204 protein-coding genes (2 of these 204 running past the window's edge) are annotated in these 227,648 nt (G+C 68.2%); 86 read left to right on the forward strand and 118 right to left on the reverse strand.

The window, feature by feature from the left end; translation table 11 throughout:
- Both WK25_RS16165 and WK25_RS16170 read left to right on the forward strand, forming a co-directional pair.
- Positions 1-19, forward strand: partial view of a hypothetical protein gene (locus tag WK25_RS16165; RefSeq protein ID WP_038570227.1) — the end only. Its footprint begins 203 nt before the window's first position; the window shows 19 of its 222 coding nt (coding positions 204-222); its start codon lies off the left edge, out of view; it ends in the stop codon at positions 17-19.
- A 322-nt stretch (positions 20-341) separates the two neighbouring features.
- Positions 342-902, forward strand: a complete 561-nt coding sequence (locus tag WK25_RS16170; RefSeq protein ID WP_226209021.1) for a GNAT family N-acetyltransferase — start codon at positions 342-344, stop codon at positions 900-902.
- A 32-nt stretch (positions 903-934) separates the two neighbouring features.
- On the opposite strand, the gene WK25_RS16175 is transcribed toward WK25_RS16170, so the two are convergent.
- The 3 genes from WK25_RS16175 to WK25_RS16185 all read right to left on the reverse strand — a co-directional run bounded on the left by WK25_RS16175 (position 935) and on the right by WK25_RS16185 (position 5,777).
- Positions 935-2,725: an efflux transporter outer membrane subunit gene (locus WK25_RS16175; RefSeq protein WP_069242095.1), complete on the reverse strand. Its 1,791-nt coding sequence runs from the start codon at positions 2,723-2,725 to the stop codon at positions 935-937.
- Positions 2,726-2,727: 2 nt separating this feature from the next.
- Entirely contained in the window at positions 2,728-4,320 is a 1,593-nt protein-coding gene (locus WK25_RS16180; protein ID WP_069242096.1) for a DHA2 family efflux MFS transporter permease subunit, read from the reverse strand.
- 89 nt (positions 4,321-4,409) lie between these two features.
- A complete protein-coding gene (locus WK25_RS16185) occupies positions 4,410-5,777 on the reverse strand; it encodes an HlyD family secretion protein (RefSeq protein ID WP_069242097.1) in 1,368 nt (455 codons plus the stop codon).
- A gap of 302 nt (positions 5,778-6,079) precedes the next feature.
- Between WK25_RS16185 and WK25_RS16190 the strand changes: the two genes are divergently transcribed.
- The 3 genes from WK25_RS16190 to WK25_RS16200 all read left to right on the forward strand — a co-directional run bounded on the left by WK25_RS16190 (position 6,080) and on the right by WK25_RS16200 (position 8,177).
- Positions 6,080-6,298, forward strand: coding sequence for a hypothetical protein (locus WK25_RS16190; protein ID WP_069242098.1), 219 nt, complete (start codon positions 6,080-6,082; stop codon positions 6,296-6,298).
- A gap of 270 nt (positions 6,299-6,568) precedes the next feature.
- Positions 6,569-7,480, forward strand: coding sequence for a manganese catalase family protein (locus WK25_RS16195; protein ID WP_069242099.1), 912 nt, complete (start codon positions 6,569-6,571; stop codon positions 7,478-7,480).
- Between the two features lie 220 nt (positions 7,481-7,700).
- Positions 7,701-8,177, forward strand: coding sequence for an NUDIX hydrolase (locus WK25_RS16200; RefSeq protein WP_069242429.1), 477 nt, complete (start codon positions 7,701-7,703; stop codon positions 8,175-8,177).
- On the opposite strand, the gene WK25_RS16205 is transcribed toward WK25_RS16200, so the two are convergent.
- Entirely contained in the window at positions 8,152-8,634 is a 483-nt protein-coding gene (locus WK25_RS16205) for a hypothetical protein (RefSeq protein WP_069242100.1), read from the reverse strand. The genes WK25_RS16200 and WK25_RS16205 overlap by 26 nt on opposite strands.
- Positions 8,634-11,612, reverse strand: coding sequence for a formate dehydrogenase subunit alpha (gene fdhF / locus WK25_RS16210; protein ID WP_069242101.1), 2,979 nt, complete (start codon positions 11,610-11,612; stop codon positions 8,634-8,636). The genes WK25_RS16205 and fdhF overlap by 1 nt, the downstream gene beginning before the upstream one ends.
- A gap of 234 nt (positions 11,613-11,846) precedes the next feature.
- On the opposite strand from fdhF, the gene coxB (WK25_RS16215) reads away from it, so the two are divergent.
- The 6 genes from coxB (WK25_RS16215) to WK25_RS16240 are packed head-to-tail and all read left to right on the forward strand — an operon-like array spanning position 11,847 to position 18,075.
- Complete coding sequence (gene coxB / locus WK25_RS16215) at positions 11,847-12,941, forward strand: cytochrome c oxidase subunit II (protein WP_083253034.1); 1,095 nt, start codon at positions 11,847-11,849, stop codon at positions 12,939-12,941.
- Positions 12,938-14,881 carry a cytochrome c oxidase subunit I gene (gene ctaD, locus WK25_RS16220; RefSeq protein WP_059545839.1) on the forward strand — a complete coding sequence of 648 codons (1,944 nt, stop codon included), beginning with the start codon at positions 12,938-12,940 and terminating at the stop codon, positions 14,879-14,881. Before coxB (WK25_RS16215) ends, ctaD (WK25_RS16220) begins: the two co-directional genes overlap by 4 nt.
- Entirely contained in the window at positions 14,878-15,498 is a 621-nt protein-coding gene (locus tag WK25_RS16225) for a cytochrome c oxidase subunit 3 (protein WP_059545841.1), read from the forward strand. Before ctaD (WK25_RS16220) ends, WK25_RS16225 begins: the two co-directional genes overlap by 4 nt.
- A complete protein-coding gene (locus tag WK25_RS16230) occupies positions 15,495-15,827 on the forward strand; it encodes a hypothetical protein (protein WP_038570260.1) in 333 nt (110 codons plus the stop codon). The genes WK25_RS16225 and WK25_RS16230 overlap by 4 nt, the downstream gene beginning before the upstream one ends.
- Positions 15,824-16,786 (forward strand): cytochrome c oxidase assembly protein, encoded by a 963-nt coding sequence (locus WK25_RS31930; RefSeq protein ID WP_226209012.1) that lies wholly within the window; start codon positions 15,824-15,826, stop codon positions 16,784-16,786. The genes WK25_RS16230 and WK25_RS31930 overlap by 4 nt, the downstream gene beginning before the upstream one ends.
- On the forward strand, positions 16,783-18,075 hold the full coding sequence (locus WK25_RS16240) for a cytochrome c (protein ID WP_069242102.1): 1,293 nt from the start codon (positions 16,783-16,785) through the stop codon (positions 18,073-18,075). Before WK25_RS31930 ends, WK25_RS16240 begins: the two co-directional genes overlap by 4 nt.
- Positions 18,076-18,156: 81 nt before the next feature.
- Here WK25_RS16240 and WK25_RS16245 read toward each other — a convergent pair whose 3' ends face one another.
- The 7 genes from WK25_RS16245 to WK25_RS16275 form a co-directional block, all read right to left on the reverse strand.
- Positions 18,157-18,639 carry a BON domain-containing protein gene (locus tag WK25_RS16245; RefSeq protein WP_038572098.1) on the reverse strand — a complete coding sequence of 161 codons (483 nt, stop codon included), beginning with the start codon at positions 18,637-18,639 and terminating at the stop codon, positions 18,157-18,159.
- 452 nt (positions 18,640-19,091) lie between these two features.
- Positions 19,092-19,829 (reverse strand): FRG domain-containing protein, encoded by a 738-nt coding sequence (locus WK25_RS16250; RefSeq protein ID WP_069242103.1) that lies wholly within the window; start codon positions 19,827-19,829, stop codon positions 19,092-19,094.
- Positions 19,830-20,069: 240 nt separating this feature from the next.
- Positions 20,070-20,462 (reverse strand): DUF305 domain-containing protein, encoded by a 393-nt coding sequence (locus WK25_RS16255; RefSeq protein WP_038570269.1) that lies wholly within the window; start codon positions 20,460-20,462, stop codon positions 20,070-20,072.
- 76 nt (positions 20,463-20,538) lie between these two features.
- On the reverse strand, positions 20,539-22,206 hold the full coding sequence (locus WK25_RS16260) for a GMC family oxidoreductase (protein ID WP_069242104.1): 1,668 nt from the start codon (positions 22,204-22,206) through the stop codon (positions 20,539-20,541).
- Complete coding sequence (locus WK25_RS16265) at positions 22,196-22,855, reverse strand: gluconate 2-dehydrogenase subunit 3 family protein (RefSeq protein WP_069242105.1); 660 nt, start codon at positions 22,853-22,855, stop codon at positions 22,196-22,198. Before WK25_RS16265 ends, WK25_RS16260 begins: the two co-directional genes overlap by 11 nt.
- Entirely contained in the window at positions 22,852-23,703 is an 852-nt protein-coding gene (locus WK25_RS16270) for a hypothetical protein (RefSeq protein ID WP_069242106.1), read from the reverse strand. Before WK25_RS16270 ends, WK25_RS16265 begins: the two co-directional genes overlap by 4 nt.
- Before the next feature lie 54 nt (positions 23,704-23,757).
- Complete coding sequence (locus WK25_RS16275; RefSeq protein WP_069242107.1) at positions 23,758-24,858, reverse strand: enolase C-terminal domain-like protein; 1,101 nt, start codon at positions 24,856-24,858, stop codon at positions 23,758-23,760.
- Between the two features lie 172 nt (positions 24,859-25,030).
- Here WK25_RS16275 and WK25_RS16280 point away from each other — a divergent pair, with 172 nt between their 5' ends.
- The gene (locus tag WK25_RS16280; RefSeq protein ID WP_059545853.1) at positions 25,031-26,839 is read left to right on the forward strand and encodes a thiamine pyrophosphate-requiring protein; all 1,809 of its coding nucleotides are present in this window, start codon (positions 25,031-25,033) and stop codon (positions 26,837-26,839) included.
- Between the two features lie 60 nt (positions 26,840-26,899).
- Here the strand turns inward: WK25_RS16280 and WK25_RS16285 are convergent, their stop codons facing one another.
- Both WK25_RS16285 and WK25_RS16290 read right to left on the reverse strand, forming a co-directional pair.
- Positions 26,900-28,678: a glycoside hydrolase family 15 protein gene (locus WK25_RS16285; protein WP_059545855.1), complete on the reverse strand. Its 1,779-nt coding sequence runs from the start codon at positions 28,676-28,678 to the stop codon at positions 26,900-26,902.
- Between the two features lie 5 nt (positions 28,679-28,683).
- Positions 28,684-29,667 (reverse strand): SDR family oxidoreductase, encoded by a 984-nt coding sequence (locus WK25_RS16290; RefSeq protein WP_069242433.1) that lies wholly within the window; start codon positions 29,665-29,667, stop codon positions 28,684-28,686.
- Positions 29,668-29,984: 317 nt separating this feature from the next.
- On the opposite strand from WK25_RS16290, the gene coxB (WK25_RS16295) reads away from it, so the two are divergent.
- From coxB (WK25_RS16295) to WK25_RS16310, 4 genes are read left to right on the forward strand one after another with little or no spacing between them, the layout of a single operon-like run.
- Positions 29,985-31,013, forward strand: a complete 1,029-nt coding sequence (gene coxB / locus WK25_RS16295; protein WP_038570296.1) for a cytochrome c oxidase subunit II — start codon at positions 29,985-29,987, stop codon at positions 31,011-31,013.
- 13 nt (positions 31,014-31,026) lie between these two features.
- Positions 31,027-33,666: a cytochrome c oxidase subunit I gene (gene ctaD, locus WK25_RS16300; RefSeq protein ID WP_069242434.1), complete on the forward strand. Its 2,640-nt coding sequence runs from the start codon at positions 31,027-31,029 to the stop codon at positions 33,664-33,666.
- Positions 33,663-34,064 (forward strand): cytochrome C oxidase subunit I, encoded by a 402-nt coding sequence (locus tag WK25_RS16305; RefSeq protein WP_069242108.1) that lies wholly within the window; start codon positions 33,663-33,665, stop codon positions 34,062-34,064. Before ctaD (WK25_RS16300) ends, WK25_RS16305 begins: the two co-directional genes overlap by 4 nt.
- Positions 34,061-35,617 carry a c-type cytochrome gene (locus tag WK25_RS16310; RefSeq protein WP_226209010.1) on the forward strand — a complete coding sequence of 519 codons (1,557 nt, stop codon included), beginning with the start codon at positions 34,061-34,063 and terminating at the stop codon, positions 35,615-35,617. The genes WK25_RS16305 and WK25_RS16310 overlap by 4 nt, the downstream gene beginning before the upstream one ends.
- Before the next feature lie 312 nt (positions 35,618-35,929).
- On the opposite strand, the gene WK25_RS16315 is transcribed toward WK25_RS16310, so the two are convergent.
- Positions 35,930-37,390, reverse strand: coding sequence for an efflux transporter outer membrane subunit (locus WK25_RS16315; protein ID WP_069242110.1), 1,461 nt, complete (start codon positions 37,388-37,390; stop codon positions 35,930-35,932).
- Positions 37,391-37,468: 78 nt separating this feature from the next.
- On the opposite strand from WK25_RS16315, the gene WK25_RS16320 reads away from it, so the two are divergent.
- The 3 genes from WK25_RS16320 to WK25_RS16330 all read left to right on the forward strand — a co-directional run bounded on the left by WK25_RS16320 (position 37,469) and on the right by WK25_RS16330 (position 42,436).
- The gene (locus WK25_RS16320; RefSeq protein ID WP_069242111.1) at positions 37,469-38,086 is read left to right on the forward strand and encodes a TetR/AcrR family transcriptional regulator; all 618 of its coding nucleotides are present in this window, start codon (positions 37,469-37,471) and stop codon (positions 38,084-38,086) included.
- Between the two features lie 82 nt (positions 38,087-38,168).
- Positions 38,169-39,299: an efflux RND transporter periplasmic adaptor subunit gene (locus WK25_RS16325; RefSeq protein WP_069242112.1), complete on the forward strand. Its 1,131-nt coding sequence runs from the start codon at positions 38,169-38,171 to the stop codon at positions 39,297-39,299.
- Complete coding sequence (locus WK25_RS16330) at positions 39,296-42,436, forward strand: efflux RND transporter permease subunit (protein ID WP_069242113.1); 3,141 nt, start codon at positions 39,296-39,298, stop codon at positions 42,434-42,436. Before WK25_RS16325 ends, WK25_RS16330 begins: the two co-directional genes overlap by 4 nt.
- Before the next feature lie 75 nt (positions 42,437-42,511).
- Here the strand turns inward: WK25_RS16330 and WK25_RS16335 are convergent, their stop codons facing one another.
- The 8 genes from WK25_RS16335 to WK25_RS16370 all read right to left on the reverse strand — a co-directional run bounded on the left by WK25_RS16335 (position 42,512) and on the right by WK25_RS16370 (position 49,312).
- Entirely contained in the window at positions 42,512-42,910 is a 399-nt protein-coding gene (locus tag WK25_RS16335; protein WP_069242435.1) for a RidA family protein, read from the reverse strand.
- A gap of 120 nt (positions 42,911-43,030) precedes the next feature.
- Positions 43,031-43,801 (reverse strand): benzoate diol dehydrogenase BenD, encoded by a 771-nt coding sequence (gene benD, locus WK25_RS16340; protein WP_038570315.1) that lies wholly within the window; start codon positions 43,799-43,801, stop codon positions 43,031-43,033.
- Positions 43,802-43,803: 2 nt separating this feature from the next.
- Entirely contained in the window at positions 43,804-44,826 is a 1,023-nt protein-coding gene (benC, locus tag WK25_RS16345; protein WP_069242114.1) for a benzoate 1,2-dioxygenase electron transfer component BenC, read from the reverse strand.
- Positions 44,827-44,865: 39 nt separating this feature from the next.
- The gene (gene benB / locus WK25_RS16350; protein WP_038570320.1) at positions 44,866-45,354 is read right to left on the reverse strand and encodes a benzoate 1,2-dioxygenase small subunit; all 489 of its coding nucleotides are present in this window, start codon (positions 45,352-45,354) and stop codon (positions 44,866-44,868) included.
- Complete coding sequence (locus WK25_RS16355; protein WP_069242115.1) at positions 45,351-46,709, reverse strand: Rieske 2Fe-2S domain-containing protein; 1,359 nt, start codon at positions 46,707-46,709, stop codon at positions 45,351-45,353. The genes benB and WK25_RS16355 overlap by 4 nt, the downstream gene beginning before the upstream one ends.
- Positions 46,710-46,821: 112 nt before the next feature.
- Complete coding sequence (gene catA, locus WK25_RS16360; protein WP_038570323.1) at positions 46,822-47,763, reverse strand: catechol 1,2-dioxygenase; 942 nt, start codon at positions 47,761-47,763, stop codon at positions 46,822-46,824.
- Between the two features lie 76 nt (positions 47,764-47,839).
- Positions 47,840-48,130 (reverse strand): muconolactone Delta-isomerase, encoded by a 291-nt coding sequence (gene catC / locus WK25_RS16365; RefSeq protein ID WP_038570326.1) that lies wholly within the window; start codon positions 48,128-48,130, stop codon positions 47,840-47,842.
- 45 nt (positions 48,131-48,175) lie between these two features.
- On the reverse strand, positions 48,176-49,312 hold the full coding sequence (locus WK25_RS16370) for a muconate/chloromuconate family cycloisomerase (protein WP_038570329.1): 1,137 nt from the start codon (positions 49,310-49,312) through the stop codon (positions 48,176-48,178).
- A 577-nt stretch (positions 49,313-49,889) separates the two neighbouring features.
- Between WK25_RS16370 and WK25_RS16375 the strand changes: the two genes are divergently transcribed.
- Positions 49,890-50,552, forward strand: a complete 663-nt coding sequence (locus tag WK25_RS16375; protein ID WP_069242116.1) for a class I SAM-dependent methyltransferase — start codon at positions 49,890-49,892, stop codon at positions 50,550-50,552.
- 138 nt (positions 50,553-50,690) lie between these two features.
- Here the strand turns inward: WK25_RS16375 and WK25_RS16380 are convergent, their stop codons facing one another.
- The 4 genes from WK25_RS16380 to WK25_RS16390 form a co-directional block, all read right to left on the reverse strand.
- Entirely contained in the window at positions 50,691-51,155 is a 465-nt protein-coding gene (locus tag WK25_RS16380; protein ID WP_069242117.1) for a RidA family protein, read from the reverse strand.
- A 70-nt stretch (positions 51,156-51,225) separates the two neighbouring features.
- Positions 51,226-51,348: a hypothetical protein gene (locus WK25_RS32280; protein ID WP_257785761.1), complete on the reverse strand. Its 123-nt coding sequence runs from the start codon at positions 51,346-51,348 to the stop codon at positions 51,226-51,228.
- Between the two features lie 91 nt (positions 51,349-51,439).
- Entirely contained in the window at positions 51,440-52,948 is a 1,509-nt protein-coding gene (locus tag WK25_RS16385; RefSeq protein WP_069242436.1) for a M81 family metallopeptidase, read from the reverse strand.
- A gap of 114 nt (positions 52,949-53,062) precedes the next feature.
- Complete coding sequence (locus WK25_RS16390; protein WP_069242118.1) at positions 53,063-54,346, reverse strand: MFS transporter; 1,284 nt, start codon at positions 54,344-54,346, stop codon at positions 53,063-53,065.
- 135 nt (positions 54,347-54,481) lie between these two features.
- Here WK25_RS16390 and WK25_RS16395 point away from each other — a divergent pair, with 135 nt between their 5' ends.
- Positions 54,482-55,399, forward strand: coding sequence for a LysR family transcriptional regulator (locus WK25_RS16395; protein ID WP_069242119.1), 918 nt, complete (start codon positions 54,482-54,484; stop codon positions 55,397-55,399).
- A gap of 263 nt (positions 55,400-55,662) precedes the next feature.
- Here the strand turns inward: WK25_RS16395 and WK25_RS16400 are convergent, their stop codons facing one another.
- Positions 55,663-56,847, reverse strand: a complete 1,185-nt coding sequence (locus WK25_RS16400; protein ID WP_069242120.1) for a sugar transporter — start codon at positions 56,845-56,847, stop codon at positions 55,663-55,665.
- 202 nt (positions 56,848-57,049) lie between these two features.
- Between WK25_RS16400 and WK25_RS16405 the strand changes: the two genes are divergently transcribed.
- The gene (locus tag WK25_RS16405; RefSeq protein WP_038570342.1) at positions 57,050-57,724 is read left to right on the forward strand and encodes an HAD family hydrolase; all 675 of its coding nucleotides are present in this window, start codon (positions 57,050-57,052) and stop codon (positions 57,722-57,724) included.
- A 3-nt stretch (positions 57,725-57,727) separates the two neighbouring features.
- Here the strand turns inward: WK25_RS16405 and WK25_RS16410 are convergent, their stop codons facing one another.
- Together WK25_RS16410 and WK25_RS16415 are read right to left on the reverse strand one after the other, a co-directional pair.
- Positions 57,728-58,435 (reverse strand): succinate dehydrogenase/fumarate reductase iron-sulfur subunit, encoded by a 708-nt coding sequence (locus WK25_RS16410; RefSeq protein ID WP_069242437.1) that lies wholly within the window; start codon positions 58,433-58,435, stop codon positions 57,728-57,730.
- 80 nt (positions 58,436-58,515) lie between these two features.
- On the reverse strand, positions 58,516-58,758 hold the full coding sequence (locus WK25_RS16415) for a DUF6566 family protein (protein ID WP_038570344.1): 243 nt from the start codon (positions 58,756-58,758) through the stop codon (positions 58,516-58,518).
- A 174-nt stretch (positions 58,759-58,932) separates the two neighbouring features.
- Here WK25_RS16415 and WK25_RS16420 point away from each other — a divergent pair, with 174 nt between their 5' ends.
- From WK25_RS16420 to treY, 12 genes are all read left to right on the forward strand, one after another.
- On the forward strand, positions 58,933-59,628 hold the full coding sequence (locus tag WK25_RS16420; RefSeq protein WP_038570346.1) for an MgtC/SapB family protein: 696 nt from the start codon (positions 58,933-58,935) through the stop codon (positions 59,626-59,628).
- Positions 59,625-59,963, forward strand: coding sequence for a hypothetical protein (locus WK25_RS16425; protein WP_069242121.1), 339 nt, complete (start codon positions 59,625-59,627; stop codon positions 59,961-59,963). The genes WK25_RS16420 and WK25_RS16425 overlap by 4 nt, the downstream gene beginning before the upstream one ends.
- Positions 59,960-62,179: a VTT domain-containing protein gene (locus WK25_RS16430; RefSeq protein WP_069242122.1), complete on the forward strand. Its 2,220-nt coding sequence runs from the start codon at positions 59,960-59,962 to the stop codon at positions 62,177-62,179. Before WK25_RS16425 ends, WK25_RS16430 begins: the two co-directional genes overlap by 4 nt.
- Positions 62,170-62,985 carry an endonuclease/exonuclease/phosphatase family protein gene (locus tag WK25_RS16435; RefSeq protein ID WP_069242123.1) on the forward strand — a complete coding sequence of 272 codons (816 nt, stop codon included), beginning with the start codon at positions 62,170-62,172 and terminating at the stop codon, positions 62,983-62,985. The genes WK25_RS16430 and WK25_RS16435 overlap by 10 nt, the downstream gene beginning before the upstream one ends.
- A 13-nt stretch (positions 62,986-62,998) precedes the next feature.
- Positions 62,999-63,487, forward strand: a complete 489-nt coding sequence (locus WK25_RS16440) for a phage protein NinX family protein (RefSeq protein ID WP_069242124.1) — start codon at positions 62,999-63,001, stop codon at positions 63,485-63,487.
- 166 nt (positions 63,488-63,653) lie between these two features.
- Positions 63,654-67,046: a maltotransferase domain-containing protein gene (locus WK25_RS16445; RefSeq protein WP_069242125.1), complete on the forward strand. Its 3,393-nt coding sequence runs from the start codon at positions 63,654-63,656 to the stop codon at positions 67,044-67,046.
- Positions 67,046-70,465, forward strand: a complete 3,420-nt coding sequence (treS, locus tag WK25_RS16450; protein WP_069242438.1) for a maltose alpha-D-glucosyltransferase — start codon at positions 67,046-67,048, stop codon at positions 70,463-70,465. The genes WK25_RS16445 and treS overlap by 1 nt, the downstream gene beginning before the upstream one ends.
- Positions 70,462-72,663: a 1,4-alpha-glucan branching protein GlgB gene (gene glgB, locus WK25_RS16455; protein WP_069242126.1), complete on the forward strand. Its 2,202-nt coding sequence runs from the start codon at positions 70,462-70,464 to the stop codon at positions 72,661-72,663. The genes treS and glgB overlap by 4 nt, the downstream gene beginning before the upstream one ends.
- Before the next feature lie 32 nt (positions 72,664-72,695).
- Entirely contained in the window at positions 72,696-74,810 is a 2,115-nt protein-coding gene (gene glgX / locus WK25_RS16460; RefSeq protein WP_038570364.1) for a glycogen debranching protein GlgX, read from the forward strand.
- Between the two features lie 9 nt (positions 74,811-74,819).
- Positions 74,820-76,703 carry a malto-oligosyltrehalose trehalohydrolase gene (treZ, locus tag WK25_RS16465; RefSeq protein ID WP_059545890.1) on the forward strand — a complete coding sequence of 628 codons (1,884 nt, stop codon included), beginning with the start codon at positions 74,820-74,822 and terminating at the stop codon, positions 76,701-76,703.
- The gene (gene malQ / locus WK25_RS16470; protein WP_069242127.1) at positions 76,700-79,063 is read left to right on the forward strand and encodes a 4-alpha-glucanotransferase; all 2,364 of its coding nucleotides are present in this window, start codon (positions 76,700-76,702) and stop codon (positions 79,061-79,063) included. The genes treZ and malQ overlap by 4 nt, the downstream gene beginning before the upstream one ends.
- Entirely contained in the window at positions 79,060-81,828 is a 2,769-nt protein-coding gene (gene treY / locus WK25_RS16475) for a malto-oligosyltrehalose synthase (RefSeq protein WP_069242128.1), read from the forward strand. Before malQ ends, treY begins: the two co-directional genes overlap by 4 nt.
- Before the next feature lie 169 nt (positions 81,829-81,997).
- Here treY and arsH read toward each other — a convergent pair whose 3' ends face one another.
- From arsH to WK25_RS16495, 4 genes are all read right to left on the reverse strand, one after another.
- The gene (arsH, locus tag WK25_RS16480) at positions 81,998-82,720 is read right to left on the reverse strand and encodes an arsenical resistance protein ArsH (RefSeq protein ID WP_069242129.1); all 723 of its coding nucleotides are present in this window, start codon (positions 82,718-82,720) and stop codon (positions 81,998-82,000) included.
- Between the two features lie 20 nt (positions 82,721-82,740).
- Positions 82,741-83,811 (reverse strand): ACR3 family arsenite efflux transporter, encoded by a 1,071-nt coding sequence (arsB, locus tag WK25_RS16485; RefSeq protein WP_038570384.1) that lies wholly within the window; start codon positions 83,809-83,811, stop codon positions 82,741-82,743.
- Between the two features lie 67 nt (positions 83,812-83,878).
- Entirely contained in the window at positions 83,879-84,373 is a 495-nt protein-coding gene (locus WK25_RS16490; RefSeq protein ID WP_069242130.1) for an arsenate reductase ArsC, read from the reverse strand.
- A gap of 23 nt (positions 84,374-84,396) precedes the next feature.
- Positions 84,397-84,732 (reverse strand): ArsR/SmtB family transcription factor, encoded by a 336-nt coding sequence (locus WK25_RS16495; protein ID WP_069242131.1) that lies wholly within the window; start codon positions 84,730-84,732, stop codon positions 84,397-84,399.
- Between the two features lie 198 nt (positions 84,733-84,930).
- Between WK25_RS16495 and WK25_RS16500 the strand changes: the two genes are divergently transcribed.
- Positions 84,931-86,052 carry a sensor histidine kinase gene (locus WK25_RS16500; RefSeq protein ID WP_069242439.1) on the forward strand — a complete coding sequence of 374 codons (1,122 nt, stop codon included), beginning with the start codon at positions 84,931-84,933 and terminating at the stop codon, positions 86,050-86,052.
- Positions 86,053-86,190: 138 nt separating this feature from the next.
- Here the strand turns inward: WK25_RS16500 and WK25_RS16505 are convergent, their stop codons facing one another.
- Positions 86,191-86,442, reverse strand: coding sequence for a hypothetical protein (locus tag WK25_RS16505; RefSeq protein WP_038570395.1), 252 nt, complete (start codon positions 86,440-86,442; stop codon positions 86,191-86,193).
- A 123-nt stretch (positions 86,443-86,565) separates the two neighbouring features.
- Here WK25_RS16505 and WK25_RS16510 point away from each other — a divergent pair, with 123 nt between their 5' ends.
- Positions 86,566-87,813, forward strand: coding sequence for a phosphatidylserine decarboxylase family protein (locus WK25_RS16510; protein ID WP_069242132.1), 1,248 nt, complete (start codon positions 86,566-86,568; stop codon positions 87,811-87,813).
- A 15-nt stretch (positions 87,814-87,828) separates the two neighbouring features.
- On the opposite strand, the gene WK25_RS16515 is transcribed toward WK25_RS16510, so the two are convergent.
- From WK25_RS16515 to WK25_RS16535, 5 genes are all read right to left on the reverse strand, one after another.
- Entirely contained in the window at positions 87,829-88,065 is a 237-nt protein-coding gene (locus WK25_RS16515) for a hypothetical protein (RefSeq protein WP_413464096.1), read from the reverse strand.
- A 244-nt stretch (positions 88,066-88,309) separates the two neighbouring features.
- Entirely contained in the window at positions 88,310-88,651 is a 342-nt protein-coding gene (locus tag WK25_RS16520) for a DUF1488 domain-containing protein (protein WP_038570404.1), read from the reverse strand.
- Between the two features lie 3 nt (positions 88,652-88,654).
- Positions 88,655-89,203 carry a type 1 glutamine amidotransferase domain-containing protein gene (locus tag WK25_RS16525; RefSeq protein WP_038570406.1) on the reverse strand — a complete coding sequence of 183 codons (549 nt, stop codon included), beginning with the start codon at positions 89,201-89,203 and terminating at the stop codon, positions 88,655-88,657.
- Positions 89,204-89,467: 264 nt separating this feature from the next.
- Positions 89,468-89,833 carry a DUF3022 domain-containing protein gene (locus WK25_RS16530; protein ID WP_038572116.1) on the reverse strand — a complete coding sequence of 122 codons (366 nt, stop codon included), beginning with the start codon at positions 89,831-89,833 and terminating at the stop codon, positions 89,468-89,470.
- A gap of 89 nt (positions 89,834-89,922) precedes the next feature.
- Complete coding sequence (locus WK25_RS16535; RefSeq protein WP_069242134.1) at positions 89,923-90,498, reverse strand: hypothetical protein; 576 nt, start codon at positions 90,496-90,498, stop codon at positions 89,923-89,925.
- Between the two features lie 141 nt (positions 90,499-90,639).
- On the opposite strand from WK25_RS16535, the gene WK25_RS16540 reads away from it, so the two are divergent.
- On the forward strand, positions 90,640-90,996 hold the full coding sequence (locus WK25_RS16540) for a DUF3175 domain-containing protein (RefSeq protein ID WP_038572118.1): 357 nt from the start codon (positions 90,640-90,642) through the stop codon (positions 90,994-90,996).
- Between the two features lie 114 nt (positions 90,997-91,110).
- Positions 91,111-92,433, forward strand: coding sequence for a cation:proton antiporter (locus WK25_RS16545; protein ID WP_038570410.1), 1,323 nt, complete (start codon positions 91,111-91,113; stop codon positions 92,431-92,433).
- A gap of 5 nt (positions 92,434-92,438) precedes the next feature.
- Here the strand turns inward: WK25_RS16545 and ligD are convergent, their stop codons facing one another.
- From ligD to WK25_RS16600, 11 genes are all read right to left on the reverse strand, one after another.
- Positions 92,439-95,312, reverse strand: coding sequence for a DNA ligase D (ligD, locus tag WK25_RS16550; RefSeq protein WP_069242135.1), 2,874 nt, complete (start codon positions 95,310-95,312; stop codon positions 92,439-92,441).
- 34 nt (positions 95,313-95,346) lie between these two features.
- Complete coding sequence (locus WK25_RS16555; protein ID WP_069242136.1) at positions 95,347-96,399, reverse strand: Ku protein; 1,053 nt, start codon at positions 96,397-96,399, stop codon at positions 95,347-95,349.
- Between the two features lie 52 nt (positions 96,400-96,451).
- Positions 96,452-98,554, reverse strand: a complete 2,103-nt coding sequence (katE, locus tag WK25_RS16560) for a catalase HPII (RefSeq protein ID WP_069242440.1) — start codon at positions 98,552-98,554, stop codon at positions 96,452-96,454.
- Between the two features lie 153 nt (positions 98,555-98,707).
- A complete protein-coding gene (locus tag WK25_RS16565) occupies positions 98,708-99,094 on the reverse strand; it encodes a DUF3022 domain-containing protein (protein WP_038570420.1) in 387 nt (128 codons plus the stop codon).
- The gene (locus WK25_RS16570) at positions 99,091-99,252 is read right to left on the reverse strand and encodes a DUF1328 domain-containing protein (RefSeq protein WP_006398937.1); all 162 of its coding nucleotides are present in this window, start codon (positions 99,250-99,252) and stop codon (positions 99,091-99,093) included. The genes WK25_RS16565 and WK25_RS16570 overlap by 4 nt, the downstream gene beginning before the upstream one ends.
- Positions 99,253-99,298: 46 nt before the next feature.
- Complete coding sequence (locus WK25_RS16575; RefSeq protein ID WP_038572123.1) at positions 99,299-99,487, reverse strand: DUF3008 family protein; 189 nt, start codon at positions 99,485-99,487, stop codon at positions 99,299-99,301.
- A gap of 70 nt (positions 99,488-99,557) precedes the next feature.
- A complete protein-coding gene (locus WK25_RS16580; RefSeq protein WP_038570428.1) occupies positions 99,558-100,994 on the reverse strand; it encodes an RNA polymerase factor sigma-54 in 1,437 nt (478 codons plus the stop codon).
- Between the two features lie 216 nt (positions 100,995-101,210).
- Positions 101,211-101,522 carry a hypothetical protein gene (locus WK25_RS16585; protein WP_069242441.1) on the reverse strand — a complete coding sequence of 104 codons (312 nt, stop codon included), beginning with the start codon at positions 101,520-101,522 and terminating at the stop codon, positions 101,211-101,213.
- Between the two features lie 51 nt (positions 101,523-101,573).
- On the reverse strand, positions 101,574-101,885 hold the full coding sequence (locus WK25_RS16590; RefSeq protein WP_069242137.1) for a hypothetical protein: 312 nt from the start codon (positions 101,883-101,885) through the stop codon (positions 101,574-101,576).
- On the reverse strand, positions 101,882-102,136 hold the full coding sequence (locus WK25_RS16595; RefSeq protein WP_226209008.1) for a hypothetical protein: 255 nt from the start codon (positions 102,134-102,136) through the stop codon (positions 101,882-101,884). Before WK25_RS16595 ends, WK25_RS16590 begins: the two co-directional genes overlap by 4 nt.
- Positions 102,137-102,354: 218 nt before the next feature.
- Positions 102,355-102,660, reverse strand: coding sequence for a hypothetical protein (locus tag WK25_RS16600; protein WP_038570434.1), 306 nt, complete (start codon positions 102,658-102,660; stop codon positions 102,355-102,357).
- 156 nt (positions 102,661-102,816) lie between these two features.
- Here WK25_RS16600 and WK25_RS16605 point away from each other — a divergent pair, with 156 nt between their 5' ends.
- From WK25_RS16605 to WK25_RS16615, 3 genes are all read left to right on the forward strand, one after another.
- Entirely contained in the window at positions 102,817-103,065 is a 249-nt protein-coding gene (locus WK25_RS16605; RefSeq protein ID WP_038570436.1) for a hypothetical protein, read from the forward strand.
- A gap of 70 nt (positions 103,066-103,135) precedes the next feature.
- Entirely contained in the window at positions 103,136-103,567 is a 432-nt protein-coding gene (locus WK25_RS16610; RefSeq protein WP_038570437.1) for a CBS domain-containing protein, read from the forward strand.
- An 88-nt stretch (positions 103,568-103,655) separates the two neighbouring features.
- A complete protein-coding gene (locus WK25_RS16615) occupies positions 103,656-104,138 on the forward strand; it encodes a PRC-barrel domain-containing protein (RefSeq protein WP_038570439.1) in 483 nt (160 codons plus the stop codon).
- A gap of 97 nt (positions 104,139-104,235) precedes the next feature.
- On the opposite strand, the gene WK25_RS16620 is transcribed toward WK25_RS16615, so the two are convergent.
- The 9 genes from WK25_RS16620 to WK25_RS16660 form a co-directional block, all read right to left on the reverse strand.
- On the reverse strand, positions 104,236-105,600 hold the full coding sequence (locus WK25_RS16620; protein WP_069242138.1) for an FAD-dependent oxidoreductase: 1,365 nt from the start codon (positions 105,598-105,600) through the stop codon (positions 104,236-104,238).
- A 56-nt stretch (positions 105,601-105,656) separates the two neighbouring features.
- Positions 105,657-106,478: an alpha/beta fold hydrolase gene (locus tag WK25_RS16625; RefSeq protein WP_038570442.1), complete on the reverse strand. Its 822-nt coding sequence runs from the start codon at positions 106,476-106,478 to the stop codon at positions 105,657-105,659.
- 32 nt (positions 106,479-106,510) lie between these two features.
- Entirely contained in the window at positions 106,511-107,518 is a 1,008-nt protein-coding gene (locus WK25_RS16630; RefSeq protein ID WP_069242139.1) for a zinc-binding alcohol dehydrogenase family protein, read from the reverse strand.
- A gap of 53 nt (positions 107,519-107,571) precedes the next feature.
- Positions 107,572-108,291: a hypothetical protein gene (locus WK25_RS16635; RefSeq protein ID WP_069242140.1), complete on the reverse strand. Its 720-nt coding sequence runs from the start codon at positions 108,289-108,291 to the stop codon at positions 107,572-107,574.
- Positions 108,288-109,334 (reverse strand): alcohol dehydrogenase, encoded by a 1,047-nt coding sequence (locus WK25_RS16640; RefSeq protein WP_038570450.1) that lies wholly within the window; start codon positions 109,332-109,334, stop codon positions 108,288-108,290. Before WK25_RS16640 ends, WK25_RS16635 begins: the two co-directional genes overlap by 4 nt.
- 10 nt (positions 109,335-109,344) lie before the next feature.
- A complete protein-coding gene (locus tag WK25_RS16645; protein ID WP_059545915.1) occupies positions 109,345-110,064 on the reverse strand; it encodes a hypothetical protein in 720 nt (239 codons plus the stop codon).
- Positions 110,065-110,162: 98 nt separating this feature from the next.
- Complete coding sequence (locus WK25_RS16650) at positions 110,163-111,017, reverse strand: alpha/beta fold hydrolase (RefSeq protein WP_038570457.1); 855 nt, start codon at positions 111,015-111,017, stop codon at positions 110,163-110,165.
- Between the two features lie 105 nt (positions 111,018-111,122).
- Entirely contained in the window at positions 111,123-111,449 is a 327-nt protein-coding gene (locus WK25_RS16655) for a response regulator transcription factor (RefSeq protein ID WP_231748511.1), read from the reverse strand.
- 180 nt (positions 111,450-111,629) lie between these two features.
- Positions 111,630-112,076, reverse strand: a complete 447-nt coding sequence (locus WK25_RS16660) for a DUF3331 domain-containing protein (protein WP_069242141.1) — start codon at positions 112,074-112,076, stop codon at positions 111,630-111,632.
- Positions 112,077-112,536: 460 nt separating this feature from the next.
- Here WK25_RS16660 and WK25_RS16665 point away from each other — a divergent pair, with 460 nt between their 5' ends.
- Complete coding sequence (locus tag WK25_RS16665) at positions 112,537-113,709, forward strand: PAS domain-containing sensor histidine kinase (protein ID WP_226209005.1); 1,173 nt, start codon at positions 112,537-112,539, stop codon at positions 113,707-113,709.
- A gap of 18 nt (positions 113,710-113,727) precedes the next feature.
- Here WK25_RS16665 and WK25_RS16670 read toward each other — a convergent pair whose 3' ends face one another.
- Both WK25_RS16670 and WK25_RS16675 read right to left on the reverse strand, forming a co-directional pair.
- Entirely contained in the window at positions 113,728-114,363 is a 636-nt protein-coding gene (locus WK25_RS16670; protein ID WP_038572131.1) for a response regulator transcription factor, read from the reverse strand.
- Between the two features lie 414 nt (positions 114,364-114,777).
- A complete protein-coding gene (locus WK25_RS16675; protein WP_069242142.1) occupies positions 114,778-115,737 on the reverse strand; it encodes a GlxA family transcriptional regulator in 960 nt (319 codons plus the stop codon).
- Positions 115,738-116,044: 307 nt separating this feature from the next.
- Here WK25_RS16675 and WK25_RS16680 point away from each other — a divergent pair, with 307 nt between their 5' ends.
- Together WK25_RS16680 and WK25_RS16685 are read left to right on the forward strand one after the other, a co-directional pair.
- Positions 116,045-117,340 (forward strand): MFS transporter, encoded by a 1,296-nt coding sequence (locus WK25_RS16680; protein WP_038570469.1) that lies wholly within the window; start codon positions 116,045-116,047, stop codon positions 117,338-117,340.
- 68 nt (positions 117,341-117,408) lie between these two features.
- Positions 117,409-118,191 carry a substrate-binding domain-containing protein gene (locus tag WK25_RS16685; RefSeq protein WP_059545921.1) on the forward strand — a complete coding sequence of 261 codons (783 nt, stop codon included), beginning with the start codon at positions 117,409-117,411 and terminating at the stop codon, positions 118,189-118,191.
- 24 nt (positions 118,192-118,215) lie between these two features.
- Here the strand turns inward: WK25_RS16685 and dctA are convergent, their stop codons facing one another.
- The 3 genes from dctA to WK25_RS16700 all read right to left on the reverse strand — a co-directional run bounded on the left by dctA (position 118,216) and on the right by WK25_RS16700 (position 121,307).
- Entirely contained in the window at positions 118,216-119,496 is a 1,281-nt protein-coding gene (gene dctA, locus WK25_RS16690) for a C4-dicarboxylate transporter DctA (RefSeq protein WP_069242444.1), read from the reverse strand.
- Positions 119,497-119,638: 142 nt separating this feature from the next.
- Positions 119,639-120,562 (reverse strand): LysR family transcriptional regulator, encoded by a 924-nt coding sequence (locus WK25_RS16695; protein WP_038570478.1) that lies wholly within the window; start codon positions 120,560-120,562, stop codon positions 119,639-119,641.
- 265 nt (positions 120,563-120,827) lie between these two features.
- The gene (locus WK25_RS16700; RefSeq protein WP_069242143.1) at positions 120,828-121,307 is read right to left on the reverse strand and encodes a response regulator; all 480 of its coding nucleotides are present in this window, start codon (positions 121,305-121,307) and stop codon (positions 120,828-120,830) included.
- A 237-nt stretch (positions 121,308-121,544) separates the two neighbouring features.
- On the opposite strand from WK25_RS16700, the gene WK25_RS16705 reads away from it, so the two are divergent.
- Both WK25_RS16705 and WK25_RS16710 read left to right on the forward strand, forming a co-directional pair.
- Positions 121,545-122,258, forward strand: coding sequence for a UdgX family uracil-DNA binding protein (locus WK25_RS16705; protein ID WP_059545927.1), 714 nt, complete (start codon positions 121,545-121,547; stop codon positions 122,256-122,258).
- Positions 122,255-123,568, forward strand: a complete 1,314-nt coding sequence (locus tag WK25_RS16710) for an NRAMP family divalent metal transporter (protein WP_069242144.1) — start codon at positions 122,255-122,257, stop codon at positions 123,566-123,568. The genes WK25_RS16705 and WK25_RS16710 overlap by 4 nt, the downstream gene beginning before the upstream one ends.
- A gap of 138 nt (positions 123,569-123,706) precedes the next feature.
- Here WK25_RS16710 and WK25_RS16715 read toward each other — a convergent pair whose 3' ends face one another.
- The 7 genes from WK25_RS16715 to WK25_RS16745 form a co-directional block, all read right to left on the reverse strand.
- Positions 123,707-124,318 carry a DUF892 family protein gene (locus tag WK25_RS16715; RefSeq protein WP_038570488.1) on the reverse strand — a complete coding sequence of 204 codons (612 nt, stop codon included), beginning with the start codon at positions 124,316-124,318 and terminating at the stop codon, positions 123,707-123,709.
- Between the two features lie 59 nt (positions 124,319-124,377).
- On the reverse strand, positions 124,378-124,992 hold the full coding sequence (locus tag WK25_RS16720; RefSeq protein ID WP_069242145.1) for a DUF4142 domain-containing protein: 615 nt from the start codon (positions 124,990-124,992) through the stop codon (positions 124,378-124,380).
- Between the two features lie 28 nt (positions 124,993-125,020).
- Positions 125,021-125,878, reverse strand: coding sequence for an SDR family oxidoreductase (locus WK25_RS16725; protein ID WP_038570495.1), 858 nt, complete (start codon positions 125,876-125,878; stop codon positions 125,021-125,023).
- 127 nt (positions 125,879-126,005) lie between these two features.
- Entirely contained in the window at positions 126,006-126,572 is a 567-nt protein-coding gene (locus WK25_RS16730; RefSeq protein ID WP_038570498.1) for a hypothetical protein, read from the reverse strand.
- 67 nt (positions 126,573-126,639) lie between these two features.
- Positions 126,640-126,939, reverse strand: coding sequence for a DUF2795 domain-containing protein (locus WK25_RS16735; RefSeq protein ID WP_069242146.1), 300 nt, complete (start codon positions 126,937-126,939; stop codon positions 126,640-126,642).
- 38 nt (positions 126,940-126,977) lie between these two features.
- Entirely contained in the window at positions 126,978-128,006 is a 1,029-nt protein-coding gene (locus WK25_RS16740; protein ID WP_038570502.1) for an SDR family oxidoreductase, read from the reverse strand.
- A gap of 27 nt (positions 128,007-128,033) precedes the next feature.
- Positions 128,034-128,447 (reverse strand): BON domain-containing protein, encoded by a 414-nt coding sequence (locus WK25_RS16745; RefSeq protein WP_038572138.1) that lies wholly within the window; start codon positions 128,445-128,447, stop codon positions 128,034-128,036.
- A 241-nt stretch (positions 128,448-128,688) separates the two neighbouring features.
- Here WK25_RS16745 and WK25_RS16750 point away from each other — a divergent pair, with 241 nt between their 5' ends.
- From WK25_RS16750 to WK25_RS16770, 4 genes are all read left to right on the forward strand, one after another.
- Positions 128,689-130,002, forward strand: coding sequence for a glycosyltransferase family 4 protein (locus WK25_RS16750; RefSeq protein ID WP_069242445.1), 1,314 nt, complete (start codon positions 128,689-128,691; stop codon positions 130,000-130,002).
- Complete coding sequence (locus WK25_RS16755) at positions 130,002-131,048, forward strand: UDP-glucuronic acid decarboxylase family protein (protein WP_038572144.1); 1,047 nt, start codon at positions 130,002-130,004, stop codon at positions 131,046-131,048. The genes WK25_RS16750 and WK25_RS16755 overlap by 1 nt, the downstream gene beginning before the upstream one ends.
- A gap of 179 nt (positions 131,049-131,227) precedes the next feature.
- Positions 131,228-131,938 (forward strand): PIG-L deacetylase family protein, encoded by a 711-nt coding sequence (locus WK25_RS16765; protein WP_069242148.1) that lies wholly within the window; start codon positions 131,228-131,230, stop codon positions 131,936-131,938.
- Positions 131,939-131,976: 38 nt separating this feature from the next.
- Positions 131,977-132,840, forward strand: coding sequence for a glycosyltransferase family 2 protein (locus WK25_RS16770; RefSeq protein ID WP_409995323.1), 864 nt, complete (start codon positions 131,977-131,979; stop codon positions 132,838-132,840).
- 15 nt (positions 132,841-132,855) lie between these two features.
- On the opposite strand, the gene WK25_RS16775 is transcribed toward WK25_RS16770, so the two are convergent.
- Complete coding sequence (locus WK25_RS16775) at positions 132,856-134,223, reverse strand: sigma-54-dependent transcriptional regulator (RefSeq protein ID WP_069242150.1); 1,368 nt, start codon at positions 134,221-134,223, stop codon at positions 132,856-132,858.
- A 347-nt stretch (positions 134,224-134,570) separates the two neighbouring features.
- Here WK25_RS16775 and WK25_RS16780 point away from each other — a divergent pair, with 347 nt between their 5' ends.
- A complete protein-coding gene (locus WK25_RS16780; RefSeq protein WP_069242151.1) occupies positions 134,571-135,641 on the forward strand; it encodes a sigma-54 interaction domain-containing protein in 1,071 nt (356 codons plus the stop codon).
- Between the two features lie 31 nt (positions 135,642-135,672).
- On the opposite strand, the gene WK25_RS16785 is transcribed toward WK25_RS16780, so the two are convergent.
- The 11 genes from WK25_RS16785 to WK25_RS16835 all read right to left on the reverse strand — a co-directional run bounded on the left by WK25_RS16785 (position 135,673) and on the right by WK25_RS16835 (position 148,166).
- Complete coding sequence (locus WK25_RS16785) at positions 135,673-136,623, reverse strand: glycosyltransferase (RefSeq protein ID WP_038570514.1); 951 nt, start codon at positions 136,621-136,623, stop codon at positions 135,673-135,675.
- Entirely contained in the window at positions 136,613-137,689 is a 1,077-nt protein-coding gene (locus tag WK25_RS16790) for a glycosyltransferase family 9 protein (protein ID WP_038570517.1), read from the reverse strand. Before WK25_RS16790 ends, WK25_RS16785 begins: the two co-directional genes overlap by 11 nt.
- Entirely contained in the window at positions 137,686-138,687 is a 1,002-nt protein-coding gene (locus WK25_RS16795) for a glycosyltransferase family 2 protein (protein WP_069242152.1), read from the reverse strand. The genes WK25_RS16790 and WK25_RS16795 overlap by 4 nt, the downstream gene beginning before the upstream one ends.
- Positions 138,674-140,431, reverse strand: coding sequence for a carbamoyltransferase (locus WK25_RS16800; RefSeq protein ID WP_069242153.1), 1,758 nt, complete (start codon positions 140,429-140,431; stop codon positions 138,674-138,676). Before WK25_RS16800 ends, WK25_RS16795 begins: the two co-directional genes overlap by 14 nt.
- Before the next feature lie 3 nt (positions 140,432-140,434).
- On the reverse strand, positions 140,435-141,637 hold the full coding sequence (locus WK25_RS16805) for a glycosyltransferase family 9 protein (protein ID WP_069242446.1): 1,203 nt from the start codon (positions 141,635-141,637) through the stop codon (positions 140,435-140,437).
- Positions 141,634-142,245: a D-glycero-alpha-D-manno-heptose-1,7-bisphosphate 7-phosphatase gene (locus tag WK25_RS16810; RefSeq protein ID WP_038570552.1), complete on the reverse strand. Its 612-nt coding sequence runs from the start codon at positions 142,243-142,245 to the stop codon at positions 141,634-141,636. The genes WK25_RS16805 and WK25_RS16810 overlap by 4 nt, the downstream gene beginning before the upstream one ends.
- Complete coding sequence (locus tag WK25_RS16815) at positions 142,236-142,985, reverse strand: SDR family oxidoreductase (RefSeq protein WP_038572151.1); 750 nt, start codon at positions 142,983-142,985, stop codon at positions 142,236-142,238. The genes WK25_RS16810 and WK25_RS16815 overlap by 10 nt, the downstream gene beginning before the upstream one ends.
- Before the next feature lie 173 nt (positions 142,986-143,158).
- The gene (locus tag WK25_RS16820) at positions 143,159-143,686 is read right to left on the reverse strand and encodes a hypothetical protein (RefSeq protein ID WP_038570554.1); all 528 of its coding nucleotides are present in this window, start codon (positions 143,684-143,686) and stop codon (positions 143,159-143,161) included.
- The gene (locus WK25_RS16825; protein WP_226209001.1) at positions 143,628-146,465 is read right to left on the reverse strand and encodes an ABC transporter transmembrane domain-containing protein; all 2,838 of its coding nucleotides are present in this window, start codon (positions 146,463-146,465) and stop codon (positions 143,628-143,630) included. Before WK25_RS16825 ends, WK25_RS16820 begins: the two co-directional genes overlap by 59 nt.
- 53 nt (positions 146,466-146,518) lie before the next feature.
- Positions 146,519-147,487, reverse strand: coding sequence for a BON domain-containing protein (locus WK25_RS16830; RefSeq protein ID WP_083253036.1), 969 nt, complete (start codon positions 147,485-147,487; stop codon positions 146,519-146,521).
- A gap of 313 nt (positions 147,488-147,800) precedes the next feature.
- Positions 147,801-148,166 carry a hypothetical protein gene (locus WK25_RS16835; RefSeq protein ID WP_059546042.1) on the reverse strand — a complete coding sequence of 122 codons (366 nt, stop codon included), beginning with the start codon at positions 148,164-148,166 and terminating at the stop codon, positions 147,801-147,803.
- Between the two features lie 293 nt (positions 148,167-148,459).
- Between WK25_RS16835 and WK25_RS16840 the strand changes: the two genes are divergently transcribed.
- The gene (locus WK25_RS16840) at positions 148,460-150,046 is read left to right on the forward strand and encodes an ATP-binding protein (protein ID WP_069242154.1); all 1,587 of its coding nucleotides are present in this window, start codon (positions 148,460-148,462) and stop codon (positions 150,044-150,046) included.
- A 17-nt stretch (positions 150,047-150,063) separates the two neighbouring features.
- On the opposite strand, the gene WK25_RS16845 is transcribed toward WK25_RS16840, so the two are convergent.
- Together WK25_RS16845 and WK25_RS16850 are read right to left on the reverse strand one after the other, a co-directional pair.
- Complete coding sequence (locus WK25_RS16845) at positions 150,064-150,390, reverse strand: four-helix bundle copper-binding protein (RefSeq protein ID WP_038572167.1); 327 nt, start codon at positions 150,388-150,390, stop codon at positions 150,064-150,066.
- 37 nt (positions 150,391-150,427) lie between these two features.
- Positions 150,428-151,633: a zinc-dependent alcohol dehydrogenase gene (locus WK25_RS16850; protein WP_069242155.1), complete on the reverse strand. Its 1,206-nt coding sequence runs from the start codon at positions 151,631-151,633 to the stop codon at positions 150,428-150,430.
- Positions 151,634-152,151: 518 nt separating this feature from the next.
- Between WK25_RS16850 and WK25_RS16855 the strand changes: the two genes are divergently transcribed.
- From WK25_RS16855 to WK25_RS16875, 5 genes are all read left to right on the forward strand, one after another.
- The gene (locus WK25_RS16855; protein ID WP_069242156.1) at positions 152,152-153,219 is read left to right on the forward strand and encodes a Dyp-type peroxidase; all 1,068 of its coding nucleotides are present in this window, start codon (positions 152,152-152,154) and stop codon (positions 153,217-153,219) included.
- Positions 153,212-154,027, forward strand: a complete 816-nt coding sequence (locus WK25_RS16860) for a family 1 encapsulin nanocompartment shell protein (RefSeq protein WP_069242157.1) — start codon at positions 153,212-153,214, stop codon at positions 154,025-154,027. The genes WK25_RS16855 and WK25_RS16860 overlap by 8 nt, the downstream gene beginning before the upstream one ends.
- Before the next feature lie 103 nt (positions 154,028-154,130).
- Positions 154,131-154,400, forward strand: coding sequence for a hypothetical protein (locus WK25_RS16865; RefSeq protein ID WP_069242158.1), 270 nt, complete (start codon positions 154,131-154,133; stop codon positions 154,398-154,400).
- Between the two features lie 603 nt (positions 154,401-155,003).
- Complete coding sequence (locus WK25_RS16870; RefSeq protein WP_069242159.1) at positions 155,004-157,814, forward strand: ATP-dependent Clp protease ATP-binding subunit; 2,811 nt, start codon at positions 155,004-155,006, stop codon at positions 157,812-157,814.
- Positions 157,815-157,938: 124 nt separating this feature from the next.
- Positions 157,939-160,218 (forward strand): FdhF/YdeP family oxidoreductase, encoded by a 2,280-nt coding sequence (locus WK25_RS16875; protein WP_069242160.1) that lies wholly within the window; start codon positions 157,939-157,941, stop codon positions 160,216-160,218.
- A gap of 146 nt (positions 160,219-160,364) precedes the next feature.
- On the opposite strand, the gene WK25_RS16880 is transcribed toward WK25_RS16875, so the two are convergent.
- Entirely contained in the window at positions 160,365-161,786 is a 1,422-nt protein-coding gene (locus WK25_RS16880) for a purine-cytosine permease family protein (RefSeq protein WP_038570577.1), read from the reverse strand.
- On the opposite strand from WK25_RS16880, the gene WK25_RS31310 reads away from it, so the two are divergent.
- Complete coding sequence (locus WK25_RS31310; RefSeq protein WP_156789052.1) at positions 161,785-162,060, forward strand: hypothetical protein; 276 nt, start codon at positions 161,785-161,787, stop codon at positions 162,058-162,060. The two genes, WK25_RS16880 and WK25_RS31310, sit on opposite strands and share 2 nt — an antisense overlap.
- A 104-nt stretch (positions 162,061-162,164) precedes the next feature.
- On the forward strand, positions 162,165-163,088 hold the full coding sequence (locus WK25_RS16885) for a LysR substrate-binding domain-containing protein (RefSeq protein ID WP_038572170.1): 924 nt from the start codon (positions 162,165-162,167) through the stop codon (positions 163,086-163,088).
- Positions 163,089-163,177: 89 nt separating this feature from the next.
- Here WK25_RS16885 and argE read toward each other — a convergent pair whose 3' ends face one another.
- The 4 genes from argE to WK25_RS16905 all read right to left on the reverse strand — a co-directional run bounded on the left by argE (position 163,178) and on the right by WK25_RS16905 (position 166,942).
- On the reverse strand, positions 163,178-164,341 hold the full coding sequence (gene argE / locus WK25_RS16890) for an acetylornithine deacetylase (RefSeq protein ID WP_069242161.1): 1,164 nt from the start codon (positions 164,339-164,341) through the stop codon (positions 163,178-163,180).
- Positions 164,334-165,011, reverse strand: a complete 678-nt coding sequence (locus WK25_RS16895; RefSeq protein WP_069242162.1) for a DUF1028 domain-containing protein — start codon at positions 165,009-165,011, stop codon at positions 164,334-164,336. Before WK25_RS16895 ends, argE begins: the two co-directional genes overlap by 8 nt.
- An 8-nt stretch (positions 165,012-165,019) precedes the next feature.
- Entirely contained in the window at positions 165,020-165,457 is a 438-nt protein-coding gene (locus WK25_RS16900) for a RidA family protein (RefSeq protein WP_059545953.1), read from the reverse strand.
- A gap of 138 nt (positions 165,458-165,595) precedes the next feature.
- Positions 165,596-166,942 (reverse strand): flavin-containing monooxygenase, encoded by a 1,347-nt coding sequence (locus WK25_RS16905; RefSeq protein WP_038570584.1) that lies wholly within the window; start codon positions 166,940-166,942, stop codon positions 165,596-165,598.
- 475 nt (positions 166,943-167,417) lie between these two features.
- On the opposite strand from WK25_RS16905, the gene WK25_RS31745 reads away from it, so the two are divergent.
- Together WK25_RS31745 and trpS are read left to right on the forward strand one after the other, a co-directional pair.
- Positions 167,418-167,573 carry a hypothetical protein gene (locus WK25_RS31745; protein WP_167432656.1) on the forward strand — a complete coding sequence of 52 codons (156 nt, stop codon included), beginning with the start codon at positions 167,418-167,420 and terminating at the stop codon, positions 167,571-167,573.
- A 207-nt stretch (positions 167,574-167,780) separates the two neighbouring features.
- Positions 167,781-168,794: a tryptophan--tRNA ligase gene (trpS, locus tag WK25_RS16910; RefSeq protein WP_038570596.1), complete on the forward strand. Its 1,014-nt coding sequence runs from the start codon at positions 167,781-167,783 to the stop codon at positions 168,792-168,794.
- Between the two features lie 506 nt (positions 168,795-169,300).
- On the opposite strand, the gene WK25_RS16915 is transcribed toward trpS, so the two are convergent.
- The 3 genes from WK25_RS16915 to WK25_RS16925 all read right to left on the reverse strand — a co-directional run bounded on the left by WK25_RS16915 (position 169,301) and on the right by WK25_RS16925 (position 172,806).
- Complete coding sequence (locus WK25_RS16915) at positions 169,301-170,221, reverse strand: bestrophin family protein (RefSeq protein WP_069242163.1); 921 nt, start codon at positions 170,219-170,221, stop codon at positions 169,301-169,303.
- A gap of 173 nt (positions 170,222-170,394) precedes the next feature.
- Positions 170,395-171,402, reverse strand: coding sequence for a cytochrome d ubiquinol oxidase subunit II (cydB, locus tag WK25_RS16920; protein ID WP_038570600.1), 1,008 nt, complete (start codon positions 171,400-171,402; stop codon positions 170,395-170,397).
- 3 nt (positions 171,403-171,405) lie between these two features.
- Complete coding sequence (locus WK25_RS16925; RefSeq protein ID WP_038570602.1) at positions 171,406-172,806, reverse strand: cytochrome ubiquinol oxidase subunit I; 1,401 nt, start codon at positions 172,804-172,806, stop codon at positions 171,406-171,408.
- A gap of 764 nt (positions 172,807-173,570) precedes the next feature.
- Here WK25_RS16925 and moaA point away from each other — a divergent pair.
- From moaA to WK25_RS16960, 7 genes are all read left to right on the forward strand, one after another.
- Positions 173,571-174,692, forward strand: a complete 1,122-nt coding sequence (gene moaA, locus WK25_RS16930) for a GTP 3',8-cyclase MoaA (RefSeq protein WP_069242448.1) — start codon at positions 173,571-173,573, stop codon at positions 174,690-174,692.
- 43 nt (positions 174,693-174,735) lie between these two features.
- Positions 174,736-175,299: a molybdenum cofactor biosynthesis protein MoaE gene (locus tag WK25_RS16935; RefSeq protein ID WP_069242164.1), complete on the forward strand. Its 564-nt coding sequence runs from the start codon at positions 174,736-174,738 to the stop codon at positions 175,297-175,299.
- 50 nt (positions 175,300-175,349) lie between these two features.
- Positions 175,350-175,607: a molybdopterin converting factor subunit 1 gene (gene moaD / locus WK25_RS16940; protein ID WP_038570608.1), complete on the forward strand. Its 258-nt coding sequence runs from the start codon at positions 175,350-175,352 to the stop codon at positions 175,605-175,607.
- Positions 175,608-176,241: 634 nt separating this feature from the next.
- Positions 176,242-178,827, forward strand: a complete 2,586-nt coding sequence (acnB, locus tag WK25_RS16945) for a bifunctional aconitate hydratase 2/2-methylisocitrate dehydratase (RefSeq protein ID WP_038570610.1) — start codon at positions 176,242-176,244, stop codon at positions 178,825-178,827.
- Between the two features lie 219 nt (positions 178,828-179,046).
- Positions 179,047-179,643: a TetR/AcrR family transcriptional regulator gene (locus WK25_RS16950; protein ID WP_038570611.1), complete on the forward strand. Its 597-nt coding sequence runs from the start codon at positions 179,047-179,049 to the stop codon at positions 179,641-179,643.
- Between the two features lie 48 nt (positions 179,644-179,691).
- Positions 179,692-181,167 (forward strand): MFS transporter, encoded by a 1,476-nt coding sequence (locus WK25_RS16955; RefSeq protein WP_069242165.1) that lies wholly within the window; start codon positions 179,692-179,694, stop codon positions 181,165-181,167.
- Between the two features lie 80 nt (positions 181,168-181,247).
- Positions 181,248-181,556, forward strand: coding sequence for an EthD family reductase (locus WK25_RS16960; RefSeq protein ID WP_038570625.1), 309 nt, complete (start codon positions 181,248-181,250; stop codon positions 181,554-181,556).
- A 72-nt stretch (positions 181,557-181,628) separates the two neighbouring features.
- On the opposite strand, the gene WK25_RS16965 is transcribed toward WK25_RS16960, so the two are convergent.
- A complete protein-coding gene (locus WK25_RS16965) occupies positions 181,629-183,104 on the reverse strand; it encodes an HD domain-containing phosphohydrolase (protein WP_069242166.1) in 1,476 nt (491 codons plus the stop codon).
- 295 nt (positions 183,105-183,399) lie between these two features.
- Here WK25_RS16965 and WK25_RS16975 point away from each other — a divergent pair, with 295 nt between their 5' ends.
- Positions 183,400-183,975 (forward strand): DUF308 domain-containing protein, encoded by a 576-nt coding sequence (locus WK25_RS16975; protein WP_069242167.1) that lies wholly within the window; start codon positions 183,400-183,402, stop codon positions 183,973-183,975.
- A 102-nt stretch (positions 183,976-184,077) separates the two neighbouring features.
- Here WK25_RS16975 and WK25_RS16980 read toward each other — a convergent pair whose 3' ends face one another.
- Together WK25_RS16980 and WK25_RS16985 are read right to left on the reverse strand one after the other, a co-directional pair.
- On the reverse strand, positions 184,078-185,502 hold the full coding sequence (locus WK25_RS16980) for a PLP-dependent aminotransferase family protein (RefSeq protein ID WP_038570637.1): 1,425 nt from the start codon (positions 185,500-185,502) through the stop codon (positions 184,078-184,080).
- A gap of 789 nt (positions 185,503-186,291) precedes the next feature.
- A complete protein-coding gene (locus WK25_RS16985; RefSeq protein ID WP_069242168.1) occupies positions 186,292-187,704 on the reverse strand; it encodes a PLP-dependent aminotransferase family protein in 1,413 nt (470 codons plus the stop codon).
- A gap of 232 nt (positions 187,705-187,936) precedes the next feature.
- On the opposite strand from WK25_RS16985, the gene WK25_RS16990 reads away from it, so the two are divergent.
- Together WK25_RS16990 and WK25_RS16995 are read left to right on the forward strand one after the other, a co-directional pair.
- Complete coding sequence (locus tag WK25_RS16990) at positions 187,937-189,166, forward strand: NAD(P)/FAD-dependent oxidoreductase (RefSeq protein ID WP_069242169.1); 1,230 nt, start codon at positions 187,937-187,939, stop codon at positions 189,164-189,166.
- A gap of 36 nt (positions 189,167-189,202) precedes the next feature.
- Positions 189,203-190,354, forward strand: a complete 1,152-nt coding sequence (locus tag WK25_RS16995) for a branched-chain amino acid ABC transporter substrate-binding protein (protein WP_069242170.1) — start codon at positions 189,203-189,205, stop codon at positions 190,352-190,354.
- A 31-nt stretch (positions 190,355-190,385) separates the two neighbouring features.
- Here the strand turns inward: WK25_RS16995 and WK25_RS17000 are convergent, their stop codons facing one another.
- The 4 genes from WK25_RS17000 to WK25_RS17015 form a co-directional block, all read right to left on the reverse strand.
- Positions 190,386-191,297, reverse strand: a complete 912-nt coding sequence (locus WK25_RS17000) for a hypothetical protein (protein ID WP_059545972.1) — start codon at positions 191,295-191,297, stop codon at positions 190,386-190,388.
- Positions 191,298-191,443: 146 nt separating this feature from the next.
- The gene (locus tag WK25_RS17005) at positions 191,444-193,180 is read right to left on the reverse strand and encodes a site-specific integrase (protein WP_069242171.1); all 1,737 of its coding nucleotides are present in this window, start codon (positions 193,178-193,180) and stop codon (positions 191,444-191,446) included.
- A gap of 584 nt (positions 193,181-193,764) precedes the next feature.
- Complete coding sequence (locus tag WK25_RS17010; protein ID WP_069242172.1) at positions 193,765-193,956, reverse strand: DUF2964 family protein; 192 nt, start codon at positions 193,954-193,956, stop codon at positions 193,765-193,767.
- A 13-nt stretch (positions 193,957-193,969) separates the two neighbouring features.
- Positions 193,970-194,449, reverse strand: a complete 480-nt coding sequence (locus WK25_RS17015; protein WP_059545979.1) for a universal stress protein — start codon at positions 194,447-194,449, stop codon at positions 193,970-193,972.
- A 264-nt stretch (positions 194,450-194,713) separates the two neighbouring features.
- On the opposite strand from WK25_RS17015, the gene WK25_RS17020 reads away from it, so the two are divergent.
- The 4 genes from WK25_RS17020 to WK25_RS17035 all read left to right on the forward strand — a co-directional run bounded on the left by WK25_RS17020 (position 194,714) and on the right by WK25_RS17035 (position 200,052).
- Positions 194,714-195,475 (forward strand): 2-keto-4-pentenoate hydratase, encoded by a 762-nt coding sequence (locus tag WK25_RS17020; protein WP_069242173.1) that lies wholly within the window; start codon positions 194,714-194,716, stop codon positions 195,473-195,475.
- A 10-nt stretch (positions 195,476-195,485) separates the two neighbouring features.
- Positions 195,486-196,892 carry a 3-deoxy-D-arabino-heptulosonate 7-phosphate synthase gene (locus WK25_RS17025; protein ID WP_069242174.1) on the forward strand — a complete coding sequence of 469 codons (1,407 nt, stop codon included), beginning with the start codon at positions 195,486-195,488 and terminating at the stop codon, positions 196,890-196,892.
- A gap of 273 nt (positions 196,893-197,165) precedes the next feature.
- Entirely contained in the window at positions 197,166-199,337 is a 2,172-nt protein-coding gene (locus WK25_RS17030) for a hypothetical protein (RefSeq protein WP_069242175.1), read from the forward strand.
- A gap of 7 nt (positions 199,338-199,344) precedes the next feature.
- Positions 199,345-200,052: a DUF3142 domain-containing protein gene (locus tag WK25_RS17035; RefSeq protein WP_069242176.1), complete on the forward strand. Its 708-nt coding sequence runs from the start codon at positions 199,345-199,347 to the stop codon at positions 200,050-200,052.
- 95 nt (positions 200,053-200,147) lie between these two features.
- Here WK25_RS17035 and WK25_RS17040 read toward each other — a convergent pair whose 3' ends face one another.
- Both WK25_RS17040 and WK25_RS17045 read right to left on the reverse strand, forming a co-directional pair.
- A complete protein-coding gene (locus tag WK25_RS17040) occupies positions 200,148-200,984 on the reverse strand; it encodes an alpha/beta fold hydrolase (RefSeq protein ID WP_038570678.1) in 837 nt (278 codons plus the stop codon).
- A 236-nt stretch (positions 200,985-201,220) separates the two neighbouring features.
- Entirely contained in the window at positions 201,221-202,054 is an 834-nt protein-coding gene (locus tag WK25_RS17045) for an oxidoreductase (protein ID WP_038570681.1), read from the reverse strand.
- A gap of 94 nt (positions 202,055-202,148) precedes the next feature.
- Between WK25_RS17045 and WK25_RS17050 the strand changes: the two genes are divergently transcribed.
- Positions 202,149-203,126 (forward strand): AraC family transcriptional regulator, encoded by a 978-nt coding sequence (locus WK25_RS17050; protein WP_069242177.1) that lies wholly within the window; start codon positions 202,149-202,151, stop codon positions 203,124-203,126.
- Between the two features lie 27 nt (positions 203,127-203,153).
- Here the strand turns inward: WK25_RS17050 and WK25_RS17055 are convergent, their stop codons facing one another.
- Complete coding sequence (locus WK25_RS17055; protein WP_069242449.1) at positions 203,154-204,317, reverse strand: aldose epimerase family protein; 1,164 nt, start codon at positions 204,315-204,317, stop codon at positions 203,154-203,156.
- 175 nt (positions 204,318-204,492) lie between these two features.
- Positions 204,493-205,785, reverse strand: a complete 1,293-nt coding sequence (locus WK25_RS17060) for an MFS transporter (RefSeq protein WP_069242178.1) — start codon at positions 205,783-205,785, stop codon at positions 204,493-204,495.
- 274 nt (positions 205,786-206,059) lie between these two features.
- Here WK25_RS17060 and WK25_RS17065 point away from each other — a divergent pair, with 274 nt between their 5' ends.
- Positions 206,060-206,965 carry a ketopantoate reductase family protein gene (locus WK25_RS17065; RefSeq protein ID WP_059545993.1) on the forward strand — a complete coding sequence of 302 codons (906 nt, stop codon included), beginning with the start codon at positions 206,060-206,062 and terminating at the stop codon, positions 206,963-206,965.
- A 128-nt stretch (positions 206,966-207,093) separates the two neighbouring features.
- On the opposite strand, the gene WK25_RS17070 is transcribed toward WK25_RS17065, so the two are convergent.
- The 5 genes from WK25_RS17070 to WK25_RS32110 all read right to left on the reverse strand — a co-directional run bounded on the left by WK25_RS17070 (position 207,094) and on the right by WK25_RS32110 (position 211,561).
- Entirely contained in the window at positions 207,094-208,557 is a 1,464-nt protein-coding gene (locus WK25_RS17070) for a catalase (protein ID WP_069242179.1), read from the reverse strand.
- A 319-nt stretch (positions 208,558-208,876) separates the two neighbouring features.
- Positions 208,877-209,743, reverse strand: coding sequence for an anti-sigma factor family protein (locus WK25_RS17075; RefSeq protein ID WP_069242180.1), 867 nt, complete (start codon positions 209,741-209,743; stop codon positions 208,877-208,879).
- Positions 209,740-210,288: an RNA polymerase sigma factor gene (locus tag WK25_RS17080; RefSeq protein ID WP_038570702.1), complete on the reverse strand. Its 549-nt coding sequence runs from the start codon at positions 210,286-210,288 to the stop codon at positions 209,740-209,742. Before WK25_RS17080 ends, WK25_RS17075 begins: the two co-directional genes overlap by 4 nt.
- A 216-nt stretch (positions 210,289-210,504) precedes the next feature.
- A complete protein-coding gene (locus tag WK25_RS17085) occupies positions 210,505-210,921 on the reverse strand; it encodes an organic hydroperoxide resistance protein (RefSeq protein WP_069242181.1) in 417 nt (138 codons plus the stop codon).
- Positions 210,922-211,024: 103 nt separating this feature from the next.
- Complete coding sequence (locus WK25_RS32110) at positions 211,025-211,561, reverse strand: hypothetical protein (protein ID WP_226209027.1); 537 nt, start codon at positions 211,559-211,561, stop codon at positions 211,025-211,027.
- Here WK25_RS32110 and WK25_RS17090 point away from each other — a divergent pair.
- Complete coding sequence (locus WK25_RS17090; protein ID WP_226209025.1) at positions 211,445-212,575, forward strand: condensation domain-containing protein; 1,131 nt, start codon at positions 211,445-211,447, stop codon at positions 212,573-212,575. The genes WK25_RS32110 and WK25_RS17090 overlap by 117 nt on opposite strands.
- A gap of 49 nt (positions 212,576-212,624) precedes the next feature.
- On the opposite strand, the gene WK25_RS17095 is transcribed toward WK25_RS17090, so the two are convergent.
- The 4 genes from WK25_RS17095 to WK25_RS17110 form a co-directional block, all read right to left on the reverse strand.
- Positions 212,625-213,824 carry an MFS transporter gene (locus tag WK25_RS17095; protein WP_226208999.1) on the reverse strand — a complete coding sequence of 400 codons (1,200 nt, stop codon included), beginning with the start codon at positions 213,822-213,824 and terminating at the stop codon, positions 212,625-212,627.
- 233 nt (positions 213,825-214,057) lie between these two features.
- Positions 214,058-215,134, reverse strand: coding sequence for a sensor histidine kinase (locus WK25_RS17100; RefSeq protein WP_038570710.1), 1,077 nt, complete (start codon positions 215,132-215,134; stop codon positions 214,058-214,060).
- A 137-nt stretch (positions 215,135-215,271) separates the two neighbouring features.
- Positions 215,272-215,655 (reverse strand): response regulator transcription factor, encoded by a 384-nt coding sequence (locus tag WK25_RS17105; protein ID WP_069242183.1) that lies wholly within the window; start codon positions 215,653-215,655, stop codon positions 215,272-215,274.
- Between the two features lie 130 nt (positions 215,656-215,785).
- A complete protein-coding gene (locus tag WK25_RS17110; protein WP_156432166.1) occupies positions 215,786-216,439 on the reverse strand; it encodes a response regulator transcription factor in 654 nt (217 codons plus the stop codon).
- A gap of 237 nt (positions 216,440-216,676) precedes the next feature.
- Between WK25_RS17110 and WK25_RS32115 the strand changes: the two genes are divergently transcribed.
- From WK25_RS32115 to WK25_RS17125, 3 genes are all read left to right on the forward strand, one after another.
- A complete protein-coding gene (locus WK25_RS32115) occupies positions 216,677-217,267 on the forward strand; it encodes a DUF4148 domain-containing protein (RefSeq protein WP_226208996.1) in 591 nt (196 codons plus the stop codon).
- Between the two features lie 108 nt (positions 217,268-217,375).
- A complete protein-coding gene (locus tag WK25_RS17120) occupies positions 217,376-217,924 on the forward strand; it encodes an RNA polymerase sigma factor (protein WP_069242184.1) in 549 nt (182 codons plus the stop codon).
- Positions 217,925-218,104: 180 nt separating this feature from the next.
- Positions 218,105-218,554: a universal stress protein gene (locus WK25_RS17125; protein WP_226208994.1), complete on the forward strand. Its 450-nt coding sequence runs from the start codon at positions 218,105-218,107 to the stop codon at positions 218,552-218,554.
- Positions 218,555-218,580: 26 nt separating this feature from the next.
- Here WK25_RS17125 and WK25_RS17130 read toward each other — a convergent pair whose 3' ends face one another.
- The 3 genes from WK25_RS17130 to WK25_RS17140 all read right to left on the reverse strand — a co-directional run bounded on the left by WK25_RS17130 (position 218,581) and on the right by WK25_RS17140 (position 221,157).
- The gene (locus WK25_RS17130; RefSeq protein WP_038570719.1) at positions 218,581-219,039 is read right to left on the reverse strand and encodes a DUF3331 domain-containing protein; all 459 of its coding nucleotides are present in this window, start codon (positions 219,037-219,039) and stop codon (positions 218,581-218,583) included.
- An 86-nt stretch (positions 219,040-219,125) separates the two neighbouring features.
- On the reverse strand, positions 219,126-219,515 hold the full coding sequence (locus WK25_RS17135; protein ID WP_069242186.1) for a BON domain-containing protein: 390 nt from the start codon (positions 219,513-219,515) through the stop codon (positions 219,126-219,128).
- Between the two features lie 259 nt (positions 219,516-219,774).
- Positions 219,775-221,157, reverse strand: a complete 1,383-nt coding sequence (locus tag WK25_RS17140) for a sensor histidine kinase (RefSeq protein ID WP_069242187.1) — start codon at positions 221,155-221,157, stop codon at positions 219,775-219,777.
- A 332-nt stretch (positions 221,158-221,489) separates the two neighbouring features.
- Here WK25_RS17140 and WK25_RS17145 point away from each other — a divergent pair, with 332 nt between their 5' ends.
- From WK25_RS17145 to WK25_RS31320, 5 genes are read left to right on the forward strand one after another with little or no spacing between them, the layout of a single operon-like run.
- On the forward strand, positions 221,490-222,227 hold the full coding sequence (locus WK25_RS17145; protein ID WP_080294419.1) for a TetR/AcrR family transcriptional regulator: 738 nt from the start codon (positions 221,490-221,492) through the stop codon (positions 222,225-222,227).
- Positions 222,224-223,078 (forward strand): FAD binding domain-containing protein, encoded by an 855-nt coding sequence (locus tag WK25_RS17150; protein ID WP_038570724.1) that lies wholly within the window; start codon positions 222,224-222,226, stop codon positions 223,076-223,078. The genes WK25_RS17145 and WK25_RS17150 overlap by 4 nt, the downstream gene beginning before the upstream one ends.
- On the forward strand, positions 223,059-225,881 hold the full coding sequence (locus WK25_RS17155; protein WP_069242188.1) for a molybdopterin-dependent oxidoreductase: 2,823 nt from the start codon (positions 223,059-223,061) through the stop codon (positions 225,879-225,881). Before WK25_RS17150 ends, WK25_RS17155 begins: the two co-directional genes overlap by 20 nt.
- 28 nt (positions 225,882-225,909) lie before the next feature.
- Positions 225,910-227,187 carry an MFS transporter gene (locus tag WK25_RS17160; RefSeq protein WP_069242189.1) on the forward strand — a complete coding sequence of 426 codons (1,278 nt, stop codon included), beginning with the start codon at positions 225,910-225,912 and terminating at the stop codon, positions 227,185-227,187.
- Between the two features lie 48 nt (positions 227,188-227,235).
- Positions 227,236-227,379: a hypothetical protein gene (locus tag WK25_RS31320; protein ID WP_156789054.1), complete on the forward strand. Its 144-nt coding sequence runs from the start codon at positions 227,236-227,238 to the stop codon at positions 227,377-227,379.
- Positions 227,380-227,501: 122 nt separating this feature from the next.
- On the opposite strand, the gene WK25_RS17165 is transcribed toward WK25_RS31320, so the two are convergent.
- Positions 227,502-227,648, reverse strand: the final stretch of a protein-coding gene (locus WK25_RS17165) for a 3-hydroxybutyryl-CoA dehydrogenase (RefSeq protein ID WP_059546007.1). It continues 708 nt past the right edge of the window; 147 of the gene's 855 nt are visible here — the last part of the coding sequence; its start codon lies off the right edge, out of view; its stop codon occupies positions 227,502-227,504.

Consider the following 227,648-nt stretch of genomic DNA (forward strand, 5'->3'; position numbering starts at 1 on the left):
CCTCAAGAGCCGCAAGTAACGGCGTAGCAACACTGTCGCGATACCGCGTGGCACGAAGCACGCGGCCGTGTCAGATGCTTTCAGGACGCACGCCGTCGCCAGCCGGACGTGCGCGCATTGTTTGGCAGCGTGCGCGCAAGCAGCGCCGAATCGGGCAAGCGCACACGCGACCGTTCGGGCCATTCGATTTCCAGCGTCGTGTCGGCGCCGGCCACCGGTGCGCGCCCGATCCCCCGCTGCACGCGGGGCTTTGCGGCCGCACCGCGATTTCCGCGGTATCGTACGGCACCCTTGGGCGGCGCCGCGCGCCGCATTCGTCACCCTTCCCGATGGAGCGCCCGATGTCCTCCCGCGCACTGCCGCCCGTCACGTCCCCGCCGGTGCTCGACACCCCGCGTCTGATTCTCGAAGGCCATCCGCTCGGCGGCTTCGATGCGCTCGCCGCGATGTGGGCCGAGCCGACCGTCGTCGCGCACATCCTTAACGGCAAACCGTCCGCGCCGCGCGAATCGTGGATGCGCATGCTCGCGTATCGCGGGCTATGGCCGCTGCTCGGCTACGGCTACTGGGCGATCCGCGAGAAGGCGTCGGGCCGCTATGTCGGCGACCTCGGTTTCGCCGACTTCCACCGCGCAGTCGAGCCGTCGATTCGCGGCGTGCCGGAAGCCGGCTGGGCACTCGCAACCTGGGCGCACGGCAAAGGCTATGCGACCGAGGCGCTGTCGCGCGCACTCGACTGGCTCGATGCGCAGAACCGGTTCGAGCGCAGCGTGTGCCTGATCGCGCCGACCAACGTCGCGTCGATTCGCGTCGCGGAAAAGGCCGGCTATGCGGATCCCGTACACGTTCGCTTCAACGACGCCGATTCGCTGCTGTTTTCTCGCGCGTGCCGGACGGCGTGATCGTTCCGGCAGCGCCCGCGGCCTTACGATCGCTATTGCACGCGGTTCGTCACGGCGGCCTCCGATGACGGAGACGTCACCGCGCTGACCGCATCCCCATCCGCGTTCGCGTTCGACGGCGAGCCGGTCTGCCACCCGCCACCGAGCGCCTTGTACAGCGCGACCAGATCCGTCGTCGTCTGCAACGCGCCCTGCACGGCCTGCTGGCGCCCTTCCGACCATTGCCGCTCGGCGTCGAGCACGTCGAGGAACGGCGACAACCCCTTCCTGTAGCGGTCGCGCGCGAGGTCCAGCGCGCCCTGCTCGGCCCTCACCGCATCGTCGAGCGCGGTTGCGCGCATCTGGTCGGTGCGGTACACGGCCAGCGCATTGTCGACATCGCGCAGCGCGACGAGCACGGCCTGCCGGTACGCAAGCGCGGCTTCGGCTTGGCGCGCCTGCGACAGCCGCAGGTTCGATACGAGCTGTCCGCCGGAGAAAATCGGCAACGAGACGGCGGGACCGAACGAATAGAACAGATGCGACCAGTGCGCGAGTTCGCGCACGTGCGACGCGCGCACCCCGACCTGCCCGGTCAGCGAAATGTCCGGATAGAACTGCGCGACCGCGACGCCGACGTCGGCCGTCGCCGCATGCAGCTCGGCCTCCGCGCGGCGGATGTCCGGCCGCCGGCGCGCAAGCGTCGACGGCAGCCCGACCGGCACGGTGGGCGGCACGTCCGGCAACGCGTGCGGTGCGTCGAGCCAGTCGTCGAGCGCGCCCGGCGCACCGCCGACCAGATACGCGAGCCCGTTGCGCAGCAGCACGATCTGCTGATCGAACTGCGGCAGCTGCGCGCGGATCTGCGCGAGCCGCGCGTCGGCGCTGCGCACGTCGAGGTCGCTTGCAAGGCCGTGCGCGGCCTGCTCGCGCGTGAGGTCGAGCAGTTCGCGCTGCGCGCGCTGCAGGTCTTCCGCGAGCGAGCGCTGCGCTTCGGCGCCACGCAGTTGCAAGTACGTCTGCGCGACTTCCGCCTCGAGCGACAGCAACGCATCGTCGCGGCCCGCGACCGCGGCACTCGCCTGCGCATCGGCCGATTCGACCGAGCGGCGCACGCGGCCGAACAGGTCGAGCTCCCACGATGCGTCGAAGCCGGCCTGCCACAGATTGACCGGCGCTTCGAGCGCGTCGATCGCGCCGCGCGCGCTCCGCTGTACGCTCGCGCCGGTGCCCGGGCCGAAGCGGTCGAGCGGCGAGCCCGGCGCGCCGAGACGATCGACGCGCTGGTCGAGACCCTGATCCTCGATGATGCCTTTGAGGCCGAGCTGTTCGCGCTGGTAGCTCGCGCTCGCGCGCACGTTCGGCAAACCCTGCGCGGCGGCCGCGCTCACCTGCGCCCGCGCCTGCGCGATGCGCAATACGGCGGCCCGCACGTCGAGGTTGTCGTGCGCCGCACGCTCGATCAGCCGGTCGAGCAGCGGATCGCCGAACGCACGCCACCAGCGCGGGTCGGGATCGGCGCTCGTCACCGGCGACGAGCGCGCGAGGGCCGCGGGTGTCGCCGTGGCCGACGCAGCGCGGGCCGGAAGCGCCGACGCAGCCGACGACGTCGAAGATGCGGATTTCGCCGAGGCAGCCGAACCACCTGATGTCGCCGACGCCGCGCCCGCGGTCGCCACGTCATGCCAGTTCGCCGGCACGTCGGCATGCGGCGGCTTGAAATCCGGCCCGACGGTGCACCCGGCGGCCACCGCAAGCACCGCACACGCCGCGCCAACCGCCGCGACACCGCGCGCTGGCATCCGCTGTCGGCGCAAGCCGGGCCTTCGGCGCATCGTCGTCATCGTCAATGCCCTCCCGCGCCGCGTGCTGCCTTCACCGGCGAGAACAGGAACGTCAGCGGAAGGCTGAGCGCGCAGAACACCGCGAGGATCGCGAACACGTCGATATACGCGAGGATCGTCGCCTGCGAGACGAAGGTTTCGTACAGGCGGCCGGTCGCGGTCTGCAGCGCGGCCGGCGGCGGCACGCCCGACAGCGCGCCGACCGTGCGCGCGTTCTCGTGCAGCGCGTCCTGGAAGTTCTGCGACAGCGGCGACATGTGCGTGGACAGGTGCGCCATCCGCGCCTGCGTGCGCTCGCGGATCAGCGCGGTCGACACCGAGATGCCGATCGAGCCCGCGACGTTGCGAAACATCGTGAACAGCGCCGATGCATCGTCGTTGAGCCGCTGCGGAATGGTCAGATACGCGAGCGTCGTAATCGGCACGAACATGAAGCCGATCGCGAGCGACTGCGCGCAACGGATCATCACCAGGTGCTTGTAGTCGATGTCCGGCACCAGCATGCGCGAATAGATCAGCGCCCCCGACAGCAGCACGAAGCCGAATCCGACCAGATAACGCGTCTGCACATGCGGCATCAGCCGGCTCACGAGCGGGATTTCCATCGTGATCAGCAGCGCGCCGGGCGACAGCACGAGGCCTGCGAGCGTCGCCGTATAGCCGAGATGCTGCTGCGCAAGCTGCGGCACGATCACCGCGCTGCCGTACAGCACGGCCGCGAACGTCGCGATCGTCACGCAGCCCAGTGCGAAGTTGCGGTCGCGCAGGCACGACAGGTCGACGACCGGCTTTCTCGTGCGCAGCAGCCACAGCGTCGCGCCGATCAGCCCGAGCGCGGACAGCACCGCGAAGATGCGGATGAAGTTCGAGCCGAACCAGTCCTCGTCCTCGCCGCGATCGAGCATCACCTGCAGGCAGCCGAGCCCGATCGCGATCAGGCCGATGCCGACGTAGTCGACCGAAATCCCGCGTCCGGCGCCGCGCCGCCACGGCGGATCCTCGACGAGCTGCATCACCGCGAGCACGGTCAGCGCGCCGATCGGCACGTTCAGCAGGAACACCCAGCGCCACGAGAAATGATCGGTGATCCAGCCGCCGAGCGTCGGCCCGAGCACCGGCGCGACGACGATCGCCACCGCCGAGATCGAAAACGCGCGATTGCGCTGCTCGGGCGGAAACGTGTCGAGGATGATCGACTGCTGGTTCGGCTGCAGCCCGCCGCCGAACAGGCCCTGCAGCACACGAAACACGATCAGTTCGCCGAGATTGGTCGCGATTCCGCACAGGAACGAGCACACGGTGAACGCGGCGATGCACAGCACGAAGTAGCGCTTGCGCCCGAGCAGGCGCCCGAGGAATCCCGAGATCGGCAGCACGATGCCGTTCGCGACGAGGTACGACGTGAGCGTCCAGGTCGCCTCGTCGTAGCTCGCGGACATCGTGCCGGCGATGTGTGGAAGCGCGACGTTGACGATCGTCGTGTCGAGCACCTCCATGAACGCGGCAAGCGTGACCACGATCGCGATGACCCACGGGTTCGCGGCAGGCCGCCATGCGCGGCCGGACGAGCGCGACCGATCGGCCGGCCGGCTCATCGGCGGCCCTCGCGCAAACTGGCCGGCATGCGGATGTCGGGCATCGGATCGCTCCGGTGAAAGCAGGCAGCCGCGCGGCGGCCCGCCGGTTATTTCAGATGCACGGTCGGGACGGCTGACAAGCCGAGACCGAGCGGCGGATCGTTCGGCAGCGTGCCGTCGAGCACGATCTTCACGGGTACGCGCTGCACGATCTTCACGAAGTTGCCCGTCGCGTTCTCGGCCGGAAACGCGGAGAAGCGCGAGCCGCTGCCGAGCTGGATGCTGTCGACGTGGCCGTGCAGGTCGAGGTCGGGATACGCGTCGACCGATACGTCGACGCGGTCGCCGATTCGCATCCGTTCGAGTTGCGACTCCTTGAAGTTCGCGGTGATCCACACGCGCGGCGTGACGATCGAGAAGATCGACGCCCCGGCCTGCAGGTACGACCCGAGCTGCACGTTGCGTCGCGTGACCCAGCCGTCGGACGATGCGCGCAGCTCGCAGTACGACAGGTTCAGATTCGCCGTATCGAGCTGCGCGCGCGCCTGCAGCACCTGCTGACGACGCTCCTCGACGGCCGTTTCGGCCTGGCGGATCTGCTGCGGCACGAGGCTCGCGGTGCGCGCCTGCGCCTGGGCCATCGCGACGTTTGCATCGGCGCTCGCGCGCTGCGCGTCGGCCGCATCGATCGCTTGCTGCGACGTCGCGCGCGCGTCGACCGCGCGTTGCCGCTCCTGTGCGGCGAGCGCCTGCCGGTACGCGGCTTCCGCCGATTCGATCTGCGCACGCGCCTGCCGGTACTGCGCCGGGTACTGCACGCGCGCGATGTCGAGCTGCACGCGCGACGCGTCGAGCTGCGCCTGTGCGAGGCCGAGCTGAGCACGCGCGGCATCGACCTTCGCGCGATAGTCGCGCGGATCGATCTCGAGCAGCACGTCGCCGCGATGCACGAACGTGTTGTCGTCGACCACGAGCCGTGTCACGTAGCCGGACACGTGCGGCGCGACGGCCACCGCGTTGCCGTCGGTGTACGCGTCGTCGGTGCTTTCCTGGTTGCGCGTCATGAGCCACCACACGAGGCCAGCGATCACCAGCACGACCGCCACCGCGCCGAGGATGATCAGCGGTTTCTTGCCAGGCCGCTTGCGTTCGCCTTCGTCGCCGTCACCATCGCCATCGCCATCGCCGCCGGTGCGGCCGCCGCGATCGTCGTGCGGATGGCCGTCGCCTCCGCCGCCGCCCGGCGCGTCGGTGTCGCGCTCGTCGTGGCTGCCTGGTCCGGCGCTGCCGCCGCTGCCGACATCGCCGCCGCCGTCGCCGGCGCGGGCGAGCGCCACGCGGGGCGCAAGTCCGGCCTCCGATCCGCCGACCGACAACTCCGGCTGCACAGCCAGCGCGAAGCACGCGGCGAAATCGCTCCCCCACACGGACACCCGCGCACCGCGCCGCCGCTGCGTACACGCGTGCACAAGCATGCGGTGCAATCGCTCACGAATGGACAACGGGGTAAGCGGCCGGGCAATAAACCGCCGATCATCCTCGGCGCCGTGGCCGTCGTGCGGGTGATCGTAGGGCAACAGGGTCGTATCGGGCATCGGGTCGCTTTCTCGGGCAAGGGCCGAGCCGCATCGCATGCTTCGGCCTCGACGGTGCGTGCGAGCAAACCGCGCGCCCGGCGGCGCCTCGCGATGACGCGGGCGGCCCCGAATCCCCGCGCACCGATGGCACGGCCGATGCGCCGCACGGGATCCACGCATGACGAAAGGAAACCGCACCTATGATCCGCTCGACGTCCCTCGACACCGATTCGCAAGAAGAAGACCGTGGCGACAGCACGCCCGGCCCCGAAGGCAAGCGCCGCGACACCGGCACGCCGCCGCCGCGCAGCGCGCGCGATCCCGCAGAGGGCAAGCCGTCCGCACCCGACGACATCCGCCCGGCGCCGCCAACCGGCGAACCGCCGGCGCGCGAACGTGAACGCGGCGATTCGCGCTGACCGCACATTACCGCCGCGGCCCGCGCGGCAGCCTGCGCGCGCCCGCGGCAGAAATGACAACGCGTTGAAAAATCGCGGGCAGTCGTGCCGCCCGCGGCAAGGACGATGCACGGCAGTAGCGCGGCCGCGCACACGCGCAGCGAGCGCACTTCCCATCCGCGCTCCAGCGGTTCACGCCGCGCATTGGTATCGCACCCACCACTACTACAGGCGCGCCCCGTGCTCGGTCCTCCGTCGCAGGTGCCATCAACTTTTTCACACGGAGGTTTCATGTTCATCCACAACACACGGCTTCAGTACACGGTGCGCGTCGACGCACCGAACCCCGGGCTCGCGAACCTGCTGCTCGAACAGTTCGGCGGGCCGCAGGGCGAACTCGCCGCCGCGATGCGCTACTTCACGCAGGCAATCACCGAAGAGGATCCGGGCCGCAAGGACATGCTGTTCGACATCGCGACCGAGGAATTGAGCCACCTCGAGGTGATCGGCTCGCTGGTCGCGATGCTGAACCGCGGCGCGAAGGGTGAACTCGCCGAGGCGGTCGACGAACAGGCCGAGCTGTACCGCAAGCTGCACGGTGCAGGCAACGACAGCCACGTGACACAACTGCTGTACGGCGCCGGTTCGCCGCTGACGAATTCGGGCGGCGTGCCGTGGTCGGGCGCGTACATCGACACGATCGGCGAACCGACGGCCGACCTGCGCTCGAACATCGCGGCCGAAGCGCGCGCGAAGATCATCTACGAGCGGCTGCTCAACGTGACCGACGATCCGGGCATCCGCGACGCGCTCGGTTTCCTGATGACGCGCGAGGTGTCGCACCAGAAGTCGTTCGAGAAGGCGCTGTACGCGATCACCGCGAACTTCCCGCCGGGCAAGCTGCCGCCGGTCGAGCCGTACGACCGCGTGTACTTCCGGATGCAGGACGGCGAACCGGTGCCCGGCCCGTGGAACCGCGGAGATTCGCTGTCGTTGCGGCGCGGCGAGCCGGCCGTCGACGGCGGTGACGGCGCCGCGAAGGGCGCGGTCGAGCCGCAACAATCGGAGGCACTCGAAGCGATGACGCGCCGCCTCGCATCCGACCCGCGCTGCGATCCGGTGACGGGGGCCGAACTCGGCGCGGGCGCACCGCGCGACAGCACTGCAGCGTCTGCGGCCGGCACGCCGCCCAAGAAGCCTTGAGCGCGGCCCATCGGCAGCCGCGGCGCGCGCGCCGCGTGCGCCGCAGCCCGCCAACGCGTCACCGCCCGTTCCGACGCACCGCGGCAACGCCGCTGCTGCCGGCAGCCGATGCGCCAGCGCATGGCCCGGCGGCTGGCCGGCTGCGCGACCGCGATGCGCGCGGGCACACCGGTTGCTGTATGTCGTCATGGACCTCGCCCTGCTCCGCCGCCTACCCGGCATGACACTACCCGATCCATCCGACTTCCCCGTTCGCGCGGTGCCGCTGGCACCGCTGGTGAAGGAACGCGCGACGATCGTCTGTCACCGCAACAACCGCGTGCTGCTTGTCGCACGCCGGCCGTCGTCGCGCTGGACGCTTCCGGGCGGCGTGATCCGGCGCGGCGAGTCGGCGCTCGACGCCGCACATCGCGAACTGCAGGAGGAAACCGGGCTCGTCGATCTCGAACTCGCTTATTTCTTCTACGTCGACGGCAGCGTGAAGCGTCATCACGTATTCGTCGCGAGGCTGCCACCCGACCAGCATGCGTGTCCGGGCCGCGAGATCGCGCTGTGCCGCTGGGTTCATCTCGATGCAGTGCGGCGCTGGCCGGCGAGCGCGCCGACGCAGCGCATCGTGCAGACGATCTCGAACCTGATCCGCGCGCAGGCCGCGCGCGGCGCCGACGCGGTCACGCGTCCGTCGGCTTCCCGCTGAGCGTCGTGATCGGCGCCTCGGGTTCGCGCGCGAGGCCCTGAGCGAATACCTTCAGCCCTTCGAGCAGCGGCGTCAGCGCATCCCACAGCGCTTCGTCGTGCAGCAGCCGGTACACGCCGCGCACGCCGGGCGCCGCATGCTCGTGCTCGGACGGTTTCCACGCGCCGACGTGACGCAGCGCGTCTGCGGCCGCGAACATCGTCTTGCCGAACTGCTCGGGCGGGATGCTCGACAGCGCCATCACCAGCATCGCGAGGTTCTGCACGCCGGTCTGTGTGCCCGGTTTGTCGAGCGCGCCGACCAGCACTTCGGCGATACGTGCGTTCGCGCTCACGACATCGTTCGCGAAGCGCAGGAAGCCGTGCCGGTGCAGGCTGCCGAGCAGGCGTTCGAGCGCATCGTGCGCATCGGGCTCCGTCTGGGGAGGCGTCACATCGTGGGGCAGGCGTTCGGCCATCAGCTTTTCTCCGGATGAGGCGCCGCGTCGGGCGGCGCAACGTAGTCGGGTCGCGACCATTTGGCCGCGGCGTCGATGCCCGCGTTCGGCGTGCGTGCGCCGTAGCGGAAATTGCCGGCCGGCAACGGCCGTGCGTCGCGCGGACGCGGCAGCACGTCGAGCCGCACGGCGAGCTCCTTGTACGCGGGCGTGTTGACGTCGGGATCGTGGTGTTCTCCCGTCAGCTCGTTCGCGCCGGGCTTGCCCTGGTGAATCGGCAGAAACAGCGTGTTGCCGCGCACGCGATCGGTGACGAGCGCGATCATCTCGGCCGAGCCGCGCCGCGACGTGAGGCGCACCCACGTGCCGTCCTCGATTCCGCGCGCGGCCGCGACCTCGCGGCTCACCTCCACGAACCATTCGGGCGACAGCCCCCACAGCCGTCCGCCGCGGCCGCTCTGGTTCGTCGACTGGAAATGTTCGAGCATCCGTCCGTTGTCTGCGAGCAGGTCGTATTCGTCGTCGGCGTCCTCGGCGGGAGGCTGCCATTTGACCGGATGCAGTTTCGCGCGGCCGTCCTCCGTGTGGAAACGCTCCGTATAAAGCAACGGCGTGTCCGTGCCGTCGGCGCGCACCGGCCACACGAGCGACTGCCAGCCTTCTAGGCGCGCATAGCTGACGCCGGCGAACATCTCGGCAATGCCGGCTACCTCGTCCATGATCTGCGACGGATGCGTGTAACCCCAGTCATGGCCCATCCGCGCCGCGAGATCGGTCAGGATGCGCCAGTCGGGACGGCTGTTGCCGAGCGGCGGCATCACCTCGTAAAAGCGCTGGATTCTCCGTTCGGTATTGACGAACGTGCCGTCCTTTTCGACGCTCGGGCAGCCGGGGAGCACGACGTCCGCGAATTCGGCGGTGCGGCTCATGAAAATGTCCTGCACCACGAAGAAGTCGAGCTGCGAGAACGCGCGGTGTACGTTCTCGGAATCGGCGTCCGAGAACGCCGTTTCCTCGCCGATCACCATCATCGCCTTCAGGCGCCCTTGCGCGGCCTGCTCGACCATCATGAAATTGTCCTCGCCGATCGTCGACGACAGCGCCCCCGGCTCGACACCCCACGCGCGCGCCCATTTGTCCCGCACCGCGTCGTCGGTGACCTTCTCGTATCCCGGATAGACGTTCTTCAGGCAGCCGAAGTCGCTCGCGCCCTGCACATTGTTGTGGCCGCGCATCGGATAGCCGCCGGTGCCCGGCCGGCCGTAGTTGCCGGTCACGAGCAGCAGGTTCGACAGCGCCGTGCTCGCGTCGGCGCCGTGACTGTGCTGCGTGATGCCCATTGCCCAGACGATGCAGACGCTCGGCGAGCGCCCGATCATGTCGGCCGCTTCGACGAGCTGCTCGCGCGCGATGCCGGTCGTTTGCGCGGCGAATTCCATCGTGAACGGTTCCAGCGACGCGCGGTAGTCGTCCACGCCGTTGACCCGCGCGGCAAGGAAATCGGTATCGGCGAGCCCGTGGTCGAACGCGTAGCGCGCGAATGCCGACGCCCATACGAGATCCGTGCCGGTGCGCGGGCGCAAGTGCAGATCGGCGCGCTCCGCCATCTCGTGGCGGCGCGGATCGACGACGATCAGCCGCTGGCCGCGCAGCTTGCGCGCGGCTTTCAGGCGCGACGCGATCACCGGGTGACATTCCGCGGTATTGCTGCCGACGATCACGATCAGGTCGGCCGCCGCGAGATCGGCGATCGTGCCTGCGTCGCCGCCGTAGCCGACCGTGCGGAACAGCCCCATCGTCGCCGGGTTCTGGCAGTAGCGCGACGAATTGTCGACGCTGTTGGTGCCGATCACGAGCCGCGCGATCTTCTGCGTCAGATACGCCTCTTCGTTGCTCGCCTTGCTCGACCCGATGAAGCCGATGCTGTCGGGGCCGTGTGCGGCGCGGATTTCCAGCAGCCGTCGCGCGACGACGTCGAGCGCCTCGTCCCACGACACTTCGTGAAAGCGGCCATGCTCGCGCACGAGCGGCGTCGTGAGCCGCTTTGGATCGTTGACGAAATCCCAGCCGAAGCGGCCCTTCACGCAGGTCGAGATGCCGTTGGCCGGCGCGTCGACGACGGGCTGCACCTTCAGCACGTGCCGGTCGCGTGTCCACATCTCGAATGCGCAACCGACGCCGCAATACGTGCAGACGGTCTTGGTGCGCCTGATTTCGGCCTGGCGCAACGCGATGTCCACCTTCGACACGCCGGTGACCGGCGGCGCACCGATCGTGCGCTCAAGCACCTTCACGAAATCGATAAGCGGTCGCTTGACCGTTTCCGGCATCGCGGTAAACGGGCCCGCATCGGGCTGCATCGATTTCTCGAGCAGTGCGTTGCACGGGCACACCGTGACGCAATGCCCGCAGCTCACGCAACTCGATTCGCCGATCGCGCTGCCGCTGTCCCACAGCACGCGCGGATGCTCCATCGAGAAATCGATGCTCAACGTCTCGTTTACCTCGACGTTCTGGCACGCCTCGACACACCGCCCGCACAGGATGCACTGGTCCGGGTCGTACGTGTAGAACGGGTTGGATTCGTCCTTCGCGTACGGCTTGCGCTGATACGCATAGCGCTGGATCGGCAGATGCATGTCGGCGAACGTGTTGTGGAGCGTGCAATCGCCCGTGTTGTGTTCGCAGACGCTGCAGTACAACTCGTGCTTCGCGAGCAGCCGGTCCATCCCTTCCTCGCGCGCGCGCCGCGCCCGCTCGGACCGGCTTACGACCGCGAGCCCATCGGCGCTGCGCAGCGCGCATGCGCGTGCCAGCTCGCCGTCCCCGGTTTCGACCCAGCAGACGTCGCAGGTCTGCAACGCGCCGAGCGCGCGGTGGTAGCACACGTGCGGCAGCGACACGTCGTGCTCGGCGAGGAAATCCAGCAGCGGCTGATCGGCGTCGCCACGCAGCGTGGCGCCGTCGAACTTGATCGAACAGGTTCGGGAGTCGGCCATGGGAGTCTCTGGCAGGAACGGTGGGCATTGCCGGTCGCCCGGCGCATCGCGCGTGCCCGGCCGTCCGAGCCCGCATTGCCCCGGACTCGCGCGCATCGGCATGGCGAAGCGGCGCGGATTTTGTAATTACGGCGCGTCGGGGCCGAATGCGGCCGCAGTCGCACGCGCGCCGGCGGCCCGCCGCCGGGGAACGCGGATTGCTGTAGCGCACCGTCCTCCCCATACCTGCGCCCCATGGTCCTCCGTGCCGCGTCACCTCCCCGCCGTGCCATCGTGCGTGAACTCGCGGCCGCACGCCGCCTGTGCGCCGCCGCGACGCTGGCGGCCACGTCGTGCGCGCACGCCGCATGGCCGGACCAAAACGCGTTGCGCCCCGCAGGCATCCAGGCGGTGCGGATCGCGTCGCTGTGGCACTGGACGCTGCTCGTGTGTGCGCTCGTGTTCGCCGCCGTGCTCGCGGCACTCGCACTTGCGCTGTGGCGCCGCGCGCCGGCCGGCGCGGCGGCGCCGATGGAGGACGACCGGCCGCTGCCGCCCGATCCGCGCCGCGAGCGCCGTGCGAGCCGCGTAACGCGGACCGCGACGGCGGCGTCGGTCGTCGTGCTGGCCGGCCTGATCGTCGCGGACGTGCTGACCGACCGCGCGCTGTCGCGGCTGCCGGTGACCGACGCACTGCGCATCGAGATGACGGGCCACCAGTGGTGGTGGGACGTGCGCTACCCCGCCGACGGCGCAGGCGGCGACGGCGGCTTCGCGACGGCGAACGAGCTGCACGTGCCGGTCGGGCGTGCGGTGATCGTGTCGCTGAAGGCTGCCGACGTGATCCATACGTTCTGGGCGCCCAACCTGCACGGCAAGAAAGACATGATCCCCGGCCGCGACGCGACGATCGCGTTTCGCGTCGACAAGCCCGGCCGGTATCGCGGGCAGTGCGCGGAATACTGCGGCCTCGAGCATGCGTTGATGGCGTTCGTCGTGGTGGCCGAGCCGCAGGCGCAGTTCGATGCGTGGGTCGCGCAGCAGCGTCGGCCTGCCGTCGACGCGCCGTCGTCGTTCGCGCAGGCCGGCCAGCGCGTGTTCGTCGCCGGCGCATGCGCGACTTGCCACACGGTGCGCGGCACGCCCGCATCCGGCACGCTGGGCCCCGACCTCACGCACGTGATGAGCCGCTCGATGCTCGCGGGCGGCACGTTCCCGAACGATCGCGCGCATCTGGCCAGATGGTTGCGTACGCCCGGCGCGCTGAAACCGGGCACGACGATGCCGCCGAGCACGCTGAGCCCGATGGAGCAACAGGCTGTGATCGCGTGGCTGGAGACGCTGCGATGAGCGCGCATCGTTCGCCGCCTTCCGCGCAGCCGCTGCTCGACGGCCCGGCCGGCGGCCAGGCCGCCGTCGACGCGCTCGCGCGCACATGGAGCGACCGGCCCGGCTTCATCGGGATGCTGGCTGCGGTCAATCACAAGACGATTGCACGCCGCTTCGTGATCACGACCTTCACGTTCTTCGTGCTGGGCGGGCTGTTTGCGCTCGCGATGCGCATGCAGCTCGCAAGCGCCGACAATCGCCTGCTCGGCCCCGCCACGTACGACCAGTTCTTCACGATGCACGGCACGACGATGATGTTCCTGTTCGCCGTGCCGGTGATGCAGGCGGTCGCAGGCTGGATCGTGCCGCTGATGATCGGCGCCCGCACGGTCGCGTTTCCGCGGATGAATGCGTACGCGTACTGGGTCTTCCTGTTCGGCGGCCTCACGCTGTATGTCGGCTTCGCGCTCGGCGCACGGCCCGACGCCGGCTGGTTCAGCTACGTGCCGCTTGCCGGCCCCGACTATTCGACCGGCAAGGGCGCCGACATCTGGGCGCAGATGATCACCTTCTCCGAGCTGTCGGCACTGATCGAGGCAGTGGTGCTGATCACGACGATCCTGAAACTGCGCGCGCCAGGCATGTCGCTCGACCGGATGCCCTTGTTCGTGTGGGCCACGCTCGTCACGCAATTCATGGTGCTGTTCGCGATGCCGGCCGTCATGCTGTCCAGCACCGCGCTGATTCTCGATCGCCTCGTCGGCACCCATTTCTACAATCCCGCGCGCGGCGGCGACGTGCTGCTGTGGCAGCACCTGTTCTGGTTCTTCGGGCATCCGGAGGTCTACCTGATCTTCATCCCGCCGCTCGGCTTCATCTCGACGATCGTGCCGACCTTCGCGCGCCGGCCGATATTCGGCTACCCGGCGATGGTGCTAGCGCTGATCGCGACCGCGTTCCTCGCGTTCGGCCTGTGGGTGCATCACATGTATGCGACGAGCCTGCCTGCGCTCGGCAAAAGCTTCTTCACCGCGGCAAGCCTCGCGATCGCGATTCCATCCGGAATCCAGATCTTCTGCTGGCTCGCGACGCTGTGGCTCGGCCGGCCGCGACTGAAAACCCCGCTGCTGTTCGTGCTCGCGTTTTTCTTCATCCTCGTGCTTGGCGGCCTGACCGGCGTGATGCTCGGCTCGGTATCCCTCGACCTGCAGGTGCACGATACGTACTTCGTCGTCGCGCACCTGCACTACGTACTGCTCGGCGGCGCGGTGTTTCCACTGTTCGGCGCGTTCTACTACTGGTTCCCCAAGCTGACCGGGCGGCTGCTCGACGAAACGCTCGGCCGCGTGCAGTTCTGGCTGTTCTTCATCGGCTTCAACCTGACTTTCTTTCCAATGCATGTGCTCGGCCTCGACGGCATGCCGCGCCGCGTTTGGACTTATCCGGCGCACCGCGGCTGGGACGGGCTGAACCTGATCTCGACCATCGGCGCATGGGCGATCGCGCTCAGCGTGCTGCTGTTCGTCGTCAACGTCGTACGCAGCCGCACGCGCGGCGCGCCGGCCGGCGCCGATCCGTGGGGCGCGGGCACGCTCGAATGGCTGACGCCGAGCCCGCCGCCGCCGCACAATTTCGACACGCTGCCGGTGGTCCACGGGCCGGAGCCGCTGTGGGAACCGGCGCGCGAACCGCGTTGCGTGGCGGGGCTCGCCACCGATCGCCGCGAAGTGCTGACGACCACCGCGCTCGACGCGACGCCGGACCTGCGTCCGCTGTTTCCGGGCCCGTCGCTGTGGCCGTTCGCGAGCGCGGTCGCGACGACGATCCTGTTCATCGGCTCGATCTTCACGCCATGGGCGGTCGTGTGGGGAGCGGTGCCGGTCACCGCCGCGCTGATCGGCTGGTTCTGGCCGACGCGCCGCGAAACGGCGCTTGCGCGGGAACGGGAGCAGCGGCCATGAGCGACACGCGCACGCGCGCCGGCCTGCCCGACACGCTCGACGTCAGCGCGTTGCCGACCTATGCGCACGGGCCGCGCAGCATCACATGGTGGGCGACGGGCGGCCTGATGCTGGTCGAAGGCACCGTGTTCGCGATCGCGCTGATGACGTATTTCTATCTGCGCAGCCTGGCGCCGAGCTGGCCGCTCGGCGCGCCGCCGCCCGCACTGTGGGCAGGCACGCTGAACACCGTGCTGATGCTCGCGAGCCTCGCGCCGAACTTCGCCGCGCAGCGCGCGGCCGAGCGCGGCGATCTGGTCGGCGCGCGCACGTGGCTCGCCGTGTGCGCTGCCGGTGCGTGGATATTCATCGTCGTGCGCGCATTCGAATTCGGCACGCTGAACGTGGACTGGTACACGAATGCGTACGGCTCGGTCGCGTGGCTGCTGATGGGCCTGCATACGACGCACCTGATCACCGATGCGATCGATTCGTCCGTGCTTGCCGCGCTGCTGTTTACGGGGCCGTTCGAACGCAAACGCTTCGGCAACGTCGGCGAGAACGCGCTCTACTGGTATTTCGTCGTGCTGAGCTGGCTGCCGATCTACGCGACCGTCTACCTGGTGCCGCGACTATGAAGAAGATGCCGATGCGGATCTGGATCGCGCTACTCGGTGCGCCGTCGGCGGTGCTTGCCGTACTGTCCGTCGACTATGCGATGGCCGACCCGGCTTGCGTCTGGCGCAGCACGCTGCCGATACTCGCGCTGACGGCCGTCGCCGCGGCGGCCACCGGCACGTGTGCGGTGCTCGCGTGGCGCACGCCGCACGCGCATCGCCGCGCGGCCGGCGGCGGCACGCCCCGGGCATTGCTTGCGCAAGTCGGTGCGGGGGCCGGCGCGTTGTCGACGTTCGCGCTGGCGGCGTTCTGCGTTGCATCGTGGATCGTGCCGATCTGCGCGTCATGACGATGGGAGCCGCGATCATGAGGGCACCGGGTTCGCGCAGGTCAACGGCTTTCACCGCGCTCGTACGCGGCGCGATGCTGATCGCGGGCGCGCAGACGCTGGACGCCCACGCGCATGTGATCGCGGCCGGCAGCGTGGATACGAACGCGCTCGGCTGGCCGTTCGAGCCGTTCGTCATCGCGCTGCTTGCGACGGCCGCTGTCGGTTATGCGCTCGGATATCGGCGGCTCGCGCGGCAAAGCCGGCGTGGACGCACGCAACTGATGCGCCGCGCGGCCGCCTTCTCGGTCGGCCTCGCGACGCTGTTCGTCGCGCTGTGCACGCCGCTCGACACGCTGAGCGGCGTGCTGTTTTCCGCGCACATGGTGCAGCACGAGTTGCTGATGATCGTCGCGGCGCCGCTGGCGGTGCTCGGACGCCCGCTGCCGACGTGGCTGTGGGCGCTGCCGCCGAGCGCGCGGTTCCGTGTGGCCCGGGTTGCCCGCACGCGCTGGCTGCGCACGTCGTGGCGCGCCGCGACGGCGCCGGTACCGGCATGGCTCCTGCATGCGGCCGCACTGTGGATCTGGCATATCCCGCGCTGCTTCGATGCGGCGCTCGCGGCGCCCGGCGTTCATACGCTTCAGCATGCGAGCTTCCTCGGCAGCGCGCTGCTGTTCTGGCGCGCGGTGTTCGACGATGCCGCGCGGCCAGCGCACGGCGCGTCGGCCGCGCTGTCGCTGTTCACGACGATGGTCCACACGGCCGCGCTCGGCGCACTGATCACGCTGTCGCCGGGGCTCTGGTACCTGCCGTACGCGGAAACGACCACCGCGCTCGGTCTCGCGCCGCTCGAAGACCAGCAACTCGGCGGCCTCGTGATGTGGGTACCGGCCGGGCTCGCATACGTCGCCGCCGCGCTCGCGCTCGTCGCGCGCTGGTTGCGGCGGCCGGCCGGCCTTCGCGCGGAGGCGCCATGATGCGCGCTGCTCGCCTGCGCGTCGCTGTTGCTGTCGCGGTCGCGGCGACCGTGCTCGCGATCGCGGAACCGGCGCGCGCGGTCGATCCCGACCCGGCGCTCGTCGAGCGCGGCGCGTATCTCGCGCGCATCGGCGACTGCGCCGGTTGCCACACGGCGCCTGCCGGCGGCATCCCGTACGCCGGCGGCCAGGGTCTCGGCTCGCCGTTCGGCACGATCATGACGACCAACATCACACCCGATCCGCTGTTCGGGATCGGCCGCTATACGCTCAAGGATTTCGACCGCGCGCTCCGGCGCGGCATCGCGCGCGGCAACAAGCGACTCTATCCGGCGATGCCGTACGCATCGTTCTCGAAGCTGACGGACGACGACGTTCGCGCGCTTTACGCGTACATGATGCTAGGCGTGAAGCCGGTCGCACGGCCGTCGCCGTCGAGCGACGTCGCGTTCCCGTTCAACCAGCGCTGGACGCTCGTATTCTGGCAATGGGCGTTCGCGCCGCGCCACGTGTACGCGCCGCGTCCCGGTCGCGATGCACGCTGGAATCGCGGTGCGTATCTCGTGCAATCTCTCGGCCATTGCGGCGCGTGCCACACGCCGCGGGGACCCGCGTACCAGGAGCGCGGCTACGATGAATCGTCGTCGCGCTGGCTGACCGGCGGCACGAACGACCACTGGTTTGCGCCGAACCTGACCGGCGACCCGGGCGCCGGGCTCGGCCGCTTGTCCGCAGACGACATCGCGGCGTTCCTGAAGACCGGGCACGCGGCGGGATTCTCCGCGTTCGGCACGATGGTCGCGCAAGTCGAGGACGGTACGCAGTATCTGAGCGACGACGACGCACGCGCGATTGCCGTGTTCCTGAAATCGCTGCCGGCGCGGCAGCCGACCGGCGGCTACACGCCCGGCGCGACACCGACGCCGGTGCGGCACGGCAATCGCGTACCCGATGCGCAATCGACCGGCGCGAACGTCTACCGTTCGGCCTGTGCGCGCTGCCACGGCGCGGACGGCATGGGCGCGCCGCCTGCGTTCCCGCGGCTCGCCGGCAATCCGGCCGTGCTGACGGCCGACACGACATCGCTGATCCGGCTGCTCGTGGAAGGCGGCAACGCGCCGCGCACACTGACGGGGCCGCCCCGCACATCGATGCCCGGCTTTGCCGGCGTGCTGACGGACGCGCAGATCGCCGGCGCGCTCACGTGGATCCGCAGCGCGTGGGGAAACGATGCGTTGCCGGTTACTGCGAACGACGTGTCCAGCCTGCGCGAGAAGCTGCACAAATGAGCTGGCGCAGCGGCGCGGCTCGGCGCGCCGCGCCACCGCAGCATGCCGAGGCCGGCCGGTGCGCGGCCGCGCGCGCCGGCGTCAATGCATCGGGCCGCCGGGCGGCGCCTTGTACTCGCTGCGCGCGCCCATTGCGTCCTCGACCGCCTTCACGCCGTGCAACGCTGCCACGCCGTCGACGACCGCATGCCGTTCCGCTTCTTCCACCTGGCCGCTCAGGCGGACGTTACCGTGCTCGACGGTCACGTCGACGTCGCGCGGATGCGAAACCAGATGGCCGAGCGCGGCCCGCACGCGCTCGGTGACCTGCGCGTCGTTGGCGTCGCCGGCGAGCCAGTCCGCGCGCAGCCCCGCGATCGCACCGCGCGCATGATCGGCCGCGCGCTTCGCTTGCGTGGTCGCGTAGTCGGCGACGCTGTGTTGGCCTGCGACCGCCTTGTCACGCACGTACGCGCGCCGGCGCTTGCCCGAAGCCGGGTCGAAGAAATACATCGCCGCCGCGCCGCATGCGACGGCCACCGCCAGGTTCAACAGCGGGTTGTTCGAACGAGTTCTGGAAGTCATGGGAGCACCATAGTCGATACCCGGAACCGCCGGGCTTGTCATCCGCAGCAGCACGGGCCGTTCCTCCTCCGCACCGGCCCGCGGCGGCGGCACCGGCGTGCGGCGGACGAAGCGTGTCGCACGGAAACGTGCAATCGAAATGACAAGCGCTTGAAAAATTCGCGGTTCACACGCTGCATGGGGAAGCACGCGAAACGCGCCGGCTTGCATCGATACGCGCGGGCGGGTGGCGGTCCGCTCGCCGTCAAACGGCCCGCATGGATCGCCCCGCCCTCCCGGATCTTGGCGCTGCAACGACGTGCCAGGCCGGCGGCCATACGGGCACGTGCGCTCGCCAACGATTCCGCCGTCGCACGCAGTGGCACGCCGTGCGAGCGCCGGCGCCGCACAAGCGAACGTCCACCAACGTCGACACCCGCCCCACTGCAAGCACGCAAGCGAACCCGCGGCCCTCACTGCGGCGCGTGCGTGTCTTCGTCGTCGGGGAAAAAGCGGATGTCCGTTAGTTGCGCAATGCCGTCGAGATCGGGAAAGATCGTGCCGATGCTCACGCCGACGCCAGCCAGTTCGCGCCGGATCGCGCCAAAGCGCTCGCCCGGCACCACGATGCGCGTCAGGCGGCCGGCGAGATCCGGATCCTCGTCGAGCGGCGCGAATCCACGCGCGCCGTCGTAGCGATGAATCGTGAACCAGCCGTCCTGCGCGGTGATTCTCGGCATCACATGGCGCGGGCGAAACACCTTGGTGCGCGTGATCCGAAGCGGCGCGCGCCGCTCGGCGGCCGTCGCGATGTCGTCGGCATCGTGCGACAGGCACCACACCGCACCGTCGCCGCCGGTGCCGTTCGCGCTCCTGACCGCGAACCACAGTGCGGCGAGCGCATTGCCCGACCAGTCGAGCAGCCGTGTGCGCATCCCGTGCTGCTGCGCGAGCGCGAGCCAGTCGCACGCGTCGAGGTTCGGCGCAGGATCGAGATGCGGCAGCGCGCGCCGCACGAATTCGTCGAGCATTCTCGCTTCGACGTCGGGCGATGCGCATTGCCGCGCGATGCTCGGCACGAGCGGCCAGCCCGCGTTGCATTGCCCGCGGAACAGCCGCGCCGCCGTCGCGCCGTTCGCCGCGCCGATCGCACCGATGTAGTCGGCAATGCTGCCGATCGACTCTTTCGGTGTGCCGCGTTCACGTCCCATGCTGCCGTCTCCCCGTTCATCATCGTCACCGGCGCTCGTAGCCGAAATTGCCGCGCGACGTGCCGCGGCATACCCGGTGCGGCCAGCACGCGAACTCGACCTTGACGACGGTCATGCGTCGATTTCGGTACTGTGCTTCCCCGGGCGGATGCGCAGGATCGCGCAAGCGCGATACCGCATCGGCACGCACCGCCGACCGGCGCTCGCAATCGGCGGCTCGCGCGCACCACGCGTTCGCGCTCAGGGCGTCGCGCCGTGTTCCTTCTGCCAGCGCTCCATCAGCGCGATCTCGTCGCGTTGCGCGGCGATGATGCGGGTCGCAAGCTTGCGCAGCGTCGGATCCTTGCCGTATTTCAGCTCGACCTGCGCCATGTCGATCGCACCCTGATGATGCGGCGCCATGTGCGCGACGAAATCGCGGTCGGCGTCGCCGGTGTAGGGCGCGCCCTCCATCGCGTCCATCATCTTGCGATCGGCGCGCTTGTACGCGTGCGTCGACGATTCGGAAACGGCCGCTTGATCGGGCGGGCGCAGTTGCGCCCGGGCCGGCGATGCGACGACGGCGGCGGCCAGCAGTGCGCACGCGGCGCAATACCGGGCCGCATGCACGGGGCGACGGGTGAGAACACGCATGTCGTAACTCCTTGAGGTGGGTTGTCGAAGGGGCGGGACGGCACAGCACGCACGGCCCGCGGCGCTCACGCCGCGCCTACCGCCACCGTGCGCGCGCATGCGCGTCGCCGCGCGCGACGAGCGCGCGGATGCGATCGGCCGTGCGGCACGCGATCGCCTGGATCGTCAGCGACGGGTTGACGCCGCCGACCGTCGGAAACACCGAGCCGTCGCAGACCCACAGGTTCGGAATGTCCCAGCTGCGGCAGTCGGCATCGACGACGCTCGTCGCCGGATCGTCGCCCATCCGCACCGTGCCCGCGAGGTGGCACGTGTCGTCTTCCTCGTGCCAGATGTCGCGCGCCCCGGCGGCTTCGAGCGACCGGTCCATCTGCGCGAACGCATGACGGATCATCCGGCGATCGTTGTCGTCGTACGAATAGGTGACGCGCGCGACCGGCAGCCCGAACGCGTCGCGCTCGTCCGCCAGCGTTACGCGGTTGTCCACGCGCGGCAGCGTCTCGCCGACGATCTTCAGCCCCGCCTGGAAGTTGTAGCGCGCCATCTCGCGCTTCAGCGCGTCGCCCCACAGCCCGCGCGCGGCAACCTTGCGCGCCCATTCGATCGGTAGCGGGCCCTGGCTCATCCAGCAGTAGCCGCCGAAGAAGTCCTTGCCGTCGTCGGCGTAGTTCCAGTGCTCGGTGAGCGACAGTGACGGCGGCCCCTTGTACCAGCGCACCTCGTCGTCCATGGTGCCCCACGATGCCTGGTTCAGCTGCGCCATCAGATAGCGGCCGACGAGGCCCGAGCTGTTTGCGAGCCCGTGCGGATGACGCCCGTTCGCGGATACGAGCAGCAACCGCGGCGTCTCGATCGCGTAGCCGGCGACGACGACGTTGCGCGCGCGCTGGAACTGCGTGCGGCCGTCGCGCCGGTAGTGGACGCCGGTCACGCGATCGCCGTCGGCTTCGATCCGCAGCGCCATCGCGAGATCCCGCACTTCGGCGCCTGCTGCGACCGCGCGCGGGATCCACGTGACGAGCGCACTCTGCTTCGCGTTCGTCGCGCAGCCGGCGATGCAGAAACCGCGATACACGCACGGATGCGCACGGCCGCGCGGCGCGGACAGCGTTGCGAGCGGCGTCGGCGTCCAGCCGATGCCGAGCGCGTCGGCGCCGCGCGCGAGCACGAGCGCGGCCGCGTTCAGTTCATGGGCGCGGTACGGGTAGCGCGGGCGCGGCGGTCCCCACGGATAGTTCACCGGCCCGCTGATCTTCAGCGCCTGCTCGACTTCGCGGTAGTAGCGCCACATCTCTCGCCAGTCGAGCGGCCAGTCGACGCCATAGCCGAGCAGCGTGCGCGAGCGGAACCATTCGGGCCGAAAGCGCAGCGACACCATCGCGAAGTGCACGGTGCTGCCGCCGATCGCGCGGCCGCTGTTGTTGGTGCCGAGCGTCAGCGGGTTCGCGCCGTCGCAGATCCGCTCGTCGGTCCAGAACAGCTTGCGCTGGTGCGATTCGTCGGAGGCGAATTCCTCCAGAGGCCGCCACCACGCGCCCGCATCGAGCGCGACGACGGAAAAACCATGCTCGGCAAGCCGGCACGCGAGCGTGCCGCCGCCCGCGCCGGTGCCGACGATCACGAAGTCGACAGGCTCGTCGTCGCGGAACATTCGCATCGGCGACCAGCCGCCCACGCGCAACGGATCGGGCGCGCGGCCGTCGCAACCGCGCGGCTTGCCGGCGTACAGCGAATCAGCGTCCATCGCGATCGCCCTCCCCGTCCATCCTCGCTTCCCACGGATCGCGCCGGTTGAAATCCATCCGCACGTAGCCGCGCGGGCTCGCCGGGCCGCCGAAGCCGATCTCGTTCCATGCGAACGGGTGGCTGTAGTACGCGCCGCAAATGTCCATCAGCACGCGTTTCGAGAAGAACATCCGCGGGTCCATGCCGGCCCATGCGGCTTCGACCTCGCGGTCGACTTGCCCGTGCTGGACCGCGCGCAGCAATGCATCGGCGTCGCTCGCGGCGAGTGACGCGAACGGCAGGCCGTACGCGTGGCGCGCCATCGTGTCGAGCGCGGCGAGGCCCGTGTGCCACGCGACACGCAACGGCGGCAGACGCGCGTCGCGAAAGCCGTCGCCTTCGTCGGTCGCGAGCCGGGCGTCGATCAGTGCGGCGGTGGGCACCGTACCGGAGCCGCCCTCCCGCTGCGGGACGATGCGGTCGCACAGCGCGCCGAGCGTCGCGTACTGCTCGGCATCGAAATGGCGCGGCGCGGTCGCGGCGACCCGCAGCCGCGCGTCGATCGCACGACGGGTCGCGTCGTTCCACGATGGCGTGTCGCGCTTCGCGAGCACGTCGTAGCCGGAATAGCGCGGCAGCGCGACCGCGTCGTCGCTGACTCGCTTCATCGTCCCTCCCGTTCGGCGAGCGCGGTCGCGGCGAGACCGGCGATCGCGAGTGCGGTGAAGCTCGGCGGCGCCGGCAGCGGCGGCCCGGACAACACGTTCTGCGACCAGTTGCGCCAGCCGCCCATTTGCCGCGCGACCCCGCGCGCATGGAACGCGACGCCGACGAAGCCGAGCAAGGCCGTCGCGCGCATCCACCAGCGGCTGAAGCGCCGGTCGCCGCACGGGCGGGACGTCGCGATCCGCGCGGCGCTCAGTGCGGCTATCGGCGGCACGATGAGCGGCGCGAACATCGCGCGATGCTGGAACGCACCGCGAAAATGCAGCAACCCGACTTCACCGAACGTGCCGACGAGCCCGGCCGCGACCAGCCCGGCCAGCGCGCGGCCCGCAGGCAGGCCCGCGAGACGCGGCGCGTCGGCCGGACGCGCGCGCAGCCGCTCGCCCGTTGCGCCGAGCAGGCCCGACAACAGCAGCGCGAACGGCGCGCCGAGCGGCGCCCCGTAGAACAGGTTGTGCCAGCTGAACCGGCCCGGCCGCTTCGTCACGTTGTACAGATGGAACGCGGACCCGGCGAGACCGACCGCCGCCGACGCGACGTGCACCGCGTCGCGCAAACGATGCCGTTCGGGCGTGTCGTCGGCGTGACCGTGCACGCTTGCGAGCACCGACAGCGTCGACGCGGCCAGCGGCGCGATCATCGCGCGATTGTGGAACGTGCCGCGATAGTGCTCGATGCCGCTGTCGGCAAGCACCGATCCGGCGAGCAGCAGCGCGCTGCGGTTCAGCAGCCGCGCGGCATCGGTCATCAACCTGTCGTGCTCGTCCGCGCGGTGTCGGGGGTGTCGCATCGGTCCTCCTTGTTGATGATGACGCGCCGTGACGCCGGAATTTTCCGGGAGCATTCACATTGCGAACTCGGCGACGTCGGCGGTGCGCAGTTCGAGGCCGAGGCCAGGGCGCGCCGCGTCGATCTCGAGCGCGCCGTCGACGATCACCGGTGCGCCGTCGAACATCATTCGTTCGATCCGCACGTGATCGTGGAACCATTCGATGTGGCGCATGCGCGGCGCGACGCAACCGACGTGCCGGTGCAGCGCGGGTGCGCAATGCGCGGACACGTCGACGTGATGCGCATCGGCGAGCGCGGCCGCCGCGAGAAACCCGCTGATGCCGCCGCAGCGCGTCGCGTCGGCCTGCAGCACGTCAACCGCGCCGCGTTCGAGCAGGCGCCGAAAATCGTCGGGCGTGTACGCGTATTCGCCGGCGGCGACGTCCACCCGCGCGCCAACGTGTTCGCGCACGAACCGCAACCCTTCGACGTCGTCGCTGCTGACCGGCTCTTCGAACCAGCGAATCGCGCAATCGGCGACCGACTCCGCGAACGCGAGCGCGGTGCGCGGCGCATACGCACCGTTTGCATCGACGAACAGCTCGACGTCGGGGCCGAGCGCGTCGCGCGCGACGCGCACGCGCGACGGATCGCACGCATCGTGTAAGCCGATCTTCATCTTGCATGCACGGACGCCTTCGCCGCGCCAGCCGTCGAACTGCGCGGCGAGCGTTGCATCGTCGTAGGTCGTGAAGCCGCCGCTGCCGTACACCGGCACGCGCTCGCGCATCCGGCCGAGCAGCAGCGCGAGCGGCACGCCGGCGAGCTTGGCCTTCGCGTCCCACAGCGCGGTGTCGAGTGCGGAGATCGCGGTCGCCGCGATGCCGGCGCGCCCGATATTGCGCGCCGCGCGCCACATCGCATCGACGGCGGCCGGGATGTCCGCGAGCGGCCGGTTGCGCAGCACGTCCGCCAGCATGGACGTGACGAGCGACGCGGCGCTCGCGTCGGTGTACGTATAGCCGAGGCCGGTCACCGGCCCCGCGTCGATGCCGACGACGACGATCGTCGTCGCGTGCCATGCGTAAGTGCCATCGGCTTCGGGCCGGTCGGTCGGCACGCGGTACGCGCGGGCGCGCACGTCGTCGATCGCCGGCGCGGCGGAAAGTGCCATCGTCGCTCCGGATTCCTTGCTGTCTGCTTGCAACGTCGGCGCGCAACGCCCATTCCCGTCACCGCCGCCCCGATCTGCACGGCATGCGCCTTGCGCGCCGCCCCGGCAGCGCCGCGCACGGCAACGACCTGCGCGCGGCTCATCGGCTCATCCGGAACCAAGGAGAAACGGCATGGCAACAGTGGCGGATTTCATCGTCGAACGGCTGTACGACTGGGGCGTGCGCCGCATCTACGGCTACCCGGGCGACGGCATCAACGGCTTTTTCGGCGCACTCAATCGCGCCGAGGGCAAGATCGAGTTCATCCAGGCGCGACACGAGGAGATGGCAGCCTTCATGGCGTCCGCGCATGCAAAATTTACAGGCGAGCTCGGCGTGTGCGTCGCGACGTCGGGCCCGGGCGCCGCGCACCTCGTGACGGGCCTTTACGACGCGCGGCTCGACCACATGCCGGTGCTCGCGATCGTCGGCCAGCAGGCGCGCGCGGCGCTCGGCGGCCACTATCAGCAGGAAGTCGATCTGCCGGCGCTGTTCAAGGACGTTGCGGGCGCATTCGTCCAGCTCGCGGTGGTGCCAGCCCAGGTGCGCCATCTGGTCGATCGCGCGGTGCGCACCGCGCTCGGCGCGCGCACGGTCACCGCGCTGGTGCTGCCGAACGACCTGCAGGAGCTCGACTACGCGCCGCCGAAGCGCGCGCACGGCACCGTCCATTCCGGCATCGGCTACACGGCGCCGAAAGTCGTGCCGTACGCGGAAGATCTGCAACGCGCGGCCGACGTGCTGAATGCCGGCAAGAAGGTCGCGATGCTGGTCGGCGCGGGCGCGCTGCACGCGACGGACGAAGTGATCGCAGTGGCCGACCGGCTTGGCGCGGGCGCCGCGAAGGCGCTGCTCGGCAAGGCTGCGTTGCCGGACGACCTGCCGTGGGTAACCGGCTCGATCGGGCTGCTCGGCACCAAGCCGAGCTACGAACTGATGACCGAGTGCGACACGCTGCTCGTGGTCGGCTCCGGCTTCCCGTATTCCGAATTCCTGCCGAAGGAAGGCCAGGCGCGCGGCGTGCAGATCGACCTGAAGGCGGACATGCTGAGCCTGCGCTATCCGATGGAGGTGAACCTCGTCGGCGATAGCGCCGAGACGCTGCGCGCGCTGCTGCCGCTGCTGAACGAGCACAAGGACGCCGCATGGCGCGACCAGATCGCAAAATGGAACACCGACTGGCATGACACGTTGGCCGCGCGTGCGGCCGCAAAGGCCAGCGCGGGGCGCGGCGTGAATCCGCAGCGTGCGTTCACCGAGCTGTCGCCGCGCCTGCCCGACGACGTGATCCTGACGAGCGATTCGGGATCCTGCGCAAACTGGTACGCGCGCGACCTGATGATGCGGCGCGGGATGATGGGTTCGCTGTCCGGCGGCCTCGCGTCGATGGGTGCGGCGGTGCCGTACGCGATCGCCGCGAAGTTCGCGTATCCGGTGCGCCCGGTGATCGCGATGGTCGGCGACGGCGCGATGCAGATGAACAACATGGCCGAGCTGATCACGGTCGCGAAGTACTGGCGGCAATGGCCCGATCCGCGGTGGATCTGCATGGTGCTGAACAACGAGGATCTGAACCAGGTCACGTGGGAGCAGCGCGTGATGGAGGGCGATCCGAAGTTCGGCGCGTCGCAGCAGATTCCGAACGTGCCGTACTACCGCTTCGCGACGCTGCTGGGGCTGAAGGGTATCTACGTGGACGATCCGGAGCAGCTCGGCGCCGCATGGGACGAGGCGCTCGCGTCGGACCGCCCGGTCGTGCTCGAGGTGAAGAGCGATCCGGAGGTGCCGCCGCTGCCGCCGCACGTGACGCTGCAGCAGGCGAAGCATTTCGCCGAAACGCTGCTGAAGGGCGATGCGCGCGAAGCGAACGTGATCGTCGAGACCGCGCGACAGGTGCTGTCGGCCGTGCTGCCGGGCAACGGCGGCAAGCAGGAGTCGTAGCGAACGGCTCGCCGGAACCGCACGACGCGACTTTCGGGTCGTGCGGCGCGAGCCGGCGCGTCAGCCGATATCGACGTCGTCGCGGCCGTCGCCCTGCAACGCGAGCGCCGCGTTCACGAGCCCGACGTGTGCGAGCGTGAACGGAAAATTCCCGCACATGCGCCGCGCATGCAGGTCGTACTCCTCCGCCAGCAGCCCGACGTCGTTGCGCAGCCGCAGCAGCCGCTCGAACTGCGCATGCGCATCGTCGTCGCGGCCCTGCATCCGGTAAACCTGCGTGAGCCAGAAACCGGCCGCGACGAACGCGCCCTCGTCGCCCTCGCAGCCGTCCGCGAAATGTTGCGGCCGATAGCGGAACGGCAGGCCGTCCTCCATCAGCTCCCGCTCGATCGCGGCAACCGTCGCAACGACGCGCGGGTCGGACGCATCGAGCATCCCCGTCAGCGGAATCAGCAACAGGCTCACGTCGAGCCCGTCGCCGTCGTAGCGGTCGACGAAGCGGCCGAGCTTCGCGTGGTAGCCGCGCGCCAGCACGTCGGCGCGCACCGCGTCGGCCCAGCGCCGCCACACGTCGAGCGGCGCATGATGGCCGAACGTCTGCGCGGAGCGATATGCGCTTTCGACGGCGGTCCACACCATCACCTTCGACGACGTAAACCGGTGCCGGCCGCTGCGCACTTCCCAGATGCCTTCGTCCGGCTCGCGCCAGATCGTCGCGAGATGTTCGAGCAGGCGCCGTTCGAGCATCCACGCGTCGTCGTCGGGCGGCAGGCCGTGCCGGCGCGCCTGGTACAGCGCGCCGAGCACCTCGCCGTACACGTCGAGCTGCAACTGGTTGGCCGCCGCGTTGCCGAAGCGCACCGGCCGCGCGCCTTCGTATCCGGCGAGGTGCTCGGCGCGCCACTCCGCCGCGCGGCGGCCGCCGTCGGCCGCGTACAGCACCTGCAGCTGCGACGGATGATCGGCGATCGCGCGCACCAGCCAGTCGCGCCACTTCGCGGCCTCGTCGCGGTAGCCGCAGCGCACCAGCGCGCGCAGCGTGAAGCTCGCGTCGCGCAACCAGCAGAACCGGTAATCCCAGTTGCGCTCGCCGCCGAAGCGCTCGGGCAGCGAACTGGTGGGCGCGGCGACGATCCCGCCGGTGCGCACGCTCGACAACAGCCTGACCGTGATCAACGCGCGCTCGATCGCGTCGCGATACGGGCCTCGGGCGGCGTTGCAATCGGACCAGACGCGCCAGAACGCGTGCGTGTCGCGCAGCGACGCATGCGGATCGGGCACGGCCGGCGGCTGGTCGAACGAGCGCGCGTAGCTGATGCAGAAATCGACGCGTGCGCCCGCCGCGACCTGGTGCGTGCCGACGAGCCGGTCGCTCCGCACGTCGAGCTTCGCGTCGGTGTCGAGCCACATCGCGTCGCCGCCCGTCATCATCCGCCAACGACGGCCCAAGCGGCGGCACCACGGCAACGCGCTGCCGTAGTCGAAGCGCACGCCGAGATCGACGTCGATGTCGACCGTCCCGCGCTCGCCGCTCACGCTGCGGATCAGGCACGGATCGGGCGCGTTCCAGCTCATCCAGTCAGTGACCACGATGCACCCGGACGCGGTTTCGAAGCGCGTTTCGAGCACCGCGGTGCCGGGCAGATAGCGGCGCGTCGCCCGCGCGGCCGGCTCGTGCGGCGCGATGCGAAAACAACCGTTGTCCGGCGTGCCGACAAGCGCGGCGAAGCATGGCGGCGAATCGAAGTCCGGCCAGCACAGCCAGTCGATGCTGCCGTCGAGCGCGACAAGCGCGGCGCTGCGGCCGTCGCCGATCAGCGCGTGGTCCTCGATGCGCATCGCGCTCACCGGTCGATCTTGCGCGCGGCGACCCACGCGGCGGCGAGCATCGCGGCAATCGCGCCATACGCGAGCGCGCGGGTTGTGCCGAGCCCGGCGTCCGCGCCGGTGCGGCGTGCTTCGGCCCCGAACGCGCCGCGCGTCGCATGACGGCCCGGCACCGTACGCCACAGGTTCGACTCGCGCGGGCCGGCGAGCGTCTTGCGTTGCTGGCCGCGCACGGCCGTATATGCGAGATAGCGGTCGAAACAGGCGGGCGCGAGCGCATTCGCGACGATCGCGGCCAGCGACGACCAGCCCACCCAGCGCTCGCGGCCCGGATGCCGTGCGGCGTCGACGATCGCGTCGGCCGCGACTTCCGGCGCGTAGACGGGTGCGACCGGGCGCGGTTCGTGCGGCAACTTCGATTCGGCCCAGTCGAACTGCGGCGTATCGATCGCGGGCAACTGCACCATCGTCACGCGCACGCGGCTGCGCGCATGCAGAAGCTCGCAACGGAGCGCGTCGGTGAAGCCGCGGATCGCGTGCTTTGCGCCGCAGTACGGCGCCTGCAGCGGAATCGACCGGTATGCGAGTGCGGAGCCGACCTGCACGATCGTGCCGCGATTGCGCGCGACCATCCGAGCGAGCGCGGCGCGCGTGCCGTTGACGCAGCCCAGATAGGTAACGTCGGTCACGCGCGCATAGTCTTCCGGGGAGATCTCGTCGAACGGCGCGAACACCGTCACCATCGCATTGTTGACCCACACGTCGAGCGGGCCGAGTTCGCGCTCGATACGTTCGGCTGCCGCATCGAGCGCCGCCGCGTCGCTGACGTCCACGGCGACGGGCAGCGCGTCGACGCCATAGGCGCGCACTTCGCTCGCGGCGTCCTCCAGCGCCCCCGAATCGCGTGCAAGCAGCGCGACGTTGACACCAAGGCGCGCGAACGCATGGGCAGTCGCGCGGCCGACGCCGGCGCTCGCGCCGGTAATCGCGACGGTCTTCACGGTCGATTCCTCCGGATTTTCGGTCAAGGCCGGCGCGCCGCCGAGGCGGCCACGGATCTGCGCGCCGGAACGCGATCGACCCGAGCAAGCGACGTACCGCACAGCAGGACGGACAAGCGATCCACCCGTTCGGCCCAACCGCCCCCCGGATTTACAAGCGCGCTGTAACGCGCCGCGCCGCGTCTTCAGTGGCGGCGCCCGTCGCGTTCGTGCCGCGCACGCACGAAATTTGCTGCGCGACGAACGGTTTGTAGTCATGTCGTCGAATCCGGCAAGGAGTCGTATTGCGCGCCCCGCCGTTCCTGAAAGCACATCGTATGGTTTGCAGCGCCGTCGCCGCGTGCACCGTCGCGCCGGCGCTCGCGCACGCCGCGTCAGTGTCCGTGTCCGATCCGTCGAGCGCCCCGGCCGGCCCGTTGCCGCTCGCATACGTCGCGCATGCGGCGGGCCCCGCTGCGCGGCCGGTGTTCGTGCTGGGCTGGGCGCTGCTTGCGCTATGCACGTTCGTGTGCGTCGCGATCGCGGTGCTGCTGCTGATCGCGCTGTTTCGCCGCCGCGCGCAGCCGGGCGGCGGCCACGGCAGCGGGCTGACGATCGTGACGGTCGGAACCGCGATCTCGATCGTGCTGCTGTTCGGCGCGCTGGTGTACATGCTGCGCGTACTCGGCGCGGTCGCGTCTCCGCCGCGCGCGCCCGCGCTGACGATCGTCGTGACCGCACACGACTGGTGGTGGTCGGTCCGCTATCCGGACGACGCAGGCGGCGCCGCGTTCGTCACCGCGAACGAGATTCATGTTCCCGTCGGCGAGCCGGTCGCGATCGACCTGAAGAGCGCCGACGTGATCCACGCATTCTGGGTGCCGCAACTGGCCGGCAAGACGCAGACGATCCCCGGCCAGACCAACCATCAGTGGCTGCAGGCCGATCGCGCCGGCGTCTATCGCGGGCAATGCTCGCAATACTGCGGCGCGCAGCATGCGCACATGGCGTTCGAAGTGGTGGCCGAGTCGCCCGATGCGTTTCGCGCGTGGCTCGCCGCCCAGCGGCAACCGCCGCCGGCTCCGGCAGCCGGCGCCGAACGGCGCGGCCAGCGCGTATTCGCCGCGCGCTGCGCGGGCTGCCACACGGTGCGCGGCACCGACGCGGCGGGCGACGCCGGCCCGGACCTGACGCATCTCGGCTCGCGCCGGCTGCTCGCCGCCGGCACGCTCGACAACACGCCCGACAACCTGCGGCGCTGGATCGCACAGGCGCAGCAGATCAAGCCGCGGACGCTGATGCCGTCGTTCGCGCTCGCGCCGCGCGACGCCGACGATCTCGCCGCGTATCTCGCCACGCTGCACTGAACGGAGGATGACGATGGCCGTTGCGCACGACACGCCCACGCCGCTCAGCCGCGTGCCGGAGCTCGGCGAAGCGCCGCCGGGCTCCGCGCACGAGCGCGAACTCGCCGCGCTGTGGGAATCGGAGCCCGGCTGGCGCGGCTGGCTCGGCACGGTCGACCACAAGCGCATCGGGCTGCGCTACATCGTCACCGCGTTCGCATTCCTGCTGCTCGGCGGCGTCGAGGCGCTGGTGATGCGCGTCCAGCTCGCGCGGCCCAATGCGACCGTGCTCACGCCCGCGCAATACGACTCGCTGTTTACGATGCACGGCGTCACGATGATTTTCCTGTACGCGCTGCCGGTGCTGTCGGGTTTCGCGAACTACCTGTGGCCACTGATGCTGGGCTCGCGCGACATGGCGTTCCCGCGCCTGAACGCATTTTCGTACTGGGCGTTCCTGTTCGCCGGGCTGTTCCTGTACGCGAGCTTTCCGCTCGGCGCGGTGCCCGACGGCGGGTGGTTCAATTACGTGCCGCTCACGTCACTCGACTACAGTGCCGGCGCGAACATCGACATCTACGCGCTCGGGATGATCCTGCTCGGCATCTCGACGACCGGCGGCGCCGCGAACTTCGTCGTCACGCTGCTGCGGATGCGCGCGCACGGAATGTCGATCGACCGGCTGCCGATTATCGTGTGGGGCACGCTGACTGCGTCCGTGGCGAACCTCCTCGCCGTCCCGGCGGTCAGTCTCGCCTTTTTCCTGCTGTGGCTCGACCGCAATGCCGGCACGCACTTCTTCGACGTCGCGAACGGCGGGCGGCCGCTGCTGTGGCAGCACCTGTTCTGGATGTTCGCGCATCCGTGGGTCTACGTGGTCGTGCTGCCGGCGATGGGGATCGTGTCCGACGCGCTGCCGACCTTCTGCCGGCGGCCGCTCGTCGCGTACGAGGCGGTCGCGGTGTCGACGGTCGCGACGATGCTGATCGGCTTCGAGGTGTGGGTTCACCACATGTTCGCAACCGGCATCGCGCCGCTCGCGCTCGCGTTCTTCGGCGCGGCGAGCATGCTGATCTCGATCCCGAGCGCGGTCGCTGTGTTCGCATGGATTGCGACGATCTGGACCGGGCGCCCGGTGTTCCGCACGCCGTTCCTGTATTTCGCGGGCTTCGTGCTGATGTTCGTGATCGGCGGCGTGTCCGGCGTGATGACCGCCGCGGTGCCGCTCGACTGGCAGCTGACCGATACGTACTTCGTCGTCGCACACCTGCATTACGTGCTGCTCGGCATCAACGTGTTTCCGGTGCTCGGCGGCATCACGTACTGGTTCCCGAAGTTCACCGGACGAATGATGAACGAGCGGTTAGGCAAGCTGACGTTCTGGGTCGTGCTCGCGGGCTTCAACGTCGGCTTCTTTCCGATGCACATCTCCGGGCTGCTCGGCATGCCGCGCCGCATCTATACGTATCCTGCCGGGATGGGCTGGGACACGTCGAACCTGCTAACCACCGTCGGCTCGTTCGTTTTCGGCATCGGCATCGTGATGTTCGTCGTCAACGCGCTCGTCAGCGCGCGGCGCGGCGCGCGCGTCGGCGCGAATCCGTGGGGCGCGCCCGGCCTCGAATGGTCGGTCGCGTCGCCCGCGCCCGCATACAACTTCGCGGTGCTGCCGCTCGTCGCGTCGCGGCATCCGCTGTGGGAAACCCACGACGATCCGCAACGCACGAGGCTGCGGGCCGGCTACCGGCTTGCCGACGGCCGCGAAGCGCTCGCGGTCACGCCGCTCGCCGCGAAGCCGAGCGCAATCCTGAAGATGCCGGACGACACCTGCGTGCCCTTCGTGCTCGCGCTCGCCGCCACCGCCTTGTTCGCGGCGATGCTCGTGCGTTCGCCGTCGCTCGTCTGCGCGGCCACGGCCGGCTGCGCGATCGCGACCACCGTGTGGCTGTGGCCGCGCCACACGCTCGGGCAGCGTGCGCGGCCGGCCGGTCGCGAGGACACGCAGGCGCCGTCGGCCCGGGCCTTCCCGCATCCGGACGAAGCGCCATCGCCCGCGCTGCCGGCAGCCGCGCCGGCGGCGTGCATCGAACCGCTGCCGGTCGGCAGTTGCGGCGAGCGCGCGGGCGGCTGGTGGGGCGTGCTGACGCTGATCGTCACCGAGGCGGGACTGTTCGGCTATCTGCTGTTCTGCTACTTCTACCTGCAGTCGCAATCGGCCGCACCTTGGCCGCCGGAAGGCATGCCGAAGATCGGCCTCGCCGCGGGCAACACGGCCGTGCTGCTGTCGAGCAGCGTGTTCGTGTGGCTCGCCGAGCGCGCGGTGCGCGCCGGCAAGCGGCCGCATGCGGTGGGCGCGCTCGCCGTCGCGCTGGTGCTCGGCATCGCGTTCACGCTCGTGCAGTTGCACGAATGGCGCGACCATCCGTACGGGCCGACCGCGCACCTTTACGGCAGCCTGTACTTCACGATCACCGGCTTTCACCTTGCGCACGTGGCGGCCGGCCTCGTGATCCTTGCGCTGCTCGCGGGCTGGACCGCCGCCGGCTTCTTCGGTCGCGAACGGCGCGTCGCGCTCACCGTCGGCGGGCTCTACTGGCACTTCGTCGATCTCGTGTGGCTGTTCATCTTCACCGCGCTGTACGTGTCGCCGTACTGGCTCAGGAGCGCGCGATGAACGGCACACGACACGCGTGGACTCCGTTGCTCGCGATCGCGGCCGGACTGATCGGCGCACCCGCGCTGTGGTTCGCGCAGATGCTCGCGTCGGAGACGCTCGCGTCGACCGCGTGCTATCCGCTCGGCGTCGCGCAGGCCGTGCCGCGCTGGTCGCACGTCGGCGTGTGGCTGGCGCTGATCGCCGCGGGCACGTTCGCGCTGGCGGCCGCGTTCGCCGCATGGCTCGCGCGCACGTGGCAAAGCGCGCATGATGCGAACACGCAGGCCTCGACGCGCGACGACAGCACGCGATTCCTCGCCCGCTGCGGGATGCTAGCCGCGGCGGGCTTCGTCATCGGCCTCGCATTCACGGGGATCGTCACCGCTTTCGTGGGGCCTTGCAGTCCATGGCGATGACCGGATCCGGTACGCGCCCGAGCACGCGTCGCGGCGCGGGCATTGCGCTCGCGCTCGCGCTGTGCGCCGCACTTGCCGCATGCGACGCGCACGACGACGATCGCGCGACGTCTGCCGGCGATACGGCCGACGCCGCGTCGCAGGCGGAAGCGCCCGAGCCCGCATCGGGCTGGCGCTTCGTGCGGATTCGCGCGTCGGCAGCCGATACCGGTGGGTCGATGTCGGCACGCGTCAACGGCGATTCGCGGCTGGCCGCATCGCCTGCCGCGACGGCTGCGACGGCCGCGCCGCCCGATGCGTCGTCCGCCGCGGCCGCGCGGCGTCCGGTCGTGGCCGCTGCCGCCGCGAGCGCGGACGCCGCGGCGATCGCGCGCGGCCGCTACCTGGCGCTCGCCGGCGACTGCTCGGCGTGTCACGACGCGGCCGATCACACGCCGTACGCGGGCGGCCAGCCGGTGAATTCGCCGTTCGGGCCGATCTATGCGCCGAACATCACGCCGGACCGCACGCACGGGATCGGCAACTACACGCTGCGCGAATTCGACGATGCCGTGCGGCGCGGCGTGCGCGCGGACGGCAGCCGCCTGTATCCGGCGATGCCGTATCCGTCGTTCGCGCGCATGACCGACGACGACGTGCGCGCGCTCTATGCTTACTTCATGCGCGGCGTCGCGCCGTCCGCGAACGCGGCCAGGCTCACGCAGTTGCCGTTTCCGTTCAACCAGCGCTGGGCGCTCGGGTTGTGGAGTCTCGCGTTCGCGAACCGCGACCGTTTCGTGCCGCAGCCGTCGCGATCGTCGGAATGGAATCGCGGCGCGTATCTCGTGCAGGGGCTCGGTCACTGCGGCGCGTGCCACACGCCGCGCGGGCCGGCGTACAACGAGCGCGGCTACGACGAGCACAGCGCGGCATTCCTGACCGGCGGCGTCAACGATCACTGGTTCGCGCCGAACCTGACCGGCGCGGACCAGGACGGCCTCGGCCGCTGGAGCGTCGACGACGTCGCCGCGTTCCTGCGCAGCGGCCATGCGGTGCGCGGCTACGTGTTCGGCGCGATGGGGCCGGTCGTCGGCGAGAGCACGGCATTGCTGACCGATGCCGACCGCCACGCGATTGCCGTGTACCTCAAATCGTTGCCCGCGCAACCGACTGCCGCGACCAATCCGCTCGGCATCGGGGTGGCGCGGCTGACGCCCGCCGGGCCGCGCCCGGAAGGCGGCCAGCAGGCGCCGGGGGCCGGCGTGTATGCGGGGTTTTGCGCGCGATGCCATGGCGCGGACGGCACCGGCGTGCGCGATCACGGGCCGCCGCTGGTCGGCAATTCGGTCGTGCTCGCCGCGGATCCGACGAGCGTGATCCGGATCGTGGTGGAAGGCGCGCGGCCGGCGCCGGGTTCGGACGGGCCGGTGCGGCGGATGCCCGCGATGCGCGGCGCGCTGACGAGCAGCGAGATCGCGGCGGTCGTCAGCTATGTGCGCGGCGCATGGAGCAATCGCGCCGCGCCGGTGTCGGAACAGGATGTAAGGCGGTTGCGGACGGAGATTCATCGATAGCGGCGTAGCCGGTGCACTGCCGGACCGGCTGCGTGTACGCTGCGCCCCGTCGGTGGAATGCATGCCTGGTGCCGTCCGCGGCATTCCCGAATCAGTGATAGCGTCGCGACTCGACCGGATTCGACGAGCCGAACGACCGGGAGGCGTGGGTACCGGCGCGCGAGCGCGACATCGGGACCCGGAGGGTGCGCGGACGACGAACGTCTGCACCGCAGCTCATGTTTGGCCCCGCGCCACACCCGACGAAATCGGCGCCGCATCTCTCCATGTGGCTTTTCACCGCTTGCGCGCCGACGCCGATCCGCGCACCCGTTACCGGCTCGCAACAGCCTCGGTTGCCGGCGGCTGCCAGCCGCCGCCGAGCGCCTTGAACGCGGCCACGGCCGCGCGCGCGGATTCGGTTTGTGCCTGCACGCGCTGGTCGGACGCGCGCAGCAAGCTTTCGTCGGCCTGCAACACTTCGATCAGGCTGACGACACCTTTCTGGTACGCCGCGAACGATGCGGCCCGCGCACGGCCGAGCGACGCTACACCGTCGGCGAGCACGGCTGCCTGTTCGTCGCGTTTGACGAGCGCCGATAACGCGTTTTCGACATCCTCGGTGGCGTGCAGCGCCGCGAGCCGGTACGCAGCCAGCATTTCGGCATCCTGCCCTTTCGCCTGCGCGATCTGCGCGTTGATCCGGCCGAAATCGAACAGGCGCCAGCGCAGGCCGAGCACGCCCGCAGCCTGGTTCGCGCCGCCTGCGAAGAGATTGCCCGCACCCATCGTCGTCGCGCTGCCGAGCAATCCGCTCAGCGAGAGCTTCGGGTAGTACTCGGCGATCGCCACGCCAATGCGCGCATTCGACGCCGCCACGCGCCGCTCGGCGGCGATCAGGTCGGGCCTGCGCGTGAGCAGTTCGCCGGGCGTGCCCGTCGCCGCGATTCCCGGCGCCGCCGGCACGTCGCCGTCGGCGCGCAGTTCGGCGCGATGCGTGCCGGGCTGCGACCCGAGCATCACGTCGAGCGCGTTCATCGCCGCGTCGAGCGCCGCTTCGAGCACCGGCACCGTCGCGCGCACCTGCGCGAGCGCGCCTTCGGCCTGCCTGACCTGCAGCTCCGCCGCGAGCCCCTTTCCATACAGCAGATTGATGGTCGACAGCAGATCCTGCTCGGTCTGCACCTGATGCCGCGCGACCTTCAGCCGGCCCTGCAGCCCGCGGATCGTGATGTAGGTGTCCGCGGTTTGTGCGGCGACGGCGAGCCGCGTCGCGACCGCCGCCGCTTCGGATGCCTGATAGTCGGCGAGTGCTGCTTCGCGGCCGCGGCGCAATCCGCCAAACAGGTCCAGCTCCCAGCTCGCGTCGAGATCGGCCTCGTAGTCGTTGCCGTGGCGATCGAACCCGGGCGTCGCGTTCAACACCCGCCCCAATGGCGTTTCGACCGACTGGTACACGCGCGCGGCCTGCCCGCTCACGCTGCCCGACGGCAGCAGCGCCGCATTCGCCGCGCCGAGCCCCGCGCGCGCTTGCTCGACACGCGCCGCAGCCTGCGCGAGATCGAGGTTCTGCGCGAGCGCCAGCGTGATGAAGCGCGTCATCTGCGGATCGCCGAAGGCGGCCCACCACGCCGCGAGGTCGGCTTCCGCAGCCGCACGGCGTTGATCGACCGCGCTCTGGCCGTGGAACCGCTGCGGCATCGCGACGTCCGGCCGCACGTAATCGGGGCCGACGGCACACCCGGCCGACAGGATCGCGGCAAGCACCGCGGCAACGATGGGTTTGGGTAGCATGACGGTTTTTAGCACGAACACGGTAGTGACTATAATACCAAATGGTCACTCGTTGTCCATTCCTGTCAGCTGCAGCTCATGAAAAAAAACCTTCCTTCCGACGCCCCCGCGCGCGGGCCGGCCGACCACGACGTGCGGGATCAGATCGTCGTCGCGGCCACCGAGCACTTCAGCCGGTACGGCTATGAAAAGACGACCGTGTCCGACCTGGCGAAGGCGATCGGCTTCTCGAAGGCCTACATTTACAAGTTCTTCGAGTCGAAGCAGGCGATCGGCGAGATGATCTGCGCGAACTGCCTGCGCGAGATCGAGACGGAGGTGCGCGCGGCCGTTGCCGGCGCCGAGCGGCCCACCGAAAAACTGCGGCGGATGTTCAAGGTCTCCACCGAAGCGAGCCTGCGGTTGTTCTTCCGCGACCGCAAGCTGTACGACATCGCCGCGTCGGCCGCCACCGAAAACTGGCAGTCGGTGCAGGCCTACGAGGCGCGCGTGCAGCAATTGCTGCAGGACGTGCTGCAGGAAGGCCGGCAAGGCGGCGAGTTCGAGCGCAAGACGCCGCTGGACGAAGCCGCGACGGCGATCTACCTGGTGATGCGGCCGTACCTGAATCCGCTGCTGCTGCAATACAACCTCGACACGACCGACGCCGCGCCTGCCCAATTGTCGAGCCTCGTGCTGCGCAGCCTCGCCCCCTGAACCGGCCCCGCGTGTGACCATTGACTCATTTGGTCACAAGAACCACAATGAAAGCCCCGATCACTTCGTCAGTGGGTCTTTCATGGTCCGGCGTCGCCCTCTTCTTGTCCTCGCAACCGCGTCCGCACTGCCCGTCGCGCTAGCCGCCTGCAGCGGAAAAGCGCCGTCCGATCCGCGCACCGAAGCGCCGCTCGTGCGTACCGCCGTCGTGCAGGTGTCGGCTCCCGCATCGCGCGCCTTTACCGGCACCGTCGCCGCCCGCGTGCAAAGCGACCTCGGGTTCCGGGTGTCCGGCAAGGTGCTGGCGCGCCTGGTCGACACCGGGCAGACCGTCCGGCGCGGCCAGCCGCTGATGCGGATCGATCCCGTCGACCTGAAACTCGCGGCGCGCGCACGCGACGAGGCCGTGGCCGCCGCACGGGCCCGCGCGCGGCAAACCGCCGAAGACGAAGCGCGCTACCGCGACCTGCGCGGCACCGGCGCGATATCGGCGTCGGCCTACGACCAGGTCAAGGCCGCGGCCGATGCGGCGAGAGCGCAACTGAGCGCCGCCGAGGCCGACGCCGACGTCGCGCGCAACGCGACCGGCTATGCGGAACTCGTCGCGGACGGTGACGGCGTCGTGATGGAAACGCTCGCGGAACCCGGCCAGGTCGTCAGCGCCGGGCAGCCGGTGGTGCGGCTCGCGCACGCCGGCAGCCGCGAGGCCGCAATCCAGCTGCCGGAAACCCTGCGCCCCGCGATCGGATCGGTCGCGCAGGCCGAGCTGTTCGGTAAGCCGGGCGTGAGCGTGCCCGCGGCGCTGCGTCAGTTGTCCGACACCGCGGACGCGCGAACGCGCACGTTTGAAGCGCGCTACGTGCTTCAAGGCGCGCTGGCCGACGCACCGCTCGGCGCGACCGTCACGATCCGCATTCCGGATGACGCGCGCTCGGCGCCGCAACGCGCGATGCAAGTGCCGATCGGCGCGCTGCTGGACGCCGGCAAGGGGCCGGGCGTGTGGGTCGTCGCCGGAGAGCCTCCGAAGGTGGGATGGCGGCCGGTTACGGTCGAGCACGTAGACGACGACAGCGCGCGCGTATCCGGCGCCCTGAAGCAAGGCGAGCGGGTCGTCGCGCTCGGCGCGCAGATGCTGCGCGACGGCGAAGCGGTGCGCGTGTCCGCGCCGGCCGCCACCGTGGCGACGGCCGCGAACGAAGGAGCACGGCCGTGAGCGAACGCCGTTTCAACCTGTCGGCACTCGCCGTGCGCGAGCGCGCGATCACGCTGTTCCTGATCTGCCTGATTTCGCTCGCAGGCCTCGTGTCGTTCTTCAAGCTGGGCCGTGCGGAAGACCCGGCGTTCACGATCAAGGTGATGACGATCGTCAGCGCATGGCCTGGTGCGACCGCGCAGGAAATGCACGATCAGGTCGCGGAAAAGATCGAAAAGCGCATGCAGGAGCTGCGCTGGTACGACCGTACCGAAACGTATACGCGCCCCGGCCTCGCGATCACGACGCTGACGCTGCTCGACAGCACGCCGCCGTCCGAGGTGCAGGAGCAGTTCTATCAGGCGCGCAAGAAGATCGGCGATACGGCGAACGATCTGCCAGCCGGCGTGATCGGGCCGCTGGTCAACGACGAATACGCGGACGTCACGTTCGCGCTGTTCGCGCTGAAGGCTCGCGGCGAGCCGCAACGGCTGCTGGTGCGCGACGCCGAGGCGTTGCGCCAGCGGCTGCTGCACGTGGCCGGCGTGAAGAAGGTCGACATCCTCGGCGAGCAGGCCGAGCGCATCTACGTGCAGTTGTCGCACGAGCGGCTCGCGACGCTCGGCGTCAGCCCGCAGGACGTGTTCGCCGCGCTCAACGGCCAAAACCTGCTGACGGCGGCCGGCTCCGTCGAGACGCGCGGGCCCGAGATCTTCATTCGCGTGGACGGCGCATTCGACAAACTGCAGAAGATCCGCGACACGCCGATCGTGTCGCAGGGCCGCACGCTGAAACTGTCCGACATCGCCACCGTCGAGCGCGGCTACGAGGATCCGTCGACGTTCCTGATCCGCAACAACGGCGAGTCCGCGCTGCTGCTTGGCATCGTGATGCGCGACGGCTGGAACGGCCTCGATCTCGGCCGCGCGCTCGACCGCGAAGTCCGCGCGATCAATGCGGAGCTGCCGCTCGGCATGAGCGTGACCAAGGTCACCGACCAGTCGGTGAACATCAGCTCCGCCGTCGACGAGTTCATGGTCAAGTTCTTCGCCGCGCTGCTCGTCGTCATGCTCGTGAGCTTCGTCAGCATGGGCTGGCGAGTGGGCCTCGTCGTCGCCGCTGCCGTGCCGCTGACGCTCGCCGTGGTGTTCGTCGTGATGGCCGCCACCGGCAAGAACTTCGACCGCATCACGCTCGGCTCGCTGATCCTCGCGCTCGGGCTGCTCGTCGACGACGCGATCATCGCGATCGAAATGATGGTCGTGAAAATGGAGGAAGGCTACGGCCGCGTGGCCGCGTCCGCGTACGCATGGAGCCATACGGCCGCGCCGATGCTGGCCGGCACGCTGGTCACCGCGGTCGGCTTCATGCCGAACGGCTTCGCGCGCTCGACCGCCGGCGAATACACCAGCAACATGTTCTGGATCGTCGGGATCGCGCTGATCGCCTCGTGGGTCGTCGCCGTGGTGTTCACGCCGTACCTCGGCGTGAAGATGCTGCCCGAGTTCGGGAAGATCGAGGGCGGCCACGACGGGATCTACGATACGCCGCGCTACAACCGCTTCCGTCGCGTGCTCGCGCGCGTCATCGCACGCAAATGGCTCGTCGCCGGCTCGGTCGTCGGCCTGTTCGTGCTCGCGGTCCTCGGGATGGCGATCGTCAAGAAGCAGTTCTTTCCGATTTCCGATCGCCCCGAGGTGCTGATCGAAGTGCAGATGCCGTACGGCACGTCGATTTCGCAAACGAGCGCCGCGACGTCGAAGGTCGAAGCATGGCTCGCGAAACAGAAGGAAGCGCGTATCGTGACCGCGTACGTCGGCCAGGGCGCGCCGCGCTTCTATCTGGCGATGGGGCCGGAGTTGCCCGATCCGTCGTTCGCGAAGATCGTGATCCGCACGGACAGTCAGGAGGAGCGCGAAGCGCTGAAGGCGCGGCTGCGGCGTGCGATCGCCGACGGGCTCGCGCCAGAAGCGCGCGTACGCGTCACGCAACTCGTGTTCGGCCCGTATTCGCCGTTCCCGGTGGCGTATCGCGTCACCGGTCCCGATCCCGACACGCTGCGCGGCATCGCGGCCAACGTGCAGCACGTGATGAACGGCAGCCCGATGATGCGCACCGTCAATGCCGACTGGGGCACGCGCGCGCCGACGCTGCACTTCACGCTGCAGCAGGATCGCCTGCAGGCCGTCGGGCTGACGTCCAGCGCGGTTGCCCAGCAATTGCAGTTCCTGTTGACCGGCGTGCCCGTCACCGCGGTGCGCGAGGACATCCGGACCGTGCAGGTGATCGCGCGCTCGGGCGGCAATGCGCGGCTCGACCCGGCGCGGCTCGACGACTTCACGCTCGCCGGCGCGAACGGGCAGCGCATTCCGCTGTCTCAGGTCGGCAAGGTCGACGTGCGGATGGAGGAACCGATCATGCGCTGGCGCGACCGCGTGCCGACCATCACCGTGCGCGGCGACATCGCCGACGGCTTGCAGCCGCCCGACGTCTCGGCCGCGATCACGAAGCAGCTGCAGCCGATCATCGCGCGGTTGCCGAACGGCTACCGGATCGAGGAAGCCGGCTCCGTCGAGGAATCGGGCAAGGCGACGAAGGCGATGCTGCCGCTGTTCCCGATCATGCTGGCGATCACGCTCGTGATCATCATCTTTCAGGTGCGATCGATCTCCGCGATGGTGATGGTGTTCATGACGAGCCCGCTCGGGCTGATTGGCGTGGTGCCGACGCTGATCCTGTTCGGGCAGCCGTTCGGCATCAATGCGCTGGTCGGCCTCATCGCGCTATCGGGGATCCTGATGCGCAACACGCTGATCCTGATCGGGCAGATCCATCAGAACGAACAGGCGGGACTCGATCCATTCCATGCGGTGGTCGAAGCGACCGTGCAGCGTGCGCGCCCGGTGATCCTGACCGCGATGGCGGCCGTGCTCGCGTTCATTCCGCTCACGCATTCGGTGTTCTGGGGCACGCTCGCGTACACACTGATCGGCGGCACGTTCGCGGGGACGATCCTCACGCTCGTGTTCCTGCCGGCGATGTACGCGATCTGGTACAGGATCCGCCCCGGCCATTCCGCCGCCGCGCACCACGGCCGGCATGAACCGGCATCGCCGGCCGAGCCGGCACTGCAGCCCGCGCTGGATGCGCGCGATTGACATCCACGCTCACCGTGTCGAAGCCTGCGCAAGTAATTCCGGCTTGCATGATGCGGTGAACCGCTTCGAAGCGGTTCACCGCGACAGCACCGCCACCGCCTTGATCTCGACGATATAACCGGGCGCGCCGCCGAGCATGTGCGCGCCGACCGCGGTCCACGCCGGCCGCGGGTGCGCATGGAAATAGCGGTCGCGCACCTGCATGAACAGCGGCAGGTCGCGCATGTCGGTATGGAAGGTCGTCAAATCGACGACGTCGTCGAGCGACGCCCCGCCCGCTTCGAGCACGCGCTTCAGGTTTTCGAATGCCTGCACGATTTGCGCTTCCCGGTCCTCGACCAGTTTCATCGCCGCGTCGCGGCCGATCTGGCCGGATACGTACACCGTATCGCCAACCTTGATCGCCGGTGCATAGCCGATTTTTTCGTACACGGCTTCCATGCCGGGCGGAATGATCGCTTCGCGTTGGTGCATGAGTGTCTCCGTGGCCGGTCTTGTCGTGCCGGCCGGTTGTAGTTGGATGATGCCGGCATGCACGCCGCGTTGCGGATTGCGCATGCCGGCGGAAGCACGGCTTCCCGCCACGCGGGCCGCTCAACCCGTATCGCCGCCCGCGACCGGCAGCACCGTGCCGGTGATGTAGCTGGCCTCGTCCGACGCAAGGAACAGGATTGGCGCGATCTGTTCGTCGAGCGTGCCGTAGCGCTTGAAGAACGTCGAATCGGTCACCTGCCGTACCGCTTCGGCCATCCACGCCTGTTCCTGCGCGGTGTCGCCGGCCGCATTGCGCGGCACGCGGCGCGGCGGTGCGGTCGTACCGCCGGGCGCGGTCGCGACCACGCGGATGTTGTGCTCCGCATATTCCATCGCGAGCGCGGCCGTCAGCGCATTCACGCCGCCTTTCGCCGCCGAGTACGGCACGCGGCGAATCCCGCGTGTCGCGTTCGACGACACGTTCACGATGGTGCCGCCGCCTGCCGCGAGCAGGTGCGGCAGCACCGCGTGGCAACTGTAGAGCGTCGGCATCAGCGAACGGCGGATTTCCGCGTCGATCTGTGCGGGCTCGAACTCGGCGAACGGGCGCATCCGGATCGCACCGCCGACGCCGTTGATCAGCACGTCGATCCGGCCGAACGTCGCGACCGCGCACGCCATCGCCGCCCGTGCGCCGTCGTAGGTCTCCAGGTCGGCGACGAAGCCGGCGGTGTTGCCGCCCGGCGCTTCGGCCGCCACGTCGGCGACGAAATCCGCGCGATCGACGAACAGCACGTTGCCGCCTTCGGCTGCGGCGCGCAGCGCGACGCCGCGGCCGATACCTTGCGCCGCGCCGGTGACGACGACGACTTTTCCCGAGAATCGCTGCATGGTCACGCCGCCTTTGCCGTTACGTTCGGCGTGAATTTCTCGTAGTGGAAGCTGTGCGGCTTCACGCCGTGATCGTCGAAATACTGGCGCACCGCATCGACCATCGGCGGCGGGCCGCACAGATAGACGTCCACGTCGCCGTCGTTCAGCGCATCGGCCGGAATGTGCTGCGTGACCCAGCCCTTGCGTGCGTGGTTCGACGCGGAATCGGCGACGACCGTCGCAAAGCTGAAGTTCGGCAGCTTCGCCGCATACGCTTCGATCGAATCGACCAGCACGAGATCGAGATCGCGCGTCACGCCGTAGATCAGGTGCACCTTCTGCTGCGACCCGCTACGCGCGAGCATTTCCAGCATCGACAGGAACGGCGCGAGGCCCGTGCCGCCGGCGAGGAACAGCAGCGGCCGCTCGACGTCGCGCAGGTAAAAGCTGCCGAGCGGCCCGTTCAGTTCGAGCGTGTCGCCAGGTTTCGCGGAAGCGAGCCACGTGCTCATCACACCGCCCGGAATCTTCTTGATCAGGAACCCGATTTTCGCGTCGCCCGGCGCGGACGAGAACGAATACGACCGGTGCTGGCCGCTGCCGGGCACGCCGATGTTCACGTACTGGCCCGGCAGGAACGCCGGTGCGGCCGCGCCGACGTCGAGCTCGAGGACGATCGCCGCATCGTTGTGCGGCTCGACCTTCGTCACGGTCGCGACGAACGCGCTGTGGCCGGTCTTGCACGCGACCGACGACGTCGGCACCGCGATCACGCAGTCGCTTTGCGGCACCATCTGGCACGTGAGCACGAGGCCGCTCTCCTTCTCGTCCTCGGTGAGCGCGTCGTCGATGTAGTCGTCGCCGAGGTCGTAGGCGCCGCTTTCCGCACGGCACTTGCAGGTGCCGCACACGCCGTCGGAGCAATCCATCGGCAGGTTGATCTTCGCGCGGAACGCCGCATCCAGCACTTTTTCGCCGGCCTTGCAGTCGATGAAGCGGGTGACCCCGTCCTCGAAGTTCAGTGCAATTTTGTAGGTGGACATGACCTCGTCTCCCTGTGTTACGTGTCGAAACAATGGGCGTCAGACGTGGTACACGTCGAGCACCTGCCGGATGTAGTCGTTTTTCAGCACGATCTTCTTGTTCGAGATCAGCAGTGCATCGCCCACCTGGCGCAGCGTGACGAACATCGTGCCGAAGAAGTGGTCGGTCACGCGATAGCGGTGGTTCAGCGTGTGGAAGTTGTAGCGCACGTCCACCTCGCCGTCGCGCTCGGCCAGCACCTCGACGTTCGTCACGTTGTGGCTCGTGCGCGGCTCCGGCGTCGATGCGCCGCTGCGCTCGGTCTTGATCCGGAACACGCGATCCTCGAGCCCGCCGCGATCCGCGTAATACATCAGCGAGATCTGGCTGTGCGGATCGTCGGTCGGCCGGTCGTCGTCGTCCCATGCGGGCATCCAGTACGTGACGTCCTCCGTGTAGCAGGTCAGCCACTCGTCCCACTCGCGATCGTCGAGCAGGCGCGCCTCGCGATACAGCGTCGCGCAAATCGTCCGGTAATCGATGTTCATGCCGCCACCTCTCCGCGTTCCTTCTTCAGTGCGTCGCGCATCACGTGCACCCAGTGTTCGTGCTGGCACACGAACAGCCCTTCGTCTTCGCTGCGCTCGCCGGAAATGCGCGGGTTCAGCCCCATCTTCGTCGCGTTCTCGTCCGGACCGTCGATCCACAACGGCGCGCCGCGCGACAGGTCGTTCCACATCGCCGTGATGCCCGCGTAGCCGGCCTGGCATGCGCGGAACTCCTCCAGGTCGTCGGCCGTGCCCATTCCGGTCACGTTGAAGAAGTCCTCGTACTGACGAATCCGCGTGGCGCGGTCGGCTTCGCTCTCGCCCTTCGGTGCGAAGCAGAAGATGCTGACTTCGGTCTTGTCGACCGCGAGCGGCCGCACGACGCGGATCTGCGTGCTGAACTGGTCCATCAGGAACACGTTCGGATACACGCACAGGTTGCGCGTCTGGTTCACGATGAAGTCCGCCCGCACTTCGCCCACGCGCGCCTTGATCTCGTCGCGATGCCGGTACACCGGCCGCACTTCCGGGTTCATCGTCTTGGTCCACAGCAGGATGTGGCCGTTGTCGAAGCCGTACACGCCCGCGACCGACTTGCTCCAGCTGTTCGCATCGACGGCCTTCGTGCCGTCTTCCTTGCGGCGGCCCATCGTCGCCGCGTAGTTCCAGTGCACGGTGCTCACGTGATAGCCGTCGCAGCCGTTCTCCATCTGCATCTTCCAGTTGCCTTCGTAGATGTAGGAGGAGTTGCCGCGCAGCACTTCGAGACCGTTCGGCGCCTGGTCGACGATCTGGTCGATGATCACGCGCGCCTCGCCGAGGTAGTCTTCCAGCGGCAACACGTCGTCGCTGAGGCTGCCGAACAGGAAGCCGCGATAGCTCTGGAAGCGCGCGACTTTTTTCAGGTCGTGCGAGCCGTGCGTGTTGAACTGCACCGGATACTCGGTCGTCTTCTCGTCCTTCACCTTCAGCAGCTTGCCGGTGTTCGAGAAGGTCCAGCCGTGGAACGGGCACGTGAAGCTGCCCTTGTTGCCGTGCTTGCGGCGGCACAGCATCGCGCCCTTGTGCGCGCATGCATTGATCACCGCGTGCAGCTCGCCGGTCTTGTCGCGCGTGATGACGATCGGCTGACGGCCGATCCACGTCGTGTAGTAATCGTTGTTGTTCGGGATCTGGCTCTCGTGCGCGAGGTACACCCAGTTTCGCTCGAAGATGTGCTTCATCTCGAGTTCGTACAGCGCCTCGTTCGTGAAGATGTCGCGGCGGCAGCGGAAGATGCCGGCCTCCTTGTCGTCCTGCACGGCGGTCGCGAGCAGCTGGTCCAGTTCGGTGGTGGGGTCGATCGTGGTGGACATGGTGGTTCCTCCTGCGCGCGCGACGGGTCCTGCAAGCGCGCTCGCATCGGTATCGATTGAATCTCGGGGCCGGCAGCAGCGGCGCACGCGCGCCGCCGCGCCGTCGGGTGCGTTATGCCGCGGCCGAAGCGCGCAGGCGTTCGACGATCTGGTTGTCCTTGCCGCCGACGCGCGGCGTCAGCACGAAGTCGAACTCGATGTCCTGATACGCGTCCGCCTTCATCCCGAGCGCGGTGCCGCCGGTCTTTTCGGTCACGGGCGGGATCAGCTCCTCGCGCGTCGCATACGCGAAGTCGTCCCAGATCAGCGGGTCGCCGTCGATGTTGAACTGCGTCGTCAACTTGCGGTGGTCGTCGCTCGTCACGAAGAAGTGCACGTGCGCCGGACGGTTGCCGTGGCGGCCGAGGCGGTCGAGCAGTTGCTGCGTCGCGCCCTGCGGCGGGCAGCCGTAGCCGACCGGCATCAGCGTGCGGAATTCGTACTTGCCGTCCGCGCCCGTGCGTACCGCGCCGCGCAGGTTGAAATCGCTCTGCTTGCCGGTCGGATCGAAGTGCGAATAGAAGCCGTGCGAATTCGCGTGCCAGCATTCGACCAGCGCGCCGGCCACCGGCTTGCCGTCGAGATCCTTCACCGTGCCGTGAATCACCAGCGGGCCCGCGCCTTCGTCCGCATCGACGTCGATCTTCGAGACGCCATCGCGCACCGGCGCACCGGCAACGTACAGCGGTCCTTCGATCGTGCGCGGCGTGCCGCCGTCGAGGCCAAGCGCCTCGTCCTCGGCGTCCATCCGGATGTCGAGATACTTCTCGAGGCCGAGGCCAGCCGCGAGCAGCGCGGCTTCGCCGTCCTGGCCGAGCTTGTTCAGGTAGTTCACGCCGGCCCACACTTCGTCGGGCGTGATGTCGAGGTCGTCGATCGCCTTGAACAGGTCGCCGAGCAGCCGCAGCACGATTTGCTGCGTGCGCGCATCGCCGTTCGCGCCTTTCGCGTCCGCGTTGGATGCGGCCTTCAGCAGATCCTGCACTTCCTTCGTTTCGAAAACTTTGACGCTCATGATGGTGTCTCCACGTGTATTTGGGGGAATGGCGACCGGGGCGTGCTCGCTGCCGATGCAGCGGCGCCGCCGCGGCTCAAACGTCGCCGTCGTGTACCGACGACGGGTGGCGACACAACGGCGTCACCGAAATCTTCATGTACGGAAACAGCGGCAGGCCGGTCAGTATCTCGTGCAGTTCGGCGTTGCCCGACACGTCGAACACACTGTAGTTCGCGTATTCGCCTGCGATGCGCCAGATGTGGCGCCACTTGCCGGTGCGCTGCAGATCCTGCGAATACGCCTTCTCGCGGGCTTTGATCTCGTCGGCCACCGCGGCGGGCAAGTCGGCCGGGATGTTGACGTCCATGCGTACGTGGAAAAGCATCGTGATGTCCTGATACGTCGTTCAGTTGGGGCGGCGCCGCTCGCTTCAGCGGGACACTTTCGTCAGCCCGTCTCGGGTGAAGCGTGCGACCTTTGCTTCGTCGAGTTCGATGCCGAGGCCCGGGCCGTTCGGCACGGTCAGCTCGAAATCGCTGTAGTCGAGCGGGGTCGCGAGAATCTCTTCGGTAATCAGCAGCGGCCCGAACAGTTCGGTGCCCCACTGCAGGTTCGCGAAGCTCGCAAACAGGTGCGCGGAGGCGACCGTGCTGAACGCGCCTTCGAGCATCGTGCCGCCGTACAGCTCGATGCCGGCCGCATCCGCGATCGCCGCGACGCGCTGCGCGGCGAACAGGCCGCCGCTCTGCTCGATCTTGATCGCGAACACGTCGGCGCCGTGGTGCTTCGCGATTTCGAACGCGCTGTCGGGGCCTTGCAGAATTTCGTCGGCCATCAGGGCGACCGGGAAGCGGCGCATCAGCCGCGCCAGCGCGGCCGCCGACGCCACCGGCTGCTCGACCAGTTCGCAACCGGCATCGGCGAGCGCCGGAATCGCGCGCGCAGCCTGCGTTTCGGTCCATGCCATGTTCACGTCGACGCGCACCGACGCGCGCTCGCCCACGGCCCGCTTGATCTCGGCCACGTGCCGGATGTCCGCGTCAAGCGCCTTCGCGCCGATCTTCAGCTTGAACACGTTGTGGCGGCGCAGGTCGAGCATTCGTTCGGCTTCGGCGATATCGGTTGCCGTGTTGCCCGATGCGAGCGTCCATGCGACCGGCAGCCGATCGCGGCGGCGGCCGCCCAGCAGTTCGCTGACCGGCACGCCGAGACGCTTGCCGTGCGCGTCGAGCAGCGCGGTTTCGAGTGCGCTCTTCGCAAAGTGATTGACCTTCGCGAGCTTGCCGAGGAACGCCATCAGCGTCTGGATGCGCGTCGCGTCGTGGCCGATGATCGCCGGTGCGAGGTATGCATCGATCGCGAGCTTCATCGCTTCGGGACTTTCCGGGCCGTAGGCCATCCCGGCGATCGTCGTGCCTTCGCCGATACCCGTCACGCCATCGCTGCACGTCACCTTCACGAGCATCAGCGTCTGGCCGTGCATCGTGGCAACCGACAGCTTGTGCGGACGGATCGTCGGCAGGTCGACGAGGCGGGTTTCAATGCGTTCGATGGTGATCGGGGACATGGGGTTCGCTGCGTGTCGGGAGTTCATGGAACGGATTTATACGCGGCGGGGAAATGGAGCGTCCAATACTTTTGGTTTCGTTTTTTGATACCTGCTGGGTATTGAAACGTGGGCTAACTGCGGAAATATTGCGGTGCGCCATACCTTTTTTGGTTAGACATGTGCGCCGGGAGGCTTGATGGAGCGCGGTCGCGGAGGTTCGGCGCGGTGCATGGACGCTGCTGCGACGCGGCTGCGTCCGCGAGCGGAAACCTGGGTTGATGTCCGTGCTTCGACGAGTCGAATCAGGGTTTTCCTTAAGGGGAAACGGTGGTGGGCGGCGGCTCGGCTTTCCGCTTCGGCTCGGCAGAATGATCGCGACGCACCCTGCATGCGGAGACGGCCGTTCGGGGCTCCTTGACGACGCCCCACAACGCACAGGCTGCAGCGAGCCGCGCAAAATCGCTCGAAGTTCACCGCTGGGGCCAGTTGCCAGAGCTCATCACCTGCGGGTGTCGGTCATCGCCGCGCGTTGGACGCCGGTCGCCAGATTGGCGAGAATCCGGCAATTCGCGCAGGCTCGCTGCACGTGGAGGCGATGGTGTCCATCGGCGTAAACGGAACGGAAGGCTACGACACAGATGCCAAGTCGCTCATCGCGCGTTGGCAGGACGTCTCATTCGAAATGAAACACAAAGCGGTTATCCATCTCCTTCCCGTCTGTCCGTCCGACGTGCTCGACGTGGGCGCCGGCATCGGAACCGACGCAGCCGCGCTGGCAGCGATGGGGCATACCGTTGTGGCAGTAGAACCGGTGGACGCGTTGCGCCGTGCAGGAATGGAGCTGCACTCGTCTTTGCGGATCGAATGGGTGGACGACAGTCTGCCGCATCTCGCGTATTTGCGTTCCCGGCAGAGAACATTCGGCTTGATCATCCTTTCCGCCGTCTGGATGCATCTGGACGAACGCGAACGTAGCGAGGCGATGTCGACTGTCGATTCCTTGCTACGGGACGACGGCATGATCGTAATGTCCCTGCGCCACGGCCCTGTCCCCGACGGTCGCCGAATGTTTGACGTTTCAGCGGCAGAAACCGTGCGGTTGGCGAGGAACCATCACTACAGAACCGTGCTGAATATCGAAACCGAATCGGTCCAACACGCAAATCGGCGACGCGGCGTGACGTGGAGCTGGCTCGCCTTTGTCAAGGCGAGCGGCGGCGGCAACGCCGGTCGATCGGGTCGGTCCGACAGCGGATAGCATCGCATGCAACTGGAGCGACCGATATCCCTCTGAACCGTTGACGCTGCAATGTGGCTATCGTGCGAAAAGGTCCGAATCCGGAAGATACCGCTGATCGGGGCGATATCTCACAGCCGGTTCGTTCGACGCAAAGCGTCATTGCACCTCGGCGATCAGTTCTATCTCGACGCAAGCACCAAGCGGAATCTGCGCCACGCCGAACGCGGAACGTGCATGCTTGCCGCGTGCGCCAAATACTTGAGCGAGCAGATCCGATGCGCCATTCGTCACCAGATGCTGGTCCGTGAAATCCTGTGTCGAATTCACAATGCTCGTCACCTTGACGATTCGCGTCACACGATTGAGGTCGCCCGCTTGCGCATGCAACGTAGCGAGCAGGTCGATCGCCGTTGCTCGCGCCGCTGCCTTGCCGTCATCCGCCGAAAGATTGTCGCCCAGCTTGCCGACCCACACCTTGCCGTCCTTTTTGGCGATATGCCCGGACAAATGGATCGTATTTCCGGTCTGCACGCTCATGACGTAAGCGGCGGCCGGTGCGCTGACTGCGGGCAATTCAATGCCGAGTTCTTTCAGGGTGTCATATACATTCGCTTGAGACATTTCGTGTCCTGATGGGTTAAAGCGGTGTCGCATTCCTGATTGGCGCGCCGTCGGGGTGATGCGCCGCGGGTCACATGCGCGCTACGCCGATCACGGCATTGGCAACAAGCACGGTCAGGCTCGGTTCCATTGCGCCGATACCGACTGCCGTGGTCCGCACGAAGCGGCGCGGGGCGTTGATCTGATCTGCCATGAGAACGCTCCTCGTGGTGGATTTCACCCGTTCGCGCGTGAGCCTGAATCGCGGCGGTATCCATGCGAAGTTCGCGTGGTCGAGCGTGTCGTCATGCGACGACCGGGCGAATCTCGTTGAAGGAAGGCCCTTTCGGACGTACGCGGATGTGCGGATCAAGACGCTGCCACGGCAGATCGGCCGGGTCCGCCGCCATCGGTCCGGGCGCCTTCGCAACGAGAATGGTCTCCGCGATAGCCTGAAAATCCGCACGAAAATGGACCGAGCTTTTATTGACCAGAATCTTCATCTGCTCGGGTTGGATGCCCGCAACGCGATAGAGATTGCGATCGAAAATCTGCATCTTGACGCTGCTGACAGCGATTCGCACGCCGTCGATACGCAGGCAAGCAACCGGTCCGAGTTCGCCCGTCATGCCGTTCAGCATCGGACCGTCGAAGCGGAAACGACCGTCGGACACATGGTCCACCTCGAACATGCCATTCAGCGGCTCATCGCCGGGCACGCCCGAACGGCCCCCCAGCGCAAGCTCGATGCGCGCGCCGACACCGGCGCGATGCGCGGCGGCGGCTGCGTCTGCATCCCAGATCACACCGACCGCGGCATCGGTCGCACCATTGCGCAGCAGCGCGCGCACCATGCCCATCGTATTCGAGTCGCCGCCCACGCCGGGGTTATCCTGCGTGTCGGCGATGATGACCGGCTTGTCGGCGTTTCGGCCGATCCGCATGGCTTCGACAACCGCTTCGTCCGGGGTAAGGAACGGCACTTCCCATGAAGATTCTTCCGCGAGCATTCTGGCGTACAGCGAGTCGATCGCCTTCGTGAGCACGTCATTGTCGAATCCGTAACCCCAGATCACCGGACCGCACTCGGGGAAGTCCGCAGCCGGAAAACCCGGTGCAAACGACAGCGACACGCCCGTATCGCGCTCGAGCGATGCCAGCGCGGTGTACATGTCGCGGGCGGGCGCGATCAGCGTGCACATGCCGTTCACCGGAATCAGAAATGGAACGCGCCGGACGACTCGCGTGAATTTGCGCTTCTCCGCGATCAGCCTGTCGAGCAGATGCGCCGCTCGCTCGCCCGTTTCGGCCATGTCGACGTGCGGGTACGTCCGGTACGCAACCATCGCATCCGCGTGCTTCAACATGCGCTCGGTCACGTTTGCATGCAGATCGAGCGACACCACGAGCGGCATGCTGTCGCCGACCAGCGCACGCACGCGCTCGAGCAGCTCGCCTTCGCCGTCGTCGGTGTGCTCCGCGACCATCGCCCCGTGCAGGTCCAGATAGATGGCGTCGAAGCCGCCCGCTTCGACAGCGCCGGTGATCTCGCCGGCAATGCGCTCGAATGCGTCCACAGTCACATGCGCCGACGCGCTCGCGCCCGCCCAGATCACTGGAATCAGCTCGTGTCCTTGCGCCTGCGTTACGTTGATGAAGCCGCCGATCGGGACGTTCACGTCGCGCAGATTCAGCACGTCGACGCCGCGCGCCAGCGGCGGAAATCCTTCGCCTTGAACAAAGCTCTGGAACGACGCCTTGGTCGGCGCGAACGTGTTGGTCTCATGCTGAAAGCCTGCAATCAGGATCTTCATTGCCATTCATCCTTCTGTTCGATATGGAAAGGACGTGGCCTTTCCAAAGTCATGACTCGCTGCCCTGGGGAAACACTCAGCCGGCGGACGCTGCATGGCGGCACTGTTGAATCGTCAATGGATGCCGCGCTTGTTCGTGACAACCACGACCGATGCAATCGCAGCCATCCCCGCCATGACGAGCAAACCGGCGTGCATGCTGCCCGTGGCGGCCTTGGTCCAGCCGATGACGGCCGGTCCCCAGAAACCGCCGGACAACCCGATCGTATTGATGAGCGCGATGCCGCCCGCCGCGGCCGGCCCTTTGATGTACTCGGACGGAATGGCCCAGAAAACCGTGTACGCCATCCACATCATTGCCGTGGCGAGCGTGAGCGTAGCGAGCGTCAGGACCAGATTGCCGTCGGTGAAAACGGTCGACGCGAGAAGCAACGCGCCGACGAGCGCGGGCACCGCGCAGTGATAGCGCCGCTCGCCGACGCGATCCGAACGGCGGCCGGCGAAGTACATGCCGAACGCGGCCGCCGCATACGGGATCGCGACGTACCAGCCGAGCCGCGTCATGTCCGCTACACCGTGGTCTTTCAGCAAGGCCGGCAGCCAGAAGCTGATCGCATAGATCGGAAAGATGATGCAGAAGTACGCGAGTGCGAGAACGTAGACGCGCGGGTTCTTCGCCACGGCCCGGAACGAATGGTCGCGCGTGGCGGGTGCGCCGACCTCGCTTTCGAGCAGGCGTTGCTCGTCGGCGGAAAGCCACTTCGCTTCGGAGGGTCGGTCCGACAATACGAACAGCGTCAGCACGCCGAGCACGATGCACGGCAGGCCTTCGACCAGAAACATCCACTGCCATCCGGCCAGTCCGCCGACACCTGACGACGTCGACATCAGCCACGCGGACAACGGCCCGCCGACAATGCCGCCAATCGGCCCAGCGACGAACACGATGGCAATCGCGCGCGCCATGCGCGCGGGACCGTACCAGCGCGACAGGTAATAGATCATGCCAGGCGCGAATCCGGCTTCGAAGACGCCCAGCAGGAAGCGCATCGCGTAGAACATCGGCACGTTCCGCACGAAGAGCATGCACGCGGACGTGATGCCCCACAGTACGAGGATGCGGCTGAAGGTCTTGCGTGCACCGACTTTCGGCAACATCAGGTTGCTCGGAATCTCGAACAGCACGTAGCCGAGAAAGAAGATGCCCGCGCCCACGCCATAAGCGGCATCGGAGAATCCGAGGTCGCTTTGCATCTGAAGTTTGGCAAACCCGACGTTCACGCGATCGAGATACGCGAACATGTAGCAGGTGACGAGAAACGGCAAAAGCCGCCAGTTGAGCTTGCTGTAGAGAGACGAAACGGCGTCTTCGGCTCTCAAGGTCTGGATCGCTGACATAGGTGTCTCCGTTGTCCCCGTGTTCGTCCGGCTCATCGGGTAGGAGCATCGTGTCGCGAAGCAGACCTGCCAGCAAGAGCAACTATACTTACAGATCGTTGCTCTACGAGCAACGCAGCAATTCGGAGGCTTCCAATGCGCGAAATCAACCAGACACGGCTGCGTTACTTCCACGAAGTGCTGGTTCACGGCACGATTCGGGGCGCGGCGGACCACCTCAACACATCGCCGTCCGTGATCACGCGGCAGATCAGGCTGCTCGAAGACGAACTGGGCGCCACGCTTTTCGAACGCGAGGCGCGCGGCGTGAGGCCGACCGAGGCGGCGGCGCATCTGCTGGAATTCTGGCGCGGGTATCGATCACAGCAGGAAAAGTTCGAGGACCAGCTGCAGGCGCTGAAAGGCCTTCAGCAAGGGCATATTCAGCTGGCGGTCAGCGAAGGGTATGTCGACACGCTGGTTGACGACGTGCTGGCACCGTTCTGCACGCAGTATCCGAAGCTGGAAGTCGGCGTGGAGATGCTGCCCGTCGACGATGTATTGAACGAAGTCGCGGAAAGTCGCGCGCATATCGGGCTGGCGTACAACCCGCCGCCGCATCCGCGTATCGAATATCGTGCGAGTTCGGCGCAACCCGTTGTGCTGCTCGTTCGCCGAGATCATCCACTGGCGACCCGCGGTGGGCCGGCGAATGTCGAGGATCTGCTCACCTGGCCGCTCGCGCTGATGCCTGCGACGTTCGGCATCGGCCATGTCGTCAAGATGCTGGAATTCGCCGAGAACATCAAAATCAGGCCGACGTTGACCACGAATTCGCTGGCCGCGCTAAAGCGCTTTGTTTCAACCGGGCATTTCGCGACGCTGATCGGGGAATTCGCCGCCTATCGCGAGATCGCGGCCGGCGACCTGTGTATTGTGCCGATCGCGCATCCGCTGTTTCAGGACACGAAAGCGCGATTGCTCGTTAAATCCGGGCGGCCGCTGGCGACCGGCCCTCAGGAACTGCTCGAGTGGATCCTGAGGCGGATGCCGATGTTCGACAACCAAAGCTGACGCGGCACCAGATCGACATACGTGCCGGCACTTCGATGCGCAGCGCGTTGACCCGGCGGTAATCGTCCGGGACCAGCGCCGCGATCATCGGGCCGATGTCGTCGGGGCGCCGACGCTGCGAGGCACGGTCACGTCCGCCAAAATGCGCCAGATTTCTGTACGGTTTCCGCCCCCGCACCGCAACCGCGCCCCGCTTGCGCGCGCCGTCACGGTGCGAAACGAGCCGGCGCATCCGCTTTTCCACCGCGGCTTCCCGTGCGGGCTTACGCCACCGCCCTTCGCTCATGCAGCCGCAGCGCGGCCCACGCGATCCCCGCCGACACGATGCCGACCACGCCGCCGAACGTACCGATCCACGACAGCCCGAAGTCATCGGCGATATGGTTGCCGAGCAGCGCGCCGGCCCCGATGCCGACGTTGTACAGCCCGGAAAAGATCGACACCGCGAGATCGGTCGCGTCCGGCGCGAGCTTCAGCACCCACGCCTGCATCGCCAGACCGAAACATACGATCGCGCCGCCCCACACGAGCGTATGAACGGACAGCGTGACGATGTTCAGCGCGCACGGGAACAGGATCAGCAAGCACGCCGACAACGCGACGATCGACGCGAGCAGGAAATCGGCCGGCCGCTCCGGAAACACGCGATTGAAGCAGACCGCTGCCGGCATTCCGGCGACGCCGAACAGGATCAGCACGTAGGTAATCCGGCTGCCGCTCGCGTGATTGACGTTCTGCACGAACGGTTCGATATACGTGTACGACGTGAAATGCGCGGATACGACGAGCACGGTGATCGCGTACAGCGCGACGAGCGCCGGCTTCCTGAGAAACATCCCGATGCTCGCGAGCGAGCCGGCGCCCTGGCTCGGCAGCACGGGCAACGTCGCGCGCAGCATCAGCAGCGCGACGGCCGCCGCCGCGCCGATCACGAGGAACGTGGTGCGCCAGCCGAGCGCCTCGCCGATCACGCGGCCGAGCGGAATGCCGGCGACCATCGCGATCGCCGAGCCCATCGCAAGCAGGCTGAGCGCGCGGCTTTTGCGCTCGCTCGGCGCGAGCCGCACGGCCAGCGGCACGGAAATCGACCAGAACACCGCATGCGCGCACGCGATGCCGAGCCGGCCGATCATCAGCACCGAGAAATTCCATGCGACGCCGGTCACGACGTGGCTGCCGATGAACACCAGCAGCGCGACGCTCAACAGCTTGCGCCGCTCGACGTGACGCGTGAAGAACGTCAGCGGCAGCGACACGACGGCGACGGCCCACGCATAGATGGTCAGCATCAGGCCGACGGCGGTCGGCTGCATCCGCAGGCTGTCGCCGATCGCGCTCAGCAGCGCGACGGGCACGAATTCGGTGGTATTGAAGATGAAGGCGGTGAGGGCCAGGGCCAGAACGCCCCACCATGATTGTTCGGAACTGACGGCGTCGGGGGTTGCCATACTGGGATTCGACGGAGGTTGGGCGCGCGCGGGCCGCCCGCCCGGCGCATCGGCGCGATTGTACCAGCGGCGTTCGACACGCTGCCGCCGGGCGCGGCGCACGCGGCCCGGGACATGGCCGTGACACGGCCGCGCGCCGATAATGTGACGACTCGGTTTTTGCCGACGATTTGCCCGGACGTGATCGGGCCAGGAGAGCTACATGCGCATTGAAACGTCATTTCTGTTCGATCTCGACGGCACGCTCGTCGACAGCGTCTATCAGCACGTACTCGCGTGGAAGGAAGCGCTCGACGCGGAAGGCATCGAGCTGTCGGTATGGCGCATCCACCGCAAGATCGGGATGAGCGGCGGTCTGTTCCTGAACCAGCTGCTGCGGGAGACGGCCGGCGACATCGATGCCGAGCGCGTCGAACGGCTCGCGCGGCTGCATGCGCAAGCGTACCAGCGACTGCGCGCGCAAGTCCGGCCGTTGCCGGGCGCGCGCGAGTTGCTGGCCGCGTTGTCGAATGCGGGCATTCGCTGGGCAATCGCGACGAGCGGACGGATGGAAACGGCGGCGATCAATCTCGAAGCGCTCGGCGTCGATCCGGCGAAGAACGTCATCGTCACGCGCGACCAGGTGAAGTACGCGAAGCCGGATCCCGATCTGTTCCTGACCGCCGCGGCAAAGCTGAACGTGCCGATCGAGCATACGGTGGTCGTCGGCGACAGCATCTGGGACATGCTCGCCGCGAGCCGCTGCCGCGCGCTCGGCGTGGGATTGCTGTCGGGCGGCTACGGCAGCGACGAGCTGGAACGCGCGGGCGCGCTGCGCGTGTATGACGATCCGGCGGATCTGCTGTGGCACCTCGATGAAGTTGCGGCGCGGCCGTGACGCCTAAACCGTCCGCCTGACCAGCATCGTCCGGATCTCCGAAATCGCCTTCGCCGGATTCAGTCCCTTCGGGCACACGTCGACGCAGTTCATGATCGTCCGGCAGCGAAACAACCGATATGGATCCTCGAGGTTGTCGAGCCGCTCGGCGGTCGCCTGATCGCGCGAGTCCGCGATGAAGCGGTACGCCTGCAACAACCCGGCCGGCCCGACGAACTTGTCCGGGTTCCACCAGTAACTCGGGCACTGCGTCGAGCAGCACGCGCACAGGATGCATTCGTAGAGTCCGTCGAGCTGGTCGCGCTCTTCCGGCGACTGCAGCCGTTCGCGCTCGGGCGGCGTCGAATCGTTGATCAGGTACGGGCGAATCGAGTGGTACTGGTTGAAGAAGTCGGTCATGTCGACGATCAGGTCGCGCACGACCGGCAACCCCGGCAGCGGCCTCAGCACGATCTCGCGCGGCAGCGTCTTCATGTTGGTGAGGCACGCGAGCCCGTTCTTGCCGTTGATGTTCATCGCGTCGGAACCGCAGATCCCCTCGCGGCACGAACGCCGGTACGACAGCGTCTCGTCCTCGCGCTTCAGGCGGCCGAGCACGTCGAGCAACATCCGGTCGTCGGGACCGACGTCGACCGCATAGCGCTGCATGCGCGGTTCGGCATCGCGATCGGGGTCATAGCGGTAGATCTGGATCGTGCGGGGATCGTTCATCTTGTCCTCCCGGCGCGGTGCCGGCATGGGGTCGCTGGATTTGTCGCCCCCGCGCAAGCGCCGTGCCGGGCGGCCCCGCGTCAGTCGTCGTCGACGCGCTTGTCCACCAGATAGCGGCCGCGCTCCACACCCGCGCGCAGTGCCTCGTCCTCCGTCATCCATTCGGGATTCGTCGACTCCGGCACGTACAACTCGATGCGCGCGCCATCGACGTACACCTGCACCTCATCCGCCCATGCGCCGCGTTCGTTACGCCGCGCCCATACACGAATCTCGTGGCCGCGATACGGGTCGCGGACTTGTGCGTCCGGTTGATGCTGCATGCTGGCCCCCTGTGCTTATCTGCGTTCCCATGAAAAAAATGCGCGCCGCATGACCGGTGCGCACGCCGCCGGCCCCACGCGCACGCGCCGTGCCCGCTGCCGCTTCCTCCGGCACGCGCCTTGCGTCCCCATTCATCGAACCGCTCCGGTCCGCCACATAAAAGGGAGGGCACGATGATCGCCCATATCGAACTACTCGGACGCCTGCTGCTCGCCGCGCTGCTCGGCAGCGTGGTCGGGCTCGAACGCGAACGGCTGAACTGGGCCGCCGGACTGCGCACGCACATGCTGGTATGCGTGGGCTCCGCACTCGTGATGCTTGTGTCGATCTTCGGTTTCGAGGACGTGCACGGCCAGAGCGGCGTGGTGCTGGACCCGTCGCGGGTTGCCGCGCAGGTCGTGTCGGGCATCGGCTTTCTCGGCGCGGGCTCGATCCTGCTGCGCGGCGAGGTCGTGCGCGGACTGACGACGGCGGCGAGCCTGTGGGCGGTGGCCGGCATTGGACTTGCGGCGGGCGGCGGCATGTACGTCGCGTCGATTGGCGCGACGGTGATCGTGCTCGCGATCCTCGCCGGCGTGAAGCCGCTCGAGCGGCGCTTCATCGCGCAACGGCAGCAGCGCACGCTGCGGCTCGTCGTCGAGCGCGGCGGCCTCACGCTCGGCACGCTGCACGACGCGCTCGGCACCGGCCGCGTGCGCGTGAAGCGCTTCATCGTCCAGCAGTCGGATGACGATCCGGACACCGACGACATCTCGGTTTCGTTCTCGCGCACGAGTGGCGCGGAATTTGCGGCGATCTGCCGAACGCTGCAAGGCATCGCCGGCGTGCGCACCTGTTGCCCCGACACCTCGTCAAGGAGTTTCGCGTGACCCAGACGGATCTGCTCTCGTATCTCGTGACGAGCCAGCTCGCCGCGCGCATGCGCGGCGGCGCATGGCTCACCGTCAGCCAGCTTGTCGGCGCGCTGCGCGCGTGGCTCGCCTGCCATCACGCCGAATGCGACTGGCTCGACCGGATCCGGATCGCGCACGCGTCCGCGCTGATCGCGGAGGGCATCTACGAGGTCGCGTCCCGGTACGGCGATCCGGACAGCGGCGAGCGCATCCGGATCGATCTCGATGCGCCGGAACTGCAGGCACTGCGCGCGCGCTGCGACGTGCTGCTGCAACGTATCGAAGGCGACCGCGACGTCGACGCGCGATGAGCATGCCGGACCGTACTCCGTCCGCCGCGCTCGCGACGGCGGCCCGCGACGACACCGCCGCCGACGCCTCGCGTGCGGCTGCGCCGCTGCGCCACGGGCTGCTCGAGCGCGGCCGCAATTGCGACACGATCCGCCACGCAGACCGCTTCACGATGCTGGTCGACGGCAACGCGTATTTCTCGACGCTGCGCGCGGCGCTGCTGCGCGCGCGCCACACGGTGTTCATCGTCGGCTGGGACGTCGACAGCCGGATGCATCTGTCGCCGGGCGGCGCCGGCGACGGCCTGCCCGACACGCTTGCCGCGTTTCTGCACGCGCTCGCGGTCGCGCGGCACAACCTGCGCATCTACGTGCTCGCGTGGGACTTCGCAATGATCTACGCACTCGAGCGCGACTGGCCGCCGGTCTATCGCGCCGCGTGGCGCGCGCACCGCGGCATCCGCTTCCGCCTCGACGACACGCATCCGCGCGGCGCGTCGCATCATCAGAAGCTCGTCGTGATCGACGACCGGCTCGCGTTCGTCGGCGGGCTCGATCTCACGCGCGCACGCTGGGACACGCCTGCGCACGCCGCCGACGATCCGCGCCGCCGCGACGCGGCCGGAATGCCATACGGCCCGTTTCACGACGTGCAGGCGATGTTCGACGGCGACGCGGCCGCGGCAATCGGCGAGCAGGCGCGCGTGCGCTGGTTCAATGCGTGCGGGCGTCCGATCGCGATCCGGGCGCGGCGGCATCTCGATCGCGAGGACGATGTCGACCCATGGCCGCCCGACACGCCGGTCGACGTGCACGACGTGCGGGTCGGCATCGCGTACACGGCGCCGCACCACCGCGGCCGCGAACCGGTGCTGCAGGTGCGCGCGCTCGTCGAGGACGCGATCCGCGCCGCGCGTCGTCATCTGTACATCGAGAACCAGTACTTCACGGCGGCGGTGGTGCGCGACGCGCTGTCCGCGCGGCTCGCCGATCCGCACGGACCCGACGTGACGGTCGTCGCGCCGCGCGTGCAAAGCGGCTGGCTGCAGGAAGCGACGATGGGCGTGCTGCGCGCACGGCTGCACGACACGCTGAAGGCCGCGGACCGCTTCGATCGTTACCGGCTGCTGTATCCGCACGTCGACGGCCTCGGCGACGGATGCGTGAACGTGCACAGCAAGATCGCGATCGTCGACGACGAATGCATCGTGATCGGCAGCGCGAACCTGAACAACCGGTCGATGGTGCTCGACACCGAATGCTGCATCGCGCTCGCCGCGGCCGGCGACGCGCGCATCCGCGCGGCGATCGCCGGGATGCGCGACCGGTTGCTCGCCGAGCATCTCGATACGGCGCCGGACGCCGTCGCCGCGGCGCTCGCGCACGCCGGGCGGCCGAACGCCGCGCTCGACCGGCTGCGCGCGAAATCCGGCCGCACGCTGCGCACGCTCGAGCCGACAGTGACGCCGCAGCTCGACGCGCTGGTGCCGGTCAGCGCACGGCTCGACCCGGAGCAGCCGATCGAACCCGACCGCTTCGTGCGCGAGTTCGTGCCGCAGGAGCAGCACCGCTCGCTGACCGCGCGCTTCTTCGTGCTGGGCGCGGCCGTGCTGCTCGTCGCCGCGCTCGCGCTCGCATGGCGTTTCTCGCCGCTCGGCAAGGCGCTGAACGTCGCGTCGCTGGCGCGCGCGGCCGCGCACGCCGCGCAACTGCCGGGCGCGCCCGCGCTGCTGCTCGCCGGCTATGTGGTGGCGGCGACGCTGTCGGTGCCGATCACGCTGCTGATCACCGTGACGGGGCTCGTGTTCGGCGCATGGCCGGGGCTCGCGTATGCGGCCGTCGGCACGATGGTGGCGGCGGCCACGACCTACTGGGTCGGCCGCTGGCTCGGCCGCGACGCGGTGCGCCGGCTCGCCGGCGGGCGCGCGAACCGGCTCAGCGAACACATCGGGCGGCGCGGCGTGGTCGCGATGGCCGTGCTGCGGCTGCTGCCGATCGCACCGTTCACGATCGTGAACCTGGTCGCCGGCGCGTCGCACATCGGCCTGCGCGACTACCTGATCGGCACCGCGCTCGGGATGCTGCCCGGCATCGTGCTGACGGTCACGTTCGCGCACCAGTTGACCGCCGCGTTCAGCCATCCGGGCCCCGGCGCATTCGCGTGGCTCGCCGCGATCGGTGCGGTGCTGGTGGGCGTATCGGTGCTGCTCGTGAGGATGTTGCGACGATGGCGCTGAGCCGGCAGCCGGCCCCGCCGCCGGACATCGTGACTGCGGACGGCCCGCCGGCCGCCGCACCGGGCGGCCGCGACCTGCGGATCGCGACGTACAACATCCACGGCGGCTACGGCGCGTGGCCGGCACGCGCGGTGGACCGGATCGCGGCGGTGATCGACGAGCTCGACGCGGACGTGATCGCGCTGCAGGAAGTGCCGCTCGGCGGCACGCGCGCGCCGGACGTGCTCGCGCACCTGCGCGACGCAACGGGAATGCACGCAGCGGCCGGCCCGACGATCGACACGCCGGAGCGCCGTTACGGCAACGCGGTACTGTCGCGCTGCCCGATCCGCGCGGCGCGCACGCTCGATCTGTCGTTTCATCAACGCGAGCCGCGCGGCGCGCTCGACGCGGACATCGACTGCGGCGCCGGGATGCTGCGCGTGGTCGCCACCCATCTCGGGCTGTCCGCGAACGAGCGCAGCGCGCAGGTTCAGCGGCTGCTCGCCGCGTTCGACACCGGCGCGATGCCGGTCATCCTGATGGGCGACATCAACGAATGGTTCGTGCGCGGCCGCGCGCTGCAGGCGCTGGTCACGCGGTTCCGCCGCGCGCCCGCGCCGCGCACGTTCCCCACGGTGTGCCCGGTGTTTTCGCTGGACCGGATCTGGATCCACCCGGGCGAACTGCTGGTCGACGTGAACGTGCACCGCAGCATGCTGGCGCGCCATGCGTCGGATCACTACCCGCTGGTCGCGCGCATGCGTGCGCTGCCGGCGTCGGGCACGCCGATTGCGTCCGCAGCGTTTCGTCCTGACGGAACCTGATGGAGCGTTGCCCATGCGAACCGACGAACTCGCCGGACCTGCCCTCGATTACTGGTGCGCACGTGCGTTGTGCGCGGCCGACGACGACACGCTGTCGTTCACGGCCGTCGGCCCGAAAGTGATCGTAACCGCCGCGTGCGACGCGCTGCGGCGCCTCGACACGCATTTCGCGCCGTCTGCGTCATGGGCGGACGCGGGTGCGGTGCTGGAACGCGTCGGCGATTTGCGGATCGCGCGCCACGGCGACGGCGTCGAATGCGATGCGGATTTCATCGACGGCCCGTCGACCTGCGCGGCGCGCGCGCCCGACCTGCGCACCGCGTTGCTGCGCGCGTTCGTGCGTGCGCGCTTCGGCGACGAAGTGGACACGCCGCCGGCGTTCGCGCACCGGATCGAGCGCGGTGTGCCGGTGCGCTACGACCCTGGTGTGCCGCTACCGGAATCCGACGACGACCCTGCCGTCGGCGACAGCGCGGACATCCGCTCGATCCCGCGGATGTGACGCGCGCGCCGCACCGGTCCGGCCGGCCGCACCGCGGCCATGTAAAAAAGGACAGCATGGCCTGCACGGCATCCTGCATGCGCTTTGCTGCGCCGTGGCCGCGCATCAGGCACGCCGGTTGCGACGCACCCCCGTCACCGATCGCCGCCGCTCACATCCGCCACCCATGAACGCCACACCACCTTTCGCCCCGCACCTGTACTTTTGCGACGCCCGCCTCGTCGGACCGCTCGACGCGTGGCCCGACACGTTCGCGCATATTGCGGGCATGGGCTTCGACCACGTGCTGATCGGCGGTTTCTGGGCCGCCAGCGTCGCAGGCTTTCCGCGTCATGTCGCCGACTTCCACCGGCCGGCCGCGACGTTCGCGACCCGCGCCGGCGCACTGGAAACCTTTTCGCGGCTGGCACAGCTCGCGCGCGGCCACGGGCTGCGCGTGATGCTCGAAGTCGTGCCCGACCGCATCGCGCGCGACAACCCGCTGCGCGCCGAGCATCCGGAGTGGTATGTCGAACGCGCGCACGACGACGCGCTGATCGATCCGCGCAGTGCCGCCCACGAGCAGGACGTCGCGCATGCGCAGGTCGGCGACGACGCGGTACGCGACGCGCTGTCCACGTGGTGGTGCGCGCTGCTGACGACTTACGCCGACGCCGGCGCGGCCGGCTTCCTGATCGACGCGCCGCATCATCTGCCGCCCGCATGGTGGCCCGGCTGGCGCAATGCGCTGCGCCGCGCGCGCCCGGACGTCGCGATACTCGCCAGCGTGCCCGGCCACGCGCGCGACGCGCTCGCGCAACTCGAAACGGCGGGCTTCGACGCCGTGTTCTCGTCCGCGCGCTGGTGGGATCTGCGCTCGCCGTGGTTCGCGGACGAACACCGGCTGCTGCGCCGGATCGGCTCGCCGATCGCGTTTCCGGACGCGTTCGACGGCCCGCGCCTGGCCGACGACTGGCACGACGCGCCGCACGAAACGATCGTCCGCGCGTATCGCCGCGCGCTGTGGACGGCCGCCGCGCTCGGCACCGGCTGGCTGGTGCCGATGGGCTTCGAGCGCGGCGTCGCGACGCCGCTGATGGCGCGCGACGCGGACGCCGCGCGCTATCGCGCCGCGTTCGACGGCGCGCGCTTCGATCTGTCCGGCGCGATCGCCGACGCGAATGCTTGGCGCCGTGCGACACCGTTGGCGGGCTCGCGCGGGGAAATCGCGCAACTGAGCGCGCCGGGCGCAAGTGCGACCGCGCTGCTGCGCGGGATGGGCGCGTCGCTCGAACACGACGACACGGCGCTGCTGATCGTGCTGAACCCCGACCTCGATGCGCAAGCGCGCGTCGATCCGGCGACGATCCTGCCGGGCGTGCCCGGCGGCTTCACGCGCGTCGCGGCGCCCAATGGCGCACGCAAGCGAGCGCCGGTCGCACTGGACGCGTTCACGCTCGAACCGGGCGGCTACGCGCTGCTCGAAGCGTCGCGCGCGCCGCCCGCGACCCGGCGCACCAGCGCCGCGACCGAGCGCACCGCGCTGTCCGCCGCGCTCGCGGCCGACCGGATCGCGATCGAACGCGTCGAGCCTGCCGTCGACGGCGGCCGCTTCGCGATCAAGCGCGTGATCGGCGAAACGCTGGTTGTGCACGCATCGATCTTCACGGACGGCCATGCGCATCTCGCTGCCGCGCTGCAATGGCGCGCGGACGACGAGGACGACTGGCGCGAGGTGCCGTTCGTCGCGGAACCGAACGACCGCTGGCACGCGCGCATCGCGCTCGACCGGCTCGGCCGCCACGCGTTCCGCGTGATTGCGTGGCGCGACGACTGGACGTCGCTCGTCACCGACGTCGCGAAAAAGCGCGCGGCCGGCCAGGACGTGTCGCTCGAAGTGCGCGAAGCGCAACTGCTGCTCGCAACCGCCCTGAAGCGCGCCGAGCCGGCCGATCCGCGCGCGATCGCGCAAATGGAGCGGCTGACGGCCGAGTTCAAGGATGCGTCGCCCGACGGCCGGCTCGCGCTGCTCGACTCGCCGGCGCTCGCCGAAGCGGTCGCGGCGCTGCGCTACCGGCCGTTCGTCACCCATGACGAAACGGTGTATCACGTCGACGTCGAACGCCGCGCGGCGCGCTTCTCGAGCTGGTACGAGATGTTCCCGCGCTCGGCCAGCAACGACGCGCACCGGCATGGCACGTTCGACGACGTGATCGCGCAACTGCCGCGCATCCGCGACATGGGTTTCGACGTGCTGTATTTCCCGCCGATTCACCCGATCGGCACGACCGCGCGCAAGGGCCGCAACAACACGCTGAAGGCGGGCCCCGACGACGTCGGCAGCCCGTATGCGATCGGCTCGCCCGACGGCGGCCACACGGCCGTGCATCCGCAGCTCGGCACGCTTGCGTCGTTCCGCACGCTCGTTGCCGCCGCGCACGCGCAGGGGCTCGAGATCGCGCTCGACTTCGCGATCCAGTGCTCGCCGGACCACCCATGGCTCGCCGAGCATCCGGGCTGGTTCGCGTGGCGGCCCGACGGCTCCCTGCGCTATGCGGAAAATCCGCCGAAGCGCTACCAGGACATCGTGAATCCGGACTTCTACGCGCCGGACGCGCTGCCCGGCCTGTGGCTCGCATTGCGCGACGCGGTGCTGTTCTGGGTCGAAACGGGCGTGCGGATCTTCCGCGTCGACAATCCGCACACGAAGCCGCTGCCGTTCTGGGCGTGGATGATCGCGGACGTGCGCGGCAAGCACCCGGACGTCGTGTTCCTGTCCGAGGCGTTCACGCGGCCGGGGATGATGTACCGGCTCGCGAAGGTCGGCTTCTCGCAGTCGTACACGTACTTCACGTGGCGCGAGTCGAAGCGCGAGTTCATCGACTACCTGACCGAGCTGACGGCCGGTCCGCCGCGCGAGTTCTTCCGGCCGAACTTCTTCGTCAATACGCCCGACATCAATCCGCGCCACCTGCAGAACGCGCCGCGCTCGCAGTTCGTGATCCGCGCGGCGCTCGCGGCAACGCTCGCCGGCTCGTGGGGGATGTACTCGGGCTTCGAGATCGGCGAATCGGCGCCGCTGCCCGACAGCGAGGAATACGCGGACGCGGAGAAGTACGAGCTGCGCGCGCGCGACTGGAGCAAGGCCGCGCACATCGGCGGCGAAATCGCGCGGCTGAACCGCGCACGGCGCGACAACCCGGCGCTGCAGACGCATCTCGGCGTCACGTTCGTCGACGCGGACAACGAGCAGGTGCTCGTGTTCGTGAAGGCGACGCCGACTCACGACAGCGTCGTCGCGGTCGCGATCAGCCTCGATCCGTGGCATCCGCAGGCGGCCAATTTCACGCTCGACGCGTCGCTGTGGCGCGGCCTCGGGCTCGTCGACGGCGAACCGCTCGACGCGCTCGAACAGGACGCCGCGCACGCCGAAACCTGGCGCGGGCATCGGCAATACGTATCGCTCGACCCGCACGTGCGGCCGTATGCGATCTGGCGGCTCGCGCCGTCTCCCGGCGCCGCGCGAGCCGCGGCGCCCGATCCGGGCGAGGCCCGGGGCCCTTCCGGAGCACATGCATGATGAAACGTGAAGATCCGCTCGACGACGTGCGCCGCGCGCAATTCCCGTCGCTCGCACCGGCCGGCACGCCGCGGCGCCGCCGTTCGCGGCGCCGCGCGCCCGCGCTGAGCGCGGACGATCCGCTGTGGTACAAGGACGCGATCATTTACCAGGTGCACGTGAAGTCGTTCTACGACTCCAACAACGACGGGATCGGCGATTTCCCGGGCCTGATCATGAAGCTCGACTACATCGCCGAGCTAGGCGTCGACACGATCTGGCTGCTGCCGTTCTACCCGTCGCCGCGCCGCGACGACGGCTACGACATCGCCGACTACCGCGACGTGCATCCCGACTACGGCACGCTCGCCGACGTGCGGCGCTTCATCCGCGAAGCGCATGCGCGCGGCATTCGCGTGATCGCCGAGCTCGTGATCAACCACACGTCGGACCAGCATCCGTGGTTCCAGCGCGCGCGACGCGCGAAGCCCGGCTCGATCCATCGCGACTACTACGTGTGGTCCGACACCGACACGAAGTATGCGGGCACGCGGATCATCTTCCTCGACACCGAAACGTCGAACTGGACGCACGACCCGGTCGCCGGCCAGTACTACTGGCATCGCTTCTACTCGCACCAGCCGGACCTGAACTTCGACAACCCGGCCGTCGTGCGCGAAGTCATCCAGGTGATGCGCTTCTGGCTCGACCTCGGCATCGACGGGCTGCGGCTCGACGCAGTGCCGTACCTCGTCGAGCGCGAAGGCACCAACAACGAAAATCTGCCGGAGACGCACGCGATCCTGAAGCTGATCCGCGCGACGATCGACGCCGAGTACCCGAACCGGATGCTGCTCGCCGAAGCGAATCAGTGGCCGGAGGACGTGCAGGAGTATTTCGGCCACGAGGACGAATGCCACATGGCGTTCCACTTTCCGCTGATGCCGCGCATCTACATGTCGATCGCAAGCGAGGACCGCTTTCCGATCGTCGACATCATGCGGCAGACGCCCGCGCTCGCGCCGAGCAACCAGTGGGCGGTGTTCCTGCGCAACCACGACGAGCTGACGCTCGAGATGGTGACCGACTCGGAGCGCGACCTGCTGTGGCAGACCTATGCGTCCGACCGGCGCGCGCGGCTCAATCTCGGGATCCGGCGCCGGCTCGCGCCGCTGATGGAACGCGACCGGCGCCGCATCGAGCTGATCAATTCGCTGCTGCTGTCGATGCCGGGCACGCCGGTGATCTACTACGGCGACGAACTCGGGATGGGCGACAACATCCACCTCGGCGACCGCGACGGCGTGCGCACGCCGATGCAGTGGTCGTCGGACCGCAACGGCGGCTTCTCGCGCGCGGACCCTGAATTGCTGGTGCTGCCGCCGGTGATGGGCTCGCTGTACGGCTATGACGCGATCAACGTCGAGGCGCAAACGCGCGACCCGCATTCGCTGCTGAACTGGACCCGCCGCATTCTCGCGACGCGGCGCGCGACGCAGGTGTTCGGGCGCGGCACGATCCGCTTTCTGCGCCCCGAGAACCGCAAGGTGCTCGCCTACCTGCGCGAGCTGGACGGCCACGAACCGGTGCTGTGCGTCGCGAACCTGTCGCGCGCGTCGCAGGCGGTCGAGCTCGATCTGTCGGAGTTCGCGGGCCGCGTGCCGATCGAGATGACGTCGGACTCGCCGTTTCCGCCGATCGGGCAGCTCACGTACCTGCTCACGTTTCCGCCGTACGGATTCCTGTGGTTCGTGCTGTCGGAGCATGGCCGCGAGCCGTCGTGGCGCCAGCCGCACGCGGAGCCGCTGCCGGAATACGTGACGATCGTGATGCGGCGCGGCGACGTGCAGCCCGACGTCGGGCAACTGCACACGCTCGCGCACGACGCGCTCGCGTCGTGGCTCGCGCGGCGGCGCTGGTTCGCATCGAAGGACCGCAAGATCGGCAACGCGTGGCTGAACGTCGTCACGCCGATCCCGGACGAGCCGTTCCAGTACGCGGAAGCGTGGGTGTCGGCGAGCGACGGCGGCGCCGAACGCTACGTCGTGCCGCTCGCCGCCGCATGGGGCGGCGAGACGTCGCATCCGCTGTTTGCGCAGCTCGCGCTCGCGCGCGTGCGGCGCGGTCATACGGTCGGCTACCTGACCGATGCGTTCGCGCTGCCGTCGTTCGCGCGCGGGATATTGCGCAAGCTGCGCGACGGCGCGACGGTGCCGACGTCCGACGGCGGCCGCCTCGACTTCCTGCCCGAGCAGGCGCTCACGTCGCTCGATCCCGGCGACGACGCCGAGGTGCGCTGGCTCGCGGCCGAACAGAGCAACAGCTCGCTCGTGATCGGCGAATCGATCGTGCTGAAGCTCGTGCGCAAGGTCGCGCACGGGATCCATCCGGAAGCGGAAATGAGCCGCTACCTGACGCGCATCGGCTATGCGAACACCGCGACGCTCGCCGGCGAAGTCGTGCACGTCGATCCGGACGGCAGACCGCATACGGTCGCGATCCTGCAACGCTACGTCGACAACCAGGGCGACGCATGGACGCGTTCGTTCGACTTCCTGAAACGCGCGGTCGACGAGCTCGCGCTGCCGGCGGCCGGCGACGGCGACGCGGCCGAGCCCGACGGCGAGCCGGACGCGCTGCTCGGCTACGCAGCGTTCGCAGGCATCGTCGGCACGCGGCTCGGACAGCTGCACGTCGCACTCGCGCAGGCGTCCGACGACCCGGCGTTCACGCCGGAGCGCGCGACGCCGGAACACGTCGACGGCTGGTGCGTCGATGCGATCGCGTCGTTCGAGCACGCGCTCGACGTGCTCGGCACGCGGCTCGACGCGCTCGAAGCGTTGGACCCGGCCGCGCGCGCCGCCGCCGGCACGCTGCTCGCATCGCGCGACGCGGCCGTGCAGGCGCTCGGCGAACTCGTGCCGCGCACGCTCGACGCGCAATGCATCCGCATTCACGGCGATTTCCATCTCGGCCAGGTGCTCGACGTGCAGGGCGACGCGCTGCTGATCGATTTCGAGGGCGAGCCCGCGCGTGCGCTCGAGCGCCGCCGCGCGAAGTCGCATCCGCTGCGCGACGTGGCCGGCTTCCTGCGCTCGCTGTCGTACGTCAGCGCGACCGCGCAATTCGCGATCGAGAAGGCGCCGCCGCAGACGGCCGGCCGCAAGCGCGCGCTGTTCGACCGCTTCGGGCAGGCCGCCGCGGACCGCTTCGTCGACTGCTATCGCGCGGCGGCCGACCTCGCGCCCGAGCGCTTCGTCGATCCGCACTACGCGGATCGCCTGCTCGCGCTGTTCCTGATCGACAAGGCGTCGTACGAGCTCTGCTACGAAGCCGCGAACCGCCCCGACTGGCTCGGCGTGCCGGTCAGCGGCCTCGCCGCGCTCGTCGAGCGCCTGCTCGCCGCCGACCGCGCACCCGACCAAGGAGGCCACCGATGACCGACACGCTGTTCGACCGCCGCGATATCGATGCGCTGCTCGCCGGCCGCCACCCGGATCCGTTCGCGTGCCTCGGCCCGCACGGGCATGCCGGCGCGACGGTCGTACGCGCGTTGCTGCCCGGGGCGCGGCGCGTGCGCGCGGTGACGCCCGACGGCAGCGAGCTCGGCACGCTCGCGTGCGTCGACGATGCCGGCTGTTTCGCCGGGACGATCGCTCATGACGGCCACTACCGGCTCGCGATCGACTGGCCCGACGCACGCCAGGTCACCGGCGACGCATACGCGTTCGGCACGCTGCTCGACGACGCCGCGCTCGCGCGCTTCGCGGCCGGCGACCCGGACGCGGTGCTCGAATGCCTGGGTGCGGCGCCGACGCGCGTCGACGGCGTCGACGGCGTGCGCTTCGCGGTGTGGGCGCCGAACGCGCAGCGCGTGTCGGTGGTCGGCGACTTCAACGCGTGGGACGGCCGCCGCCACCCGATGCGGCTGCGGCGTCCGTGGGGCGTATGGGAAATCTTCGTGCCGGACATCGGCGCGGGCGAGCGCTACAAATACGAGCTGTGCGCGAGCGACGGCCGTGTGCTGCCGCACAAGGCCGACCCGTGCGCCCGCGCGACCGAGGCGCCGCCGCGCACTGCATCCGTTGTCGCCGATACGGCCGCGCTCGACGGATTTGCGTGGCACGACCAGGCATGGATTCACGCGCGGCCGCATCCGGATCGCCGTTTCCGGATGCCGTGGTCGATCTACGAAGTGCATCCGGAGTCGTGGCAGCGCGTGCCCGAAGAGATGGACCGCAGCTCGACGTGGGACGAGCTTGCAGAGCGGCTGATCCCGTACGTGAAGGGAATGGGCTTCACGCACGTCGAGTTCATGCCGATCTCCGAATACCCGTTCGGCGGCTCGTGGGGCTATCAGCCGCTCGCGCAATTCGCGCCGTCCGCGCGCTTCGGGCCGGTCGACGGCTTCGCGCGCTTCGTCGACCGCGCGCATGCGGCCGGCATCGGCGTGATCGTCGACTGGGTGCCCGCGCACTTTCCGAACGATGCGCACGGGCTCGCGCAGTTCGACGGCAGCGCGCTGTACGAGCACGCCGATCCGCGCGAAGGCATGCATCCGGACTGGAACACCTGCGTGTTCAACCTCGGGCGCAACGAAGTCGGTGCGTTCCTGATTGCATCCGCACTCGCGTGGGCGCGCCGCTATCACGTGGACGGCATCCGCGTCGACGCCGTCGCGTCGATGCTGTATCGCGACTATTCGCGCAAGGAAGGCGAATGGGTGCCGAACATGTACGGCGGGCGCGAGAACCTCGAATCGGTCGCGTTCCTGCGCGCGCTGAACGACACGCTGCACGGCGAGCGCGCGCCGGCCGGCGTCGTCACGTTCGCCGAGGAATCGACCGCATGGCCGGGCGTCACCGCATCGACCGGCGACGGCGGGCTCGGCTTCGACTTCAAGTGGAACATGGGCTGGATGCACGACACGCTGTCGTATCTGCGCGAGGATCCGATTCATCGCCGCTATCACCACGACCGGATGACGTTCGGGCTCGTGTACGCGTTCTCCGAGCGCTTCGTGCTGCCGCTGTCGCACGACGAGGTCGTGCACGGCAAAGGCTCGCTCGCGGTGAAGATGCCCGGCGACGCTTGGCAGCGGCTCGCGACGCTGCGCGCGTATTTCGGTTTCATGTGGGCGCATCCGGGCAAGAAGCTGCTGTTCATGGGCAGCGAATTCGCGCAATGGTCCGAATTCGCGCACGACGCGACGCCGCACTGGGATCTGCTCGACGCGCCCGCGCATCGCGGCGTGCAGCGGCTCGTGCGCGACCTGAACCGCGCGTACGCGGCCGAACCGGCGCTGCACGCGCTCGATTGCCACGCGGCAGGCTTCGCATGGCTGATCGGCGACGATCGCGACAACAGCGTATTCGCGTTCGCGCGCCGCGACGATACCGGGCGGCTCGCCGTCGCCGTCTGCAACTTCACGCCGGTGCCGCGCGCCGGCTATCGGGTCGGGCTGCCCGCGCCCGGACAGTGGCGCGAACTGATGAACACCGATGCCGCCGTGTACGGCGGCACCAATGCCGGCAACGACGGCGCCGTGTGGGCGGAGAACGTGCCCGCGCACGGCGAGCAGTGGTCGGCCGCCTTGCGACTGCCGCCGCTGGCGACCCTATGGCTCAGCCCGGCTTGATGCCCTGCACCCTCGACACGGAGATACGCCCCATGCCGACCGCCCTGCCCGACCGTCTCGAACCCGGCCGCAGCTATCCGCTCGGCGCGACCTGGGACGGCCTTGGGACCAACTTCGCGGTGTTTTCCGCTCACGCCCACCGGATCCAGCTGTGCGTGTTCGATTCGACCGGCCGCAAGGAACTCGCGCGGCTCGACCTGCCCGAATGCACCGACGAGGTATGGCACGGCTACCTGCCGAACGCACATCCGGGCACGGTGTACGGCTTTCGCGCGGACGGCCCGTACCAGCCGCAGCACGGCCATCGCTTCAATCCGACCAAGCTGCTGCTCGACCCGTACGCGCGCAAGCTGGTCGGCCACTTCCGCTGGTCGGACGCGCTGTTCGGCTATCGCGTGCATTCGAACCGCGCGGACCTGTCGATGGACCGCCGCGACTCGGCGCCCGCGATGCCGAAGGCGGTGGTCGTCGACGAGGCATTCGACTGGAGCAACGACCGGCGCCCGGACGTGCCGTGGCGCAGCACCGTGATCTACGAGACGCACGTGCGCGGCGCGTCGATGCGGCGCGCCGGGCTGCGCGCGCCCGAGCGCGGCACGTTCGCGTCGCTCGCGCATCCGGCATTCATCGATCACCTGCTGGCGATCGGCGTGACGACGGTCGAGCTGCTGCCGGTGCATGCGTTCCTGCAACAGCGCGCGCTCGTGAATCGCGGGCTGCGCAACTACTGGGGCTACGATACGGCCGCGTTCTTCGCGCCGGAGCCGTCGTACCTGTCGACGCGCAGGCTCGACGAGATGCGCATCGCGATCCGCCAGCTGCATGCGGCCGGCATCGAAGTCGTGCTCGACGTCGTCTACAACCATACGTGCGAAGGCAACGAGCTCGGCCCGACGCTGTCGTGGCGCGGCCTCGACAACGCGAGCTACTACCGGCTGCGGCCGGACGACCCGCGTTATCACGTCGACGAGACGGGTTGCGGCAACACGCTGAACATGTCGCATCCGCGCGTGCTGCAGATGGTGATGGATTCGCTGCGCTACTGGGCGACCGCGTTCAACATCGACGGCTTTCGCTTCGATCTCGGCGTGACGCTCGGCCGCGAGGATCACGGTTTCGAGCCGGGCTCGGGATTTTTCGACGCATTGCGGCAGGACCCGGTGCTCGCGCAGCGCAAACTGATCACCGAACCGTGGGATCTCGGCCTCGGTGGCTACCAGCTCGGCAACCATCCGGCCGGCTTCGCCGAATGGAACGACCGCTTTCGCGACACGGTGCGGCGCTTCTGGCGCGGCGATGCGGGCCAGCGCCCGGAGCTCGCCGCACGGCTCGCCGGTTCGGCCGACCTGTTCAATCACCACCGGCGCCGCACGTGGGCGTCGGTGAATTTCATTACCGCGCACGACGGGTTCACGCTTGCCGATCTCGTGTCGTACGCGGGCAAGCACAACGAAGCGAACGGCGAGGACAACCGTGACGGCCGCGACGACAACTGCAGTGCGAACTGGGGCGTCGAAGGGCCGACCGACGACGCGGCGATCCGCGACCTGCGTGCGCGCGTCGCGCGTTCGATGCTCGCGACGCTGTTTACCGCGCTCGGCACGCCGATGATCGTTGCCGGCGACGAGTTCGGGCGCACGCAGCACGGCAACAACAACGCGTATTGCCAGGATAACGAACTGTCGTGGCTCGACTGGGATCTCGCGCGCAGCGACGACGGCGTGCAGATGACGCGCTTCGTGTCGCGGCTCGCCGCGATGCGGCGCATGTATCCGGTGATGTCCGCGCCGCGTTATCCGAACGGCGACCTCGACGGCGCGCCCGGCATGCGCGAGATCGGCTGGTTCGACGAACACGGCGAGGAGCTGAGCGTGCCCGCATGGGAGGACGGCGAGCGCCGCGCGCTGACGATGCGGCGCGTCGGCACCGGCCGCACCGGGCGCACCGAGGCGCTGCTCGTGATGTTGAACGCCTCGGCCGACACGATCACGTTCAAGGCGCCCGCGCCGCTGCTCGACTATCGCGTTCTGCTCGACACCGCGACGCCCGACGCCGGTCCGCGCTCGTGGCCGGAAGCCGGCCTCGACGTCGCCGCGCATGCGGCCGTGATTGCGGTCGCGGCCGTGCCACCCGACCTGCCCTCGTAAGGAGCCGCCATGACGTCACGTTCCGCCCTTTCGTCCGGCACGCATGCGTTCGCTTCGTCGTTCGGCGCGACCTGCGTCGATGCCGCGCACACGCGCTTCCGGCTTTGGGCGCCCGCGAGCCGCACAGCAACGGTCGTGCTGAACGACGAACAGCGCGTCGCCATGCAGGCCGCCGGCGAAGGCTGGTTCGAAGCGATCGCGCCGTGCGGGCCGGGCACGCTCTATCGCTACCTGCTCGACGACGACCTGACGGCGCCCGATCCGGCGTCGCGCTTTCAGCCGTATGACGTGCACGGGCCGAGCGAGGTCGTCGATCCGGCCGCGTACCGCTGGCGCAACGACGCGTGGGCCGGCCGGCCGTGGCACGAGACGGTGCTGTACGAGTTGCACGTCGGTGCGTGCGGCGGCTATGCGAACGTCGAGCGCTGGCTGCCGGCAATCGCAGCGCTCGGTGTGACCGCGATCGAGCTGATGCCCGTCAACACGTTCCCGGGCACGCGCAACTGGGGCTACGACGGCGTGCTGCCGTTCGCGCCCCACGCATCGTACGGGCGTCCCGAGGAACTGAAGTCGCTGATCGACACCGCGCACGGCCTCCGGCTGCAGGTGTTTCTCGACGTCGTGTACAACCACTTCGGCCCCGACGGCAACCTGTTGCCGCGCTATGCGCCGCAGTTCTTCCGCGCGGACCGGCACACCGCGTGGGGACCGGCGATCGACTTCTCGCGCCCGCAGACGAGCACGTTCTTCATCGACAACGCGCTGTACTGGCTCGACGAATTCCGCTTCGACGGCCTGCGCATCGACGCCGCGCATGCGATCGACGACGATGCATGGCTGCGCGAGCTCGCCCGGCGCGTGCGCGCGTATGCGGGCAACGCGCGGCACGTGCACCTGGTGCTCGAAAACGAACGCAATGCGGCGAGCCTGCTCGGGCCCGGCAGCTTCGACGCGCAGTGGAACGACGATTTCCACAACAGCGCACACGTGCTGCTGACCGGCGAGCGCGAAGGCTACTATCGCGCGTACGCCGACGCGCCGCTGCGCCATCTCGCGCGCACGCTCGGCGAAGGGTTCGCCTATCAGGGCGAGCCGTCGCCGCTGCATGACGGCGCGCCACGCGGCGAACCGAGCACGCATCTGCCGCCGACCGCATTCGTCACGTTCCTGCAGAACCACGACCAGATCGGCAACCGCGCGTTCGGCGAGCGGCTGCGTGCGCTCGCCAACGACGACGCGGTGCGTGCGGCCACTGCGCTGTTGCTGCTCGCGCCGCAGATTCCGCTGCTGTTCATGGGCGAGGAAGACGGCAGCACGCAGCCGTTTCAATTCTTCACAGACTATCGCGACGAGCTTGCGGACGCCGTGCGCGAAGGCCGCCGCCGCGAGTTCGCGGCATTTTCCGCGTTCGCCGATCCCGCGCATCGCGACGCGATTCCCGATCCGAACGACATCGGCACGTTCGTGCGCTCGTCGCCCGGTCACGCGGACGTCGACGCGTGGCCCGACGGCGACGCATGGCGCGGCTTCTACCGCAGCGCCTTGACCGTGCGCGCGGCGCTCGTGACGCCGCACCTGCCCGGCGCGCACGCGCTCGGCGTCGAGCTGCTGGCCGCCGACGGCGACCGCGACGGCGACCGCGACGCGGTGGCGCTCGTCGCGCGCTGGCGGCTCGGCGATGGCAGCACGCTGACGATCGCCTTCAATCCCGCGTCGCAAGACGCCGTGCTGACCGCGCTGCCGGTCGGCAAGGTCATATTCGAGACGCCGCCGCGCGCGCGCGACCGGCTGCCCGACCGGCGGCTGCCGGCGCGCGCCTGCATCGCGTGGCGCGACGGCGCGGTCAACTACGATGCGCTCACTCACCGCGCGAACGGACACACACGCCCATGACGACCGACGTACCGATCGACGAACTCGCGCGCGCAGCCGGCCTGGAGCCCGACTGGATCGACGCCGCCGGCGTAGCGCGGCGCGTGGACGACGACGCGCTCATCGCGCTCGTCGACGCGCTCGGCTGGCCGTGCGGCACGCCGATCGAGCGGGTCGACAGCGCGGCCGCGCTCGTCGATGCGCACGACGCACCACCGCGGCTCGTCACCGGCGACGCCGGTGTGCCGCTGCGCCTGCCGCGCACCGTCGCACCGCCCGGCGCGCGCTTCCGGATCGCGCTCGACTCCGGCGACTACGTCGACGGGCGCGTGGGCGGCGCCGGCGAGCACGGCACGCTGCCGGCGCTCACGCTGCCCGGCTATCACGCGCTCGACATCGGCGAGCAGCGGATCGCGCTGGCGATCGCGCCGCCGCACGCACGGCCGTTCGACGGGCAGTTCGATGCGGACCGCGCGCGCAACGCCGAGCCGCATGCGCGGCGCCGCTGGGGCATCGCGGCGCAGCTCTACAGCCTGCGCCGCACGAACGACGACGGCGCGGGCGACTACACGGCGCTCGCCGGTCTCGCATCGCAGGCTGCGCAGCACGGTGCGCACGCGATCGCGATCAGCCCGACGCACGCCGGCTATCCGGCGCTGCCCGAACATGACAGCCCGTATTCGCCGTCGTCGCGGCGCTGGCACAACGTCGCGTATCTCGACAGCGACGCGGTGCCCGGCGCCGATATCGTGCGGCGGATGTACGGCGACGCCCAACGCGCCGCGCCAGCGGCCGACACGCCGCTGATCGACTGGCCGCACGTGCTGCCGCACAAGCTGCGCCGGCTGCGCGCGTGCTTCGACGCATGGCGCGCGAACGGCGAACCGTCGCGCGACGCGTTCGAACGGTTCCGCGCGGCGGGCGGCGCAGCGCTCGACGCGCACGCACGCTTCGATGCGCTGCAGGCGTTCTGCATCGAACACGGAATCGGCGCGGACTGGCGGCAATGGCCGGCGCAATGGCGGATGCCCGCATCGCCCGAAGTCGACGCGTTCGCGCACGCGCATGCCGACACGGTCGCGTTTCACACGTTCCTGCAATGGTGTGCGTCCGACGCGCTCGGCCACGCGCAGCATGCGGCGCGCGATGCGGGAATGGCGATCGGGCTGATCGCCGATCTCGCGGTCGGCTCCGATCGCGCGGGCAGCGATGCGTGGGCGCACGGCACGACGCTGCTGCGCGGCGTGTCGGTCGGCGCGCCGCCCGACCTGTTCAATGCAGAAGGCCAGGCGTGGGGCGTGACGACGTGGACGCCCGCGGCGCTGCGCGAGCACGCATTCGCGCCGTTCGTCGAGCTGTTGCGCGCGGCGTTCGCGCATGCGGGCGGCATCCGCATCGATCACGTGCTCGGGTTCGCGCGGATGTGGGTCGTGCCGGACGGTGCGTCGCCGCGCGACGGCGCATATCTGCGTTACCCGCTCGACGATCTCGTTCGGCTCGTCGCGCTGGAGGCGTCACGGCATCGCGCGGTCGCCATCGGCGAGGATCTCGGCACCGTACCGGCGGGTTTCCGCGAGCGGCTGGGCGCACAGGGCATCGCCGGGATGCGCGTGCTGTGGTTCGAGCGTGAAGCGGACGGCGCGTTTCGGCGGCCGAGCGCATGGGATCGCGATGCGATCGCGATGACGTCGACGCACGATCTGCCGACCGTATCCGGCTGGTGGCGCGGAGTCGATCTCGAGTGGCGCCGGCGTGTGGACGCGAACGACGACCACGCGCGCAATGCCTGCGGCGACGTCGGGCTTGCTGCCGCCGCACACGGCTCCGCGTGCGACGAACGGACCCGGCCGTGCCTGCGCGGCGATAACGACGATGACGGCAATCGCGGCGACACAGGCGCCAGCGGAGCCGGCGCCGGCACGCAAGCGCCGCACGACACGTCGCCGCCCGACCCGGACCTCGCGGCATTGGCCGAATCCGGCGCGTCTGTCGGCTCCGGCTCCGGCTCCGGCTCCGTCGACCCCGACACCGGCGCTGAAGCCAAAGCCGACGCCGAACGCGGGGCCGATCGCGCCGCGCTGTGGCGCGCGTTGCAACAGGCCGGATGCGCGGAGTCCAACGACACGATGCCGGCAGCCGATGCGCCGCCGGTCGACGCCGTACTTGCGTACGTCGCACGCAGTCCGGCGCCGCTCGCGATCGTGCCGCTCGAGGACTTGCTCGCGCTCGACGCGCAGCCGAACCTCCCCGGCCCGCCGTGCGGCCATCCGAACTGGCTGCGCCGACTGCCGCGCGCGGTCGACGCGCTGTTCGACGCCGGCGTGCGCAAGCGTATCGACGCGATCGAGCACGCGCGCCGCGTGCCGGAGGAGGACGCATGACGCCGCGCGCGACCTTGCGGTTGCAATTGCATGCGGGCTTCACGTTCGACGACGCGGCCGCGCACGCAGACTACTTCGCGCGGCTCGGCGTGAGCCACCTGTACCTGTCGCCGATCACGACGGCCGAACCCGGATCGCTGCACGGCTACGACACCGTCGACCATCGCGCGATCAGCGCGGAGCTCGGCGGCGAGGCCGGCTTCCGGCGACTCGTCGATACGCTGCGTGCGCGCGGCCTCGGCGTGATCGTCGACATCGTGCCGAACCACATGGGGGTCGGCGGCACATCGAACGGCTGGTGGAACGACGTGCTCGAATGGGGGCCGGCGAGCCCGTACGCGCACTACTTCGACATCGACTGGCATCCGCCCGATGCCGCGCTCGACGGCAAGGTGCTGCTGCCGTGCCTGGGTGCGCCGTACGGCGACGCGCTCGCCGCCGGCGACATCTCGCTCGGCGCCGATGCGTCGGCCGGCCGGTTCTTCATTGCGTGCCCGGGCCGGACGCTGCCGGTGGCCGCATCGACGTATGCGGAAATCCTGCGCATCGCGAACCGCGCAGACCTGAACGCGCTGGCCGAACGCTTCGCCGCCGCACCGGTGCGCGGCAGCGCGCGCCTTGCGGCCGCGCACGCGGCGCTGCGCGACTACGCCGCCGCGCAGGGCCCGCATGCGTTCGACGCGATATTGCGCGGCGCCGATCCGCGCCGCGCGCGCTCGCGCGCGTGCCTGCACCACCTGCTCGAACGCCAGCATTACCGGCTCGCATGGTGGCGCACCGCCGCCGACGAGTTGAACTGGCGGCGCTTCTTCGACATCGCGACGCTCGCAGCGGTGCGCGTCGACGACGATGCGGTGTTCGACGCGGTGCACGCGCTGCCGCTCGCATTGCATGCGGCCGGCGACGTCGACGGCCTGCGCGTCGATCACGTGGACGGCCTCGCCGATCCGCGCGCGTATTGCCGCCGCCTGCATGCACGGCTCGCCGCGCAGCGCGACGCCAGGCCGTACATCGTCGTCGAGAAAATTCTCGCGCCGGACGAGGTGCTGCGCGACGACTGGCACGTCGACGGCACGACCGGCTACGACTTCATGAACGACGTTGCCGCGCTGCTGCACGATCCGGCCGGCGCGGAGCCGCTTGCCGCGCACTGGGCGGCCGTGTCCGGCTCCGCGCGCCCGTTCGCCGACGAAGCGGTCGCCGGCAAGCGGCGCGTGCTGAAGCGACAGCTCGCCGGCGAGCACGAGCGTGTAGCGCGCGCATTGCACCGGATCGCGCGCGCGACGCCGGCGACGCGCGACGTGAGCCGTATTGCGATTCATCGCGTGCTCGGCGAGCTCGCCGTGCATCTGCCCGTCTACCGGATGTATCCGGTGCACGGCGACGAGCCGGGCGGCGCCGATCGTCGCGTGCTCGAACGCGCGTACGACGCCGCATGCGCGGCGATCGACCCGTCGGACCGCCAAGCGCTCGACCGCGTCGCCGGATGGCTCGGGCTGCCCGGCGCACGCGTGCCGCGCGCCGATGCCGCCGCGCTCGTCGCCGCCCGCGTCGCGTTCGCGCAGCTGACTGCGCCGCTTGCGGCGAAGGGCGTCGAGGACACGGCCAACTACCGGTATGGCCGCCTGCTGTCGCGCAACGAAGTCGGCGCGGACGCAGGCGAGTTCAGTCTGTCGCGCGGCGCGTTCCATGCGCGCAACCGGCGGCGCGCGCGCACGGTGCCGCACACGCTCGTCGCGACGGCGACTCACGACCACAAGCGCGGCGAGGATGCGCGCGCACGGCTCGCGGTGCTGAGCGAAGTGCCGGATCTGTGGCGCACGGTGTCGCTCGACTGGTCCGCGTTGAACCAGCGGCAACGCGGCGGCGCGCATCGCGATCTCGCGTGGACGCCGGGGCCGGCCGCCGAAGCGATGCTGTACCAGACAATCGTCGGCTGCTGGCCGCCGGCGCTCATGCCCGACGATGCGGCCGGCCTCGCAGCGCTCGCCGAACGCGTGGTGCGCTGGCAGACGAAGGCGTTGCGCGAAGCGAAACGGCATACGGACTGGCTCGCGCCCGACGCGAACTATGAACGCGCGTGCGAGCAGTTTGTCCGCGCGATCCTGACGCCGCACGGCGCCGGGGATTTCGTGCACCGGCTCCATGCGTTCGTCGCGCGGATCGCGCCGGCCGGCGTCGTCAACAGTCTCGCGCAGGCGGCGCTGCGAATGGCGTCGCCGGGCGTGCCCGATCTGTACCAGGGTACCGAGTTATGGGATCACTCGCTCGTCGATCCCGACAACCGGCGCGACGTGCCGTTCGCGACGCTCGCGGCCGAGCGGGTCGACGAACCGGTCGCCGCGTATCTGCGGACGTGGCCCGATGCGCGCGTCAAGCGGGCGCTGGTCGAACGGATGCTCGCGCTGCGCGCACGCTGGCCGCGCGCGTTCGCGGACGGGGCATATGTGCCGCTGCGCGTGCGCGGCGGGCTCGGGCGGCATGCGGTGGCGTTCGCGCGATGCGGCGAAGGAGTGACGATCGTCGTGGTCGTGACGCGGCTCGCGTGCCGGTTGCTCGGCGAAATGCCGGAATTGCCGCGCGTCGAACCGACGGCATGGCGCGAGACGGCGGTCGTGCTACCGCGCGGTGCGCCGACGCGCTGGCGCGACTGGCTGAGCGACGGCGACGAAGTCGATGCATCGGACGACGGCGCACTGCCGCTCGATCGGTGCCTCGCGGCGCTGCCGGTCGCGGTGCTGGTGGCGGCACGCGGCCGCGATTGATGCGCGCCCGGATACGCGATGAACCCGCAGTTCCGCGCTGGCGCGCGACGATTCCGGCTCGCGCGCCGCTGCGCACGTTGCGTTGCTGCGGCGACGGCGCGGCCGGTGCAAGCGGCCGGCTCCCCATGCGGTCGATATCGCGATGGCCGCGCCGGCCATCCACCGCGCATCAGATGCTTCGCTGATTCACCCGCGCCGACAGCGCGTCCGCACTCTCCTTGCGTTCGCTGTACCGGTCGACCAGATACGGGCCGATGTCGCGCGTCAGCAGCGTGAATTTCACCAGTTCCTCCATCACGTCGACTACGCGGTCGTAATACGCGGACGGCTTCATCCGCCCCGCCTCATCGAATTCCATGAACGCCTTCGCCACCGACGACTGGTTCGGAATGGTCAGCATGCGCATCCAGCGCCCGAGCACGCGCATCTGGTTGACCGCGTTGAACGACTGCGAACCGCCGCTCACCTGCATCACCGCGAGCGTCTTGCCCTGCGTCGGCCGTACGGCGCCAACCGATAGCGGAATCCAGTCGATCTGCGACTTCATGATGCCGGTCATCGCGCCATGCCGTTCCGGCGAACACCAGACCATCCCTTCAGACCACTGCACGAGTTCGCGCAACTCGACTACCTTCGGGTGGCTCTCCGGCGCATCGTCCGGCAGCGGCAAGCCGCTCGGATTGAACATGCGCACCTGCGCGCCCATCGCCGTCAGCAGTCGCCCGGCCTCCTCGACCAGCAGGCGGCTGAACGAACGCTCGCGCAGCGATCCGTACAGCAGCAGCAGGCGCGGCGGATGAGTCGACGGCGATGCCGGCCGCAGCTGGGCCGGATCCGGCACACGAAAGCGTTCGGGATCGAGTTGAGGCAGGTCGGTCAGTCGCTCGGTCATGAAAAGTTTCCCCGCTTGATTCACGCGCACTCGTACCAGCCCTTCGACCGGTTCACGACACGCACCACGAGCAGCATCGCCGGCACCTCGATCAACACGCCGACGACGGTGGCAAGCGCCGCGCCGGAATGAAAACCGAACAGGCTGATCGCGGCCGCGACGGCGAGTTCGAAAAAGTTGGATGCGCCGATCAGCGCGGACGGACATGCGACGGCGTGCTGTTCGCCGACCGCGCGATTGAGCCAGTACGCGAGCGCCGCGTTGAAGAACACCTGGATCAGGATCGGCACCGCGAGCAGTGCAATGACGACCGGCTGCGCGATGATGGCTTCACCCTGGAACGCGAACAGCAGCACGAGCGTCGCGAGCAGCGCGGCGATCGACCACGGGCCGATCCTTGCCATCGCCGCATCGAACGCCGTCTGCCCTTGCGCGAGCAGCCGCCTGCGCCACAGCTGCGCGACGATCACCGGAATCACGATGTAGAGCGCCACCGACGTGAGCAGCGTCGGCCACGGCACCGTGATCGCCGACATCCCGAGCAGCAGCCCGACGAGCGGTGCGAACGCGATCACCATGATGCTGTCGTTCAGCGCGACCTGCGACAGCGTGAACAGCGGGTCGCCGCCCGTCAGCCGGCTCCATACGAACACCATCGCGGTGCACGGCGCGGCCGCGAGCAGGATCAGGCCGGCAACGTAGCTGTCGAGCTGCCCGGCGGGCAGCATCGGCGCGAACAGGTGCCGCACGAACAGCCAGCCGAGGAACGCCATCGAGAACGGCTTGACGAGCCAGTTCACGACCAGCGTGACGCCGATGCCCTTCACGTGGCGGCGCACTTCATGCAGCGCGCCGAAGTCGACCTTCACGAGCATCGGGATGATCATCACCCAGATCAGCAGCCCGACCGGCAGGTTGACCTGCGCGTATTCGATGCGGCCGATCCGCTGGAAGACGCCGGGCAGCATCTGGCCCAGCGCGATGCCGGCGACGATGCACAGTGCAACCCACACCGTCAGGTAGCGTTCGAAGAAATTGATCGCCGGCTTCTCGGCGGCGTGACGATGCGGATTGACGTTGGACGTGTTCATCGGGCAGGACTCGATACGGGAAAAACGCACGCGCGCGGCCAGCTCGGACAGACCGCGAGACGCGCGCTCAGTTGCGCGAGATGTCGTTCAGCGCGGCCGCGAGTTCGGCGTCGCTCATGCGCTCGAGCGGCAGCGCCAGCAGTTGCAGCATCCGGTAGCCGAGCGCCTCGCGCGTCAGTTCGAACGCGAGCCGCTTGCCCGCATCGCCGCCCGGCGCGTTCGACGGATCGGCGTAACCCCAATGCGCCTTCACCGGGCTCCCGGGCCAGTATGGGCACGTCTCCGCGGCCGCGCTGTCGCACACCGTGATCACGATGCGCATTGGCGGCGCGCCGTCGCCGACGAATTCGTCCCAGCTTTTGCTGCGATAACCGGCGACATCGACACCGGCGCCGGTCAGCGCGTCCAGCGCAAACGGATTCAGCCGGCCGTTCGGCGCGCTGCCCGCGCTGAACGCGCGCACGTCGCGGCCGAGCTTTTCGGCCCAGTGGTTCAGCATTCCCTCGGCGAGCACGCTGCGCGCGGAATTGTGAGTGCAGAGGATCAGGACGTTGGTGGTCATCTTTGGCAGCGAATGTGTGGCGGTTACGCCGTGCCCGGGCAGTCGGCCGAACACGCGGACACCGGCGCGCACGGATTGCCGCCGCAGCAGTTCTCCGTGAGGTAGCCGAGGAGCGCGTTCATCGTCGTGAAGTTTGCGCAATAGATCACGTACCGGCCTTCCTGCCGGCTCGTGACGAGCTGCGCATGCGCGAGTTCCTTGAGGTGAAACGACAGCGACGAAGGCGGCACGTCGAGCAGTGTCGCGATCCGGCCGGCCGGCAGGCCGCCCGGGCCGGCCTGCACGAGCGCCCGGAACACCGCGAGGCGCGACTCGTGCGCGAGCGCCGCAAGCGCGGCAACGGTCTGGTTCGTTTGCATTTTTCGATAATACTCGAAATATCGAATGGATGCAGCGACGAACCGGTGATCGTCTTGCCGGTGTAACCGCCCCGGGACGCGCGAGGGCGTCGCGCCGGCCGCGCCGGCGACGCGGAATCCCGCCGGGCGAACGGTATTGACGTAATATCGTGCGGATTCGTAGAAGCATCCACCGTTCATACCGTCATGAGGGGCGACATGCGTCTAGCCGATTTCATTCTCCGGAACATGGAACCGATCCTCGCGCAGTGGGAAGCGTTTGCCGCGACGCTGCAGCCCGCCGCGCGCAGCATGGATGCGCTCGCACTGCGCGACCACGCACGGCAGATCCTGGAAGCGGCCGCGCAGGACATCACGACCCCGCAAACCCGCGAAGAGCAACACGAAAAATCCGTTGGACGCGCACCCGAATCATTAAATGCACCGGAAACGGCCGCGCAGACGCACGCGGTGCTGCGCGCCCGCCGCGGCTTCAACATCAATCAGCTCGCGGCCGAGTATCGCGCGCTGCGGGCGAGCGTGCTGCGGCTGTGGATGGACGCGTGCCGGCCGAATGCGCCGCATCTCGACGACATGATTCGTTTCAACGAGGCGATCGACCAGGCGCTCGCGGAGTCCATTTCGTTCTTCACCGAACAGGTCGAACAGGCCCGGAACCTGTTGCTGGGCATGCTCGGCCACGACATGCGCACGCCGCTGCAGACGATTCAGCTGACCGCAACCTATCTTGCGGCGCTCAATGCGGGCGACGACATATCGGAGGCCGCCGGCCGACTGATCAGAAGCGGCGGCCGCATGCAGGCGCTCCTCGACGATCTCTGCGACTTCAACCGGACCCAGCTCGGGCTCGGCATTCACGTCGATCCTCGCGACGCCGACCTCGCGGACATCGTCGACAATGTGGTCGACGAACTACGGGGAGCCCATCCCGATCGCGAAATCGACGTCGATCTCGGCGGCGATCTGCGCGGCCACTGGGATGATCGGCGCATGCAGCAAATGCTCAGCAACCTCGTGAGCAACGCGCTCAAGTACGGAACGCCGAATACGCCGGTACGCGTGAGCGCGGCGTCGGCCGGCGCCGACGTGCTCATCGAGGTCGGCAACAAGGGGCCGGCGCTCGACCGGCTCATGCTCGAGCGCATCTTCGATCCGCTTCAGCGCGGCGCCGACCAGCGGCAAAGAACCGCGGCCGATGCGGGATTGGGGCTCGGCCTGTATATCGCCAGCGAGATCGCAAGGGCCCACCGAGGGCGAATCGACGCGCGGTCGGATCACGCGGAAACGGTATTCGCGGTGCGGCTGCCGAAAACCGGCTGACGCAGCCGGCGCGATCGCAGCGTCGTGCGGATCCGGCCGACAGGTGAGCTGCGAACGCCCATATCGGCCCCAGTGACTCTCGCCGGCACGCCGCGTCCAAACGCGTCGACCCGCTGCGCCGCTGCCGTCGTCACCCGATCACGCCCCCTCCTCCGGCGGCAGCGCACCGCTGTCGTCCTCCCACAGCGACTCACCGCTCTTGTGCCCGCCGCTCGTCGTGATCGGCCCTTGAGCGCCGCCGCGCTTCGCCCGTCGTGCGCCGTCCGCTGACGTAGCCGCCCGCACGCGCGGGCGCGCGCGGGTCGGCGCGACGGTTCGCTGTCCGTCACCGCGGCGCTCGTCGGTGGCCGCCGGATCGTGCGTCTGTCTCGCATTCGTCGCTGCGTTCATGTGTGCTCTCCCGAATCGTTCATTGAAGGAATCCGCTCGCCACAGCGCAGCAATTTGGGTGCCGGACAGCGGGCAAGCGTCTTGCTGGATGCGTCCGTATCGCAATGCTCCCCGGAGGTGACCATGCCGACAAACAGCACGCCGCCCGACACGCGCCATCGCATCGGCGAATGGATGACGGGCAACGAAGCGCACATGGCCGCATATCGCGAAAAAATTGCGAAGGAAGCGCACGCGCAGGCCGGCGAACGGCTGCGCACGCCGGCCGTGCAGGAACTCGCGCGGCTGTTCGACGACAACGCGGTGCTGCGCATGAGCCTCACCCGCGCCATCGACGAGGCGCGCGAGTCGGGCCGGCGGCTCGGCTACGCGTCGATCGGCGAGCTGATGACGGTGATCGACCATCTGATGACCTACACGCCGCCATTCAGCGAAACGAGCATGATCGTGTGTCCGCTGAACGCGTTCCTCGACTGGCCGATGTGCATGCCGTCGGGGCACGCGGTGTTCCGCGACGCGACGGTCAACGCGCATCTGAAGCAGGTGCTGAACGTGTGGTGCGACTTCCTCGGCGGCCCGCATTCGCGCACGCACCTCGACACGGCGCCGCCCGACGGCTGGTTCTGCGATGAGGCGCGCAAGCGGCTCGGCCTGTCGCAGTTCCAGTATCGGGAAGACCAGCCGCACTGGGGCTTCGATTCGTGGAACGATTTCTTTACGCGGCGCTTTCGCGCAGGCGCGCGGCCCGTCGCTGCGCCGAACGACCCGCACGTGATCGTCAGCGCGTGCGAGGCCGCGCCGTATCACACCGAATCGAACCTGAAGATTCGTGACACGTTCTGGATCAAGGGCCAGCCGTATTCGCTGCGCGACATCTTCACGCCCGCGCGGCTGCCGCTCGCCGAGCGCTTCGTCGGCGGCGATCTCTATCAGGCGTATCTCAGCGCGTACAACTATCATCGCTGGCACGCGCCCGTGCGTGGCACCGTCACGCATGCGTACCGGGTGGACGGCGCCTACTACTCGGTCGTCGAGGCCGAAGGACCGGACCCGGCCGGACTCAACGACTCGCAAGGCTACATGACCGCCGTGGCCGCGCGTGCGGTGATCGCCATCGACAGCGACGATCCGGGAATCGGCACGGTGGCAGCCGTGTTCGTCGGGATGGGCGACGTGTCGTCGTGCGTGGTCGAGGTCGTGCCCGGGCAACGCGTCGGCAAGGGCGACGAGATCGGTTACTTCCAGTACGGCGGTTCCACCTGCTGCCTGCTGTTCGAGCCGGGCGTGATCGACCGCTTCCTGCACGAACCGCCGTCCGGCGGCGACGCACCGGTCGTGCAAGTGAACGCGTCAGTCGCCATCGCGCGTTGACGCGGCGCCGGCGCGTCACGCGTCGGCGCCGCCGAACGCACGTCCGGCATGCCGCTGCATGCACTGGACGATCGACAAGCCGTTCGGCGTCAGCGCGAGCCGGCGCGCGCCCGATTCGTCTGCACGAATTTCGATCAGGTGTCGTTCCATCAACGACGCGATATCTTCGCGATCGGGATGGATCTCGTCCGGCGCGCGATGCGCCAGGAACAGCGTGGCAAATTCATGCGCGGTCAGCATGTGTCTCCCCATTCGACGTCTCGACGCGATGCCGTCGCGGCATCGCGGGCGCAAATCTGCGCCTCGATTGCGGAGAGACAAGCAGCGAGCGTGCCAGTATGTGGGCGCTGGCCGCGCCGCATGCGGCCGGCGCGCGGCGCGATCTGACGCTTTGCACGTCGCCCGCGCCGCTGCAAAGTTTTCAACGGCGTGTAACCGCGCCGCGCGGAAGCACGACGGTGCGGGAAGCGCGGTCGCACACGCCGCGCCGCCGCGCTCACGACTTCCGCGAACGGAACAACCCGGCGCGCGCGACGTCGCCGGCCGCCGTGTCACGTACGCGGAAATACCCGCTGTGCAGTTCGATACCGCCCTCGCCGTCCGTGAGGACTTCGGCACACGCGGCCTCGATGCGGTCGCGCCCGCGCTCGAACGCGTCGCGCAAGTCGGCTTCGAGTGCGGAGCGCGCGCCGAAATGGTCCTCGAGCGCTTCGACGGTAATCGCACACGTGAGCGGCTTCCCGTCGACGTCGACGACGAAGCGCATCTGCAGTGCTGCGCCGTCGAATTCGGGCGGGGCGTCGGTCAGCGTCACATGGCGGACGGGATCGGCGGGCATCGCTCAGGCCCCCCGCGAGGCCAGCGACTGCACGATCGCGCCGTTGAACGCCGGCAGGTCGTCGGGCTTGCGGCTCGTGATCAGATTGCCGTCACGCACGACTTCCTGGTCGACCCACTTGCCGCCGGCGTTGCGGATGTCGTCCTGCAGGCTCGGCCAACTCGTCATCGTCCGACCTTCGACGAGTCCTGACGACACGAGCAGCCAGCCGCCGTGACAGATCGCCGCGACAGGCTTGCCCGCACCGACGGCCGCGGTCACGAATTCGCGCGCGGCGGGCACCATCCGGATCGCGTCGCCGTTGACGACGCCGCCCGGCAGCACGACCGCGTCGTAATCGCCTTCGCGCGCGTCGTCGAACGTGCGGTCGACCTTCACGCGCTCGCCCTTGTCGACGTGACGCAAGCCCTGGATCTCGCCCGCTTTCTGCGAGATTACGTCCACCTGGGCGCCCTCGGCCTTCAGCGCCCGCTGCGGTTCGACGAGTTCGGCTTCCTCGAAGCCGTCCACCGCGAGTATCGCTACCTTGCAATGCTCCAGCTTGCCGGTCATGAAACGCTCCCTGGTTCGTTGCGACACCGGTCGTGCCGTGCCCGTCGCGCCGCAATCCTCGTGCCGCGCCCGCCGATGCCCCCGGCGCGGGGTGCACCCGTTACCCGAACGCGACCCGCCGATCGCCGCGCACGGCCTGCCCCCGACATCGGCGCGCGGACCGCCGCTGCAAAGATTTCAACCGGGTATGTAATGCGACCGTGGCGGCGGCGCGCCCGCGACTCCGGCCGAAGGGGTCGGGACACGACGACACGCGCGGCACGGTCACTGCAAATGGCGTGCGACGTCGAGCATCGCGTCGGTCAGCTCGACCGTCAGCGTGAGGTCTTCGGTAATGTCGGGCAACGTCTCGAGCATCGCCTGCACGTTTTCGTGCAGCATCGCGTGCACGCGCAGCCGCGCGGCGTCGTCGAGCGCCGCGTAGCGCTCCATCGTGTCGCAGTCGAGCGCGAGCACGACCGAATGGCGCGGCGCGCCCGGCGGCGCATCTTGCGCGACCGCCCACGCCGCATGAAACGTGATCCGGCCGGTCTCGATGTCGAGATGGACGGTCGTGTCGAGATCGTCCGCATCGAGCGGATCGGTGTCGATATCGCTGGCGTCGAGCAACGTGCGGTAATTCGATTGCATGATGTTCTCCTGCGTGGTGACGGATGCCGGCCTGGCGCCGGCGTCCGCCATCGCGCCGCGCCGGGCGTGCCGGCGCGACACCGTGGTCGTCAGTACCCGCTGGAACCCGCGCTGCCCGTGCCGCCGGCACCGCCCCCGCCGGAGCCCGTCGCGCCGGACGAGCGACCGTTCCCGGCGCCCGCGCCGGTGCCGCCCTGGCCCGCGCCGACTCCGCCCATCCCGGCACTGCCGCCGCCGGTCGGGCTGCCGGAGCCGGTGCCGGTCGCGCCCGTGCCGCCGGAGCCCGCGCTGCCGCTGCCGCCTGCGCCGCCGGCTCCCGCGCCGTTAGCGCCGCCGTTACCGCCGCCGGTGCTGCCGCTGCCGCCGGTGCCCGCACCGTTCGGGCCGCCCGGCTTGGTCTTGACGTGCGGGTGCCGGTGCGAGCGGGTGCTTCGCGGCTCTTGCATGCGTGTCGCCGGCGGCGGCGCAGCCGTATTGCCGTTCGTCATGTCGCCGCCCGTGCCTTGCGCGGACGTGTCAGGCGGCGACAGGATCGGCGCGCCGGTGCCTTCGCCCGGGCGCTGCGAGTTCTGCGCCCACGCGGCCGGGGCGGTTGCGATGAGCGCGACGGTCGCGCACGCGAGAATCCGGTGCGCGGTGAATTTCGATTCGAATGCTGGCTTCATGAAGCGTTCTCCGTCAATAGACCTGCTGTCGTGAAATTTCCTGCGCTTTCGATTCAGCAAGGCGCGTGCCGACAGTGGCTCGCGGCACGCGCCTTGCGGCCCTGGAGCAATTCACGCCGACCACGTATGGAGCCGCCGCCCATGCCTTCAGCCACCGCCTCCCATCCGCGCGGCAAACGCGCGACGCGCCGCCCGGGCCGCGCACGCAGCAACGATCCGCATCACCGCCGGCGCTGGTCTGCCGACGTGATGCAAAAAAGCGATGCGCTCGATCTCGAGCCGCACATCTTCAAGTCCGACGATCCGAGCGAGATCGCCGCGTCGTTGAAGCGTTCGGCAGAACACAGCCGCCGCCGAAAGGCGACGCCGTTTCAGTCCGCGATGTCGATGCTGAACTTCTACGTGAACCGCGCAGGCCGCCACCTGCCGAAGTCACGCCGCGCGACGCTCGAACGCGCGAAACGCAAGCTGCGCGAAGCGTTCGGCCGCAAGCCGTGACGGCTGGCCGCGCGCGCGTCGGCCGCCATGCGCGGTCTGGCGAACGCCGCGCGAGCGCGCAGCGCACGCATCGCGTTCGCGTATCTCCGTCATCCACCTGGTCCACCGTCAGGCATGCATGAAACCCTGTGGTATCTCATCATCGGCGTCGTGCTGTTGAGCATGGCCGTCGCGACGTCGGCGCTGCGGCATCTGCCGTGCAGCAGCGCGATGATCTATCTCGCGCTCGGCATCGCGCTCGGCCCGTCGGGCGCGGGCTTGCTCCATCTCGACATCGAGCGCGACGCGGTGCTGCTGCGCGAAATCGTCGAGGTCGCGCTGCTGGTGTCGCTGTTCGCAATCGGGCTGCGGCTGCGCGTGCCGTTCTCGGACAAACTGTGGCTCGTGCCGTGCCGGCTCGGCCTGCTCGCGATGATCGTCACCGTGCCGCTGCTCGCCGGCTGCGCGGTGCTGACGCTCGGGCTTGGCTGGGGTCCGGCGCTGCTCATCGCGGCGATTCTCGCGCCGACCGATCCGGTGCTCGCGCACGACGTGCAGGTGCACGACCCCGGCGACCGCGACCTGGTGCGCTTCGCGCTGTCCGGCGAAGGCGGATTGAACGACGGGATCGCGCTGCCGTTCGCGCTTGCCGCACTTGCGTTGTGCGGCGCGCGCGACACGCCGCACGGGCCGCCCGCGTTGTCGGGCACGTTCGCGCTGTTCGCGCTGTGGGGCATCGTCGGCGCGGCCGCGATCGGCGGCGCGCTCGGCGCGGCGACCACCAAGGCGATCGGCTGGCTGCGCATCCGCTATGCGCAGGCGCTCGGCTTCGAAGGCTTCTTCGCGCTCGCGCTGATCGCGCTGTCGTACGGCGCCGCGCAGCTCGCGCACACGTTCGGCTTCATCGCGACGTTCGCGGCGGGCGTCGCGATGCGACGCGTCGAGCACCGCGCGAGCGGCGACCGCCGGCCGCGCGAGGTCATCGGCCGCATCGATTCGGAAGACGTGGTCGCGACCGAAAAGCATCCGGAGAAGGTGCACGCGTTCATGGCCGAGTCGGTGCTCGATTTCACGATCGAGCTCGAACGGATCGCGGAAGCGCTCGTGATGACGATGATCGGCAGCGTGCTCGCGACGTTGTCGGCGCCGCTCGTGACATGGAGCGCGGCCGCGCTGGCCTTGCTGTTGTTCGCCGCCGTGCGGCCGGTCGCGGTGCTGCTGACGCTCACCGGCTCACGCGCGACACACGCACAGCGGCGGCTGATGGGATGGTTCGGGATCCGCGGAATCGGCTCGTTCTACTACCTGCTGTTCGCGCTCGAACACGCGCCGTCGAGCGCGGTGCGCCCGCTTGCGGCGCCGGTGCTGGCCGTCGTCTGCGCGTCGGTGATCGTGCATGGCGTGTCCGCGACACCGCTGATGGAGTGGTACTACCGCCTCCAGCATCGCCGCCGCTGAGCGCGTCACGAGCGGCCCAGCCGCGCGCGCATTTGCGCGGTGATCCGCTGGCGCGTGTCGTCGTAGCCTTCCCACGGGTCGCGCTTCAACCGGTCGACGCGTTCGTGCAGCGTGTCGATCGTCCATTGGTCGCCGCCGGTCGTGTCGGACACCTCGTCCCAGCGCAGCGGCACGGACACGCCCATTCCGGGCCGCGCGCGCACCGAGTACGCGGCGATCGTGCTCGCGCCGCGGCCGTTGCGCAGGTAGTCGATGAAGATCTTGCCGCGCCGGTGACGCGGCCCCATCGTCGCAGTGAAACGGTCGGGCAGTGCACCGGCCACGTGCTGCGCGACCGCGCGCGAGAAGTCCTTCACGTCGTCCCACCCCATGTGCCGCGTGATCGGCACGACGACGTGCAGCCCCTTGCCGCCGCTCGTCTTGCAGAACGATACGAGCCCCAGCTCGTCGAGCAACCCGCGCACGAGCTGCGCGGCCTCGATCATCGTGCTCCACGGCAGCGCCGGATCCGGATCGAGATCGAACACGATCCGGTCCGGCCGCTCGATGTTCGACGCATGCGCGTTCCACGTGTGCAGTTCGATCGTGCCCATCTGCGCGGCGCCGAGCAGCGCGTCGACACTGTCGAGCGACAGCAGCGGACCATGCCCGGGGTCGAGCCCTTCGTGTTGCGTGACGAACGGAATCTCGCGGCGCTCCGCGTGCTTCTGGAAGAACAGTTCGCCGGTGATGTCGCCCGGCGCGCGCACCAGCGACACCGGGCGGCCCTTCAGATCGCGCAGCAGCCACGGCGCGACCCACTGCCAGTAACGCGCGAGATCGATCTTGCGCGTGCCGCTGTGCGGGTCGATCACACGATCGGGATGGGTGATGCGCACGCGGCCGAGCTGGGTGGGACCGCCGACCTCCTCCGCGCCGGTCGCGGCGCGCGAGGGCGTGCGCGTCCGTGCGTTGGGCTTGCTATCGTCCGCGTCGCGCGCCGCGCGCGATGCGGGCTTGCGCTTGCCGTCATCCGTGGTCTCACGCTGATCCATCGCTACCTCCTGTTCCGCGGTTTCCGTATGCCTCGGCACTTCGCGCACGATTTGCGACGCCGGCTTGTCTTCGCGCAGCGCGATGAACGCGGCCTGCCGCACGATGCCGTCACCGGTCCATTCGGCGAATTCGCATTCGGCGACGAGCGTCGGCTCGATCCAGTGCACCGGCGTGCGCGAGCGCTCGCGCGGCGGCGGATCGAACGGCGTCGTCGCGCGCTCGTGCTTGCGCAGGATCGCCGCGAGCTTGTCGAGCATCCGCGTATCGAAGCCCGTGCCGACCCGGCCGACGTAGCGCAGCGGCCCGGGCCCGCGCGAGCGCTTGCCGCTGCCCGACGGTTCGTGCACGCCGAGCAGCAACGCGCCGAAGCCGCTGCGGCTGCCCGACGGCTCGGTGTAGCCGCCGATCACGAACTCCTGCCTGCGCCGGCATTTGAGCTTGATCCATGCGGGCGAACGGCCGGCGCGATAGCGCGAGTCCGCGCGCTTGCCGATCAGGCCTTCGAGGCCCGTGTCGCACGCGCTCGCGATGAGTGACGCGACGTCTTCGCCGAGATCGGGCGAGAAACGCAGCCGCGCCGGGTCGCTGTCGGCGAGCAACGGTTCGAGCAATGCGCGGCGCGAGGTGAGCGGCGCGTCGCGCAAGTCGTAACCGTCGAGATAGGGCAGATCGAATACGAACAGCGTGATCTCGTCCGAGCGTCCTGCGCCGAGCGCATTCTGCAGCGCCTGGAAGCTGGGCAGGCCGTTCGGACCGAGCACGACAGCCTCGCCGTCGAGCCATGCTTCGTCGACGTCGAGCGCCGCGAGCGCGTCGCGCTGCGCGCCCAGCTTCGCGGTCCAGTCGCGGCCCTCGCGCGTCATCAGCGTCACGCGCCGCCGCGTGCCCTTCCCCGAAATGCGCGCCAGCATCCGGTAACCGTCGAACTTCAGTTCGTAGCACCAGCCGTCCTGCGTCGGCGGTGCATCGACCAGCGTCGCGAGTTGCGGCGCGACGCGCTCCGGCAGCGGCGCACGCACCGCGCCGTCGACCGCGGACGGCCCGGCGGGCCGTTTCCCGTCGGCGCCGGCGTCGCGATCGCGGCCCTCTTCGCGCCGACCGGCGCGCGTACCGCGCTTTCGCGCGGGGGCGGCGTCGGACTTGCCGTCCGTGCCGTCCGTGCCCGCCTTGCCGTTCCGGCCGCGCGGCGAGCCGCGCGTGCGCTTCTCGCTGCCATCGGCGCCTGCACTCGCCGCGGACACCCCACCGTCGTGCACGCTGCCTGGGCGCTCGCCGACAACGTCGAATTCGTCCGCGCTGCGCGCGTCGTCGTCGCGCTCCTTGATCAGCAGCCACTGCTCCTGCCGCCCTTCCTGCCGGCCGCTGCGCACGAGCGCCCAGCCGCCGTGCAGCTTGTGGCCGTCGAGCCGGAACGTAAGCTTGCCCGCGCGATACCCTTCGCGCGCATGCGCGAGGCCGCCGTCGGGCGTCCACGTGCCTTCGTCCCACACGACGACCGAGCCGGCGCCGTAATGTCCGGCGGGAATCTCGCCTTCGAACGATGCGTATTCGAGCGGATGGTCTTCGACGTGCACCGCCAGACGCTTCACGGCCGGATCGAAGCTCGGCCCTTTCGGCACGGCCCACGACTTCAGCGTGCCGTCGAGTTCGAGCCGGAAGTCATAATGCAGCCGCCGCGCGTGGTGTTCCTGGATCACGAAGCGCAGCGGGCGAGGCTTGCGCGCAGCGGCTCGCGCGTCTGGCTTCGCGGCCGCTTTCGTGCGGCGACGCCCGTGCGCGCCCTCGGGCTCCGGCGTCGCGTCGAAGTGGCGTTTGCGGCGATACGGATCGAGCTTGCCGGCCATCGTGTCACCTCGCGTTTCGCGGCGTCATCCGCGCTCAGGCCGCGTGCTTTCGGCGCGCGGCGGTCTTCTTCGCCGCATGCCCGCCGGCGCCCGCGCCCGTGCGTTTCGCGGCCGGCCGCTTCGCCGCGGATTTGGCGGCCGCCGTCTTCTTGGCCGATTTTGCCGCCGGTTTGCGGCGCGCGCCAGCGCGCGACGCAGAAGACGACGCGTCCGTGTCGTCGTCCTCGTCGTCCTCGGCCGGCGCGTTCCGCTCTTGGCGTTCATTGCGCAGATCCGCCGCGCGCGCGCCCGCCCCGCCCTTCAGGCTGCGCTTGAGCAACTCGGTCAGGTCGAGCACGTTGGTCGCCGCGGGCCCTGTCTGCGCGGGGCGTTCCTCGATTTCCTCGATCTTGCCCGCGCGCACCTTGCGCTCGACCAGCTCGAGGATGTCGTCGCGGAATGTGTCGTGATACTCGTCGGGCGTCCATTTGCCGGACATGTCGTCGATCAGCTTCTTCGCCATCCCGAGTTCGCGCGCGGTCACGCCCGCGCGCTTCGCGTCGTCGGCCGGCGCTTGCAGCTCGTCGAGCGGCCGCAGCTCCTCCTGCCAGCGCAACGTATCGAGCGCGAGTATCGGCCCGACCGGGATCAGCGCGCCGAGATGCTGGCGGTCGCGCATCACCACGAGCGCGATGCCGATCTTGCCGCTGTCCTTCAGCGCGTCGCGCAACAGCGCATAGACCTTCTCGCCCTTGCGGTCCGGCACGAGGTAGTACGGCGTGTCGAGATACAGGAACGACACCGCATCCTCGTCGACGAAGGTCAGGATGTCGACGGTCTGCGTCGACTCGGGATTCGCCGCGCGAATCTCGTCGTCGGTCAGCACCACGTAGCGTTCCTTCTCGTACTCGTAGCCGCGCACGATGTCCTCGCGCGTGACTTCCTTGCCGGTGCGCTTGTTGATCTGCCGGTAGCCGACCGGATCCATCGAGCGCTTGTCGAGCAGCCGGAACGACGGCTTCACCGTGCGCGTCGCCGGGAACAGCTGCACGGGCACGTGAACGAGCCCGAAGCTGATCGCGCCTTTCCATATCATCCGCGGTGGCATGCCTGTCCTCCTTTGCTGCGCACGCGCCCGCCGCGCGACGCGGCGGCCCGCGCTAAGCCGGCACCTCGGCTGCCTGCTGCTCGCGCGCCCACACGCGATGCCGGCCGATCTCGCCGCAAAACGCGCCGAGCACCGCGTCGAGATCGACGGCCTGCCCGACGCACACGCCGTCGGCCGGGTCCGGCAACTGCGCGGCGCTCAGCAGCTGACGCCCCGAGCCGACCGCCGCGATCGGCTTCAGGTGCTTGAACGCCTCGCGTACGAAGTGCCGCGCATCGGCGCTATGCGCGAGATCGCGCCCGTCGCCGCCGCACACGAACACCGCGTCGAACATCACCGACGGCATTCCCGCGAGCGTCGCCTGCGGCACGAGGCTGCCGATCGGCGCGAGCGTCGGCGCGACGATCGTCGGCACCGCGCCGGCGGCCGTCAGCGCGCCGCGCACCTGCTCGACCAGCGCCTGGTTGACGCCCGGCGTCGCGACGAGCGCGATCTTGCGCGAGCGGATGTCCGGCTTCGACCGGCCGATCAGGCTCAACGACGGCGCGCGCTGCCTGACGGCCGGCGTCGTGGCCGTTTGCGGGGCCGGCAGCCCCAACCGTTCGGCGACCTGCGCGGCCAGGCCCGCGTCGAAGCGCGCGAGGAACTCGTTGACCACGCGCTCGCGGATCTCCGGCTTCGTCACCTTGCCGAGCTCGAAACAGTACGCATCCCGGATGTGCCGCTGCTCGATTTCGGTCATGCTCTGGTAGAACAATGCCGCCTGCGAGAAATGGTCAGCGAACGATTCGCTGCGCACGCGCACCTTGTCGCCTTCGAGCGGTTCGTGCACCGTCTCGAAGCCGCCGCCGGCCGGCGCGGGCGGCGTCTCGCGCGGCCAGCCGCCGTTCAGGGAATTCGGTTCGTACGACGCCTGCCCGACCGCGATCGTCTGCCGGTGCATCGCGTCGCGCTGGTTGTTCGCGAACGGACACAGCGGCCGGTTGATCGGCAGCTCATGAAAGTTCGGGCCGCCGAGCCGGCTCAGCTGCGTGTCGGTGTACGAGAACAGGCGCCCCTGCAACAGCGGGTCGTTCGTGAAGTCGATGCCGGGCACCACGTGTCCCGGATGAAACGCGACTTGCTCGGTTTCGGCGAAGAAGTTGTCGGGATTGCGGTTCAGCGTCATGCGGCCGATCGGCTTCACCGGCACGAGCTCTTCCGGCACGAGCTTGGTCGGGTCGAGCAGGTCGAAGTCGAACTTGCGCGCGTCGGCCGGATCGATCAGCTGCACGCCGAGTTCGAACTCCGGATAGTCGCCGCGCTCGATCGCCGTCCACAGATCGCGCCGGTTGAAATCCGGGTCGTGACCGGCGATGCGCTGCGCTTCGTCCCACAGCAGCGAATACGCGCCGCTCACGGGCCGCCAGTGGAATTTCACGAAATGCTCGGCACCGGCCGCGTTGACGAAGCGGAACGTATGCACACCGAAGCCGTCCATCGCGCGATAGCTCGCGGGGAGCGCGCGATCGGACATCAGCCACAGCACCATGTGCGTCGTCTCGGGGACGAGCGACACGAAATCCCAGAACGTATCGTGCGCGGATGCGCCGGTCGGCATCTCGTTCGGCGCCTCCGGCTTCACCGCGTGCACGAAGTCGGGAAACTTGATCGCGTCCTGGATGAAGAACACCGGCATGTTGTTGCCGACGAGATCGTAGTTGCCTTCCTGGGTGTAAAACTTCACCGCGAAACCGCGGACGTCGCGCACCGTGTCGGCCGAGCCGCGCGGGCCCTGCACCGTCGAAAAGCGCACGTAGACCGGCGTCTCTGCGGCCGGATCTTGCAGAAACGCAGCCTTCGTATAGTCGGCCATCGACTCGTACACGCGAAACACGCCGTGCGCGGCCGAGCCGCGTGCATGCACGACCCGCTCGGGAATCCGTTCGTGATCGAAGTGCGTGATCTTCTCGCGCATGATGAAGTCTTCGAGCAACGACGGACCGCGCGCGCCCGCGCGCAGCGTGTTCTGATTGTCGGCGATGCGCACGCCCTGGTTGGTGCGCAGTGCGTGGCCGTCCGGCCGCAGCCGGTTCTCGTCCAGCTGGCGCGACTTCGCGCTATCGGGTTGCGGCGGGTTGGCCGGCGGCTGGCCGGATTGAGGGGGATTCGTCATCGGCGAGTCCTCGTTCGTTCTGGGTTCGGTGAAGCACGGCATCGTGCGCGGCCGCATCGCGAGGCGCACGCATGCCGGCGCGGAAAAACGGGCGAGGCGTGCCGCGTGCGCCGCAACGGCCTCGCAGTGTCGCGGCGGGCAGCCGCGCCCGCGTCAGGGTGCGCGCAACGCGCGTTCGAACTCCGCATGCGTCACGTCGAGCGCGACGCTGCATTCGATCGCGGCATCCTCGACGCGCGGCTTCTGCTCGTCCACCGCGCGCCGCGCGCGGTCGCACAGCTGGGTGCGCACGCGCAGCCGGTCGGCCGCATCGAGCGACCCATAGCGTTCGACTACGTCGGGGTCGAACCGCAGGTCGAGCGCACAGCGCCAAGCGCGCGCGCTGTCCTCCGCCGGCACGCGCACCCACGACACGTGGATCGTCAGCCGGCCCGACGCGTCGTCGGCATCGACGACGACGGTCGACTCCGACGGAAACCCGTTCGCGAGCGCACCTTCAAGCTCGGCGATGCGCTGCGAACGGTCGGGCAAGATCGTCATCGGCGCACGACGCCCAGCAGCAACGTGACCAGGAAGATCACGACGAAGATGTAGAACAGGATCTTCGCGATTTCGGCCGCACCGGCCGCAATGCCGCCGAAGCCGAACACGGCGGCGATGATCGCGATGACGAAGAAGATGAGAGCGTATCGAAGCATGAATTCCTCCTGGATAACGGTGACCGCCGGCGCCTGTCGCGGGCGATCAAGAATCGTGCTTGTGCCTGGGTTTGCCGTGGGTCGGCGTCGAAGCCATCTTTTCGAGCTCCTTCTCGCTCATCGATTTGGCCATCGACTTCGAAGGCGGCTTCAGGTCCTTCATTTTGGTGTCGCCGCGCTTGGCCGACAGGGCGGCCCCCGCGGCGCGCTGCTGTGCCTGGGACTTGGCTGGCATGGCATTCCTCCTCTCGGTGACGCACGCGGGCGCCGCCACTCGCGGGCCGCGCGCAGTTCGGACCGCATCGTCATGCGGCGTCGCGCCGGCGCAATTCGGCCGGCGGGATCTTCATTGCCTGGCGATACTTGGTGACCGTACGACGCGCAAGAAGGATGCCGCGACCGGCGAGGTTCTGCGCGAGCGCGACGTCGGACAGCGGATCGTTGTGGCGCTCGCTCGCGATCATGTCGCGAATCAGCACCTTCGCGGCGGACGCCGAGCACACGCCCTTGCCGGCCGCTTCCAGCTTGCGCGGGAAGAAATGCTTGAACTCGAACGTGCCGTGCGGCGTGGCCATGTACTTGTTGCCCGTCGCGCGCGATACCGTCGATTCGTGCAGGTCGAGTTCCTCGGCGATGTCGCGCAGCACCAGCGGCTTCATCGCGATCTCGCCGTAGCGGAAGAAATCGCGCTGCCGCGCGACGATGCATTCGCCCACGCGCTGGATCGTGTCGAAGCGCTTCTGCACGTTGCGGATCAGCCAGCGCGCTTCCTGCAACTGCTGGCCGAGCGGCGAATCGCGCTCGCCGCTCGATTGCGCGAACAGCGTCGCATAGCGCTCGTGCAGCCGCGCACGCGGCAGCACGGCCGGATTGATCGTGACGATCCATTCGTCGCGCACCTGCCGGACGATCACGTCAGGCACCACGTAATCGCCGCGCGTGCTGCCGTAATGGTTGCCCGGGCGCGGGTCGAGCCCGCGCACCAGCGCGCATGCGGCCTGCAGCGTCGCCTGGTTGCAGCCGACCCGACGCTGGATCTCCGCCGTCTCCCGACGCGCGAGGCGCTCCAGATGTTCGCGTGCGATCACCTTTGCTTCCGCGAGCGCGGGCGTGCCGGCCGGGATCGCGTCGAGCTGCAGCACCAGACACTCGGACAACGAGCGTGCTGCGATGCCTGGGCGGTCGAGCATCTGCACGAGCCGCAGCGCGACCGACAGATCCTGCTCGGTGAGCAGCAGCGCCGGGTCCGCGGCCACGAGCAACTCGGACAGCTCCTGCCGCAGATAGCCGTCGTCGTCGAGCGCGTCGATTACGAGACGCGCGGCCTCGCGGTCGCGCCGGTTCAGCGGGTATAGACGCAATGCGTCGTGCAGTTGCTGGTGCAGCGACGGTTCGGCGGCCATCCATTCGCCCGGCGACAGGTCGCCGCCGTCCTCGCCCTGGCGCCCGGCGCCGCGCGGCGCGGGTGCGGCCGTGTACGACAGGTCGCCGTCCGGCGGACGCACGTCGTCCGGCTCCGGCGTCGCTTCGGTGCTCGCGGCTTCGGCGGCGGGCGCGGGCGCACCGTCGGCGCTGACTTCGTCGTCGCCCTGGCCGTCTTCGAGAAATGGATTGGAGTCGAGCGCCTGCCGCAATTCCTGCTGGAATTCGAGCGAAGACAACTGCAGCAGGCGAAGCGACTGCTGAAGCCTCGGCGTGAGTGCCAGATGCTGTCGCATCTGGAGCGCAAGCGTGACTGACATCGATGTCCTCCTGACGGTGTGCGGAATACGTATGCAGGTATCGATGCAGCTTCCATGCCAAGGCCGGGAAGCCCCGTCCGGTGCGGCTCTGCGGGGTTCGATCCCCAAGAAACGACGCCGTTGAAGCCGCTTTTTTACAAGCGCCGGAAAGTTAGGGGGCACGGGATTCGCGGCGCAAGCCCGGTCGCGACGGCGCGCCGCGGCCGCCGCCCGACGTCAGTACTGCATCGGCGGCGGCGTACCCGGCAGCGGCCGATCGCCCTGCGCGCCGTTCGGCCCCGGCGGCGGCACGTCGGGCTCCTCGCCGCCGGCCGCGCCGGCCGGCATCGTGCTGTGCGGCGACGGACGCGTGTCGTAGCGCGTGTTCGCGTCCGGCGTCGTCGAGGCCGGCGACGCGCCGCGGCCCTCCGGCGGCGCCGGCGGCGCGCCGCGCGTGCCGTAGGCGCCGTTCGGTTGCGTGCATGCGCCCAGCGCGCACGCGGCCGCGAACGCGCACGCTCCCGCGCGTATCGTGTGGATCGGTTTCATCGAACAATCCTCCGTGAATCCGGCGGCTTCGAGCCGGCCGTGGAGCACGGCTCAAAGCCGGTTGAAATGGAAATCGCCCGCATACGCGGTCGGCGTTCGGCGCGCCATCATCGTGTCGAACTCGGCGGCCACGCGCGTCAGTGCGCCGCGCTGTCGGCCGACATCGGCACGTTCGAGTGCGGCGAATGCATCGGCGTCGAACGTGACCGTCAGCGACGCGGGGTGTCCGTCGACGCGAAACCCGAAATGCAGCGCGCCGGCCGGCTGCTCCTCCGCGTGAAACGGCATCGCACGCGCTTCGAAGTGGCGGCCGAGCGTCTCCGCCACGTCGCGCAGCAGGCCGGGTTTTACGCTGATGCTCATCGCGACACCTCCTCCGGGAAGCGGGTGAACGCGACGGGCGGCACGCCCGTCGGCGGCACGTGGATCGGCGGCTCGCGCGTCGGCGGCTCGCGTTCGGGCGGCGGGTGCACGGGCGGGTCGCCCTCCGGATCGCGATACGGTTCCGGCGCGTCGGGCGGCAAGTCGTCCGGCACGGGCACGTCGGGGTCCGGGTCGCCGTCGGGTAGCGGCGGCTCGGGCCGGTGCAGCGCTTGAGTGAGGTCTCGCTTCATAGGCACTCGATCGTCGTTGCGGGGTCCTCGCGGGACCGGATATGCGGCGCGGCGTGCATCGGCCGCCCGCTGCTTCACGCGTCACGTCGAAGGTCCGCAAGGCATGTGCCGCGTCATACGTTCGCTCTGCGCGCTGCGACGGACGCGCGCGCATCCCGCGTCGCCGCACGCCGTGCATTCGCTACACCGCACGCTGCAATTCTTTCAAGTGCATCGCATCACGCTTCGTACGCCGCCATCACGAGCCACAGTTGGCGGCCGTCGTCCTGCACCGGTGCGGCCAGCGCGTATGGATCGGACGGCTCGCACGCGCGCTGGAGCGCGAACCGGGCCGGCTCGGTCGAGCCGAACGTCTCGTCGCCGAGCGGCCGTACGTCGGCCTTGCCTTCGAACATCCGGCGATCGGGCCGATAGATCAGCGGTTCCTGTTTCCATGCGCTGAAATGGCTCTTCACGGATTCGAAGCCGCCGCCGCAGACGTTGATCTCATAGCGCACGCCGGGTTGTCGTTTCGGAATGGTCATCGTGCCTCCCGCTTCATGTGGGTGGGCGGGCGGACTTGCCGCCGCGCCGCGTTGTGTACGTCGACTGCATAGCGGCAAATCGCGTGCCGCGCCGCTGTTGCGGGCACGCGCGTTGCGACGGTGAACGTGTCATCGTCACCGACACGGAGCCCCGCCATGAACGATTCGACCCGGTCCGGCCGCGACGCACCGGCGCAGCGCCCCGATCCCACGCCGCCGCTGAAGGACCAGGACCAGACGAAGACGCGCCATTCGGAGCGTCATATCGACAAGCAGCTCGAGGACACGTTTCCCGCGAGCGATCCGCCGGCAACGGGCGGCGTGACGCGCATCGAGCCCGACACGCCGCCGGGCACGCACGACGGCGGCCCGTGGGAAGACCCGGCCAAGCGCCGGGACGAATGACGGGCGGGAGCCGCCGGCACGCCGCTTGCGGGACCGGACGGCCCTGCACTCAATTCGCAAGGAGGACTACATGCACCGCGTCAACGAAATCATGTCGCAGGACGTCGTGCGCATCGCGCCGACAGATTCGATCCGTCATGCGGCGCAGCTGATGGAGCGTTACGACATCGGCGCGCTGCCGGTGTGCGACAACAACCGGCTGATCGGCATGGTCACGGACCGCGACATCGCGGTGCGCGCGATCTCGGCGGGCAAGCCGCCGGAAACGCGGGTTCACGAAGTCGCGTCGGGCCCGATCGAATGGTGTTTCGAGGACGATTCGCTGGAAGAGATCCAGCACTACATGGCCGACGCGCAATTGCGCCGGCTGCCCGTCGTCGATCACGACAAGCGCCTGGTCGGCATGCTGTCGCTCGCGGACATCGCGACGCGCACGGCCGGCCCCGCGCGCGACGACGTCGCGAACACGCTCGAGGGCGTGTCGCAACCGAAGCAGACGTGACGGGGCGATCCTCGCTCCGCCCGACAACCCGCGCGACCCACAGGGCCCCCCGGGCACGGTCGCGCCTCACGCAGCCAGGAGGACAACCATGCAGACTTCCGATCAAGGACAGACCCGCATCGTCGGCAAGGGCGCCGCGACCGCAGCCGGCCCGGGCCCCGACGTGATGGCCGCCGACACGCTGGAGGGCAACAAGGTCTACACGACCGATGGCGACGACGTCGGCAAGATCAAGGACATCATGCTCGACGTGCGTTCGGGCCGCGTCGCGTATGCCGTGCTGTCGAGCGGCGGCCTGCTCGGCATCGGCGACAAGCTGCTCGCGATTCCGTGGAGCGCGCTCACGCTCGATACCGAACGCAAGTGTTTCCTGTTGTCGGTGTCGTCCGAACGCATCCGCAATGCGCCGGGCTTCGACAAGGATCACTGGCCGGCGATGGCCGACCCGCAGTGGGCCACCCCGCTGCACGAGTACTACGGCAGCGCGCCGTACTGGAGCGCGAGCGACGAGCTCGGGCTGACCGATCCGACCGAGGACCTGAACGATCCGCGCACGCGCGGCCCGCACTGATCGTTCGACAGGCCGCTCACGATTTGCCGGTGTTGTCATAGCCGACGAGCCCCGCGACATGCGGGGCTTTTTTCTTCGCCCGGCCGGCGCGGCGGATTCAGCTCAACGTCGCAAACAGCAGGTTCAAGCCTTCCGACATGATCGGATGAGCGATGATCGCGTCGCGCACCGCCGTATACGGCAACCCGCCGAGCATCGCCATCTGCACTGCGGTGGTCACGTCGCCGGCGCCCGTGCCGAGCATCGTGAACCCCAGGATCGCGCCGGTGTGCGGGTGCACGAGCGCTTTCATGAAGCCCCTGGTGTTGCCGTCGGTGCGCGCACGCGGCACGGACGCCATCGGCAGTTTCGCGACCCGGACGTCGATGTTTCGCGCCTTCGCTTCCGCTTCGTTCAAGCCGATGCGGCCCAGCTCCGGGTCGATGAACAGCGCATAAGGGACGATGCGTGCGGCGGTGCTCGCCGGCCGGCGCTCGATACCGGCTTTCAGCACCCGGTAGTCGTCGAACGACGCGTGCGTAAACATCGGTGTGCCGGCGACTTCGCCGATCGCCCACGTACGCTCGGCAGTCGTCGCGAGCTGATCATCGACCTTGATGAATCCCCGCTCGTCCGTCTCGACGCCGGCAAGCTCCAGCCCGATGCCGGCCGTCTGCGGCGTGCGCCCGGTCGCGACGAGCAGATGCGAGCCGGCGACGACGCGGCCGTCGGCCAACGTCACCGTGACACGCTCGCCGCTTTTCCCGTGCACGCCGACGACGCGTGCGCCCAGTTCCAGCCGAATGCCGTCGTCGGTCAGCGCCTGCTGGATGACCGTGCTGACGTCGTCATCCTCGCGCATGGCTACGCGCGGCGCGTCGCTGACGAGCGTGACGGCGCTGCCGAGCCGCCGAAATGCCTGCGCCATCTCGAGCCCGATATAGCCGCCGCCGATGACGACGAGGTGCGCCGGCAGCGTCGTCAGGCGCAACGCGCCCACGTGGGTGAGCGGCTGCGCGTCCGCCAGGCCCGGCACCGGCGGGACCGACGCGACCGTGCCGGTGTTGACGTACACGTTCTCGCCTTCGTAGATCGTTTCGGCCCCATCGGCCGCGCGCACCGCGATGGTTCGCGGCGCGACGAACCGTCCGGTGCCGATTACCAGCTCGAGCCCCGATTGCGCGAATGCGCGTCGATTGACGTCGATCATGCCGTCCACGACCGACGCAACGTACGAAGAAACGGCCGCCATGTCCGGGCTCACGTCCTCCCGCCGTGCCGCTTCGCGCCACGCGTGCGTCGTGCGCGCGTTGTGAATCAGCGCCTTGCTCGGAATGCACGCGACGTTGATGCACGAGCCGCCGATCATGCCGCGCTCGATCACGGCCACGCGCTTGCCTTGCCGGGCCAGGTCCATCGCGAGCGATTTGCCGCCCTTGCCGCCGCCCAGAAACAGGTATTCAACCCGCTTGACCTCTGCCATGCTCTTCTCCAGGTTCCAGTCCAGTTCGAATTTCTTGAATCACGCGCATTCGTGGCTCAGGACTGCAGGAATGCGAGCAGGTCCGCATTGACGCGATCGGCATTGACGACGCACATGCCGTGCGACCCGCCTTCGTACACCTTCAGCGTCGCATGCTTGACGATCTGCGCAGACAGCCGCGCTGCATTGTCGATCGGCACGATCTGGTCGTCATCGCCATGCAGGATCAGCGTCGGCACGTCGATCTTCTTCAGATCCTCCGTATAGTCGACTTCCGAGAATTCGCGGATGCACAGGTACTGACCGTGAATGCCGCCCGTCATCCCCTGCGCCCAGAAGGCGTCGACGATGCCGGCGGACACTTTCGCGTGCGGCCGGTTGAAACCGAAGAACGGCACCGCGAGATCCTTGTAGAACTGCGAACGGTTCGCGGCCACGCCGCTGCGGATCGAGTCGAACACGTCCAGCGGCAAGCCGCCCGGATACGCGTCCGTTTTCAGCATGATCGGCGGCACGGCTCCTATCAGCACGGCCTTCGCGACCCGCGCGGTCCCGTGACGGCCCATGTAGCGCGCGACTTCGCCGCCGCCCGTCGAATGACCGACCAGCGTCGCGTCGCGCACGTCGAGCGCATCCAGCAGCGCCGCCAGATCGTCGGCATACGTATCCATGTCGTTGCCGGCGAACGGTTGGCCCGAGCGGCCATGACCGCGCCGGTCATGCGCGATCACGCGGTAGCCGTGCTGTACGAGGAACAGCATCTGCGCGTCCCATGCGTCGGCATTCAACGGCCAGCCGTGCGAGAACACGACGGGGCGGCCGGCGCCCCAGTCCTTGTAGAAGATCCGCGTGCCGTCTTTCGTGGTGATGGTGGTCATGGTGGTGTCGTCGTTGTCGTATCGGAGTGTGCTCAGAAACCTTCCAGCACGATCTTGCCCTTCGCGCGCCCCGCTTCGAGCAATGCGTGCGCGCGCCGCAAATTGGCCGCATCGATCTTGCCGAGGTGTTCGCCGACGGTGCTCTTGAGCACGCCGTCGTCAATCAGTGCCGCCACGCGTGCAAGGAGTGCGTGCTGACGATCCATGTCCGGCGTGCGGAACATCGAGCGCGTGAACATGAACTCCCAATGCAGCGAAATGGATTTACGCTTCAGCGGCATCGCATCGAGCGTGTCGGGATCGTCGATCAGTGCGAGCTGGCCCTGCGGCTTGAGGATGTCGATGATCTGCGCGTAGTACGTGTCGGTATGCGTAAGGCTGATCACATGGTTCACCTGCTCGATGCCGAGCGACTGAAGTTGCGGCCGCAACGGTTTTCCGTGATCGATCACGTGGTGCGCGCCGAGTTCGGCCACCCATGCGTGCGTGGCCGGCCGCGACGCCGTGCCGATTACGGTCAGCGCGGTCAGCTTGCGCGCAAGTTGCACCAGGATGGACCCAACGCCGCCGCCCGCGCCGATCACGAGCAGGCTCTGCCCCGCGCCGCCGCGCTCGGCGACGTTCAACCGGTCGAACAACAGTTCCCAGGCGGTGATCGCCGTCAACGGCAGGGCCGCGGCGCCGGCAGCGCCGAGCGTCGTCGGCCGGCGGCTCGCGATGCGCTCGTCGACAAGACCGTATTCGGCGTAGCTGCCCGGGCGCGTGATGTCTCCGGCATACCATACCTTGTCGCCCGGCTCGAACAGTTCGACGTCGCTGCCGACCGCTTCTACCGTTCCGGCGGCATCCCAGCCGAGAATGCGCGGGCCGCCCGGTTCGACGCCGAGCCGCAGTTTCGAGTCGACCGGATTGACCGAGATCGCGTCGATCTTCACCAGCAGATCGCGCGGGCCCGGCGTCGGCACCGGCACGTCGGTTGCATACATCGCATCGGGATCGTCGATCGGCAAACCGGCCTTGGCGTAAACAATGGCTTTCATCAATGGCTCCTTGAAATGGCGAACGAGGGTTTCGTGCGCGACGCGGCTCGCACTCAACCGAGCGCGATGTCGTGCAGGTCGATCGAGACGACGAGCGGCTCGGATAGTGCGTGTCCGTCAGGCGCTCGCGGGTAGATGCGCCGCTTTGTCGGAAAACGGATGCCGGACACGGTCGTGTAGTCGCTGACGTAATGCGCGCCCGGGGTGTTGCCCGCGATTTCGACGTCGTAGTCGAGACGCCGGATCAGCCCGTCGGATCCGACGTAGATCGCCTGCTCGCGGCTGAACACTTCGAGACCGTCCGGATAGTGGACGCGGATCCTGCGCCACGTTTCGCCCTGCTCGGTCCAGGTGCCGTCCTCGTCGCAGGTCACGCCGTCCCACGCGAGCACGAACGGTGCGTTCAGATACGTCCACATCGCGCATCCGGCGAAGAACGCAAGCTGAAGCGCGTCCCAGCCGGTTTCCAGCGTATGCCCGTCGAACGATCGTCGCGGCTCGTCGCGCTGCGCGAGCACACGCCCCGACGCATCGAACAGCGCGATGCGTTCGCCGGTGAATTCGCTGCGTGCGGCCAGTGCGCCGAGCGGCGCATGCGACGCCCATTGGCGGTCCGTCGCGACCGTGACGGTCGTGTCGTCCAGCACGCCCGCGTGCCCCTTGAGGCCCCAGAGCGCGCCGCCCTGAACCAGGCGGGCTCGCACCTGCCGAAACTTGCGCCATTGTTCGAGTCCGCCGTGGGCGTCGATGACGGATTGAGCGATTGCGTTCATGCGGCAACTCCCGTGGACGCGGAATTCATTGTCAGTACCGCGCGGAACCGCACATCCGCACGCATCATGCGGTCGTACGCGGCCTGCGCGTGCTCCAGCGGAAACGTCTCGATCATCGGTCGCACGTTTTGCAGCCGAGCGAACGCGAGCGTCTCCTCGTTATCGGTCACCGTTCCGGTCAGCGCGCCGACGACGGAGCGGCCGCCGAACACGAGGTCGACCGCGTTCACCGCGATCGGCTCGCCGGGCACGGCGACGACGACCAGCTTGCCGCGCGCGGACAGCCCCGCCACGGTCTCGGCCATCCCCGAGCCGGTCGGCGCCGTGCCGAGCACGACCTTCGCACCGCCCATTGCACGCAGTGCGGCGGCGACGTCCTCGGCCCGCGCATCGATATAGCGATGCGCACCGAGTTGCGCGGCGAGCGCAGCCTTGTCGGCGCCGCGCGCGATCGCGACGGTGTGGAAACCCATCCGGTTCGCAAACTGCACGGCAAGATGGCCGAGGCCGCCCAGGCCGTGGATCGCGACCACGTCACCCGGCCGCGCGCCCGCATTGCGCAGCGCGTTGAACGTCGTGAGGCCCGCACAGAGCAGCGGCGCCGCTTGCGCCGCGTCGAGATCGTCGGGCACGCGAACGAGGCCGCGCGCTTCGGCCAGCATGATCTCCGCGTAACCGCCGTCGGTCGTCATCCCGGTGATCACGGGGTTTTCGCAATTCACGGCGTCGCCGTGCCGGCACGCCGAACAGGTACGGTCCTCGCCGGCAAGAAAGCCGACGCCGACGCGCTGGCCGATCTGCCAGCCTTCGACGCCGTCGCCAAGCGCCTCGACGCGCCCGACGACCTCGTGACCCGGCACGCGCGGCGGCGCACCGGCCGGCGCCGGGCGTTCGACGGTAGCGCTGTCGGAATGGCAGACACCGCATGCTTCGACGCGGATGCGCACCTGCCCGTATGCGGGCTCCGGAATCGGCCGCTCGACCAGTTCCAGCTGGCCGGGTGCCTTGACTACCGCCGCGCGGTAGGTCGCTGTATGAGTCATGTTTTCCTCGTCACTCGAAACGGAAGTCGGACAGATCGACGCCGACGATCAGCGGCGCCGGGAGCGCCACGTTCTCCGCGGTCCGCGGATAAATGCGGAAACGCGTCGGCATGCGAATGCCCTGGACGTCGACGTAATCGCCGATATATCGGGCCGCCGCATTGCGGCCCTGGATGTCGACCTCATAGTCGTGCCGGCGCAGCAGTCCGTCGGCATCGAAGTAGAACGTCTGCACCGCGCTATGCGTTGCGATCTGCGGCGCAAATTCGACGCGCAGCCGGCGCCATCGCAGTCCGTCGACGATCCACGGCGCGATTTCCCGGCTCGTTACGCCGTCGTGCCGCAGCAGGAACGGCGACGTCAGGTACGTCCACATCGTGTAGCCGGCAAAGTAGGCCAGCTGTGCGTTGGACCACGGCGTTTCCATTTCGTAGCCGTCGAACGATGCGCGAGGCGCGTGGAGCGTATCGACCACGCTGCCGTCGGCACGACGGATCTCGACATGCGACGGCGTATAAACCGAGTGGTCGGTCGTCGGTGCGAACGGCACATGGGATACGCGCTGCTCATGCAACCGCACCGTCACACGTGAATCGGTCAGCACGCCGTCCCGCTTCTTCAGCTGCCAGATCGCGCCGGTGTGATGCAACTGCGCGGATACGCTGCTGAAACGCATGAATTGGTCCATGCCGCCTGCCGCGCGAATCGCCAGGTCAACCAGATCTTCCATTTGTAATCCTGATCAATCGGACAGTATCTTCTTCGTCCTTTCATTGTGCGTGGCTACCGGCGGCGCGCCGCCGTGCTCCGTCTTTTTCGCGTGCGTGCTCAGCCGGCGCGCGTGCCGACGAACGCCGCGATATGTTTCGCGCAAGCCACCGGATACTCGAGCTGCGGCCCGTGTCCGGTGCGCGGCAGCGTCACGACATGCAGCGTCGGCAGCTGGCCGCTGAGTGCGTACCAGTTCTCGACCGGAAACACGATGTCGTGATCGCCGCCGACATGGAGAACCGGAATCGGCGTCGACCTGAGCGCATCGAGCACGGCGTCGACCGGGAAGGCCGGATTCCGCGGACCGTCTCCAACCTGCTGCCCCGCCCATTCGACCGGCACGGCCGGGCTCGGATCGAGCGTGCGTTGCGCGATCCGGGCAGCGGATTGCTCGGCGGCCGCACGGCTCGCGGGCGACGACGGCTCGAAAAACAGCGTGACGAAGTCCTCGAAGTCGTTTTCGCGCTTCGCCATCGTGTAGAACAGCTGCTCGCCTGGCTTGACCAGCGGCCCAGGTGGCGTGGTCGCGATCAGCACGGCATGCGTGACCAGCTGCGGCGCCGTCGCAACCACGATCTGAGCGGCCATGCCGCCGACCGACCATCCGCCGATGACGGCTTTGCCGAGCTTCAACGCGACGATCAGGTCGATCGCGTCCTTTGCGAGCGATGCGGGATGGTACGTGCGCTCACCGGTGGACTGCCCGAGCCCGCTATAGTCGAAAATCGTGACCTGGAATCCTTGTTCGACGAGACTGTCGAGGAACAACGGATCCCACGTGTCCATGGTTCCGCGAAAGCGCACGCACAGCACGAGCGGCGTTCCGGCGCCGAACGTCCGATATGCGAGGCGCCGCCCGTCGACGTCGACGAATTGCGTTTTCGCGCCAAGGCTGGAATTGTCGTCAGCCATCACTTCTCCTGTCGTTTGAAACGAAACCTTGTCGTGAACACGCGCGATCGCGATGACGGGCGCTCGCGCGAAGTCGTGCTGCCGACATGCTTTTGTGCCAATCCTTCAGCATCGCGCAAGCGCCCGCATCAGCCACTGAACGAGCTCGCGCGGATCGAACGGCTTCTCCAGCACGCACATTGCGCCGAGCCGTCGCGCTTCGAGCAGACGTCGCGCGCTCGGATGCGCGGTCACGAAGATGACGGGCACATCGCAACGCCCCGCCCGCAAACACGCAAGCAATTCGATGCCCGACATGCGCTGCATCTGGATGTCGCACACGATGCAATGCAGCGGTCCGCTTCTTCCCTGTTCGAGAAACGCTTCGGCCGACGCATACAGCCTCACGCGAACGCCCATCGAACGCACGAGCGATTCCAGCGACTGTCTCATCGCCATTTCATCGTCGATGATGCAAACCGTCTTGTCGTGCACTGAGTGTCTCGCGTGACGCCGCGCCTGCCGGCGGAGCCGGCAACGCAACCGGATTTCGGACAGCGTATCGGCCATCCCGGGCCGCGACAATCATGCCGAGGTATGGTGCCGCCCATACCGGCCGCGTCCGTTCGCACTTCACGCGTCGTCGGCATCGCGTGACCTGGCGGGCGCGACGGCCGCCGCATGGATCATCCGGTCCCAGTTGCACGGAACGGTGCGGCCGCGGCCGCGCGGCCGATAGACGCGATCGCCGCGATTGATCGGCGCGCCCGTCAACACGCAGCGCGACGCCGTCCGCGCGGTCACGCAGTGCCATATCTGTTCGCCGAAATGCCCGAACAGCGGATCGCTCCAGCGTACGCTGACCGACGTCGCGGACAGAATCTCGACGATCCTGATCCGCGCGGCTACGGGCGCCGCAGCGTCGCCCGCCCCATCGCCGCGTATGCCGCGCGCACGCCGCCGGCGCCTGCCGGCCGCGCCCGACAAGCCGTCGCGTGCGCCCGGCATTCTCGATGGATCGAGCAAGCGAAGCAGCGCGCCTTCGAACAGATCGTCATTTGCAAACGTTGGCTGTGTCATATCTACCGTTCCCCTCGCATCGAACGCGCATCTGTGGCGAATACGATCGGCGGATCCTGCCGCCGGAGCCGCGAACCTTGCTGCCTCGCGTAGCGTTGCGCCGCATGCTTGATTCACGTTGAAGCGCAGTCTAGTGGAACGAATTTCGGCCCTCCATCAGCCTGTGGTCGATGCGCGCTCATACCAAGGTGTGCACCGCTGCACCTGCCCGGCAACGATTGATCGCACCAGGCGATTCACGCCAAGCAACAGTCGACCATCTGCCTTATAGTTGCAGCTGCATCGAACGCGCTCCCAACGCGGGCGTCCATCGTCCCGGTGCGTCAGATGCTTCACTTACGTCATCCGGTTTCGCGCATCGCGCGAAATCCAGCGCGAGCACTTCGTCCCCATGCCCACGTCCGCACTCGTCACGCTCGCCCCGCTCCCCGGCGCCCATTCCGCGGAAAGCGAGCTTTTCATGTCGGCGCCGATCCCGATCCTGATCGAGGACTGGTCGCGCGTCTATCGGGCGGTGAACGAGCTGCGCAGCGGCGGCATCGTCGATATCGACCGCTATTTCGACGAGCATCCGCAGGCCGTCGCGAACCTTCGCGCATTGCACGCGTTCGTCGCCGCCAACGACGCGGTCGTGAGCCTCTTCGAAGCGGACTCGAAAGAGCATTTCCTGCAGCATGCGCAGATACTGTTGCCGGCGGACCGGCTCAGCAACAGCGCGGTACTGCGCGCGATCTTCGAGAACCGCCCGTCCTGCCAGGGTGAACGCACGCTGGTCACGTTCAAGGGCCGCCGCGTGCCGATCGTGTGGCGCTGCTCGCTGCCCAGGCACGAGGACGGTTACCGGCGGCTGCATTTCTATGCGTTCGACGTGACCGAGCAGAAGGAAAACGACGACAGGCTCAACGCATTGCGCGCCGAGGCGGCGCGTGCGGCGCGCGTTTCGCTGTTCGGCGAGATGTCGGCGTCGATCCTGCATGAAGTCAGCCAGCCGCTGTCGGCGGCCGGTTCGGCGGCGGAAGCCGCGTTGCGCTGGCTCGTACGCGACGAGCCCGACATCGCCGAAGCCTCGGCCGCGATCGCACAGGCGGCGCGCTGGGCGCGCGACGCGACGGAGATATGCCGCAAGATCCGCGGCTTCGTGGGCAAGGCGCCGGTCAAATGCGTCGACTTCGCGGCCGCCGACGCGGTGCACGCCGCGTTGTTCCTGGTCGCACCCGAAGCGGCTGCGCGAGACGTTCGCGTCGACAGCGCGATCGATCCGGACGCGCACGTCTTCGCCGATCCGCTGCAAGTCCAGCAAGTACTCGCGAACCTGCTGATGAACGGCATCCAGGCGATCGAAAGCGGCCCGTCGCGCGAGCGAACGCTGACGGTATCGGTCACGCAGGATGGATCCGATGTCGTGTTCGACGTGCGCGACACCGGGCCCGGCATCGAGCAGCACTCGATCGATCAGCTTTTCCAGCCGTTTTTCACGAGCAAGCCCGACGGCATGGGGATGGGCCTCACGATCGCCCGGTCGATCGTCGATGCGCACAACGGACGAATCTGGGCGCGCGGCGAACCGGGCGCCGGCTGTTGCTTTTCGTTCGCCCTTCCCGCGCATCGGCCGGCAGCGAACGTCACCGCATGACGGCCGAGCCGCGCGGCGTCATGTCGACAGCGGCACGCCGATTGCCTCGGACTTGCGCACGAGATCGGCGAGCGACGACGCGTTCATCTTGCGCATCACCGATGCGCGATGCTGCTTGATCGTAATCACGCTCAAGCCGAGGTGCGACGCGATCTGCTTGTTCAGCGCGCCGCTGACGACGTAAGCCAGCACTTCGCGTTCACGGCGGGTCAGCAGCTCGAACAATTGCTGCAGTTCGTGGCGCGTGTCGTTGCGCATGCGCCGTGCCGCATCGAGCGACAGCGCGAGATTCACCGCGTCGATCAGCTCCTGATCGGTGAAGGGCTTGACCAGAAAATCGACCGCACCGCCTTTCAGCGCCTTGCGACAGACTTCGACGTCTGCGAACCCGGTGATGACGACGATCGGAATCGGCGGCCGGTCCTGCGCCTGCTGAAACATCAGCCCGCTCTCGCCGCGCAGGCGCACGTCGAGCAGCAGGCAGCTCGTGACGTTCTCCGACCGGGCCGCACGCAACTCCGCGGTACTCGCGAACGTCACCACACGCAAGCCCATCGATCGCAACAGCGTATCGAGCGATGCGCGCATGGCCGGATCGTCGTCGACGACGTACACCACCGCTGCCGAATCGTCTTTCGTCGCTGCATCTGACATATCCTGCGCCCCAAACATCCATTCAGTTTCCGCTCATCGTCGCGAACCGCCTGTCGCGCGACACGACGGCGACGGCATTCGGCTTCCCGTCGGACTGCGGGCGGCACGCAGGGGCCGCGGGTCGGCCCATGACCCTATGCATGCCTGCGCTGCCGGCAAACGGCACGCGCAGCGCGTACGCGCGACTCACGCGGACGATGCCGCGCGGACGCGCTGTATGAGGCGATGTCGTGAAAACGTCGACTGCCGCGCGCGCGACCCGTTGCCGACGAGTCCTCGTCGGTCCGGCATGCCGGACCCGGCGCCCCCCGACAGAGAACATTCTATTGACGATGGCCGTGCGCGGAGGGACGCAGTTCCCTCGTTTCGGGCCATGATGCTGCAGTGCGCAATGCGGTGGCGGCTGCGGGCCGCCTAGTCGGTGCCGGCCGGTTCCGCCTTGCGCTGGCGGCGCAACGCCTGCGGCGGCTCGCCGAACGCGCGCACGAACGAACGCCTCATCCGCTCGGGATCGGCGTAACCCGTTTCGCGCGCGATCGTGTCGATGGTCCACGACGAACTCGTCACGAAATCCCGCGCCGTTTCAAGCCTGATGCGCTCGACCGCCTTTGCGGGCGTCAAGCCGGTTTCATCCTTGAATCGGCGCGTAAACTGACGCTTGCTCATCCTGGCCACGTCGGCCAGCTTGTCGACGGTCAGGTCGGTGCCGAGATTCGCCCGGATATGCGTGATGACGTCGTGGATCCGATTCGTACGCGCCGGATGCTCGATCAGCACGGAGGACTGCGGCTGCAATCCCGAACGTCTCCAGCGCTCGAGCACCAGATCCTTCGCTACCTGGTGCGCGATGTCCGGGCCGAGGTCCTCCTCGAGCATCGCGAGCGCCATGTCGATGGCCGTACTCATCCCTGCCGAGCTCCAGACGTTGCCGTCGCGAACGAAGATGCAGTCGCGCTCCACCGTGACGGCCGGGTAGCCGTTCTGGAACCGGTCGAGAAACGCCCAATGTGTCGTTGCACGGCGCCCGTCCAGCAGCCCCGTATCGGCCAGCAGAAACGCACCGAGGCAAATCGACGCCAGCCGCTCGACCTTGCCGGACAGCTCCAGCAGCAGTTCGCGCATGCTGTCCGTGACCCGCGGCGGGGGCGTCGACAGCGACGCGCCGACGAACACCGTATGCAGATCCGACAGCCGCGCCGGCTCGGTCGACGCGGAAATGCCGAACGATGCCGCGACCGGCCCGCCATCTTCGGAGATCACGCTGACTTCATACAGCGAACGGCCCGCACGCAAATTGGCGATGTCGAACACGGACAATGCGAGCAGACTCATCACCTGAAACTGCGGGACGAGAACGAGCCCAATGCGACGCATACTGACCTCACGCGAATCGGCCTCGCCAACGCGTACGGGCGAGGCCGGGACAGACGAAAGAAGCCGGGCATGCGGCGGCGGAAGGCGGCATGCCGGCAGGCACGCTCGCGATGCTACAGGATTTTCGCGACTGACAAGAATGGCGCACGCGTGCGGCCACGAACGGAACGCCCGCGCCCGATTGATAACCAATCAACATCAATCGATCCAAAATTCGCACTTATCGTTTCCGCGTCGCCGCGCGAACATTGCCGAAACGACAAACAACGGCTCCCCGCGCATTTCACGATTTCCTGGAGACACCCTGATGCACCCCTCGCCCAGCCTTCCGACCGGACGTTCGAAGGCCGCCGCGGTATTCCGCGTGACGGCCGGCAACTTCCTCGAGCAGTTCGACTTCTTCCTGTTCGGCTTCTACGCCACGCAGATCTCGGCCGTGTTCTTCCCTGCCGCGAGCGAATTCGCGTCGCTGATGATGACGTTCGCCGTGTTCGGCGCCGGCTTCCTGATGCGCCCGCTCGGCGCGATCGTGCTGGGCGCGTATATCGACGACGTCGGCCGCCGAAAGGGCCTGATCGTCACGCTGGGCATCATGGCGAGCGGCACGATCCTGATCGCGTTCGTCCCCGGCTACGCGACGATCGGCCTGCTCGCGCCCGTGCTCGTGCTGGTCGGCCGCTTGCTGCAAGGCTTCTCGGCCGGCGCGGAGCTCGGCGGCGTGTCGGTTTATCTGGCAGAAATGGCCACGCCCGGCCGCAAGGGCTTCTTCACGAGCTGGCAGTCGGCGAGCCAGCAGGTCGCGATCGTCGTCGCGGCAGGCCTCGGCTTCGCGCTCAATCAATGGCTGAGCGCATCGTCCATCGCCGCGTGGGGCTGGCGCGTGCCGTTCTTCGTCGGCTGCATGATCGTGCCGTTCATCTTCATGCTGCGCCGCAATCTCCAGGAGACGCAGGAATTCCAGGCCCGCCGGCATCGCCCGAGCATGAAGGAAGTGTTCGGCACGCTCGCACGGAACTGGGGCGTCGTGATCGCCGGCATGATGCTGGTCGCGATGACGACCACGAGTTTCTACCTGATCACGGTCTACGCGCCGACCTTCGGCAAGACCGTGCTGCATCTGAGCACCGCCGACAGCCTGCTGGCGACGCTGTGCGTCGGCGTGTCGAATTTCGTGTGGCTGCCGATCGGCGGTGCGCTGTCCGACCGGATCGGCCGCCGGCCGCTGCTCGTCGGGATGACGCTGCTCGCGATCGCGACCGCGTATCCGGCGCTGTCGCTGCTCGCGCATGCACCGTCGTTCGTGAACATGCTGCTCGTGCTGCTGTGGCTGTCGTTCATGTACGGGATCTACAACGGCGCGATGGTCGTCGCGCTGACGGAAGTGATGCCGGTGGAAGTGCGCGTCGCGGGTTTCTCGCTCGCATACAGCCTCGCCACCGCGGTGTTCGGCGGCTTCACGCCGGCGATCTCGACCGCGCTGATCCACATGACCGGCGACAAGGCCGCGCCCGGGTACTGGATGAGCATCGCCGCGGTATGCGCGCTGCTCGCGACATTCGCGCTCTATCGCCGCCATCCGGCGACGCTGACGCCCGCGCACTGACGCGTTTCGACCGTCGGCCATCCCGAATCCGCACGACCCCGAATTCGAACACGAACACGATTACGACCATGAAAAAAATGCTGCTGAAACTGTGTGCGACCGCACTCGTCGCCACCGCCGCCGTCGCCGCGAACGTCCACGCCGCCGAGCTGCACGTGATGAGCTCGGGCGGTTTCACCGCCGCATACAAGCTGCTCGGCCCGCGCTTCGCCGCGCAGTCGGGCAACACGCTCGACACCGCGCTCGGCCCGTCGATGGGCAAGTCGCCTGAAGCGATCCCGAACCGGCTCGCGCGCGGCGAGCCGGCCGATGCGGTGATCATGGTCGGCTACGCGCTCGACGAGCTGATCAAACAGGGCAAGGTGATCCCGGGCTCGCGCGTGGAGCTGGCCGATTCGCGGATCGGCATGGTCGTGCGCGAAGGCGCGGCGAAACCCGACATCAGCACGGCCGAAGGCCTGAAGCAGGTGCTGCTGCACGCGAAGTCGATCGCATACTCGGACAGCGCGAGCGGCGTCTACATCGAGCGCGAGCTGTTCAAGAAACTCGGAATCGAGGATCAGGTGAAGTCCAAGGCGAAAATGATTCCGCGAATTCCGGTCGCGTCGGTGGTCGCGAACGGCGACTACGAGATCGGCTTCCAGCAGGTCAGCGAACTGCTGCCGGTGAAAGGCGCGACCTACGTCGGCAAGATTCCGGAAGCGCTGCAGTCGGTCACGCGCTTCGCGGCCGGCATCCCCGTCGGCGCGACGCATCCGGCCGAAGCGAAGGCGCTGCTCGACTATCTCGCATCGCCGGACGTGCAGCCCGACGTGAAATCGACCGGGCTGGATTCCGTCGCCGCGCATTGAACACGCGCGACGGCAACGCGGGCGTCAGACCGCGTTGCCGTCGCGTCCGGCGCCGGCGGCGTCCGTGCCCGCATGGTCGGCTTCGTTCGGGCATGCGGGCGCGAGCCCGCTCAACATCCGCACGAGCCGCGCTCGATCGCACGCGCCCTCCCACACCGACACGAAGATCACCGCGCACGCATTGCTGATCACGCTCGTCAGCGCGCGCGCCTCGGACATGAAGCGGTCGATGCCGATCAGCAGCGCGACGCCGGCCACCGGCAGGTCCGGCATCACCGCGAGCGTCGCGACGAGCGCGACGAGCCCGCTGCCGGACACGCCGGCGGCGCCCTTCGACGTGAGCAGCATCACCGCGAGCAGCGCCGCGATCTGCGGCGCGGACAGCGGCACGTCGCATGCCTGCGCGATGAACATCGCTGCGAGCGTCAGATAGATCGCGGTGCCGTCCAGATTGAACGAATAGCCGGCCGGCAGCACGAGGCCGACGATGCCCTTGTCGCAACCGAGCGCTTCGAGTTTCACGATCAGGCGCGGCAGCACCGGCTCCGTGGACGACGTCGCAAGCACGATCAGCAATTCCTCGCGAATGAAGCGCAACAACCGCCACAGCGCGAACCCGTGCACGCGCGCGAGCGGCGCCAGCACCAGCGCGACGAACAGCGCGCACGCCGCATAGAACGACGCGATCAGCTGCGCGAGCGAGCCGACCGAGCCGATGCCGAAGCGGCCGACGGTGAAGGCCATCGCGCCGAACGCGCCGAGCGGCGCGAGCCGCATGACCATCGCCAGCACGCGAAACACGATCTGCGCGACGCCGTCGATCAGCGCGAGCACAGGCCGGCCGGCCCGCGGATGCGCATTCAGCGCAAACCCGAACAGCAGCGACAACAGCAGCACGGGCAGCACCTCGCCTTTCTGGAACGCACCGAGCATCGTGTCCGGAATCACGTTCAGCGCGAACGCGACGAATCCGTGCGGCTGCGTATCGCGCACATACTGCGCGAGCAGGCTCGCATCGAGACGGTGCACGTCGACGTGCATGCCGGCGCCGGGCCGCAGCACGAATGCGGCGACGAGCCCGAATGCGAGCGCGGCGGCGGTCAGCAGGTAGAACAGCACCAGCGCGCGGACGATCGTGCGGCCGATCGCTTTGCCGTTCGCCAGCGACGTGATGCCGGAAACGATCGTGCAGAACACGATCGGCGCGATCATCATCCGCACCAGCCCGACGAACGCATCGCTGAGCGGCTTGAGCATCGCGCCCGCCGACGGCCAGAAATGGCCGACGCTCACGCCGAAGGCCATCGCGATCAGCACCTGTACGTAGAGCGAACGCAGCGGTCTTGCGAGTATCACGATGCGGCCGTCTCCGCTGTTGCGGTGGGCGTCCGGAGCGTCCGGAGCGTTCGGAGCGTTCGGAGCGTCATCGTCGTGTTCGTCGCGTGTTTCATTCCGCTGCGGCGCCGGTGGGTGCGGCGCCGCGCTTCGCGTCGACGATGGCCTGGTGAAACGCTTCCGCGGCGGGCGTCAGCGCGCGCCCGCGCCGCTTCACGATGCCGACGCGGCGCTTCACCACCGGCTCGACGAGCGGCACGCTCGTCAGCAGCGGATGATCGCGCCCGGGCATCGCCATCGACGGCACCGCGGCGACGCCAAGGCCCGCCTCGACGAGCCCGAGCATCGTCGTCACGTGGCGCGTCTCGCACACACTCGGTGTGGGCGGCGCAACGGCGGTCAGCGCCTGGTCGAGCAGCAGCCGGTTGCCGGACGTCTTGTCGACCGACACGTACTCGTACGCGTAAAGCTCGTCCCAGGTCACGCGCTTCTTGCGCGCGAGCGGATGATCGCGCCGGCACGCGGCGACGAAACGCTCCTGCAGCAGCAGCTTGAAATCGATCTCCGGTTCCTGGCTGCCCATGAAGCTCACGCCGAAATCGGCCTCGCCGCTGATCACCGCGCTCAACACCTCGTTCGCGCTCGCGTCGAGCAGCTTCACGCGGATGCGCGGAAAGCGGCGGTGATAGCTGGCGATCACGTTCGGCAGGAAGTAGTACGCCACCGACGGCACGCACGCGATCGTCACATGCCCGAGCCGGCTCGACGACACGTCGCGGATGCCGAGCAGCGCGACGTCGAGATCGTCGAGCAACTGTTCGGCGCTCGGCGCGAACACCCGGCCGACGGTGGTCAGCGTGACGCTGCGCGTGGTGCGCTCGAACAGGCGCACGCCGAGCGCCTCCTCCAGCTTGTCGATCCGGCGACTCAACGCGGGCTGCGAGATGCTGATCGACTCGGCAGCCTTGCGGAAGCTGCCGAGCTCCACCACCGCGCGAAACGCCTGCAAGTCGGTCAAATCGAAGTTGATTCCCACAGCGCCGGTCTCCGGTCTTTCAGATGCCCGGTATTGTGCACGATTCGCCGCGCGCCACCCAGCCGTGAAGTTACCGGCTCCGGCGCAGCCGCACGCGATGCCGCAAACGCGCCGATTACGACCTCGAACGCGCGCCGCACCTGTCGGCGGTCGGGACACGATGCGCGACAGCCGGGAAAGCGCCGCGGGGCCGCGCATCACGATCCGCGGCCGCCGCCGTGCACGGCCGACGCCGTGGCCGACCGACGGGCCGCGCGGCACCGTTTTACAAGCTGCGTGTAATGCCCGTGCGGCCTGCGTCGTCGCTGCCGCACGCCAGTTCCAGGTAGCGCAGCAGCCGGTGCGGCGTCAGCGGCTTCGCACAATGCGCGTCGAAGCCCGCTTCCCGCGCACGCTCGCGGTCCCGCTGCGATGCGAACGCGCTGCACGCGATCAGCAGCATGTCGCCGGTGCGCGGATCGCCGCGCAGCCGCGCAGCGAGCTGCAAGCCGTCGAGGCCAGGCATCGCGATGTCCAGCACGATCGCGAACGGCTGCCACGCACGCGCGAGATCGCAGACGACGAACGGGTCGTCCGTGACGCGGCATTCGAAACCCCGCGCCTGGAGCAGCAGCTGCAGCGCATCGGCCGCATCGCGATAGTCGTCGACAACGAGCACGCGGCGCGGCCGGAGCGGCACGCTATCCGGCGCGCGCCACAGCAACACGTCGTCGGCGGCCGGATCGTCGCCGGGGTGGGTGTGCATCGCGTTTCTCCTGCGGAAATGGATGCGGCCCCGACGCAAACTCCGCGCCCATATTGACTGCGTCCGGCATGCCGGTTGCTGCATGCGATCGATATCGCCGACACGGGAGCCGTAGATGCGCGCATTGCCGATGTTCCGGCCCTCCGGGGCCGTCGATCCGTCTGCCGCCCGCACGCGGGTGTGTGAGGCCACGCGTGACGCGGCGTGCCGACCACACGCATGCGGGGGAGGTGCCGCATGACGCGCGCGACGCACGCACCGCCTTCATCGCCGTCGCGGCCGTCGGCGCCATCAGCGCCCGCCAAACGCGCAAAGCCCGCCACGGGCGCGGCCCGGACCGCCGACGACGACGCGCCCGCCACGCTCGACGCATGCCGCCGCTGTTCGCTGTGGGAGCACGCGACGCAGCCGGTGCCCGGCGCAGGGCCGGCCGATGCGCGGATCATGCTCGTCGGCGAGCAGCCGGGCGACCAGGAAGACCGCACGGGTGTCCCGTTCGTCGGCGCAGCGGGCCGGATGCTCGATCGCGCGCTCGACGAAGCCGGGATCGAGCGCACGCAGGTCTACCTGACCAACGCGGTCAAGCATTTCAAATGGGAGCCGCGCGGCAAGCGGCGGCTGCACAAGACGCCCGCGCAGCGTGAAGTCGCCGCGTGCCGCTACTGGCTCCAGCGCGAACTCGATACGCTCGCGCCGCGCGTGATCGTCGCGCTCGGCGCGACCGCGCTGCGTGCGGTGCTCCAGGACAACGACGCGACGCTCGAGCGCACGCGCAAGCCGGTGCGCGCACCGGGCGGCAGTCTCGTCGTCGCGACGTATCATCCGTCGTACGTGCTGCGCACCCGCGGCGCGGATTCGCGCGAGCACGCGTACCGGACGCTCGTCGACGCGCTGCGCACCGCGTCGCGCCTCGCGCGCGGCCCCGCCGGCGAGCACGGTGACGCCGAATGAGCGATCTGCGCAACGACGATGCAGCGCGCGGCGCCGCTGCCGCGGCAGCCGAACCCGCCGACAAACCGTGGTACCGGCGGCTCGGCCCGGGCCTGCTGGCGGGCGCATCCGACGCCGACCCGAGCAACGTCGCCGTCTATGCGCAGGCCGGCAGCCAGTTCGGTTTCCACATGCTGTGGATGATCGTCGTCACGCTGCCGATGATGGTCGTCGTGCAGCTTGCGTCCGCATTCGTCGCCCGCAGCAATCGCAAGGGTCTCGTCGCAGGCATCCGCGAACACTTCTCCGACGGACTCGCGAAGACGCTCGTGGTGATGGTCGTGATCGTCAACGTCGTGAACGTCGGCGCGGATCTCGCCGCGATGGGCGACGCGACCACACTCGTCGCCGGCGGACGCAGCTACTGGTATGCGCCTATCTACGGCATCGCATCGCTCGCGCTGCAGGTACTGATGTCGTACGAGCGCTACGCGCGCTGGCTCAAGTGGATGACGCTCGGTCTGCTCGCGTACGTGATCGAGCTCGCATTCGTGCACGTCGACTGGGGCAGCCTGCTGCACGCGATCGTGCTGCCGCACGTCGCATTCACGCACGACTATGCGACGACGGCGGTCGCGGTGCTCGGCACGACGCTGAGCCCGTACCTGTTCGTGTGGCAAGCCGCGCTCGAGGTCGAGGAAACGCAGGCCGAGCGCCGCAACGGCGACGCCGCATGCGCGCCAGCCGCGCGGCGCGACACCGAACGGCGCATCACGATCGACACGTGGACCGGAATGATCGTGACCAACGCGGTGTCGTTCTGCATCATGGTGATCGGCGCGGCCGTGTTCTTCACGCACGGCAAGCACGACATCGGTTCGACCGCGCAGGCTGCGGAAGCGCTGCGGCCGATCGCAGGCGAAGCGGCGTTTCTCGTGTTCGCGTTCGGCATCGTCGGCTGCGGGCTGCTCGCCATTCCCGCGTTCGCCGGCAGCGCCGCGTACGGCTGCGCCGAAGCGTGGCGGTTTCGCGAAGGGCTGAACGAGCCGGTACGGCGCGCGCCGAGGTTCTATGCCGTGCTCGCGCTGTGCGTGCTCGTCGGCATCGCGATCTGCTTCAGCCCGGTCAATCCGATCAAGGCGCTGTACTGGAGCGCGGTGCTCAACGGCATTGCCGCGGTGCCGATGCTCGTGCTGGTGATGCTGCTGTCGCAGCGCCGCGATGCGGAGGGCCGGCCGGGCACCGGTGTCGTGTCGAAGTGCTTCGGATGGCTCGCTGTCGTGCTGATGGCGGCGTCGGTGGTCGTGATGGCGGTCGACGTGCTCACGTGACGCGGAAGGTTCGCAATGCGGTGACTGGTTGTGACCGCAACCACATCCGCTACCCGAAAGACGAAAAGAAAAAAGCCGGGCCCCCGCACAAGCGGCAAGGCCCGGCCGAACGGATGTGCCCGGATGTGCCGCTACCCGTTACATCATCTTGCCGCGCGACTTTTCGGCGCGCGCCGCATCGGCGGCCGACTCGACCTTCTTCACTTCCTCCGGCGGCGGCAGCACGGCCTTGAAGCCCATCGACTCGATCCACATCTCGCGCGCCCAGCCGCGGGTGTGATACAGGTGGTGGTCCTCGTCGGCCTCGACTTCATCGTGCGCGGCCTTCAGCACCTTCGCCGCATTGCTGTCCGGCAGCTGCTCCGCCGCATAGCCGATCAGTTCCCAGTTCAGGTGGTCCTTGGTCTCGGCGAGCACCACGCATTCAGCCGCGACGACCTGCGCGACTGCCGGGTCGGCCTGCTTCTTCGCCTGCTCGATCACCTGGACCAGCGACTGGCCGGTCGCCGCCACCGCCGCGCGCCCCGGCGATTGCGTATCCGGATCGAGGCCGAGCGTTTCGAATACCTTGCGCAGCACTTCCTGGTGATGCATCGTCTCGCGGTGGTACTTTTCCCATTCCTTGTGCAGGTCCTCGTCGGTCGCGCACTGGAGCGCGGCCTCGTAGATTTTCGCGCCGCCAAGCTCGGTCTCGTATGCCTGGCAGAGCAGTTCGAGGATGCCTTCGTGCTTCGATTGCCGTTGGGCCATGACTGCTTCTCCGAAAAAGCGGGCCGCACGTGCGGCCCTGGGGTTGAACCGGGCGCGCGTTATTGCGAGCCCATCTTGCGTGCGAGCGCCTCTGCCATGCTCAGGTGATGCTTGAGCGTCGGCAGCGTGGATTTCGCGAACGCGCGAAGCTGCGCGTCGCGGCCGTCGCGCGCCTCGCTCTCGAACAGCGCGACCGCCTTCTTGTGCGCATCGGGGCCGGCCGCCGCCAGATACGCGGTGTCGAAGTCGCGCCCGCTCTTGCCGCGCAGCGCTTCGACGTCGGGATCCGAAATCTGTTCGACCTGCGGCTTCATGCCCTTGCGCGCGGCGATCTCGTTGAGCTTCGCGTTCGCCTTGCCGTGATCCGCGACCATCCGTTTCGCGAATGCCCGCACGTCGGCCGACTGCGCCTGCTTCAGCGCGAGCTGGCTCGCCTGTACTTCCGCCTTGCCCGACATCGCGGCCTTGTCGACGAACTCCGCGTCGGCGCCCTGCGGCGCCTTCGCGATGCCGGAATCGCCCGCGGCGCCGGCGCCCGACGACGGGTTGATCGTGCCGCCCGGCACGTGCGAATTCGAGGCGGGCGGCTCGCTCGGCATCTGTGCGTGCGCGAGCCCCGACACGGCCAGCACACCGGCGGCCAGCGCCGCGATCGTCCAGTTGGGTTGTTTCATGCGCTTTCTCCTTGCGTGGGGGTAGCCGTCAACCGCCGACGATCGAACCGCCGTTCGGGTGCAAAGTCTGTCCGGTCATGTAGCTCGCCCCTTCGGACGCGAGCAGCACGTAGCAGTCGATCAGCTCGTCCGGCTGACCGGGGCGCTTGAGCGGCACGTTCGAGCCGAACTTCGCGACTTGCTCGGGCGTGAACGTCGACGGGATCAGCGGCGTCCAGATCGGGCCCGGCGCGACGGCGTTCACGCGTATGTCGCGCTCGGCCAGTTCGATCGACAGCGACCGCGTGAACGCGACGATCGCGCCTTTGGTCGCCGAGTAATCGGGCAGCTTCGGGTTGCCGTGGTACGCAGTGACCGACGCGGTATTGACGATGCGGCCGCCCTGCTTCATGTGCGCGAGCGCAGCCTGCGTACAGAAGAACATCCCGAATATGTTCGTACGGAACGTGCGCTCGAGCTGCTCCTCGCTGACGTCCTCGATACCGGGCTGCGGATGCTGTTCGCCCGCGTTGTTCACCAGCACGTCGAGCCGGCCGAGCCGCTCGACCGTACGTGCGACCGCGTCGCGCGCCTGCTGCCGGTCGCCGACGTCGCACGCGATCGCCTCGCAGCGCCGGCCAGCCTGCTCGATCAGCCGCTTCGTATGTGCGGCGTCGTCCGATTCGTTCAGATAGACGATCGCGACGTCCGCACCTTCCTTCGCGAAGCCGATCGCCACCGCGCGGCCGATCCCGCTGTCGCCGCCCGTCACGAGCGCGACCTTGCCGGCGAGCTTGCCGCTGCCGACGTAATCGGCCGCTTCGTCGCGCGGCTTCGGGTTCATGTCCCGCTCGGTGCCCGGCTGCCGGGTCTGCTGCTGGGGCGGCGGGGTGTTTGCCGTAGTCATGGTTTCCTCCTTGGACGGGTGCCGAGAGCGCAGCGCAAGCCGCGTGCCACACGGCGCGGCACTCGCCGGCCAGCGCACGCGCCGCACGCCACGCGCGCCGTTGCAAGCGCATGCAGAAACGGCATGCTCAGTGCGGGCTGTCCTGCGTGGTTCCGTCGGGCCGGCGCACCGGATCGAAGTCGCGCCATTCGCCGTCTTGCCAGTCGCCTTCGACGCGCTCGATCGATTGCGCGCCGGTCGCGCGCAGCACGTCTTCCGCTGCGGCCGCGGTCGTTGCCGTCACGCGCGCGGCGAGAATGACGCCGGTCTCGGTCTGCGCGAGCGTGCCCTTGCCTTCCGCCTGCTCGCCGCGCATGCGGCCAAGCGCGCCGCCGAACGCGCCGAGATACGCGCCGGCGAGTGCGCCGGCGGCCGGCACGAACCAGTAGCGCAGGCCCACCGCATAGATGATCAGCCCGACGACGGCGCCGATCGCCAGCCCGCGGATCGCACCGACCATCGCGCCGCGGCCGCCCGGCTTCGCGGCCGTGTCGGCATACACGTCGCCGCCGATCGGAAAGCGCGCGTGCTGGCCGCCTGGATTCAGGAAGAAGATCGACACGTCGTCCGGGCCGAACGCGCGCTCGTAAAGGTAGCGCGCACTACCTTCCGCTTCCTCGAACGTCGTGAAGCGGCCTGCGACGATCATCGCCATGCTCGTCCTCCTCGTGACGGTGAGAAGCCGCGCACGCGGGCGCGCGCGCGGCGCGATGCGGCGGCGCTCACATCAGCCGCCCGAGCTCCTTCGACACCGACGCCGGCGTCGTGTATTCGCGGTCGGGAATCTGCCGCAGCATGTCCAGCACTTCCTTGTCCGCATGCGAACGTTCGGCGCACTGAACGACGTCGTCCTTGGTCGCCGGATAGTCCATTCCCTTCAGCGCCTTTTGCACGTCGACCGGGCTCGGCACCTTGCCGTGCCCCGTCTGATGCCCGCCCTTGTCGTGATCCTGCTGCGTGCGCTCGCCCTCGTGCGCGCGGGAGTGGCTGTATTCGTGGCCCGTATGTTGTCGGGATGACATGAAAACCTCCTTCGGTTGAAAAACGGAAAGGAACGCGCTTACGTCGACTCGCGGCGCGAGCGCGCCAGCGCGGCGAATACCAGGGCCGCCGTGCCCAGCGCGACCGCGCCGGCGACCTTCGGACGCTGCACCACCGCGTTGTACGCACACGCGCGCAGCACGGGCCCTTCCATCCCTTCGCGCTCGTGCAGCGCGTGACGCGATTCGTACAGCGCGTTGTCGTCGCGCGGCCGTGCGGGGCGCACCGTGCGCTGGCCGCGCGAGAACAGCGTGGCCGCGACGCGATCGAACAGGCGCGGCGCGTGATACGCGCTGGCCGACGTCAGCTTCGCGGCGCCGCCGACGAACAACGTGCGGCGCGGATGCGCGGCCGCGTACAGGATCGCGTCGGCGACGAGTTCGGGGTCGTAGATCGGCGGCGGCAGTTTCGCCTCGACGTTCATGTAGTTCTTTGCGTGCATCACGAACATCGTGTCCATCGCCGCCGGCTTGATCAGCGTGACCGAGACCGGCAGGTGATCCGACTCCAGCTCGAGCCGCAGCGAATCGGTAAAGCCCTTCACCGCGTGCTTCGATGCGACGTACGCGCTTTGCAGCGGCACCGGCGCGTCCGACACCTCGCTGCCCATGTTGATGATCGCGCCGCCATGGAAATCGCTCTTGCGCCGGAAATGATCGGACGCGACGAGCGAGCCGTGCACGACGCCCCAGTAGTTGGTGTCGAACAGCCGGCGCTGATCCTCGAGCGGCACCGCGGCCGCCGTGCCGAAGATCGACACGCCGGCGTTGTTGACCCATGTGTCGAAACCGCCGTAAGTGTCGACCGCCATCGCGGCCGCGCGTTGCAGGTCCTCGAGATTGCCGACGTCGCCGGCAACCGGCACCGCGAGCCCGCCGTGCTGACGGATTTCATCGCACAGCGTGTTCAGCGCGTCCTCGTTGCGCGCGAACAGCACCAGCTTCGCGCCTCGCCGCGCCGCCTTGCGCGCGGTGATGAGGCCGATGCCGCTCGTGGCGCCCGTGATCACGATCGTCTGTTCGCCGACCGGTTTGAGCATGCACTTCATCGGGGTGCTCCTTTGACAGGGTCGGGATTATTTCGGGCGGATGGTCAGCTGGTCGCGCACGTCCTGCACGCCGTCGATCTTCCGGACGACGCCTACTGCCTGCGTGCGCTGCGCTTCGTCCGGCACGCTGCCGGTAAGCATCACGACGCCGTGGCGCGTCTTCACGTGGATGTCGCCGGCCGACAGGCCGCTCGTGCCGACCAGTTCGGCCTTGGCCTTGGTCGTGATGGTCGCGTCGCGAATCTTCGTGCCGGTGCTCGAATGCGTCGACGACGACATGGACGACGATGACGATGCCGCGCCGTCGTCGCCGGCGGCGAACACGTTCGGCGCGACGACCGTACAGGCGGCGGCCGCGGCGATCGCGATCGCCATGCCGACACGCTTCGCGGGCTGACGGCGGAATCGCGGTGCGCGGGCTTGGAGCGGGAATACCTTCATCGTGACCTCCTTCATGGTGCCGGCATGACCGGCGGGTATTCCGGGTGGCGCAAACCGCGTGCCGCGACCGGTGCGCCGCGCATGCGTGCGGGACCGCGATCAGACGCCCTTTCATCCAACGCGTTGTAATTTTTTCGGCGCATCGGTGAGCCGTTTCCCCCGCAAACGCCCGGGCATGCCGCTTGCCGAACAGGGACGCAACGGGGCCCGTCTGCGCGGCCCCGACTTCGGGAGCAACACCATGCAAAGAATCGCGTTGATCAGTGAACATGCGTCGCCGCTCGGCGTCATCGGCGGCGTGGATGCGGGCGGCCAGAACATCTACGTCGCGAACGTGGCGAAGCAGCTGGCCGAGCGCGGCCTCGACGTGGACGTCTACACGCGGTGCGACAACCCGCATCTGCCCGAAGTCGTGCAGATCGGCCCGCGCATGCGCGTGATCCACGTGCCGGCCGGGCCGCCCACGGACGTGCCGAAGGAGCGTTTGCTGCCGTACATGGGCGCATTCGCGGACTACATGGTCGCCCGCATGCGGCGGGAGCCGGACCCCGTCGACGTGATGCACGCGAATTTCTTCATGTCCGGCGAAGCAGGCCTGCGCGTGAAGAAGCGCCTCGGCATTCCGCTCGTGACGACCTTTCATGCGCTCGGCCGCGTGCGCCGCCTGCACCAGGGCGCGGCCGACGGCTTCCCGGACGAACGCTTCGCGATCGAGGACACGCTCGCGCGCCGCTCGGACCGGCTGATCGCCGAATGCCCGCAGGACGCGCTCGACCTCACCACGCATTACCACGCGGACGCCGCGCGCATCGAGATCGTGCCGTGCGGATTCGACGCCCGCGAATTCCGGCCGGTGCCGCGCGTCGACGCACGCGCGCGGCTTGGCTGGCCGCAGGATGCGTTCATCGTGCTGCAGCTCGGGCGACTGGTGCCGCGCAAAGGCATCGACAACGTGATCGACGCCGTCGCGCGAATGCCGCGCGATCCGCAACGGCCGACGCGTCTTTACGTGGTCGGCGGCAGCCAGGCCACACCCGACCCGGCGCGCGATCCGGAACTCGCGCGGCTCGCCGCGCTCGCGCACGACACCGGGATCGCCGAGCGCGTGACCTTCGTCGGCCGCCGCGACCGCGATGCGCTGCACCTGTACTACAGCGCCGCCGACGTGTTCGTGACGACTCCGTGGTACGAGCCGTTCGGGATCACGCCGGTGGAAGCGATGGCGTGCGCGGCGCCGGTAATCGGCAGCGACGTCGGTGGGATTCGGACGACGGTCGACGACGGCACCACGGGCTACCTCGTGCCGCCGCGCGACCCCGCCGCACTCGCCGAGCGGCTGCTGCAGCTGCGCGCGCAACCGGCGCTGTGCGACGCGCTCGGCCGCGCCGGCTACCTGCGCGCACACCGCTTCTACACGTGGCGCGGCGTGACAGACCGCCTCGTCGACATCTACCGCGACGTCGCGCACCCGCAGCGCGCCGGCTCCGCGGCCAGCCGCCGCACGCCCGTGGCGACCACGCCAGGTGTACTCGCGCACCGCAAGGAGAACGCATGATGAAGGGCTACGATCGCAAACGCATACTCGTCACCGGCGGTGCCGGGTTTCTCGGCTCGCATTTGTGCGAACGGCTCGTGACATCGGGCCACGATGTGCTGTGCGTCGACAATTTCTACACCGGCACGAAGGACAACATCGCGCACCTGCTCGATGCGCCGAACTTCGAGTTGATGCGGCACGACGTGACGTTTCCGCTGTACGTCGAAGTCGACGAGATCTACAACCTCGCGTGCCCTGCGTCGCCGGTGCACTATCAGCGCGACCCGGTGCAAACGACCAAGACCAGCGTGCACGGCGCGATCAATCTGCTCGGCCTCGCGAAGCGCGTGAAGGCGCGCATCCTGCAGGCGTCGACGAGCGAGGTGTACGGCGACCCCGACGTGCATCCGCAGGACGAACGCTACTGCGGCCGTGTAAATCCGATCGGCGTGCGCGCGTGCTACGACGAAGGCAAACGCTGCGCGGAGACGCTCTTCATGGACTACCACCGGCAGTACGGCGTCGACGTGCGGATCGCGCGGATCTTCAACACGTACGGGCCGCGCATGCACCCGGCCGACGGGCGGGTCGTATCGAACTTCATCACGCAGGCGCTGGCCGGCGAGCCGTTGACCGTCTACGGCGACGGCAGGCAGACGCGCTCGTTCTGCTACGTCGACGACATGGTCGATGCGCTGATCCGGCTGATGGGCGAGCCCGGCGACGCATGCGAACCGGTGAATCTGGGCAGCGACGACGAGATCGCGATGATCGACGTCGCGCGCGAAGTCGCGAGAATCGTCGGCACGCAGGTGCCGATCGAATTCCGCCCGCTGCCGTCCGACGACCCGCGCCAGCGGCGGCCCGATCTCGACGCCGCGCAGCGGCGCCTCGGCTGGCGCGCGACGACACCGCTTGCGAGCGGGCTCGCGCACACCGCGCGCTATTTCATCCATCGGCAGGCGGTGCATCACACGCCGGGCGATCTCGTGCGCAGCACACAGATCGCGTCGCACATGCTCGCGCAGATCAGCACGCAGAACCGGCCGACGACGGCGACGTGAATGCGATGGCGTGACTGCAGCCGGTGCGCACTGCGCGTCTGCAGCCGCGCTTGAGCCGTCGCGTCCCTCCGCCGGCATCGTCGGCCGTGAGCCGGATGGATGCACCGATACCGCGCGCATGCTCGCGCATCGCTGCCGGCACGCCCGCCGACAATCGTTCCGAGGGAGAATTTCGACACATGACCGCTCCGACACGCTGGCTCGTCATCTCGCCGCATCTCGACGATGCCGTCCTCAGTTGCGGGCAGGTGCTCGCGCAGGCGCCCGGCTCGGTGGTCGTCACGGTGTTCGCCGGCATTCCGCCACGTCACACGGCCGCGCCGCCGTGGGATCGGCGCGCAGGCTTTCGCACCGCCGACGAAGCGATGCGCAGCCGCCGCGACGAGGACCGCCGCGCGCTCGAAACGCTCGATGCGCGCCCGCTCTGGCTCGACTTCCTGGACGATCAGTACGGCGCGCCGGCCGCCTCCACCGACATCGCCGCGCGGCTGGCCGACGCCATCGACGCGCATCCGGGCTTCGGCGTACTCGCGCCGGCAGGCCTGTTCCATCGCGATCATTTGCAGGTTCAGCAGGCCGTGCTGCCGTTGCTGCGCGCGTCCGGACGCTCGGACGACGCAGCGCGCGTGTGGCGCTTCTACGAAGATATTCCGTATCGGCGCATCGAAGGACTGATGGCCAAGCGCGTGGCCGGCTGGCGCGCGCAGGGTTGGATCGCGTATCCGGACGCGGCGCCATCCGAGTCGGACAACCGCACCGACGGCGCGGCGGCGAAGGCGTTGGCGGTCGAAGCGTATGCGAGCCAGATTGCGCTGTTCGAGCCCGACATGCGCGCCGAGCTCCGCGAACCCGAAGCGTACTGGCGGCTCGAATGCGACACGTGCGCGTAACGCCCCCGCGCGTGCATCGGCCGCCGCACGAGGCACGCATGACCGCGGTCGTGCTGACCTACCGGCGGCCGGCGGAACTGGAACGCACGCTCGCGCGGCTCACGGAGCTGCCCGATCGGCCGGCGATCGTCGTCGTCGACAACGGCGCCGACGATGCGACCCTCGCCCTCGTGCGCGAGCGCTTTCCCCATGCGGCGCTCGTGCACGCGCCGCGCAATCTCGGCGCGGCCGGCCGCAACCTCGGCGTGGCGCTCGCGCGCACGCCGTACGTCGCGTTCTGCGACGACGACACGTGGTGGGCGCCGGGTTCGCTCGCCGCGGCCGCGAATCTGCTCGACGAACATCCGCACGTCGCGGCCGTCACCGCGCGCGTGCTGGTCGGGCCGGAACAGCGTGAAGACCCGACTTGCCGGCTGATGGCAGACAGCCCGCTCGATGCGCCCGTCGCGCTGCCCGGCCGCCCGATCCTCGGGCTGCTGGCGGGCGCGACCGCGTTCCGGCGCGACGCGTTCCTGGATGCGGGCGGCTATCATCCGCGCTATTTCCTCGGCGGCGAGGAGGCGCTGCTCGCGCTCGACCTGTACCGCGCGGGTCGGTGGCTGGTGTATGCACCGCATCTGACGGTTCATCATTACCCTTCGCAGCAGCGGGACGTGAAGGCACGCGTGAGCGTGACGACTCGCAATGCGGTATGGACCGCCTGGCTGCGATGGCCGGCCGGCGCCGCACTCGCGCACACCGCACGCATGCTGCCGCACCTGCGCCGCGAACGCGGCATCATTCGCGCGTTCGCGGGCCTGCCGTGGATTTTGCGCGAGCGGCGCGCGATTCCGCCGCATGTCGAACGCATGCGCCGCCAGCTCGCCGGCGACGCGCGGCATCGCGCGGACGACCACGCGTGAGCGCCGCGCATGGGGTCAGGAATCCGGCTTTTCCGCTTCGTCTTCCAGTTGTGCGAGCCGGTTGTAGATCGTTTTCAGGCTGACGTCGAGCACCTCGGCCGCCTGCGCCTTCACACCGCCGCATTGCGCGATCGTGCCGAGAATCAGCTTGCGGTCGACTTCCTCCAGCGGCGTGCCGAACGGCACCGTCACGCGGTCTTCATGCGCGTCGACCATGCTGGATAGCTCGTCCATGATCGGCGGCGGCAGCGTGTCGATCACGTCGGCGTCGCTGAAGATGCTCGCGCGCTGCACGAAGTTGCGCAGCTCGCGCACGTTGCCCGGCCACGCATAGGATTTCAGCGCCTCGCGCGCGGCCGGCGAGAAGCGCAGGTTGCGCCCGCTATCGTCGTTGTAGCGTTGCAGGAACGCGTCGGCGAGCATCGGGATGTCGTCACCCCGCTCGCGCAGCGACGGCAGCGGAATCGGGAACACGTTGATCCGGTGATAGAGGTCGGGGCGCAGCTTGCCCTCCGCCATCGCGGCTTCCGGGTCGCGGTTGGTTGCGGCGACGATCCGCACGTCGACGTCGATCTCGCGCGTCGAGCCGAGCCGCGTGAGCCGGCCGGTTTCGAGCACGCGCAGCAGCTTGACCTGCGATTCCAGCGGCATCTCGGTGATTTCGTCGAGGAACAGCGTGCCGCCGTCCGCGCGTTCGAAGAAGCCCTTGTGTTGCCGCTCCGCTCCGGTGAAGCTGCCGCGGTCGTGGCCGAACATCTCGCTCTCGACGAGGTTCGCGGCGATCGCGCCGCAGTTCACCGCGAGGAACGGGCCGCGGCGCCGCAGGCTCAGGTCGTGCACCGTTTGCGCGGCAAGCTCCTTGCCGGTGCCCGATTCCCCGGTGAGCAACACCGACGCCTCCGTGCGCGCGACGCGGCCGATGGCATCGTAGACAGCCTGCATCGCCGGCGAGCTGCCGAGCATCCGGCCGAAGCGGCCGAGACGCTGCAGCTCGGACCGCAGCTCGGCGATTTCCTCGTGCAACGCGGTGGTGCGCGGCACGCGCGCGAAGATGCTGTTCAGCCGCTGCATGTTCAGCGGCTTCACGAGATAGTCGGTCGCGCCGCGCCGCAATGCATCGATCGCGGTTTCAAGGCTCGCGTGACCGGTGGTCAACACCATTTCGCAATGCCCGCGTTTGGGCAATGCATCGAACAGATCCATCCCGTTGCCGTCAGGCAAAACGAGATCGCACAACACGAGATCCGGGGTATTCGTCGAGACGAGCGTGCGCGCCTCTTCGAGCGTCGCGGCCGTATCGCACGCGAGCTGCTGTGCTTGCGCGAGCGCCGCGAGCATCGCGCGCGTGTCGGCATCGTCTTCGACGATCAGGACGTAAGGCATCCAAGCTCCTTGTGATGCGGCCCGGCGCATGATGGAAACCGAGACCGCGGCGGGCATGCGGTGCGGGTGCGGCGCCTGGCACGGCGCGACGCATCGGCACGGCACACGAACGAGCAGACAAGCAGGCCTGCCATGACAAACGAGTGTTTAGCAGTATAGAAGAAGCGTGTCGTGCAGTCGCGCTTCATCGAATAAATCTATCTATTCGGGAACCTCGCATTGCGAGATTCAATCTCTGGCAATACCCGTAAACGGTATGCTTGTTAAACGAAAAACGACGCTCATTGCGTCATTTTTTCATCTTGTCTCGACGGTTTCGGTCAAAACTTCCCAACTCGGTCATACCCATGTCGAAATCCGACGATGACGGCACGCGACTGTTCGGCCGCTCGCGAACAATCCAGGATTTGCTGGAGAAAATATCGCGCGTCGCCGCAACGCGCGTGAGTGTGCTGGTGGTCGGCGAAAGCGGAGCCGGCAAGGATATCGTCGCGCGGCTCATTCACGACATGAGCCCGCGCCGGCGCGGGCCGTTCGTTCCGGTCAATTGCGGTGCGATTCCCAAAGACCTCGCGGAGTCGCATTTGTTCGGTCATGAAAAAGGCAGCTTCACCGGCGCGGTCGCGCAACACGTCGGCATGTTCGAAGCCGCACGCGGCGGCACGCTGTTTCTCGATGAAATCGCGGAAATGCCGGCGGAATTGCAGGTGAAACTGCTGCGCACGCTCGAGACCAACACGATCATGCGCGTGGGCGGCCACGAGGCGATTCCGCTCGACGTGCGGATCGTCGCGGCCACCCATCACGATCCGGTCGAAGCGGTGCGCAGCGGCCGGCTGCGCGAGGACCTGTTCTACCGGATCGCGACGATCGCACTGCACGTGCCGGCGCTGCGCCAGCGCGAGGACGACGTCGGCGACATCGCGCTGCAGATCGTCGAGCGATTGAACGCGCGGCACCGCACGCGCAAGCGCCTGTCGATGCAGGCGATGAAGGCGCTGCGCGCATACACGTGGCCCGGCAACGTGCGCGAGCTGCGCAATGCGCTCGAGCGCGCGTTCATCCTCGCCGACGAGCAGATCGAACTGCAGTTGCCGCGCCGCCCGCCGCCCCGCGAGGAAGTGCGCCACAACGCGATGACCCTCCACATCGGCACGACGCTCGCGCACACGCAGCAACGCTTCATCGTCGCGTCGCTGCGGCACTTCAACGGCGACAAGCCGCGCACCGCGAAGGCGCTCGGCATCAGCCTGAAAACGCTCTACAACCGGCTCGCACTGCTGCCCGAACACGAACGCAATGCGACGAGCGGCACGGCCGCGCCCGGGTCCGGCGCGGGCAGCGGCGCTGCGGCCGGTGCAACGGGCACAGCCGGCGCCGCAAGCGCGACCACGCCGCCTGGCGTGCCGAGCCCGTAAGCGCGCGCGGCCGTTCGCGCGGCCACGCGCGCTACGACGTCATGTCACGCAACGCGCTGTCCCAGTCGCGCGCGAACCGGTCGATCGCGAACCGCTCGCACGCGTCGCGCTTCGCGGCCGCGCCCCATTCGCGCGCGAGCTCCGGCTCGCGGATCAGCGTCCGCATCGCATCGATCAGCACCGCGGGCCGCGTGTCGGCAACGCCGTTGCGGCCGCTGCGCACGAGCTGCGCCATCTCCGTCGTTGCGAGCGCAACGATCGGCATGCCGATCATCATCGCCTCGATCACCGACAGCCCGAGGCTCGTATAGCGGATCGGATTGAAGAAGAACCGGTAGTGCGCGAGAAATTGCGGCAGCGCCGGATTCGGCACCTCGCCGATTCCGCCGAGTTCCGCCGATCCCATTCCGACCAGATCGAGCGGCACGCTGCGACGCACGTCCTCGAACAGATCCGCGCCGAGTCGCCGCCCGCGCCGCGCGAGGTTGTTCACGACCGTCACGCCCTTCGGCAGCGTGCCGTGATATTCAACATCACCCGGCACCAGCACGCCGTGCTCGATCACACGCGTCGGCGTGACGCCGTTGTCCCACATCAGCGCGTTGAACGGGGTCACGTGCACCAGCAACACGTTCGGATCCTGCACGGGGTGCAGCGTGTCGGTCGGATGCTCGCGCGGCGGATCGTGTTCGACGAACAGCGTCGGCAGCGCACGCTGCGCTTCGCTCAGCAGGCGCACGCGGTCGTGTTCGTAGTGGCTGTGATGCTGATACAGCACGCAGTCGAACTCGGTGTCGCGCACGCACTCGGCCGGCACCTCGATCACGTTGTCGCCCCACGGCAAATGCCCGACCCGCCCCGCATAGCCCGGCGGATGCTGGGGCTTCGTCACGATGTAGAAATCGTGCGGCGCCTGCGACAGGTAGTACAGATAGTTGCCATGCACGTGCCAGGTGAGCACGCGCAACCGCTTACGTGACATGACGTCTCTCCTCCGCGAGCAGCTCGCCCGCCCGATCGACCACGTCGCCGACGCCGATCGCGGTCGCGCACTCGTGTCCGTATGGACAGGTGTCGAACATGCACGGCCGGCAGGTCGGGTAGTTCGCGAGCACGCGATGGCGGTCCGCGTCGAGCGGCGCCCAGCGGGCCGTGTCGCTGCCGCATGCGACGACGATGCTCGGCGTACCGAGCGCCGCCGCGACATGCGACACGCCCGTGTCGTTGCACAACAGCAGCCGCGCGCGGCCGATCAGCGCGGCCAGCGCGCCAAGCGGCGTGCGGCCGCACAGATTCACGCACGGCCGCCCGAGATGATCGGCGAACGCGTTGGCGAGCGCGAGTTCCCCGCGCGTGCCGGTCAGCACGATCTGCCAGCCGTCGTCGGCGAGCTGCCGCGCGGCGCTCGCGAACCGCTCGACGGGCCAGCGTCGCGACGCCATGCGCGCACCCGGATGGACGATCACGTAGCGGCCGGGATCGAGCGCATGCTCGTCGCAGAGCACATGCCACAGCGCGTAGTCGAGGCCGCCGAGCGGAAATTCGAGGTAGTCGCCCCAGTCCGGGTAACCAAGCTTGCGCGTGAGCGACAGATAGCGCGTGACTTCGGGCTCGCTGTCCCGCCACACGACGGAGCAGTCGAGCGCGGCCGCGCCGCCGTCGGGCGGCATGAATCCGGCCGTGCGCGTCGCGCCGAGCGACGCGACGATCGCGTTGGTATGCACGCCGCTGCCGTGCAGCTGGATCGCGAGATCGAAGTCGCGCGCGCGGCATTCGGCGACGAACGCCTCGCGCGCGGCCGGGTCGGCATCCGGTTGTTCGCCGAGGCCCGGCGCGCCGGGGAACGCGATGAAGTTGTCGATGTAATCCGCGAAGCGAGACGCGAATTCGCGCGCCCACGGCAATCCGATCAGCGTGATGCGCGCGTCCGGCTCGCCGCGCCGCAGCGCGCGCAGCGCGGGCACCGCGCATAGCATGTCGCCGAGTTGCAGCGCGCGAAAGACCGCGATGCGCATCGGGCCGGATGACGGAGCGGATTCGAGCATCATAGGAAGAACACCCGGAAATGGAGCGCGCCGCGCACGCGCCAGTACAGCGATACCGGCGGGATCGCGATCGACGTGACGATCATCTCGGCCACGTGCGACGGCGTAAGCCGCGTGCCGCGCAGCCGCCTTACGCAGAACGCCGCCGTGATCGCCGCCCATGCCGCCGCGCACGCGGCGGCCGGCGCGCGCAAGCCGGCCGCGAAGCAGCCGAGCGCGGCGAGCGCGAACAGCACGGCCGCGTAGTAGTTCCACGGCGGCATCGGCCGGATATGGCGCCGGTAGGTCGCGCGATGCTTCTTGTACAGCAGCGCGTCGAAATACACCTTCGACTGCGCGCCGATGCTCGAGCCCCACCGCGCGGGCCGCACCGGATGAACGATCCGCGCGCTCTCGACGTCGACGATCGGTCCCGCATGCTCGCGCAGCGCGAACATCAGGTCCGCATCCTCGCGCCACGCGCGCGTGAAGCGCTCGTCGAAGCCGCCGACGCGCTCGAGCGCGGCGCGGCGCACGAAGCAGTTCGCGGTCGCGAACTCGGCATGCGCGAGTCCGGCCGCGTCGCGCTCGTAGTCCGTCGGGCGCGGCCGCAGCGGCACGTCAATGCGCCCCGCGGCCGCGACCGCCGCCGGTTCGGCAAGCAGCGCGGCCGCGCCGTGCTTCAGCCACGTCGGGTCGGGAATCGTGTCGTCGTCGGTAAAGGCGATCAGCGCACCGCGCGCGCTGCGCCAGCCGACATTGCGCGCGCCGGCCGGCCCCTGCGTATCGGGCGCCGTCATGTAGCGAATCGCCGGCACGTCGGTCACGCGTGCGCGACATGCATCGACGACGGGCCGCGCGCTGCCGGCCGGATCGTCGTCGACGACGACGATCTCGTACGTCGTCGGATCGAACACCTGCACGCACAGCGCATCGAGGCAGCGTTCGAGCAGGTCGGGCCGCCGGTAGGTCGGCACGACAACCGACACCACCGTCGGCAGTTGCGTGTCACGCATGTTCATGTCGCGGCTTCTCCAGCAGGAACGAACCGATCACCAGCGCATCGAGCGGCGAGGTCCAGAAGCATTCGATCGCGTCGCGCGGCGAACAGACGATCGGCTCGCCGCGTGTGTTGAACGACGTGTTCACGAGCACCGGCACGCCGGTCAGCGCGTCGAACTCGGACAGCAGCGCATGCAGTAACGGGTGCTGATGCTCGTCGACCGTCTGCACGCGCGCGGTGCCGTCGATATGGCGCACCGCCGGAATCGTGGCTTCCGCGCCCGGCGCGACGTCGTAGACGAACAGCATGAACGGCGCGCGCAGCGGCGTGCGCTTGCCGCCGTTGAACCAGTGGTGGGCCTTGCTTTCGAGCACGACCGGCGCGACCGGCCGGAAGTCCTCGCGATCCTTGATCCGGTTCAGCTTGTGCTGCATCTGCGGATCGGTCGGCGACGCGAGGATCGAACGGGCGCCGAGCGCGCGCGGCCCGAACTCCATGCGGCCCTGGAACCAGCCGATCACCCGGTTCGCCGCGAGCAGCTCGGCCGTCTGCGCGGCGACGTCGTCGAGCCGCCGGTACGGCAGCTGCGCTTCCTTCACGAACGCTTCGATCGCGTCGTCGCTGTACGACGGCCCGAGGTACGCATGGTCCATCCGCCAGTCGCCGCGCATTCCGCGCATCCGGAAATCGGTCCACAGCGCGGCGCCGAGCGCGGTGCCCGCATCGCCCGCGGCCGGTTGCACCCATACGTCGTCGAACGGGCCGCGATCGCGGATCTTCGCGTTCATCACGCAGTTCAGCGCGACGCCGCCCGCCATCGCAAGCTGCTTCTCGCCGCTTTCGGCCGCCAGCCAGTCGACCGCCTGCAGCGTCGTTTCCTCGAGCACGAGCTGCAACGCGTGCGCGATGTCGCAGTGATGTGGCTCGATCGGGCCGCCGCGCTCGCGCGCCGGCCCGAACAGCGCGACCAGATCGCCGCCGCTGATTTCGTAGCGGCCTTCGCCGCCGTAGCGCACCAGCTTGCGCATCTCGTCTGCGAACACCGGCTTGCCGTACGACGCGAGCGCCATCACCTTGTACTCGTCGGATGAATGCAGGAAGCCGAGGTAGGTCGTCACCCGCTCGTACAGCAAGCCGAGCGAATGCGGCATGTTGACCTGGCCGAGCCGCCGGTACGCGTGCCCGTCGAACACCCCGTAGCTCGTCGTCGCGCGTTCGCCGCGGCCGTCCATCGTCATCACCGCGCAGTGCGCGTCCGGCGCCGCGAGAAATGCGCTCGCCTCGTGCGCGAGATGGTGCTCGATGAAATGCCAGCGGAACGGCCCGTCGTGTGCGACGCCGCGAAAGCGCCGCTGCAGGTGATGCGGCGCACCGCCCGCGAGCTGGCGCGGCGCGTTGACGATCGACGAAAGAAACAGCGGATGCCACGGCGACGCGCCGTCGGCGCGCGGCGCGTGCGCGGACGGCGCAAGCGGCAGCGTCAGCTCGGGCGCGTCGCCGTGACGATCGAGCTCGAGCCACGGGTCGTACGAATACGCGACGTGGTCGACATCCGCGAGCACGATGCCCGCTTCGGCGAGACAGTAGTCGATCGCATGAAACGGCAGCTCCCACGTCGAGAACGGCACCGGCCGCTTTGCATGCTTCACGTGCGTGAAGCGTTCGTCTTCGGCCGCCGCGATCACGACGCCGTCGCGCACGAGACATGCGGCGCTGTCGTGGAACGCGGCGTTGATGCCCAGCGTATAAATCGGTTCGGCCATGCGTCAGCTCCTGGTGATGACGTGCGCGAAGGGAATCACGTTCGACGCGTTCGCCGCAGCCGGCTCGTCGCCATGGACGGCAGCCCGCGCGGCGGCGCGCTGCGCATGGCGTTCGCTGCCGCGCAGCAGCGCGTGCGTCGCCGCGACGACGTCGTCCACACTCACGCCGAGCAGACACGGATGGCCCGGCTGGTTGCAGACGCTGCGATAGCAGTTGCGGCACGGCACGTCGACGTTCAACGCGCGATGCGGCACACGCCACGGCGTGTGCTGCGGGTTGGTCAGTGCGTACAGATCGACGACCGGCGTGCCGAGCGCGGCCGCGAGATGCACGGGGCCGCTGTTGTTCGACAGCAGCAGATCGGCCGCCTCGATCAGCGCGCCGAGTTCGCCGAGCGGCAACGCGCCGGCCAGCGGCACCGCGCGCGGCCCGGCACGTTCGCACACCGCTTCGATGAGCGCGCGCTCGCCGGCGCTGCCGGTCACGGCGATGCCGTCGAACAGCGGCGCGAGCCGCGCAGCCGCGTCTCCGAAGCGTTCGGCGGGCCAGCGCCGCGACGCCGCGCTCGCGCCCGGATGCACGACCAGCCACCGCCCGTGCGCGGGCCCCGGCCGGCGCGCGCCGCCGATGCGTTGCAACGCGCCGCGCAAGCGCGCATGCAGCGCGCGCCGCGCCGTATCGCCCGGCTCGAACGCCATGCGCCAGTCGGACGTCTTCGCACCGATCGTGCGCACCAGCGCAAGCTGCCGTGCGACTTCGTGGCGCACGTGCGAATCCGGCTCGGTTTCAGGCACGCGATCGGTCAACAGTTCATACGGATTCTCGCGGCAATGCGCGAGCCGCAGCGGAATGCCCGCGAGCCAGCACATCATCGCGGCCGGCAGCGGACTCTGGCTGTACACGGTGAAGATCACGGCCGCATCGAAGCGGCCCGCGAGCAGCTGGTCGATCATGTCGAGATCGGCGACCGGATCGCCACGCGCATCGGGATGCTTGACCCACGGCGCATCGTAGGTCCACACGTCGTCGACCATCGGCAGATGGTTCGCGAGCGCCGCGCCGGTGCGCGACGTCAGCAGCGTGAGCCGGCGGTCGTGGCCGCTTTCCTTCAGTGCGCGCATTGCCGGCGTCGTCATCAGCACGTCGCCGAGGCTGTCGAGCCGCACGCACAGGATGCGGCGCGCGCGCTCCCACGCGGCGCTCATTGCCGCCCCCACACGCCGTGACGGCGCGTCGCCTCGCGTGCGACGATGTCGGCCGCGGAATCGAGACGGGCGACCACGTGATGCGGCGTGCGCACCGCATCGATCCGCCACTCGGTCTCGTTGCCGCAGTCGACGAGAATCGTGCTGCAGCGCGCGCCGTGGCCGGCCTCGACGTCGTCGAGTATGTCGCCGATCATCCAGCTGCATTCCGGAACGGCGTCGAGTGCCGCAAGCGCGCGGCGCAGCATGCCGGGGCGCGGCTTGCGGCACAGACAGTCGCAGGTATAGCGCGGCACGGTGCCCGCCGGGTGATGCGGGCAGTAAAAAAAATCCGCCAGCGCCGCGCCGTTTGCTTCGAACAGTTCGGCGAGACGCTGGCGGACCGCGCCAAGCTGTGATTCGTCGAAGTGGCCGAGCGCGACGCCCGGCTGGTTCGACACGACCGCGATCGGCATGCCGGTCGCACCGAGCGTGCGCAGCGCGCGCGCGGCGCCCGGCGCGAGCCGCATCTGCGCGGGGTCGACGTTGTACGGCACGTTCTCGAGCAACGTACCGTCCTTGTCGAGCAGCACCGCGCCGGGCAGCCGCCGTTCGCGCTTCAGGGCCATGATGTCTCCTTCATCGGCAACACCATCACCTCCGGCACGACCGTGCCGGGCGGCTGCATCAGCACGAAGCGCACGGCGGCCGCGACGTGTTCGGGCGGCTGCAGCGTGTCCTCGTCGATGTCGGGGAAGCGGTCGAGCAGAAACGGCGTGCGCATCCCGCCGGCGACGATCGCCGACACGCTCACGCCGGCCGGCCGCAGTTCCGCGTGCAGCGCATGCGACAAGCCGAGCAGCCCCCACTTCGTCGCGTGATACGCGGACGCATTGGGCCATGCGCGCTTGGCTGCCGTCGATGCGATGTTCACGATGTGGCCGCGGCCGCGCGCCTTCATCATCGGCACGGCTGCATGGCACATCAGGTAAGGGCCGAACAGGTTCGTCATCATCACCTGCTGCCACGCGGCAACGCTGACGTCGTCGATCGGGGCGGTCACGTCGATCGCCGCGTTATTGACGACGATGTCGAGATCGCCGAGCGCCTCGCGCGCGTCGTGCACGACCTGCAGCACCGACGCCTCGTCGCGCACGTCGAGCGGCCGTCCGACCGCCTGGCCGCCGTGCCGCTCGAGCCGCTGCGCGACGGCCGCCGCGCGATCGCCGTCGAGATCGGCAACGATCACGTGCGCGCCGTGTTGCGCCAGTTCCTCGCAGATGGCCTCGCCGAGGCCGCGGCCGCCGCCCGTGACGAGTGCGGTACGGCCGGCGAGCGTGGGTCGGGCGGGATCGTGAGTCGCGTTCACTTGCACCTCCTGGTAGCGTCGGAAGAATCGTGGCGATGACACTTGTCGTGACAAGCGTCCTACAGGGGTACAGCGAAAAGCATGCCACTGCGCGGAAGCCCGCGCCGTATCGCACCGCGGCGCGGCTTCGCTGGCTTTTTTATAACCGGCTGTAAAAACGTGGCCGCGCGCGCTCAGATCGCGAGGCTGTCCGGCGTCGCCTGCGCGCGGTGCTTCGCGAGCGCACGCAGGCAGTGTGCGATGCAGCCGGCGAATGCCTCATCGAACCACGGCTGCGCGCCCGATACGCCGACCACGATCCCGTGCTGCGCCACCGCGCCCCACAGGTTCGTGTCGCCCGTGCGCAGCCGGTACGGCTCCAGCGCCTGCACGACATGGCCGTCGCGACCGGTCTCCCACGACAGCCGCGCCTTCGCACGTGCGTACGCGCGATAATCGGCGTCCCAGTCCTTCGGGTCGGGCAGCGAGAATTCGTACAGGATCGCGTCCTCGAACGCCGCGTCGCGCGGCCCCAGCGCGGGATCCATGATCACGATGTGCAGGCAGCCGCTGTCGCCGACGAAGTCGCTCTGCAACGCGGCCGACAACGTCGGCAGCAGCAGCTCGACGGCCGCGACCGCGGCCTGGCGGTCGGCGAACGCGCTACCGCCGCGGCGCGCGGTCAGGGTTTCGGTATTCGTCGGGTTCAGAAGGTTCGGCATGGATCTCTCCGGAAGAAAAAGCGAGCGCACGCAGCGCCGCGATCAGGTCGGCCGCTACCGCGGGCTTGGTCAGGTACGCATGGAACCCCGCTTCGACCGCGCGCGTGCGATCGCGGTCGCGCGCGTGGCCCGACAACGCCAGCGCCTCCAGGGGCGCGCGGCCGTCGCGCGGGCGGTCGGCGTCGAGCTGGCGCACGCGGCGCATCACCGCGTAGCCGTCTTCCTCGTCGTCGCCGAGGTCGATGTCGCAGACGAGCAGCGCCGGCCAGTCGACGCGGCGCGCGCGCCACAGCTCGTCGAGCAGCGCATGCCCGGACGCGAACGCCTGCACGTCGGCGCCCGCGACCTTCAACAGCGCGGTCAGCGCTTCACGCGCTTCGTCGTGATCGTCGACGCACGCGATGCGCAACCCTTCGAGCGGCGGCTTCGTGTCGGCGAGCGTCGCGGCGCCGGCGTCCGCCAGTTGCATCGATGCGGGCGCCACCGCGGACATCGGTAGCGACAGGTGCAACGTCACGCCGATGTCGTCGCGTTCGCGCAGGATGTAGCCACCCGCTTCCTCGATCGCGCGCTGCAGCAGTTCGAGATCGGCCAGCGACAGCTCCGGCACGTCGACGCCCGCGCACGTGATCGTGATGCGCGCGTCGGGATCGTGGCGCGCCGTGCGCACTTCGACCTGCCCGCCGCCGCTCGCGTCGATGCCGCCGCGGCACAGCTCCCAGATCAAGCGGCGCAGCGCAGCGGGGTCGGCCTTGACGACGAGATCTTCGTCGGACAGCTGGCGAAACACCGGCACGCCGCGCATCGCGGCCGCCTCCGCGAGCGAGTCGAGCACCTGTGCGACCAGCGGGTTGATCCGCACCGGCTGCCGCGCGAACTTTGCCTCGGTGCGTTCGAGTTCGCGCTGCTGCGCCTGCAACGCCCACATCTGCGCGTACACGCCGTTCTCGGCCAGCAGCTCGTCGTGCGTGCCTTGCTCGACGAGGCGGCCGTGCTCCATCACGAGGATGCGGTCCGCATCGACGATCGTCGACAGCCGGTGCGCGATGATGAGGCTCGTGCGATGCTCGGCCACGCGCATCAGTTCCTGCTGGATCGCGCGCTCCGCGCGCGTATCGAGCGCCGACGTCGCCTCGTCGAATACGACGATCGGCGGCGCCTTCAGCAACGCACGCGCGATCGCGACGCGCTGCCGCTCGCCGCCCGACAGCCGCACGCCGCGCTCGCCGACGCGCGTGTCGTACGCGTCGGGCAGCCGTTCGATGAACGCGTCGAGCTGCGCGCCGCGCGCGGCCGCGACCACGTCGGCTCGCGTCGCATCGCGCCTGCCGTACGCGATGTTGTACGCGAGCGTGTCGTTGAACAGGATCGTGTCCTGCGGCACGATGCCGAGCGCGTCGCGCAGGCTGCGCTCGGTCACGAGGCGCAGGTCCTGGCCGTCGATCCGGATCATGCCCGCATCGGGCTGGTACAGCCGGAACAGCAGCCGCGCGAGCGTCGACTTCCCCGAACCGCTGCCGCCGACCACCGCGACCGACTGTCCGGGCTCGATGCGAAACGACACGTCCCACAGGATCTGCCGGCTCGGCTCGTAGCCGAAGTCGACATGCTCGAATTCGATTGCGCCGCCGCGCACCACGAGCGGCTGCGCACCGGGCACGTCGCCATCTTCGCCGGGCTTGCCGCGCGCATCGAGCAGCGCGAATAGCCGCTCGATGTTCGTCAGCGCGTCGTTCGCCTCGCGGAACACGAAACCGAGCGCATTCAGCGGCAGACTGATCTGAATGATGTACGCGTTGATCAGCACGAGATCGCCCACCGTCATCGTGCCGCGCGCGACATACTGGCCGGCGAGCAGCATCACCGCCGCGATCCCCGCGCCGATGCATGCGCTCTGCCCGATATGCAGCGCCGACAGCGCGTACTGGTTGTCGACGCCGGCATCCCGCCATTCGTCGAGCACGCGTTCGAGCCGGCCGCGCTCGACGTCCTCGCGCGCGAAGTACTTCACCGTATCGACGTTGAGCAGGCTGTCGACCACGCGCGAATTCGATTCGGCCTCGAGTGCGTTCACGCGGCGCTGGTAGCGCATGCGCCGCCGCGTGAACACCACCGTATACGCCGCATAGACGGCGAACGTGATGAGGATGATCGTCGTGAAGCCGCCGCCGTACTTGCTGATCACGATTACGAGCACCGAGCCGATCTCGATCGCGGTCGGCACGACCGTGAACACGGCGACGCCCAGCAGGTAGCCGATGCCGGCCGTGCCCTTCTCGAGGTCGCGCACGACCGCGCCGGTCTCCCGCTGCGAGTGGAACCGCGCGCCCAGCCGGTGCAGATGACCGAACGTGCGTACCGTAAACGCGGCGACCGTATGCTGCGTGACCTGCACGAACGTCATGTCGCGCACTTCGTTCAGCGCATTGGCCGCGAAGCGCACGACCGCATACGCGAACAGCAGCAGCACCGGCAGCGCGATCGGCTGCCCGGATGCACGGCCGAGCCCGTCGACGATGTCCTTCAGAAGCAGCGGCACCGACACGGCCGCGGCCTTCGCCATGATCAGCAGCACGATCGCCGCGAGCACGCGCGCGCGGTAATGCCAGATCGCGCGCCACAGCTCGGCCGCGATGCGCAGGCGCAGCCCGCGCTTCGGATCGTCGGACGCGGCCGCGCGCACGCCGCCTGCGGTGTGGCGCGCGCGTTCGTCGCGTGAATCGCGATCGTCCTGGTCTTCGCGCTCGCCGCGCGTCGGGTCGTCAGTGCCGGTCGTCATGCGCGCGATGGCTGGTTCCTTGGTGATCGGATCGTCGTCCCGCGCATCGGCCGTCAGTGACGCGGTTCGCGGCCGGCGCCGCTGTCGGCCGCCGTGCTCCCGCCGGCGCCGCTACCGGCCCCGGCGCCGGCCGCGCTGCCGCTGCCCGGTTCCGGATCGCGCGCGGCCGGCAGCGTCGGCGTGACGGTGCGTTGCGACGGATGGAGCACCGTCCCTGTGTCGTGCTCGCCGTCGCGGCGCACACGTACGCGATTCTCGACGTCGCGCACGCACATGCAGCTGTCGGCGATGTCCTCGATGTCGTGCTTCATCCAGCGCGACGGCACGGTGCCGTCGAGCTCGACGCGGCCGTCGCGCACCTGCACGGTGACGTCGCTCACGTCGATATCCAGCGCATGCGCGAGCCGCTCGCACACGTCCTCGCGGATTCGCTCGTCCGAACGCGTATAGCCTTTCGGGCCACGGCGCTGACGCATCGGCTCGCGCTGCACGTCGCTGCCAAAACGCGACAGGTCGGGCGCGTCGGCGCCGCGTGAATCGTAATCGCGCTCGCCGCCGTACCAGCCCATCCGGTGATGTCCGCGCACCCCCGGCCGGTCGCCGCCGTAGCCCGCTTCGCCACCATAGCGGCCCTCACCGCCATGGCGCCCTTCGCCACCGTAGCGCCCCTCGCCGCTTTCGCGCGCGGCATTGCTGCTGCCGCGATGACCGTAACCGCGCTCCGCCTCCCACGCCGGATCGCGCGCGCCGGCCGGCGCGTCGCGCCAGTGGGTCGCGCCGCGCAGCGGTTGCTCGGCCGCCGGGCGCGCCGAGCGCTCGCTCCATTCGCTGCCCCAGTCTTCCGGCCCGACGTCCTCGCTCACGAAGCGCCGATACGCGGATTCATAGTCGGCGTCATGGCGCTCGGCTTCACCGCCGCGAAAATCGCGCTCGCCGGCGCCGCGGTATGCGCGTGCGCCGCGTTCCTGCCAGTCCGGCGGCCCGCCACCTTCGCGCTGCCGCCCGGGATATCGTCGTTGCATCGTCGTGCCCCTCCTTGATCGCGCCTGTGCCGCGCACGGCCCCATGTCGCGACGCGATGCGCGTTCGAAGGATCGTTGCAAGCCGCGTGCCGCGTTCGCGGCCGAAGCGGCTGCGGCGGCGCGGACGTGTCCGCAGCCGGCATCGCGATGTCTGGCGTTCCGTAGCGTTTCATACCGTTGCACCCGGCGTGGACCGGGCCGCCGGTTTCAAAACCGCAAGCGCGCCAGCGCCGGCCATGCGTCGCTGGCCGGCCCCGTCCCTATCTGCAATGCGATTGCACTTTTTGCCCAATTTCCGGCGGGATCGGGGACCCTATGCGCCGCCCGCACCAGGCTCCCGCGGCAAGTCGGCGTCTTCCGTGCTGCCCGGCTCGCTCAGCCGCTCGGTGCGGTCGGGCTCGATGTCGGCTGCGTCCTCCAGCCCAGCATCGCCGTCCGCCGATGCGCGTTCGCCGGTGCCAGCGCGGTCCGTATCGCTGTCGAGCGACGCGTCGCCGCGTTCCAGCGCATGTTCGTCGAGCGGCGAATCGACGTCGAACGGATGCCGCCGCGCGCCCGCCGTGTCGCTGCCGCTGTCGGACGAGTCGCTCGGTCCCAGCGCGCGGCCGTCGCGGCCGCGCTGCGCATTGTCATCGTCCGGGCCGACCGGGTCGTTGTCGGGATTCAACGTGCTGTTCATGTCGGTGTCCTCGTGTAGCGCCGGGCCGCGGCGCCATTGGCATTCGCGCGCCATGCCGCGGCCTGCGGGGGGCGTCGCACGCAATCGGCGTGCCACGTTGCCGCCGGCACGGCACGCGACCGCGACAGTTGCCCGCAACGAGCCGCGCGGCACGGGCAATGCGCAGTCATTGCTCAGGTGAATCGTGTTCCCGTATGCTGTTGCGGGAATCAATCCGGTTTCAATTGCCGCCGCCGGCCCGGCCGACAGGTGGCAGGGCGGGTTTTGTCCGCACCCTTCGAGTTGCCGTTCCGATGACAAAAGACCACGCCATTACCGATCCGCATGTGCCGCCCGGCCCCGCCGCCGACGCGCGGGATCTGCTGCACCGCTTCGCCGAATTCCGCTTCGAGACCGTCGTCGGCGCGATCACGGACTACGCGGTGTTCATGCTCGACCCGCAGGGCAACGTCGCCACGTGGAACCGCGGTGCGGAACGCATCAAGGGCTACCGCGCGGCCGAGATCGTCGGTCATCACTTTTCGCGCTTTTATCCGGCCGAAGCGATCGCCGCCGGCCGCCCCGCGTACGGGCTGCAGGAAGCGGTCTCGCACGGCCACTTCGAGGACGAAGGCTGGCGCGTGCGCAAGGACGGCACGTTGTTCTGGGCGAGCGTCACCATCACGGCCGTGCGCGACGCGGCCGGCCAACTGGCCGGCTTCATCAAGATCACGCGCGACATGACGGAGCGCAAGCGGCTCGCCGAACTCGAAGCGTCGACGCACCGGCTCAGCGTGTTCATCGCGATGCTCGCGCATGAACTGCGCAATCATCTCGCGCCGTTGCGCCACTCGGTCGGCGTGCTGCAAAGCCTGCCCGATCCCGCGCCGGCGCTCGCGCAATGCCGCGACGCCGTGCACCGCCAGGTCGGGCAGCTGACGCGGCTCGTCGACGATCTGCTCGACGTCGGCCGCATCACGGCAGGCAAGCTCCACCTCGACAACGCGCCGGTGACCGTGCGCGACCTCGTGTGTCGCGGCGTGGAAAGCATCCAGCCGAAGCTGGCCGCGCGCGAACAGCACATCCACGTCGACTTGCCGGCCGATCCGGTCGTCGTGCGCGGCGACGCCGCACGGCTCGTACAGGTGCTGCACAACCTGCTCGACAACGCATCGAAATTCTCGCCGCGCGGCGCGCGCATCGACGTCAGCGCAAGCGTCGATGCTTCCGGCGTCGCGATTCGCGTGACGGATCGGGGTGTCGGGATCGCGGCGGGGTCGCTCGACAAGATCTTCGACCTGTTTGAACAGGACGCGACGGCGGGCCGGCGCCCGTCCGACGGATTCGGGCTCGGCCTCGCAATCTGCCGGTCGTTCGTCGAGCTGCACGGCGGGATGATCTCGGCCGCAAGCGACGGTCCCGGCCGCGGTTCGACGTTTACCGTGCGACTGCCTGTCGACCCGACCGCGCGCGTCGAAGCGCCCGCACCACACCCGCCCGAGCATGCGGCGCCCGCGCCGCTGCGCGTGGTCGTCGTCGACGACAACCGCGATTCGGCGGATACGCTGGCGGTGCTGCTGCAGGTGAAGGGGCACGACGCACGCGCCGCATACGACGCGGACGAAGCGCTCGCGCTCGCGCGCGAAACCGTTCCGCACCTGATGCTGATCGATCTGTCGATGCCGGACATCGACGGCTTCGCGTTGCTCCACGAACTGCGCTCGATCGACACGCTCGCCGGAATGGCATGCGTCGCGCTATCGGGTCATGCGCGCCCGTCCGATCGCGCGCGCACGGCAAGCGAGGGCTTCGACGATCACCTCGTGAAGCCCGTCGAGATGGCGGTGCTCGATGCACTGCTGCAGCGCGTCGCACAGAAGGTTCACGGCGGCACGCGTTGAGCGTGCGCCGTTTTTGGTCATTCGGCCATCGCCCGGCACATCGCCGCGCAGGATTCGCACGCGAGCGCGCAGCGGCGGCAATGCTCGTGCGTATGCCGCCGGCATTCGGCCGCGCACAGGTCGCACGCATGCGCGCACAGCGTGCAGATGCGCGGCGCGAGCACGCTGCGGCGCGCCATCGCCCCCGACGCAAAACGGCACAGCTGCGCGCATTCGATATCGAGCGCGATGCAGTCCGTCAGTTGTTGCGTATCGGGCCCCGCGAGACATCCGGCCGTGCACGCATCGCACGCATGCGCGCACGCGTCGCAAGCGGCCATGCAGTTGTCGTAGCGGTCGTTCATCTGGTTCATCGCATTGCTCCTTGTCGGGTTCGCCGCGTCACGGCGTCAGTTTCACTTTCATCCAGCCGGGCTCGCGCACGTCAAACGCGCGATACGCATCGATCGCGTTCGTGAGCGGCTCGCGGCGCGTGAGCACCGACGCCGGATCGAACGCGCTGCTGCGCACCAGTTCGATCAGATGCGGCGTGATGGTGCGGTGATTGCAGTTGCCCATCTTGATCGTCAGGTTGCGGTTCATTGCCTCGCCGATCGGGAATACGCGCGCCTGCGGCGGATACACGCCGATCACCGAGACCGTACCGGCCTTTGCAACCGCCCGCACCGCCCATTGCAGCACCTGCGACGGCCCGTCTCCCGGCACCCAGTTGCGGCCATCGGGCTTGCGGCGGGGCGCCACGGCGTCGACTTCCGCGTCGAACGCGCGCGCGGCGTCCTGGTCGGCCGCGGCCGGCCCGTGCGTCGCGCGCATCGCATCGACACCGACCGCGTCGATCACACGATCGACGCCGATCCCGCCGGTGAGCCGCAGCACCGTGTCGACCGGGTCTTCGTCGGAGAAGTCGATGGTCTCGGCGCCTTGCGCGCAAGCCATCTCCAGCCGCGACGCGATGCGGTCGATCGCGATCACGCGCCCCGCACCCATCAGCTTCGCGCTCGCGATCGCGAACTGACCGACCGGCCCGGCGCCGAACACGGCGACCGTGTCGCCGGGCTTCACCTCCGCGAGCTGCGCGCCGAAATAGCCGGTCGGAAAGATGTCGGACATCAGGATCGCGCGGTCGTCGTCGATCGCGTCGGGCAGACGAATCAGGCTCGCGTTCGCCAGCGGCGTGCGTGCGTATTCTGCCTGCAGCCCGTCGAACGGGCCCGTGCTGGCAGGACCGCCGAAGAACGCGGTGCCCGCGAGCGGGCCGCCGGGGTTCGCGACGTCGCATTGCGCGGTGTAGCCGGCGCGGCAATACGCGCAGCTGCCGCACGCGATTGTCGATGGAATCAGCACGCGATCGCCGCGCTTGAGATTGCGCACGTCGCGCCCGACCGCCTCGACGATGCCGACGCCCTCGTGACCGAGAATCGTGCCCGGCTTCATGCCGCCGAGCGTGCCGCGCACCATGTGCAGGTCGGTGCCGCAGATCGCGCTGGCCGTCAGCCGCACGACCGCGTCGGTCGGTTGCGAGACTTGCGGGTCGGGCACCGTGTCGATGCGAATGTCGCCGATGCCGTGAAAGACAACTGCTTTCATGTCAGGCCCTCCTTGTCGAAAACGGATACGGTGGGAATCACCGTCGCGCTGTTCGAGCAAGGTGCGAGCCTGTCGATGCGGCGGGCTCGGGCCGCGCACTGCAACGCACGCTCACGCGTGCGGCGCGCTCTGCGAACCTGATTTGCCGCACGCGCAATAGCTGCTCGGAAGCACCGCGCCGCCGGCGTCAGGAGTACAGTTGCGCGCGCATTGCGCCGGATCGGACCTCGATCAACCCATTCGAATGACAGATCGTCGATACGTGTTCCAAAGACCCGCCGAAGCTGCTAGATTGCAGGCTCGACGACGTTACGCGGTGCAGCAAGTCCCGCACCGGGCGAACGCGCGGCCACCTGCCTGCCTCCCTTTCGCGCCCGGCTGGCAGGCCGCCGCTGCGGCCCGTTGCGCGATGCGCGCGCAACGTCGTTCATCCGCATGTCACAAAGAGAACAGTCGCATGACACAGTCCAACCGTTCGCCCTCGCGCGCCGCGGTAGCCGCGGCCCGTCCGTTCCGACATGACTGACCGGCGGCCCGCGATGCAAACCCGTCCCCCGCTTTCCCAGGCCGTGCACAGCCCGATCACGCGCAGCGCGATCTTTCTCGTCGCAACCGTCAATCCCGGCGCCGACCGCGCCGACAGAATCCGCGGGTGGTGCGGCGACATCGCCGCGCTCGTGCGCTCGGTCGGCAAGCGCGTGCCCGAGGGCAACCTGTCCTGCGTGTGCGGCTTCGGCGCTACCGCATGGGATGCGCTGTTCGGCGAGCCGCGCCCCGCAGCGCTGCATCCGTTCCGCGAGTTCGGCGCCGGCCAGCGCGTCGCGATCGCGACGCCCGGCGACATCCTGCTGCACATCCGCGCCGATGCGATGGACCTGTGCTTCGAACTCGCGACGCAGCTGCTCAACGCGCTCGGCGACGCGGTCACGGTCGTCGACGAGGTGCACGGCTTCCGCAACTTCGACCAGCGCGCGATGATCGGCTTCGTCGACGGCACCGAGAACCCGGAAGGCCGCGAGGCGGTCGACTTCACCGTGATCGGCGACGAGGATCCGGAATTCGCGGGCGGCAGCTACGTGATCGTGCAGAAGTACCTGCACGACATGGCCGGCTGGAACGCGCTCGCGGTCGAGACGCAGGAGCGCATCATCGGGCGCACGAAGCTGTCCGACATCGAGCTCCCGCCGGACGTGAAGCCGTCGTGCTCGCACAGCTCACTGACGACCCTTGACGAAAACGGGCAGGAAGTGAAGATCCTGCGCGACAACATGCCGTTCGGCCGCCCCGGTTCAGGCGAATTCGGCACCTACTTCATCGGCTACGCGCGCTCGCCGACGCCGATCGAGCAAATGCTCGAGAACATGTTCGTGGGTCGGCCGCCGGGCAACTATGACAGACTGCTCGACTTCAGCCGCGCGGTCACCGGCTCGCTGTTCTTCGTGCCGTCGGCCGACCTGCTCGAAGCGCTGGCCGATCGCCCTGCCCCGGCCGCCGACGCCGCGCTGCCTGCACCGTCGTCCTCCGCGCCGCATCGTGACGGCTCGCTGAATATCGGATCGCTGAAAGGAGTCAAAGCCTATGAATAACCTGCACCGCGAACTCGCCCCCATTTCGTCGTCTGCGTGGGAGCAGATCGAGGAAGAAGTCGCACGCACGTTCAAGCGCTCGGTGGCCGGGCGTCGCGTCGTCGACGTCGAGGGGCCGGCCGGCCCCGAACTGGCGGCTGTCGGCACCGGGCACCTGCTCGACGTGGCCGCACCCCGCGAGCTGGTGAGCGCGCGGCTGCGCGAAGTCCGCACGATCGTCGAGCTGACGGTGCCGTTCGAACTGAGCCGCGATGCGATCGACAGCGTCGAGCGCGGCGCGCGCGATGCCGACTGGCAGCCGGCGAAGGACGCCGCGCAGCGCCTCGCGTTCGCCGAAGACGGCGCGATCTTCGACGGCTACCAGGCCGCGGGGATCGTCGGCATTCGCGAGGGCACGTCGAACCGCAAGCTGACGCTGCCGGCCGACGTCGGCGCGTATCCGGATGCGATCAGCGACGCGCTTGAAGCACTGCGGCTCGCGGGCGTCGACGGCCCGTACTCGGTCGTGCTCGGCTCTGACGCCTACACGGCGCTCAGCGAAGCGCGCGACCAGGGCTATCCGGTGCTCGGCCACATCAAGCGCATCGTCAGCGGCGAGATCATCTGGGCGCCGGCGATCAGCGGCGGCTGCGTGCTGTCGACCCGCGGCGGCGATTACGAGTTGCACCTCGGCGAAGACGTGTCGATCGGCTACACGAGCCATACCGACAAGGTCGTGCGCCTGTACCTGCGCGAAACGTTCACGTTCCTGATGCTGACGAGCGAGGCATCGGTGGCCGTGGCGCCGCAGGCCAACGCGGCGGCCTGACGTCCCGCGCCGCACGCGACGTCCGACCGGCGTCGCGCGCGCATCGGCCGCGTCGCCGGCCGCACGTTCGTCGCCGACCGAACCATCTTGCATGGAGCGAGCCATGAGCGAATCGAATGACGCATTACAGGCGCTGCAAGCATCGGTCGACAGCCTGAAGCAGGCTGTGGACGCGAACGCAAGCCGCCAGGCCGGCGACACCGCCGTGCTGTTCACCGTCGTGTCGCTGATGCTGGCCGAACTGCCGCCCGACACACGCAACCTGATCGAGGATTCGTTTTCCGTTTGGGCCAATGGTCTGCAGGACGCGGCTTTGTCGGCCGACGTGAAGCAGATCGCGCGACAGCGGCTCGCGATGACACTCTCCGACTGACGCCGGTCGCCACGGTCGCGCGCTGTCCGGCCCGTACCGTGCAACCTGTCCACTCCGCCGCCGGCATCGCGCCGCGCGTCCATCGCGGCGCGCGAGCGGCTCGCCGGGCGCCACTGCGCACATGGCCGCTTCGCGCGTTCGCGCGAATTTGCCTGCGCGGTATTTCGGCGCGCGCACGCTTGCATCCGGCATCTACCGTCATCCCGTGCGTCGACGCCGCACCGCCGTTCGCGCGCCGCGCCGCCGCGCGCATCGCCGGCCCGCGCTCACAGCGCGCGTCTGCCCGCTTGTCTGTACTCTTTGCATATCGCGAGCCCCTGCATGCCAGGGTGCAATTCACGGCCGCGCCGCTGCGGAACTGTGTCTTGGAGGCCACGGGCCGATTCGCTATTTTGAAAGCAGTCGAAGTGATGCCGCGGGCTCGGTGCAGCACCGGTGTTGCCGCCGTCGAGCGACGGCCCGGTTCGTACCGACGAGCACTGCGCGATGGCGTCGGCGCGACGCGCGCGCCGCCGGCCGCGTCGTGCAGTGGACGCCCCCGTGCGCGATATCGCATCGGGACTTACCTTTCGTTCCACGTTGATTGACAGGAGCAAGACCACCATGCCCGCACTTTGCGACATCTGTCACGCCCGTCCGGCCGTCGCGCGCGCCACCGTAATGCAGGACGGCGAACGCAAGACGATCTCGATCTGCGACTACCACTTCCGCCAGCTGATGCGGCATCAGAGCATGCTCAACCCGTTCGATTCGCTGCTGGGCGGCGGATCGTCGTCGCTGTTCGGCGCGGCGGGCGACGAGCCGCCTCTCGCCGCCGAGATTCCGCGCGAATCGGTCGACCCGACCGACGCATTCAGCGAGCAGACGCTCGAACTGCTGCAGCGCGCGGCCGAGAAGGCGCACGCGTTGCGCCGCAGCGAACTCGATACCGAACACCTGCTGTACGCGCTCGCGGACACCGACGTGTGCGCGGCGCTGCTCAAGGAGCTGAAGCTTTCGCCGCAGGACCTGAAGGCGTACATCGACGAGCACGCCCATACCGGCGCCGCGTCGCCCGACGCATCGCTCGAGAAGCTCACGATCTCGCCACGCGTGAAGAAGGCCGTGCAGCACGCATTCCAGGCATCGCGCGATCTCGGCCACTCGTACATCGGCCCGGAGCACCTGCTGATCGGTCTTGCGGCCGTCCCGGACAGCATCGCGGGCACGCTGCTGAAGAAATACGGCGTGACGCCGGAAGCGCTGCGCCAGAAGGTCGTGAAAGTCGTTGGCAAGGGCGCGGAAGACGGCCGCGTCGACGCGCCGACCGGCACGCCGAACCTCGACAAGTTCGGCCGCGACCTCACCGCGATCGCACGCCAGGGCAAGCTCGATCCGGTGCTCGGCCGCGCGCAGGAAATCGAAAGCACGATCGAAGTGCTCGCGCGCCGCAAGAAGAACAACCCGGTGCTGATCGGCGAGCCGGGCGTCGGCAAGACCGCGATCGTCGAAGGGCTCGCGCAGCGGATCGTGAACGGCGACGTGCCGGAAGTGCTGCGTGGCAAGCGGCTCGTCGAAGTGAACATCAACTCGATGGTTGCCGGCGCGAAGTATCGCGGCGAATTCGAGGAACGCGCGAAGCAGCTGATCGACGAAGTCACCGCGAAGCACGACGAATTGATCCTGTTCATCGACGAGCTGCACACGATCGTCGGCGCGGGCCAGGGCGGCGGCGAAGGCGGCCTCGACATCGCGAACGTCCTGAAGCCCGCGCTCGCTCGCGGCGAGCTGAGCCTGATCGGTGCGACCACGCTGAACGAATACCAGAAGCACATCGAGAAGGACGCGGCGCTCGAACGACGTTTCCAGCCGGTGTTCGTGCCGGAGCCGAGCGTCGAGCAGACGATCGTGATCCTGCGCGGGCTGCGCGACAGCCTCGAGGCGCACCATCAGGTCACGTTCGCGGACGACGCGTTCGTCGCGGCCGCCGAGTTCGCCGACCGCTACATCACCGCGCGTTTCCTGCCCGACAAGGCAATCGACCTGATCGATCAGGCCGCCGCGCGTGTGCGCATCGGCGCGACGTCGCGCCCGGTCGACATCCAGGAAGCCGAAGCGCAGATCGCGCAGTTGAAGCGCGAGCAGGACTATGCGACGTCGCGCAAGCGATTCGACGAAGCGAAGCAGTTCGACGAGCAGATCAACGCGAAGCAGAAGTCGCTCGACGAAAAGATGGAAGCGTGGCAGCGCAAGACCGGGTCCGAAACGCTGGAGGTGACGGTCGAATCGGTCGCCGAGGTCGTGTCGCGGCTGACCGGTATTCCGGTATCCGAGCTCACGCAGGAAGAGCGCCAGAAGCTGCTGAAGATGGAAGAGCAACTGCGCGAGCGCGTGGTCGGCCAGAACGATGCGGTAGTCGCCGTCAGCGACGCGGTTCGGCTGTCGCGCGCCGGCCTCGGGCAGACGCACCGGCCGATCGCGACGTTCCTGTTCCTCGGGCCGACCGGCGTCGGCAAGACCGAGCTCGCCAAGGCGCTCGCCGAGACGGTGTTTGGCGACGAGCAGGCGATCATCCGGATCGACATGTCCGAATACATGGAGCGGCATGCGGTTGCGCGGCTGATCGGCGCGCCGCCCGGTTACGTCGGCTACGACGAAGGCGGCCAGCTCACCGAGCGGGTGCGCCGTCGCCCGTACAGCGTGATCCTGCTCGACGAGATCGAAAAGGCGCATCCGGACGTCTACAACGTGCTGCTGCAAGTGTTCGACGACGGCCGGCTCACCGACGGCAAGGGCCGCGTGGTCGACTTCAGCAACACGATCATCATCGCGACGAGCAACCTCGGCGCCGCGATCATCATGGACAATCTCACGCAGCCCGAAGCCGCGCGCAAAACCGACAAAGCGATCCGCGAGCAACTGATGCAGGTGCTGAAGGGCCATTTCCGCCCCGAATTCCTGAACCGGATCGACGAGGTGATCGTGTTCCATGCACTGTCGAAGGAAAACATCCGCTCGATCGTGCAAATCCAGCTCGACCGCGTGGTGCGCACCGCCGCCGCGCAAGACATCACGCTCGTGATGGGCGACTCGCTCGTCGAGCATCTGACCGAAGCCGGCTATCAGCCGGAGTTCGGTGCGCGCGAACTGAAGCGGCAGGTGCGCCAGATCATCGAGACGAAACTGGCGAAGGAGATTCTCGCCGACAAGCTGCAGTCCGGCGATCGCGTCGAAGTCGATTACGACAAGGCGACCGACACCGTGGCGTTCAACAAGCTCGCACCGCCTGCGGCCAAAGATGCGAAAAAGAACGCCGACGGCAAGGCGACGCAGGAATCGTCCGATGAAAAGAACGACGGACGCGACGCCGATTCGCCGCCGGCCGTGAAGAAATCCGGCAAGCAGTCGCGCTCCGCGAAGAAGGATGCGACCTGATACCAAGCGGACCCGCACCCGCGGGTCCGCATGACCGGCTGCGTCCGCGGGACGCAGCCGCCCCACGCCGCGACACGGCGCAACCCGAGCCGCCCCGCCACGGGCCCGACTGATGGAGATCCATATGACAAATCGACGCGAAGTGCCAGGCATCAGAAAATACGATGGGCCCGCCGGCGGTTGGGGCGCGCTTCGCGCGACAGCCGAAGCGGTGCGCACGCAGATGGAGACCATCGAAGCGCCGATCGTGCTGATGCGGACCAACCAGCCCGACGGCTTCGACTGCCCCGGCTGCGCATGGCCTGACAAGGAGCACAAGTCGACGTTCCAGTTCTGCGAGAACGGCGCGAAGGCCGTCACGTGGGAAGCGACGACCAAGCGCGTCACGCCCGAGTTCTTCGCGTCGAACACGGTATCGTCGCTGCTGCGCATGTCCGACTACGAGCTCGAGAACATGGGTCGGCTCACGCATCCGCTCGTCTACGATCGTGCGACCGACACGTTCCGCGCGGTCGAATGGGACGACGCGTTCGCGCGCATCGGCGAAGTGCTGCGCGCGCTGCCGCCCGAGCAGGTCGAGTTCTACACGTCGGGTCGCGCATCGAACGAGGCCGCGTATCTGTATCAGCTGTTCGCACGCGAGCTCGGCACCAACAACTTCCCCGATTGCTCGAACATGTGCCACGAGCCGACCAGCGTCGGCTTGCCGCAATCGATCGGGATCGGCAAGGGCACCGTGTCGCTGGAGGATTTCGACCACTGCGAGCTGATCATCTCGATCGGCCACAACCCCGGCACGAACCATCCGCGGATGATGGGCACGCTGCACGAGTGCTCGCGCCGCAACGTGCCGATCATCGTGTTCAATCCGCTGCGCGAACGCGCGCTCGAACGCTTCGCCGATCCGCAGGACATGATCGAGATGGCGTCGTTCGGCTCGACACGGATCGCATCGACCTATTACCAGGTCGACGCAGGCGGCGATGCGGCCGCACTGAAAGGCATCATGAAGGCGCTGCTGCAACTCGAAGCCGAGCGCGGCGACGTGCTCGACCGCGATTTCATCGGTCAGCACACCGGCGGCTTCGACGCGTTCTCGGCCGACCTCGAAGCGACGTCGTGGGACGACATCGAGCGCGCAAGCGGCCTGAGTCGCGCGCAACTCGAGCAGGTCGCGCTCGCGTATGCGAAGTCGAACGCGACGATCGTCACGTACGGGATGGGCGTCACGCAGCACAACAAGGGCACCGCGACCGTGCGGCTGATCGCCGATCTGCTGCTGATGCGCGGCAACTTCGGCAAGCCGGGCGCGGGCATCTGCCCGCTGCGCGGCCACTCGAACGTGCAGGGCAACCGCACGGTCGGCATCACCGAGAAGCCGTCGCCCGAGTTTCTGCAAAAGATCGAGGACGTGTTCGGCTTCAAGCCGCCCGCGCATCACGGGCACGACGCCGTGCAGGCAATGCAGGCGATGATCGACGGCAACGCGAAGGCGCTGCTGTGCCTCGGCGGCAATTTCGCGGTCGCGCTGCCCGATCCCGAAGTGTCGTTTCCGGCGATGGCGAAGCTCGATCTGAGCGTGCATCTCGGCACGAAGCTGAACCGCTCGCATCTGCTCGTCGCGAAGGAAACCTACGTCCTGCCCGTGCTCGGCCGCACCGAGCTCGACATGCAGGCGAGCGGCCGGCAGTCGATCACGGTCGAGGACTCGATGTCGATGGTCCACGCGTCGGCCGGCAAGCTCACGCCCGCATCCGATCAGCTGCGCTCCGAACCCGCGATCGTCGCCGGAATCGCGCACGCGACGTTGCCGAACAGCAAGGTTGCATGGCTCGACCTGATCGCCGACTACGATCGCATCCGCGACCTGATCGACCGGACGGTGCCCGGCTTCGAGGCGTTCAACGAACGGATCCGCACGCCGGGCGGCTTCCGCCTGCCGCTGCCGCCGACGGAGCGCATATGGCCGACGGCGACCGGCAAGGCAATGTTCTCCGTGTACAAGGGCGTGAAGGAGGACGCGGACGTGCTCGGCGCCGAACAGGTGCTGCGGCTGATCACGCTGCGCAGCCACGATCAGTACAACACGACGATCTACGGGCTCGACGATCGCTATCGCGGCGTGTTCGGGCGACGTGACGTGCTGTTCATGAACGCGGCCGATCTCGAGAAGTACGGGCTCGAACACGGCGACCTCGTCGACATCGAGACGGTTACTGCGTCCGGCCGCACGCTGCGCCTGGAGCAGATCACCGCGATCGAGTACGACATCGCGCCGGGCTCGGTCGGCGCGTACTACCCCGAAGCGAACGTGCTCGTGCCGCTCGACTATATCGACAAGGAAAGCGGCACGCCGTCGTACAAGTCGGTGCCGGTGCGCGTCGCGCGCTCGGCGGTCGTCTGATTCGCGCGCGGGCAAGGTGGCGGCACACGCCGCGCGCTTGCCCCGCGCGCCACCACCGCACTACTGTCTCGCTGCTGTCTCGCGGCCGCCGCATCGCAACCGACGCGGCGGCCGTTTCCCTTCGTTCGCGCCGAACGCCGCCGCGCTTACCGCGCCGCCGAAGACGGCAGCTGCGCGCCCGTCTGCCGGCGCCGGTACGCGCTGTCGCGCGTCGCGAGCCAGTAGTAAAGCGGCGACGTCAGAGCGAGCCCGACGAGCCACGACAAATCCGCGCCGCCGAGATGCGCGGGAATCGGCCCCGCATACATCGGCGTGTTCATGAACGGAATCTGCACGACGATGCCGATCGCATACGCGAGCAGCGCCTGCGGATTGAAGCGTCCATACACGCCGCCGTCCGCCATGAAGATCGACTGGATGTCGTACTTGCCCTTGTGGATCACGTAGAAGTCGATCAGGTTGATCGCCGTCCACGGCACCAGCACGACGAGCAGCGCAAGCACCAGGTCGACGAGATTGCCGACGAAGTTCGTCGACGCGCCGATCGCCGCATAGCAGCAGGCGACGAAGATCACGACCGACACCGCCGCGCGCGTCTTCGCGGTCGGAATCCATTTGTATGCGAAGGTCTGCACCGACGTGATCACCGCCAGCACTGCGCCGTACAGGTTCAGCGCGTTGTGGCTGATCACGCTCAGCAGGAACAGCACCAGCATCAGCGATCCGAGCGGGCCGGTCGCCTGCTTGACCGCGTCCATCGTGTCCGCGCCGGCCGGCACCGCGAGCACCGCGACCGCGCCGAAAATGAACGCGAGCGTGGAGCCGACCGTGCAGCCGAGATAGGTCGCCCAGAACGTCGACGCGACGCCGACGTCTTCCGGCAGATAGCGCGAATAGTCCGACACGTACGGTGCGAACGCGATCTGCCACAGTGCGGACAGCGACACCGTCGCGAGCCAGCCCGCGAAGTCGAAGCCGCCGCGCGTGAGGAAATCGCTCGTGCTCACGTGCGACAGGATCATCCAGAAGCCGACGAGAATGCCGACGCCGAGCACCCACGTGCCGATCCGGTTCAGGATGTGGATGAACCGGTAGCCGACGATCCCGATCAGCCCCGAGCCCACCGCGCCGATCACGATGCCCACCGGCACCGGCACCGACGATGCGATCCCGTGCACCGACTTGCCGGCCAGCACGATGTTCGACGCGAAGAAGCCGACGTACATCACGGCCGCGATCACCGTGACGAGCAGCGCGCCCCACGAGCCGAACTGCGCGCGGCTCTGGATCATCTGCGGGATGCCCATCTGCGGACCCTGCGCCGAATGCAGCGCCATCAGCACGCCGCCGATCGCCTGGCCGACGACGATCGCGACGATTGCCCACATCAGGTTCAGGTGGAAAAGCTGCACGCCGAGCGCGCCGGTCACGATCGGCAGCGGCGCGATGTTGCCGCCGAACCAGAGCGTGAACAGGTCGCGCACCTTGCCGTGGCGTTCTGCGGGCGGCACGTAGCCGATCGTGTGTTTCTCTATCATGGGGGACGCGTTGCGGTCCGCGGTCGTCATGGCGAAGTCTCCTGTGCTGCGCGGCGAGGCGCGCGTGCCGTTTCAGCCGGCGCGCGCCGGTGGCGCGCGCCTGCAATCGGGTCCGGATACGCGCGCATGCGCGATGACGTCGAGCGACGCGTCATCGCGCATCGATTGCCGGGACGAAGCAGCCTGTCCCCGCCAGTGCATGCGCGTTTTTGTCGCGATCCGGATTGGAGACGATGGTGCGCCACGCATGCGGCGGCCGGAAAATACTAAAAATATTTCCGAGACATACGAAAAAGCTCTGTAGCGGAATTTTCGGCGCGGCGCGTCTTCGGGTAAGGTGCTACGCGAAACGATGGACGGAATGCGCCCCGTCGCGGCACGCCGCGGGGGCCGGTATCAGAGGTGCTCGTGGCTCACTACACTTTGCGGCAACTGAAATATTTCGTGACGACGGTGGAATCCGGCAGTGTCGCCGAGGCGTCGCGCCAGCTGTTCATTGCACAGCCGTCGATTTCCAGCGCGATCAAGGGGCTCGAAGAGAGCTTCGGCGTGAAGCTGTTCATCCGCCATCACGCGCAGGGCGTGTCGCTGACACCGAGCGGCACGCGCTTCTACCGCAAGGCGCAGGAGCTGCTGCGCATCGCGCACGAATTCGAACAGAACGCGCTCGCCGACAACGACGTCGTCAGCGGCCAGATCGACATCGGCTGCTTCGAGACCGTCGCGCCGCTCTATCTGCCGCAACTGATCGCCGGTTTTCGCGAGCGCTACCCGGGCGTCAACATCCGGCTGCGCGACGGCGACCAGCAGGAGCTCGTGCAGGGGCTGACGGCCGGCACGTTCGATCTCGCGTTCCTGTACGACCACGATCTCGACGGCACGATCGAGACCGAACCGCTGATGCCGGCGCAGCAGCCGTACGTGCTCCTGCCGGAGAATCACCGGTTCGCGGACCAGTCGCACGTATCGCTGCGCGATCTCAGCGTCGAGCCGATGATCCTGCTCGACGTGCTGCCGAGCCGAACGTACTTCGTCAGCCTCTTTCACGAGCTCGGACTCACGCCGAACATCGTGTTCGCGTCGCCGTCGATCGAAATGGTGCGCGGGATGGTCGGCCAGGGGTTCGGTTTCTCGCTGCTCGTCACGCGCCCGCATTCCGAATACACGTACGACGGCCGGCGCGTCGTGACGATCGGCCTCAGCGAAACCGTGAGCCCATCCGGGCTCGTCAGCGCGCGGCTCAAGCGCGGACAGCTGACGAAGCAGGCGCAGTCGTTCGTCGAGTTCTGCCGCGAACGGCTCGCGCAGATCGTCGGCGAATCGGAGCGATAAACACGCGCACGCGCCGCAGCGCGGCGGCGTGCGGTGCGTCGTTGGACGGCCGGAACGTCAGTTACGCCAGCTTGGCCCTATCGGCCCGATCAGCTCGCCGAAGCGGCATACGTCGCAAGACGGGCCAGCATCGCGTCGCATCCTGCCAGCTGTTCGACGGTGACGAACTCGTCCGGCTTGTGCCCCTGCTCCATGCTGCCCGGCCCGCACACCACGGTCGGAATGCCGGCCTGCCCGAACAGCCCGCCTTCGGTGCCGAACGCGACCGTGCCGAACGCGTCGGAGCCGCTCAGCATCGCGAGCAGCCGCGCGGCTTCGCTGTCCGCCGGCGTCGCGAGGCCCGGGTACGCACCGAGCGGTTGCAGACGAATGTCGGTATCGGGCTGCACCGCGCGCATCTTCGGCAACAATTCGGATTCCGCATAGTCCTGCAGTTTCCGCGGCACATCGTGCGCGTCGAACGCCGGCAGCGCGCGCACCTCGAAATCGAACTCGCACTCGGCCGGCACGATGTTCAGCGCGCGTCCGCCCTTGATCAGGCCCGTCTGCACGGTCGAGAACGGTGGATCGAAGCGGCCGTCGCGATGCTCGGGCCGCGCGAGCGCCGCGCCGATCTCGCCGAGCCTGGCGATCAGCTTCGCCGCGTAGTCGATCGCATTGACGCCGAGCGGCGCGTACGCCGAGTGACACGCGGCACCCTTCACGTGACAGCGCATCGCGAGCTTGCCCTTGTGCCCGAGCACCGGCTTCAGTTCGGTCGGTTCGCCGATCACGCACAGACGCGGCCGATGCTCGCGCGCCGCCAATGCGTCGAGCATCGGCCGCACACCGAGACAACCGACTTCTTCGTCATAGGAAAACGCGAGATGCACCGGCATGTTCAGCGGTCTCGCGACGAACGCCGGCACGGCCGCGAGCACCGACGCGATGAAGCCCTTCATGTCGGCCGTGCCGCGCCCGTAGAGCCGGCCGTCGCGCTCCGTCAACCGGAACGGCTCGAACGTCCACGCCTGCCCGTCGACCGGCACCACATCGGTGTGCCCCGACAGCGCGATGCCGCCGCGATCTCGCGGGCCGATCGTCGCGTACAGGCTCGCCTTCGTGCGTTCCGCGTTGTAGAACAGCTCGGTCTCGATGCCGAAGGCGTCGAGATAGTCGCGGATGAAGTCGATCATCCCGAGGTTCGAATCGCGGCTGACCGTCGCGAAGCCGATCAGGCGCGCAAGCAGCGCGCGGCTCGACGCATCACTCATCGCCCGGCACTCCGTAGCTCGGCGCGGCGGTCGGGTTCAGCGCACGCGTCTGATAATCCTGCATCTGCGGCCGATACGCGCGCCACAACGCATCGAGTTGCCCGATCGGATCCGCATCCGCCCAGTCGACGCGCAGGTCGACGAGCGGCCACGTCACGTCGCCGGCCACCTTCAGCGCGGCCGAATGCACGGGCCCTGCCTCGCCGCCGGCCGCGATCGCCGCGTGCATCGCCGCCAGCAGGCGGTCGGCCAGCAGCCCGTGCGCGCGCTCGAACGCGCGCGCCATCGCATCGATCACGGCACGCTCGGCCAGCAGGTTGCCGGCCGCCACGCATTGCTCACCCTGAACCGCATGATGCGTGCCGAGCGCTTCCTTGCCGGTGAAGCACGCGGTCTGCCCCTGCCCGTCGATCACGGTGACCTGCCGATACTGGCTCCAGCCGTTCGCGCTCAGTGCGCGATCAAGCGCGGCCGCCGGCGCAAGCTGTTGGTGTTCGATCAGATCGAGAATCTGCGGACCGAGCGCCGGCAGTGTGACGTTCTGCGTCGCGACCGCGCCGACGCCCGCGCGCACCCATGGGCAGCGCGCGCCCACCGCGATGCTCGACGAACTGATCGCGATACCGAGCTGCCCCGTTTCCGGGCAACGCCCGACGATGGAGAAAGTCATGACGGCTCCTATGCGCGGTTCGGTTGCCAGTTGTCCGGGATCACCGCGATCACGTCGATCTCCATCAGCCACTGCGGCTGGCCGAGCGCGGACACGACAAGCCCCGTCGAGATCGGATAAACGCCCTTCAGCCACTTGCCGACTTCCTGGTACACGGGTTCGCGGTAGCGCGGATCGATCAGGTAGGTCGTCGTCTTCACGATGTGCGTGATGTCGCTGCCGGCTTCCTCCAGCAACTGCTTCACGTTCTTCATCGCCTGCTCCGCCTGAGCGCGCGCGTCGCCGAGGCCGATCAGGTTGCCGTCGAAATCGGTGCCGACCTGGCCGCGCACATAGACGGTATTGCCGGCGCGCACGGCCTGGCACAGGTCGTTGTCGAGCGTCTGGTTCGGGTAGGTATCCTTTGTGTTGAACATGCGGATACGGGTATGGGTAGGCTGGCTCATCGGGGTCCTTCGATCGTCGGTGTGTTCGCCGGCCGCACCGCGAGCAGTCGCGGCGCGGCCGGGTTCTGGTTGTAGCGGGGTAGCCGGATCATCGCGTCCGGGTTTCGCGCGTGGCGCGGATCGCGACGCGAGCGCGCGTCAGTCGATCGCATCGACGAGCGGACGGGCATCCGCCGGCTCCGTGCGCGATGCGTCGCCGTGCCCGGTGCGCGTTTGAAACCGGCGCTGCGACGCGTCGTGATAGTCGAGGTACTTGCGCTGCGTGGCGATGTGGTCGGCGATGTGTTTCGCGTCGTGCCACACGCCCCAGATGAAGCTGGAGCCGCGTCGCGACAGCCACGGCAGCCCGAGGAAATAGATGCCTGGCTCCTTCGACACGCCGCGTTGATGCTGGGGCTTGCCGTTCGCGCCGAACGCGTCGACGTTCAGCCAGCCGTAGTCGACCGCATAGCCCGTCGCCCAGACGATCGACGTGACGCCTGCGGCGGCCAGATCGAGCGTGAGGATCGGTCGCGTGACGCAATCGGGATCCGGCAGGATGCGGCGCGCTTCGGGTTCTTCGGGCAGGTCGAGGCCGTTGCGGACCGCATACGCGTCGGCCGCGTCGAGCAGGCAGAGGTAGTTCTCGTCGCCGCGTGCGAGATTGACTGCGAGATCGGGCTCGAACACGGCGACGCCCCTGCCGAACGACTTCGTCAACCCGACGAGCGTCACGCCCTGGTGCGCGAGTGCGCGAAAATCGACCGTGTGACCGCCGCGCGCACCGCTCACCGCGATCGTCACGTGTTCGCGTCCGGGTGTCGCGACTTCCTTGTCCCATTCGCCGAGCACGCCGAGCCACCAGCAGAAGTCACGGCCCCGATACGCGCGCGGCGGACGGTCATGCGGGCCGACCGACAGGTAGACCTGCCGGCCCGCGCGCTGCAACTCGTCGGCGATCTGCACGCCCGACGAACCGGCGCCGACCACCAGCACCGCACCATCCGGCAATTGCGCGGGGTTGCGATAATCGGCCGAGTGGATTTGCACGAGGCCGGCGTCGTCCGGGGCGATCGGCGGGATGACCGGGCGCTGGAACGGGCCCGTCGCGACGACCACGCGAGTTGCCTCGATCGTGCCGTCCGAAGTGTCGACGATGAAGCCCGGCTTGCCCGTGTTGCGCACGACGTTCTTCACTTCGACGCCGGTGCGGATCGGCGCGTTGAACTTGCGCGCATAGGCTTCGAAGTAGTCGGCGACCTGGTCCTTCGATGCGAACGCATCGGGATCGAGACCGTCGAATTCGAGCCCCGGAAAACGGTCGTGCCATGCGGGGCCGTTCGCGACCAGCGAATCCCAGCGCCCGGTGCGCCAGCGCTCGGCGATGCGGTCACGCTCCAGCACGAGATGCGGCACGCCCAGCTTGCCCAGGTGCTCGCTCATGGCCACGCCGGCCTGACCGGCCCCGACGACCAGCGTATCGATTGAGGTTGTTTCCACTGCCACGGCTGTCTCCTTGAAGTGCGGCTCGCTGCGATGCGGGTGTCGTCGCGCGAGGAGGAATGGAGACATTCTGCTGACAGGTCAGCATGGGCGAAATGATGTTTTTTGTGGTTGTTGACGAGAAAAAAGCTGGGGGAGACGGCCAATGCAAGCGGCGCAAGCATGCCACGGCGACAGCGGCATCGAACCTGCTCGTTCGCGACGAAGCCGTGCTTGCGGCGCCGCCTGCCCCGGGCGATGGCCGTTCCCCACAATTCTTGACTGTGTCCGTCCCGCCAACCTGTTAGGATGCCGGTCGCCTCGGCCTCGACCGCAAGCAACGGACCTCTGGTTCGCTTTTTTCGTTGTTCCCCCCGTCGCGGCTGCCGCCCCCAAGCGATACAGCGCGGCGAACGGCACCGCAGCCCGGTAGAACCCGCAACTCCCCGCTGCGGCGCCTTCAGCAACCGTTGGAGTGGCGCACGTTGCGCCAGCAAGCATGAAGAAACTGAAGCAGCACATCGTCAACCTGCGCGACAAGGACCGAACGCCGGTGATTCGAGCCTGCGCGCTGCTGTTGATGGCCGGCCTGCTGTATTTGCTGTGGCCGTCTGCGGAAATCGCGTATCTCGCGATGGAATCCGTGATCCGCTGACCACGCGGCCGCGCACGCGCTGCGCTATACTTGCGCGATGGAAACCCGACCCGCCTCGCTGAACGTGCATCGCTGGTGGCGCGCCTGACCGCGGCGGCCCGTTTCCTTTTGCATATCCCAAACGTGATGCCGCCAGCCATGGCGGCATTCGCATTTCTGCGCTGACATCATGGCTGGCGGCTTCGACAACCGGAGCCAACGACGACCATGACGCAATCCGCCCGCCCGATCATCCTCACCGGCGACCGCACGACCGGCCCGCTGCATCTCGGCCACTACATCGGCTCGCTGCGTGCACGCGTGCAGATGCAGCACGAAGCGACGCAATTCCTGCTGCTGGCCGACACCCAGGCGCTGACCGACAACATGGGCCGCCGCCAGCGCGTGACCGAGAACGTGATCGAGGTCGCGCTCGACTATCTCGCCGTCGGCATCGATCCGGCGATTTCGACGATCGTCGTCCAGTCGCAGGTGCCCGAACTCGCCGAGCTGTCGCAGTACCTGCTGAATCTCGTCACGGTCGCGCGCCTCGAGCGCAATCCGACCATCAAGGAAGAGATCCGCCTGCGCGGCTTCGAGCGCGACATTCCTGCCGGCTTCCTCACCTACCCGGTGAGCCAGGCCGCCGACATCACCGCGTTCAAGGCGACGCACGTGCCCGTCGGCGACGATCAGTTGCCGATGATCGAGCAGACCAACGAACTCGTGCGCCGCTTCAATGCGACTGTCGAGCGGCCGGTATTGGTCGAATGCGAGGCCGTCCTGTCGGCTGTCACCCGCCTGCCGGGCATCGACGGCAAGGCGAAGATGAGCAAGTCGCTCGGCAATGCGATCACACTCGGCGCGACGCCGGACGAAATCGCGCAGGCCGTGAAGGACATGTACACGGACCCGAACCATCTGCGCGTGAGCGATCCCGGCCAGGTCGAAGGCAACGTCGTATTTACGTTTCTCGACGCGTTCGAGCCGGACGTGCAGAAAGTCGACGAACTGAAGGCGCACTATCGCCGCGGCGGCCTCGGCGACAGCGTCGTGAAGCGCGTACTGAACGAGCGGCTGCAGGCGCTGATCGAGCCGATCCGCGCGCGGCGGCGTGAATTCGAGGCCGACAGGGCGGAAGTGATGGCGATCCTGAAGCGCGGCACGCTGCGCGCGCGCGACGTGGCTGGTGCGACGCTGGCTGAGGTCAAAGGCGCGATGGGGCTCACGTATTTCGATTGAGCGGTGCGCGCCGCCGGAGGCGCCGCACGCGCCGAACGTGACCGGGCGACGATGCACCGCGCACTATTCGCCCGCATTCGTCCGGCGCAAAACGTCACCGCGCGATGCCGTGCGCGTCAGTCGCCGCCACGCGCTGTCTTGATCGCTCGTGCCGTCGCGCAGCCGCGTTGCCCACGGCCTCGATCCGGCTCCCCGCGGTCCTGCGTTTCGCGTTTCGCGTTTCGCGGAACCCGGGTTGGAATAGGCGATAGCGCTGTAGTGATAAACCAGCTTCTTGAGACGCTTCTCGCGGAGCGGCGTGTCGGCTGTGCGACTGAAGTAACACTGGCATGTCTGGCACTCGAACATCGGCAGCCGACCGATGGGGCGCGTTCGGAATCCCGCTCTGGTAATGGATGGCGAGCCAGAACGAGGTGATGCCCGAGCACGGCCCCATGGGGATTCTGGAGTGACAGAATCTATTCGCTCCACGTCAGGACGCCGCACGCCGCCGTGCCGGCCGCCGCCTACGTGATCTGATACGTCGACGCCGGCGCGAACTCGTCGGGCAACGGCCGATCGCCGATTTCGAGCACCGACCGCTCGATCGTGCGCGTCATCGCATCGAGCGCCAGCGCATTCGGCGCCAGCCCGAACGGCTCGGCCACTTCGTTCGCGATCGCTTCGAGCGCAATCAGCGTGTAAGAGATGAACACACAGATCAGCGGCGTGAAGAACTCCGTCGAATCGACGAGCCCGAATGGCAGCAGCACGCAATACGCGTAGACGGTGCGATGAAGCAGCACGCTGTACGAAAACGGAATGGGCGTCGACAGGATCCGCTCGCAACCGCCGATCGACTTGCCTAGCGCATCGAGTTGCATGTCGAACATCCAGCAGGTCGTGTCGGCGCCGGGCGCGCGCCCGAGCGCACGGACGATGCCGCCGCGCAGTTCGTCGAGGATCGCGACCGGCTTATAGCATTTTCCGCCGAGCGCTGCCGTGCGTTCGGCCCCGAGAATGCGCAGCAGGTCCTCCGACGGATCGGTATTGCGCAACTGATGCTTTAGCGCATACGCGAGTGCGATCAGCAGATCGGCGAGCCGGTTGCGCTCGGCGTCGCTGACGCTGTCGGGCAAGTAGCGATGCAGTTGCGACGTCACGGCGCGCGCGGCGATCAGCAGATTTCCCCACAGGTGCCGCGCTTCCTTGAAACGCTCGAAGCTCGCGTTGTTGCGAAACCCGAGGAAGATCGCGAGCGCAAGGCCGAACAGTGTGAACGGCGCGGTGTTCAGCGGAATCTTTTCGCCGAAGATGCGCCCGTTCGTGAAGACCGCCAGCGTGCTGACGATCGCCATGAACGTCAGTTGAGGAATGATCGATTGCAGCACGGAGCCGTTCCATACGAACAGCATCCTGAGCCAGTTTTGTCGTGGTCTGACGATCATGAGGTTGTCTCGACTGCCGATGAAATACGTACTACTCGAGCGCCCGATGCACGACGGCCCGCGCGTGGGCGGGCCGCTGTCGCGTCGATGCCTGGCAGGCGGCGCGACGCACCGCGCGTTCGCGTGATGATAAGCCCGCGGGTCCGCGCCCTGCGTCAACGGCTTTTCGCCGCTCAGTGATAGCCGGGGTCGCCCTCGCGCACCTTGCCGCGAAACACGCGATACTGCATTGCGTTGTACACGAGGATGATCGGCAGCACGATCACGGTGCCGACGAGCGCAAACAGCTGGCTCGAATGGCTCGACGATGCGTCCCAGATCGTCAACGATGGCGGCACGATATTCGGCCAGATGCTGATCACGAGCCCGGTGTAGCCGAGGAATACGAGCGCGAGCGTCAGCAGGAACGGCGTTGCTTCATGCTCGCGCTTCACCGTGCGAAAGATGCCCCACACGCACGCGACGACGAGGACCGGCACCGGCAGGAACCACCCGAGATTGCCGCTGCCGAACCAGCGGTGTGCGACGGCCGGCAGCCCGATCACGGTCCACAGGCTGACCACGGCCATCACCGCGAGCAGCACGCCCGTGAGCGGCTTCATCAGCAAGCGCATCTTGCGCTGCAGTTCGCCGTCGACCTTCAGGATCAGCCAGCCGCAACCGAGCGTCGCATAGGTGACGAGCACGCCGATCCCGCAAAACAGGCTGAACGGCGACAGCCAGTCGAACGGCCCGCCCGCGAACTGGTTGTCCACGATCCGGATGCCCTGCAGCAGCGAACCGAGCGTGATCCCCTGGCAAAACGCGGCGAGTGCGGAGCCGCCGATGAATGCAAGATCCCACAGATGCTGCGTACGGTTCGCCTTCGCGCGCAACTCGAACGCCGCGCCGCGGAAGATCAGCCCGATCACCATCAGGATCAGCGGCAGGTAGTTGGCCGGCAACAGCGTCGAATAGACGACCGGGAACGCGCCATACAACCCCGCACCGCCAAGCACGAGAAACGTTTCGTTGCCGTCCCACACCGGCGCGACGGTATTCAGCATCACTTCGCGTTCGGCCTTCGCGTCGAAAAACGGAAACAGCAGGCCGATGCCGAGGTCGAAGCCGTCCAGCATCACGTAGATGAACACGCCGAGGCCGATGATCGCGGCCCACACGACAGGAAGATCGATGTGCATCGCTTACTCCGCTTCAGTGACGTTCAGCGGCGTGGACAGCGCGCTATTGCGCAGCCCCGGATGCCGGTGCAGCTCGATATATCCGGCATGCGCGGCCGGCCCGCGCTTCATCAGTTTCAGCATGTAATAGACCCCCGTTCCGAACACGAGGAAATACACGATCACGAAGATCAGCAGCGACACGCCGACCTGTTGCGCACTGAGCGGCGCGACCGAATCGACGGTACGCAGCACGCCGTAGACGGTCCACGGCTGCCGCCCGACCTCGGTCGTGATCCAGCCGGCCAGCAGCGCAACGATGCCCGACGGTCCCATGCATACGACGAACCACTGGAACCAGCGCGTTTCGTACAGGCGCCCGCCCTTTCTCAGCAGCAGGCCGAGCAACGCGGTGAGCAGCATCAGCATCCCGAGGCCGGCCATGATCCGGAAGGTCCAGAACACGATCGGCGAGTACGGACGATCCTGCGGCGGGAATTCCTTCAGCCCGCGAATCTCGCCGTTCCAGCTGTGCGTGAGGATCAGGCTGCCGAGGTGCGGCACCTGGATCGCATAGCGTGTCGTCTCGGCCTGCATGTCGGGAAGGCCGACGAGGTTCAGCGCAGTGCCGCCCTTCTCGGTTTCCCACAGCCCCTCGATCGCGGCGATCTTCGCGGGCTGGTATTCGCGCGTGTTCAGCCCGTGCGCATCGCCGACGAAGATCTGGATCGGCGCGAGCAACAGCAGCATCCACAACGCCATCGAGAAGCTGCGCTTCACCGGTTCGTCGCGACGCCCCTTCAGCAGGTGCCACGCGCCGCAAGCAGCGACGATGAAGCCTGCGACGATGAACGCGGCGATCGTCATGTGCGCGAGGCGATACGGAAACGACGGGTTGAAGATGACCTTGAACCAGTCCACCGGCACGACGAGGCCGTTCTCGATCTTGTATCCCTGCGGCGTCTGCATGAAGCTGTTCGACGCGAGAATCCAGAACGTCGAGATCAGCGTGCCGACCGCCACCATCAGCGTCGCGAAGAAGTGCGCACGCGGGCTCACGCGCTGCCAGCCGAACAGCATCACGCCAAGAAAGCCGGCTTCGAGGAAAAAGGCCGTCAGGACTTCGTAAGTGAGCAGCGGACCGGTGACGTTGCCCGCAACACGCGAGAAGCCGGCCCAGTTCGTGCCGAACTCGTAGGCCATCACGACGCCGGAGACGACGCCCATCCCGAAGCCGATCGCGAAGATCTTCGACCAGAACTGGAACATGGATTTGTAGGCCGCGTCGCCGGTGACGAGATAACGCCACTCAAGCACCGCGAGGAAACTCGCCATGCCGATGCTGATCGCCGGAAACACGATGTGGAACGACACCGTGAACGCGAACTGCAATCGTGCGAGATGGAACGCATCGAAAATTTCCATGACCGAAATTTGCTCGTGGTTGTGAGGACGTCGGCTTGAAGCGGGAAATCGCGCGACGGCTTGGCGGCGGCACGTGCAAACCTCGATGGATCGCAGTGCACGGCAACAAAGCGTGAATGACGATATCGCGTTTCGAACGATACTCGCAATCGCGCGAACGTGCGCTGAAACTGTGCTTTCCCGCCGGCCGACCATGTGTGCACGTAATCGCCGTTTCGAGGGCCGGGGCCCGTCGGCTGTACTGCTTTCGGCGCTGCAACGCCGGATGTTCGCCGCGCGCGCGAAAGCCCGGACCATCGACTCGCCGGCCGCTCCGGGCGACCGAACGGGACACCGCGCCCCGCCGCGCAAAATCCGTTCCGGTCGCGCGATGCGCCGCCGATGCCGGGGCGCTGGCCGGGCGCGGCGTGTGCGGCGTGTGCGGCGTGTGCGGCGTGTGCGGCGTGTGCGGAATCGACAGCATCGCGCGCTGCAGTCGTTGGTGCGGGCGAACGGGATCTCGCAACTGCGGGCCGACATATCGCACGCGGCGACGCGCTGCCGCAATACGTGTTCGCACACCGGCTTCGCGCGAGCATCCGTATTCGTGCGACCGTCGCCGCTCATGTCCGCACGGCGACGAACTGTATTCCCGCATTTCCCGCCCGATTGTGCCTCTGCCGACGACGTCCGGCCGCCTATGCTGACGATGAGCGTCGCCACGACTCGTGTGCCGACGTGCCGGCGCACACGCCGCCGATCGGCGACGCCGTTCCGCTCACTTCATACAAACCGAAGAACCGATCGTGAATGCCATCGCTTCAGCCGCGCCGTCCGCCGTTTCGACCGACGGCGCATCGCCGGGCAGCTTCCATCGCCCCCTCGACACGCTTGGGCGGCCGCTGCACGATCTGCGGCTGTCCGTCATCGACCAGTGCAATTTTCGCTGCGGCTACTGCATGCCGCGCAGCAGCTTCGGGCCCGACTACGCGTTCATGCCGTCTTCCGAGCGGCTGTCGTTCACGCAGCTCGAGAACGTCGCACGCGCGTTCGTGTCGCTCGGCGTCGGGAAGATTCGCCTCACGGGCGGCGAGCCGCTGTTGCGCCGCAATCTCGAAGCGCTGATCGAGCGGCTCGCGTCGCTGACGACCATCGACGGCAAGCGCGTCGAACTCGCACTGACAACCAACGGTTCGTTGCTCGCCGCAAAGGCACGATCGCTGCGCGATGCAGGCCTGTCCCGGGTGACCGTGAGCCTCGATGCGATCGACGATGCGGTGTTTCGCCGGATGAGCGATGCCGACGTGCCGGTCGCGCGCGTGCTGGCCGGCATCGAGGCCGCTCAGGCCGTCGGGCTTGCGCCGCTGAAAGTCAACGCGGTGATCGAGCGCGGCAAGAACGACGACCAGATCCTGCCGCTCGTTCGGCACTTTCGTCACAGCGGCGTGGCCGTGCGCTTCATCGAATACATGGACGTCGGCGGCGCCAGTGCGTGGGCAAGCAATAAAGTCTTGTCGGCCGCGCAGATGCGCGACCGCATCGAACGCAGCTATCCGCTCGTGCTCATCGGCGAGCCGGGCCATGACGCCACCGCGATCCGCTGCCGGCACATCGACGGCGCGGGCGAAGTCGGCTTCATCGCGAGCGTGTCGCACCCGTTCTGCGGCACGTGCTCGCGCGCGCGCGTATCGGCCGACGGACGGCTTTATACGTGCCTGTTCGCGACGCAGGGCACCGATCTGCGGCCGTGGCTCGACGAGGGGGCATCGCTCGACCGTCTCGCCGACGCCGTACGCGCGCAATGGGCACTGCGCGACGACGGCTATTCCGAGCGACGGGCCGCACGCGCGGCCCGGCCGTCCGGCAAGACCTATCCGACCGTGCGCATGTCGCTCGTCGGCGGCTGACGGCTGCCGCGCGACGGCGCGCACCGCTAACTGGAGAACCGTCATGACGAGTTTCACCGAATCCCGTGCCGCGCTGCCCGACGATGCGTCGCCAGGCGGCGCTCATTCGGAACCGTGCGATCCGCATGCGGGACCGCCGCCCGCGATCGCGGCCGGCTTCGAGGTGCGCGTACAGTACGCCCCGATCGACCCGGGCGCCGAAATCGCGCCAATCGCGCGCAATCCGAATGTCGGCGCGGTCGTGAACTTCCTTGGCGTCGTGCGCAATGAAGGCGACGTAGACGACGTGATCGCGCTCGAAGTCGAGCACTATCCGACGATGACCGAGCAGGCCCTGTGGAGCATCGTCGAGGAAGCAAGCGCGCGCTGGCGGCTCGAAGCGGTCAAGATCGTGCATCGCGTCGGACGCATTCCGCTCGGCCATCCGGTCGTGATCGTCGTCGTGGCTGCCGCACATCGCGCGGCGGCGTTCGACGCATGCGAATTCGTCATGGATTTCCTGAAGACGCATGCGCCGTTCTGGAAGAAGGAAATCCGGCACGACGGCGCGGCCGGCTGGGTCGCACCGAAGGCGCATGACGATCACGCGATGCGCCGATGGGGTTGAACGCGCCCCCATGCCGTTTCGATTGCAGCGATTTCGCTCGAGATAACCTGATGAAACTGACGATCAAATACTTTGCGAGCATTCGAGAACAACTACACGTGGAAGAAGAAGCCGTCGAAATCGACGCATCGGAGCTCACCGTCGACGCGTTGCGCGGCATGCTCGCCGCACGCGACGCGCGCAGCGCGGAAGCGCTGCGGATGGACCGGCCCGTGCGTGCTGCCGTGAATCTGGAGATGGTGGCCGGGGGGTTCGTCGTGCGGGAGGACAGCGAGGTGGCGTTCTTTCCGCCCGTAACGGGCGGATGAGGCACTCGATGCGTCGACTCGCACATCGGTGTACGACATCGACTGCGACGCCACCAGCCTGGGCGAGCCTGGGCATGCGCACAGGCACAGACCGTCGCTCAACGCCGCCTCCCGCCCGTCGGGCCCGCCAGATGAAATCCAGTCCGGCCGACGGGCGTTTGCCTTGCCGGAGAATGCAGTAGCCCCCCGCTCGACATCCGGTTCCTCCCCCGCGGGGAGCGTGAAGCGCCCGGCCGACGGTCGCGCCGGATCTTCGCTCATCGATTCGCGCGCTTGTATCGCGAGCAGCGCCGGCCGCCCCGCAGCGGCGCGAATGACCGACCGCCCTGTTCCGGATAGTTGAAGAACCGGTGACGTCGGGCTGATCGCGCCTATGGCCGGGCACTCCCTCCCCAAAGCTTCGATTCACGTTGCGCAAGCCTCCACCGGCCGTCGCGCCCCTCCGCCTCTCGGGCAAACACGATCCGGCCCTTCTCCACGTTCCGCCCCAACTCTTATATAAGACATAAGACATTTGACGCGTGACCATATTGCGATTAGAATCCCGTCCAAGCAGTGAAGCAGTGTCCGGAACAGCAGCCTCGGCGTGCCTGGAAAGCCCTTCCCCTGAAACGCAATCTCAGCAGGTCCCCCCATGCTTGAAAACTTTCGTGCTCACGTGGCCGCCCGCGCCGCGCTCGGTATTCCTCCCCTGCCGCTGACGGCCCAGCAAACCGCCGAACTGGTGGAACTGCTGACGAACCCGCCCGCCGGCGAAGAGCAGACGCTGCTCGACCTGATCACCCACCGCGTTCCGGCCGGCGTCGACGAAGCCGCTCGCGTGAAGGCCGGCTTCCTGGCCGCCGTCGCGAAGGGCGACACCGCATGCCCGCTGATCTCGCGCGAACGCGCGACCGAACTCCTCGGCACGATGCTCGGCGGCTACAACATCCAGCCGCTGATCGAGCTGCTGTCCGACGAAGCCGTGGCCGCCGTAGCCGCCGACGCGCTGAAGAAAACCCTGCTGATGTTCGACCAGTTCCATGACGTGAAGGAACTCGCCGACAAGGGCAACGCGCACGCGAAGGCCGTGCTGCAGAGCTGGGCCGACGCCGAATGGTTCACGAGCCGTCCGGAAGTGCCGGAAAGCCTGACCATCACCGTGTTCAAGGTCACGGGCGAAACCAACACCGACGACCTGTCGCCGGCGCCGGACGCCACCACCCGCCCCGACATCCCGATGCACGCGCTCGCGATGCTGAAGAACGCGCGCCCGGGCATCACGCCGGAAGAAGACGGCAAGCGCGGCCCCGTCAAGTTCATCGAATCGCTGAAGGAAAAGGGTCACCTGGTCGCGTACGTGGGCGACGTGGTCGGCACCGGCTCCTCGCGCAAGTCGGCCACCAACTCGGTGCTGTGGTTCACCGGCCAGGACATCCCGTTCGTCCCGAACAAGCGCTTCGGCGGCGTGTGCCTCGGCGGCAAGATCGCGCCGATCTTCTACAACACGATGGAAGATGCCGGTGCGCTGCCGATCGAGCTCGACGTGTCGCAAATGAACATGGGCGACGTGGTCGAACTGCGCCCGTACGAAGGCAAGGCGCTGAAGGACGGCAAGGTCATCGCCGAATTCCAGGTGAAGTCCGACGTGCTGTTCGACGAAGTGCGCGCCGGTGGCCGCATTCCGCTGATCATCGGCCGCGGCCTGACCGCGAAGGCGCGTGAAGCGCTCGGCCTCCCGCCGTCGACGCTGTTCCGCCTGCCGCACCAGCCGGCCGACAGCGGCAAGGGCTTCTCGCTCGCGCAGAAGATGGTCGGCCGCGCGTGCGGTTTGCCGGAAGGCCAGGGCGTGCGTCCGGGCACGTACTGCGAACCGAAGATGACGTCCGTCGGCTCGCAGGACACCACGGGCCCGATGACCCGCGACGAACTGAAGGACCTCGCGTGCCTCGGCTTCTCCGCCGACCTCGTGATGCAGTCGTTCTGCCACACCGCCGCTTATCCGAAGCCGGTCGACGTGAAGACGCACCAGACGCTGCCGAACTTCATCAGCACGCGCGGCGGCATCGCGCTGCGTCCGGGCGACGGCGTGATCCACTCGTGGCTGAACCGCATGCTGCTGCCCGACACCGTCGGCACCGGCGGCGACTCGCACACGCGCTTCCCGATCGGCATCAGCTTCCCGGCAGGCTCCGGCCTGGTCGCGTTCGCGGCCGCCACCGGCACGATGCCGCTCGACATGCCGGAATCGGTGCTGGTCCGCTTCAAGGGCAAGATGCAGCCGGGCGTCACGCTGCGCGACCTCGTCAACGCGATCCCGCTGTACGCGATCAAGCAGGGCATGCTGACCGTCGCGAAGCAAGGCAAGAAGAACATCTTCTCGGGCCGCATCCTTGAAATCGAAGGGCTGCCGGACCTGAAGGTCGAGCAGGCGTTCGAGCTGTCGGATGCGTCTGCGGAGCGTTCGGCTGCCGGTTGCACGGTGCGCCTGAACAAGGAACCGATCATCGAATACCTGAATAGCAACATCACGCTGCTCAAGTGGATGATCGCGCAGGGCTACCAGGATCCGCGCAGCCTGCAGCGTCGCATCGCGGCGATGGAACAGTGGCTGGCCGACCCGCAACTGCTCGCGCCGGATGCCGACGCCGAATACGCGGCCGTCATCGAGATCGACCTCGCCGACATCCACGAGCCGATCGTCGCATGCCCGAACGACCCGGACGACGTGAAGACGCTGTCCGAAGTCGCCGGCGCGAAGATCGACGAAGTGTTCATCGGCTCGTGCATGACCAACATCGGTCATTTCCGTGCCGCGTCGAAGCTGCTGGAAGGCAAGCGCGACATTCCGGTCAAGCTGTGGGTCGCGCCGCCGACCAAGATGGATCAGAAGCAGCTGACGGAAGAAGGCCACTACGGCGTGTTCGGCACGGCCGGCGCGCGCACCGAAATGCCGGGCTGCTCGCTGTGCATGGGTAACCAGGCACAGGTGCGCGAAGGCGCGACGGTGATGTCGACGTCGACCCGCAACTTCCCGAACCGTCTGGGCAAGAACACGAACGTGTACCTCGGTTCGGCGGAACTGGCGGCGATCTGCTCGCGTCTGGGCAAGATCCCGACCAAGGAAGAGTACATGGCCGACATGGGCGTGCTCACCGCGAACGGCGACAAGATCTATCAGTACATGAACTTCGACCAGATCGAAGACTTCAAGGAAGTCGCCGACACCGTGCAGATCTAAGCGTGCTGTCGCGCTGCGGCGGGTCGCTCCCGTCGTGGCGACACTCACTAGCGCCGCAGGCTGAATGCCTGCGGCGTTTTTTTTGCCCATCCGGTTTGATCGTGAATGATTGCCGGCGGGATCACTGGAATGCGGTCATCCCTCCCCGGCCGGATATGCACGTTGACATAGGAACCGATTGATCCATATAATCACGCCAAATTGCACGAGATTTCACTCATGGCACATCCGACCAGTCTTGGACGTCCACGCGAATTCGAGTTGGACGATGCCGCGCGCGACGCGATGCAGGTCTTCTGGGACCGCGGCTACGAAGGCGCATCGCTGCCGGATCTGATCGCAGGCACCGGCTTGTCGCGCGGCAGCCTCTACAAGGCGTTCGGCGACAAGAAAGGACTGCTGCTGGCGGCGCTCGACCTGTATATGGCCGACGGGCTCAAGGCAACAGCCGACCTCCTCTCGCAGCCGGGCGCGGTGAAGGACGCCATTCGGCAATCGCTGCTGCGCTATGCGCGCCTGTCCGTCGGCGAGGCCGGCCGGCGCGGGTGTCTCGCGGTCGCGATGACTACTGAAATGGCGTCCCGCGATCCGGATGTCGCGGAACGCACGGCACGCATGTTCCGCCGTTTGCAGCAGCTTTATGCCGGTGCGATCGTGCGCGGACAGGCAAGCGGCGAGATTCCCGAACGCGACGAACAGGCGCTCGCACGTTTCCTCGTCTGCCAGGTCGAGGGCATGCGCGTACTCGGCAAAACCGGTGTATCGGAAGCCGACATGCTCGCGCTCGTCGACAACACGATGCGCGTTCTCGATTAATTTTTTTGGCCAATTTGGAACTGATTGGTCCCATATGGAGGCTCACCCATGACCCAAAGCGATTCTGTCTCGCCCGACCCGCGGCGCTGGGCAATGTTCTCGGTCCTGCTCGTCGGCGCATTCCTGCCTCCGCTGGACTTCTTCATCGTCAATGTTGCGCTCCCGTCGATCCGGGCGGAATTGGGCGCATCGTCTTCGGCCGAGCAATTCGTCATCTCGTCGTACGCGGGCCTGTACGCCGTGACGCTGATTACCGGCGGGCGGCTCGGCGACTTGTTCGGGCGAGGACGCATGTTCTTTCTCGGGCTGCTCGGATTCGCGACGGCATCGGTGCTGTGCGGCCTCGCGAGTTCGCCGTGGACACTGATCGTGGGCCGTGCGTTGCAAGGTCTGACGGCGGCCATCATGGCACCGCAGGCGCTCGCGTCGATCCAGGCGATCTTCCCCGAATCGGAAAAGCCGCTCGCGCTCAGCCTGTATGGCGCGGTCTTCGGCCTCGCCGCGGTCGTCGGGCAGGCACTCGGCGGCATTCTGATTTCGCTGAACCTGCTTGGCCTCGGCTGGCGGACGATCTTCCTCGTCAACCTGCCGCTGGCGATCCTTGTCGTGCTGTTCGGCATCCCGCTGCTGAAGGAAACGCGCGCACAGCATGCGCGCAAGCTCGACCTCGGCGGCACGGCGCTGTCGATGGCAACGCTGGGCGCGCTGGTCGTGCCGCTGATCGAGGGGCGCGACGCAGGCTGGCCTGTGTTGGCGTGGCTGTCGCTGATGGCGGTACCGGCGCTCGGATGGTTCTTCTGGCGCTACGAGGGCCGGCTCGCCCGCAGCGGCGGCGCCCCGTTGCTCGATCCGGCCGCGCTGCGCGCACCGGGTCTGGGCCGCGCGCTGCTGATCGCGCTGTTGTTGTACTCGATCGGCGCGTTCTTCCTGCTGTTTTCGATCTATCTGCAAAGCGCGTTGCATGTCGATGCGCTCAGCGCGGGCCTCGTGTTCCTGCCTTTCGGCGTAGGCTTTCTGCTGGGGCCCTTGTCGACGCCGTACTGCTCGCGCTTCCTCGGCGCATACGTCAATCCGTTCGGCATGGGTCTCGAGGTCGCAGGGCTCGTCGGCCTGGCCGGGTTGATCGCCGCGACTCCGCGCGGCATGCCGCTCGCCGCGATCCCGCTTGCCGCCGTTCTGTTCATCATCGGTTTCGGGCAAGGGCTCGCGCTGCCGACGCTGATGCGAATGGTCACCGGCCGCGTCGCACCAGCGCTGTCGGGCATGATCGCCGGCATCGCCAGTTCGACGCTGCAGGTCAGCACGTCGCTCAGCGTCGCGATCATCGGCGGCATTTTTTATACGGTCCTCGGCTCGCGCCAGGATCCCGCCGCGATTGCGCACGCGTTCATCGTCGCGATTCTCGGTATCGCGTTCTTCCTGAGCATCGGCGCCGGGTTGGGCATCTCGCTCGGCCGGACATCGGCCGCGCGCCGCCCCGCGCACACCCCAACCGCTTTCCGCACCGAACGCAACGGGCCGTGACGCCGGCCGCCGCCTGAAACCGGTCGTGCGCCGCGCCGCACGATGCCGCTTGTTCCGTCGGTCCGACATGGAGGATGCACATGTACTTCGTCGTTTCCTATCGCCGAGCCGCAGGCACGCGGTTCGATTCCCGCTATTACGTCGAGCAGCATATCCCGCTGGTCGAGAAAACCTGGAGGCAATACGGGCTCGAATACATCGACGCGTTTTTCCCGTCACGAGAGGACAGCGAACTGATCGTCGTCGCCATGTGCCGCTTTCGCGATCGGGCCGCGCTGGATGCCGCGTTCGCGTCCCCGGAGACGGCGCGCGTCATGGCCGATGTCGACGCGTTCACCGATATCGAACCGGACCGGTGCATCGCGGAAGCGCTCGCGCCCGCCGAGTAACGCCCGATGGCGGTCCGGCACCGTCGCTCGCATGCGCGACGGCGCTGCGAAGCCTGCGCAATGCCGGTCTCGTCAGAGCAGCCCCATCATGGATGCCTTCAGCGTCGCCGCGGCGCGCGTCGAACATTCGAGCTTGCGGAACGCGTTCTCGACGTGGGTGCGCACCGTGCTCGGACTGACGTTCAGCGCCTGCGCGACCGCCTTGTTGCTTGCGCCTCGCGAAATCGCGCGCAGCACGTCGATTTCCCGCGCGGACAGGCGCGGGCCGTCATGCTGCGCGCGACGCGCGCCACGCGGGATGGCAGGCGCCTTCTCCGACAGCAGCGCACTCACCGCTTCGCCACATAGCCGGCCGCGTGCGACTTCTTCCTTCAGCACGTTCGCGGCCGCGGCGTCGCTCAATGCCGCGCGCCATGGACGCGCCGAGCGCAATGCAACCCACGCCACCGACGCCGCCAGCACACGCGCTTCCAGCGCCAGCGCCGGAGCACGCACACCGCGAAAATAGCCGGAACCGTCCTGCCGTTCGTACGCATGCGACGCGAGCATCGCGGCTTCGCGCAACGCACCGGTCTGCCGGCCCGCACGCTCGGTCCAGTAGGGCACGAGACGCACCTTTTCCCAGGCGCCGGCAGGTAACGGCGTCGGCAGATTCCACACGCCGTTCGCCACGGCGGCCCGGCCCATGCCGTGAATCAATCCGGCCCGGTAGACGAGTTCGCGCGCCGCATCGTCCGACGACAGGCGGGCATGGCACATGGCTGCCGTCGCCGCGACCGATCGCGAAAAACCGGTCATCCACGGCAGTTTCAGATCGACGATGTCGGCGATCACCTCTGCCGACGTCGCGCGCTGCATGTCGGCCGTGATCAATTCGGTTTCGAACGCGTCGATCGAGATGCGCGCGAGCTCCGCCAACCAGCCGCCGGCCTGGCACGCCGCCATCCCGGCGACGGGTGCCGGATAGCGTGCTCCCGCGCGTTGCCCGATCAATTCCAGCGCGCGATCGACACCGTACGCACGACTGAACACCTCGAGATCGCCCGCCACCGCGACGATCGACACGGGCGCCGGGACCTGTTCATGCACGAGCCCCGCAGGCAGTCCATTGCCATCCCACGCTTCGAAAATGTGACGCAGCGCGGTTTCCGTCGCGTTCGACAGCCCCAGTATTCGTGCGACTTCGCCCGAGACTTCGCAGTGAATCCGCGCAAGCGGCAACATCGCGGCGCCGGCGCGCCCGAGCGCCTCGGCCATGCCGGCCCTGCTTTCGAGCATTGAACTGCGGATAGCGACGTCGTCGCCGAACAACTGCGCGAAACCGGCCGCGTTAGCCGTGCAGCCCGACCAACGCAGCAGCGCGACCTCGCGGACCGTATCGCAAATCGCAGCGTCGAACCCTGTCGCTTCCGCGAGCCGCACCGCCAGCCAGGCGGTACGCAGAGAATGATCGGTCGGTTGCCCCATACTCAGATCGCCGATAAAGGCCAGCGCCCTGACGGAGTCGAATATGCGCAGCGGCGCGTGCGGTGCTTCGGCGTCGAACATCGGATGGAGCGAAGAAATTCACCTGAACGAGCAAACGATCATACGCGACGATGTCGAGCCGCGCATGAGCTCGCGCCCCGCGCAAGCGCGCGTTGCGGACGACCGCAACCGTGAGCGATTGCACGTCGGCCGCGTGCCGTGACGCGCCTATCGCCCGCCCTCGGTCATCTGACCGATGGTGGACAGCCGGGACGATGGCGATACTCGAACGGTGGAAAGCCCGTCGCGTTGACGTGCCGATCATTGAAACCGTCACGCCGGCCGGAACGATGGCCCGGCGTACCAAGGAGCGCAAATGGTTGATCGTTACCCTGAATTCAGTCGTCCCGGCGAAGAGCAATGGCTCAAGCGATATTATTTTTCGCGAGCGATATTCTCGGCGATCTGGGTCGTGCTGGCTTTTTCCGTCGGTCGCCAAAGCGCAGCCGCAGCAGCCATACTGCTCGTCGTCTATCCGGCCTGGGACGCTGTGGCCAACTTCGTCGACGGGGAACGCAGCGGCGGGATGGCCAGTAACCGCACGCAGACCGTCAACGTCGCGATCAGCGCAATCACGACGGTCGCGGTGGTTCCGGCGCTGAATGCCGGAATGGGCGCCGTGCTCGCGGTATTCGGTGCGTGGGCGATCGTCTCCGGTGTACTGCAGCTCGGCACCGCCGTCCGTCGCTGGAAGCATTTTGGCGCGCAGTGGGCGATGATCCTGAGCGGCGCGCAATCTGCGCTGGCCGGCCTGTTCTTCCTCGCGCAGCGCCACGCTGCCGCGCCGCAGCCGATCGGCAGGATCGCGGGGTACGCGGCGGTCGGCGCAATCTATTTTCTGATCTCGGCGATCTGGCTGCAGGTACGGCAGACGAGACGCAAGGTTTCATGAGCGCCGTGCATGCAGCCAAGCGCGCACCGCACGCGACATGCGCGCGGCCCCGATGCAGGACACGGCAATCCGCAGTGTCTGCCGGGTGAACCGACGCGTGCGTCACCGCATGCACGACGCCGCGAGCTTGCCGACCGAGATCACCGCCTGCTCGATCTCCGGCGACCACGGGCTGCTGTAGTTCAGCCGGATGAAGTTCCGGTAGTTGTCGGTGATCGAGAACATGTAGCCGGGCCCGATCGTGATCCCCTGCTCCAGCGCGAGCTGGTACAGGCGCATCGCATCGACCGTCGGCGGCAACTCGACCCACAACACGTACCCGCCCGCCGGGCTCGAAATGCGCGTGCCCTCCGGAAAGAACCGCGACACCATCGCGCGCATCAAATTCGCCTGCTGCGCATATGCTTTGCGCAAACGTCGCAGGTGATGCTCGTAGCCGTCGCGTTCAAGAAACTCGGCGATCGCGAGCTGCGGCAGCGGCGGCGTCGCCAGCGTGTTCAGGAACTTCAGCTTCTCGACCTGATCGCGATAACGGCCCGGCAACGCCCAGCCGATCCGGTACGCCGTCGTCAGGCTCTTCGAGAACGACGCGCAGTGCAGCACGATCCCGTTGCGGTCATGGGACTTCAGCGTGCTCGGGTGCGCATCGCCGAAATACAGTTCGTTATACACACCGTTCTCGATGATCGGCATGTCCGATTTGGTTGCGAACTCGACCAGTTCGCGCTTGCGGCCGTCCGGCATCTGGAACCCGAGCGGGTTCTGGAAGTTCGGCATCACCATGCACGCGGCGATCGGCTGCGACTTCGCAATTGCCGCAAGCGCCGCGATGTCGATTCCGTATTCCGGATGCGTGGCCACTTCGATCGCCTTCATCCCCATCCGCTCGATCGCGTGCAGCATCGCATAGAACGTCGGCGATTCCACCGCGATCGTGTCGCCCGGTTTCGCGACCGCCTGCAGGCACAGGTTGATCGCCTCGGTCGCGCCGACCGTCACGACGATCTCGTTCGGATCCACCGACATCCCGTTCTCCAGATAGCGTCGTGCGATCTGGCGGATCAGGCGCGGATGCCCAGGCGGAAGTCCGTCCGTCAGCCCCCGCAGCGACTGGTCGCGGCCGGCAGCGTACGCGTATCGATTCAGCTTCTCGAACGGGAACAGGCTCGGGTCCGGATACGGCGAGCCAAGCGGCACCGCGTCGTCAGCGGCGATCGAGCGCAGCGTCGACAGCACCAGCCGGCTCATGTCCACGGAAGACGAGATCGCGATCGGTTTCGACGGCCGCAGTTCACGCACCAGCGCGTGGCCGTCGTCGTTGCGCAGGTTCACGAAGTAACCCGATTGCGGACGGCTCTCCAGCAGCCCGCGGCTTTCGAGCAGCAGGTATGCGTGCAGCACGGTCGTGATGCTGAGCCGGTGCTGCTGGCTTGCCTGACGTACCGACGGAATCCGGTCGCCATGTCGATACACGCGCTGCCGGATCAGGCGCTCGATGTCGTCCGCGAGTTTTTCGTAGAGCTTCATCGCGTACGCCCCGCCGGCGTCCGCATGCGCGCCGCCGCTCCGTGCGCGTTCGACGCGCGCGTGGTCTGCCCGTCGGCCGGGCTGTCGTGACGCCCGATTGCGCTGTCTGATGTCGCCTTTTCCATCGCCGTAGCTCGCCTTTGAAGGTGCGCCGGAAGGCCCGAGATGTCCGGACTCGCGGCACTGTGCACTTGATGATGGAATCTTAGAAGAAGAACAGTTGGCGACGAGCACACACATTGAACGCGCGTACAAGAGTACAGTTCCGCGCGAATTGGCTTGAGATGGCGAACTGTACATCTGGAGAATGGTGCCCGTGGCCCGTGGCCGATGGAGTTCGGACCGTAAGGTTGCCGCGTGAAGGCGGGGCCGTTCGCCCGTGTACCGCCCCCCACGGGACCGCGCTCGGCGGTTCGGTGCTGCGAGGAGCACGGTTCCGGACCGACACGGCGGCCCGCTCGCGCCGCGCACACGCCAGCGCGAAGGGCGCGCGACTGCTGTCCGCCGCCGCGTCGAACGTGCAAACGATCGCACTGCGCGCCGGGCGCACGGAGATTGACCGGTGGCGGTACACGGACGCCGTCTTTGGCAAACGGCGCCGCAGCCTGTCAATCGAAGCGCCGTGTGAAAGGTGAACGCCGGCCCGGCCCGGCGGGATACGAGCACGAGCACGAGCGGCGATACGCTCGCCGCCGACGGTGCGCACAGCGGCGCGCTGCGTTACGCCGAACCGCTTGCCGCGGCGGATAGGCGAGCGCGCCGAAGAGCAATCGACGTGAACGTCGACCGTCAGATCGAACCGAACAGCGCGCGCGGCCGATCCTTCAGCGTGCCGCCCAGAATCCGCAGTCCGTTCACGAGTTCGTCGCGCGTCGCCGGGCACGCGAGATTGATGCGCACGCCGTGCTCGATCTCGGCGCGATCGACGGCAAATGTCGACGACGGCATCACGATCACGCCGCGCGCCTTTGCGTTCGCGGCGAAGTCGTCGGCGCGCCACGGCGGCGGCAGCCGCAGCCACACGAACATGCACGCAGGATCGGCTTTCAGCTGGCCTGCCGGCAGCAACTCCCGGGCGAGGTCGACGCGCGCGCGGATTTCCGCCTGCTGCGCGCCCATGATCCGCTCGGCGGTCCCGTTCTCGATCCATACCGTCGCGATCAGCATCGACGTCGGCGCGGGCATCCACGCGGTGGTGCGTACCGCCTCCGCGCACAGCGCGACGCTGTCGCGCGGACAGCTCAGATAGCCGAGGCGCAGGCCCGGTGCGAGTATCTTCGACGTCGCGCCGATGTGGAACGTGAGCTCGGGACACAATCCCGCGATCGCCGGCAGACGATCGCGCACGAGCGGCCCGTACACGTCGTCCTCGATGATCGTCACATGATGGCGGCGAGCGATATCGACGAGCGCCATGCGGCGTGCAAGGCTCATCGTCGTCACCGTCGGGTTCTGCAGGTTCGGCACGACGAAGATGGCCTTGACGGGCATGCGCTGGCAGATCCGTTCGATCTCGTCGGGCAGCAGGCCGTCGTCGTCGGCCGCCGCGCTGACGATCTCGAACTGGAACAATGGCGCAAGCGCCTTCAGTCCGTAATACGTGAGCCGGTCGGCGACGATCACGCCGTCGGTGCCGATCAGGCTGTTCAGCACCGCATAGAGGCCGTGCTGCGCGCCGCTCGTGACGACCACCTGGTCGTGCGACGGCGCGAACCCGGGTGCGGCGAGCCACTGCGCGCCGGCCGCGCGCGCCCAGTCGGGGCCCTGCGGCGGCTGGTATTCCTGCAGCGACGCGAAACGCGGATCGGCCGGCAGCGCGCCGAACGTCTGCGCGAGACTCGCGAGAAACTCGCCGGTCGCCGGCCGGTTCACCGTCAGGTCGATCACGCCGCTGCCGGCCGCGAGCGACGCACGCGCCGGCTCGATGCTCGGCATCGCCCCGCCGGTCACGAGCGACCCGCGTCGCTTGCTGCCGATCACGAGCCCGCGCAACTGCAGTTCCTTGTACGCGCGCGACACCGTAGACACGTTGATGCCGAGTTCCGTCGCAAGCTGGCGTTGGGGCGGCAGGCGGCTGCCCGGCGGATACACGCCGTTGCGGATTTCCGCCTCGATCGAGCTCGATACCTCGACATAGGTCGGCCGCTTCGGCCGCGCTGGCGCACCGCTATCGCGCTCGCCGGAAAGTTTGTCTGCTGCCATGTAGCGCCTGTACCCACACAAAAAGCGTTTGTCTGCCGGTTCGATTTGCTCAGCGATTGTATCCGACATCCCCTCCCGGTCAAGCGTCTGCCTAAAAGTCTGTCGAATCAGGCAGCTGGAAGCGGGTAAACGCCAAGGCCATACAATCATTTTTTGATTGCACACAAAAATTTGCTGTGTGATTCTTTATCCCATCTTTGTATGGGTTTTGCGTGCCGAAGGAGAGAGCGTCATGGCGAACGTCGCCATCGTGGGTGCAGGCTTCATCGGGCTCGGCGCAGCCGCATGGCTGCAGCGCGACGGCCATCGCGTCACGCTGTTCGATCCGGCCGGCATCGGGCATGGCGCGTCGTTCGGCAACGCGGGGACGTTTGCGCCGTATGGCTGCGTGCCCGTCAACGGGCCGTCCGTGTTCCGCGACATTCCGCACTTCCTGTTCGGCGCAGACAGTCCGCTGCGCATCCGCTGGCCTTACCTGTTGCACGGCGCACCGTGGCTCGCGCGATTCCTCGCCGCATCGATGCCTGCACGCCATGTACGCAGCGCCGCCGCACTGGCCGCGCTGCTATCGCGCGCCGCCGACGGCTATGCGCCGCTGCTCGCGTCGTCGCGACTGTCGGCGTATGTGCGGCCGCGCGAGTGCCTGTATCTGTACGCACGGCAGGCGTCGTTCGACGCAGCGCAGCCGGCGCTTGCGCTGCGACGCCGGTTCGGCGTGCCGTTCGACACGCTCGACGCCAACGGGATTCGCCGGCTCGAGCCCGCGCTCGCGCCGATCTTTACGCGCGGCGTGCTGTTCCATGGCAGCTGGCATTTCTCCGATCCGTGCGGATTTCTCGCCGCACTGTTCGCGCATCTGGCAACGGAAGGCGCGACGCTCGAACGCACGCAGGTCGACCGGATCGAGCCCGTCGCCGACGGCGTCAACGTGCATGCGGGACACGCGGTGCGCAGCTTCGATCACGTGGTGATCGCCGCCGGCGCCCGCTCGCGCGCCTTCGCGTCGGCGTGCGGCGACACTGTGCCGCTCGACACCGAGCGCGGCTACCACGTGCAGTTCGGCGCACACGAACCGATCGTCACGCGGCCGGTCGGCTGGGCCGAACGCGGCTTCTACATGACGCCGCTGGACGAAGGATTGCGCGCGGCGGGCACCGTCGAACTCGGCGGATTCGACGCCGGCATGAACCGCTCGCTGATCGCGCTGCTCACGCGCTCCGCACGCGAAGCGCTGCCGTCGCTCGGCAAGCCGACCCGCAGCTGGCTCGGCTTCCGTCCGACGCTCCCGGACGGCGTGCCCGTGATCGGACGCGCACGGGACAGCGAGCGCGTGATCCACGCATTCGGGCACCAGCATCTCGGCGTCACGCTCGCCGGCATCACCGGCCGGATCGTCGCCGATCTCGTCGCGCAGCGCGCACCGCCGCTCGACCTCGCTCCCTATCGCGCCACGCGCTTCTGACGCGCGCCGCACCTTTCATCCCTGCAAGGAGGCATCATGAATCGTCGTAACTGGCTGGCATGGCTGGCCGTCTGCTCAATCGGCACCGCCGCTGCGTCCGTGCAGGCCGCGGACCCGGAAACCATCAAGATCGGCTTTGCCGGGCCGCTGACAGGGCCGGTCGCGCGCGTCGGCAAGGACCTGCAATACGGCGCGCAACTCGCACTCGACGAGGAGAACGCGAAACATCCGACCGTCGGCGGCAAGCCGGTGCGTTTCGTGCTCGACGTTCAGGACGACCAGGCCGATCCGCGCATCGCGATCCAGGTCGCGCAGAAGCTCGTCGACGACGGCGTGGTCGGCGTGATCGGGCACTACAACTCCGGCTGCAGCATCCCCGCGTCGGCCGTCTACAAACAGGCGAACGTCGCGATGATCACGCCCGGCTCGACGAATCCGCAACTGACGATGCAGGGCTTCAAGAACGTATTCCGCACGATGGGGCACGACGGCGTCGGCGGCGTGGTCGCCGGACGCTTCGCGGTCGAGCAGCTGAAGGCCAAGCGGATCGGCATCATCGACGACCGCACCGCATTCGGCCAGGGCCTCGCGGACGCGTTCGAAAAAGGCGTGAAGGACGCGCACGGCAGCATCGTCGGCCGCGAATACACGAACGACAAGGCGGTCGATTTCCGCGGGATCCTGACGACGATGAAGAGCAACAACATCGACCTGCTGTTCTTCGGCGGCCTCGACGAACAGGGTGCGATGCTGGTCAAGCAGATGCGCTCGCTCGGCATTCGCGCGCAGCTGTTCGGCGCCGGTGCGCTGAAGAGCAATGCATTCGTGAAGATCGCCGGCAACGCGGGCGAAGGCACGCAGGATCTCGAACCGGGTCCGGCGCTCGACAAGCTGCCTTCGGCGATCGCATTCGCGCAACGCTACAAGGCGCGCTTTAACCAGGACGTCGAACTGTATGCGCCGTTCGCGTACGACGCGGCGCTCGCGATGATCGCGGCGGTCCACAACGCCGATTCGGGCGATCGCGGCAAGATCGTCGCGAGCCTCGCGCGCGTGTCCGTCACGGGCGTGACCGGCAAGATCTCATTCGACGAACGCGGCGATCTGATCAAGCCGCCCTACACGCTGTTCCGCGTCGAACAGGGGCAATGGCGCAGCATTCGCACGGTCGGCGGCGCGTCGAACTGATCGACGCCGGGCAGCCCGGGAGCAGGCGGCGTCATCGCGCCGTCTGCTGCCGCTGCACTTCCTGCGCCTTCATTTGCAGATACGCGCCGCGCTCGACCTCGTGCAGTTGCTGCGGATATTGCTCGGTCGCATCGAACCAGCGCGCGAGGCGCTGGTCGAGCGGCTTGTCGAGCGTCGCGAGATACGCGTCGATCGCAAGGTAGTAGCGCATCGTGTTGCGCTCCAGCAATCCGCGCACGCCGCCGATGTATTGCGGCTGCGCGGCCGACGCGCCGCCGACGGTCGTAAACCCGACCTTGTCGCTGCCGACCGTCGCGAGGTAGGTCTTCATCGCCATGCGGCCGACCGTGCCGAAGCCGTATGAATACGTGAGGTGCAGGAACGTGCGCGACGCGCCGACCGGCACGGCCTCCAGCGCGATCCGGTAGTCCTTCGTGCCCATCGGGCCGCTGTCGGCGGTCAGGTCGACCTGAAAGTAGTCGGGCGTCGCGGCGGCCACGCGATAGCGGAACTGCACGCGGTAGGTATCCGACAGCTTCTGCTCGATCTTGCGGCCGATGTTCACGTCGAGCACCGGGCCGTCGCTGCCGGCGGACGCATGACAATACTTCGTGTTCAGGTGCAGGATCAGCACCGCGCACCAGTTCGCCGGCCCCTGCGCGGGATCGTTCAGCTTGCCGTTGACGACGGAGAACGGATAATCGACGACCGCGTAAATATCGCCCTTCAGCGATGACGACGCCTCGGACGATTCGAGGTACAGCGGGCGATGAAAAGGATTGTTCTTCAGTTGCTCGCCGAGGCCGCGATAGCGGTCGATGAGCGCCGCCGCGCCGTCCGCGCCGAACGACAGCGCGCTCCAGCTCATCCAGCACGCGGCGATCAGCGCGTGCCATGCGCGGCGGGCACGCTGCCGTGCCCGCGGGTGTGCGGATGTCTCCATTCGTGTTCTCCAACGGGGTGCGCGGCAGACGCGTGCCCGCGCCGTTATCGAATAAACCGTCTGACCGCCATCGGTACGCGTCGTTCCGTTCGCTTCGTATGCAACCGTTCGTGCATCGCTCGCTTGCAAACCCCTCTTGCAAGTCCCTATTTGTCGGCCGAAAACGCGCTCGACATCTGGCGCGCGCGCTTCACGTCGTCCCCGTGCAGATAAATCGACGTCGTCGAAATCGATGCGTGCCGCAAGTTGTCGCGCACGGTCGTCAGTTCCGCACCGCGCGCGAGCGCATGCGTCGCATGCGTGTGGCGCATCCAGTGCGGGCTCGCCTGCCGCAGCTTCTGCGCGAGCGCCGGGTTGTCGTCGTCGACGAGCGCCGCGGTCTGCACGAAGAAACGCTGCATCACCTTCCACAATCGCACGCTCGTGATCCCGGCCGCGCCGTCTTCCGCGAGACTCGGAATCAGCGGCGTGTCGGGCCGCCAGCGTACCGGCGTCACCGGCAGTCGCCGCGCAACCAGATACCGGTCGAGCGCGGTGCGCGCGAGCGGCGGCAGCGCGACGCGTGCAACCTTCCTGCCCTTGCCGATCACCTTCAGCCACGCGTCGCCGTGCGCGTCGGTCTCGATGTCGCCAAGCGTCGCGCCGACGAGTTCGCTCGCGCGCAGCCCCGTCGCATAGCCGAAATCGACGATGAAGCGCAATCGTTGTGCCGCGGCCGGCGTCCAGGCGGAAGGCGATGCGCCCGACGACGCGTGCTTGCGAAATTCGAGCCCGTCCGCGATCGTGCGCACGAGCAGCCACTCGCCTTCGGTGAACGCATGCGACGTGTCGAGCGCGTTCGCCCCGCGCGTGTCGCGCACCTTGACACCCGCGAACGGATTCGCGAGCAGATAGCGCTGTTCGATCAGCCAGCGGAACAACGCGCCGAGGACCGATAGCGTGTATGCGGCCGAACGCGCGGACAACGCGCCCGAAAACGGCCGCCAGTCCGGCGCGCCGCGCGGGCGCACGGGACCGACCCACCGTTCGTGCGGCGTCGGGTTGCGCAAGAACGCGCGATAGGCGACCGCGTCCTCGGTCGTCAGAGACGACAGCGCGCGCCCGCGTTCGACGATCGCCCACAGAATCAGCCGCTCGGCCTCCTTCCGGTACGCGCGGCGCGTCGCAGCCGATTCATGCAGCGACAGCCATGCATGCACGGCCGCATAATCGTTGTCAGCGTCGAGCGTACTGGTGGCGCGCGGCGCACGGAACGTGCCGGCCGATCCATCGACTTCGTGCGGCAGCTTCAATCGCTCCCACGGAACGATGCCGCTGCGCGGCTGCGCCGCGATCAACGCACGCGCACGCTCGGTCAGATCGGGATACGCGGAAAAGAACGCCTCGATGCGCCGCGCGCTCGCAACGCCGAGCCCGGCGATCGCGCGCCACCACTGACGCCGGCGCGGAATCCGCACGGTCAGATCGGCGAGCGTCGCGATCCCGTGCGCGCGCAGCGCGACGACCGCGCGCGCCGGCAGCCACAGGCCGACGTCGTCGCCGATCTGCGGCACCGGCGGCCGCGCATGGCGCAGCTGGCCGATCGCGTCGGCCGCTGCGTTGGCCATCTGCATGCGTTCGCTGTCGTCATGACCGAGTTGCTCGGCCAGATCGGGTCGCCCCGCCTGACGTGCGACGCGCACGAGGCGCCTTCGAATTGCGCCGATCACGCCGCGCGCGGACCGTCGTTCGCCGAGCCGGTCGGGCAGATAGCGCTCGACGGCCTGGCGAACGGTCATGCCCGCGTACCATGCGCGCAGCGCGGCGAGTTCGTCGGCATCGGGAAAGCCTGCGGGCGCAGGCACGGGATCGGAAGAAGGCGGTAACGCAACGCGCGGAGTCATGGGCGCAAGTTTGACAGAAGCGCACGCCGCCGAAAACGGGGTCGCCCCGTCGAATACGCCGCGTGCATCGCCGGCAGCCGAAGCGGATCAGCCGCCGATGCGCATGGCCCGGCGCCGAAGCGGGCCGCACCGGCGCGCGGCAATACCGCGACGCGGATGTACGGACAGATCGGGTTTTCGGGCATCGCGCCGTTTCACCGCTGGCGTCGCCGCGCCGGCGTCCCGGTCACGAAAAGGCCGCGCGGCATTTGCGTCGCGCGACGCTGTTGCGCATCGGAGATTGCCGCATGCGGATGATCCGCGGGCGCTGCAGCACGACGATGGTCGTGTGTTTGCCGCCGGAGAGCGGAGATCGATGCGAAAGCCGATCTGCCATCCCCCTGTGCGCGCATGCGCGAGTCGTCCGGCCGGGCGCGTATTGCGGAAGTTGCCGAACCCATTGAATGCAGATCGGCACGAGCAAAGATGCCGATCGGCCAAGGCGCCGCAAATACGGGGGAAGCGGCAGGACCGGAACCCGCGCAACCGCGCCGGCGATGCGGCGACGGCCGGCGTCGCCATCGCTCGCCATCGGCGTGCCGCCGTCACCCTTCGCCCTTCGGCCCCGGGTTCAGCATCACGACGAACGCCGCGACACCGGCGATCAACGCGATCGCGCCGCCGCGCAGCATGATCGCTTCGTCGAACAGCAAGCCGGTCACGACGGCCATCATCCCCGCGAGCGATACGAACACGGCGATCGCCGCGACGACGATCCGCGCTTGGCGACGTATCATCGTGCGGGCCGCGTCAGGCTGCCGCGGCGGATGCCGGCACGGCGGAATCGTTGCCGCGAATCAGCAGCACCGGGCAGCTCGATCCGCGCAGGAACCGCTCGGCCACGCTGCCGAGCAGCACGCGCTGAATCCCGCGACGGCCGTGCGTGCCGACCACCGCGAGATCGATCGCGCTCTCCTTCACGTAGCGCTGCAGGCGCTCCGCGACGTCCTCGCCGATGCTTTCGGTCTCGACGAGCTCGCCCTCGCCTTTGGCGCCGGCCTGCGCGATCGTCCGTTCGGCTTCAAGCAGCACCTTGCGGCCGTCGTCGCGGATTTCCTCGACGAGCGCATGCGGGTCGAAACGGCCGGCATACGTAAACAGCACCGACTTGTCGACCACATACACCGCGCTGACGTGCGCGCCGGTCGCGCGCGCGACCTTCAATGCTTCGGCAAGGGCCTGCTTCGACGACGCGCTGCCGTCGACGGCCACCATGATCTTCTCGTACATGCGAACCTCGCTGGGGTGAGCGGCCGCGCGCGGTAGCGCATGCGGCCATGTCCGCATCATCGGCGGAGCACGCGCCCGCAGCTTGACGGAGATCAAGATTCGCCGGCGGCCAGCTGTGCGGCAAAGCGCCGCGCGGCGCGATCGAAGCCGCACCGTGCAACGGACGTGAACCGAGCGGGCTACCCGCCGAAGGCGCTATCATCAGTTTTGCGACCTTCGTCCGGCCCCTTTTTCGCCGGCTCACTTTCAATTCGCTCAACCGACATGACAACGACTACCGAACGCGTGGACGGCGCCGCCCAGCATCTCGTCGCCGCCCGCCATGCCGGCGTGCCCGGCCCGCTGCTGCCCGACGCCTTTCGTCCGGAGGGCGTCGATACCGCGCTGGCGATCCAGCATCGCGTCGCCGATCTGCTCGGCGAAACCATCGGCGGATGGAAATGCGCGCTGCCGCCGCCCGATCGCGTGATCGTCGCGCCGATCTTCGCGTCGACGATCCGCGCAGCCGATGCGCCGTACCGCGTCGTCGGCGGCCCGATCGTGCGGATCGAGCCGGAAATCGCGTTCGTGCTCGATCGCGACCTGCCCGCCCGTGCACAGCCGTACGACGAGAACGACGTGCGCGGGGCGATCCGCGAAGTGCGCATCGTGCTCGAGGTACTCGGGTGCCGTTATGCGGAGCCCGCGCGCGCGTCGAAGTTCGAACTGCTCGCCGACGGCCAGTTCAACCAGGGGCTGTGCGTGGGCCCCGCCGTGCCGGACGGCCTGAACGTGCCGCTCGAAACGCTCGCGCTGTCGTTCGACGGCGCGCTGAATCGCACGATAGACGGCCGCCATCCGGACGGCGATCCGCTCAAGCCGCTCGTGTGGCTCGTGAATTTCCTCGCATCGCGCGGCGACGGCGTGCGCGCCGGCCAGATCGTGACGACCGGCTCGTATGCGGGCGCGATCGAAGTGCCGCTCGGCGACGCGCTGACGGTGCGCTTCGGCGAACTCGGCAGCCTGTCGGTGACGCTGACGGCCTGACGGATTCGCCATGCCGCCGACCCCGTTGCCCGCCCGGCTGGCCGAAGTGCTGCGCACCGTCGACCGCCGCTTCCGGCTGCCGCCGCTCGTGCGTGCGTCGTCGCTGACCGAGGCTGCGAATCCGGCCACCGTCATCGCGATCGTGATCGAGGAGGCGCGCCGGCTGAAGGCCGACGGCAGCACGCCCGAGCCGGCGCTGCAACAGCGTTTCGTCGATGCGCTCGCGCGGATGATCGGCGACGCGATGAACCCGCAATCCGGCGATCCGGCCTTCCAGGCCGCGGTGTTGCGGCATCGCGCGGCGGCCGTGCGCGAATACGCGTCGCTCGCCGCGCATGCCGAGCAGGATCGCCGCACGCTGCGCTCGGCGATCAACACGATCGCGCATCCGGCGAGGCTCGAACGTCACGCGCAGGCGTGGCAGCTGGAACCGCTCGCGCGACTGCATGCGGCGGCCGCGCGCGCGTCGTGGGACGACGTCGACGCAACGCTGCGGCACCTGCTCGCGCAACCGGAGATGGCCACCGCGACCGCGTTCGAACAGGACATCGTCAGGCTCGCGGACAACCCCGCGCTTGCCCGCCTCTTGCGCGCCGACGCGCTATCGACGGATCCGGACGTCCGGCGGTACCGGACGCTGTGGGCGCGCCAGGGGCCGCTCGTCGGGAGTGCGCCGGCGCTCGCGCAAGGCGTCACGTCGCAACAGCGCGGCGCAGCCGTCGAGGCGCTGGCCGCGCAGGCGCTGCGCGCATTGGCCGCACAACTCGATGCGGGCGATGCGCACAGCACGTATCGCGTGGTCACGTCGATGCGTGTGCCCGCGGCGATTCCCGGCAAGCACGATCGCGCGAAAACCGAATGGGATGCGGTGCTGCTCGAGCGCGCGCGCGGCGGCGATCCGTCGGCCGCATGGCACGTGCGGTTTCTCGTCGAGGCGAAGGCGTCGGCGGATGCCGCGACGACCGACCTGCCGCGCCTGCTGCGCGGCCTGCATCTTCTCGCGCAGGCCGATCCGCACACCGTTTATGCGTTCGACGCGCGCGAAGGCGCGGTGCGCCTGCACGGCGCGTCGCTGCACGCGCTGGCGAACGACGACGCGGCACTCGAACACCAAGTGCTGTATTGCTGCGACGCATCGGCCGATCCGGCGCCGCGCCTGCTCGGCGCCGCCAGTCGCATGCAACTGCTGTCCGCGCCGGCGAGCCTCGACTATGCCAGCGCGCTGGCGCAACACCGGAACCCCGACCCGCACGGCCTCGACGTCATCTGGCACGCACTGCTCGAATTGCCGTCCTGGCACGCGGTGCTGCATCAATACGAATCGCTGCGGCAGGTTCGGGCGCTGATGGTTGGCGTCGACGATCTGATGGCTGCGATCGAAGGCGACGTGAACGACAGCGCGGCCAACGACGCGTGATGCGCGCAGGGCTGACCGCGTGATCGGGCGGCGACGCCGGTTCGCCGCGCAGGCCCCTGCGGATCGTCGAGCCGCGCGTAAGGTCGCACGCATCGCCACACGCACACGCCGCCACGCACGACGGCGGCGTTGTGAGGTCCGGCCGCGTATCGTCGAGCGTCTGCGTCGCCCTGCGCGCGCCGCCTGCCGAGGCGGCGCGTGAGGTACGATACGCGCCGAGGCGAAATGCCCGCTGAGAGACCGGCCGTCGCGGCCCACGCCAACAAAAGAAAAATGCCCAAAAATTCGACACTGCACCGAAACCTGCTTGCCGCGCTCGCGGCCGGCCTCCTTGGCGTCCCCGCCGCTCACGCCAGTTCGGACTACACCTGCAATGCGCCGCCCACGCTCCGACAGAGCGCGTACTCGTGCGGCAACGTGCCGATGCTGAGCCCCGCGAACGACACGCGCATCAATGCGATGCTGATGATGGTTGACAGCGGCAAGGTCGCGCAGGTGTTTCCGGACCCGAAGACGATCCCGGCGAAAGAGCGGATCGACCGCATCATCGTGCCGTTCCCGATGGATTTTTCCGGGTGGATCGATATCGGCCAGAAAGCGCCCGACGTAACCGAGGGTGCGCCGGGCGCCGATGCAGCGTCGAACCGGTACGCCGACGGCGAAGGCAGCATCTGCCTCAGCATGGAATCGGGCGCCGCCGCATTCAATGACGCACTGGCGGGCGCCGCGAGCGTTCCCGCCGACGAAGCCGCACGGCTGCGCGCGGCACGCGCCGACATCGCGCAGAAAACCTGTGCGGCGGGCGGCGCGAGCGCCGCATGGACGCGGCCGCCCGTGAAGTCGCCGCTCGGCCAGCAGTTCGCGACGTACCTCGACGGCACGTACGCGTTCTACCGCGCCGACTTCCTCGCCGCGACCCGGGCGTTCGCGAGTGCGTCGCACAGCGCTAACCCCTGGCTGAAGGAAACCGGCCTCTACATGGCCGGGCGCGCGCAACTGAACGCGGCGCAGGCCAATGCGTTCGACCACGACAGTCCGACTCCGTCGCGCGCGCGCGTGACGAAGGTATCGCTCGATGCCGCGGACACCGTGTTTCGCACCTACCTGAAGGTCTATCCACAGGGCCGCTATGCGGTTTCCGCCGCCGGACTGTTGCGGCGCGTCGCATGGCTCGGCGGAAACGTATCGCAGCAGGCCGACCTCTACGGTCACGCGCTCGCCCGCTGGTCGCCGGCGACGTCCAACATGGCGCTGATCCAGCTGGCGAACGAATTCGACAGCAAGCTGCTGTTCGGGTCGGAACTCGACGAACGCCAGATCCAGTCGCCGACCGTGCTCGCGACCATCGATCTGCTGCGCATGCGCACGTCCGGCAGCAGCGATGCGAGCCGCGACAAACCGCTGACGCTCGACGAACTGCAAGCGCAGAAATCCCGTTTCGCGAACGCGCCCGCGTTGTACGACTACCTGCTCGCGACGTGGTACGTCCAGATCGGGCACAAGCCCGAGGCGGCACTCGCGTTGCTGCCGCAAACGCCTGCCGCGCCGCTCGACTATTTCGGCCTGAGCCAGCAGGCGCTGCGCGCGTTCGCGCTCGAAGACAGCGGACAGGGCGACAGCGCGCGCCGGCTGTGGCGCGATCTGATCCCCGCCGCGAAATTGCGCTTCCAGCGCGAAGCGCTGGAGCTCGCGCTGGCGATCAATCTGGAGCAGGCCGGCCTCGTCAACGACGTGTTCGCCGACGATTCGCCGGTGCAAAACCCCGCGATCCGGGCCGTCCTGCTTCAGCGCACGGCCGGTGCGGACCTGTTGCGCACGCAGGCGCAGAATCCGGCGAACGGCGGCGCAGTGCGCGACACCGCGCTGTACACGCTGCTGTACAAGGAGCTCACGCGCGCGCGCTACGCCGACTTCATCGCCGATACCGCGCTGGTGTCCGGCGCACCGGCCGCCCCGTTGAAACCGTTCATCGCAGCCGGCTCGCGCAACGAGGACGGCTACGCGTGCCCGTCCGCCCGCGACATCGCCGCGGCGCTGCAGCAGAATCCGCGCGATGCGAAAGGCCTCAACTGCGTCGCCGATTTCGTGCGCCTCCATCCGCCCGCGCCGGGCGTCGAAGGCGACCCGGTACCGTCGTGGATGCGCAACGCGTCGGCGGCCGCCGCCACGCGCGTGCCGCCGACGCTCGGCGGCGCGCCGTCGCAGTTCGCGGGCCAGCCGTACGAGCGGATGTCGAGCTACGTGACCGTGATGGCCGATGCGCAGGCAAATCCGAACGATCGCGCGTACGCGCTGTATCGCGCGATCAAATGCTATGCGCCGTCCGGCTATAACGAATGCGGCGGCAAGGACGCGCCGAAGAACACGCGCAAGCGCTGGTTCGATACGCTGAAGACCGCCTATCCGGGCACCCCGTGGGCGCAGAAGCTGCGCTACTACTGGTGAGCGCCGCGTGAAGCGCGCCGCCTGTATCGCGGTGCTGCTGGCCTGCCGCGTCGCGCTGGCCGGCACCGTCGATCCGGCGCGGTACGACGCGTTCTGGCTGTGGGCGGGCGTGAAGCCGCAGCCGGTGCTCAGCGGCGCCCGCACCGTCTACGTGCTGCAGGGGCAGATCGAAGCATCGCCGCGCGACGAATCGCTGGTGCGCGTGATCGCGCAGGGCGTCGCGCTGCCGCCTGCGCCGCACGCACGCGTGTGGCTCGTCTATCGTGCACATACGCTGCGCTGGACGCCGCGCGTCACGCAGATCATGCTTGCCCGGCTCGAGCGCTGGCGCGCGTCGGGCCGTACCATCACCGGCATTCAGATCGACTTCGACGCGCGCACGCGTCACCTGCAGGACTACGTGGAATTTCTGCGGACACTGCGGGAAACGCTGCCCGCCGATTGCCGGTTGAGCATTACGGGGCTGCTCGACTGGAGCAGTCGCATCGATACCGACCAGGTCAACCAGGTCCGGGGGATCGTCGATGAAGTCGTCGTGCAGACGTACCAGGGGCGTCGCACGATTCCCGACTATGCGGCTTATCTGCCGCGCGTCGCGCGGCTGCGGCTGCCGTTTCGGATCGGCTTGATCCAGGGCGGCGAATGGGACGCGCCGCCGTACCTCGCGGCAAATCCGTGGTTCCGCGGCTACGTCGTATTCCTGCGCAATGGCTAGCGGCGGACAGCGCGGCGATTCGGCCCGTGCAATAGCGACGCAGCCGGCCGGAGCCGGAGCGCGCCGCGACGTCACGCCGTCACGCCGCTACGCCATCACGCCTGCACGAACGCCAGCAGGTCCGCGTTCAGCACATCCGCATTCACGGTCAGCATCCCGTGGGAAAAGCCCGGATACGTCTTCAGCGTGCCGTTCTTCAGCAGCTTGACCGACTTCAGCGCCGAATCGGCAATCGGCACGATCTGGTCGTCTTCGCCGTGCAGCACGAGCGTCGGCACCGAGATCGACCGCAGGTCTTCGGTCTGGTCGGTTTCCGAGAACGCCTTGATGCCTTCGTAATGCGCCTTCGCGCTGCCGATCATCCCCTGGCGCCACCAGTTCTGGATCACCCCCTGATGGACGACCGCGCCGGGACGGTTGAAACCGTAGAACGGGCCGGACGGCACGTCCAGGAAAAACTGCGCGCGATTGTCGGCGAGCGCCTTGCGGAATCCGTCGAATACTTCGAGCGGCAAACCTTCCGGATTCGCGTCGGTCTTCAGCATCAGCGGCGGCACCGCGCTGACCAGCACGGCCTTCGCGACGCGGCCGGCCGGCTCGCCGTGACGGGCCACGTAGCGCGCGACTTCACCGCCGCCGGTCGAATGACCGATATGCACCGCATTGCGCAGGTCGAGCGCCTCGGCCACCGCGAATGCGTCGGCCGCGTAGTGATCCATGTCATGACCGTCGGAAACCTGGGCCGAGCGGCCGTGCCCGCGGCGATCGTGCGCGATCACGCGATAGCCTTTCTGAACGAAGAACAGCAACTGCGCATCCCAATCGTCGGAGGACAGCGGCCAGCCATGGTGGAACATGATCGGCTGCGCATCCTTCGGGCCCCAATCCTTGTAGAAGATGTCGACGTTGTCCTTCGTGGTGATGTACGGCATGGCGGTAGGCTCCTTTGGGGTAGATGAACATCGCGTGCCGGCCGACGGCCCGGGCGGGCTGCCGTCGGCGGCAATCTGCGGCGCGGTGGCACACCGCGTCGGTCGACGCAGCACTCGTCGTTGTAGCGTAAATACGAGTCCGTGTCATGAAGCCGATAACATGCCCACCCCGAGCTAGCGCCGTCCACGTCTTTAACGCAACTAACCATGCGAAGCATCCCGCATCGCAACGCGCGTCAGCCGTCCGTCGACACGGTCACGGCCTCCCACGCGCGGATTTCGTCTTCGAGCGCAGCCCACTTCTCGCGCACGAGCCGAAGCGCATCGCTGCCGAGCAACAGATGCGCGGGCGGATGTTCGGCGTCGATCACCGCGAGCATTGCACGTGCAGCCTTGGCCGGGTCGCCCGGCTGGCGGCCGCTTTTCTCCTCGCGCGCGCGGCGGATCGGATCGAAGATCGCGTCGTAATCGGCAATCGAGCGCGGCGTGCGCGTCATCGAGCGGCCGGCCCAGTCGGTGCGGAACGAGCCGGGCGCCACCGCCGTCACCGCGATGCCGAACGGCGCGAGCTCCTTGCCGAGCGTTTCGGAAATGCCTTCCAGCGCGAACTTGCTCCCGCAGTAATACGCGATGCCCGGCATCGTGATGTGGCCGCCCATCGACGTGATGTTCAGAATGCGGCCGCGCCGGCGTTCGCGCATGAACGGCACGACGGCCTTCATCATCGCGACGGCGCCGAATACGTTCACGTCGAACTGCCGGCGCATTTCCGCGAGCGGCGACTCCTCCATGATCCCTTCGTGCCCGTAGCCGGCATTGTTCACCAGCACGTCGACCGGCCCGACGCGCGCCTCGATGTCGGCGACCACGCCGTCGATGCGCTCGAAGTCCGTCACGTCGAGCACGCGCGCGATCGCCGCCTGCGGCGACAGCGCTTCGAATGCCTCTTTTGCCGTTTCGCTTCGCACGGTGCCGACCACCGTGTGACCGGCGGCCAGCGCCGCCTCGGCGAGCGCACGGCCAAAACCGCTGCTGACGCCGGTGATGAGCATGATGTTCCCGGATGCCATCTGAGCTTCTCCCGAATATCGATCGAAGCGTGCATACTAGTCTGACCCACTGCGCCGAATAAGCCCGATTCCGCTGATTTTCTTGCACAAAACTATGAGTGCCGCTTCTGCCTCGCCGTCACCCCGATCGCCAGCGACGCCCGCGCGCGGCCGCAAGCGCCTGCTCGCGTTGTTGCATGCGCTGGCGCCGGACGAAGGCTATAACCTGACCGCGCTGCCGAGCGTGCGCATCCTGCGCTCGAACCGCCCGCTGTCGCGCACGCCCGTGCTGTACGACCCCGGCATCGTGATCGTGTGCCAGGGATCCAAGCGCGGCTATTTCGGCGGCGAATGCTATCTGTACGACGACGATCACTATCTGGCCGTATCGGTGCCCGTGCCGTTCAGCATGGAAACCGACGCAACGGCAGAGCGCCCGCTGCTCGCGCTGTACCTGCATCTCGATTTCACGCTGGCTGCCGAGCTGGCCGCGCAGATCGACCGCGCGGGAATCGCCGAACCCGTGCAGGCGCCGAAGAGCATGATGTCGACGCCAATGGACGATGCGATGCACGCAACGGTGCTGCGTTTCGTCGAAGCGATGCACCGGCCGCTGGAAGCGGCGGTGCTTGGAACCGCGCTGCTGCGCGAACTGTATTTCCGCGTGCTCACCGGCGCGCAGGGCAGCGCGATGAGAAGCGCGCTCGCGATGCGCGGCCAGTTCGGCCGGATCGGCCGTTCGCTGCGGCTGATGCACGCCGAGTACGCGCGCCCGCTCGATGTCGCGCAGCTGGCCGCTGAAGCCGGCATGAGCGTGCCGAGCTTTCACAGCCACTTCAAGGCGGTCACGCAGGTGTCGCCCATGCAGTACCTGAAGTCGACGCGGCTGCATCAGGCGCGCCTGCTGATGGTGCGTCAGGATCTGACCGCCGAGGCGGCCGGCCACGCGGTCGGCTACGCGAGCCCGTCGCAGTTCAGCCGGGAATTCAAGCGGCTGTTCGGATTGACGCCCGCGCAGGAAGCGAAGCGCATGCGTGCGCAGTTCGCGATTCCTGCGGCGTTCGACGATCAGGTGTTCGTGTCGTCGCATTGACGCGTCGCTTGCCGCTTCAATGGCGCGTCATCGCGCGCCGACCTTCCACACCGTGACCTCGTGCAGCGTCTGCCCCGGCTTGAGCACGGTGGTCGGGAACGACGGATGGTTCGGCGAGTCCGGAAAGTGCTCGGCTTCCAGCGCGAACGCGTCAGTCTGCCGGTACACCGTCCCGCCCTTGCCCGCCACGCTGCCGTTCAATCCGTTCGACGTATAGAACTGCAGCCCCGGTTGCGTCGTGTATACCTCGAGGAACCGGCCCGACGCCGGGTCGTACGCGCGCGCGGCAAACGCGGGCGCGGACTGCCCGCCCTGGTCGAGCACCCAGTTCTGGTCGTAACCGTGCGCGAGCACGAGCTGCGGATACGCGTCGCGCAGATGCGCGCCGATCGGCGTCGATTCGCGCAGGTCCAGCGGCGTGCCCGTCACGCTCGCGAGCTGACCGGTCGGGATCGACGTGGCGTCGGTCGGCGTGAAGCGCGACGCGGCGATCTCGATCAATTGCCGCTCGACGCTGCCGCCGTCGTGCCCGGCCAGATTGAAATAGCTGTGATTGGTCAGGTTGACGACCGTGTCCTTGTCCGTCGTTGCGCGATAGTCGATGCGGATCAGGTTGTCGCGCGTCAGCGTATAGGTCACGTCCGTCGTCAACGTGCCGGGGAAACCGTTCTCGCCATCCGCGCTCACGTAACGCAGCGTCACGCTCGAACCGCTTCCGTCGCTGTGCGTGCCTGTCACCGTCCAGACCTTCGCGTCGAAGCTGGCGGGGCCGCCGTGCAACGTATTCGGCGGATCGTTGACGGGCAGCGTCCATGTGTTGCCGTCGAGCGTGAAGCGGCCGTGCGCGATGCGGTTCGCATAGCGGCCGATCAGCGCGCCGAAATGGATGTTGCCGTTGTGCGCTTCGTAGTCGCGCAGCGAATCGAAGCCGAGCACGATGTCGGCGACCTTGCCGGTGCGATCCGGCACTTCGAGCGTCGTAACGATGCCGCCGTACGTGATGATCTTCAACGTGACGCCGCGCGCGTTGGCCAGCGTGTACTGGCTCACCCGTTGCCCGGCCGCGGTCGTGCCGTAATCCGAGCGGCCGATCGATACGTCGGGTGTCGCCGGTGCGGCGGCCGCTCCCAGCGCGAACGTTGCGGATACACCAAGTGCGAGAATCGGGCGCTGCGGCCAGAGTCGGTTCATCGGACACCTCCGAAGCGTATGCATGCCGGGCGACGCGCAATCCGCATGCCTGCGCGACGCGCGGCGACACGCCGGCGCGATCGCTGCGGACGGCGCCGCGTCCACGCATGCGCGAGCTCGTGTCGCCGCGCGATCGACAGTGGCGGGGTCCGCTGTACATATTGCAGCGCGCCGCTTACCTCGCAGGACGCAGCGCGAAGCCCGCCAGCGCACCCGCGATGCACAGCACGCCCACGTACAGTTCAGGCGCGTGCGGATACGATTTGAGCAGTATCGACACGAACACCGGCGTGACGCCGCCGAACACGGCATACGCGACGTTGTACGAGAACGAGATACCCGAGAAGCGCACCGCCGCCGGAAACGCGCGGACCATCGCGACCGGAATCGCCGCCACCGCCCCGACGCAGAAGCCGCATAGCGCGTAAAGCGGCAACAGCAGCGCCGGATCGACGGCGAGTTGAGACGCCATCAGCCAGTACGATGCGCCGAGCAACAGACAACCGACGAAGATCGTGCGGCCCGTACCGAACCGTCCCGCGATCGAGCCGGCGACGACGCATCCGATGGTCAGGCAGAACGTCGCAGCGGTATTGGCCTGCAGCGCGAGCGCCGGTGCAATGTGAAATCGCTTCGCGACGAGCGTGGGGGTCATCAGGATCACGACGACGATCGCGGCGGTCAGCGTCCACGTGAGTATCATCGATACCAGCACGGCGCGCCCGTGATCGCGCAGTACCGCTTTCAACGGCACTTCGCGGGTCAGCGCCCGGCTGCGCTTCATGTCCTCGAATACCGGTGTTTCGGCGAGCCAGCGCCGCAGCATCGCGGACGCAATGCCGAACAGGCCGCCGACGACGAAAGGCAGCCGCCACGCATACGCGCCGATCTCGGCGGGCGAGTAATGATGATTGATCGCCGATGCGATCAGCGAGCCGAGCAGGATGCCGAGCGTCAGGCCGCCGGTCAGCAGCCCGCACGCGTAGCCGACATGGCGCGGCGGCACATGTTCGGACACGAACACCCACGCGCCCGGCACCTCGCCGCCGACCGCCGCGCCTTGCAACAGCCGGCACAGCAGCAGCAGCACGGGCGCCGCGATCCCGATCGACGCGTAGGTCGGCAGCAGCCCCATCGTCAATGTCGGCAGGGCCATCATCATCACGCTCAGCGTGAACATGCGCTTGCGGCCGACGCGATCGCCGAAATGCGCGAGCACCACGCCGCCGAGCGGGCGAGCCAGATACCCCGCCGCGAAAATGCCGAAGGTCTGCAACTGGCGCAGCCAGTCGGGAATCGATGGCGGAAAGAACAATTGACCGATGACGGCGGCGAAAAACACGTAAATCACGAAATCGTAAAACTCGAGCGCGCCACCGAGCGCGGCGAGCGCGAGCGTTCGGTGATCGCTGCCGGTCAGCGGGCGGTGGGGTACGGCCGGAATCTGGAGCGAGTCTGGGAAGTTCATCTGGATGAGGTGCGGAATCGGGAACCGCGCGCCAACCCGATGACGCGCCATTGACGGACAACACCCGAGCACCGCGAGTCATTCCATTGCGCATCGATTTTCCGTGACGCCGGTGCAAGGCCGTTTCCGGCCGCCGCGGTTCGGCCCGCATGCGGAGCGACGCCGGGAATAAACCGCAACCGTCACGTGTTCCACAGGGATAGACGGCGCACGAACGCACCGTCTGCGCGCGCTTGACGATGCGCGACACCTTCACGCCTTCTCTGGAGCAATCATGCGCTTTGCGGTTCTTGGCGCCGGCGCGGTCGGCTGCTACTTCGGCGGCATGCTGGCGCTGCACGGTCATGACGTCGTTTTCATCGGCCGTCCGGTGCACGTCGGCGCGATCCGCGATCATGGACTGCGGATCCAGACACGCACGTTCGACAAGTTCGTGCCGGCCGACGCGTCGACCGACATCGGCGCCGCGAGATCGGCCGACGTGGTGTTCGTCTGCGTGAAGTCCGGCGATACCGCCGACGCAGCGCGCGCATTGAGCCGCGTGCTGGCGCCGAACGCGCTCGTGATCAGTTTGCAGAATGGCGTCGACAACGCGGCGCTGCTGCGTGCCGAGATCGCAAGCCCGGTCATTTGCGCAGCCGTTTATGTCGCAAGCGAAATGGCAGGCCCCGGGCACCTGCTGCACCATGGCCGCGGCGATCTCGCGATGGAGGCGTCAGCGTCGAGCGAATCGCTGGCGCAGGTGCTGCGGACGTCGGGCATTCCAACCCGGATTGCCGACGACGTGCGCGCGACCCTTTGGTACAAGTTCGTCCTCAATTGTGCGTACAACGCGATTTCGGCCATCGTGCAGTTGCCGTTGGGCGAGATGTCGCATCGCGATGCGCTGCGTGAAACGATGCGTGCGGCTGTCGCCGAATGCATCGCCGTCGCCGCAGCCGAAGGCGTCCATTTCGCCGACGGGCCGGCCGCGATCGTCGAGCAGATCGAAGCCACCATTCCGCCGGGCCAGTATTCGTCGACGGCCCAGGATCTGGCGCGCGGCAGGCGCGGCGAGATCGATTACCTGAACGGCGCGGTCGTTCGGCGCGGCCGGGCGGCGGGCATCGACACGCCGGTCAATCGGACGCTCCATCTGCTCGTGAAGATGCTGGAAGCAAAGACCGCCGCGCATGCGTGACGCGCGCCGTTCGCGCGTGCGGCGCGGCCGGCCTGGCCGTCGGCCATGTGCGCCAGGGCGCCGAGCGGGCCCGTCGGCCGCGATGCCACGCGGCGGCGGTGGCCGCCGCGCATGGCCGGTATCGCCCGCTATTCGCGTTCGGCGTCCAGTCGCGCGAGTGCCGCCGCGATTCCTGCGCCATAAGCCGGGTCGGCTCGCGAGCAGTTGTCGATGTGACGCTGCCGGATATGCTCAGACACGCCGGCAAGCTGTCGCGCGGTGGTCTCGAACAGGCTTTGGCGCTGCCGTGCATTCATCAGCCGGAACAGGTCGCCCGGCTGCTGATAATGATCGTCGTCGATACGATGATCCCAATGCGCGGCCGCGCCGTCGAGCTCGAGCGGCGGTTCGTCCAGCTGCGGACGGTCCGACCACGCGCCCTTGCTGTTGGGCCAGTACGAAGGCGCGGCGCCGAGATTGCCGTCGGTTCGCATCGCACCGTCACGGTGATAGCTGTGGAACGGGCACTTCGGCGCGTTCACCGGGATATGCGCGAAATTGACGCCCAGCCGATATCGCTGCGCGTCGCCGTACGAAAACAGACGCGCCTGCAACATCCGGTCGGGCGAATAGCCGATGCCCGGCACGACGTTCGCCGGCGAAAACGCGGCCTGCTCCGTCTCGGCAAAGAAATTGTCGGGATTGCGGTTGAGCTCGAATTCGCCGACTTCGATCAGCGGAAACTCGGCCTTCGGCCATACCTTCGTGAGATCGAACGGGTCGAACCGGAACGCTCTCGCCTGCGCGTCGCTCATCACCTGAACGTACAGCGTCCAGCGCGGAAAATTGCCGCCCTCGATACTGTCGAACAGGTCGCGCTGGTGGGTTTCGCGGTCCCGCGCGATCAGCGCTTCCGCCTGTGCGTCGGTCAGGTTCTCGATGCCCTGTTGCGAGCGGTAATGGAATTTCACCCAGGTCCGCTCGTTCGCCGCATTGATCATGCTGTACGTATGGCTGCCGAACCCGTGCATGTGCCGGTACGATCGCGGAATGCCGCGCTCGCTCATGACGATCGTCACCTGATGCAGCGCCTCGGGCAGCAGCGACCAGAAATCCCAGTTGTTTTCCGCGCTGCGCATTCCCGTGCGCGGGTCGCGCTTGACCGCATGATTGAGGTCGGGAAAGCGCAACGGATCGCGGAAGAAGAACACCGGCGTATTGTTGCCGACCAGATCCCAGTTCCCGTCGTCGGTATAAAACTTCAGCGCGAAGCCGCGGATGTCGCGCTCGGCATCGGCCGCGCCGCGCTCGCCGGCCACCGTCGAGAAACGCACGAACATCGGAGTCTGCTTGCCGATTTCGGAGAAGAGTTTCGCCTTCGTGTAGCGCGTGATGTCGTGTGTCACGGTGAACGTGCCGTATGCGCCGGCGCCCTTCGCGTGCATGCGGCGCTCCGGGATCACCTCGCGATCGAAGTGCGCGAGCTTTTCGATCAGCCAGACGTCCTGCAGCAGCGCGGGGCCGCGTGCGCCGGCCGTCTGGATATTGACGTTGTTGCTGACCGGTGCGCCGTTCGCATGCGCTATGTCGCGCGGAATCGAATGCTCTGACATGTCCTGGTTCCCCCAAACGGTATGTAGTTTCAGTTCATCTGTCGCGCGGGCTGCCGTCGGTTCGGGCATCGCGCGTCGCGCGGACGGCCATCCGGCACGCCGCCCATCGGAGATTAGAAGTCGACGATGTATCCGGTGTTTGTCCGGTTTGTATCGCTTTGTACCCGGTTCCGCCGACGGCCGGTTGCCGGACAAGCCGCCCGCATCGCGATGCGTTGCATCGCATTCGACCGGCATGGCCGCGCAGCCCACACGCGCACGATCGCGTGCAGCACGATACTTTTATGTGGAATCCTTTCTGCGCGGTCGCCGCCGCTCGTCACGATCGCTGGCTGTCGACGATCCGGTCGCCGAGCGCGCCGAGGTCCGCATCGCCGCGTGCGGCGATCAGCGCATAGGCGACGCCTGAGCGGCGCCACGTAGCGACGTCCATGTTGCCGACCTGCTGGCGATCGAGCACGGTATCGGGCCGTTCGTCTTTCATCACGCACAGCGCGACGGGCGAGCCTTTGTCGGGCAGATAGACGATCTGCACCAGCGGTTTGCGATTGAAGTTCAGACGCTGAATGCGCTTGAACGCCAGCCCGGCCGGGCGCAGGTCGGGAATCCGTATTCCTAGTCCGTCGTCCCGGCGAATCGTGTCGAGCATATGCGCGGCGGCGGCGACGTTCGCCGAGTCGAACGCAACGGTGTCGCGCGTATAGAGCCGCTGATAATTGACGGCCGCCATGATCCACGGCGACATCTGCGTCTGCGCACTCACCGACGCGGGCCGCGGCGCGAACCGCAATATGGCGGCGCTGCAGAATGCCCCGGCGACGAACGCGGCCGCGAGCCACGGCGCTATCGCGCGCATGCGCGGACGAAGCGGCGCGGAATGCCGCCCCCGCACACCGGGCTGCGCTGCGTGCGACGCGCGCCGAGACGCGTCGCCGGAGGCGCTGAGCGCCGCCGGCGACGCATGCGCATGCGCGATGTCCGCGACCTTCCGGATCAGGCTCTGCGGCACCGGCGGCCACGGATGACGCTGAAACGCGCGCCGATAGGGCAGCACCGACGCTTCGAACAGCGCCACCCGCGTCGCGATGTCGGCCGACGTTCCGATCGCCCGGTCGACTTCCTCGCGCTGGTGCGACGTGAGCTCTCCGTCCACGTATGCCATGAGCACGATGTCGTCCATATTCATGCCCCCTGATCCTCACTGGTCGCCGCGCTTTTCGCGGATCGTTCGTGCCGGTCGCTGAACAGCGCGCCGATCGCCTGGCGAGCGCGTGAAAGCCGGCTCATGATCGTACCGATGGGCACGTCCAGCACGTCCGCTGCTTCGCTGTAACTGAGGCCTTCCACGCCGACCAGCAACATCACCACGCGCTGCGCTTCGGGAAGCTGCTGAACGGCCCTGACGATCTGAGCATCCAGCGCCTGCTGCTCCAGTGTCGGTGCGGCAGGATCGGAGATGGTTTCGAGAAGGTCGTCGTCCCAGTCCATGCCCGAGCGCCGGCGCACGCTGCGTGCGCGGAGTTCGTTGAGCCAGGTGGACTGGACGATCGAGAACATCCAGCTGAGCGGCGCCGTGCCGGGCCGCAACTGATGCGCGCGTTCGAGTGCGCGCACGCACGCGCATTGCACGAGATCCTCGGCGTCGTGCCGATCGCCCGAGATGCGCAGTGCGAACGCCCACAGGCGCGGAAGCATCTCGGGCAGCATGGCGGACAGTTCGGCTGCGGTCATCTGCGTCGATCTCCGTAACATGCAACCGGCCCGACGCTGACAAACGGCCGTATCTGACGTGTATCCATGGGTTTAGGCGAAATTGAACGGGCAACACCCCTACAGCCCACGTAAACAGCTGGACGGCACCGATATTCCATCAGCCGTCGAGGCTCACCCGATCGGCCGGATCGCAGCACGCCGGCGCAACGCCGGCGGTGTTGGGGGCGATGCGCGTCAGATCACCGAGACGACCACGTCGATGTTGCCGCGCGTCGCCTTCGAATACGGGCACGTCTGGTGTGCGGCATCGACGAGCGCGCGCGCGAGCGCCGCGTCGACGCCCGGCACGCTGACGTTCAGCCGGGCCTGCAGGAAGTACGCGCCGTCGGCCGTGGCCAGGTCGATTTCCGCGTCGACATGCGTGTCGCGCGGCAGCGCAACCTCCAGCCGTTGCGCGGCCAGCCCCATCGCACCGATGAAGCATGCGGACCAGCCCGCTGCCAGCAGTTGCTCGGGATTCGTGCCGGGCGCGGCCGAGCTTGGCCCGGACAGCTTCACGTCGAGGCGGCCATCGGCACTGCGGGCCGCGCCGTCGCGCCCGCCGGTGGTGCGAGTCTTGCCGGTGTACAGAACTCTGGTTTGCTGGCTCATGATCGGTATCGTCGTGGTGGGTGGTGAATGAACGAAGCACGTATTCCGTCTTCCGGATGCATTAGAGCGCGGCCACGTATCGGTCATGTGTCCCGACGCCGGGCTATTGCAACGTCGCGTATCCATTCCGGGCGCGTACACATTGAGAAACAAATTCGCTGCTCCAGGCTGCGAGCCATTCGCGAAGCGAAGCGTGTTGGCGGATACAGGTCGCGCCGAGGCCAGGCAACGCATCGTCGCCTGGAAAACGTGCGACGCATGGCCGACGTACCGATATGCAGAGGCTTCCGAACAAGTCGTCCGGCTCGCCCACCGATTCACGCTCATTGGAATAGCACGCCGCCATCGGGTGTTCTGTCGATGCGGACAACCCTTCGGGAGTGAAACGGTGCAGAACGGGCAGCAGGAAATCGACGATCGTATGGCGCACGCGCCGGCGCACATGCGCGCGCTTGGCAGCACGGAACATCTGTTCTGGTTGCTGGACCAGAATCGGCCGACGCATTTCGCGATGGTCGCGGAGATCGATCGGCGATTCGCGCCGGGCGCATGGCGCGCTGCGTTTCAGGCGCTCCAGCGCCGACACCCGCTGCTGTCGAGCTGTATCGCCATCGACGCGCAGCAGAATTCGGCGTTCCATTCCGTACCGGGGGCCACGGTGCCGTTGCGCGTGATCGAGCACGACGCAACGTCATGGCAAGCCGAAACGGCCCGCGAAATCGCGACGCGCTTCGACTGGGCGACAGCGCCGCTGCTGCGCGCGACGTTGTTGCAGCGCGAATCGACGTCGGCGCTGATTCTCGTCGCGCATCACTCCGTGCTCGACGGCATGGGCGCCGCGTATCTGATAGAAGAACTGCTGCGCACGCTGACGGGCGAGTACGCGGCGCCGCTGCCGCTGGTGCAGTCGCTCGAGACGCTGCTCGAGGCCGACCTGAATGACGCGGCCGTGCTGCCCGCGCCGCTTGCCGCTCCGCAGCCGAAGCCGTTCCGTGCGGACACACCGGAGCTGCCGCACGTCGACGCGGTCGCGCTTTCGACCGAAGCCACGCGCCGCATCGCCGCGCGCGCGCGGCAAGAGCGCACGACCGTGCACGGCGCACTTGCCGCGGCCGTTCATGAAGCGGGACGGCGCCTGTCGAGCGAATGGGCCGCGCGCGCATTGAGAACCGTCACGCCGATCGACGTACGCGATCTAGCCGGCGACGCGGGCGTCGCGAATGGCGTGTACATCACCCAGACCGTCACGATCGACGATCACCCGCGCGGCACCGACTTGTGGACTGCCGCCCGCAAGATCAAGGAGGATCTCGCGCCCGCTCGAACGCGCGCCCGCATCGCAGCGGAGCTGAAGGCGCTGGATACCGCGATGGCGGCGCGGCCGAGCGTCGAACACGCGGCCGGTTTCCTGTCGGGCGTGCTCGCCTTCGACGTCCTGCTGTCGAATCTGGGCAATCAACCGATCGCGGCGGCGTACAACGGCGTGACGCTCGACGCGCTGTGGGGGCCGTTCGTGACGTCGGGTTTCGCTGACGATCAGGTCATCGGCGCGTGCACGATCGATGGCGTCCTGCGTGTCGCGCATACGAGCCATTGCGCCATTCCGGGGCTGCTCGACGAAGTCCGCACGATTCTCGAGAGAGCGGCCGGCTGAACGAGAGCATGGCGCGCCCGCACGCGGCGGGACGCCGGTTCCGTTCGTCTCAGAACGCCGCGAGCGACACCCGCTTGCGGTGCTCGACGACGGACAGCAGGAACGCCGCCAGCCCGCAGGCGGCGATGAGCGTCAGCAGCATCGTCCTGCCCATCGTGACCAGCACCAGGCTGCCGAGCGCCGGAAATCCGAACACGCCGACGAAGTACGATGCGACGAACCATGTGAGCACCGCGCGCCGATGCCGTGCATCGGCGCTGTTGACCGCTTGCGCCTGAACGATCGGATAGATGAGGCCGTAGCCCGTGCCGAGCAGCACGGCGCTGGCCGAATGCAGGAGTGCGTGATGCGGCACGGCGAACGTCACCGCGACGCTGAGGATCATGAAGCCGAGCAGGATCTGCGTGGTTGCATCGACGCGCATCCGGATCACCAGCGCGCTGAGCAGCCAGCGTATGACGACCACCGTGGCCGAATAGAGCCCGAAGAACGTTCCGGCCTTCACGCCGGTTTCCGGCGCCATCGACATCTGGAACGTCATCAACCCCGAGAAGACGCTCGAGCCGAGCGCGATGATCGCGATCGGATAGATTGCGTGCGTGCGGGCAATCGCGCCCATGTCCCGAACCCAGCGTTCGCGCACCGGCGGCGCAGCGGGCAATGATGCCGGCGACGCCGGCGACAGGCGCCCGAAGCATTCGAGCATGACGGCGGCCATCGCGCACAATCCGCCGACGGCGCAGAACACCGTCCCCGTCGTCCAGTGCAGGTTGCGTATCGCGAGCGCCGCGACGGCCGGGCCGCCGCCGACGCCTGCCATCTGAAACGATCCGAACCGCAGGAACCAGCGCTCGCGTTCGGTATCGGTGGTGCGCTCCGCGAGCATCATCGGTGCGGCGAGGTAGAACGCGCCCCAGCCGACGCCGACCAGCAACCCGGGCACGGCGCTCAGCGAACCGGTGCGATCGATCAGCGCGAAGCCGACAACGCCCGCGCCGACGACCAGCGCGGCCAGCGCCGTCGTACGTGCGGTGCCGATCGAACGGGCGAGCCATGCGACCAGCGGCAGGCCGATCAACGCGCCGACCATGGCCTCGACCAGCGCGACGCCGGTATCGAAATCGCCGCCGCCCGTCGAACGAAAATGCATCGACAGCAAAAACGTCGCGCCGTATCCGCATGCCGTCAACAGCGCGCCGAGCAGCACGAACGACGCAACGCGCGGCGACATCGTGTGAGGATCGGGCATCGTGCCTCCCGTTGTTTCGAAACCTTGCCTTCGTTGCGCGGTCATCTCTGGCAGCCGCGCCCGGCCTTCCGATTAAACACCTGCGATGTATCCCGCATATGTCGGCGGCGTATCGCAATGTACCGGACGAAACGCCGGCATCCGGCTCGGGCGACCCGCCATGCACGCGGCCGGATCGCGCTCGCCCGATGCGGAACGGGCTTCGAACGACGGACGGTTTCCGGGCGCTGCGTTCATGCGGGAGCGAGCGGCAGCGTCACCCTCGCCTCGAGGCCGCCGGTGCTGCGATTGTTCAGTTGCAGGTCCCCCTGCATCGCCCGCGTCAGCCGGCGCGCGATCGCCAGCCCCAGTCCTGAACCCGGGGCGCGGGCCGAGGTCTGCGGCGCGCGGTACCAGGGTTTGAACACCGCCTCCAGCTCCGCCGGCACGATACCCGGCCCCGAATCCAGCACGGTCAGCATCACGTGCCGTCCGTCGACCCGCACACACAGGCGCACCTCGCCCCCGTAGCGCAGCGCATTATCGATCAGATTGACGAGCACGCGGCGCAGCGCGTGCGGGAACGTCACGAGCGGACGCCCGACCCGTCCGTCGAGATCGACGGTCAGGCCCGCGTCGCGATAGCTGCCGACCAGCACACCGAGCATCTCGTCCGCGTCGACGCGGCGCGGCGGCTCGGGCACGCTGCATTGGAGCCGCGCGCACGCGAGGCTCGCGTCGACGAGTTCTGCCATCTCGGCCAGATCGCGCTCGATCGCATCGCGCAACACGCCGTCATCGAGCATCCCGCTGCGCAGCATCAGCCGAGTCAGCGGCGTGCGCAGGTCGTGCGCATAGGCGGCCAGCACGTGCAGCAATTCCGTCATGCGCTCCGCGTGCTGGCGGTGCGCGCCGTTGATCGCGCGTGCGAGGGTCGCGATCGACGGCGCGCCGCGTTCGGCCCACGTATCGGGGAGCGCTTCTATACCTTGCTTGTCGATCGCATCCGCGAGGTCGCGCACGGTCGCGTCCAGCCTCAGCATCCGCAACCACGCCCACAGCGCGGTCGCGACCAGCATGAACGCGAGTGTCGCGACGGCGGCGATCAGCAGGCCATTACCTGCCGCCGGGCGCAATGCGTTCGCGAACGTCGTGCGCGCGTCGTACATGCCGGCCGCGACCCATGCAACGCCGCCGACGATCATCAGGCACACCGCCAACGCGACGCGTTCGCGCGAATGCGGGAACACCGCGCGGGCGATGCCGCGCAGGCCGCGCGTGGCCCGAGATTCAAACAAAGTCGCTGACGATAAGGTGGGAAGGTGCGCCATCTTCGTTCTCCTGTCGCCGTCGCAGCGGACGGCACAAGACAGATGAAAACACGCGCGAGGGGGCCTGCACCATCAAACGAGCGGCCATTCACCCCCTACGAAGGTTTAGGTCGCCGGGCCAGGCTGCCGCCGATCGGTCAGCGCTGTCGCAGCGCGCGGGCGAGCCACCCTTCGAGTTCTCGCGCATCGATCGGTTTTTCGAGGAGGCACACCGCGGCGCTCGCGCGCACGCGCTCGCGTTGGCGGCCGGTGGCGAACGCCGTCGCGAATATGGTCGGAATGCGCACGCCGGCGGCTTCGATCCGCGCCAGCAAGTCGATCCCGTCCATCCCGGGCAGCTGGATGTCGCAGATCAGACAGCGCGTGCGTGCGACCATGTCGGACACGAGGAATGCCTGCGCCGACGCAAACTCGCGCGCATCGCCGCCGAGCGCACGCACGAAGCTTCTCACGGCGGCGCGCACGAACGGATCGTCGTCGACAATCGCTACGAGATCGGTGACTGAGAGTGAAAGAGGCATTCGTACTTATGGCCAGGGGAACGAGCGCGCTCGTCCCAAATGCAGCAACACAAGTTGCCAGCATACCGCCTCGCCGCCCGACCGCCACCATATCTACGTATGGGTCGGCTTTCTCCCGATGGCGCCGTCGCTAGCGCGACGGCAGTTCAATGCCGAGCGCGGTCATCTTGCGCACGAGTTCAGCGACCGAGCGACACTTCATCTTGCGCATCGCCTGACCGCGATGGATCTTGGCCGTGATCTCGGCGATGCCCATGTTGCCCGCGACCTGCTTGTTCATCAGGCCTGTCGCGACGTGTTGCAGCACTTCCCGCTCCCGCGGCGTCAGCGATTCCCAGCATTCGCGCAAATCGAGCAGCGACTGGCTGGCCTCCAGCCGCTGCGCGTCGCGGTCGAGCGCCGCGACCACCGCGTCGATCATTTCCTGATCGTGAAACGGCTTCGTCAGGAAGTCCATCGCGCCGGCCTTCATCGCCTTCACCGTCATCGCGATGTCGCCGTGCCCGGTCATGAAGATGATCGGCATCTGCGGACCGCCATTCTCGACCAGCGACTTCTGAAACGCGATCCCGCTCTGCCCGCGCAATCGAACGTCGAGCACGAGGCAAGACGGGCCCGTTGCCTTCGGCGCCGCGAGAAACGCCTCGGTCGACGCGAATGCGTACACCTCCAGATCGATCGAGCGCAACAGGCTGACGAGCGCGGCACGCACGAATTCGTCGTCGTCGACGACATAGACGACACGGGCACTCCGATCGCCGGATGAAGTCGCGATGTTGGGCATGGTGATCTCGGGCATTGAACTATTCGCTGGTGAATTTGCTGGGATGGCCGCGCGGCGGCGCGATGGCATCGCGACGCATGCACTGCTGCAGCCGCATCGAAGCGGGATGCCCCGTTCGCATCCGTTCGGGCGGGCACGTCGCGGCCGTGCATGCGGACGACGACCCAACGATCACCCACTTTGCCGGCACCAATGAAAACACGCGAACCCCCGAATTATTCCAGTCGCGATTCACCGATGCAACCGCGCATGCGAACGGCTGCGCGGTTCACCGAATTCCGCGACATCGTCGAGCGCATGACCGCACGTCGTGCATCGGCGTGCGCGCGGGAACACACCCGCGAACCGCTCGCACCGCGCGTCCCGCGTCGTGCGGACATGCGTCGCCCCACACATTGGTATCCGAATGTATCGGGCTTCGGCGCGGATACACGGCATTGCAAAACGCCGCGCCCGGGACACACGGGAGATACCTTCCCGGCGCTCAATACACACACGGCGGCACCTGATGCAAACACGACGCCACGGGCCCGTCAGGCTCGCGCGCCATCGGGTGACGCGAACACGTTCCGATCCATCCCACTTCAGGAGCCTCGCATGAGCATGTCAAAAATCACCTTCGCGTTTGCCGCACTCGCACTGACCGCATCGGCATACGCGGCATCGCCGGCGGAAACGGTCGCCGGAAATTACGACGTGCAGGCAGCAAGCCATTGGTCGCCGCTCGCGCCGATGGCAAAGACGCGCGCGGAAGTCCGTCAGGAGCTCGCCGCGGCGCGACAGAACGGCGAGCTGGACGCGCTGCGGAAACTCTATTCCGGGCATTGAACGGCCCTCTTCGTGTCGGCCCCGGCTCGCGCGCGCACCGCAGGCGCCCTTGCCAGCGCGCGGGCCGTGACCGCATTTCGCCCGATGTATCCGCACGCCCGTCAGCCAATGAAGCAAACCGAATTCTCAGCGATGCTTCCCGACATGCTGCCGCGCCTCCGTTCGTTCGCGCTGCGTCTGACCGCGAATCGACACGACGCGGACGAACTGGTGCAGCGTGCATGCATTCGCGCGCTCGAGCGGGTTCATCAACTGCGAACCGACACGGCGCCGGTCAGTTGGGTCTTCTCGATCGTCCATTCGATCTGGCTCAACGAGTTGCGGCGACGCAATCGTCGCGACCGCCTGCTGCTCGAATACAGCGACGCGCTGCTGGAAACGGTCGCTGATCCGCGCGCCGCATCCGAAACCGCAGTCGCCGTCCGCCAGATCGTCGATGCCGTCGAGCGGTTGCCGGAGCCGCAGCGCGTCACGCTACTGCTCGTCAGCATCGACGGCCTCAGCTACCGCGAGGCCGCGCACTCGCTCGACATTCCGGTCGGCACCGTCATGAGCCGGATATCGCGCGCACGCAATGCGATCCGCATTGCGCTCGGCGGCGCCGACGCAACACGAACGCCGCGCGGCAATTTCGCGGGCTCCGCGAGCGACGGCTGACGCCCGCTGCCCGCTGTCGCGTGCCGTTCGATTCACGTTGATCCGCATCGCGCACCGCGCCGCGCCGCGCGAAAAATGCACGAACGGCGACGGAATAAACGACGTGCATCGCGTGTTCAGTGTAGGCAATCGCATCCGCCGCGGTGAATGCGGCCGGGCGCCTACTATTCGACACGAAACATGTCAGCACTTTCCAGAATGCTACTCGTCTATGACGGAACCGACGAGGCACAGGCCGCGCTCGTGCGATGCGCGGCACTGTCGCGCGCACTGTCCGCCGCGGTCGACATCGTGACCGTGGTCGATCCCGTCACCGCGAACGCGCAGTCGGCGGGACTGCTCACCGATCTCGCGCACCATCGCCTCGAGGAATTCGCGCGCGACGCGCTTGACCGCGCGATTGGCAAACTGGCGAACGACGGCATCGTCGCGCGCGGCTTCCTGCGGTTCGGACGCGCGGTCGACGCCGTCGCCGCGCATGCGTTGACCACACGTCCGGACATGATCGTCGTAGGGCACCGCGCCAGCAGCGGGTTCGCGCGCTGGTGGCGCGAACGACCGGTCCATTTCGATCTGGCCGAGCGCCTTCGCGGTGCGGCGCTGATCGTCGTGACGGTACCACCGGCCTAAAGCCGCCGCCGCACGCGCCACCCGCATCACGCGTGCGGCTCGAGCGTGTCCGGCGCCGCGACGCCGGTGCGCGGCTGAATGGTCGCCGCGAGAATCATGCGTTCCCGGTTCGCGGTGAGGCACACGTCGCTGGAGCGCGGACGGAACACGCGATCGCCGCGCGCGATCGCGCTTCCCGTCAACGCACAGACCGCGGGCGCGCGTGCGCGGCTGCTGCACCAGATCTGCTCGGTATACCGTCCCGAACGCGGGTCGCTCCATGAAACGCTGATCATGGACGACGACAGGCACTCGATCACCTCGATCGCGTAAAGCCGTTCGTCCCGCGTGAGCGTGTCGCCGTCGTCGCATCGGCGCAGGCCGAGGCGGCGCGCCTTGTAGCGCGTGCGCTGCGCTTGCCGGCAAACATCGCGTTGTTCCAGCGAAGGGTCGAGGACATTGATCAACGTGCGAATCATGATGTCCGCTTCAGGCAGTGTCGCCATCGCCGTTTCTCCCATCCAGTCGTGTCGGTCGTGTGAAAGCGGACGCCCGTCCGCGCGCTGGCACGGCGCGTGCGGGCGTCCGTCGCTCAGGCGCCGCCTTCCGCGCGCAGCGTGATCTTGCTGTTGACCGACGTGACGCCGCGCACTTTCCGCGCCGCGTCGACCGCCAGATGATCCTGGTCTTCGCTGTCGACCTGGCCGGTCAGCGTCACGCGTCCGGTCGACGCGTTGCCGAACACGACGATCGGCGTCCCTTCAAGGCCCTTCGTCCGGGACAGCGCCTTCTGAACGGAGCGCGAGAACGTGCGATTGGCGGCGCGCACCGCCTTCTTCGACGAGCCGGCTGCGGGCGTCGAAGTCTGCGCTGCATCCGCCGCGGCTGTATCGGGGCGTTCGTCTGCGAACGCGCGCACATTCACGCCGGCGAGCAGGGCGACGGCCAGGCCGCCGGTTACGACGATGTGTCGGAGTTTCATGATGGGTTCCTTGGATGTCTGGTGTCGTATCGACAAGCACGTGTATTCCGGCCGGCTCGCCGACGTGTCGGCCGAGCCGCCGTCTACGCGAATCGTGACCGGTGCAGCCAGCATACGGTGACGTGTGGACGCGCTCCATAGCATCTGCAGCTAGCCGAGTGACGCGTCGGCATAAGACGCCGCATACGTTTGTATAGGCACCGGCTCGATCTCCGCATGCGCCCTTTCGGGCGACGTACGGCGATCGCGCCGTGTCCGCTCATATCGAAGCAACCGGCAGCGTGACCGTGGCCCGCGTTCCACCGTCGCCGCGAGGCGCGAGCTCGAGCTGCCCGTGGTGCGCTTCGACAATGGACTTGCAGATGGAAAGCCCCATCCCCATTCCGTGCGGTTTGGTCGTAAACAACGGCTCGAACAGACGCGCCGCCAGCTGCGGATCGAAGCCGTCGCCGTTGTCGTCGATCCGGATGCGCAGCAGGCTCGTGTCGGACTCACATGTCAGGACGATGACACGCGCGTCTTCACGGGTGCCCATCATCGATTCCGCGCCGTTCATCAGCAGACTGATGATGGCCTGCTGCAGCTGCACGCGTTCGCCGCGCACCGGTATCGCGGACGCACATCCGTCGACGCGCAATTTCACCTTCATCGCGTCCAGCGTGCTTTCCAGTATCTCCCCGGCCTCGCGCAGCGCATCCGCGAGGTCGAACACCGCGAACTCGGGCGCCGCGCGCCGCGCCCGCGCACGCAGCGCACCGATGATGGTCCGCGCGCGCACCGTGCACGCACAGATGTGCGCCAGCATTTCCCGGGCGGCTTCGAGATTCGGTGCGGTGCGATCGAGCCATTTCAGCCCGGCACGCGCGGACGTGTCGATCGCGGTGATGGGCTGGGCGACCTCGTGCACGATCGACGCGGCTAGCTCTCCATACGCCGTCAGCCGACTGTTGCGATCCATTTCCGATCGGGTTTCGCGCATCGCGGCTTCGACGCTGCACAGGCGCGCGCGCTGCGCGCGCAGCTCGTCGCGCAGCCGCAAATTCTCGAGCACGCAGCCTGCATGAAGCGCAACGACCTCGACCAGCGCGGCCTTCGCCGGCGTGAACACGCCCGGCACATCGCGATGCTCGAGATACAGCGCACCGGTCAATTCGCCATCGCACCGTATCGGCATGCAGATCACGGCACGCGGCTTGCGGCGGCGCACATAGTCGTCGGTTCGCCAATGGTCGGCGGCGCACGCATCGCGCAGCACCATGCCGTTGCGCAGGTGCACGGCGGCGGCAATGATCGGCACGGGCAGCCGGTCGACCGGCCGCCGTTCGGGGTGGGCCGCGTTCGCGGCCGTCGCCTCGGCGACCGCCTCCCAGCCGCCGTCGCGCAGGACGGCGATCACGCCCCACGTTGCCGCCGCGCCGCGCAGCGCGGATTCGAGCAGTGTCGCGACGCGCGTCGCGGGCGGCGCATCGTGCGCCATCGCGCGCGAGACGTCGCGCAACACGTGCATGTCGGACGACGGCAGCGATTGAGACGTGACTGCGTCAAAGGCCGGCGCTGCTTCGGCGCCGCCCGGGTCGGCGAGCGGTTTCCATGGCGTCCGCGCAGCGAGCGTGCTGCAGGCATCGTCGAGTTCGTTGTTCATTCGTCTATCTCCTGCTTGCCGGCATCGGCCTCTGCCAACCTGAAATTAACATTTCGTGTAGTGAGTACTCCACAAACGAATGGTAGCATCAGTTTCTCAAAATAAAAATGTGAAGATTTCGATTGCCAGCACTTCATGCCCAAGAAGGTGTCCCTGATGATGACTTCAATATCTTGAATTTATTGAATATTTATGATTTGTTGCGAAGCCGACAAGAGTTCCGTAGAATCCGGAATTCATGTAGCGTTCCCTGTATGAAAGTTCGAGGAATGCCGCTGTTTCAGGTTTCTTTCAGGCGGCAAGATGAGGTTGCCGGCCGTCACAGGAGCGGTATGACTCAAGCAGCAAAACCCAAGGCGGTGCGCGGAACCGGTGTCCGGGAGGCAGCAGCCCAGGAAACCCGCGACAAGATCCTGCGCGCGGCGACCAAGGTCTTCGCGCGCTACGGCTACGAAGGCGGCAGCGTGGAGCGCATCTCCAGGCTGGCGAAGTCGTATGACCGGATGATTTACTACTACTACGGGAGCAAGGAGGGCCTGTTCGTCGCGGTGCTCGAAGGCATCTATCGGCGCATGGACGAGGCGGAGCTGAAGATGGCGCCCGATCCGTCGGATCCCGTGGAAGCGCTCAAGACCGTGGTCCGCTTCAAGCTGGACTACTATTGGCGCAATCCGGATTTCATCACGCTGCTCAACACCGAGAATCTGCACCAGGGCAAGCATTTGTCCCGGCTCGAACGTCGCGGCGAATATTCGTCGCATGCGGTGCGGACCGTGGCCAGGATTCTCGACAGCGGCGTAGAACAGGGACTGTTCCGCACGGACCTGAACCCGCGCGACGTTTTCCTGCTGATCATTTCGGCCGCGTATTTTTATACGTCGAACCGCCACACGTTGTCCGCGTTCCTCGGCGAGGATCTGACCGCGCCGGAGGCCGTGCGCCGCTGGGAAGCGTTCGTCATCGACAGCGTGCTGCGGGTCGTGCGCAAGGATGCGGCGGCCGACGCTCGCGCGTGTGCCGGCGCCGATGCCGCCCTTCACGATCATGACGATGCAGACGGCTTGAGATGAACTACATTCGCGCCACTACGGTCGACGAAGTGCTCGATACGCTCGCCGCGCAGGCGCGGCCGCGCATCGTGTGCGGCGCCACCGACGCATTTGCCGATATCGGGCTCGTGCCGGCGCGCTCGGCGTGGCTGGACATCAGCGGCGTCGACGCGCTGCGCCGCATCGAACGGCATGACGGCGTCGTCCGTATCGGCGCGGCCGTCACGTGGGACGCCATCGCCCGCACGGCATGGCTGCCCGTCGCGCTCACCGACGCCGCCGCTTCGATCGGCCCCCGGCAAATCCGCGTCCAGGGCACGATCGGCGGAAACGTGTGCCATGCGTCGGCCGTCGCGGACGGCATCCCCGCGCTGCTCGCGCTCGATGCGAGCGTCGAGCTGGCCAGTGTGCGCGGCGTGCGACGCCGGCCGTTGGCCGAATTCGTGCTCGGCAACCACCGGACTGCGCTGGCCGCCGACGAATTGCTGGTCGCGCTGCAGTTCGCGCTCCCGCGCGCGGGCGCGCGCACGTCGTTCATCAAGTGCACGAATCGCGACGGCGCGGCGATCGCCGTGGTGTCGGCCGCCGCACGGTTGCGCGTGCGCGCCGGGCACACGATAGAGGAAGCCGCCGTCGCCGTCGGCGGCGCCTCCGACGTTGCGCGCCGGATGCCGGTGCTGGAAAATGCGCTGGCCGGCCGGCGTCGCGACGAATTGGCCGACGTGATCGCCACGTCGCCGCTGGCGGAGCTGTCGCCGGCCGACGACTGCCGCGCGACCGCGCTGCACCGCCTCCATCTCGCGCGGCTGGCGATCGCACGCGCTTTCACATGCTGCATCGAGGAGAACGCCCGTGGCGCATTCCCCGCCTGAACCGCTCGCCGATGTTCGCGAAATCAACTCGGCCGACCGCGCCGCACATGCGCCGGAACCGGACTGGTTCGACCTCAACGGCACGCGGCGACGCCTGCCGGCAGACCGTTCGCAGCGCCTCATCGACCATCTGCGTGCGGATCTGCGCCAGTTCGGCACCAAGGAAGGCTGCCGCCAGGGCGACTGCGGCAGCTGCACGGTAATCGTCGACGGCGACGCACGTTATGCGTGCCTGATCCCGGTCGGACAAATCGCCGGGCGCCGTATCGTCACCGTCGAAGGCCTTGCCGCCGGCACCCGCTGCGGCAGCAGCCTGCAGCAGGCGTTTCTCGCCCATCAGGCCGTGCAATGCGGCTTCTGCACGCCCGGCATGCTCACCGCGGCAGCGGCGGCTATCGATGCCGGCGACGTGCGCGACCGCGCCGGTGCACGGGCTGCGATCGACGGCGTGCTGTGCCGCTGCACCGGCTATCAGAAAATCGTCGACGCGGTCACTGAAGTCGGATGCGGCGCGGCCGCGCGGTGCCGCACGCATGCGCCGGCCGAAGGGCCGTCCGTCGGCGTGCCGCTCACGCGTCTCGACGGCCCCGAAAAAGTGGATGGCAGCCAGCGCTTCGGCGCCGACGACTATCCGGCCGACAGCCTGTTCGTGCGCGCGGTGCGGTGCCCGCATCACCGCGCACGTTTCACCTTCGGCGACCTCGCCGCATTCGTCGACGCGCATCCGGGCGTGCACCGCGTGCTCACCCGCGCCGATGTGCCGGGCCTGAATCTGCACGGCGTCGCCACGCCGTATGCGGACCAGCCGGTCCTGCCGGATACCGAAACACGCCACCATCTCGAGGCGGTCGCGCTGGTCGTCGGCGAGCGCGCCGCGATCGCGGCGCTGGACCTCGATCGTTTTCCGGTGCGGTGGGAACCGCTGACGCCGGTGCTTGCGGTCGCCGATGCCGTGCTGGACGACAGTCCGCGGCTGCACGCCGATCGCCCCGGCAACGTGCTGATCGAGGGCGTGGTGTGCCGCGGCGACGCGGAGCGCGCGATACGGGACGCCCGGCACGTCGTCAGCGCAACCTTCGAATCCAGTTTCGTCGAGCATGCGTACCTCGAGCCGGAGGCCGGCTGGGCGCGACGCGTCGGCAACGTGATCGAAATCCATTCGTCGACGCAAGCGCCGCATCCGCATCGCGCCGATCTCGCGCGCATTCTCGGCGTCCCGCCGGAGCAGGTGCGCGTCGTCGCAACCGCGGTTGGCGGCGGCTTCGGCGGCAAGCTCGACATGACGGTCCAGCCGCTGCTCGCGATCGCGGCGTGGCATCTCGACCGGCCCGTCGCGATGGTGTTATCGCGCGAGGAGTCGATGGCCACGTCGACCAAGCGTCATCCCGGCCGCATGACGTCCAGCATGGCCGCCGATGCCGACGGCCGGTTGCGCGCTGTGACGTTCGACGGCGACTACAACACCGGCGCGTACGCGTCGTGGGGCACGGCCGTCGCGAACCGCGTGCCCGTGCATGCGGGCGGCCCTTACGTGATCCCGCACTACACGGCGCACACGCGCGCAATTCATACGCATGTGACGCCGGCCGGCGCTTTCCGCGGCTTCGGCGTGCCGCAGACGACGATGTCGCAGGAACAGTTGATCGACGAATTGGCGTTCGCAGCGGGCATCGATCCGCTCGAGTTCCGCGCGCTGAACGCGCTGCGCCCCGGCGATACGCTGCCGACGGGACAAGTGCTCGACGACAGCGTCGGCCTCGTCGCCTGCCTCGATGCGCTGCGTCCCGCGTGGCGCGACGCACGGGCGCGGATCGCGACGCTCGACGCGGCGGCGTCCGGCCACATTCGTCATGGCGTGGGCATCGCGGCCTTTTTCTACGGCTGCGGCAACACGGCTCTGCCGAACCCGTCGACCGTGCGCTTCGGCATCCGCCGCGACGGCACGATCGTGCTGCACCAGGGCGCGGTGGATGCCGGGCAAGGCGCGAACACTGTCATTCCGCAAATCGCGGCCGACGCACTGGGCGTACCGGTCGACCGGTTGCAGTTCGTCGGTCCGGATACCGCACTGTCGCCGGATTGCGGCCGCACGTCGGCGTCGCGGCACACCTTCATCACCGGACGCGCGGCGTTCCTTGCCGGCACGGCGCTGCGCCACCGGCTGCTCGCGTTCGCCGGCGCGGCGCCCGCCGCGCGGATTTCATCGGATGCGCGCGGCATAATCGTCGACGGCCGCCCGCTGGATCTGCGGACGCTGCCCGTCGACGCGCACGGCTACGTCATCGCGGCCGAGGAACGCTTCGACCCGCCGACCACGTCGCTCGACGCGTCGGGGCAAGGCACGCCTTATGCAACCTACGCGTTCGGCGCGCAAATGGCGGAGGTCGCGGTGGATTGCGAAAGCGGCCGCGTGCGGGTACTCAAGGTCGTGGCCGCGCACGACGTCGGCAGGATGGTCAATCCGACGCTGCTCGAAGGACAAATCGAAGGCGCGGTCGCGCAAGGCATCGGCATGGGGCTGATGGAGAAGTATCACCCGGGCCGATACAACAATCTGCACGACTACGTGATTCCGACCGTGCACGACATGCCGGACGTGCAGTCGATCTTCATCGAAGCGCCGACGGCGATCGGGCCGTACGGCGCGAAGGGCATCGGCGAGCCCGCGCTCGTTCCGACGGCCGCGGCCATCCTGAACGCGATCCATCACGCGACCGGCGTACGCATCCGCGAGGCGCCGGCCACGCCGGATGTCGTGCGGCGCGCACTCGCGGGCGGCAAACGGTCTTCCGCGCTTCGATAGCGCCATTCCTACTTCGCGAACAACAACAATGACGACAACGAGAGATGCCGACGAAGCCGCACTGCGAATCGTGCCGCGCGCGTCGTGGTACGCCGAACTCGATTCCGCCGGAAAGCGCGCGTTCAAGGCCGCGTTCGCCGGCTGGGCAACCGATGCGTTCGACTTCATGGTGTTCAGCTTCGTGCTGGCTTCCCTGATCAGCCTGTGGGACCTCGATCGCGGCAAGGCCGGCCTGTTGAGTACCGTGACTCTGATTTTTTCGTCCGTGGGCGGCTGGATCGCCGGCATCCTCGCGGACCGATACGGTCGGGTCAAGGTGTTGCAGGGGACGATCCTGTGGTTCTCCGTCTGCACGCTGGCCATCGGTTTCGCGCAGAACTTCGAGCAGATCTTCGTGCTGCGCGCGCTGCAAGGGCTCGGCTTCGGCGGCGAATGGGCCGTCGGCGCCGTGCTGATCGGCGAGATCGTCGCACCCGCACATCGCGGCAAGGCGGTCGGCCTCGTGCAGAGCGGCTGGGCGATCGGCTGGGGCGGCGCGGCGATTCTCTACAGCATTGCGTTTTCCGTCCTTCCCGAGTCGCTGGCCTGGCGCAGCCTGTTCTGGGTCGGTATCGTGCCTGCCCTGCTCGTGCTGTACGTACGCAAGCACGTGCCCGAGCCGGCGGTATTCGTCCAGGCGGACGCCGCGCGGAAACAACACGGGAGCCGCCCGTCGGTGTGGGCGATCTTCTCGCGCGCGCACGCGCGGCGCACGGTGCTGGCCGCGCTGCTCTGCACCGGCATCCAGGGCGGCTTCTACGCGATGTCGACGTGGCTGCCGGCGTTTCTCAAGATCGAGCGACACCTGTCCGTGCTCGACACCGGCGCGTATCTGTTCGTGATCATCGTGGGGTCGTTCTGCGGCTATGTCGTCGGCGCGTACCTCTCCGACTGGTGGGGGCGCCGCCGCAACTTCATGCTGTTCTCCGCGCTGTCTCTCGTGTCGGTATGCGTGTACCTGGCCGTCCCGCTGTCGAATGCGCAGATGCTGTGGCTCGGATTTCCGCTCGGCTTTTCCTCATGCGGCATCTTCAGCGGAGTGGGCGCGTATCTGACGGAACTGTATCCGTCGAACTTCCGCGCGAATGCGCAAAGCTTCACCTACAACTTCGGACGCGGCATCGGCGCGCTGTTCCCGAGCCTCGTCGGGATGCTGAGCCATTCGCTCGGCCTCGCGCTGGCCATCGCGCTCTTTTCGGGTGCAGCCTATGGTGTGGTGCTGCTCGCCGTGCTGCTGCTGCCGGAAACGAAGGCCCGGTCGCTTTGAATGGCGAAGCGGGTGGCGCAATCCCGATGCGTGGAGTCGCACTCACCCGTGACGGCGTTACGCGCGGTGTGCGGCCGCGTCGTCGGACCGCTCGACGCATCTGCGCAACGACGCACGGTTGCCGAGCGGACGACGATCGGCAATGCGGCGGCGTTGAGCCACGCGATGACGTCGCCGCCGAAGGTGGCGTGACGGATTGTCGCGATGCAGAAGCGGCGGTTATTGCGGGGCTGCCGGCACTCGATGCGAAGCCGCGCCCTTCAATGCACACGGCCGCCCGAAGGCGGCCGTAAGAACAAGCACCGATGCGCGGCTTACTTGCTGTAGTCGTACACGCCGCGCCCCGTCTTCCGCCCCAGCCTGCCGGCCGCCACCATCTCGCGCAGCAGCGGGCACGCGCGATATTTCGGATCGCCGAAGTCCTTCAGGAACACGTCCATCACCGCGAGGCACACGTCGAG

Origin of the sequence: Burkholderia latens (assembly GCF_001718795.1) — a bacterium.
In the GTDB taxonomy this organism is placed as follows: domain Bacteria; phylum Pseudomonadota; class Gammaproteobacteria; order Burkholderiales; family Burkholderiaceae; genus Burkholderia; species Burkholderia latens_A.

Excerpts from the sequence above, each read along its gene's own strand:
- WK25_RS17140 (WP_069242187.1), bottom strand. The coding sequence starts at position 221,157 with ATGAACAACGAACTCGACGATGCCTGCAGCACGCTCGCTGCGCGGACG.
- WK25_RS16700 (WP_069242143.1), bottom strand. The coding sequence starts at position 121,307 with ATGCACACCCACCCCGGCGACGATCCGGCCGCCGACGACGTGTTGCTG.
- WK25_RS17020 (WP_069242173.1), top strand. The coding sequence starts at position 194,714 with ATGACAACGACTACCGAACGCGTGGACGGCGCCGCCCAGCATCTCGTC.
- WK25_RS17010 (WP_069242172.1), bottom strand. The coding sequence starts at position 193,956 with ATGATACGTCGCCAAGCGCGGATCGTCGTCGCGGCGATCGCCGTGTTC.
- WK25_RS16500 (WP_069242439.1), top strand. The coding sequence starts at position 84,931 with ATGCGTCTAGCCGATTTCATTCTCCGGAACATGGAACCGATCCTCGCG.
- WK25_RS16200 (WP_069242429.1), top strand. The coding sequence starts at position 7,701 with ATGACACTACCCGATCCATCCGACTTCCCCGTTCGCGCGGTGCCGCTG.
- WK25_RS16405 (WP_038570342.1), top strand. The coding sequence starts at position 57,050 with ATGCGCATTGAAACGTCATTTCTGTTCGATCTCGACGGCACGCTCGTC.
- WK25_RS17050 (WP_069242177.1), top strand. The coding sequence starts at position 202,149 with ATGAGTGCCGCTTCTGCCTCGCCGTCACCCCGATCGCCAGCGACGCCC.
- argE (WP_069242161.1), bottom strand. The coding sequence starts at position 164,341 with ATGAGTGATGCGTCGAGCCGCGCGCTGCTTGCGCGCCTGATCGGCTTC.
- WK25_RS16545 (WP_038570410.1), top strand. The coding sequence starts at position 91,111 with ATGCATGAAACCCTGTGGTATCTCATCATCGGCGTCGTGCTGTTGAGC.
- WK25_RS16635 (WP_069242140.1), bottom strand. The coding sequence starts at position 108,291 with ATGAACGCAATCGCTCAATCCGTCATCGACGCCCACGGCGGACTCGAA.
- WK25_RS17095 (WP_226208999.1), bottom strand. The coding sequence starts at position 213,824 with ATGCCCGATCCTCACACGATGTCGCCGCGCGTTGCGTCGTTCGTGCTG.
- WK25_RS16320 (WP_069242111.1), top strand. The coding sequence starts at position 37,469 with ATGAAAAAAAACCTTCCTTCCGACGCCCCCGCGCGCGGGCCGGCCGAC.
- WK25_RS16915 (WP_069242163.1), bottom strand. The coding sequence starts at position 170,221 with ATGATCGTCAGACCACGACAAAACTGGCTCAGGATGCTGTTCGTATGG.
- WK25_RS16540 (WP_038572118.1), top strand. The coding sequence starts at position 90,640 with ATGCCTTCAGCCACCGCCTCCCATCCGCGCGGCAAACGCGCGACGCGC.
- WK25_RS16375 (WP_069242116.1), top strand. The coding sequence starts at position 49,890 with ATGGTGTCCATCGGCGTAAACGGAACGGAAGGCTACGACACAGATGCC.
- WK25_RS16390 (WP_069242118.1), bottom strand. The coding sequence starts at position 54,346 with ATGTCAGCGATCCAGACCTTGAGAGCCGAAGACGCCGTTTCGTCTCTC.
- WK25_RS16565 (WP_038570420.1), bottom strand. The coding sequence starts at position 99,094 with ATGACGATCTTGCCCGACCGTTCGCAGCGCATCGCCGAGCTTGAAGGT.
- WK25_RS16430 (WP_069242122.1), top strand. The coding sequence starts at position 59,960 with ATGAGCATGCCGGACCGTACTCCGTCCGCCGCGCTCGCGACGGCGGCC.
- WK25_RS17015 (WP_059545979.1), bottom strand. The coding sequence starts at position 194,449 with ATGTACGAGAAGATCATGGTGGCCGTCGACGGCAGCGCGTCGTCGAAG.
- WK25_RS16810 (WP_038570552.1), bottom strand. The coding sequence starts at position 142,245 with ATGGCCCTGAAGCGCGAACGGCGGCTGCCCGGCGCGGTGCTGCTCGAC.
- WK25_RS16395 (WP_069242119.1), top strand. The coding sequence starts at position 54,482 with ATGCGCGAAATCAACCAGACACGGCTGCGTTACTTCCACGAAGTGCTG.
- WK25_RS16615 (WP_038570439.1), top strand. The coding sequence starts at position 103,656 with ATGCAGACTTCCGATCAAGGACAGACCCGCATCGTCGGCAAGGGCGCC.
- WK25_RS16660 (WP_069242141.1), bottom strand. The coding sequence starts at position 112,076 with ATGACACAGCCAACGTTTGCAAATGACGATCTGTTCGAAGGCGCGCTG.
- catC (WP_038570326.1), bottom strand. The coding sequence starts at position 48,130 with ATGCTTTTCCACGTACGCATGGACGTCAACATCCCGGCCGACTTGCCC.
- WK25_RS16685 (WP_059545921.1), top strand. The coding sequence starts at position 117,409 with ATGAAAAAAATGCTGCTGAAACTGTGTGCGACCGCACTCGTCGCCACC.
- WK25_RS16795 (WP_069242152.1), bottom strand. The coding sequence starts at position 138,687 with ATGAACATGCGTGACACGCAACTGCCGACGGTGGTGTCGGTTGTCGTG.
- WK25_RS16975 (WP_069242167.1), top strand. The coding sequence starts at position 183,400 with ATGGTTGATCGTTACCCTGAATTCAGTCGTCCCGGCGAAGAGCAATGG.
- WK25_RS17160 (WP_069242189.1), top strand. The coding sequence starts at position 225,910 with ATGACGACAACGAGAGATGCCGACGAAGCCGCACTGCGAATCGTGCCG.
- WK25_RS17120 (WP_069242184.1), top strand. The coding sequence starts at position 217,376 with ATGAAGCAAACCGAATTCTCAGCGATGCTTCCCGACATGCTGCCGCGC.
- WK25_RS16765 (WP_069242148.1), top strand. The coding sequence starts at position 131,228 with ATGACCGCTCCGACACGCTGGCTCGTCATCTCGCCGCATCTCGACGAT.
- WK25_RS16950 (WP_038570611.1), top strand. The coding sequence starts at position 179,047 with ATGGCACATCCGACCAGTCTTGGACGTCCACGCGAATTCGAGTTGGAC.
- WK25_RS16335 (WP_069242435.1), bottom strand. The coding sequence starts at position 42,910 with ATGCACCAACGCGAAGCGATCATTCCGCCCGGCATGGAAGCCGTGTAC.
- WK25_RS16575 (WP_038572123.1), bottom strand. The coding sequence starts at position 99,487 with ATGCCAGCCAAGTCCCAGGCACAGCAGCGCGCCGCGGGGGCCGCCCTG.
- WK25_RS16230 (WP_038570260.1), top strand. The coding sequence starts at position 15,495 with ATGAAGAAGATGCCGATGCGGATCTGGATCGCGCTACTCGGTGCGCCG.
- WK25_RS16745 (WP_038572138.1), bottom strand. The coding sequence starts at position 128,447 with ATGAAGGTATTCCCGCTCCAAGCCCGCGCACCGCGATTCCGCCGTCAG.
- WK25_RS16800 (WP_069242153.1), bottom strand. The coding sequence starts at position 140,431 with ATGGCCGAACCGATTTATACGCTGGGCATCAACGCCGCGTTCCACGAC.
- arsH (WP_069242129.1), bottom strand. The coding sequence starts at position 82,720 with ATGACCGAGCGACTGACCGACCTGCCTCAACTCGATCCCGAACGCTTT.
- WK25_RS16735 (WP_069242146.1), bottom strand. The coding sequence starts at position 126,939 with ATGTCATCCCGACAACATACGGGCCACGAATACAGCCACTCCCGCGCG.
- katE (WP_069242440.1), bottom strand. The coding sequence starts at position 98,554 with ATGACGAATCCCCCTCAATCCGGCCAGCCGCCGGCCAACCCGCCGCAA.
- WK25_RS16555 (WP_069242136.1), bottom strand. The coding sequence starts at position 96,399 with ATGCCACCGCGGATGATATGGAAAGGCGCGATCAGCTTCGGGCTCGTT.
- WK25_RS16590 (WP_069242137.1), bottom strand. The coding sequence starts at position 101,885 with ATGAGCATCAGCGTAAAACCCGGCCTGCTGCGCGACGTGGCGGAGACG.
- arsB (WP_038570384.1), bottom strand. The coding sequence starts at position 83,811 with ATGAACACGTCCAACGTCAATCCGCATCGTCACGCCGCCGAGAAGCCG.
- WK25_RS16370 (WP_038570329.1), bottom strand. The coding sequence starts at position 49,312 with ATGTCCCCGATCACCATCGAACGCATTGAAACCCGCCTCGTCGACCTG.
- WK25_RS16355 (WP_069242115.1), bottom strand. The coding sequence starts at position 46,709 with ATGTCCACCACGATCGACCCCACCACCGAACTGGACCAGCTGCTCGCG.
- WK25_RS17100 (WP_038570710.1), bottom strand. The coding sequence starts at position 215,134 with ATGGCGCACCTTCCCACCTTATCGTCAGCGACTTTGTTTGAATCTCGG.
- treY (WP_069242128.1), top strand. The coding sequence starts at position 79,060 with ATGACGCCGCGCGCGACCTTGCGGTTGCAATTGCATGCGGGCTTCACG.
- WK25_RS16875 (WP_069242160.1), top strand. The coding sequence starts at position 157,939 with ATGACAAATCGACGCGAAGTGCCAGGCATCAGAAAATACGATGGGCCC.
- WK25_RS32115 (WP_226208996.1), top strand. The coding sequence starts at position 216,677 with ATGCAACCGCGCATGCGAACGGCTGCGCGGTTCACCGAATTCCGCGAC.
- WK25_RS17000 (WP_059545972.1), bottom strand. The coding sequence starts at position 191,297 with ATGGAGACATCCGCACACCCGCGGGCACGGCAGCGTGCCCGCCGCGCA.
- WK25_RS17060 (WP_069242178.1), bottom strand. The coding sequence starts at position 205,785 with ATGAACTTCCCAGACTCGCTCCAGATTCCGGCCGTACCCCACCGCCCG.
- WK25_RS16780 (WP_069242151.1), top strand. The coding sequence starts at position 134,571 with ATGTCGAAATCCGACGATGACGGCACGCGACTGTTCGGCCGCTCGCGA.
- WK25_RS16960 (WP_038570625.1), top strand. The coding sequence starts at position 181,248 with ATGTACTTCGTCGTTTCCTATCGCCGAGCCGCAGGCACGCGGTTCGAT.
- WK25_RS16435 (WP_069242123.1), top strand. The coding sequence starts at position 62,170 with ATGGCGCTGAGCCGGCAGCCGGCCCCGCCGCCGGACATCGTGACTGCG.
- ligD (WP_069242135.1), bottom strand. The coding sequence starts at position 95,312 with ATGGCCGGCAAGCTCGATCCGTATCGCCGCAAACGCCACTTCGACGCG.
- ctaD (WP_069242434.1), top strand. The coding sequence starts at position 31,027 with ATGGCCGTTGCGCACGACACGCCCACGCCGCTCAGCCGCGTGCCGGAG.
- WK25_RS16245 (WP_038572098.1), bottom strand. The coding sequence starts at position 18,639 with ATGACTTCCAGAACTCGTTCGAACAACCCGCTGTTGAACCTGGCGGTG.
- WK25_RS16775 (WP_069242150.1), bottom strand. The coding sequence starts at position 134,223 with ATGCCTTACGTCCTGATCGTCGAAGACGATGCCGACACGCGCGCGATG.
- WK25_RS16610 (WP_038570437.1), top strand. The coding sequence starts at position 103,136 with ATGCACCGCGTCAACGAAATCATGTCGCAGGACGTCGTGCGCATCGCG.
- WK25_RS16855 (WP_069242156.1), top strand. The coding sequence starts at position 152,152 with ATGACTGACCGGCGGCCCGCGATGCAAACCCGTCCCCCGCTTTCCCAG.
- WK25_RS16440 (WP_069242124.1), top strand. The coding sequence starts at position 62,999 with ATGCGAACCGACGAACTCGCCGGACCTGCCCTCGATTACTGGTGCGCA.
- WK25_RS16680 (WP_038570469.1), top strand. The coding sequence starts at position 116,045 with ATGCACCCCTCGCCCAGCCTTCCGACCGGACGTTCGAAGGCCGCCGCG.
- WK25_RS16205 (WP_069242100.1), bottom strand. The coding sequence starts at position 8,634 with ATGGCCGAACGCCTGCCCCACGATGTGACGCCTCCCCAGACGGAGCCC.
- WK25_RS16720 (WP_069242145.1), bottom strand. The coding sequence starts at position 124,992 with ATGAAACAACCCAACTGGACGATCGCGGCGCTGGCCGCCGGTGTGCTG.
- fdhF (WP_069242101.1), bottom strand. The coding sequence starts at position 11,612 with ATGGCCGACTCCCGAACCTGTTCGATCAAGTTCGACGGCGCCACGCTG.
- WK25_RS16510 (WP_069242132.1), top strand. The coding sequence starts at position 86,566 with ATGCCGACAAACAGCACGCCGCCCGACACGCGCCATCGCATCGGCGAA.
- WK25_RS17075 (WP_069242180.1), bottom strand. The coding sequence starts at position 209,743 with ATGAATATGGACGACATCGTGCTCATGGCATACGTGGACGGAGAGCTC.
- WK25_RS16865 (WP_069242158.1), top strand. The coding sequence starts at position 154,131 with ATGAGCGAATCGAATGACGCATTACAGGCGCTGCAAGCATCGGTCGAC.
- WK25_RS17105 (WP_069242183.1), bottom strand. The coding sequence starts at position 215,655 with ATGCCTCTTTCACTCTCAGTCACCGATCTCGTAGCGATTGTCGACGAC.
- WK25_RS16860 (WP_069242157.1), top strand. The coding sequence starts at position 153,212 with ATGAATAACCTGCACCGCGAACTCGCCCCCATTTCGTCGTCTGCGTGG.
- benC (WP_069242114.1), bottom strand. The coding sequence starts at position 44,826 with ATGTCCACCTACAAAATTGCACTGAACTTCGAGGACGGGGTCACCCGC.
- WK25_RS16580 (WP_038570428.1), bottom strand. The coding sequence starts at position 100,994 with ATGTCAGTCACGCTTGCGCTCCAGATGCGACAGCATCTGGCACTCACG.
- WK25_RS16755 (WP_038572144.1), top strand. The coding sequence starts at position 130,002 with ATGAAGGGCTACGATCGCAAACGCATACTCGTCACCGGCGGTGCCGGG.
- WK25_RS17085 (WP_069242181.1), bottom strand. The coding sequence starts at position 210,921 with ATGAGCCAGCAAACCAGAGTTCTGTACACCGGCAAGACTCGCACCACC.
- WK25_RS16900 (WP_059545953.1), bottom strand. The coding sequence starts at position 165,457 with ATGAGCCAGCCTACCCATACCCGTATCCGCATGTTCAACACAAAGGAT.
- WK25_RS16965 (WP_069242166.1), bottom strand. The coding sequence starts at position 183,104 with ATGTTCGACGCCGAAGCACCGCACGCGCCGCTGCGCATATTCGACTCC.
- WK25_RS16835 (WP_059546042.1), bottom strand. The coding sequence starts at position 148,166 with ATGAACAGCACGTTGAATCCCGACAACGACCCGGTCGGCCCGGACGAT.
- WK25_RS16240 (WP_069242102.1), top strand. The coding sequence starts at position 16,783 with ATGATGCGCGCTGCTCGCCTGCGCGTCGCTGTTGCTGTCGCGGTCGCG.
- WK25_RS16805 (WP_069242446.1), bottom strand. The coding sequence starts at position 141,637 with ATGAGCGCCGCGTGGGAGCGCGCGCGCCGCATCCTGTGCGTGCGGCTC.
- WK25_RS16705 (WP_059545927.1), top strand. The coding sequence starts at position 121,545 with ATGACGCGCGCGACGCACGCACCGCCTTCATCGCCGTCGCGGCCGTCG.
- WK25_RS16190 (WP_069242098.1), top strand. The coding sequence starts at position 6,080 with ATGATCCGCTCGACGTCCCTCGACACCGATTCGCAAGAAGAAGACCGT.
- WK25_RS16325 (WP_069242112.1), top strand. The coding sequence starts at position 38,169 with ATGGTCCGGCGTCGCCCTCTTCTTGTCCTCGCAACCGCGTCCGCACTG.
- WK25_RS16925 (WP_038570602.1), bottom strand. The coding sequence starts at position 172,806 with ATGGAAATTTTCGATGCGTTCCATCTCGCACGATTGCAGTTCGCGTTC.
- WK25_RS16400 (WP_069242120.1), bottom strand. The coding sequence starts at position 56,847 with ATGGCAACCCCCGACGCCGTCAGTTCCGAACAATCATGGTGGGGCGTT.
- WK25_RS16665 (WP_226209005.1), top strand. The coding sequence starts at position 112,537 with ATGTCGGCGCCGATCCCGATCCTGATCGAGGACTGGTCGCGCGTCTAT.
- WK25_RS16990 (WP_069242169.1), top strand. The coding sequence starts at position 187,937 with ATGGCGAACGTCGCCATCGTGGGTGCAGGCTTCATCGGGCTCGGCGCA.
- WK25_RS16505 (WP_038570395.1), bottom strand. The coding sequence starts at position 86,442 with ATGAACGCAGCGACGAATGCGAGACAGACGCACGATCCGGCGGCCACC.
- treZ (WP_059545890.1), top strand. The coding sequence starts at position 74,820 with ATGACGTCACGTTCCGCCCTTTCGTCCGGCACGCATGCGTTCGCTTCG.
- WK25_RS17055 (WP_069242449.1), bottom strand. The coding sequence starts at position 204,317 with ATGAACCGACTCTGGCCGCAGCGCCCGATTCTCGCACTTGGTGTATCC.
- WK25_RS16270 (WP_069242106.1), bottom strand. The coding sequence starts at position 23,703 with ATGCGACACCCCCGACACCGCGCGGACGAGCACGACAGGTTGATGACC.
- WK25_RS16225 (WP_059545841.1), top strand. The coding sequence starts at position 14,878 with ATGAGCGACACGCGCACGCGCGCCGGCCTGCCCGACACGCTCGACGTC.
- WK25_RS32110 (WP_226209027.1), bottom strand. The coding sequence starts at position 211,561 with ATGGAACGCCGAATTCTGCTGCGCGTCGATGGCGATACAGCTCGACAG.
- WK25_RS16715 (WP_038570488.1), bottom strand. The coding sequence starts at position 124,318 with ATGGCCCAACGGCAATCGAAGCACGAAGGCATCCTCGAACTGCTCTGC.
- WK25_RS16840 (WP_069242154.1), top strand. The coding sequence starts at position 148,460 with ATGACAAAAGACCACGCCATTACCGATCCGCATGTGCCGCCCGGCCCC.
- WK25_RS16525 (WP_038570406.1), bottom strand. The coding sequence starts at position 89,203 with ATGACCGGCAAGCTGGAGCATTGCAAGGTAGCGATACTCGCGGTGGAC.
- WK25_RS16640 (WP_038570450.1), bottom strand. The coding sequence starts at position 109,334 with ATGACTCATACAGCGACCTACCGCGCGGCGGTAGTCAAGGCACCCGGC.
- WK25_RS16650 (WP_038570457.1), bottom strand. The coding sequence starts at position 111,017 with ATGGCTGACGACAATTCCAGCCTTGGCGCGAAAACGCAATTCGTCGAC.
- WK25_RS16255 (WP_038570269.1), bottom strand. The coding sequence starts at position 20,462 with ATGCGTGTTCTCACCCGTCGCCCCGTGCATGCGGCCCGGTATTGCGCC.
- WK25_RS16605 (WP_038570436.1), top strand. The coding sequence starts at position 102,817 with ATGAACGATTCGACCCGGTCCGGCCGCGACGCACCGGCGCAGCGCCCC.
- WK25_RS16850 (WP_069242155.1), bottom strand. The coding sequence starts at position 151,633 with ATGAAAGCAGTTGTCTTTCACGGCATCGGCGACATTCGCATCGACACG.
- WK25_RS16420 (WP_038570346.1), top strand. The coding sequence starts at position 58,933 with ATGATCGCCCATATCGAACTACTCGGACGCCTGCTGCTCGCCGCGCTG.
- WK25_RS16305 (WP_069242108.1), top strand. The coding sequence starts at position 33,663 with ATGAACGGCACACGACACGCGTGGACTCCGTTGCTCGCGATCGCGGCC.
- WK25_RS16285 (WP_059545855.1), bottom strand. The coding sequence starts at position 28,678 with ATGCGCATCGAGGACCACGCGCTGATCGGCGACGGCCGCAGCGCCGCG.
- WK25_RS16645 (WP_059545915.1), bottom strand. The coding sequence starts at position 110,064 with ATGGAAGATCTGGTTGACCTGGCGATTCGCGCGGCAGGCGGCATGGAC.
- WK25_RS16310 (WP_226209010.1), top strand. The coding sequence starts at position 34,061 with ATGACCGGATCCGGTACGCGCCCGAGCACGCGTCGCGGCGCGGGCATT.
- WK25_RS16490 (WP_069242130.1), bottom strand. The coding sequence starts at position 84,373 with ATGACCACCAACGTCCTGATCCTCTGCACTCACAATTCCGCGCGCAGC.
- WK25_RS16515 (WP_413464096.1), bottom strand. The coding sequence starts at position 88,065 with ATGGGGAGACACATGCTGACCGCGCATGAATTTGCCACGCTGTTCCTG.
- WK25_RS16955 (WP_069242165.1), top strand. The coding sequence starts at position 179,692 with ATGACCCAAAGCGATTCTGTCTCGCCCGACCCGCGGCGCTGGGCAATG.
- WK25_RS16170 (WP_226209021.1), top strand. The coding sequence starts at position 342 with ATGTCCTCCCGCGCACTGCCGCCCGTCACGTCCCCGCCGGTGCTCGAC.
- WK25_RS16570 (WP_006398937.1), bottom strand. The coding sequence starts at position 99,252 with ATGCTTCGATACGCTCTCATCTTCTTCGTCATCGCGATCATCGCCGCC.
- WK25_RS17130 (WP_038570719.1), bottom strand. The coding sequence starts at position 219,039 with ATGGCGACACTGCCTGAAGCGGACATCATGATTCGCACGTTGATCAAT.
- ctaD (WP_059545839.1), top strand. The coding sequence starts at position 12,938 with ATGAGCGCGCATCGTTCGCCGCCTTCCGCGCAGCCGCTGCTCGACGGC.
- WK25_RS16385 (WP_069242436.1), bottom strand. The coding sequence starts at position 52,948 with ATGAAGATCCTGATTGCAGGCTTTCAGCATGAGACCAACACGTTCGCG.
- WK25_RS17145 (WP_080294419.1), top strand. The coding sequence starts at position 221,490 with ATGACTCAAGCAGCAAAACCCAAGGCGGTGCGCGGAACCGGTGTCCGG.
- WK25_RS16585 (WP_069242441.1), bottom strand. The coding sequence starts at position 101,522 with ATGAAACCGATCCACACGATACGCGCGGGAGCGTGCGCGTTCGCGGCC.
- WK25_RS16380 (WP_069242117.1), bottom strand. The coding sequence starts at position 51,155 with ATGTCTCAAGCGAATGTATATGACACCCTGAAAGAACTCGGCATTGAA.
- WK25_RS16825 (WP_226209001.1), bottom strand. The coding sequence starts at position 146,465 with ATGACGACCGGCACTGACGACCCGACGCGCGGCGAGCGCGAAGACCAG.
- moaD (WP_038570608.1), top strand. The coding sequence starts at position 175,350 with ATGAAACTGACGATCAAATACTTTGCGAGCATTCGAGAACAACTACAC.
- WK25_RS17135 (WP_069242186.1), bottom strand. The coding sequence starts at position 219,515 with ATGAAACTCCGACACATCGTCGTAACCGGCGGCCTGGCCGTCGCCCTG.
- WK25_RS17150 (WP_038570724.1), top strand. The coding sequence starts at position 222,224 with ATGAACTACATTCGCGCCACTACGGTCGACGAAGTGCTCGATACGCTC.
- WK25_RS16670 (WP_038572131.1), bottom strand. The coding sequence starts at position 114,363 with ATGTCAGATGCAGCGACGAAAGACGATTCGGCAGCGGTGGTGTACGTC.
- WK25_RS16935 (WP_069242164.1), top strand. The coding sequence starts at position 174,736 with ATGACGAGTTTCACCGAATCCCGTGCCGCGCTGCCCGACGATGCGTCG.
- WK25_RS16495 (WP_069242131.1), bottom strand. The coding sequence starts at position 84,732 with ATGCAAACGAACCAGACCGTTGCCGCGCTTGCGGCGCTCGCGCACGAG.
- treS (WP_069242438.1), top strand. The coding sequence starts at position 67,046 with ATGAAACGTGAAGATCCGCTCGACGACGTGCGCCGCGCGCAATTCCCG.
- WK25_RS17030 (WP_069242175.1), top strand. The coding sequence starts at position 197,166 with ATGCCCAAAAATTCGACACTGCACCGAAACCTGCTTGCCGCGCTCGCG.
- WK25_RS16530 (WP_038572116.1), bottom strand. The coding sequence starts at position 89,833 with ATGCAATCGAATTACCGCACGTTGCTCGACGCCAGCGATATCGACACC.
- WK25_RS16535 (WP_069242134.1), bottom strand. The coding sequence starts at position 90,498 with ATGAAGCCAGCATTCGAATCGAAATTCACCGCGCACCGGATTCTCGCG.
- WK25_RS16250 (WP_069242103.1), bottom strand. The coding sequence starts at position 19,829 with ATGGGACGTGAACGCGGCACACCGAAAGAGTCGATCGGCAGCATTGCC.
- benD (WP_038570315.1), bottom strand. The coding sequence starts at position 43,801 with ATGCAGCGATTCTCGGGAAAAGTCGTCGTCGTCACCGGCGCGGCGCAA.
- WK25_RS16265 (WP_069242105.1), bottom strand. The coding sequence starts at position 22,855 with ATGAAGCGAGTCAGCGACGACGCGGTCGCGCTGCCGCGCTATTCCGGC.
- malQ (WP_069242127.1), top strand. The coding sequence starts at position 76,700 with ATGACGACCGACGTACCGATCGACGAACTCGCGCGCGCAGCCGGCCTG.
- coxB (WP_083253034.1), top strand. The coding sequence starts at position 11,847 with ATGGTCCTCCGTGCCGCGTCACCTCCCCGCCGTGCCATCGTGCGTGAA.
- WK25_RS31310 (WP_156789052.1), top strand. The coding sequence starts at position 161,785 with ATGGCGAAGTCTCCTGTGCTGCGCGGCGAGGCGCGCGTGCCGTTTCAG.
- WK25_RS16870 (WP_069242159.1), top strand. The coding sequence starts at position 155,004 with ATGCCCGCACTTTGCGACATCTGTCACGCCCGTCCGGCCGTCGCGCGC.
- WK25_RS16410 (WP_069242437.1), bottom strand. The coding sequence starts at position 58,435 with ATGAACGATCCCCGCACGATCCAGATCTACCGCTATGACCCCGATCGC.
- WK25_RS16725 (WP_038570495.1), bottom strand. The coding sequence starts at position 125,878 with ATGACTACGGCAAACACCCCGCCGCCCCAGCAGCAGACCCGGCAGCCG.
- WK25_RS16895 (WP_069242162.1), bottom strand. The coding sequence starts at position 165,011 with ATGACTTTCTCCATCGTCGGGCGTTGCCCGGAAACGGGGCAGCTCGGT.
- WK25_RS16740 (WP_038570502.1), bottom strand. The coding sequence starts at position 128,006 with ATGAAGTGCATGCTCAAACCGGTCGGCGAACAGACGATCGTGATCACG.
- WK25_RS16175 (WP_069242095.1), bottom strand. The coding sequence starts at position 2,725 with ATGACGACGATGCGCCGAAGGCCCGGCTTGCGCCGACAGCGGATGCCA.
- WK25_RS16980 (WP_038570637.1), bottom strand. The coding sequence starts at position 185,502 with ATGAAGCTCTACGAAAAACTCGCGGACGACATCGAGCGCCTGATCCGG.
- WK25_RS16790 (WP_038570517.1), bottom strand. The coding sequence starts at position 137,689 with ATGATGCTCGAATCCGCTCCGTCATCCGGCCCGATGCGCATCGCGGTC.
- coxB (WP_038570296.1), top strand. The coding sequence starts at position 29,985 with ATGGTTTGCAGCGCCGTCGCCGCGTGCACCGTCGCGCCGGCGCTCGCG.
- trpS (WP_038570596.1), top strand. The coding sequence starts at position 167,781 with ATGACGCAATCCGCCCGCCCGATCATCCTCACCGGCGACCGCACGACC.
- WK25_RS16985 (WP_069242168.1), bottom strand. The coding sequence starts at position 187,704 with ATGGCAGCAGACAAACTTTCCGGCGAGCGCGATAGCGGTGCGCCAGCG.
- WK25_RS16675 (WP_069242142.1), bottom strand. The coding sequence starts at position 115,737 with ATGCGTCGCATTGGGCTCGTTCTCGTCCCGCAGTTTCAGGTGATGAGT.
- dctA (WP_069242444.1), bottom strand. The coding sequence starts at position 119,496 with ATGGCCTTCGGCGTGAGCGTCGGCCATTTCTGGCCGTCGGCGGGCGCG.
- catA (WP_038570323.1), bottom strand. The coding sequence starts at position 47,763 with ATGAGCGTCAAAGTTTTCGAAACGAAGGAAGTGCAGGATCTGCTGAAG.
- WK25_RS16600 (WP_038570434.1), bottom strand. The coding sequence starts at position 102,660 with ATGACCATTCCGAAACGACAACCCGGCGTGCGCTATGAGATCAACGTC.
- WK25_RS16260 (WP_069242104.1), bottom strand. The coding sequence starts at position 22,206 with ATGGACGCTGATTCGCTGTACGCCGGCAAGCCGCGCGGTTGCGACGGC.
- WK25_RS16995 (WP_069242170.1), top strand. The coding sequence starts at position 189,203 with ATGAATCGTCGTAACTGGCTGGCATGGCTGGCCGTCTGCTCAATCGGC.
- WK25_RS16710 (WP_069242144.1), top strand. The coding sequence starts at position 122,255 with ATGAGCGATCTGCGCAACGACGATGCAGCGCGCGGCGCCGCTGCCGCG.
- WK25_RS17065 (WP_059545993.1), top strand. The coding sequence starts at position 206,060 with ATGCGCTTTGCGGTTCTTGGCGCCGGCGCGGTCGGCTGCTACTTCGGC.
- WK25_RS16820 (WP_038570554.1), bottom strand. The coding sequence starts at position 143,686 with ATGCCGAACCTTCTGAACCCGACGAATACCGAAACCCTGACCGCGCGC.
- WK25_RS32280 (WP_257785761.1), bottom strand. The coding sequence starts at position 51,348 with ATGGCAGATCAGATCAACGCCCCGCGCCGCTTCGTGCGGACCACGGCA.
- WK25_RS16280 (WP_059545853.1), top strand. The coding sequence starts at position 25,031 with ATGGCAACAGTGGCGGATTTCATCGTCGAACGGCTGTACGACTGGGGC.
- WK25_RS17125 (WP_226208994.1), top strand. The coding sequence starts at position 218,105 with ATGTCAGCACTTTCCAGAATGCTACTCGTCTATGACGGAACCGACGAG.
- WK25_RS17005 (WP_069242171.1), bottom strand. The coding sequence starts at position 193,180 with ATGACTCCGCGCGTTGCGTTACCGCCTTCTTCCGATCCCGTGCCTGCG.
- WK25_RS16595 (WP_226209008.1), bottom strand. The coding sequence starts at position 102,136 with ATGAAGCGAGACCTCACTCAAGCGCTGCACCGGCCCGAGCCGCCGCTA.
- WK25_RS16845 (WP_038572167.1), bottom strand. The coding sequence starts at position 150,390 with ATGAACGACCGCTACGACAACTGCATGGCCGCTTGCGACGCGTGCGCG.
- WK25_RS16625 (WP_038570442.1), bottom strand. The coding sequence starts at position 106,478 with ATGACCACCATCACCACGAAAGACGGCACGCGGATCTTCTACAAGGAC.
- WK25_RS17070 (WP_069242179.1), bottom strand. The coding sequence starts at position 208,557 with ATGTCAGAGCATTCGATTCCGCGCGACATAGCGCATGCGAACGGCGCA.
- WK25_RS16630 (WP_069242139.1), bottom strand. The coding sequence starts at position 107,518 with ATGAAAGCCATTGTTTACGCCAAGGCCGGTTTGCCGATCGACGATCCC.
- WK25_RS16195 (WP_069242099.1), top strand. The coding sequence starts at position 6,569 with ATGTTCATCCACAACACACGGCTTCAGTACACGGTGCGCGTCGACGCA.
- WK25_RS16655 (WP_231748511.1), bottom strand. The coding sequence starts at position 111,449 with ATGAGACAGTCGCTGGAATCGCTCGTGCGTTCGATGGGCGTTCGCGTG.
- WK25_RS16415 (WP_038570344.1), bottom strand. The coding sequence starts at position 58,758 with ATGCAGCATCAACCGGACGCACAAGTCCGCGACCCGTATCGCGGCCAC.
- glgX (WP_038570364.1), top strand. The coding sequence starts at position 72,696 with ATGCCGACCGCCCTGCCCGACCGTCTCGAACCCGGCCGCAGCTATCCG.
- WK25_RS16750 (WP_069242445.1), top strand. The coding sequence starts at position 128,689 with ATGCAAAGAATCGCGTTGATCAGTGAACATGCGTCGCCGCTCGGCGTC.
- WK25_RS16315 (WP_069242110.1), bottom strand. The coding sequence starts at position 37,390 with ATGCTACCCAAACCCATCGTTGCCGCGGTGCTTGCCGCGATCCTGTCG.
- WK25_RS17080 (WP_038570702.1), bottom strand. The coding sequence starts at position 210,288 with ATGACCGCAGCCGAACTGTCCGCCATGCTGCCCGAGATGCTTCCGCGC.
- WK25_RS16520 (WP_038570404.1), bottom strand. The coding sequence starts at position 88,651 with ATGCCCGCCGATCCCGTCCGCCATGTGACGCTGACCGACGCCCCGCCC.
- WK25_RS16830 (WP_083253036.1), bottom strand. The coding sequence starts at position 147,487 with ATGCAACGACGATATCCCGGGCGGCAGCGCGAAGGTGGCGGGCCGCCG.
- WK25_RS16445 (WP_069242125.1), top strand. The coding sequence starts at position 63,654 with ATGAACGCCACACCACCTTTCGCCCCGCACCTGTACTTTTGCGACGCC.
- WK25_RS17110 (WP_156432166.1), bottom strand. The coding sequence starts at position 216,439 with ATGCCCAACATCGCGACTTCATCCGGCGATCGGAGTGCCCGTGTCGTC.
- WK25_RS16620 (WP_069242138.1), bottom strand. The coding sequence starts at position 105,600 with ATGGCAGAGGTCAAGCGGGTTGAATACCTGTTTCTGGGCGGCGGCAAG.
- glgB (WP_069242126.1), top strand. The coding sequence starts at position 70,462 with ATGACCGACACGCTGTTCGACCGCCGCGATATCGATGCGCTGCTCGCC.
- benB (WP_038570320.1), bottom strand. The coding sequence starts at position 45,354 with ATGAACATCGATTACCGGACGATTTGCGCGACGCTGTATCGCGAGGCG.
- WK25_RS31745 (WP_167432656.1), top strand. The coding sequence starts at position 167,418 with ATGAAGAAACTGAAGCAGCACATCGTCAACCTGCGCGACAAGGACCGA.
- WK25_RS16185 (WP_069242097.1), bottom strand. The coding sequence starts at position 5,777 with ATGCTTGTGCACGCGTGTACGCAGCGGCGGCGCGGTGCGCGGGTGTCC.
- acnB (WP_038570610.1), top strand. The coding sequence starts at position 176,242 with ATGCTTGAAAACTTTCGTGCTCACGTGGCCGCCCGCGCCGCGCTCGGT.
- WK25_RS31930 (WP_226209012.1), top strand. The coding sequence starts at position 15,824 with ATGACGATGGGAGCCGCGATCATGAGGGCACCGGGTTCGCGCAGGTCA.
- WK25_RS16880 (WP_038570577.1), bottom strand. The coding sequence starts at position 161,786 with ATGACGACCGCGGACCGCAACGCGTCCCCCATGATAGAGAAACACACG.
- WK25_RS17045 (WP_038570681.1), bottom strand. The coding sequence starts at position 202,054 with ATGGCATCCGGGAACATCATGCTCATCACCGGCGTCAGCAGCGGTTTT.
- WK25_RS16730 (WP_038570498.1), bottom strand. The coding sequence starts at position 126,572 with ATGGCGATGATCGTCGCAGGCCGCTTCACGACGTTCGAGGAAGCGGAA.
- WK25_RS16180 (WP_069242096.1), bottom strand. The coding sequence starts at position 4,320 with ATGAGCCGGCCGGCCGATCGGTCGCGCTCGTCCGGCCGCGCATGGCGG.
- WK25_RS16770 (WP_409995323.1), top strand. The coding sequence starts at position 131,977 with ATGACCGCGGTCGTGCTGACCTACCGGCGGCCGGCGGAACTGGAACGC.
- WK25_RS16275 (WP_069242107.1), bottom strand. The coding sequence starts at position 24,858 with ATGGCACTTTCCGCCGCGCCGGCGATCGACGACGTGCGCGCCCGCGCG.
- WK25_RS16785 (WP_038570514.1), bottom strand. The coding sequence starts at position 136,623 with ATGTCACGTAAGCGGTTGCGCGTGCTCACCTGGCACGTGCATGGCAAC.
- cydB (WP_038570600.1), bottom strand. The coding sequence starts at position 171,402 with ATGCACATCGATCTTCCTGTCGTGTGGGCCGCGATCATCGGCCTCGGC.
- WK25_RS17025 (WP_069242174.1), top strand. The coding sequence starts at position 195,486 with ATGCCGCCGACCCCGTTGCCCGCCCGGCTGGCCGAAGTGCTGCGCACC.
- WK25_RS17040 (WP_038570678.1), bottom strand. The coding sequence starts at position 200,984 with ATGCCGTACATCACCACGAAGGACAACGTCGACATCTTCTACAAGGAT.